Origin of the sequence: Mycobacterium sp. 360MFTsu5.1 (assembly GCF_000383495.1) — a bacterium.
Lineage (GTDB): Bacteria > Actinomycetota > Actinomycetes > Mycobacteriales > Mycobacteriaceae > Mycobacterium > Mycobacterium mucogenicum_B.
In genome coordinates, this window is sequence record NZ_KB911468.1 from 1 (window position 1) to 230,686 (window position 230,686).

The following is a 230,686-nucleotide window of genomic DNA, read 5'->3' on the forward strand; positions in this document are numbered from 1 at the left end:
AACTCCCACAGCGGCGGCAACGGCTCCCCGGTCAACCCGGTGCGGGGCGCCAAATGCTGGGCGTCGCGGACCCGACGATTGGCTTCAGTGGTATCCACGCGTAACCGGATACGCAGCACCTCAGCCCAATTTTTCGCGCCAAGCTCTCGGGCCGTGACCTGAGACTGCGTGGCGGCCAGGATCTGGTGATCGACCGCTTCGGCGGCGCACTTCAGGGTTTCGCGGCGGGACTGCAACTCCAGCAATGTCCGCACATCCAGGCCGGTGTAGTCCAGGGACGCGAGCCGAGCCTGCGCGGCCTCGTAGGCGGCGTAGGCCTCCTCGACAGCGGCTGGATCGGTCAATCCCATACATCGAACATTAGTTCGAAGCACCGACAAGAAACCGCCGGGAATGTGACGCTAGTTACCCATTGTGACCAGCGCAATCAAAGTGACCAAAGTTTTTCCGAGAGCCCCCAGAACAGCCCCTAAGAGAACACCGGCTGCCCGTCGGCTCCGAGCAGATAGCGCTCGGTACCCTCGCTGACCCGCGGCGCGTCACCACCCAAAGCGACGGCAATCTTGTTGATGCCGTTGCGCATCACGTCGAGGGTGATCTCGATGGCCTCGGCGTCCGAGAAGTGCGACCGAACCCCCGCCGCGACGTCGGCCGGTATCCGCGACGGCGTCCACACCAGGGCGTCGACGTAGCGCAACGCGGCCTTCTGCCTGTCGTCGAGCAGCGTCGACGACTCGTACAGTTCGATCTCCGAGTACAGCGACTCATTGCCGCCGGCATCCAGCGCCGTGCCCTCACGCAGCGACTTGCACAGCCGGCAGTTGTGCGCGGCCGCGCCGCGCAGCCGCACGACCTCGGTCATCACCGGATCGAGCTCACGTCGCGCCCCTACCGAACTTGCGAAGCGGTTCAACAGCAGGTCCACCGGGTCAGTCGAGTGGTCCCAGCCGTCGGGATCGGCGATCGGCGGCAGCCCAAGTGCCGCGAATCCGGCTCGCACCCGCGGCACGAAGTCCGCGATGTACATCAACGCCACGATACGAAAACTGTTGGCGCCCAGCGCTGCAGTGAGCTGTTCGCGCTGAGCCACAGAGATCACCGACACGTCGGTGCTGAACTGCTCGGCGAACTCGGCCACCAGCGGCTCGACGTCGGACACGGGCCCGAACACCTCTTCATAGGGCAACGGCGCAAGGCCCAGGGTCTCGGCACACGTCTGCCGCATCGCCGCATTGAGCCGCCGTTCGGCGGGCGGCGACAATGCGATCAGGGACGTCAGTAGCTCCTCCACACTCCGGATTATTGCCGCGATGAGACGATCGACGCATGAGTTCGACCGTCTCGGCCGCATTCGCCTCCGACAACGCTGCTGGTGCTCACCCGCGGGTGATCGAGGCCATCGTCGCCGCCAACCAGGGCCCAGTGAGCTCGTACGGCACCGATCCCAGCACCGAACGCGCAGCGCAGGCGCTCAAAGCGACCTTCGAGGCCCCCGACGCCGACGTGCTGTTCGCGCTGACCGGCACCGCGGCCAACATCATCGCGCTGGCTTCGGCAGTGCGGCCCTGGCAGGAAATTCTGTGCAGCGATATTGCGCACTCACTGCTCGACGAAGCGGGTGGGCCGGTGCGAATCGCCGCGGCACAACTGACACCGCTACCCAGTGATGACGGCCTGATCTCACCGCAGGAGCTGGATCGGCACATCGCCCGCCGCGGCGAGGTGCACCACTCGCAGCCGCGCATCGTCACCATCACCCAGTCGACCGAGAACGGGCGCGTCTGGTCACCCGCAGCGCTGACGGAGTTCATCGACTACGCCCACCAACACGACCTGCTGGTGCACATGGACGGCTCCCGCATCGCCAACGCCATTGCCGCCCTGGGCATCAGCCCAAAGGAGGCCATCGGCGACGCCGACATCGTCACCGTCGGCGGCACCAAGAACGGCATGCTGTTCGGTGACGCGGTACTGATCCGCCGGCCCGAACATTTCGAGGGAATTCGCTTCGTGCAGAAGCAGATCGGTCACCTCGCCAGCAAGCACCGGTTCATCTCGGCTCAGTTCGAGGCCATGCTGCACGACGATCTCTGGTTACAGACCGCAGCCCACGCCAACCGCATGGCCGCAACATTGAGCGCCGGGTTCGCAGAAGCGGGACTGCAACTGGCCGCGCCGACCGAGGCCAACGAGGTGTTCGTCATCCTCGACGCCGCGACCACAGCGCGCGTCAGGGAACGGTTCGCCGTCCACGCTCCCGACCCACTGCGACCGATCGTCCGGTTCGTCTGCTCGTGGGCGACCACCGACGAGGACGTCGCCATGGCGCTGAAAGTTATTGCGCCTGACTGACCGACGACATGTGGAAGTCCGGAATGCGCAATGACGGCATCTGTGACCGGGTGGCCCAGTCACCCCACTCGCGAGGCAGCGTGGTCTCGCTGACGCCGGCCTCGGTGGCGCGCCGCAGCAGATCCAGCGGACTCTCGTTGAACCGGAAGTTGTTGACCGCGGCCGTCACTTCCCCGTCCTCGATGAGGTAGACGCCGTCGCGCGTCAGACCGGTCAGCAGCAGCACCGTCGGATCGACCTCACGCATGTACCACAGCGTCGTCAGCAGCAGGCCGCGTTCGGTGCCGGCGATCATGTCGGACAAACTCACCGAGCCGCCGGTCATCAGGAGGTTGTCTGCCGGCACCGCCACGGGCGCGTCGAATTCCGCTGCGGCCGAACGCGGATACGCCAGTGCGTTCACGACACCGTCGCGAATCCAGTCGACGCGCCCGATGTCCAGTCCGTTGTCGAACACCGACACCCGCTCCGACGAACTCGACGTCGCCACGAACGGCAGGCAATCCAGCCCGGGCGCAACGGGATCCGAGTACAGGGTCAGCCCGAGGTCGGTGAGCTTCTCCCCCACCCGGGTGCCGCCCGGCGCCGCCAGCGCGGTGCGGCCCTCCTGTGCGCCGCGGCCGTCCATGCTCCAGCCGAGGTAGATCATCATGTCCGCGACGGTCGACGGCGGCATCAGCGTCTCGTACCGGCCGGCGGGCAGCTCGACGGTCCGAGAGGCCCAGCCGAGACGCAGGCACAGGTCGTCGAGCATGGAATCGACTGGCACATCCACGAAGTCGGCGGTGCTGACGCCCGCCCAGGCGCTGGCGCCATCCCGTTTGGCGTTGATCTCCACCGAGCCGGTCGGTTGGGTGAACCGCCGCCGGATGCCACCCGAGGTGGCCAGGTACGTGGTGTCGAGTTCGTGCCGCGCGAACCCGTACAGCGCGTCGCTGCGGTGGAAGCCGTCGACGAGGCGAGTCGCCACGTTCCCGAACACCGAGGCGCCGGTCAACGGCGACGGCGTATCCCAGTCGTCGGACGTCTCCACGCCGGTCAGCGGGGGCGCGCTGTCGCGGGCCTCGGGCGCCGCCTGCGCGGCATCCTGCGACGCCGCCACCAGACCCGCGATGGTCGACGGATCGACCTCACTGGACTTCACCGCGCCGACCCGGGCCTTATCCCCTTGGCGGACAATCGAAATGACGGTGGTCTCGCGGCTCACCGACTCGCCGTTGGTGGTCATGGTGTTGCGGGCCCAGCGCAGCGACGCGGTGGACCTGTCGGTCACCAGGACGATGGTCTCGTCGGCCCGGCCCCGACGGGCGGCCTCGGCCAGCACCAGGTCGACAACCTGCGGTGCAGTGATCATCAACGCCCCGATTCAGTTCGCGTGTTGAGCACATTGATTGCGCGGAAGAGCGCGGACGGACAGCCGTGGCTGACGGCGGCCACCTGGCCGGGCTGCGCCTTGCCGCAGTTGAACGCGCCGCCGAGACGCCATGTCGACTCTCCGCCAACGGCTTCCATCGATCCCCAGAAGTCGGTGGTGGTGGCCTGATAGGCGATGTCACGCACCTGGCCGTCCAGCTTGCCATCGCGGATCTTGAAGAACCGCTGCCCGGTGAACTGGAAGTTGTACCGCTGCATGTCGATTGACCACGACTTGTCGCCGACGATGTAGATGCCGTTCTCGACCCGGCTGATCAGATCGTCGGTGCTGAGATCGTCGGTACCCGGCTGCAGCGAGACGTTGGCCATCCGCTGGATCGGCACGTGATGCGGCGAATCCGCGTACGAGCAGCCATTGGACCGGCTGACCCCGAGCTTCGGCGCGAACACCCGGTCCAGTTGGTACCCGACGAAGACGCCGTCGCGCACCAGGTCCCAGCTCTGCGCGCGGACGCCTTCGTCGTCGAACCCGATGGTCGCCAGGCCGTGTTCGACGGTGCGGTCCGCGGTGACGTTCATGATCGGCGACCCGTACTGCATGGTCCCCAGCTTGTCCGGGGTGGCGAACGACGTGCCGGCGTAGGCCGCTTCATAGCCGATGGCCCGGTCGTATTCGGTGGCGTGGCCGATGGATTCGTGGATGGTCAGCCACAGGTTGGTCGGGTCGATCACCAGGTCGGCGGGACCGGCCGTCACGCTGGGCGCCTTGACCTTCTCCGCCAACAGCGTCGGCAGCTCCGCCAATTCGGTTGTCCAGTCCCAGACCTCGTCACCGGCGACGGCCTCCCAGCCGCGGGCCGTCGGCGGCGCCAGCGTCCGCATCGTTTCGAAGGCACCGGCCGCGGCATCGACGGCGACGGCCTCGAGCGTCGGCTGCACCCGCACCCGCTGCTGGGTGATCGACGAACCGAAGGCGTCGGCGTAGAACACCTGCTCCTTGACGGCCTGCAGACCCGCCGACACGTGGTCCACCCCGTCGGACGCGAGCAACCGGCCCGAGTACTCGCCCAGCAGCGCGATCTTGTCGGCGGCGGTGACCTCGAACGGGTCGATGCGGTACGGCGACACCCAGGACACGTCGGCGTAGACCGGCTCAGGAGCCAGCTCGATGCGCTCGGCATTGAGCGGCGCCAGCGCCACGGCGACCTGCACGGCCCGACGGGCGGTCTCGGCCGCAACCTCGGGCGTCAGCTCGGCGTGCGAGGCGAAACCCCAGGTGCCGTCCACGATCACCCGGACCGCCAGCCCGATCTCGCGGTTGACCACCGAGGATTCCAGTTCGCCGTCACGCAGCTGGATGTGTTCGGTGGTGATCCGGTGAATCCGGAGGTCGGCGTAGCTCGCACCGGCAGCCAGCGCGGCCGACACCGCGGCCTCGGCCAGCAAATGGCGCGGCAAGGCCAGGAAGTCGGCGTCAACCCGTCGCAGCGCAGTCACGGCTACACCGTAGTAGCACCGCACGCTTTAATGATCCGGTGGCACGCCGCAGGTTTCGGGACACCCTGACCGGCTATGCGCTGCTCGCCCCCAGCCTGTTCGGCGTGGTGATGTTCCTGCTGCTCCCCATGCTGGTCGTCGGCTGGCTGAGTCTGCAGCATTGGGACCTGCTGGGGCCCATCCGATTCGTCGGGCTGGACAACTGGCACACCGTGCTGACCGATCCGACATTCGGCCGCTCGATGGCGGTGACGCTGGGTTTCGTCGCGCTGGTGGTCCCGGTCCAGACGGTGCTGGGGCTGCTTGCCGCAATGCTGCTGGCCCGCGGACTGCCAGGCACCGGGTTCTTCCGCACGCTGTACGTCCTGCCGTGGATCTGCTCGCCGCTGGCGATCGCGGTGCTGTGGCGCTGGATTCTGAGCCCCACCGACGGCGCGGTGAGCACCGTGCTCGGGCACCGCATCGAATGGCTGACGGACCCCACACTGGCGCTCCCACTCGTTTCGGCGGTGACGGTGTGGACCAACGTCGGCTACGTGACGCTGTTCTTCCTCGCCGGAATCCTGGCTATCCCCAACGACGTTCACGACGCGGCCCGCATCGACGGGGCGACGGCCTGGCAACGGTTCCGCCGCATCACCCTGCCCATGCTGCGCCCGACACTGTTCTTCGTCCTGGTGACGGGCATCGTCAGCGCGGCGCAGGTCTTCGACACCGTCTACGCACTGACGGGCGGCGGCCCCGAGGGCCGCACCGACCTGATCGCCCACCGCATCTATGCGGAGGCATTCGGCTCGGCAGCCGTGGGCCGTGCCGCGGTCATGGCCCTGATCCTGTTCGTCCTGCTTCTTGGCATCACCCTGGTGCAGCACATCTACTTCCGCCGGCGGGTCAGCTATGACCTCACGTAACGCGCTCATCTATGCGGTGCTGGTGCTCGCCGCCGCCATCACCTTGGTGCCGTTCGGACTGGGCCTGCTGACGTCGTTCACCTCGGCCCGCCAGTTCAACACCGAATCGCCGCTGTCCCTGCCGAATCCACCGACGCTGGCCAACTACGCCGCCTTGTCCGACGCCGGTTTCGGCCGGGCCGCGCTGGTGACCGCATTGATGACCGCGGTGATCCTGTTGGGCCAGCTGGCTTTCTCGGTGACGGCGGCGTACGCCTTCGCGCGGCTCGATTTTCCGGGACGCGACACCCTGTTCTGGTTGTACCTGGCGACCCTGATGGTGCCCGCGACAGTGACGGTCGTGCCGCTGTATCTCATGATGGCCGAGGCTGGGCTGCGCAACACCTTCTGGGCGTTGGTGCTGCCGTTCATGTTCGGCTCGCCTTACGCGATCTTCCTACTGCGCGAGTACTTCCGGTCCATCCCGGCCGACCTCATCCGCGCCGCCCGCATCGACGGCGCCGGCACGCTGGACGTCATCGTGCACGTGGTGCTGCCGGCCAGCCGCTCGATTCTCGTCACGCTGGGCCTGATCACCGTTGTCTCGCAATGGAACAGCTTCATGTGGCCGCTGGTGATCACCAGCGGCTCGTCGTGGCGCGTGCTGACCGTCGCCACCGCAGGGCTGCAATCCCAGTTCGACGCCCAGTGGACCGTGGTGCTGGCCGCGACGACCGTCGCGATCGTGCCGCTGATCCTGCTTTTCAGCGTGCTGGGCCGGCACATCGTCCGCTCGATCGTCGTCACCGGCTTGAAATGAAGTTCTCGACCCGGTTCGTCATCGCCCTGGCCGCCACCATGGCGGTGCTCCTGGTGGCCGCCGCAATCCTGGGCCGGACGCAGGACACCGGGAAAACCGTTGTCACGGTTCGGCTGTGGGACGCGCAGGTCGCGGCGGCGTACCGGTCGTCCTTCGCGGAGTTCACCCGCCGGCATCCGGACATCGAGGTCCGGGTCGACGTCGTCGCCTACGCGTCGTATTTCGATTCGCTGCGCACCGATGTCGCCGGTGGCGGCGCCGACGACATCTTCTGGCTGTCCAACGCCTACCTGGCCGGCTACGCCGACACCGGCCGACTGCTCGACATCGGAAAGTTGTTGGGCCGCGACGCCGCCGGCGCCTGGGACCGGTCGGTGAACCAGCAGTTCACGCGTGACGGAACCCTATGGGCGGTACCGCAACTGACCGACGGCGGCATCGCGGTGTACTACAACGCGGACCTGCTGGCGGCCGCCGGAATCGAGCCCGCCGACCTGGACACGCTGCGCTGGTCCCCCGGTACCGATGACACGCTGCGTCCGCTGCTGTCCCGGCTGACCCTGGACCGGCACGGAAACCAGGCGGGGACACCGGGATTCGACCCCGAGCAGGTCCGGCAGTGGGGCTACAACGCCGCAAACGATCTGCAGGGCATCTATCTCAACTACATCGGCTCGGCCGGCGGCACCTTCAGCGACGGTGACCGGTTCGCGTTCGACAATCCGGGAGCCCGAACAGCTTTCGAGTACCTGGTGCGGCTGATCAACGCCGACCACGTCTCCCCCTCGGCCGCCGACACCAACGGCAACGGCGACTTCTCCCGCAACCAGTTCCTGCAGGGCCGTATGGTGCTTTTCCAGTCGGGCACCTACAACCTGGCCGCCATCGCCGATCAGGCGCGCTTCCGATGGGGCGTGGCGATGCTGCCCAGCGGACCGGATGGCCGCGTCAGCGTCACCAACGGGATTGCCGCCGCGGCCAATTCGGCCACTCGCCATCCCGATGCGGTGCGGACAGTGCTGCAGTGGATGGGCAGCGCCGACGGAAACGCATTCCTGGGCGTCAAAGGCGCGGCAGTGCCCGCCGTGCTGGCTGCCCAACCGGTCTACTTCGACTACTGGAAACGGCGCGGTGTCGACGTGCAGCCGTTCTTCACCGTGCTGAACGGCCCCCGTCTCCCGGCTCCCGGCGGTGCGGGCTTCCCGGCCGGATTCCAGTCCATCAGACCGTTTTTCGACGAGATGTTCCTCGGCCGCGCGCCGGTCGCATCGACCTTGACCGCCGCGCAGCAGGCGGCCAACGCCGCGGCCGAGCGCTAGAACCGGTGGGTGGCCAGCGGCGTGGCCGCCTCAACCCACAGCGACAACGCACACATCGCGACGACCATCAGCAACGCCACCGCGTCGGCTCGGCCCGGGCGCGCCGGACTCGCGACGATCTGGCCCACCCCGCCACGCGCGGTGATGGCGTCACCCATCTCGTCGCCGCGGCGCAGCGCCACCGTGATCGCGGCGGCCAGCAGGTCGACGATCTCGGCGCGACGCTGCCGACTGCGCTCCCGGCGAGTCTCCGGCCGCACCTTTGGCCGCAACCGGCGCGCGGCGAACAGCACGCGGTATTCGTCGATCAGCATCGGGAACGCGCGCAGTCCCAGGGCCAATGTCACGGCCCACTCATCGACGGGTATCCGCAGCCACTTCAGCGGCCGGCCCAAAGTCGCCACGGCAGGCGCGATCTCGGCGACATTGGTGGTCCACGAGACCAGGCCGCCCAGCCCCAGCAGCACGATCGACAGCACGGTGATCTGCAGGAAGTTCAGCAGGCCGCCCAGGCCAAGATGCAGCGAACCGACGTCGAGGAACGGGTCGCCCCCGGCGAGGGCAGCCGTGCCGCCGCCGAGCAACAGCAGCACCCAGACCAGGCGCGGCACCGACGGCAGCACGCTGCGCGGGATGTGCGCCAGCCACGCCGTCAGCAGCACCAGCAGCGCGACCAACCCGATGGGCACCCAACCGGGATAGATCGTCAGAACGACGCCGATCAGCGCCACCACGATGAGTTTGGTGCCGGCCCACAGCCTATGGATGGGCGACGTGCCGGGCACGGGACGCAGCAGCACCATCGACCGGCGCTGGGCGGCTGGGGCCGTCATGATCGTCCTCCCGCGGTGAGCGGTGCTTGCGCCGACTGGTCGGCGAGTTCGCCGCGGTGCAGATGCAGGATGCGCGGACAGAGTTCGTCGAGCCCGGCGAAGTCGTGCGAGATGACGACGACCGTCAGCCCCGTGGTCCGGCGCAGCTCGGCGAGCAACGTCACCAGGCCGCGCTGGCTCGCGGCGTCCAGCCCGGCCAGCGGCTCGTCGAGGATCAGGGCGCGCGGACGACGAGACAGCAGCCCCGCCAACACGACCCGGCGCATCTGGCCGCCGCTGAGCTGATCGATGCGACGGTCGGCCAGCTCGGGGTCGAGCCCGACCATCGCGAGCGCCTCGGCGATCCGGACGGTGTCGCGCTTCGAGAAGCCCGCGGCCGACGCGATTTCGGCACCGACGCGCGACCGCATCAACTGCAGCCGCGCCGCCTGGAACGAGATCGCCACGGCACCAACCTGATCCGAGACCGGTTTGCCGTCGAGCAGACAGCTGCCGGTCGTGGGCACGGTGAGACCGGCCAGAATCCAGGCCAGCGTGGACTTGCCGGAGCCGTTGAGCCCGTGGATCAGCACACCCTCGCCCTCGTGGACGGTGAAGCTGATATCGCGCAAAGCCGTTGATTCCCACGGCGTCCCGCTGCCGTACTGGTGCCCCACACCCTGGACCTCGAGCACCGCCGGGCCGTCGGGTTCGCTGCCGTCGGCCACGATCGGCACCGGAGCGGTCGCGACCATCTCGATGTTGTCGCTGGCGCCGTCCAGCCGGACAACCCGGTCGGCCGAGTCGGCTTCGTCGTTGTAGTGCGTGATGTGCACCAGCGAGGTGCGGTGGTGGCGGGTCAGGTCGGACAGCACCGAGAGCAGGACATCGCGCCCTTGTTGGTCGACCATGCTCGTGACCTCGTCGGCGATCAGCAGTGCCGGTTCGCGCGCCAGGGCGGCGGCGACGGCGAGGCGTTGCAGCTCGCCGCCCGACAGCCCGCCGGTGTCCCGGTCGGCCATGCCGCTCAAACCGACCTCACCCAGCAGCCGTTCGACGTCGATCGTCGTCCCCGACGGCAGCCCCCAGACCACGTCGTCGGCCACGCGGGTGCCGAGCACCTGGCTCTCGGGATGCTGCATGACGACCGCGGTGCCGCCGGATCGACCGAGGCCGACCGCACCCGGCCGGTCGATCGTGCCCGCCGTCGGCGCGCGGCCCGCAAGCGTGAGCATCAGTGTCGTCTTGCCCGATCCATTGGCGCCGGTGACGGCGACGTGCTCGCCTTCGTTGATGTCCATGCTCACCGGGCCGAGTGCGTCTCGATTGGTACCTGGGTACCGGAATCGGACACCGCGCAGGCGTGCCGGGACCGGCGCCACCAGACCGGAGGATTCGACGGTGTCGAGTTTGTGCACATCGGGAATCCCGTAGAGCCGCTTCAAGACCCGCGACAGCGCCCACCAGCCCAGCAGGGTGACGAACAGGATGTGCAGGATCACCGAGAGCATGATCGGCAGCGGCCAGTAGTGCAGGAACGCGGCGAACCCGGTACGCAGATCGTCGGCGGCCCGCTCCCCGCCGGGCACCGCCCCGATGATGTTGGCGATGCCGTTGATGTTCGAGGTCATCGACGCGAAGATCAGCTCCCGCAGCCGTCCCACCAGCAGCAGGATGGCGATGACGTACGCGCCGAATGCGGCGCCCGCGACCACCGACGCCCACAGGACGGTGGCGATGCCGCGCCCCGTGCGCTTGACAATGCCCGTCAGGCCGCCGATGTAGGCGCAGAACACCACAGTCATCAGGCCGCCCATCCCGGCGATGAGGAATGCGATGGTGCTGCCGGCGATGGTCGCGGCGACCAGCACCCGAATCCGGTAGCGGTAGGCCAGCAGTCCCATCGGGACCGTGCCCAGCATGCCGAGCCCCGCGGCGAACGGGACGACGACGGCGATGATGGCGGTGGCCGCGCTCAGTGCCGCCATCACAGCGGCCTGGGCGTACTCGCCCGGATTGAGGGGACCGGCCTTATCTCTGGTGCCGGCAGCAGTCATTGCACAATTCTGCCAGCTGCGTAGACGGGTAAACTCGACGGTGTTGTGACCGTCACCACTCTCGATGACAGGTTCGACTACATAGAGAATCTATGAAACCATGTGGAACATGACCGTTGCACCGGCGACCGAAACGACCCTCGCCTCGGATCTGCTCGCCGTCGTTGCACGCATCAACCGCCTGGCCAATCAGCGCGTCCGGCTCCCGCTCCCCTTCGCGCAGGCCCGCTTGCTCTCCACCATCGAAGCCGAGGGCCGCGCCCGCATCTCCGATCTCGCCGCGCTCGACCACTGCTCACAGCCCACGATGACGACCCAGGTCCGTCGCCTTGAGGACGCCGGACTGGTGTCCCGCACCGTCGATCCCGACGACGCCCGCGCCGTCCTCATCAGCATCACACCGCAGGGCATCGCCACCCTGGCGCAGGTTCGCGCCGACCGCGGAAACGCCATCGACCCGTTCCTGGCGGAACTCGACAGCACCGACCGGGACACCCTGGCCGCCGCCGTCGAGATCATGCGCGGCCTGCTCGCCGCGCACTGACGCTCACGGCCCGGGAATCGGGTCCAGCGCCTTGAGCGCACCGCCGTCGACGGTGAACCGCACACTGCCGATACCGGTCGGCATCCCCGGCTGATCCTTGCCCTGCTGCCATTGGTATTGCACCGTCGCACTGTCCGGAGCGCTCGCGGTCACGGTGATGTACGGCCGCGCATTCGGCGTCGGGGTGCCGATCATCGTGTTCTTGTTGAAGAACACCACCTGCTGCAGGCTGTCGGGCGTCGAATTGTTCTGCCCGACCTGCACCCAGTACAACGCGCAGTTCGCGGTGTGGCCGCTGCTCATCTGAGTCCATTTGCCCGACGGCGGTGCCGGCAGCGCGTAGATGGCCGCGGTCACGACGTTCTGCGCCGGTCCGTCGGCGGGTGTGCACTTGTCGGCCTGAGGCACCGGGTCCGGACCTTTCGGACTCCAGCCACATCCGGCGGTGAGCAGGGCAGATGCCGCGAGCAGGACGAACGCCGAGGTGTAGCCGATGGACCGCATGCGGCCAGCCTACGGCCAAGCGCACCAAGCTTTTTGACAGCAACCTGGTTTGCCCGCAGTTTGCACGGGGCACCCAAAACTTGTGTTTGACGCCCGAGCGGGGTTAGCCGGGCGCGAAATCGATTGCGGTTAGGGGTAATTCGATGTGGCATAGACAGAAGCGAGGTCAACAGCAACGGCCGGTGATGAAGACCGGTGTGAAGGTGGCAATCTCGGCGGCATTGCCGGTCGGGGTTGCAGGCCTGATTTTTGCGAGCGTGGGCACCGGTCCCGGACCGGTGCCCTATTTGCTGTCCGCGGCGATCACCGAATCGAACACGACAGTGGGTTTCGCCGATTCGGACATCATCGGTATGTCGACGGCCGACATCAACAAGACACTCGACGAGATGCAGTCCCTCGGCGTGCAGAACGTGCGGATTCTGCTCCCGTGGAACAACATCGAGCCCGCACCGGGCTATTGGAACTGGAGCACCGTCGACACCCTGGTGAACGCTGCCGCCGAACGCAACATGGGCATCCTCGGCGTGCTCAACGCGACGCCGGCGTGGGCGGTGCAGCCCGGTTATCCGGCCGTGGCCGCGCCGCCGGCCGACAACGCGCAGTACGCGCAATTCGTCGGCGCAGTGGCGGAGCGCTACGCCGGCAAGGTGTCGGCCTACGAGGTGTGGAACGAGCCCAACGCGGCGCCCTCCTGGTACCCGACACCCGATCCCGCCGCGTATACCAGGCTGTTGCAGGCGGCATATCCGGCGATCAAGGCCGCTGACCCGAACGCGACGGTGATCGGCGGCGTGGTCGGCTGGGTCACCGATACCCCTGGCCTGGCCATCAACGCGGCGTCATACGTCCAGGGCATGTACGACAACGGAGCCCAAGGATATTTCGACGCGCTCTCGTTCCACCCGTACCAGTACCAGGTGCCCTTCGGGAACGGCACACCGTACGGGCCGATGGCCCCGATCAACCAGCTCGCGACGATTCATCAGGAGATGGCCGCGGCCGGCGACGGCAGCAAGCAGATCTGGGCCACCGAGTACGGAGAGCCGACCTCGGTCGTCGACAACAACACGCAGGCGGCGTTCATCTCCAACTTCCTGAACTCGTGGAGCAGCATCAACTACACGGGGCCGATGTTCATCTACACCACCCGTGACCGGAACACCGGCAGCACCAGCGACCAGGACACTCTCGGTGTCTTCCAAACGGATTGGACGCCGAAGCCCGCCGCGAACGTCATCGCCCAATGGACGGCGACGCATGCGCAGAAGCCGATCGGTGCGCCGGCTCCGACCACAGTCCCGAGTCCCACGGCAGCGATGACGACGCTCAGCGCCACCACCAATACGCTTGCCGGCCAGGCACTGTCGACGACGACGGACACAACCGCCAGTGGCACCACGGCAGCGGCGAAGACGACGGACACCACCGCATCCGTCACCGCGACACCCGTTACCGCGGCCGCTACGGCGTCGCCCGCCTCGACCACTGCCGACACCGCGGCGCCGGTAGCGTCCACGCAGGCAAAGCCGTCGCAACCGGCACCGAAGACGAAGTCGGCGCCCACTAACTCAGCCCCGAAGAACACCGGGCCGAGGAACACCGGACCGAAGACGGCCGGTTCGACCAACAAGTAGTCAGATCACCATCCGGGGCGGTGCACCTGCGTCGCTCCGGATAGCTGTGCGTTTCGCGGCACTGTCGCGCGGGTAAGCAATGGCCATGTCGATCACGGTCGGTGGTGGACCACCTGAGTACGACGGTGATTTGCCCGGAGGCGTCGCCGGACTGTACGGCGGCGGCACGTGGCCGGCCGCGGGCAGCAAGGCGCAACGTCGCGTACTGGCCCTTGCCGTCGGCGTTCTGGTCGGACTCCAGCGGCGGCGATGGCAGGACGCGGCCGTCGAATTGATCGGGGTCGCCCACGACTCCGACATGTCGCCCTACGTACTGGCCGAGGCCCTGGTCGAGCTGTCGGGTGGCCATTCACTGCGGCTGGCAGGCGGGTCCCGCCCCGACGCGATGCGAACCGCACTGAAGCATTGGGGCGACCTACTGACTCCCCCGGCGGACTCCGACGACGAATCGACCCCCGGCTCGGAGCACGTCCTGGCTTGGTGAGGCCACCAGCCCGTCACTGCCCGTCACTACCCTGTGAACGTGACCACGACGCAAGACTTCTCACTACGGCCGTGCCATGGACCCGCGGAATGGCCGGAGCTGGTACGCATTTGGCGTAGCGCGGTCGAAGCCACGCACCACTTCCTCACCGCCGACGACATCGACTTCTACGAACGGCGCCTTGCCGAGGAGTACCTGAAGATGGTCGACCTCACCGTCGCGGACTCCGACGGCGTGCCGGTGGGCTTCTCGGGTGTCGCCGGCGGGAACCTGGAGATGTTGTTCATCGACCACCGGCATCGTGGTCGGGGCGCGGGCTCGGTCCTGCTGGCCGATGCGCGGGCCAAGAACCCGGGCCTCCTGGTCGACGTCAACGAGCAGAATCCGCAAGCGGTCGGCTTCTACCACCGCCACGGCTTCGTCACCCTGAGCCGGTCGGAGACCGACGGCGACGGGCGACCGTTTCCGATCCTGCATCTGGGCCCCGCCCCGTCGACTCCGGTCGGCTGAGATGGTCAGCGCTCTGTGCCCACCTGGAGACGCTCCTCCGAGCGGGTCATCTCCGGCCCGGTATGCGTTGTCGTCGGGTTGGTCTGGGCTGTCGTGTTCGCCGAGGTACCGCCGATCCCGCCGAGGGCCGGTGCCGCGCCGCGCAGGTGCTTGCCGCCATTGGACGGCGACGATTCGGGCTCGGGCTGCGGCGGCTGCGGGGTCGCGGGCCGATCGGACCGCATCCCGTAGTACTGCATCAGGGTGGCTTCGTCCGCCGGGCTGATCCGGTCACCGATGTCCACGTGCGGGGCGTTCTTGACGGCGCTCTTCGCCACGGCCACCCGCACCGAATCGTCGCCGTCGGGCCGGGCACCGGCCAGCGGAACCAGCGACTCCGAAATACCGAAGAGGCCGGTGTGAACCGACGCCCACTTGGGCTGCCTGCTCTGTGCGTCCAGATAGAGCTCGTGGATCTTGCCGATCTTCTCGCCAGACGGGTCGTACGCGGTCGCTCCCTTGATCTGTTCCAAAACGTTCGTCATAGATTCGCTCCCTTTCGTCCGTACTCCTATTTCCCATTGCGCCGCAGACCGATCAGGCCTGCGTGGGCGTGTTGACGGCGATCTCGGTCGAACTCGGTTGCCGCGCGCGGCAACGCCACACCGAAAAGGCGCTCAAACGCCTTTTTCTCGAGTGCTTTTGGGTTCTGCCGACGGCTCAGACGTGGTGGCCATGCAGGTGCGGGTGGTGCTCGCTGAGCAGCATGCCCGATAGCAACCACACGGCGCCGAACGTCGCAGCGGCCAATGACACGATCATCGCCACTGCGCCGAACGCCAGATATCCGGCCACCATCGCGACGGCTCCGACGACCAGGGCCACGAAACTCGTGGCGATGGTCACCAGGCCCGGCACCATGGCGCCGACCGAGGTACGCGATTCGTTCATGCATTGCGGGTACCCGTGAGCGTGGGCACCAAACTCTGGGCACGTACCGAGCGTGGGCCTTTTCGAGGTGACGCGCCGGAAAAATCACGTCAGGCCCCACGCTCGACGCAGGGCTCGAAGTCGAGGACGATGCAGCCGCCCCGGAATGCAAAATGACCAGCACTTCCGTGCTGGTCACCGTTGCTCCCCCGATTGGACTCGAACCAATAACCGCCCGATTAACAGTCGGGAGCTCTGCCAATTGAGCTACAGGGGATTGTGCTCAGGCCCCGGGCGCGTGTCCCTGAACCGAGGCATGACTCTAGCGCATGACTGTGCGGATCTTTGAATCGGCTGGTAGCTGCCGGTCGGGCCAGACGCATCGGCGATCGTGAGGCAGGATGGAGCCAAGCACCGTCATCAGGGAGGGGTCCAGTGATCCGAGCCGTCGCCGTCATGGCCGTTGGCTATGTTCTGGGAGCCAAAGCAGGCCGTCGCCGTTACGAGCAGATCGCCGGCACATACCGCGCCATCACCGAGAGCCCGAAGACCAAGGCGGTGCTGGATGCCGGCCGGCGCAAGCTGGCCGACAAGGTGTCACCGGACCCGAACATGGTGCGGTTGACGGCGATCGACTCACAGACCGCAGTGCTGCATCCGGAGTCGATTCACGACTGACCCGACCGAAAATCGGGCGGTTATCGGTTCGAGAAGCCTCAGCCGAGCGGCTGGTTCCAGGTCTGGCCCGGCAGCAACGGGCCGCTGCTGAGGCCGCCCTGCGGACCCCAGACGCCCCACGGCGTGCCCACGTTCACCGGCTGGCCATTGGAGCGGCCCATGCAGTTGCCGTCTTCCTTGTTGCCGAACCAGGCCAGGCAGCCGCCGTCAGCGGTCGTCTGCGACGACGGGGCACTGCTCAGCGCGACGACGACCGGGGCAGCCACTGCGGTGGCCGCGAGCGCTGCTGCGGCGAAGAGCCGGGTTGCTCCGATGGTCATGATTGGCCTCTCCCCTGGGGTCGGTTCTGCCCCACCATATCGCGCACACTGCTTCCCCGCGTTACAGCAGACAAAAGCCTCAGCTGAGGTCGTCGCCGCTGGCCTGCTGCAGCAGGCTGCGCCGGTACTGCTCCATGGCGACGAGGTCGCCGAACAGCGCGTGGTACTCGTCGCTCTGCTCGACGGGCGACATGCGCTGCAGTTTCGACTTCAGCTCGGCGATCTCGCGGCCGACCCAGACCTCCTGCAGGCGGGCCAGAACGCTCGCGATGTATCGCGGCAGCTTGTCGTCTTCGGCCTGGAAGGCCTCGACCGACAGTTCGTTGATCAGGTTCGCGGCGGCTGGCTCGACCGTCCGGACCGCCTCGATCCAGTCCGCACCACCGAGGCCGGATGATGTCCCGCCTGCCGTGGTGATCGCCTGCCGGACGGCGGCGTACCCGGGATGGGTGAAGCTGTCGACCGGCAGCCCGTCGAACACCGGGCCGGCCATCGCCGGGTACTGCAGCGCCGACTTGAGCGCCTCGCGCTGCGGCCACAGCGTCGGGTCTTTCGGATTCGGGCGCCCCACGGCCGCGGCCGGAGCCGCCGGTGCCGACGAGCGGCGGGCGTCGCGCTTCGACGTCGCGGGACCCGACTTGGCGGTCTCGCGCACGCGCGCGATCACCTGCGCCACGTCGTCCCAACCGACCCAGCCGGCGAGCTGACGGGCGTACTCGTCACGCAGGGTGGGGTCTTTGATCCGGGCCGTCAACGGCACACACCGGCGCAGCGCGGCGACGCGGCCCTCCGCGCTGTCCAGGTCGTGCTCTTCGAGCGCGGTGCGAATAACGAACTCGAACAACGGCGTTCGGCGCGCCACCAGATCCCGCAGGGCGCCGTCGCCGGACTTGAGCCGCAGATCGCACGGGTCCATGCCGTCGGAGGCGACCGCGACGAACGACTGACCGGTCAGATTCTGTTCGCCCTCAAAGGCTTTCACGGCGGCGGCGCGTCCGGCGGCGTCACCGTCGAACACGTAGATCAGCTCGCCGCGAAAGAAGTTGTCGTCCATCATCAGTCGCCGCAGCATCGACAGGTGCTCGTCGCCGAAGGCCGTGCCGCACGACGCGACCGCTGTGGTCACGCCGGACAGGTGCATGGCCATGACGTCGGTGTAACCCTCGACGACGACGGCCTGGTGCCCCTTGGCGATATCACGCTTGGCCAGGTCGAGGCCGAACAGCACATGAGATTTCTTGTACAACACCGTTTCCGGTGTGTTGACGTACTTGGCTTCCATGTGGTCGTCGTCGAACAGGCGACGGGCGCCGAACCCGATCACCTCACCCGTCGCGCCCCGGATGGGCCAGAGCAGCCGGCGGTGGAACCGGTCCATCGGGCCGCGGCGGCCCTCGCGGGACAACCCGGCGGCCTCCAGCTCCTTGAACGTGAATCCCTTGCGCAGCAGGTGTTTTGTCAGGGTGTCCCAGCCCGACGGCGCGAATCCGCAGCCGAAGCGCTTGGCCGCATCGGCGTCGAAGTTGCGGTCGATGAGGTACTGGCGGGCGGCGGCGGCCTCGGCCGACTGCAACGCCTCGGCGTAGAACTCCTGCGCGGCGGCGTTGGCGGCGAGCAGCCGGCTGCGGCTGCCCTTGTCGCGCTGCACGTTGGTGGTCGACGACCCCTCGTAGCTGATGGTGTAGTTCAGCCGGTCGGCGAGCAGCTCCACGGCTTCGACGAAGGTGACGTGCTCGATCTTCTGCACGAACGCGTAGACGTCGCCGCCCTCGGCGCAGCCGAAGCAGTGGAACAGTCCATGGTTGGGCCGCACATGGAACGACGGCGATTTCTCGTCGTGGAACGGGCACAGCCCTTTGAGCGAGTCGGCACCCGCGCGGCGCAGCTGCACGTGCTCGCCGACGATGTCCTCGATGCGGGTGCGTTCACGAATGGCCGCGATATCGCGATCAGGAATCCGGCCGGCCACGCGCCCAGTGTAGGCGGAGCTGGATTCAGTCCAGCGGCCGCGGCGAGCGCGCCTCGTGGACGCGTTCCAGCCGGGTCTCGGTGTACGACGCGATCTGGTCGACGACAACCCGCAGCCGGGCACCGTCGTCGTCGGCGAGGGCGAACTCGGCGGCGAACTGCGGGTCGAGACTCGCCGGGGCCTGGCCCCACAGCGACAGCGCGACCTCGCGGACCATGGTGCGCTGGTCGGCCTGAATCTGCAGGTGCTGATGGTCGGACATGATGAACTGCAGGGCCAGCATCTTGAGCACCGCCACCTCGGCCCGGACCAGGGCCGGTACCGCGAGCTCGGCGTCGAAACGGCGCATCGTCGCGCGGCCCGCCTGCTTCTTGGTCTCGGTGACGGCGGCATTGGCGAACCGGCCGACCAGCTCGCTGGTGAGCCGCTTGAGCGCCACCGACGTCGCGACCGAACCGTCGTACTTGCCGACGGCGGTGACGACGGGCAGCTGCGACAACCGCGCGGCGGCGGCCAGCATGTCGTCGTGCGTCACCGTCGGATGTGAGCGGGCACCTAGGCGGGCCAGGGTGTCGGCCGCGTCCGCGTCGGCGAGGACACGCAGATCGATGCGGCCGGAGATGATGCCGTCCTCGACATCGTGCACGGAGTACGCGACATCGTCGGCCCAGTCCATGACCTGGGCCTCCAGGCACAGCCGCTCGGCGGGAGCGCCCTCGCGCACCCACGCCGCGGCGGCCGCGTCGTCGTCGTAGAAACCGAACTTCACGCGGTCCTCGCGGAACCACGGGTACTTGATCACTGCGTCCAGCGCGGCCCGGGTCAGATTCAGGCCGGCCGAACGTCCTTCACTGTCAAGCATTTTCGGTTCGAGCCGGGTCAGGATGCGGAAGTTCTGCGCGTTGCCCTCGAACCCGCCGAACGGTTTGGCGATCTCGTCGAGCGCACGTTCGCCGTTGTGGCCGTAGGGCGGGTGGCCGATGTCGTGGGCCAGACCGGCGAGGTCGACCAGGTCGGGATCACAGCCCAGCCCCACGGCCATGTGACGCCCGATCTGCGCCACTTCGAGCGAGTGGGTGAGCCGGGTGCGCGGGGTCTCACCCTGGCGGGGCCCGACGACCTGGGTCTTGTCGGCGAGCCGGCGGAGCGCGGCGCTGTGCAGCACGCGGGCCCGGTCACGCGCGAAATCCGTGCGGTGGCCGGAATCGGTGCCGGGCAGCGTGGCGCTCTTCGTGCCCTCCCCGACCAGCCGCTGCCGGTCGAAGTCGCTGTATCCGTCGCTTGCAATGCCCACGGCCGAAGTCTGCCAGCCCGGTCGCGTCCGCTTACCACATACCCTGTCACTACATTGAGCGGCATGCGCATCGTGCGAGTGCTCTGGCTGATGATTTCGGTCCTGTTGGTGGGGACGCTGCTGGCACCGGTCGCGTGCGCCGAACCACCCATGCGGCTGCCGGACTACGTCACCGACGAGGCCGGTGCGCTGAATGGGCAACAACGCGGCGACGTCACCGCCGCGGTGCAACAGCTGTACGACAAGCGCGGAACCCGGCTGTGGGTCGTCTATGTCGACACCTTCTCCGAGGCCAGTCCCCGCGACTGGGCCGAAAGCACCTGGCGCAAAAGCTTTCTGGGGAATCACGACGCCATCCTTGCCGTGGCGATCAAGGATCGTGCCTACGCGCTCCTGGTGCCTGAGGCCGCGACAGGCGAAGTGGACGTCGACCGCCTGCGCCAGGATGTCGTCGAAGCCAAGCTGCACGACGGCGACTGGGCGGGCGCGGCCGTCGCTGCCGCCGACGGACTTCGAGGGGCGTCGACTGCGCCGTTCAACTGGGTCGGACTGGTGATTGCGCTGGCCGTGATCGGTATCGCGTTCGCCGGACTCATCTGGTGGGCCCGGAGTCGTCGCCGGAAGCGCAGGCAGGCCGACCTCAACGCCGCGCAACAGGCTGACGCCACCGATCCCGCAGTCCTCGCGAAGATGTCTCCGGAAACGTTGGAGGACCTGTCCAAGTCAATCCTCGTCGAGGTCGACAACGCCGTGCGTACCAGCGACAACGAGCTGGCCCTGGCCGTCGGCGAGTTCGGCGAGCGCGACACCGCGCCATTCATCACTGCGCTACAGAATGCGAAAGCCGCCATGGCACAGGCGTTCAGCGTGCGCCAGACGCTCGACGACGCCGTGCCCGAAACTCCGCAGCAACGCCGCGACCTGCTGACCCAGGTGATCGTCTCGGCAGCCCGCGCCGACAAGGAACTCGAGGACCGGCGCACCGCGTTCCATCAGATGCGCGACCTGGTCATCAACGCGCCGACCCGACTGGACGCGCTGACCCAGCAGATGGTCGCCCTGACCGCACGCATCGAGCCGGCACAGAAGACGCTGACCGGGCTGCACGGCCAGTTCACCGAGACCGCGCTGGCGTCGGTGGCCGGCAATGTGGACGGCGCCAAAGAGCGCCTGGCGTTCGCCGATCAGAACATCACCGCCGCGCGCGGGTTGGTCAGCAAGCCGGGCGACAGTCAGGCCGCCCTGGTCAATGCCATCCGCGCCGCAGAATCCGCAGTGGGCCAGGCGCAACGGCTGCTCGATTCGGTCGACAGTGCGGCGACCGATATCGCCCATGCGATCAGCGCCCTGCCCGCCGCGATCACCGACATCCAGAACGGCATCGCGGCCGCCGAGGCGATACCGCCCGGCGCGCGCTACACCGAGCTGACGGCCGCGCGTACCGCTGCCGTACAAGCGGTTTCGAACGCGCAGGCGTCGGGCGCGGCCGACCCGCTGACCGCCTTCACCCAACTGACCGCCGCCGACTCGCAGCTCGACAAGATCCTCGCGACCATCTCGGAGGAAACCGCGGCCCTGAACCGGCTCCGGCAGTCATACGGTCAGGCACTGCTGGCGGCGCAGTCCCGGGTGCGCGGCGTCTCGGATTTCATCGACACCCGCCGCGGCAGTGTCGGCTCCGAAGCCCGCACCCGGCTGGCCGAGGCGCAGCGCCGCCTCGAAGCCGCACAGGCAGCACAGGCCACCGACCTGCCGGCGGCCATCGACCAGGCCAACGCCGCAGACGCCCTGGCAGCTCAGGCTCAGAACCTGGCCGACAACGACGTCCGCGCCGCCCGCCAGGCCTACGCCGGGTCCGGTACGAGTACCGCAGGCGACATCGGCGGCATCATCATCGGCGGCATTCTGTCGGGCATGATCCGCGGCGGCGGTGGTGGCGGTGGCAGCCACGGGGGTGGTTGGAGCTCAACGAGTTTCGGCGGCTCAGGCGGCGGCTTCTCCGGCGGCGGCGGGCGGTTCTAGTCGCGGTGAGCGATCAGCCCGCCGCGGCGGCGAGGCGGGCCCGCTCGCGCATCGAGGCGACCACGCCACCGTCGTTCAGGATGTCGGTGCCGGTTAGGTAGCCTGCCTTGTCGCCGGCGCAGAACGCGAACAGCTCGGCCATCTCTTCGGCCTTGCCCCAGCGCGGCACCGCGGCGTTCATGACCATCGCGCCGGCACCCGCGTCGGCCTCGAGCAGCCCCATCTCGGTGTCGACCGAGCCCGGTGACACCGAGACGATGCGCAGCCCCTTGGCGTTGAAACGCTCGGCCTGCGAACTGCTGTACCACTTCACGAAGTTCTTGCTCACGCCGTAGGCCATACCCGAGCGCAGTTCCTCGGGCGCGAATGCACACGCCGCCACGATCTCGGCCAGGAACGCCGCCTCGTCGGTGAGCGCCAGCGGGAACTTCGCCGTCGGGATGATCTCGTCGGGCAGCAGGTGTGCCGCCATCGACGCCACGTTGACGATCGCCGCGCCCGCGTTCGCCACACCATGGAAGGCCTCGTTGACGTTCACGGTGCCGACCGCGTTGGTGCGCGCGACGTAGTCCGCGGCCCCCATGCTCGGGCTGACACCGGCGGCGTGGATCACCGACGCGATCGGGCCGAGACCTGTTGCGGTGGTGAATAACTGGTCCACTGCGGCGCGATCGGTGACATCGGCGTTGATGATCGTCGCGGCGATGCCGAGGGCGGCCAATTCGGCCGCGGCTGCGTCGAGGCGGTCCTGACGGACATCGGCCAGCACCACCGTGTGGTCCCGCCCGACGATCTTGGCCGTCGCCAGTCCCATGCCGCCGGCACCGCCGGTGATCACCGAAACGCGCGTCATGACCGTCACGCTATACCGAAAGCACAACGGGATAGCCAACGGGTGCTGACGAACTGCTCAGCACCGGCTCAGGTGGTGAACAACGAGAGGTGGACGTACACCTCGTCGGGCCCGCGTTCGTCGACGACGACTTCGCGGTTGACCAGCTTGTGGTCCTTGGTGGTGACCTTGTCCTGCAGGAACAGCGGCTCGGGTGCACCGGACAACGCCGGTCCGGCGAGGCCCGTCATCGTTTTCGGAATGTCGGACGGCCGCGGCGGCGCCGGGAACTGGCCCAGGAATTCGCGCAACTGGCCGTCGGTGAGCCGCAACGCCACGCGATATCGGGTATCGCGGCCCGAGTCTGTGACAGTGGCGAGAACCTGGGCGCCTTGCGGCAGCGTCACATCACCGAATGCCGCCGCCGTCTCTGCGGAAACTGGCGCCTTCTGCTCTCGGTCCACCTCGGTGGCGCACGCGGAGAGCGCGCACACCATCAGGAACCCGGCCAGCGCGCCGAGGTACCACCTCATGGCTGCGCGCCGCGCCCGGCGAGTTCGTCGTAGCCCGAGCCGATCTCGCGGATCCGCGCGGCGATGGTGTTGAGGTCCGCATTCGACCGACTGAGGATTTCGGTGATGTCGGCAGTCCCCTTGGCCACCACCGGGAGCAGCGCCTGGTCCCCCGCCTCGGTGGGCGGCGCGCTGACGGCCGCGTCGAGCACCCACTGCCTGACGGAGTCGAGATCGCGGCGGCCTGCCGTCACCACGGCCGCGGACCGATCGACCTCGGCGCCGAGGCGCCGGTCGAGTTCGGCGAGCTTGCCGAGAGCCCGGGCGTGCTTGCGGTTACGGCCGTCGTACGCCTCGGCGGCAGTGCCCGTCCACTCCCCGCCGGGCGCCACCGACTGGACCGTCCGCCGCAGTTCCTGGAACTGTGCGCTCATGTCGAAGTCAGCCCCGACGACCGGCGTGCCGGACCCGAACGCCGCGCGCGCGTCGTCCCACGTCGAAAGAAATGCGCCGAGTACTCCCACGCCGCCCCCTCTAATCCCCTTGGCTCACATCCTATTCGAGCCTGCGGCGGGTCCCCGGCGGCAAAATTTCCGCCGATGCGCACACACAACGTCAGGCTGAGGGCGTCGGTAAGCGGATATCCGCTCAACAGCGCTCTCAGCCTGACTTTGTGCTTGACAGTTGGCCGTCAGCAGCCCTTGAGGCGCACCGCGAGGTAGTCGCTGACGGCGTCGATGGCGACGCGCTCCTGCGTCATCGCGTCACGCTCGCGGATGGTCACGGCGTGGTCCTCGAGCGAGTCGAAGTCGACCGTGATGCAGTACGGCGTGCCGATCTCGTCCTGGCGACGGTAGCGGCGGCCGATCGCGCCGGCATCGTCGAACTCGACGTTCCAGTTCTTGCGCAGCTCGGCGGCCAGGTCGCGGGCCTTGGGCGACAGGTCGGCGTTGCGCGACAGCGGCAGCACCGCGGCCTTGACCGGCGCCAGGCGCGGGTCGAGCTTGAGCACCGTGCGCTTGTCGACGCCGCCCTTGGCGTTGGGCGCCTCGTCCTCGTGGTACGAGTCGACCAGGAACGCCATGAGCGAGCGGGTCAGGCCGGCTGCGGGCTCGATGACGTACGGCACGTAGCGGGTGTCGGTGCCCTGGTCGTAGAACGACAGGTCGACGCCCGAGTGCTCACCGTGGGTGCTGAGGTCGAAGTTGGTGCGGTTGGCGATGCCTTCGAGCTCACCCCACGGGTTGCCGGCGAAGCCGAACTTGTACTCGATGTCGGTGGTGCCGGCGCTGTAGTGCGACAGCTTCTCCAGCGGGTGCTCGTAGAGCCGCAGGTTCTCCGGGTTGATGCCCAGGTCGACGTACCACTGGAAGCGGGTGTCGATCCAGTACTTGTGCCACTCCGGCGCGGTCGAGGGCTCGACGAAGAACTCCATCTCCATCTGCTCGAACTCGCGGGTGCGGAAGATGAAGTTGCCCGGCGTGATCTCGTTGCGGAAGCTCTTGCCGATCTGGCCGATGCCGAACGGCGGCTTCTTGCGCGCGGTGGTCACCACGTTGGCGAAGTTCACGAAGATGCCCTGCGCCGTCTCCGGGCGCAGGTAGTGCATGCCTTCCTCGGACTCGATGGGGCCGAGGTAGGTCTTGAGCATCATGTTGAAGTCACGCGGCTCGGTCCACTGACCCTTGGTGCCACAGTCCGGACAGACGATCTCGTCCATCGGCACGGCATCGGGGTCATCCAGGCCCTTCTTCAGGGCGTAGGCCTCCTGCATGTGGTCCTGGCGGTGCCGCTTGTGGCAGTTCAGGCACTCCACCAGCGGGTCGTTGAACACCGCGACGTGGCCCGAGGCCACCCACACCTGGCGGGGCAGGATGATCGCGCTGTCCAGGCCGACGACGTCGTCGCGGGACGTGACGACGGACTTCCACCACTGGCGCTTGATGTTCTCCTTGAGCTCGACACCCAGTGGCCCATAATCCCACGCAGACTTGGTGCCGCCGTAGATTTCGCCGGACTGGAAGACCAGACCACGGCGTTTGGCCAGGTTGGCAACGGTGTCGATGATGGACGCCACGATGTTCGAGCACTCCTCGAGTCAGCTGGGATGCAACCCGTCCAGCCTAAAGGCCCCGGTGATCGGCCAATGTCGCACCCATCCTTTGACATGCGTAAGCGCGCATGGAAAGCTAAATGAAAACTATTTCCAATAGCCGGGAGTTGCCGGGGTGCCACCCACCACTACGCATGACGAGCTCGACCACCAGCACAGCGGTGCGCCGTTTCCGTCGTCCCCGCCGCGGGAGACGCTCGACGCCGCCGGCGACCTGCTGCGCGCCCTCGCCGCCCCCATCCGCATCGCCATCGTGATGCAGCTGCGGGAGTCGCAGCGCTGCGTGCACGAACTCGTCGACGCCCTGGGCGTCCCGCAGCCACTGGTCAGCCAGCACCTGCGCATCCTCAAGTCGGCCGGGGTCGTCGCCGGTGAGCGCGCCGGCCGCGAGGTGATGTACCGCCTGGTCGACCACCACCTAGCGCACATCGTCGTCGACGCCATCGCGCACGTCGAGGAGGAACGGTCATGAGCGCTCCCACGCGGTCCACAAAGCAGCGCACCGCGATCGCGGCGCTGCTCACCAACGTCGAAGAGTTCCGGTCCGCCCAGGAGTTGCACGACGAACTGCGCCGCCGCGGCGAGGGCATCGGCCTGACGACCGTCTACCGCACCCTGCAGTCGATGGCCGCGGCCGGACAGGTCGACAGCCTGCGCAACGACAGCGGCGAGGCGCTCTACCGGCGCTGCTCGCAGGCCCACCACCACCATCACCTCGTGTGCCGGCAGTGCGGCGCCACGGTCGAGGTGGCCGGTACCGAGGTCGAGGCCTGGGCCACCGAAACCGCTGCCGCCCATGGCTTTTCCGACGTCAGCCACACCATCGAGATTTTCGGGGTGTGCTCGGCCTGCGCCGCCGCCTGAGATTCAGGACTCGAGAGCCGGCCGGCTCCGCGCCCACTCCAGCACCGCTTCGGCCGTCAGCGGCGCCAATTCGATGTCGCCGGGTGCATCCGGATCGATCCAGGCCATCTCTTCGATCTCGGCGGCGATCTGCGGCACGCCGTCGAGCCGCACGAAGAACAGTTCGGCGTCGACCGTGTGCCCGGGTTCGTTGGCGGCAACCGCGGTGTGGTGACCCAACTCCCGCACGTCGGTGATGCCGACCCCGAGTTCCTCCCGGATCTCGCGGGCCAGCGCGTCGACCGGCGACTCCCCCGGTTCGAGCTTGCCGCCGGGTTGCATGAACGCCGTCGTCCCGCGCTTGCGGACCAGCAGCAGGCGCCCGTACTCATCGTCCACCACCGCGGCGACGATCCGGATGACGGTCATGAGGGTGTCACGACGTCAGGTCGGCCCGCACGTCGACACCGGTGGACAGCACCAGCATGACCAGGGTGGACAGGGCGTCGTCGCTGAGTCCAGCGGCCGGGAAGTTGTAGCGCAGCATCACGTCGCCGACCTTCTTGGCGCCATTGGACCGCGGATCACCGGCCCGCTCCACCAGCACCACCGAGCCGAGCATGGTGCGACCCGCGTGATCGGCCACGCGGTCCCGAACCTTGTTGTCCAGCTTGATATCCCACGCCAGTGGCTGCGTCAGCGAGACCAGGTCGAGGCCCTCACCGATGTTCACCACGCGCAGTGACGCCACCGTTCCGTCGTGTGCGACGGTGAGCGCGCCGTCGTTCTCTTCGACGATGGTGACCGAGTCGGCGAGCACCGACGCCAACCGCTGCAACAAGTCCGACATCAGGCCCTCCCGAACCGTCGGTTCCGGTTGACGTACTCCTCGCACGCGGCCCACAGGTCGCGGCGGTCGTAGTCCGGCCACAGCTTGTCCTGGAAGACGTACTCGGCGTACGCCGCCTGCCACAGCATGAAGTTGCTGGCGCGCTGCTCGCCCGAGGTGCGGATGAAAAGGTCCACGTCGGGGATGTCGGGGCGGTGCAGATGCTTGGCGACCGATGCCTCGGAGATCCGGCTCGGATTGATCTTGCCGGCGGCCGCCTCCTCGGCGAGTTGACGCGCCGCTTCGACGATCTCGGTGCGCCCACCGTAGTTCACGCAGTAGTTGACGGTGATGACGTCGTTGCCGACCGTCATCTGCTCGGCGATGTCGAACTCCTTGATGACGCTGCTCCACATGCGCGGCCGGGACCCGACCCACCGCATGTTGACGCCCATCGCGTTGAGGTTCTCCCGGCGGCGACGCACCACCTCACGGTTGAAGCCCATCAGGAACCGCACCTCTTCGGTGCTGCGCTTCCAGTTCTCGGTGGAGAACGCGTACACCGACAGGTGCTTGATGCCCAGTTCGATGGCTCCGCAGGTGATGTCGATCAGCACCGCCTCGCCCATCTTGTGACCCTCGGTACGTCCGAGCCCGCGCTGGGTGGCCCACCGGCCGTTGCCGTCCATGACGACGGCGACGTGGTTGGGTACCTGGTCGGCGGGAATCTGCGGTGCCACGGCCTTGGACGGGTGCTGCGGCGGCCGTGCGAAGCGGCCGTTGGAGTTCGGCGGGAGCTCCGGGAAGACCACGGGCCAGGTCGAAACGTCCGGGAAAATCGGATAGTCGTCAGGCGCCTGTGGCAGCTGTGGATAGCTGGTCTTGCGCGCCCGGTTGAGTGCCATGGGCAATATCCTGCCTGAGTAGGGTCACGCGTTGCTCAATGAGTGCGGTATCGGGACGGTAGACGCGCTCGACGAGGGGCAATGTCCGCAACTGACGCTCCAGATGCCACTGCAGATGCGCGGCCACCAGCCCGCTGGCCTGGCTCCGGTGCCCCGTCGGTGAGGCCTGCGCAAACTCCCAGTCGCCGTCGTGCAGCGCGGCCATCAGATCCAGCACACCTTGCGGCGGGGTGACCGAGCCCGACGGCCGGCAGTGCACGCACACGCTGCCGCCGGCCGCGACATGGAACGCCCGGTGCGGACCGGGTGCGGCGCAGCGCGCGCACTCGGTGATGGCCGGCGCCCAACCGGCGATCCCCATGGCGCGCAGCAGATAGGCGTCGAGCACCAGTTCACGGGGCCGGCTGCCGTCGGCGACGGCCCGCAACGCGCCGACGGTGAGCCGCTGCAGCGCCGGCATCGGGTTGCGTTCCTCACCCGCCAGCCGTTCGGCGGTCTCCAGGATGGCGCAGCCGCAGGTGTAGCGGCCGTAGTCGTTGACGATGTCGGCGGCGAACGCGTCGAGGGACACCACCTGGGTGACGATGTCGAGGTTGCGGCCGGGATGCAGCTGCACGTCGATGTGGGCGAACGGCTCCAGCCGCGAGCCGAACTTGCTGCGGGTCCGTCGCACGCCCTTGGCCACCGCGCGGACCAGCCCGTGGTCGCGGGTGAGCAGCGTGACGATCCGGTCGGCCTCGCCGAGCTTGTGCTGGCGCAGCACGACCGCTCGATCCCGGTACAACCGCATCGGGCGATTGTCCCATCGCGGACCGACAACTTCGGTTAGGCAGCGCCGGGCGAGTGCGCACCACTATCCTCATAAATCGTCATGGCCGAACGTTCCGCGCAGCCCCGATTCCCCACCCTGACCCAGCAGTTGTACCGGCTCGCGAGCGGCACGGTGACGTCAGAGCAGATCGTGCGGCAGTCGCTGGACGCGATCGCCGCCAGCCAGCTCGAGTTGAACGCCTTCCGGGTGGTCTTCACCGAACAGGCACTCGCCGACGCCGCCGAAGCAGACCGCAAACGCGCTGCCGGACAACACCTTCCGCTCCTTGGTGTACCCATCGCGATCAAGGACGACGTCGACGTCGCGGGCGTGCCGACCCGGTTCGGCACCGACGGCGACGTGCCCTCGGCGACCGCGGACGCCGAGGTGGTGCGCCGGCTGAAGGCGGCCGGCGCGGTGATCGTCGGCAAGACCAACACCTGCGAACTCGGCCAGTGGCCGTTCACCAGCGGGCCCGGTTTCGGGCACACCCGCAATCCCTGGTCGCGCGAGCACACCCCGGGCGGGTCGTCGGGCGGTAGCGCCGCGGCCGTCGCGGCCGGATTGGTCACCGCCGCAATCGGATCCGACGGTGCGGGCAGCGTCCGCATCCCCGCCGCATGGACCCATCTGGTCGGCATCAAGCCGCAGCGCGGACGCATCTCCACCTGGCCGCTGCCCGAGGCCTTCAACGGCATCACGGTCAACGGGGTGCTGGCCCGGACGGTCGCCGACGCGGCCCTGGTTCTCGACGCCGCCTCCGGCAACGTCGACGGTGATCTCCACAAACCGGCGCCCATCGCCGCGGCCGAGGCCGTCGGCCGGGCACCGGGTCCGTTGCGCGTCGCGTTGTCGACCAAGTTTCCGTTCACCCTGTTCCCCGCCCGGTTGCATCCGGAGATCCGGGCCGCGCTGAACACCGTTGCGGGACAACTCGAAGAACTCGGGCACACCGTCCGGCCGGACGATCCGGAGTACGGACTGCAGCTGTCCGTGGACTTCCTGGCCCGTTCCACGACGGGACTCGCCGAATGGCGCGACCGGGTGGGACCCGACGTGACCCTCGACCGCCGCACCCGGGCCAACATCCGGACGGGATGGCTGCTGTCGGAGCACGCGCTCCGCGAGGCACGGCGGCGCGAAGCCGCCCATCAGCGCCGCATCGGCTGGATTTTCAATCTCGTCGACGTCGTGCTGGCGCCGACCACCGCGCAGCCGCCACCGCTGATCGACGCCTTCGACCGGCTCGGCAGCACCGCCACCGACCGCGCCATCATCGCGGCGTGCCCGGTGTGCTGGCCGTGGAACGCGCTCGGCTGGCCGTCGATCAACGTCCCGGCCGGCTTCACCGCCGACGGGCTGCCCATCGGTGTGCAGCTCATGGGCCCCGAAGGCAGCGAGCCACTGCTGATCTCGCTGGCCGCCAGCCTGGAGGCGATCAGCGGCTGGGCCACCAAGCAGCCCGACAACTGGTGGACTGACTAAAAGCCCAGCTTGCCAAGCTGTTTCGGGTCGCGCTGCCAGTTCTTGGCGATCTTGACGCGCAGATTCAGATAGACCTTGGTGCCGAGCAGCTTCTCGATCTGGGTACGCGCCGCGGTGCCGACCTCACGCAACCGGGAGCCGCCCTTGCCGATCACGATGCCCTTCTGGCTGTCGCGCTCGACGTAGATGATGGCGTGGATGTCGCACATCTCGCCCTGCTCGGGGGTGCGGCCTTCGCGCTCGGTGAACTCCTCGATGACGACCGCCAGTGAGTGCGGCAGCTCGTCGCGCACGCCTTCCAGCGCGGCTTCGCGGATGAGCTCGGCGATCAGCACTTCCTCGGGCTCATCGGTGAGTTCGCCGTCCGGGTAGAACGCCGGGCCCGGCGGCAACTTGCTGGCCAGCACGTCGATCAGGACGTCGACCTGTTCACCCGCCACCGCGGACACCGGCACGATCTCGGACTTGCCCTCGGTGAGCTCACTGACCGCCAGCAGCTGCGCGGCGACCTTGTCGCGCGGCACCTTGTCGGTCTTGGTGACGACCACCAGCAGCGTGGTTCGCGGCGCGACAGTGCGGATCTGCTGGTAGATCCAGCGGTCACCGGGCCCGATGGCCTCGTCCGCCGGGATGCACAGGCAGATGATGTCGACCTCGGAATAGGTGTCCTTGACCAGTTCGTTGAGCCGCTGGCCGAGCAGCGTGCGCGGCCGGTGCAGCCCGGGGGTGTCCACCAGGATGATCTGGAAGTCCTCGCGGTGCACGATGCCGCGAATGGTGTGCCGGGTGGTCTGCGGCCGATTCGACGTGATCGCGACCTTGGTGCCGACGAGCGCGTTGGTCAGCGTCGACTTGCCGGTGTTGGGCCGGCCGACCAAACAGACGAAGCCGGAACGGAATTCGTCACTCATCGGGTTCTCCTTCTGCTGCGGAATCCGCAGCCTCGGTACGTTGCGGCTCGACCGGGATCACCAGCACGGTGCCGATCCGGACCCGACCGCGATGGTCGCGGCCGCCCTCGGCCCGCAACTGGAGGGTCGCCGGGTGCTGCGATCGATGCGACGGGAATGACACCCGGACCTCGGCGCCCGGTAGCGGCACGCGCCCCAGCTCGTGTGCCAGCAGCCCGCCGACGGTGTCGACGTCCAGGTCGCCGTCGACCTCGAAGCCGCACAGTTCGGCGAGGTCTTCCAGCGGCAACCGGGCCGACACCCGAAACCGGTTGTCGCCCAGTTCTTCTACCGGCAGCACCTCGTCGGTGTCGTATTCGTCGGCGATCTCACCGACGATCTCCTCCAGCACGTCCTCGATCGACACCAGGCCGGCGATCGCGCCGTACTCGTCGACCAGCAGCGCCATGTGGTTGCGGGTGCGCTGCATCTCGTTGAGCAGGGCGTCGAGTGGCTTGGAGTCCGGCATGAACACCGCGGGACGCATCACGTCGGCCACCTTGGTCTCGCGGCCGCCGTTGGTGGAGTTGTAGGTCTGCTCCACAAGGTCTTTGAGATAGACGACGCCGACGACGTCGTCGACGTTCTCCCCGATCACCGGGATGCGGGAGTGCCCGCTGCGGACCGCCAGCGAGGTCGCCTGCCCGGCCGACTTGTCGCTCTCGATCCACACCATTTCGGTGCGGGGCACCATGACCTCGCGCGCCGGGGTGTCGCCGAGTTCGAAGACGGACTTGATCATTCGCCGCTCTTCGGCGGCCACGACGCCGCGCTGCTGGGCGAGGTCGACGACCTCGAGCAGCTCGATTTCCGAGGCGAACGGTCCGTTGCGGAAGCCCCGGCCCGGGGTGAGGGCGTTACCGATGAGCACCAGCAGCCGGCTGATCGGGGTCAGCAGCACCGCGATCACCTGCAGCGGAAGCGCCGACAGCAGTGAGATGGAATAGGCGTTCTGCCGCCCGACGGTGCGGGGGCCGACGCCGATGGCCACGAAGCTGACGACCACCATGATGGCAGCGGCGGACACCAAGGCCCACCCACGCGTCATCAACTCGTCGAGGTAGTCGACCAGCAGGACCGTCGCCGATGCCTCGCAGACAACCCGCAGCAGCACAACGAGATTGACGTACTGCGGCCGGTTCCGGACGATCTTCGCCAGCCGCACCGCACCGGGCCGCTCATCCCGGATCAGCTCGTCCACGCGCGCGATGGAGACGGTGTTGATGGCGGCATCGATCGCCGCGAAAACCCCGCCGATCACGACGAGCACTATGGCGCCGATCAACGGCGTCAACCCGGTCACGGTTCGTCGAAGTACCGCGACTTGTCAAGCAGCCGGCGGTCTTTCTCGGTCTGCCGATCCTTGTGGTAGGCGTGCACCTGGTCGGCGACCCACTCTTCGAGCAGCTGACGCTGCAGGTCGAACATCTCTTTTTCTTCGTCCGGCTCGGCGTGGTCATAGCCCAGCAGGTGCAGCACGCCGTGCACGGTCAGCAGCGCCAGCTCATGGCCCAGCGAATGCCCCGCGGCCTCAGCCTGATTCGCGGCGAACTCGGGACACAGCACGATGTCGCCGAGCATCGAGGGCCCCGGCTCGGGCGCATCCGGGCGGCCGCCGGGCTCGAGCTCGTCCATCGGGAAGCTCATCACATCCGTCGGACCCGGCAGGTCCATCCAGCGCATGTGCAGATCGGCCATCGCCGACTGGTCCACCAGCACCATCGAGAGTTCAGCGGCGGGGTTCACGTCCATCTTGGAGATGACGAACCGTGCCACGCTGATCAGCTCGTCTTCGGATACGTCGATCCCCGACTCGTTGGAAACCTCGACCGTCACTGCGTCACCGCCTCGTCCGGCCGGTGGCTCGACGGTGCGCGCGGTTGGCCAGTCCGTGCTCGCTCACTTTGGCTTCCGCCGCTTCGTACGCGTCGACGATCTCCGAAACCAGCTTGTGGCGCACCACATCTGCACTCGTGAGTTCGGCGATGTGGATGTCGTCGATGCCGTCGAGGACCTCGATGGCCGACCGCAGGCCCGACCGCATGCCGCCCGGCAGGTCGATCTGCGTGACGTCACCGGTCACGACGATCTTGGAACCGAAACCCAAGCGGGTCAGGAACATCTTCATCTGTTCGGCGGTGGTGTTCTGCGCCTCGTCGAGGATGACGAACGCGTCATTCAACGTCCTACCCCGCATAAAGGCCAGCGGCGCAACCTCGATCACCCCGGCTGCCATGAGCTTCGGGATCATCTCGGCGTCCATCATGTCGTGCAGCGCGTCGTACAGCGGCCGCAGATACGGGTCGATCTTCTCGTTGAGGGTGCCCGGCAGGAAACCCAGGCGCTCTCCCGCTTCGACGGCGGGACGGGTCAGGATGATCCGGCTGACCTGCTTGGTCTGTAATGCGCTGACGGCCTTGGCCATTGCCAGATACGTCTTGCCGGTACCGGCGGGGCCGATGCCGAAGACGATGGTGTGGGCATCGATGGCGTCGACGTAGCGCTTCTGGTTGAGCGTCTTGGGCCGGATGGTCTTGCCGCGCCGCGACAGGATGTCGAGCGTCAGCACCTGTGCCGGCGACTCGGCGTCGGCGCCGTCGAGCATGCCGACGCTGCGGCGGACGACGTCCGGGGTCAGCGTCTGCCCGCCGGCGGCGATCGTGATGAGCTCACTGACCACGCGCTCGGCCTTCGCCACGTCAGCGGGCGAGCCGGAGATGGAGAGCGAATTGCCGCGGACGTGGATGTCGGCCGCCAGCAGGTTCTCCAGGGCTCGCAGATTCTCGTCGGCCGAGCCGAGCAGGCCCACGACAAGATCAGGCGGAACAGTGATGCTGCTTCGAACCGACGGGTCGAGCTCCGAGGAGCGCGACGCGGCGGCGTTCGTATCGCGGGGCGTCACGTGGTTTTCGATGCCTGCTTTCTGGTGTCGAGCTGAGGAGCACATTCTACCGCCGGGCCGAAGGCACGCCCAACGAGTTGGCTGGTCACGCAACCGCGGGCGGCACCTTTCGGTACCGCCCGCGGGTGTGAGTAGTTATGGTCGCCGATTACCGGCTCTGGTGGACGTTGGTGTCGACCTTGGGCGACTTGGCACCCTGGTGCACATCGTCCAGCCAGTTCAGGTGATCAACTCCCGTCGGCACCACTGTTGCCTGCACCCCTGTCGGTGCCGGCCCGGTGGCGGCTACGGCGGGAACGGCGAACCCCATGGCGCCGGCGGCCAATGCACCGGCGATAACTGCTGCAATTCCGAAATTCTTCATGAGGTGTTCCCCTTCGCGTCTTCTGTCCGTCTTTGTCACCTTGCGACCCGAGTCGCTGTGACATTCATGTAAACAGGCAGGTCAAGGGATTAATTCCGCTGGCAGGAAATTAGTGTTTACTGGCAGGAATTGCTGTAACCCAGGCCACACGGTTCGGCCCTTCCGACCGCCCCACAGAGTTCCGAATTAGCGCAATGGAGGGGTGTTCGCCGCTGTTAGGCTCAAATTCACCGGCGAGGGTCCGCCGGGGCGATGAGGAATCGGGGAGGGTTCTGCATGGGTAGGGGTCGCGGCAATCACGGCGGATCGCACCATACGCCGCACAACCGCCATCCGCGCCACGACGACGAGCCCACGGTGCGCATCCCCCGGCCGAACCACAACGACCGCAACGACCACAACCCCCGGCGCCACGACGATCACGACGGCAACTCGCACCGGCGCGACCACGACGGCGGTGACAGCCCGAGCCTCGGCGAGAAGATCAACGACATCCTCGACAAGGCCAACGACGTCCTGGACACCGCCTCGGACATCGCCGACAACGTCAAGAAGCTGATGGAAGGCGATCCGATGGGCGCCGTCGGGCTGCTCAGCGATGCCGGCGACGTCGCCAAGATGCTCATGCCCGCGGCCGCGGGCACACCCATCATCGAGGGCGGTTTGTGGGCCCTGGACTTCGCGGGGCTCGGTTTCGGCATCGGCGATCCAGACACCGGGGAATCGTTCTCCGACGGCGCCGAGCTCTTCCAGGCCGCCGGCGACGGACTCAGCAGCGCCTACCCGACCGTGTGGCAAGGCACCTCTTCCACGGCCTACTCCAACCGGAACGCCGAACAGATCGGCAGCGCCGAACAGCTGCTGCAGGCCGACAATCTCGTCGTACAAATCCTGAGCGCCGAAGCCGAACAGGTCGACGCGGGCCGCCAGCAGATGGACAACATCGCCACTTGCCTCGGCGCGATGATCCCCGTCTGCCTCGCGCTGGAGGCGACGGTCATCGGCGCCCCCGAGTCGCTCGCGCTGCAGGCCGCGTCGGTTGCCGTCGCCGCCGCGGCTTCGGCCGTGACGATGAACAACATGATGGCTCAATCCTCGAGCAACGCAGCGCAATTGAGCCAGGCGACAAGTATGTACCAGAGCGCCTCGCACGCCCCGCCGCTGAGCACCATGCCGCCGCCACCGGCGAAAAAGCCGGGCGACGGACCGGATTTCGGCAACGCCGACCCCAATGCGCCCGGCAACCCCAACCAGCCGGGGCGGCCGGGGACGAATTCGCCGTACGGCCCGCCCACGAACAACCCGCCCGGCACCGGCAACCCGACGGGCTCGCCCGGCACGGGCGGTGGCGGCGGTTCGGGCTCCGGCGGCGGGTCAGGCTCCGGTGGCGGGTCGGGCTCCGGCGGCGGCGCGCCGAACATGCCGAAGATGCCCGAGGTGCCCGAAATACCCTCCGCCCCAGCGGCATCGGGTGCCGGCACCGGCGCCGGGTCCGGCATGGGCGGGATGCCGTCGCTGCCACAGATGGGCGGCGGTGGTTCCGGCAGCGGGGGCGGTGGTCTCCTCGGCACCCTCGCCGGACTGGCCGGCCAGGCGGCGCAGACCGCGACGCAGGCGGCGCAGGCCGCCCAACAGGGCAAGCAGGATCCGAACGCACAGGACCCGAACGCGCCGGGTGCCGACAAGGACGGCGACGGCAAGCCGGACGACCCGGCCGCCGACCCCAATGCCCAAGCCGCCGGGGAGAATCCGCCCGGCGCGGCCGCCGGGTCGGAGTCGCCTGCAGGACGCGCGCCCATCCAGGTGTCGTTCGACGACGGCGCCCACCACGTCGAGGTGGCCGTCGATCCCGACACCGCCAAAGGCCCGGTGCACGTGAGCCTCGACCCGTCGAATCCCACTGCGCCCCCGCGCATCACGACCGAAACCTAGTTTTTCCGGCTTTCCGAAAGGAGCAACACATGGGCGGCAAGCTCACCGTGGAGACCTCAGAGTTGCAGGCGCTCTCCACCAAACAGACCGATGCGGCCGCGACGTTCAGCGCCGCCGGCAACACCACGTCCTATGTCGAGGTCAAGGTGCTCGCGACCCACGGGCCGCTGTGCATGTCGACGCAATCGGCACTGAGTGCTGCGAACAACGCGCGCAAGGCCGCCTGCGAGCAGATGATGAACAAGTCGCGCAACCTGGCCTCGAATCTGGCCAAGGCCGCGGCGCAATACGACCAGACGGATGCGCAGGAAGGTTCCAACCTCGGCAAGCAGATGCAGATCTGATCGATGTCAGACCATTCTTGGGACGACCACGACGACGACGAGCATCTCGCCGAACCCGAGAGCTCGCTCGATTACTTCGCCACCGACGGCGGTGACGACGCAGACCCGGACGATTCGGGTCTCGACCACCTGGTGACGTCGGATGACGAGACGTACGACGACGAGACGGCGGGTTCCTACGCGGACGCGATGGAGCCGGAAACCGCTGGTGCCTCGGATGACGACGAAACGCCGGACGACGACGCACCGCGGGTGGTGGTGTTCGCGGTGTCCGATCCCGCCGGCAACGTCACGGCCGAGGCGTCCATCGCCGGATCCATCCAGCGGATCAAGCTGGCCCCCAAGGCGGCCTCGATGCCCGAGACCGAACTCGCCCGCAGCATCCTCGCGACCGCGAAGCTCGCGAACATGAAGGGCCGCGCGGTACAACGGGCACTCATCGAAGGCGTCCTCGCGGCCGAAGGGCTCGACGACGAGCGCGTCGAGGCCATCATCGAGACCAATGCACCCGACCTGCCGACACCGCAGCAGGCCGACGACGCGGTCGCCGAGGCACAGGCGGCCTACCTCCGCGGTGAGCATCGATAGCCGAATTCATGCCCGAACGTGGTTGGGCGAGTATGAGGTTCGTCGGCCGGGCTGAGTGCTAGACCTGCCAGCGCGGCGTCAGCACACCCAAGGCGCCCAACGCGACGGCCGCGGCGGTCGACGTCCGCAATACCGACGGTCCCAGCCGAACGGCGACGGCGCCGGCGGCCACCAGCGCCGCCACCTCACCGTCGGTGATACCGCCTTCCGGCCCCACGATCAGCGTCACCGCCTCGGTGGACGACGAAACCACCTCGCGCAATGGCACTTCCGCTGATTCATGCAAGACCAACGTGACGCCCGCACCGATCGAGGCCACCAGCTCAGCAGTCGACACCGGGCCGCTGACCGACGGCACGTACGGGCGACGGGACTGCCGCGCCGCCGACCGGGCCACCGCACTCCAGCGTCGTAAACCCTTCTCCACCTTGGCCGTACCGTCCCAGCGCGCGACGCAGCGCTCGGACTGCCATGCCACAAAGGCGTCGGCGCCGGCCTCGGTGGCCAATTCGATGGCCAGCTCGGAGCGGTCGGATTTGGGCAGGGCCTGGACCACAGTCACCGTCGGCACCGCGGCCGGGACCTCGGTGACCGACAGCACGCGCGCCGTCAACCGGCCCTTCACGGCGTCTTCGATCACGCAGTGCGCCAACGTCCCGGCCCCGTCGGACAGGTCGAGTTCCTCGCCCGGACGGATGCGTCGCACCGTCGCCGCGTGGAATCCCTCGTCGCCATCGACGACGGCGAGGCCGCCGACCTCGGGTACCGCGTCGACGTAGAACAGCGCCCGGCTCACCAAGGGCCCCGAAGGCTAACGGCCGCTGAAGGTTTCGCGCAGGCGGCTGAACAGGCCGCCCCCGCCGCCGGCCACGGCCTGCGTCGACCGCACCTCGGTGACGTCGCGGGACCGCTGCTCCTTGAACTTGCGCAGCAGGTCCAGGTCACGGTTGTCGAGCCGCGTCGGCACCACGACGTCGATGTGCGCGTGCAGGTTGCCGCGGACCCCGGACCGCAGGTGCGGCATGCCGTGGCCGCGAATGGTGGTGATCGAACCGGGCTGCGTACCCGGCGCGATGGTGATCTCGGTGGGCCCGTCGAGGATGGCGTCGACGGTGACCGTGGTGCCCAGTGCGGCGTCGACCATCGGCACCGAGACGGTGCAGTGCAGGTCGTCGCCGTCGCGCAGGAACAGCTCGTGCGCCTGCTCGTGCACCTCGACGTACAGGTCGCCGGCGGGTCCACCGCCCGGCCCGACCTCGCCCTGGGCCGCGAGACGCACCCGCATGCCCTCACCGACACCGGCCGGAATCTTGACGCTGACGTCGCGCCGCGCGCGCACCCGGCCGTCGCCGCCGCAGCGGTGACACGGGTCGGGAATGACCTCGCCGACGCCACCACACACCGGGCAGGGCCGCGATGTCATGACGTTGCCGAGCAGCGAGCGCTGGACCGTCTGCACCTCACCCTGGCCGTGGCAGGTATCACAGCGGGCGGGCTGGGAATTGCCGTGCGTGCCCTTGCCCTGGCACAGGTCGCACAGCACCGCGGTGTCCACGGTGACCTGCTTGGTGACGCCCGTCGCGCACTCCTCGAGGTCCAGCCGCAGGCGCAGCAGCGAGTCCGAGCCCGGTCGCACCCGACCGATCGGACCGCGCGAGGACGCGCCGCCACCGAAGAAGGCCTCGAACACGTCGCCGAGACCCCCGAAGCCGGCGAAGCCACCGGCACCGCCGCCGCCTCCGCCACTCTCCATGGGGTCACCGCCGAGGTCGACGATGCGCCGCTTCTCCGGGTCGCTGAGGACCTCGTAGGCGGTGCTGATCTCGGCGAACCGCTGCTGGGCGCCCTCGTCGGGGTTGACGTCGGGGTGCAGCTCCCGGGCCAGCCTGCGGTAGGCCTTCTTGATCTCCGAGTCGCTGGCGCCCTTGCTCACGCCGAGCAGGCCGTAGTAATCGCGTGCCACGCCTAAGAACCTTGCCTAATCTCTCGAACTGCTGGGCACCCTCACCGGGTGCCCAGTACCTCGCCTATGTACCGGGCGACGGCCGCGACGTTGGCGATGGTCCCCGGATAGTCCATCCGGGTGGGGCCCACCACGCCCATGCCGCCGTAAACCTTGCCCAAACTGCCATAGGCGGTGCTCACGACGGACGTCCCAGCCATCTGCTCGGCCTCGGTTTCGTGGCCGATGCGTACCGTGACTTTACCTGCCTCCTGCTGGGCGGCCAGCAACCGCAGGACCACGACCTGCTCCTCCAGCGCCTCCAGCACCGACCGCAGGGACCCGCCGAAATCGGCCGTGTTGCGCGTCAGGTTGGCGGTGCCGCCGAGCAACAGCCGCTCCTCCTGGTGCTCGACCAGCGTCTCGACCAAGACCGTCGCCGCGCGGCCCACCGCGTCGCCCAGGCCGCCGTGCCCGTCCATCTGCGATGCCAGGTCGGCCACCGCGATCGACGCGGCCGACAGCAGCTTGCCCTCCAGGGCCGCACCGAGCCGCTCCCGCAGCTGCGACAGCTCGTGCTCACCGATGGAGTCGCCGAGCTCGACGACGCGCTGGTCAACCCGTCCGGTATCGGTGATGACCACCAGCAACAGCCGGGCCGGGGTGAGCGCCACGACCTCCAGATGGCGGACCGTGGAGCGCGACAGCGTGGGGTACTGCACGATGGCGACCTGTCGCGTCAGCTGCGCGAGCAGCCGCACGGCGCGGCGCAGCACGTCGTCGAGGTCGACGCCGGATTCGAGGAAACTCAGGATGGCCCGGCGCTCGCTGGACGACAGGGGTTTGACGTCGTCGATGCGGTCGACGAACTCGCGGTAGCCCTTCTCCGTGGGCACCCGGCCCGAGCTGGTGTGCGGCTGCGTGATGTAGCCCTCCGCCTCCAGCACGGCCATGTCGTTGCGGACCGTGGCACTCGAAACGCCGAGGTTGTGGCGCTCGACGAGCGTCTTGGAGCCGATGGGCTCCTTGGTGGAGACGAAGTCGGCAACGATGGCACGCAGCACTTCAAAGCGACGGTCGTCGGCACTACCCATTCGTCACCTCCAGTTCCACCGCCATTTTACGGTGACGATGGATTCGGGCGGGCGACCGACGTCATTCGGGGGTATCTGGTGGCCGGATGCCTCGGCAAACGCCCGGTCGACCCGCTAGGGTCAGCTGTATGCCGATGCTGTCACCGCGGACCCGCTCGGCTCACCGGGAGCTTGCAGAGTGATCTACTCATGATTTTCAAAGGGGTACGCGACGGAAAGCCCTACCCGGAGCATGGGCTGAGCTACCGCGAATGGGCCCAGATTCCGCCGCGCCAGCTGCGTCTCGACGAAATCGTCACCACGACGACGGTGCTCGCCCTGGACCGGCTGCTGTCCGAGGATTCGACGTTCTACGGCGATCTGTTCCCGCATGCCGTGCGCTGGCAGGGCACGATCTACCTGGAAGACGGCCTGCACCGTGCGGTGCGGTCCGCGCTGCGGAACCGGGTGGTGCTGCACGCCCGGGTGTACGACATGGATGTGCCCCTGTCGCAGCAGCTTTCGCCCACCGGCGAATGACCGCGCGCCAGCGCAGGTACGTGCCGACCAGCACGGCGAGCACCAACTCCTGGTCAGCTCTGGCTCTCGCGGCTCCACTCGGGCCGTCGAGCGTGTCAGCCGGCCAGGGTCTCGCGCAGCGTCTTGGGCCGGATGTCGGTCCAGGTCTCTTCGACGTAGGCCAGGCAGTCGGCGCGCGTGCTCTCACCGAACACGACCCGCCAGCCGGCGGGCACGTCGGCGAACACCGGCCACAGGCTGTGCTGCTCTTCGTCGTTGATCAGGACATAGAACGCACCGTTCTCGTCATCGAACGGATTGCTGCTCATCGCTTCTCCTCACGGATGGAGTGGAATATTCGGCACCCAGCACGCGGTCGCTGAGCAGACCGAGGCAGCTGAGGTTGGGGAAGCCGGGGCCCTGTGTGAGCCAGGACAGGCTGGGCAGGAACAACTTCGGCGTGACGCCGCTGACGGCGAGGTCGTAGCCGATGGACCGCTGCAGCGAGTCGGCCGACAGCGGCGCGCCGATGCCGAGCTCCAACACGTCCAACGCGTCCTGACTCAGCAGCGGCGCGAACCACATCGAATCGGCACCGGAACCGTCGATCACCAGGTCGAAGCCGTGCACCGTCTCCAGGCAGCCGGAGTCGCGTTCGGTCTGCAGGGTCAACCGGATTCGGTCTTCGCGGGGCACGGCATGGGCGACGCGGCCACGCAGGTGCCGGATGCGGTCGTCGGCCAGCAGCGAGTCCTGGACGCGGGCGGAGAACACGCCACGGTCGGTGCGGGCCATGGCATCCCGGCGTTCGGAGATGCTGAGCCCGGCCCAACCCGTCGGGTCGGAGAACAGGGTGTTCTCGAAGTAGCCCTCGCCGCGGGTGAACAGCGTGACGCCCGGGGAGATCACCGTGATGGTCGAAACCCGGTGCGAGAACAGCTCATCGAGCATGGTGGCGGCGGTTTCGCCACCGCCGATGACGGCGACGCGCTCGGCGTTGATGCGCTCGTCCTGCGCGACGCGGTGCCAGAACTGGGCGATCGACAGCACCCGAGGATGCCCCGGCAGGATGGAGCGCTCGGCCTGTCCGGGTCCGGTGATCATCACGCCGTCGGCGCGCACCTGCTGATCGCGGCAGTGCAGCACCCACTGGTCGCCGTCCACCGACAGCTGGGTGACTTCGCCCGTGACCACCTGCATGGCAACACTTTCCGCCACCCACGCCAGGTACTGGCTCCAGCGCCGGTGCGTGGGAGCGGGCCGGCCGCGGTCGATCCATTCGGCGAACTGTCCCGTGGAGATCAGGTACGACTGCCAGCTGTGCCGCATCATCCGTTCGTCGAGTTCGACGTTGCGGCGCGGCACGAGCGCCGACCGGTACGGGAAGCCGACGTCCTTCTCGGGGCCGGTGCCCAGCCGGTGCCGGCCGTCGGTCCAGCCGCCCGCGGCCTGCCAGTTGGCGCCGACGCCGAGGCGTTCCACCGCGATGACGTCGGGCGCGTCCATGCCCATGGCCCGCAGTTCGGCGGCCTTGGCGGCCACGGCGACCGCTTTGGCGCCGGCGCCGATGACGGCCAAGGTATTTCGGGTCTCGCTCATTTCACCACTTCCCTGAGCTGCGATTCCCACAGCTGTTGCAATTCGGCAATGTCGTCTGCGCTGAGAATGTCTGGCACCGTGCGCCATTGGACACCGAGCATCGTGGTGCCCTCATGGTCGACGATGCCCGCCATCAGGGTCAGCTCGTGGTGCACGGCGTAATTCGGTTCGGGTACCGGTGATGCGCCGGCCAGCAGCGCACCGTCGAGTTGCAGTGCGGCACCGCTGGCCCCGAGGTGTACCCGGCCCAGGTAGTTCAGCAGCACCTGAGGTTCCGGGTGGGCCGACAACCGCTCGGCGGTATCCGAACGCAGGTAGCGCAGCAGCCCGAAGTCGATGCCATGGCCGGGGACCGCGGCGATCTCGGCGCTGACCTGGTGCGGGGCTTCGGAACTGATCCGCACCGGGTAGATGGCGCTGAACAGTCCGACGGTGTCGCCGGTGTCGACCTCGTCGCCGGAGACGACGGTGTCCGCACGACCGTGGGTCTCCAGCGCCACCAGCGGAGCGGGTGTGTCCTGGCCGCGGCGCTGCCGAAAGCGGGTGATCGTGCGAGCGGTCACGGCGGCCAGCAGATCGGTGACCGGTTGGCCGGCCCCGAGCAGGCGCGCCGTCAGATCCGGGTCGATGATCGCCATCGCGACCACGACGTGTGCGGCACAGTCGGTCTCGGGTCGCACCCGGCGGCTGCCGAGTGCGGGATCCGGGCCGGAGACCTGCGCTTCCCAGAAGTCCACCGTGTCGAGATCCTGCGCCCGTTGGGCGAGCAGCCGCGACCAGGCCCGATAACTGGTGTGTTCGCGGATGGTGGCCGGTTGGGCACCGGAATTCAGTGCGTGCCAGCCGTTTTCCAGCTCGCCGAGCACAATTCGCCAGGACGCCGGGTCGACGGCGAGCACATGCGCGCTCAGGACCAGCACCTTGCCGTCGGACTCGGTGTTCAGCAGCACCGCCTGCAGCAGGCGGCCCTGCTCCGGGTCGAGCCGTCCGACCGCGAGATCGGTCTGCTCGGCGACCGCGGCCACGACGTCACCGTCGATGCTGACCTCGGACAGGACGCTGTCCACCGGATGGTCGACCAGGGTCATGGTGGCCCGGTCCAGACGGCTGCGCAGGGCCGGATGTGCGGCAATGACGTTGTCCAGCAACGTGGTCAACTGCTCGGCGGTCATGGCATCCGGTAGCCGCACCGCCTGGGTCTGGGCCAGGCGGCGGCCGTCCCCGTACTGATACAGCCAATGCACGTTGGGCAGCACGGGTACCGGGCCCGCCTCCTCGACCGCCGTGGCGGCCAGTTCGTTCTCGGCGTCCAGCTCGTCGGCCAGTTCGCGAATGCTGGTGCAATCCAGCATCATCCGCGCACGCACGGCCAGACCGCGGCGGCGCGCGGCCTGAACCACCGACAGCGCGACAATGCTGTCGAGCCCCAGATCGAGGAAATCGGCGGTGACGTCGAGTCCGGCCGGATCGGCCACCTCCAGGACATCGGCGAACAACACGGCCACGGCCAGTTCGGTCGCGGTGGCCGGAGCTGCGGCCTGCCCGGTGCCGGCGGCGGCATCCATCGCGGCCAATGCGGCGTCGTCGACTTTGCCGTTGACCGTCAGCGGAATCTCGTCCACGGCGATGATGTGGTGCGGCACCAGGTATCTCGGCAGCCGGGACGTCAGCATGCGCCGCAGCTCGGTGGCGGATGCCGCACCGGCGACATAGGCGACCAGGCGCGGCCCACTGCCGTGCCGGCGGACGGTGACGTGCGCGTGCCGCACGCCCGGGTGCGCGTGCAAGACCGCGGCGACTTCACCGGGTTCCACCCGGAAGCCGCGAATCTTCACCTGATCATCGGACCGCCCCTGGAATTGCAGGCCACCGGTGACGGGGTCGCGGCGGACCACGTCGCCGGTCCGGTACATCCGCGCGCCGCGCGCGTTCGGGTCGGCGACGAATCGCGTGGCGGTCTCGCCGGCACGGCCCAGGTAGCCGCGCGTGAGCTGCCCACCGGCCAGGTAGAGCTCACCGGTGACACCGTCCGGCACCGGCCGCAGCCAGGCGTCGAGGACGTAGGCGCGCGTCGCGGTCGTCGGGCGTCCGATCGAGGGTGTGTCGTGCTCGGTGAATGCGGCCACGACGGCTTCGACCGTGGTTTCGGTTGGGCCGTAACAGTTGTAGGCCGACATGCCGGTGCGGTCGCACTCGTTGCGGATGGCGGCCCACGCGTTCGGGTCGACGGCTTCGCCGCCCAGCGCCAGCGCCGTCAGCGGCACCGTCGTCAGCAGACCTTCGGCCTGCAGCTGCGTGAACATCGACGGCGTGGTGTCGATCAGGTCGACGCCGTACTGCCCGATGGTCGCCACCAATGCCTCGGCATCACGCTGCACCTCGTCACTGACGATGTGCAGACCGTGGCCGTCCAGCAGCGCGGCCAACGGCTGCCAGGCCGCGTCGAAGGTGAACGACCAGGCGTGCGCGACCCGAAGTGGCCGACCGGCTTTCGCCACCGCCGGGTGCAGTACCCGGTCGGCATGGTCGGCGGCGTAGGCCAGCACCGCGGCGTGGGTACCGATGACGCCCTTGGGCTTGCCGGTGGTACCCGACGTGAACACGATGTAGGCGCCCTGACCGGGATGTGTAGGCACCGGGTCGAATTCGCCGGTGGGCTGGTTGCCCGCCGCGGCCAGCAGGGCGTCGTCCACGATCACCGACGCGTTGGTCTGGCCCAGGATCTCCGCGATCCGGTCGGCGGGCATCGACGGATCCAGCGGCACGATCAACCCACCGGCCTTGAGCACACCGAGCATCGCGACCACGTAGTCGGGCCCCCGGCGCAGCAGCACCGGCACCGGCGTCTCGGTCCCCACGCCGCGGCGCCGCAGTTCGGTGGCGACGCGGTCGGACGCCTCGTCGAGACCGCGGAAGGTCAGGGCGCCGCCGTCATAGGTCAGCGCCACCGAACCCGGCTTGCTGCGCGCGGTGGCGGTGAACTTCTCGTGGATGCCACCGGTTTCGGTGGTGTCGGGACGCGCTGCCACCTCGGGTGCCGCCAGGTTGATACCGACGTCGCGCAACGGGCGGTCCCAGCCGTCGACGAGGCGCTGCAGCACCGCGAGGACCTGCCGGCCGAGGCTCTCCGGTGGAACCAGCCCGGTGGCACCGTCTTTCGTCTCGACCAGGATGGTCAGTTCGCCGTCGGTCAGGTGCGCTGCGACAGTCACCGGGAAATGCGCCAGGCTCTGCAGCGCCCGGGGCCGGAAAGTGGCTCCGCGGACGTCGAATTCGCCGCTGCCGACGAGGCCACCCGGAGGGAAGTTCTCATAGACCAGGAGGCTGTCGAACAGTTCGCCGACACCGCCGAGCGTGCGCAGCTCGGTGTGCGACAGGTAGCTGTGCTCGCGCAGCTCTGCGGCGTCCCGCTGCAGGGCCAGGCACTGCTCGCCGACGCGGCGCAGCGGGTCCAGCCGAACTCGCAGCGGCACGGTGTTGATGAAGAGACCTACCATCGACTCGACGCCGGCCAGCTCCCCCGGCCGGCCCGAGACCGTGACGCCGAAGACGACGTCACGCCGGTCGGTGAGCACCGACAGGATTGCCGCCCAGGCCATCTGGGTCAGGGAGTTGACCGTGACGCCGCGCGCCCGCGCCGCCTCGACCAGACGGTCCGTCTCGCCCGCGGACGCCTTGACTTCGGTGGTGTGCGGCAGGTCGTCGCCGAGTTCACCGGAGCCGAGCGCCGGAGCCAGCATCGTCGGGCCGTCGAGCCCGGCCAGGTGCTGCTGCCACCGGCGGCGGCTGGCCTCCGGGTCACGCGCCGCGAGCCACCCGATGTAGTCGCGGTACGGGCGTGGCGCGGCAGGCAGCACGGAGATGTCGCCGCCGGCGGCATACAGCGCGAGCAGTTCACCGACGAACAACGGAAGCGACCACCCGTCGATGACGATGTGGTGTGCGATGACCGCGAAACGCCAACGCCGTTCGGGCATTTCGATCAGCAGGAACCGGATCGCCGGACCGCGCTCCAGGCTGAACGGCCGGCGCCGTTCCTGCGCTTCGAGGTCGTCGGCGGCGTCGGGTGACGCGGCGGTGAGCTGCCGCCACGGCAGGTCGACCGCACTCGGGATCACCTGCACCGTGCGGGCTCCGGCCTGCACGAAGCTGGCCCGCAGGTTGGGGTGACGCACAAGCAGTGCCGCCGCGCAGTCCCGCAGCAGCGCCGCATCCACGTCGCCGTCGATGTCCGCGGACATCGCGATCAGATACGGGTCATCCGCCTGATCGAGTTGAGCCATCGAGTACAACCCCTGCTGCAGCGGGCTGAGCGCCAGGACGTCCTCGATGACCGGCGCCGGCTGCACCGTTGTCACTGCGGCTCCTGCGGTGCGTTCCACGATGACGCGAACGATGCGGTCAGCTCGGCGAGTTCGTCGGCGGACAGGCCCGACACCGTCATCGGTGCGTGCTCACGGTCTTCACCCAGTGCCCCTTGGGTTTCCGCCGACGACCGGGCGTCGATCGCCGCGGCCAACTCGTGCACCGTCGGATACTCGAAGACCATCCGGGCCGTCAGCTTCATGCCCGCGTCGCGGCCCCGCGCCGCCAGCTGCACGGCCTTGATGCTGTCACCACCGAGGCTGAAGTAGTCGTCGCCCCGGCCGATCTCGGCTTCGGCGTCGAGCACCTCGGCCAGCAGGGCGATGAGGGCCCGTTCGGTGTCGGTACGCGCGGGCTCGGCCACTGCCGACTGGGTGCGCGTCGCGCGCAACTGGAGGGCCTCGATGCGCTCGAGTTGTCCGTCGGCCAGCCACCTGCCGCGGTCGCCCGTGGGCTCCGAATCCTGGTAGATGTCGCCGACCACGCCGACGCCCACGGGCTGGCGCCACTCGTCGAGCACCTGCACCCCGTCGTTGCCTTGGACGGCTTCATCGACCCGCAGGTCCCGCAGCCGCTGATCGGCGTTCTCGGCGATGCCGGTGATGACCCGGACCAGCCGGTCGGCGAGGCGCTGCGCGGTTTCCGCCGTGTACAGATCGGTGCGGTAGATCAGGTGCCCGCGGTAACCGTCCTGGGTGGCAAAGAAATTCACCGACAGGTCGGCGTGTGCCACGTCGAACGTCGGCTCGAGCGCGGTGAACGTGGTGTCGCCGTCGGCGCGGGAATCGATGACGTGGTCGGTGGGCAGGTCTTCGCGCACATGTACGACGACGCCGAACAGCGGGTTGCGTGACAGCGACCGCGCCGGGCTGACGGCGTCGACGACGTGATCGAACGGCAGGTCCTGGTGCGCGTACGCGGCCAGCGCGGTGTCCCGGGCCCGGACCAGAATCTCGCGCAGCGTGGGATCGCCACTCAGGTCGTTGCGCAGGACCACGATGTTGATGAAGAAGCCCACCAGCGCGTCGAGTTCGGCCTCGGTGCGCCCGGCCACCGGGGTGCCGAGCGGAATGTCTAGCCCCTCACCCGATTTCGCGAGCGCCACCGCCACCGCGGACTGCAACAGCATGAAGTCGGTGATGCCGAGTTCGCGGGTCAGCGCCGTCAGCTTGGCCCGCACCTCGGGAGCGACGACGAACGGCACAGACGCGCCCTCACCCGAGAGCACCGGCGGCCGGGTGAAGTCGGGACGCAGGCCTGGGTCGGCGGGCGGTTCGGCCAACTGGCCGCGCCAGTAGTCCCGTTGCGCGGCAAGAGTTCCCGACTCGTCGGCCAGCAGCGCTGCCTGCCAGGCCGCGTAGTCCGAGTACTGCACCGGCAGCGGCGCGAACTCGGGAGCCCGCTGCTCGAGGCGCGCCCGGTAGGCGGTGACCAGGTCGGTGAACAGCACGCCGGCCGACCAGTGGTCGGCGGCGATGTGGTGCACCATGATCGACAGCACGTGCTGCCCCGGGATGGACAGCACCGCGGCCCGGATCGGCCACTGCGCTTCCAGGTCGAACACGTAGCGGCGTTCGGCGTCGAGTTCGGCCTGCAACCACTCCTCGTCGGCGCCGCGCGCGCGGCGCACCGGCAGCGGAGCCGGGTCGTTCACGACCTGGTATGGCACGCCGTCGATTTCGGTGTAGGTGGTGCGCAGCACCTCGTGGCGCTCGACCAGGTCACCGAGCGCCGCGACGAAGGCGTCGACGTCGCACGGGCCGGTGATCCGGGCCGCGAACGGGATGTTGTTGACCGGTCCGGGACCGTCGATGCGGTACTGGAACCATTGGCGCAGTTGCGATGCCGACATCTGACGCGGACCGGTGTGCTCGATCGCGAGCAGCGGCGGGCGGTTGCGCGGCGCCCCGGTGTCGACCCGGGCAGCGATCTCGGCGACGGTGCCCAGCTCGAACACCTCACGCACCCCGATGTCGGCGTTGCACCGAGCCCGGATCGCCGCGACGAGCTTCGTGGCCAGCAGCGAGTGTCCGCCGAGTTCGAAGAAGGAGTCGTCGGCACCGACCTGCTCGACGCCGAGCAGGTCGGCGAACAGCTCGGCGACCTTCCGCTCGGTGTCAGTCGTCAGTTCGCGGAATGCGGTGCGGGACTGGATGTCCGGATCGGGCAGCGCGCGGCGGTCGATCTTGCCGTGCGCGGTGATCGGGATTTCATCGAGTACGACGTAACCGGCCGGCACCATGTACTCCGGCAGCGCGGCCGCCACCCGCGCCTTGATCCGTTGCACGTCAACCGATTCCAGGTCGCCGCGCTCGGCCGGGGTGAGGTAGCCGACGAGGCTCTTGCCCAGCCCGGGCAAGTCGCTCGCCACGACGACGGCCTGGCCGACGCTGGGGTCCACCGCGATGGCGGCGGCGATCTCGCCGAGTTCGATGCGGAAACCGCGGATCTTGACCTGCTCGTCGGCGCGGCCCACGAACTCGATATCGCCGTCGACGTTGAGCCGGGCCAGGTCGCCCGAGCGGTACAGCCGGCCGCCCGGCGTGAACGGGTCGGCGACGAAACGCTCGGCGGTCAGGCCCGGGCGCTGGTGGTAACCGTGCGCGACATGGGTTCCGCCGATGTAGATCTCACCGATGACGCCGACCGGAACGGGGCGCAAAGCATCGTCCAGCAGGTGCATCTGCGTGTTGATCTTGGGCTTGCCGATCGGCACGATGCGGGTGCCCTGCTTGCCCTCGACACGGTACCGGCTGGCGTTGATGACCGTCTCGGTCGGTCCGTAGAAGTTGTGCAGCAGCGCGTCGAACGTGGCGTGGAACTTGTCGGCAATCTCGCCCGGCAGCGCTTCGCCACCGATCGGCACCCGCTTGAGGCTGCGCCATTCGTTGACGCCCGGCAGGGACAGGAACAGCCCCAGCAGCGAGGGCACGAAGTGCATCGAGGTGATGCCCTCGGTGCGCAGCAGTTCGGTCAGGTACCCGATGTCGTTGAGGCCGCCCGGGCGCGGAATGACCAGGCGCGCACCGCAGGCCAGCATGCCGAACACCTCGGCGATGGATACGTCGAAGCTCGGCGAGGCCACCTGCAGCAGGCGCTCGTCGGCGTCGATCTGGTATTCGTCGACGAACCACACGAAATATTCGGCGACCGGGCGGTGCGGTACCGGGACGCCCTTGGGCAGCCCTGTCGAACCCGAGGTGTAGATCAGGTAGGCGGTGTTGGCCGCCGTGAGCGGCCGAACCCGATCGGCATCGGTCGGGTTGTCGTCCCGCAGGCCGTCGAAGTCCGTGAACGGCTCGCGGATGACCAGTTTCGGGTCGCCGTCGCTCAGGATGAACGACAGCCGGTCCTCAGGGTAGGTCGGGTCGACCGGCAGGTACACACCGCCGGCCTTGACGATGGCCAGCGCCGTGATCACCAGCTCGGGCGACTTCTCCAGCAGCACCGCGACACGGTCCTCCGTGCCGATGCCCTGGCCGATCAGCCAGTGCGCCAACCGGTTCGCCTCGGCGTTGAGTTCGCGATAGGTGTAGTACCGGCCCTCGTACGCGACGGCGACCGAGTCCGGGGTGCGCGCGGCCTGGGCTTCGATCAGCGCGGCCAGCGTCGTGTCCGGGGTGCTGAACTGTTCGCCGGTGGCCATCCGGCGCAGCCAGTCGGCATCGTGCTCGTCCATCAGATCGAGCTCGGCGAGCGCCCGGGCCGGGTCGGTCAGCGCGGACTCCAGCAGCACCACGTAGTGCCGCAGCAGTTGGTCGGCCAGTGCGGCGTCGAGGATTTCGGTCAGGTACTCCGCCTCGACCAGTGCGCCGTCGTCGTCGAATTCCACCATGAAGCCCAGCGGCAGCTGGGTCTGGTGCCCCCGGTACTCGGCCCGGCGGCAGGTGATCCCGGACGGGCTGAAGCCCCGGCCGTCGGCCTCGCGGGCGCCGAACGACACCCGGGCCAACCGCTCCACACCGTGGCGGCGGTCCGGGTTCAGCTCGCGCACCACGCGGTCCAGGTTGATCTGCTGATGGGCGAAGGCCCCGTGCGTGGTGTCCTTGGCCTGCGTGACGAACTCGCCGAAACTCTGGCGCGCTTCGGGGCGCAGCCGCAGCGCCACGGTGTTGCCGTAGTAGCCCAGTGCATCCTCGGTGCCGCCGCTGCGGTTGAGAACCGGGGTGGCGACCAGGATGTCGTCGGCGTGGGTGTAGCGGTGCAGCAGGGTGCCGAACGCCGCGAGCAGCACGGTGTACGGAGTGGCGCCGGTCTGGCGGGCCAGCTCGGAAATCCGGGCCACGGTGTCGGCGTCGATGCGCCGGGTGACGCGCTGCGAGCGGTGACCGGTCGGCACGAGCGAGCCGTGCGGGCCCGGAAGTTCCAGGGGCTCAGGCGGATCGGCGAGCACCGAACGCCAGTACTCGAGTTCCTCGGTGTGGTCGTGCGCGGGCACCGCTGCCGGAATCACCTCGGCCAGCTGCTCGCCCTCGTACGCGCGCGTGAGGTCGGCGAAGAAGACCTGCCACGATTCGTCATCCCAGGCGATGTGGTGTGCCGTGAGCAGCATGATGTGCTCGTCGGTCCCGGTGCGAATCAGACTGATCCGCAAGGGTGATTCGGTGTCGAGCTGGAACGGCGTGCCGAACTCCCGCTGTGCCAGCACCTCGAGTCGCAGGGCGCGTGACGATTCGGACAGCTCGCTGAGGTCGTGCGTGCTCCAGCCCGGCGCCAGGTCGTCGTGGACCGTCAGCCCGGGTTCGCCCGTCGCGTCGGCCCGGTAGGTGGTGCGCAGGACCGGGTGGCGGCCGGCCACCGCGTGCACCGCCTCCCGCAGACGCTGGTGGTCGAGCGCGCCGGTGATCGCAAAGGACACACAGACATTGAGCAGTGCCCCAGCAGGGTCTGCGGTCTGCACGAACCACATCCGGCGCTGGCCGTCGGACAGCACCGGCACGACGGGCGTGCCGTCGTTCGACTGCGCCTGGCCCTGGGACCGCAGGCCGCGCTCGGCGAGCTTGCGCCGCAACAGCTCCAGGCGCGCGTCTTCCGCCCCACTTGCTCCTCGCGTGCGCAGGTCCCGGATGTCGGTCTCGGTCACGCTAGCTCTCCACCTTCTCTGTTCTATCGGTTAGCAAATCCACCAGTTCGATACCGGTGATGCCGCTGAGCAACCCGGCCAGCGGCACGGACCGGCCGGTGCCCCGGCGCAGTCGCTTGCGCAGGTCCAGTGCCAGCAGCGAATCCAGGCCCAGGTCGAACAGGGCCGCGGTCAGGTCGATGGCGGCGGGGTCGCCCAGTTTGAGCACCGCCGACAGTTCATGACGGACGACGTCCTCGGCGTCGGCACCGGCGCCAAGGGTTTCCGGAACATGCTGCGGTGCAGCCGGTTCCGCCTCCACCGGCGCGCCGCCGAGCAGCGTGGCCAGCCGCTCGGCGTCAGCGCTGAAGATCAGCGGTGCGGGCGCGCCGGTTCCGAGAGCCGCATCGATCGCGATGTCGGGGTCCATCTCCCGCAGTCCGGCGCGCTCGATCCGCGCCACCTCGTCGGCACCGACGATGCCGGCACCGGGCCAAAGTCCCCACCGCACGGCCACACAGTCGAGGCCCTTGGCGCGGAACTGCCCGGCCAGTACATCCTGCATGCGGTTGACGGCCGCGTACGCGACATGACCGAGCCCGCCCCACAGTCCGGACACCGACGAGCACACCAGGATTCGGGCGTCCGGACGCAGCGGCCAGTACTCGGCCAGCCGCGCCAGACCGCCGACTTTGGCGGCCGCGGTGGTGATGAATTCGTCCGCGCCGACCGTGGTGCCGAATGCGGCCGCGCCGGCCGCATGGATGACGAGCGTCGCACCGTCACCGCCGTGGGTCGCCGCGATGGCCGAAAGCTGCGCGGGCGAAGTGATGTCGCACTGCACCGACACCACGTCGGTGCCCTCGAGGCCGGACAGTTGCTGCGCGCCGGTGCCGCTGCGGCTCATCAGCACGATGCGGCGGGCGCCCGCCGCGGCAAGGGTCCGCGCGAAATGCAGGCCGACCGCACCGTTGCCGCCGGTGATCACCACGTTGTCGAGGAGCCCGGGCGGCGGTGCACCGACGTCCGGAAGAGCCTGCAGACCGCGGCGGTACTGCTGTGAATCACGCAGCGCCACTTCGGTTCCCGTGCCCAGCATGGTTTCGATGACGGCGGTGGCCGCGGATGCGTCGAGTTCCCAGGATGCCAGGTCGAGGTGGCGGAAGGCCTGGTCGGGATGATCGAAACCGATGCTGCGGTGCATGGCGGCGACGGCCGCCTGAGCCGGCAGCGCCACCGGCTCGTCGTCGCGCACGTGCTCGCCGCCGACGGTGACGAGCCACACGTCGGTGCATTGCGGTCCGATGGCATTCGGGTAGTCGCACAGCCCGCAGCCGATCAGCTCGGCGAGGTCGGTGACCGCCGCTTCGGTATCGGGGTGGTCGAGCATCGGGGCGACGACGATGAGCAGATCGGCGTCGGCGGGCTCGACGAGCACCGTGCCGAGGTTGGCCCGCACACCGTCGCGGAGATGGTCGGCGAGCTCACCGCGCGGTCCCGGCAGTTCGACGACGGCAGCGCGCCGGATGATCAGCGGCACGGTCTCGTCCGGCTGCGGCAGCCACTGCTCGGCACTGACCGTCAGTCCGACGACCGGGGGCAGCGGTTCGGGAGTCGCCCAGAGGTGCATCGCCGCCATGGGAGCATGCGGAAATCCGTGCAGCAGGGGTTGATTTGGCTCGATGTGTCCGGCCCAGTCGTAATCGGGGTCGGCCACGGCCACCGTGGCCATGTTGTCGGACAGCACGTCGGCGAGGCTTTCGTCGCGGCGTCCCGAGCCGACGATGAGTGCCGCATCAGTATCGGCGAGCGCGTGCAACAACGCTGGGTGTGCTGACATCTCGACGAAGGCCTCGACGCCGTCGTCGCGCGCCGCGGCGGCGGCCCGGTCGAAGCGCACGGTGTTCCGCAGGTTTCGGTACCAGTACTCACCGAACTCGGTACCCGCGCCGACCACCGCGCCGGTCACCGATCCGATGAACGGCACCGCGCCGGCGCCGAACTGCGACTTCGGCACGCCGGAAAGCAGTTGTGCGCGCAGCGGATCCAGCGCACTGGTGTGCGCCGGGAAGCTCATGGCGATGACGCGCGCGAAACGGCCGCGCGATTGCAGGCCGGACACCAGGTCTGCGACGGCGCTGCGATCGCCGGACACCACGACCGATGCCGACGAGTTGACCACGGACAGTTCCATCCAGCCGGCGGCGTCCGAAACCGCTTGCTGCGCTTCGTCGACGCTCATCCCCAGGCTCGCGGCGCCGAAATCGCCGGCCAGGCTGTCGAGTGCCCCAGCCCGGGCGATGACGACGGCGACCGCCTCGTCCAGCGTGATGGCACCGGCGACGTACGCCGCGGCGATCTCACCGAGGCTGTGGCCCAGCGTGACGTCGGGCGCGATGCCCAGCTCTCGCCACACCGCCGTCAGGCCGACGGCGTAGGTGAACTGCGCGCTTTGACTGTGGATTTGCGTCCACTCCCGGCCGGCCGGGTCCACCAGGAAGGCCAGCGGCGAGTCGGTGCCCGCGGCGACGAACGCGGCAGCACACCGGTCGGCCGCGGCGCGGTACACCGGCAGCTGCCGGTATGCATCGGTGCCCATCGACGGCCATTGGCCGCCGTTGCCGGGGAACACGAAAGCCGTGCGGGGCGCTGCGGTCCGTGCGGAGACCGCCACCAGGGGGTGCTCCTCCCCCGCCGCCAGCGCCCGCAGCGCGGCAGCCAGCTCGGCGGCGTCATGGGCCCGGACCACGGCCCGGAACCGGCGGCGACGGCGCAGTCGCAGCAGCATCGCAGCCACCGCGCCCAGGCCTACGGCACCATGCCGGTCCAGGTAGTCGGCGACGCCGGTCGCCTCAGCGGCCAGGAGTTCTTCGGTGTGCGCGCTGAGCAGGACCGGAACACGGCCGTCGGGAAAGTGCGAAAGGCTCATCACGCCACCAATCCCTCCGGCATCGCGACGACGACGTGCGCGTTGGTGCCGCTCATGCCGAACGCCGAGACCGCCGCAAGGCGCTCACCGTTGACGGCGGGCCATGGCGTGTGCGCGGTGGCGAGCCGTAAGCCCTGTGCGCTCCAGTCGATTTCGGCGCTGGCCTGCGCGGTGTGCAGGCTCGCCGGGATGGTGGCATGCTCGGCCGACACCAGGACCTTGGCCAGTCCCAGCGCCCCCGCGGCGGCCTGGCTGTGCCCGACGTTGGATTTCACCGAGCCCAGGACCGCGCCCTGGCCGGGCGCGGTGGCACCGTAGGTCTGCGCCAGCGAGTTCAATTCGGTGCGGTCCCCGAGTTTGGTTCCGGTGCCGTGGCCTTCGATCATCCCGATCTGGTCGGGCCGGGCACCGGCGAGAGCGAGCGCACGGCCGAACAGCCGCGCCTGCGCCGGCCCGCTCGGCGCGGTCAGGCCGGTGCTGCGGCCATCCTGGTTGAGGCAGCTGGCCCGGACCTCCGCGAGCACGCGGTGACCGCCCCGCTGCGCCACCGACTTTCGTGACAGCACGAACATGCCCGCGCCTTCGGCCCACACGGTGCCGCTGGCCTGCGCGCTGTAGGGCCGGCAGTGCCCGTCATCGGAGAGGGCGTGCTGTTTGGCGAATTCGACGAAGTATCCCGGCGACCCCATCACGCACACACCGCCGGCGAGCGCCATGCTGCAGTCACCCGAACGCAGTGCCTGCACGGCGGTATGGAACGCGGTCAGCGCCGACGAGCACGACGTGTCGATCGTCAGCGCCGGGCCGTCGAGGCCCAGCAGGTAGCCGATCCGTCCGGAGATCACGCCCAGCGACGTCCCGGTGATCAGATGCCCACTCAGGTCGGAGTATTCGGCGAGATCGGGGCCGTACCCGGTGCCTGAGGCGCCGATGTAGCAGCCGACGTCGTGCCCGGCCAGATCATCGGGGTTGATCCCGGCGTTCTCCAGCGCCCGCCATGTCACGCGCAGCGCGACGCGCTGCTGCGGATCCATCGCCACCGCCTCGCGTGGCGAGATGCCGAAGAACGAGGGGTCGAAAAGTGCGGCGCCGGTGAGGAATCCGCCGCGGTTGTGGATGCGCTTGAACCCGTCACGGCGCGAGCCCGCGAGCAGGTCGCGCACGGCCCAGCCGCGGTCCTCGGGGAACGCGCCGAGTGCCTCTCGCCCGGAAGACAGCAGCTGCCAATAGCTGTCCGCGTCGTCCACATCGCCGGGGGCCTCGACCGCCATCCCGACGATGACCACCGGATCGTCCGCTGTGGCGTCAGAACTCATCGAATCAGCGCGCACTGATCACTTCCGCGATCGCGTCCAGCTGGTCGTTGAGGTAGAAGTGGCCGCCGTCGAACTCGGCCAGGGTGAAGGCGCCCGAGGTGTGGTTCTCCCAGCGGAGCAGCATGTCCCGGTCGATGCGATGGTCGTCGCGCCCGCCGAGGGCGTGGATGTCGGCGGCGATGCGGCCACCGCCCACGTATCTGTTGAGGGCTTCGTAGTCGGCACCCACCGCCATCAGCAGCATCTCGACGAAATCCACGTCGGCGAGCAGCCGGGGGTCGGTGCCGCCGAGATCGACCATCTCGGCGAGCATTTCGCGCGGGCCGGTCGGCAGCGGCGGCGCGTCGACCACATCGCACGGCGCCTGGCCGGCCGACGCCCACAGGCTGTGCACGGTGGCGCCGCTCTGTTCTGCCACGCGCGCGAATTCGAAGGCCACCACCGCACCCATGCAGTGCCCGACGAGCCGCAGCGGACCCACGCCCGGCCAGTCGCCCGCGGCGAACAGGTCGGCGGCCAGCTGCTCGACCGTCGGATGCGCCGGATGCGCGAGCCGGTCGGCGCGGCGCGGGTACTGGACGACGTACGCGTCGATCCCCTTGCCCGACAAGGCGGTCGCCAGGTCCCGGTAGGCGACCGCGGCACCACCGGCATGCGGGAAGATCACGACCGCACCGGCGTCTCCGGAGCCCGGGTAGTGCTTGATCCAGGGCGCGAAGGTGCTTTTCGGCTCGGTCACGGAGCCGGTATGCAGGTCGGTCATGAGACCGCCGCCGGGTCCAGCGCAGTGAGCACGTCGTCGTGGTTCATCTCGGCAATCTCCAGGTAGAGCTCGGCGACCATGTCCAGCCGGCCGCTGCCGTCCTCGCGGCCGGTCAGCCGCTGAGCCAGCGCCCGCACCGTCCGGGCGGCGAAGATGTCCGGCACGCCCACGGTCGGGGTGTCCAGCCATTTCCGGATGCGCGCGACGGTGGCGGTGGCCAGGACCGAGTCACCGCCGAGCTCGAAGAAGTCGTCCTCAACACCGGCATCGACCGAGAGCAGCTCCGAGACGATCGCCACCAAGGCGCGCTCCAGCGTGGTCTCCGGCTGCGCCCGCCCGGCGCCGTCGGCCGCCTGAACCAGCGCCGCGAGCTGACCCGCTGCGGCCCGGCGGTCGGTCTTGCCACCGACGGTGAACGGAATAGCCGCAACCACCTGCAGCTGTCGCGGGATCATGTGCGGCGGTACGAGTTCGGCCACCGCTGCCGAGATGCGCTCGGCGGTCAGCTCCGCGTCGTCGACCGAGACCAGGGCCGCCAGCACGTCATGCCCGCGTTCCCCGCCGGAGACCACACCGGCCACCGCGGCACGCACACCGGGAACCCGCTGCAGCGCGGCCTCGACGTCACCGAGCTCGATGCGGTAGCCGCTGATCTTCACGCGGTGGTCGGCACGCCCGACGAACTCCAGGATGCCGTCCGGCCGGTAGCGTGCCAAATCCCCTGAGCGGTACCAGGTTCGGCCCGCATAGCGCACGAAGCGGTCGGCGGTCAGATCGGCCCGGCCGCGGTAGCCCGAGGCGATGCCGCGCCCGGTGAACCACAGTTCGCCGGCCACCCAGTCGGGGCAGTCCTGGCCCGCCTCGTTGACCACGCGGCACGCGTTGTTGGTGAACGGCACGCCGTAGGGCACCGCCGACCAGGAGTCCGGCAGCTCGCCGGCCTCGAAAATGGTTGCGTGGATGGCGGTTTCGGTGGCGCCGCCGAGGCCGGCGACGCGCACACCCGGGGCCTGCGCCTGCAGGTGCCGGACCATGGCGGTCCGGACCCAGTCGCCGCCGGTGAGCACCACCCGGACGGTGTCCAGCCGCCCGGCACCGACCTCTACGAGCATCTCCAGCCAGCCCGGCAGGAAATTGAGCACCGTGACGCCGTGTTCGGCGATGAGGGTGGCCCAGCGGTCGGGGTCGCGCCGGTACGGCTCGTCGACCACGACGATGCTGCCGCCCGTGGCGAGCGTGGCGAACATGTCGAGCACCGACAGGTCGCACTCGAGGGTGGCCAGCGCGAGGCAGCGGTCGGCAGGTCCGATGTCGAAGTGCCCGTACAGGAATTCGGCGGTGTTCATCGCTGCGTCGTGGGTGACCTCGACGCCCTTGGGCTCGCCGGTGGAGCCGGACGTGAACAGCACGTAGGCCAACTCGTGCGGATCGGTGGCGGCCGGGACGAACGGTCCCTCGGCGCGGCGCCCGATTCGCAGCGCCTCGGTCACGGTGAGCGACGGCTTCCACGACGGCGCCAGGTCGCCACAGTAGAGCGCCATCCGGACACCGCCGGTGGCCAGGATCTTCTCGGTACGGTCGGCGGGCTGATCCACCCCGATCGGCAGGTAGACCCCACCGGCGGCCAGGATGGCCAGCAGCGCGATGATCTGTTCCGCGCCCTTGGGTCCGAGCACGGCCACGGTGTCGCCCGGCTTGATACCGGCGATCTGCAGTGCCGACGCGACGGCCGAAACCTCTTCGGCCAGTTCGGCATACGTCCACTGCCGGGCCTCGCCGATCATGGCCGTGGCGGTCGGCCGGGCGGCCGCCGAGGCGAAGAAGCCGGTGTGCAGCGCCGCGCCGCTGGGCGCCGCGGTGCGACTGTTGGCCGCGTCGCGGACCGCACGCTGCGCCGCTGACATGGGCTCCGGGGTGGGCGCCTCCCATGCCGTGTCGTCGCCGGCCAGCCGCTCCAGCTCGGCGATGTGCCGGGCGAACATCGCGTCGATGATGCCGTCGGGGAACGCGTCCTCGCGCACATCCCAGTTGACCAGCACGCCGCCGTTGAATTCGGTCACCTGGGCGTCCAGCATCACCTGTGGCCCTTGCGAATTGATCCACCCGGGCGTGCCGAACGTCTCGAGCACGGCCGAGCCGAACAGTTCACCGAGGCCGAGGGCACTGGTGAAGACCACGGGGGCCAGCACCTGGGTGCCGCGGTGCCGGCTCAGGTCGCGCAGCACCTCGAGGCCGGAGTACTCGGAATGCGCTGCGGCGCTGCGGAATGCGTCCTGCAGGACGCCACAGCGCGCCGTCGCGGTGGCCGCATCGGTGAGGTCGACGTCGAGCAGCAGCGACGACGTGAAGTCGCCCACCAGGCGGTCGACGTCGGCGTGCCGCTGGTCGCGCCCGAACAGCGGCACGTTCAGCAGGAAGCGCTGCCCGGCCGACCAGCAGGCCAGGGCATCGGAGAAGGACGCGGCCAGGGCCATCGCGGGCGTGATCCCGCGCCGGCGGGCCGCCGCATACAGCGCGTCCCGGACGTCGGGGGCCAGCCAGTGCCAGCGCCGGGTGGTGTGCCGCGGGTCGTTCTGCTCGGCGACCGGGACCAGCGGCAGACGCGGCGGGTCGGGCAGTTCCGGGAGCCGCTCGCCCCACCACTGCCGATCCGCATCGGCCCGCGGATTGGGCTCCTGCGCCGATTGCGTTGTGGCCATGCGGTATTCGCGGTACGTGTAAGCCAGCGGAGCCAGCTCGACACCGCGGTACAGGGCCGCGAGATCGGCCATCAGCGTGCGGTAACTCATGGCGTCGGCGGCCTGCATGTCCAGGTCGACGTGCAGGCGGGTCTTGCCATCCGGGAGCAGGGTCAGGCTCAGTTCGAAGACCTGGTCGGTCAACTGCTGATGCGCCTTGCGGCGTTGAGTGGCGGCCAGCTGCTCGGCGATCTGATCTGCCGGCAGGTCCCGCAGGTCGGTGACCGTCACCGGGAAGTCGCCGTCGAGCGCCTTGATGCGCTGCGTGCCGTCGGCGAGGAACTGCACGCGCAGCATGGGGTGCCGCGCCGCCAACGCCGTTGCGGCGGCAGTCAATCGTTCGACATCGACGCCGTGGCCGTCGAATTCGACATAGAGGTGCCCGGCGACGCCACCCAATTGCTGGTCGTCTTCCCGGCCGATCCACATGGCGTGCTGCATCGGAGCCAGGCCGAACGGCTGGTCGTGTTCCGAATCATCCTGCGGTGCCGAGGTTTCGGCTCGCTGCAGGCCACCCGCCGCGGACAGCAGTTCGGACCAGGCCGCGATGGTCGGCTCGGCGGCCAGGGCGGCGAAGTCGATGTCGATGCCCTGCTTCCGCCAGCGCCCGGCGAGCGACATCATGCGGATCGAATCCAGGCCCTGGCTGATCAGGTCGGCACCCGGGTCGAGGGTGTCGGCACGGGCACCCAGCAGTTCGGCAACCTCCTCGCGGATGGCCTGCGAATTCACTGCCACGACGCCCACAAAACCCTCCCGAACACGTTAAAGACAGGCTGTCCTAATTTTGATTAGGCTACCCTATATTGCCGCTACCTCCATGCCTACCCCGAGGGATCCGCCGTGACGCGCACCACTGTCTCCACCGAGGCCGACCAGCATTTGCTGAACGGATTCGTCCCGTTCCCGCACGACCGCGCCGAGCGCTACCGCGAGGCGGGCTACTGGGTCGGTAAACCACTGGACAGCCTGTTGTCCGACGGCGCACGCCAGTGGCCGGACCGCGTCGCCATCGTCGACCCATCGGCGTCACACACGTTTGCCAAACTCGATCAGCTGGCCTCGGAAGCGGCCGCCGGCTTCGCCGCTCTCGGCATCGAAACCGGCGACCGGGTACTGCTGCAAATGCCCAACACCGCGGACTTCGCCATCGCCCTGTTCGGACTGCTGCGCGCGGGTGCGGTGCCCGTCATGTGCCTACCCGCTCATCGCCGCGCCGAACTCGGTCATTTCGCCACGGTCAGCGGCGCTGTCGCCCTCGTCATCGCCGACCGCTTCGGCGGCTTCGACTATCGCGATATGGCGCGCGAGCTGGTTGCCGAACACCCACGCCTGCGGCACGTGGTCGTCAACGGTGACGCCGGCGAATTCACCAGCTGGACTTCCCTTTTCGGCCACGCTCCGGCAGCCGCGCCAGCCATCAACACCGCGGAACCCGCCCTGCTCCTGGTCTCCGGCGGCACCACCGGGGCGCCGAAGCTGATCCCCCGCACCCACGACGACTACTACTACAACGCCACCGCCAGCGCCGCGGTGTGCGAAATGACCGGTGACGACGTGTATCTGACGGTGCTGCCGGCTGCGCACAACTTCCCGCTGTCGTGCCCGGGGATGCTGGGTGCGATGTCCGTCGGCGCCACCACGGTCTTCACCACCGACCCCAGCCCGGAGTCCGCGTTCGCCACCATCGCCCGGCACCGCGTCACCGTCTGCGCTCTGGTGCCCGCTCTGGCCACCCTGTGGACGCTGGCCTGCGACTGGGAGCCCCAGCGCCCCACCACGTTGCGACTGCTCCAGGTCGGCGGTGCCAAGCTGTCCGCACCGGACGCGGCGGCCGCCCGCGCCGCGCTGACACCCGGCCTGCAACAGGTTTTCGGCATGGCCGAAGGGCTGATCAACTACACCCGCCCCGGCGACGACCCCGAACTGCTCGACCACACCCAGGGTGCACCGCTGTGCCCCGACGACGAAGTGCGCATCGTCGACGACGAGGGCGCCGACGTGCCGGTCGGCGGCGAGGGTGAACTGCTGGTACGCGGGCCGTACACCCTCAACGGCTATTACCGGGCGCCGTCCGACAACGAGCGGTCGTTCAGCCCCGACGGCTTCTACCGCAGCGGGGACCGCGTGCGCCGCAGGGCCGACGGCTACCTCGAGGTCACCGGACGCATCAAGGACGTCATCCACCGGGGCGGGGAGACCATCTCGGCGCTCGATCTCGAGGAACATCTGCTCACGCACCCGTCGATCCGGGCCGCGGCCGCCGTCCCGCTGCCCGACCCGTACCTCGGTGAAAAGATTTGTGCCGTGGTCGTTTTCAGCGGGCCGGCCGTCAGCCTCAGCGACCTCAACGGCTACCTCGACAGCCGCGGTGTCGCGGTCCACAGCCGGCCCGACACCCTGGTCGCACAGCCGTCGCTGCCGCTGACCGCGGTCGGCAAGGTCGACAAGAAGGCCATCACCCGGGCCATCGCGGCCGCCACATCCGCCTGACCATGAAATCCCTCGCGAGCAGACTCAAAACTGTCGAATTTCGCCAGATATCGTCAGTTTTACGTCTGCTCGCGGGATAAACCGACCCCCGCTAGGAGCCAGCTTCCATGTCCGATACCCCGAAGACCCTGCGCGAGTACATCGTCAACACGGCGATCAACACCATTCCGCCGCTGGTCGCGTACTACGTGCTGCGTGTGTTCGACTTCGAGCCGTACCTCGCGTTGGTCGGGGCCATCATCACCGCGGCCGCGCAGGGCGCGCTGACCATGGTGCGCAAGCGCAAGGTCGAGCCCGCGAACGTCGTGGTGATCGTCGGCGCCGCGTGCTCGCTGATCATCGCGCTGACCACCAAGAACCCGCGCATCGTGCAGGCCCTCGAGCTCGTCCCCATGTCACTGCTGGTGTGGTCGTTCGCCATCAGCGGGCTGCTGCGCAAACCGAATTCGAAGAAGATGGCCGGCGTCATCTCCCCCGCGCTCGCCGAGCCGGCCCTGCCCGAACGCGGCTGGACCGAGCAGAGCATCCAGGACTGGCACCGGCTGCACACGCAGCTGTGCGTCGGGCTCGGGCTGCTCTGCGGCTTCTATCCCGTCTTCGCGCTGTACATGATCTTCAACTACCCGGTCGACATCTCGCAGTTCGTCATCGTCGCGACCGGACCCACACTCGTGGTGCTGTGCATCGTGTTCGCGGTGGCCCGCATTCGCCGGTTCGTCGGGCAGCATGACGGTGCCGCCGACGTCGCGGTGGTCGCCGGCGGGTCTGAGTAGTCACACTCATCCGCGCCGCCCGGCACTCGGGCATCATCAGCTCATGCCGAGATTGTTGCCCGACTTCCACGCCGTGATCGACGGCACCGCGCCCGACCGCGACCGCAGCATCGACGTGGCGCGCCTCGGTGCGCTGCTGGTCGTGATGTTCGGTCACTGCGCGTTGTTGCTTGCCACCATCACCGCCGACGGCGTCCAGATCGGCAACACCCTGGGCGCAGTACCCAGCCTGCAGCCGGCCACCTGGGTACTCCAGGTCATGCCGTTGTTCTTCTTCGCCGGAGCCGCCGCGGGTATTCACAGCTGGCGCGACGGGACACCCTGGGGCACCTGGCTTTTCACCCGGGCGCAACGCCTCTGCCGGCCGGCGCTGTGGTACCTGGGCGCCTGGACCGTCGCCCTGATCGTGGTGCGGTTCACCATGGGTGCCGAGTCGGCCGCGGCCCTGGGCAACGAGGCCGTCGCACTGCTGTGGTTCCTCGGCACCTACCTGATCGTGCTGGCGTTCGTCCCCGCCTTGGCCCGCTTGCGCTCGGCGCGGTCGGCCGCACTGGTCGTCGCGGCCCTCATCGCGGCCGCGGCGTTCGGCGACTGGGCCCGGATCAGCACGCACATGCTGGAAGCCGGCGCGGCGAATCTGATTGTGGTCTGGCTGATTCCGATGGTCATCGGCGCGGCGTACGCGCACCGGCTCACCGCACCCAAGCCGGCGCTGGCCGTGGCCGTCGGCACCCTGGCCGTCCAGGTGCTGGTTGCCAGGTACGGTCCCTACGACGTGTCACTGGTGGTCACCGGCACGGAACGGATGTCGAACGTCACCCCGCCCACACTGCTGCTTGCCCTGCAATGCGTCTGGATGTCCAGTCTGTTCATCGCCTGCGCCGGTGCGGTCCGCCGGTGGGCCGAGCGTCCCCGCATCTGGTACCTGATCGTGGTGGGCAACAGCGGGGCGATGACGTTGTACCTGTGGCACATCGCGGCCATCGCCGTCGCGACGTTCAGCCTGCATGCCGTGGGCCTGGACGCCTACGATCCGGCAGCCCCATACTTCTGGCGCAACATCGCGATCCGCGCGCTGGTCTTCGCCGTGGTGATGACGGTCATGTTCCTGTTGCTGTCCCCGCTCGAGCACAATCCGCTGCGCTGGTGGGACGCGCGCGTCCGGGCGACGGGGCGCGCGTCGACGGTGGCCGGTGTGCTGGTCTGCGCGGCCGGGGTGGCACTACTGCTGATGGCCAAGAACGGGCTGGGCACGAGCGCGGGCTGGATGTTGTTGGCGCTCTTCATCGGTGCGCTCGCCGGGGCCCGGCTCAGTGCGGGTCGAACTCAGTGCGCGCTGACGAACGTCACGGTCGGCGCCGATGAACCCTTGACCAACGTCGGCCCGGAGGCGGACAAGACGTAGGACTCGTTGCCCGTCGGGTAGCCGCCGCCGTTGGTCGAGATGTGTACGTGCGTGTAGTGATTGGCGTCGGGGCCGCCGTAGTCCGGCATCCGGTGCGCGGTGCCGTCCGGGAAGTAGATCGCCTGCCGCCAGATCACATGGTTCAGGTCGAACCGCCCGGCGTTGGCCAGCACGTACCGCAGGATGCGGTCCCCGAGCGCCTTGCCGGCCGACGACCCGTAGTCAGGCACCATCACGTCCAGCGCCAGGCCTTCGGGATGCCAGCGCAGCGAGTCCGGGCGGACGCCGGTCATGGTGTGGATCTCCGGGAACGTGGCACTGACGGCCCGTTCGGCGAGAATGGTGTCGACCTGCAGGCCGCGCTCGGCGGCGACGCCCACCGGCAAAGCGATGGTGCGCACCATGGCGCGAGAACTCTCGGCGGCCTCGGCGACGATCAGCGACCCCGGATGCGAAGCGGCCCGCTCGGCCAGGACGACCTGCGCGCAGCAGACATCCACGTCACTGGCGGTCGTGACCGCCTGCGTCGCGGTGCCCGCGGTGACGAACGCCGCGGCCGGCATGACGAGCGCCGCCAGAGCCACCGACCAGCGGCGCCGTGCGCGCGTCGCAGTAGCTAACCCGGGCTTGTCCACCGGTGCACCATACCCCGCAGGTCACCGTTTGGTAACGGCTTCAAAATTAGCGAGCTGGTAAATTACCTCTAATCAACGAGGAGGAACCGCGGTGTCCGTCCAACCGAGAACCGTCGCCGAGCCGTCGGTCGACGCGATCACCGACGCTCTCGTGACGGCATCGCGCCTGCTCCTGGACATCACGGCCCGCGCGGTCGCCGTCGTCGACGACACGTTGACGGTCCCCCAGCTTCGGGTTCTGGCGATCCTGGCGGCACACGGCGCAACCAATCTGACGACCCTCGCCGCTCAACTCGACGTACAGCCCTCGACCATCGGCCGGATGAGCGAGCGCCTGGTCACCGCCGGTCTGATCGAACGCCACCAGAACCCGGCTTCCCGCCGCGAAATCGCCGTGGAACTGACCCGCCGGGGACGCGCCATCGTGGACACCGTGAGCGCACGCCGCCGTGCCGAGATCGCCCGGATCGTCGAGGCCATGGCGCCGCGTGAGCGCATGGGGATGGTCCGCGCGCTGCACGCGTTCAGCGAAGCCGGTGGCGAACCACCCGCCGAAGTCCCGCCCGGCCTCGACTTCTGACTCAGGCGCGCGGCACCAGGTACGGCGCGAGCGTCGTCAGCTTCTCGCAGGTCTCCTCGAACTCGCGGTCCGGAGTCGACTCGGCGATGATGCCGGCGCCGGCGCGCAACCAGGTCCGGCCGTCGGCCTCGTAGGCCGAGCGCAGCGTCAGCGCCGCGTCCATGCCGCCGTCAGCGCTGAACATCACGACCGCGCCGGAATAGAGGCCGCGTGGCGACTCGTCGAGCCGCATGATGGCGTCGACGCTCTCGGCCTTCGGGATGCCGGAGGCGGTCACCGCCGGGAAGAGTGCCTCCAGCGCATGCATGCGGTTCATCTGGTCCGACAGCTCACCGGACACCGTCGAGCCCAGGTGCTGCACGCTGCCGCGCTCACGCACCGTCATGAAGTCGCTGACGACCGTGGTGCCCGGCTTGGCCACCTCGGCGATCTCCTCCTGCGAGCTGCGGACCGAAATCGCATGCTCGACAATCTCTTTCGAGTTCGATTCCAGGTCGGCGCGGGCAGCCCGATCGTGATCCGCGCCGCGGCCGAAGGCGCGGGTGCCGGCCAGCGGCTCGGTGATCACGGTGCCGTCGGCACGCACCGCGGCTACGAGCTCCGGGCTGAAGCCCAGCGCGCGAATCCCGCCCAGCCGCAACAGGAATGACCGCACCGGGGTGTTGTTCGCCCGGCCCACCCGGTACGTGGCCGGGAAGTCGACCGCGAACGGCACCTCGAACCGGCGCGACAGGATCACCTTCTGGTAGTCGCCCGCCACGATCTCGGCGACGGCGGCGGCTACCCGTGACGGGTAGTCACTGCCGTCCACGCTCACGTCGACGGCGCGGGTGTCACCGGCCGCCGGGATACCCGACTGCAGCAGACGATTCAGCGTCTCGGCCACGATGTCCGCGTCGCCCGACACGCACACCTCGCCGTCGGTGACGACCACCTGCGTCTGTGCGCCGAAGACTCGCGCCAGCGGGGTCCCCGCCGGCAGGCGCTGCTGCAGCCCGTAGCGGTAAGCGCCGAATTCGAAAGCGACCCAACCGAAGAGCCGGTCCGTCTCCAGGAGCAGGCGGTCGACGGCGTCGCCGAGCACCTCGCCGGGCCGGCCGCTCCACGCCTGGCGGGCGACTGCGCCGCCGGCGTCGATGATCCGCAGTTCGTCGCTGTCGAATTCGATGGCGGTGCGCACTCCGATGGCCAGCACCCACTCGCCCGAGTGCTCGTAGCCGACATAGTCGGCGCCGGAGCGCTCCGGAAGTTCGGCTGCGAGTTGCGCGATCAGATCGGCCGGGACGACGTCGGCGGGCAAAGCAATGCGCGTCACCGACGCCGCGTCTATAGCTTCAGCAGTCACGAAAGTTAATTTAGCCTAACCTCACCCAAAAAACACTGCCCGCCCCTGTGATTCAGGACCCAGCGCCGGCTTTCGCCTCCCGCGTCGCGACGGTCCACCCACTGACCGACGTCCGCTGCGCCCAGAAGTCGGCGTAGCGGCCACCGCGCGCCATCAGCTGGTCATGGGTGCCGCTGTCGTCCACCGTGCCACGGTCGGACAGCACGACGATGTTGTCGGCGGCGGTGACCGTCGACAGCTTGTGCGCGATCACGATGACGGTGCTGCGGTCCGCCAGTTCGCGGATGGACGCCGCGACGTGGCGTTCGTTCTCGGGGTCCAGTGCGCTGGTGGCCTCGTCGAACAGCACCACCGGAGCGTTTTTCAGCAATGCGCGCGCGATCGAGACGCGCTGGCGTTCACCGCCGGACAGCGCCGAACCGCCCTCACCGACCCGCGTCTGCCAACCGGCAGGCAGCCGGTCCACGACGGACTGCAGGCCGGCGGTGCGGGCGGCTTTCCGGATGTCGTCATCGGACGCGGCCGGCGCACCGATCCGCACGTTCTCCCACAGGGTTTCGTCGAACAGGTACACGTCCTGGAACACCAGGGACAGCTGGGCCATCAGCTCCGCGGTGCTCTGGTCCCGGACATCGACGCCACCGACGCGGACCACGCCGGCGTCGACGTCGTAGAAGCGCGCCAGCAGGCGGGTGATGGTGGTCTTGCCCGAGCCCGAGGGGCCGACCAGCGCCGTCATGGTGCCCGGCGCCGCGACGAAGCTGACGTCCTCGAGCACGCGACGCCCCGGATAACTGAAGGCGACGCCGTCCAGTTCAACCTGCCCGGGCGTCGAAACCGATTGCGGTGCAGCCGGTTCCGGGAGCGCCGGAGTGTCGAGCACCGACGTGATCCGATCCAGTTCCGCGCCGGCCATCCGCATCGCGGAGCCATACTCGGCCAGTTCCGACAGCGGCGAGGTGAACCGCGCTGCCAGACCGAGGATGGCCACCAGCGTCACCGGGTTGATCTCGCCACCGACGGCCAGCCAGACGCCCACCGTGATGAGTCCGCCCAGCACCGCCTGCACGCCGACGCCGCTCAGCATCATGCCCGCCACCGAGGCCCACAACGCCCGCTTGCCGACCTGCTCCTGCTCGGCCAGCGCGCCGGTCAGCGGATCGAATTCGGCCCCGGTCCGGCCGAACGCGCGCAGCACCGGCTGGCAACGCGCGAATTCGATGACCCGCGAGTTCACCTCGATCTCGGCGGCATGCGTGCGCGCCTCGGCCGACGCGATCAACGCGGCGGAGGCCCGGGTGGCCAGGATCAGAACCACCCCACCCGCCACGGCCGCGACGCCGATCCGCCAGTCGAAGACGAACAGCCCGACCACGACGGTCAGCGCGCTGGTGGTGTTGACCACCAGCGGCGTCACCAGATGCGCGCTGCTCGTGCCGACGAAAGTCGTGCCCTTGACGGCGATCTGGGATACCTGGCCAACCCGCTCGCGGGTGAACCAACCGAGCGGCAGCGTGACCATGTGGTCGCCGAGCCGGTGGTGCAGCAGCCGCATGGTGGTCAGGGCCATCCGCATCGACCGCGCCGCCTGCACATAGTGCGCGACGGCGCTGAGCAGCACCACCGCCGCCAGCACGACGAGCCAGCGGCCCGCCGCACCGAAGTCACCATCGAACAACGCCAGCGAGATCGGCACCAGCAGCGTCATCGAAAGACCGTGCAGCAGGCCGTAACCGACCGCCCAGGCCAGGAAGCTGTACATCCGCCCGCGCTCCGGGCCGAGGATTCGCAGGAACCCGTTGATCATCGTCACCGCGCCGCCTCCAATTCACCGGTGGCCGTGTAGGTCTGCCACATGCGCGCGAAAACACCTTCCCGGGAGAGTAATTCGTCGTGCCGGCCCTGTTCGACGATGCGCCCGTCCCGCAGGACGACGATGTTGTCGGCGCCGACGATCGACCCCAGCCGGTGCGCGATCACCAGCACGGTCCGGCCGTCGATCAGGGTCGACAGCGCGGCCTGAATCTGCGCCTCGGAGTCGGGGTCGGCGAAGGCCGTGGCCTCGTCGAGCACGAGGATCGGGGTGTCGGCGAGCAGCGCGCGGGCGATGCTGATGCGCTGCGCCTCGCCGCCGGAGAAGTGCGCGTCCTCCCCGACCACCGAGTCATACCCCTTGGGCAGCGCCAGGATCCGGTCGTGGATGTGCGCGGCGCGCGCGGCGGCGTGCACCGCGCCATCGTCGGCATCGGCACGGCCCAGGCGGATGTTGTCGGCCACGCTCATGCCCAGCAGCTGCACGTCCTGCAGGACGAAACCGACGTGCCGGTACAGCACCGCGGGGTCGATCTGGCGGACGTCCACGTCACCGATGCGCACCTCGCCGGCGGTGACGTCGTGAAAGCGCGGCACGAGCGTCGCGAGCGTCGACTTGCCGCTGCCGGACGGGCCGACCAACGCGGTGATGCTGCCGGCGGGCAGGTCGAGCGAGATGTCGTGCAGCACCGTGTTGGTGCCGTCGTACGAGAATTCGACGCCCGAGAAGCTGACCGAATTACCCTGCGGCACTTGCGGGTTCTCGGCGACCGGCAATGCGGGGGCGGACAACAACGCCGTCAGCCGGCCGGCAGCGGCGACCGCCTGGCGGCTCGCGGCGGCGGAGTACCCGACGGCCAGCACCGCGGTGGGGATGGTGACGGCGACGAGCGTCGACCCCAGCACCTCGATGGGCGTCACCCAGCCGCTGCGGATGAACCACAGCCCGCCGGCGAGGTTCACCAGCAGCACCACCGGCGCCTCGACGAACACCGACGACACCGCGCGCAGCCGCACCATGGGCCCGACGAATCCGGCGAAGCCGTCGTTGAATTCATCGGCGGCGTCGGCAAATCGCTTGTGCGCCTTGCCGGTTTCCCCGAACGTCTTGACGACCGAGACCCCGGCGATGAACTCGACGATGGTCGCGCTGATCTGCGCGATGCCCTCGTTCATCTGCGCCATGCGAGCCATTGCACCGCGCATCAGGACGCTGTAGACGACGAGGTAGATCGGAATGGTGCCGATGGCCAGCAGCCCCAGCCGCCAGTCCAGGTACCAGCAGTACGCCAGGCCGAACGCCGGCGTGGCCAGCGCGCCGGTCTTCTCGACCGCGGCGTGCGCCACCAGGTGGTGCAGTTCGCCGACATCATGCTGGACGGCCTTGCGCACCTCGCCGGAGGACGTCGCGCCGAACCAGCCCAGCGGCAGCCGTCCGAGCGTGGTCACCAACCGGCGGCGCAGCTCGCCCTGTAGCTGGACGTCGGCGTGGTGGGTGAGCGTCAGCGCCAGGCCGCCGGCCAGGGTGCGCAGGCCGAGGCCGCCGCCGATGAAGACCGCGACGATCGTCCACACCCGGGCTGCCTCGATCGAACCGCCGGCCAGCAGATACCGGCCCAGCTCGACGATGCCGATGAACGGCACCACGGTCGCTGCTGCCGCGATCAGCTGCAGCAACTGGGCCAGCGCGGTGCGGCCGCGTACCGGCGCCAGCAGCTCCTTGAGCGCCGCGCGGTCCTGCGCTGCCGCGAGCTTCGCCGCTTTGAGCTGCGCACGCGGCGACGGTTCTGCGTCGGTCATCGGAATACCCACTCCACCCGTAGACTAAGGTTTGCCTAACCATAGCGACTGGTTGTGGGATGCGAGGACCCGCCCGCTGGGTTCAGCCCGGTGATTCAGTCCAGGACGGTGCGCACCACGGCGTCGGCCAGCAGCCGGCCGGACTCGGTCAGCACCAGACGTTCGTCGGTGACCGCCACGAGACCGTCGGCCACCGCACCCTCGGCGCGGTCCCGTTCGGCCGCGGTGAGCACGGCGACCGGCAAACCACTGCGCAGCCGCAACCGCAACATGACGTCCTCGACGTGCCGGGTGGCGTCGTCCAACTCCTCGAAGTCCGCGACCGGCAACCTGCCCGCGGCCAGCGCCTCGGCATAAGCGTTGGGGTGCTTGACATTCCACCAACGCCGGGCCCCGACGAAACCGTGCGCACCCGGCCCGGCGCCCCACCACTGGCCGCCGTCCCAGTAGCCGAGGTTGTGCCGGCACTCACCGCCCGGACGGCTCCAGTTCGACACTTCGTACCAGTCCAGTCCGGCCCGGCTCAGGTGTGTGTCCAGCAGCTCGTAGCGGGTCGCGAGCACGTCGTCGTCGGGTGCCGGGATCTCGCCGCGCCGGACCTTGCGGGCCAGCGCGGTGCCGTCCTCGACGATCAGCGCGTACGCCGAGACATGGTCGACACCGGCTTCGATGGCCGCATCCGCGGACCGGCGCAGATCGTCGTCGGACTCCCCCGGCGTCCCGTAGATGAGGTCCAGGTTGACGTGCGCGAACCCGGCCGCCAGCGCCTCCCGCGCCGCCGCCGGGGCGCGGCCTGCCGAGTGGGTGCGATCGAGTGCCGCCAGCACGTGCGGCGCCGTCGACTGCATGCCCAGGGAAACCCGGGTATAGCCGGCATCCAGCAACGCGGCGAAGAACTCAGGCGACGTCGACTCCGGATTGGACTCGGTGGTCACCTCGGCGCCGGGGCTGAGCCGGAAATTGTCCCGCACCGCGTCGAGCACGGCCCGCAGCCCCGAACCACCCAGCAGCGACGGCGTACCGCCGCCGACGAACACCGTGTCGACCGGCAACTCCACCTGGGCACCGGCCATCGCGAGCTCGGTGCGCAGCGCCGTCAGCCAGCCCTCGGGACTGGCTCCGCCCAGCTCACTGGCGGTGTAGGTGTTGAAGTCGCAGTAGCCGCAGCGGGTCGCACAGAACGGCACGTGGATATAGATGCCGAACGGCCCGGTAGCGCCGATGTGGGCGTCGGTCATGGCAACCAGTGTCCCATCGCGCGATCAGGGGGCAATGTGCGTGGCAGGGGCACCTTTTTGCTCGCGATGATTTCGAACCTGGCCCGGTTAGGCCGAATGTCCTGTTCGTGGCAGAATGGCCGGGTGTCCGCCAGCCTCAACCGCGCCCTCGGTTCCGCATTGGTAATGCGGCGGCATGTCGACTTCAAGCGCGTATGCAGCTGTTGCTGTCTGCCTTGATGCTGCCTTGATGCCCTAGTTCTGACCACCAGAATCTTTCAGCCGGCACAGGATCGGCAGTGCCGGACAGCCCCCGGCGTACGCGTGATCCAACGCCTGCTCTTGCGCGAAGGAAACCACCCCGTGACAACAGCAAAACCCACCAAGACCCGCGACGAAGGCCAGTGGGCGCTGGGCAATCGTGAACCGCTGAACCCCAACGAGGTGTTCAAGCAGGAGGACGACGCCCTCAACGTGCGGCAGCGCATCATCGACGTCCACTCCAAGCAGGGCTTCGAGTCGATCAGCAAGGACGATCTCCGCGGGCGGTACCGCTGGATGGGTCTGTACACCCAGCGCGAGCAGGGCTACGACGGCACCTACACCGGCGACGACAACGCCGACATGCTCGAGGCCCCCTACTTCATGATGCGGGTGCGCTGCGACGGCGGCGCCCTGACCAGCGCGGCGCTGCGGACCATCGGCGAGATCTCGGTCGAGTTCGCACGCGACAGCGCCGACATCACCGACCGCGAGAACATCCAGTACCACTGGATCCGCGTCGAGGACGTGCCGGAGATCTGGCGCCGCCTCGAGTCCGTCGGCCTGCAGACGACCGAGGCGTGCGGCGACTGCCCGCGCGTCGTGCTCGGTGGCCCGCTGTCCGGTGAGGCCCTCGACGAGGTGCTCGACCCGAGCTGGGCCGTCGACGAGATCGTCAGCCGCTACGTCGGCAACCCGGAGTTCTCCAACCTGCCGCGTAAGTACAAGACCGCCATCTCGGGTCTGCAGGACGTCGCGCACGAGATCAACGACATCGCCTTCATCGGCGTCAACCACCCCGAGCACGGCCCCGGCCTGGACGTCTGGGTCGGCGGCGGCCTGTCCACCAACCCGATGCTGGCGCAGCGCCTGGGCGCCTGGGTGCCGCTCGCCGAGGTGCCCGACGTCTGGGAGGGCATCACCAAGGTCTTCCGTGACTACGGCTACCGCCGCCTGCGTTCCAAGGCCCGTCTGAAGTTCTTGATCAAGGACTGGGGTGTCGAGAAGTTCCGCGACGTTCTCGAGACCGAATACCTCGGCCGCAAGCTCATCGACGGCCCGGCGCCGGAGCAGGTGCCGCACACCATCGACCACGTCGGCGTGCAGAAGCTGAAGAACGGCCTGAACGCCGTCGGCGTCGCGGCCATCGCCGGCCGCTCGTCGGGCACCATCCTGACCAAGGTCGCCGACCTGGCCGAGGCCGCCGGCTCCGACCGGATCCGCCTGACCCCGTACCAGAAGCTGATCATCCTCGACGTGCCCGACGACAAGGTCGAGGAACTGATCGCCGGCCTGGATGCGCTGGGCCTGCAGACCCGCCCGTCGCACTGGCGCAAGAACCTGATGGCCTGCACCGGTATCGAGTACTGCAAGCTGTCGTTCGCCGAGACCCGGGTGCGGGCACAGTCGCTGGTTCCGGAGCTCGAGCAGCGGCTCGCCGACCTGAATTCGCAGCTCGACGTGCCGGTCACCATCAACCTCAACGGCTGCCCCAACTCGTGCGCCCGTATCCAGATCGCCGACATCGGCTTCAAGGGCCAGATGATCGACGACGGCAACGGTCCCGAGGAGGGCTTCCAGGTGCACCTGGGCGGCAGCCTGGGCCTGGACAGCGGATTCGGGCGCAAGCTGCGTCAGCACAAGGTGCTGGCCACCGAGCTCGGCGACTACATCGATCGTGTCGTGCGCAACTTCGTGAAACAACGTGAGGCCGGAGAGCGTTTTGCCCAGTGGGCCGTTCGGGCCGACGAAGCTGACTTGAGGTGACCGCTGATATGACGGACGTTTCGGAAACTGACCTACGGGAACTGGCAGCGCGCGGCGCTGCCGAACTGGCCGACGCCACTGCTGAGGAACTGCTGCGCTGGGTCGAGGAGAATTTCTCGGGCCAGTACGTCGTGGCCTCCAACATGCAGGACGCCGTCCTGGTCGAGATGGCGGCCAAGGTGCATCCCGGCGTCGACGTGCTGTTCCTGGACACCGGCTACCACTTCGCCGAGACCATCGGTACCCGCGACGCCGTCGAGGCCGTCTACGGCGTGAACATCGTCAATGTGACGCCCGAGCAGACCGTCGCCCAGCAGGACGAACTGGTCGGCAAGGACCTGTTCGCCAGCGATGCCGCCCGGTGCTGCAACCTGCGTAAGGTGCAGCCGCTGTCGAAGGCGCTCAAGGGCTACTCGGCGTGGGTGACGGGCATCCGCCGCGTCGAGGCGCCGACGCGCGCCAACGCCCCGCTGATCAGTTTCGACGAGGCGTTCGGCCTGGTGAAGGTCAACCCGATCGCCGCGTGGAGCGATGACGACATGCAGGCGTACATCGAAGCCAACGGCATTCTGGTGAATCCGCTTGTGGACGAAGGCTATCCGTCCATCGGCTGCGCACCGTGCACCCAGAAGCCGGCCGAGGGCGCTGACCCCCGCAGCGGTCGCTGGGCCGGTCTGGCCAAGACCGAGTGCGGTCTGCACGCGTCCTGAGATTCCTGTGCAACTGATCCTCACCGCGCACGGCAGTGCCGATCCGCGGTCTGCGGCGAACGCCCGCGAGGTGGCCCGTATCGTCGCGGCACTGCGTCATGATGTCGACGTCAAAGTGGCGTTCTGCGAACAGAATTCGCCGAATCTGCGAGACGTGCTGGTCGACTCCCCTGCCGACGGCGTCGTGGTGCCGCTACTGCTGGCCGACGCCTACCACGCGCGTGTCGACATCCCGGCGATGATCGCCGACGCCAATCCGGCGGTGCGGCAGGCCATCAAACTGGCGCCAGTGCTCGGCGAGGACGACCGGCTGATCCACGTACTGAGCCAGCGGCTCGCCCACTCCGGGGTGTCCCGGCTGGACGCGAGCGTCGGCGTCCTGGTGACGGCCGTCGGGTCGTCGTCGGCTGCCGCCAACGCACGCACCGGCACCGTGGCCACGGGACTGGTCGCGGGCACCCACTGGCAGGCCACGACGGCATTCGCCACCGGCCCGCACGCCAACCTGGCCGAAGCCGCCGAGCTGCTGCGGGATCAGGGTGCGACACGTCTGGTCATCGCGCCCTGGTTCCTGGCCCACGGCACGATCACCGACCGGGTCGCCGAATTCGCTGCCGCACACGGAATTCCGATGGCCCAGCCGCTGGGCGCCCACCGGCTCGTCGCCGAGACCGTGCTGGACCGTTTCGACGAGGTCGCCGCCGTACCGCGCGCCGCGTAACCCGAAGCCGCCTGAATCCCGGCAAGACCGCGGCCCGCACCGTATGGATTGCGTATAGATCGTGGCACCGCGCCGACAGCGCCGGTTGACTCGGCCTCATGCGAATTTTCGGGACCACCGATGTCTGAGCTGCTGCAATTGCTGTCCATGATGGCGTTGCCGGCGTCGGTTCTGCTGGTGTGCCGACGTGTCAACCGGCGCAACCCGCCTTCGGGCGCGGTTCGAACCTGATCACACTCCACGGCTACGTCGCCTACGATCCGGACGGTCGGCCAACGATCCGGACGAAGGAGACACCGCGCGTGGGCACACACCCCGACACCGGTCGGAAGGGGCTGGGAGCGGGCCTGGCCATCAGTGCACTGGGCGTCGTCTTCGGCGACATCGGCACCAGCCCGATCTACACCATGCAGACGCTGTTCAATCCCGATGACCCGCATCCGGTGCCGATCAGCCACGACAACATCTATGGCGTCGTCTCCCTGGTGTTCTGGTCGGTGATGCTGATCGTCACCATCACGTACGTCAGCTTGGTGATGCGGGCCGACAACGACGGCGAGGGCGGCGTCATGGCGCTCATCACCCTGGTGAAGCAGTCGTCGGACAAGCTCGGCAGGCGCACCGCGGCCTTCCTCGCCGCGCTCGGAATCCTCGGTGCTGCGCTGTTTTTCGGTGACTCGATGATCACCCCGGCCATCTCGGTGCTGTCGGCCGTCGAAGGCTCCAAAACCATCGACCCAGGCCTCGCGGACTGGGTCGTGCCGATCACCGCGGTGATCATCATCGCGTTGTTCAGCGTGCAGCACCGCGGCACCGCCGTCGTCGGCAGGTTCTTCGGTCCGGTGATGGTCGTGTGGTTCACGGTGATCGGCGCATGCGGGGTCGGCGGAATCATCAGAGAGCCCGAGATCCTGCGCGCCCTGAATCCGCTGTACGCGCTGGGATTCATGGCCGGCCATTTCCACATCGCGTTCTTCGCGCTGGCCGCCGTGGTGCTGTCCGTGACCGGCGCCGAGGCGCTGTACGCCGACATGGGCCATTTCGGCCGCAAGCCGATCACGTTCGCCTGGCTGCTGCTGGTGTTCCCGGCGTGCATGCTGAGCTACTTCGGGCAGGGCGCGCTGCTGCTGCAGAACCCCTCCGTCCACGACGCCCCGTTCTTCCTGCTGACGCCCGAGTGGGGCCGGCTACCGATGGTCCTGCTCGCGACGGCGGCCACGGTGATCGCGTCGCAGGCGGTGATCACCGGAGCGTTCTCCGTGGCGGCCCAGGCCGCGCACCTCGGGTACCTGCCCCGGCTGCGGATCCTGCACACGTCAGCGTCCACGATGGGCCAGATCTACGTGCCCTGGATCAACAGCATGCTGCTGATCGCGGTGCTGACCCTGGTCTTCGCCTTCCGCAGCTCCGCCGCGCTGGGCTACGCCTACGGCATGGCGGTGACCGGGACCATCACCATCACGACCCTGCTGTTCCTCAACATCGCACGCGCCAGGTGGAACTGGCCGCTGTGGTCCGTGGTCGCGATCGGGGCCCCGCTGCTCACCGTCGACGTGTTGTTCCTCGCCGCCAATCTCACCAAGCTCGTGCACGGCGCCTGGCTGCCGTTGCTGATCGGATTGATCGCGTTCACCGTGATGACGACGTGGCAGGACGGCCGCGCCGTGGTCACCCGGGCGCGCGACGCCGTCGAAGGCCCACTGCGCCAGTTCGTGGAATCGATCGTCACCAGCGAGCCCCCGCTGACCCGCGTACCGGGCACCGCGGTGTTCCTCAACCGCGGCATCGAGACCGCGCCGCTGGCGATGCGCGCCAATGTGAAATACAACCGGATGCTGCACGAGCACGTCGTGGTGCTGTCCCTGGAGACGGCGACGGTGCCGAGGATCGCCGACGGCGCCCGGTTGGCGGTCGACGATCTGGGCCACCGCGACGACGGCATCATCCACGTCACCGCCACCTACGGATACATGGACCGGCCCGACGTACCGGCAGCCTTGGCGCTGCTCGACTCGGCCCAGACCGAAGGGCCGCTGGATCTCGCCGGTGCCACGTATTTCCTGTCGAAGGTCGATCTGGTGATGGCCAAAGAGCCGTCGATGGCCCCTTGGCGGACAAAGCTTTTCATCGGCACGTCCTACATCACGTCCGACGCCGCGGCCTACTTCCGGCTGCCCCTCGACCGCACGGTGATCCTGGGCTCGCGCATCGAGGTCTGAAATACCCACCCAGGGCTCGCGCGTTGTCGCAAACAGATAGATTTTGTGATGAATGAAACCCTTGACGGGACACCCGCCATTCAGCAGATTCGGCAGGTGCCTGCGCGGGCACCACAATTTCACCAAAGCTAGCGCCGACGAGAGGTCACCGATGGGCAAGATCTACGCCAATGTCACCGAATTGGTCGGGCGCACGCCGCTGGTCCGGCTCAACCGGTTGACCGACGGTGCCGGCGCGCAGGTCGTCGCGAAGCTGGAGTTCTACAACCCGGCCAACAGCGTCAAGGACCGCATCGGTGTGGCGATCGTCGACGCCGCCGAGCAGTCCGGTGAACTCAAGCCTGGTGGCACCATCGTGGAGGCCACGAGCGGCAACACCGGCATCGCGCTGGCCCTCGTCGGCGCGGCCCGCGGCTACAAGGTCATCCTGACCATGCCGGAGACCATGTCGCTCGAACGACGCGTGATGCTGCGCGCATACGGCGCCGAGATCGTCCTGACCCCGGGTGCCGAGGGCATGGCCGGCGCCGTCGCCAAGGCCAAGCAGATTCTCGCCGAGACCCCGAACTCCGTCGCCGCCGATCAGTTCGCCAACCCGGCCAACCCCGCGATCCACGAGAAGACGACGGCCGAGGAGGTCTGGGCCGACACCGACGGCGCGGTCGACATCTTCGTCGCCGGAATCGGCACCGGCGGCACCCTCACCGGCGTCGGGCACGTCCTCAAGTCCCGCAAGCCCGACGTGAAGATCGTCGGCGTCGAACCGGTCGACTCGCCCATCCTCACCGGCGGCCAGGCCGGGCCGCACAAGATTCAGGGCATCGGTGCGAACTTCATCCCCGAGGTGCTGGACCGCGCCGTGTACGACGAGATCATCGACGTCTCCTTCCCGGACGCCATCGAGGTGGCGCGCCAGCTGGGCACGCAGGAGGGCATCCTCGGCGGCATCTCGGCGGGTGCGAACGTCTGGGCGGCCCTGCAGCTCGCCAAGCGCCCCGAGAACGACGGCAAGCTCATCGTGGTGGTCATCCCCGACTTCGGCGAGCGGTACGTCTCCACGGCGCTGTACGAGCACATCCGGGACTGACCGGGGCGAGCGAAGCGACAGGAATTAGATAGGGATGACGCTGCTCTCCACCCTCCGTGAGGACCTGGACAACGCACGCAGCCATGATCCGGCGGGACGTGGGGACTTCGAGAACGCACTCGTGTACTCCGGCCTGCATGCCATCTGGTCGCACCGGCTGGCCCATCGGCTGTGGGCCCGGCCGGCCGGGCGCGGGCCGGCGCGGGTGCTGGCTCAGGTGACGCGGTTCTTCACCGGCATCGAGATTCATCCGGGCGCGACCATCGGGCGGCGGTTCTTCATCGACCACGGCATGGGCGTCGTGATCGGCGAGACCACCGAGATCGGCGACGACGTCATGGTCTACCACGGCGTGACGCTGGGTGGCCGCAGCCTCAACAAGGGCAAGCGTCACCCGACCATCGGCAACCGGGTGACGGTCGGCGCGGGCGCCAAGGTACTCGGCCCCATCCTCGTCGGCGACGACTCGGCCATCGGCGCCAATGCCGTTGTGACACACGATGTTCCGGCGGACTCCATCGCCACCGGCATTCCGGCGATCGTGCGCCCGCGCACCGAGAAACAGCGCGAGCCCGCCGTCGACCCGACGACCTACATCGACCCCGCGATGTACATCTGACGTACGCCTGACATACGGCACGAGTGGCGTTGACCCTGAAACCAGGGTCAACGCCACTCGCACTTCTACGCCCTGGTTACCGCCCCAACGCAAAACACCGCGGCCGGGCAACCAGATCGTCTGGTCGCCCGGCCGCGGTGCGAACGGGATGCGATTCAGGCCCGGGCGAGGACCGCCTCGGCCTCTTGCGTCTGCCCCGCGATCGGCGGGATGCGGGTGGCCCGGACGTACACGGTGTCGCCCTCGATGAGCTGCAGGGCTTCGGCGTCACCGCGCGTGATCTGGGCGGTGAACGGCGTGTGGTCCGCCGCGGTCGTCAGCTCGACGCGAACCTCGAAGCCGAGCACGACGACACGGTCGACCTTGGCCCGCAGCACGCCGGTGGCGGCGACATCGTCGTCGGCCTGGGAAATGGCCATGTCGGGGTTGCGGCCCACGCGAATGTCGTGGGGGCGCACCAGCGTGCCGTTGATGGTCGAGACGGCGCCGAGGAACGACATCACGAACGGGTTGGCCGGGCTGTCGTAAACCTCGGTCGGCGACCCGACCTGCTCGATGCGACCCTTGTTCAGCACCGCGATCCGGTCGGCGACGTCGAGCGCCTCGGCCTGGTCGTGGGTGACGAGCACGGTGGTCACGTGCACCTCGTCGTGCAGGCGGCGCAGCCACGTGCGCAGGTCGTCACGCACCTTGGCGTCGAGGGCGCCGAACGGCTCGTCGAGCAGGAGCACCTGGGGATCGACCGCGAGGGCGCGAGCGAGTGCCATGCGCTGACGCTGGCCGCCGGAGAGCTGGCTGGGGTAGCGCGTCTGGAAACCGGCGAGGCCCACGACCTCGAGCAGGCTGTCGACCTTTTCTTGGATCTCGGCCTTGGGCTTCTTACGGATTTTCAGGCCGAACGCGACGTTCTCGCGCACGGTGAGGTGCTTGAACGCCGCGTAGTGCTGGAAGACGAACCCGATGCCGCGCCGCTGTGGCGGCACCCCGGTGACGTCGTTGCCCTTGATGGTGATGGTGCCGGTGTCCGGGGTGTCGAGGCCGGCGATGGCCCGCAACAGCGTGGACTTGCCCGACCCGCTGGGGCCCAGCAGTGCGGTCAGCGAGCCCTCGGGCACGTCGAAGTCGATGTTGTCGAGGGCCGCGAAGTCGCCGTAGTGCTTGTTGGCACCGCGCACCGTGATGGCGGGAGGGCTGCCCTGCTTCTGCTCGTCACTCATGATCGGTTTCTTCCTATCGAAAAGCTATTGTGCCGCCCGGACACGCCGGGCGTCGAGGATTACCTGCACGATCAGCACGATCACCGCGACCGCCATCAACAGAGTCGACACGGCATAGGCGCCGTATTCGGCGCCGCGGCTGTACCGGTCCGAGACCAGCAGGGTGAGGGTCTGGGACTGGCCGGGCAGATTGGAGGACACCATGATGACGGCGCCGTACTCCCCCAGCGTGCGGGCAACGGTCAGCACGATGCCGTAGGTCAGGCCCCAGCGGATGGACGGCAGCGTGATCCGCCAGAACGTCTGCCACCACTGCGCACCCAGGGTGGAGGCCGCCTCTTCCTGGTCGGTGCCGAGCTCGTGCAGCACCGGTTCGACCTCGCGAATGACGAACGGCACGGTGACGAAGATGCTCGCCAGCACGATGCCGGGGAACCCGAAGATGATCTTGAGTCCCCAGCTGTTCTCGACGAAGCCGAGCAGGCCGGCCGAGCCCCACAGCAGGATCAGGGCCACACCGACGACGACGGGCGACACCGCGAACGGCAGGTCGATGACCGCCTGCAGCACGCTCTTGCCGCGGAACCGGTTGCGGGCCAACACCAGTGCGGTCGGCACGCCGAACAGCACATTGAGCGGCACCACGATGGCGACGACGAGCAACGACAGCTGCAGCGCGGAAATGGCTGCCGGCGTGGTGATCTGGGTGAAGAACTCTCCCAGGCCGGGCTGGAACGTGCGCCACAGGATCAGGCCGACGGGCACGATGACGAGCACCGTGATGTAGGCCAGCGCCACGTACCGGGCCAGGTAGCGAACCAGCGGCGAGAGGGTCATGGAGCCAGCTCCTCACGCTTGGCCGCCCGCGATCCGACGACCCGCAACACGAACAGCACCAGGAACGAAATCACCAGCAGCACAATCGAGATCGCAGCGGCACCGGTACGGTCGTCGTTCTCGATCAGGGTACGGATCCACTGCGACGACACCTCGGTCTCGCCGGGCACCGCGCCGCCGATCAGCACCACCGAACCGAATTCGCCGATCGCGCGGGAGAAGGCCAGGCCCGCACCCGACAGCAGCGACGGCAGCAGGGCCGGCAGCACCACATTGGTGAAGATGACGAAGTTGTTGGCGCCCAACGAGGCGGCCGCTTCTTCGGTCTGCTGGTCCAGTTCGAGCAGCACCGGCTGCACCGACCGCACGACGAACGGCAGCGTGACGAACAGCAGTGCGACGCCGATGCCCCACTTGGTGTGCTGCAGATGCAGGTTGACGGGGCTGGCCGGACCGTACAGCGCCAGCATGACGAGGCTGGCCACGATGGTCGGCAGCGCGAACGGCAGGTCGATGACCGCGTCCACCAGTCGCTTACCGACGAAGTCGTCCCGCGTCAGCACCCACGCCACCAACAGCCCGAAGACCAGGTTGATGAGCGCGACGGCCGCCGAGACCTCGAGCGTCACACGAAACGAGGCGATCGCTGAATTCGATGTGACCGCGGACCAGAAGTAGCCCCAGCCGCCACGAGCGGATTGGACCAGGATCGCGGCGAGCGGCAGCAGCACGATGACGGAGAGCCAGATGCTCGCGGCCCCCACCCGCAACGACGTGGTGCCGAATGCGTGCCGTACGCCGGACCCCGGCCCGGCCGAGCCACCATTGCTGGTGGGCTCGGGCCGGGCCGGGGTGCCGTCAAACGTGGTTGCGGATGTCATCCAGTGGCCTGCTTGTAGATCTTGGTGATGCTGCCGTTCTCCTTGTCGAACAACGCCGGATCGACGGTCTTCCATCCACCGAGGTCAGCGATGGTCCACAGCTTCTCCGGGGTCGGGAAGTCCTTGGCGAAATCGGCGGCGACGGCAGGATCGACGGGACGGAACCCGGCCTGCGCCCACAGCTTCTGTCCCTCCGCGGTGTAGAGGAAGTTCTTCAGCGCGTTGGCCTTGTCCTGGTGCTGGCTTGTGTTCAAGACAGCCACCGGGTTCTCGATCTTGAAGGTCTGAGCCGGGTTGACGTGCTCGACGTCCTTGCCCTGACGCTCGACGTTGATGGCTTCGTTCTCGTAGCTGATCAGCACGTCACCGGTGCCGTGCAGGAACAGGTCGGTGGCTTCCCGGCCCGAACCCGGACGGGTCTTGACGTGCTCGACGACCAGCTGCCGGATGTAGTCGATGCCGGCCTGGGCATCCTTGCCGCCGTTGCTCTTCGCGGCGTACGGCGCCAGCAGGTTCCACTTGGCCGAACCCGAGCTCAGCGGGCTCGGGGTGACGACCTCGACGCCCGGCTTGAGCAGGTCGTCCCAGTCCTTGATGCCCTTGGGGTTGCCCTTGCGCACGACCAGCGACACCACCGAACCGAACGGGATGCCCTTGGTGGCGTCGGCGTTCCAGTCCTTGCTGACCTTGCCGGCCTTCACCAGGCGGGTGACATCGGGCTCGACCGAGAAGTTGACGATGTCGGCGGGGGCACCGGATTCGACCTTGCGGGACTGGTCACCCGAGGCGCCGTAGGACGTGGTGACGGCGACGCCCTTGCCCTCAGGGGTGGCGGCGAACGCCGGGATGATCTTGCTCCAGCCCGGCTCCGGCACGGCGTAGCCCACCAGGGTCAGGGTGGTGTTGGCACCCGACTGTGCACCGCCACCACCGGCGGTGTCACTCGCGCCGCCACCGCAAGCGGCGAGCACCGTGGTGCTGGCCACGACGGCAGCGACCGCGGTGGCGGGCCGCCAGTTCTTGATGATCTTGTGCATTGATGGACCTTCCTTGCTGGTTTACGGATGGACTACCCGTCACACGGCAAGGGTGATTGATCAGCACGTGGGCATAGCAGAAGCCAACGCCGATCCCAGAAACCGCGGACGGAAACGGGTCAGCGACAACAGGCGACGTCAGCAACAGCGCGGGTACCCACGGCAATGAGAGCCAGGATGTGGCCCTCGGTTGTGCCGGACGCTGCGTGCATGGCGGGAAGAATATCAGAGGTCGGCTGGTAGCAACTGCTCAGCGAGTCAACAGCCACGTGACAATGACCAGCACCACCAGCAGCACCAGAATCAGCGTCACCCGGGACTGCGGCAGTCCGTTCACAGTGCGTCCTCCTCGACGTGGCGGGCCCGGTGCAGCAGGGTGATGGAGTAGCCCAACGCCACGTCGAGCAGCACTGCCAGGCCATATGCCAGCGCCAGCACCACAGGCATCACGATGATCGTCTGCACCACGAACGACAGACCGGACAGCCACAGCTCGACGCCGTCCCACCAATTCAGAATGCCGTTCATCGCTTCCCACCCTACGGTGTGCGCCCTTTCGAATCGCGCTGGGCCGAATCCGGCAGGCCCCCGTGAGGGCGTTCGGTGGACGGCAACCGCAGATGCAGTCGATGATGTGCGAATGGTGCTGCCACACACGGACAAGTCGGACGAATCGAGCGACCCAGGCCACATCCTGGCGAACGGCCACGGGATTCCTCACCTCGCCGCCGCGGGTGACGATTCATTGACGGGTGGTGCGATCTCGACGGCCGTCCGCACGCCGTTCCCGCCGATCGCGGACTACGCCTTCCTGTCCGACTGCGAGAACACCTGCCTGATCTCGTCTGCGGGCTCGGTGGAGTGGATGTGCGTGCCGCGCCCGGACTCCCCCAGCGTCTTCGGCTCGATCCTGGACCGCGGCGCCGGCCACTTCCGGCTGGCGCCCTACGGCGTGACGGTGCCGTCGGCGCGGCGGTACCTGCCGGGCTCGTTGATCCTGGAGACCACGTGGCAGACGCACACCGGCTGGGCCATCGTGCGCGACGCCCTCGTGATGGGGCCGTGGCACGACATCGAAACCCGTTCGCGCACACACCGTCGCACCCCGATGGACTGGGACGCCGAGCACATCCTGCTGCGCACCGTCCGCTGCGTCAGCGGCACCGTCGAGTTCGTCATGAGCTGTGAGCCGTCGTTCGACTACCACCGCGAGAGCGCGACGTGGGAGTACTCGGCCGCGGCCTACGGCGAGGCGATCGCGCGGGCCGGCAAGAACCCGGAGGCGCACCCGACGCTGCGCCTGACCACCAACCTGCGGATCGGTCTGGAGGGCCACGAGGCGCGGGCCCGGACCCGGCTCACCGAGGGCGACAAGGTTTTCGTCGCGCTGTCGTGGTCCAAGCACCCGGCGCCGCAGACGTTCGACGAGGCCTCCGACAAGATGTGGAAGACCAGCGAGGCGTGGCGGCAGTGGATCAACGTCGGCGACTTCCCCGACCACCCGTGGCGGTCGTACCTGCAGCGCAGCGCGCTGACGCTCAAGGGCCTGACGTACTCCCCGACCGGCGCGCTGCTGGCCGCGAGCACCACGTCGCTGCCGGAAACGCCTCAGGGCGAACGGAACTGGGACTACCGGTATTCGTGGATCCGCGACTCCACGTTCGCGCTGTGGGGCCTGTACACCCTGGGACTGGACCGCGAGGCCGACGACTTCTTCTCGTTCATCGCCGACGTCTCCGGCGCCAACAACGGTGAGCGCCATCCCCTTCAGGTGATGTACGGCGTCGGCGGCGAACGCAGCCTCGTCGAAGAGGAACTGCATCACCTGTCCGGCTACGACTACTCGCGGCCGGTCCGGATCGGCAACGGCGCCTACAACCAGATGCAGCACGACATCTGGGGCACGATGCTCGACTCGGTGTACCTGCACGCGAAATCTCGCGAGCAGATTCCCGAGATGCTGTGGCCGGTGCTGAAAAACCAAGTGGAAGAAGCGATCAAGCACTGGAAGGAACCCGACCGCGGGATCTGGGAGGTGCGCGGCGAACCGCAGCACTTCACCTCCAGCAAGATCATGTGCTGGGTGGCGTTGGACCGCGGCTCGAAACTTGCTGAGCTGCAAGGGGAAAAGTCCTACGCGCAGCAGTGGCGCAAGATCGCCGACGAGATCAAGGCCGACGTCCTCGCCCACGGTGTCGACAAGCGCGGTGTGCTGACCCAGCGGTACGGCGACGACGCCCTCGATGCCTCACTGCTGCTGGCGATCCTCACCCGGTTCCTGCCTGCCGACGACCCGCGGGTGCGCGCGACGGTGATGGCCATCGCCGAAGAGCTCACCGAGGAAGGTCTGGTGCTGCGCTACCGCACCGAGGAGACCGACGACGGATTGTCCGGCGAGGAAGGCACTTTCACCATCTGCTCGTTCTGGCTGGTGTCTGCGCTCGTCGAGATCGGCGAGGTCAGCCGGGCCCGGCACCTGTGCGAGAAACTGCTGTCGTTCGCCAGCCCGCTGCACCTGTACGCCGAGGAGATCGAGCCGCGCACCGGCCGGCACCTGGGCAACTTCCCGCAGGCGTTCACCCACCTGGCGCTCATCAACGCCGTCGTGCACGTCATCCGCGCCGAAGAGGAAGCCGACAGCAGCGGGGTGTTCCAGCCCGCCAACGCCCCGATGTAGTGAGCGATTTGTGCACGTTTTTCCGCGGTGGCCGCGGAAAAACGTGCACAAATCCCGCGGCTAGGCGGGACTAGAAGGTGAGCTCGAAGTCGATGACGGTCGGCGTCGGTACCGCGAGCGCGACGGGCGTCAGGCTGCTGTCGTGCGCCACCCCGGTGATGACCCGGCCGCCGAAACCGTTCTGTGCCGCAGGCACACTCGCGGTGACGGTCACCCGACGGGCACCCGGCAGCGGACGCAGGTAGATGTCACTGCCCGGGACCACGGGGGTGCTGATCGGCTCGCCCGCCGCGTCGACGAGGGTGCCGCCCACCGCAGTGAGCGCGGCCGCATCGGTGGCCTCGAACCGGAAGGGTCCGACGACGTCGCCAACCACCGCGCGGTCGGCGATCAGCCGTGGCACCACCGTCAGGCTCCGGGCCGCCTCGGCACCGGCCACGAGGTGGTTGTACAGCGCGACGACGCGTTCGGCGTTGCGGTAGTTGCCGGATCCGTCGAGGGTGAAGCTCACGTCTTCGATGTCGACGAATGCCCCGCTGTCGGCAAGCACCTGAAGGCGGTAGAAGCGGTACCCGCGGTGCTGGCGGCCCGGGCGGCTGTCCGACGCGGTGGCCCCGACGCCGATGCCGCGGCGGTGGCGTCCGTAACCGGCCGCGACGTTGAGCCCCGACGCGGCGACATCGCGCCACGTCGTCCCGTCGACCGATTTCTGCAGCACCAGCGAGACGGCGGCATCACTTGTCAGTTCGACCGTGTAGCTGCCCAATTGGGGTTCGCCGTCGAACTCGAAGGTGATCGCGCCCGGTTCCCGAGTGACCGCGACCGGCACGTTGAGGGGACGGTTGTCGAGGCGCATGCCGTTGGTGAAATGCCAGATCGCAGCCTGCGTCGCGGCGATGGCCTCGTGCTCGGCCAGGTGCGCGTCACCACTCAGATGGCCGGCTCCACGTACCCGGCGGCTCAACTCGACGGTGCCCAGCGTGGGGTACGAGTTGCGGATGATCCAGTCCACCTCGGCCTCGAAGGCGCGCGCCGCCACGTTGGGAACCGCCGACCAGTTCGCCGGCCGGTACTGCGACGGCCGGGTCGGGGCCACGCCCTGGAAGTCCACCGAGTACGCGTCGATGTTCGGGTTCAGCCGGATCAGGTCGGTGCGTGCGGTCGTCCCATCGGTGAACACCACGGTGTCGACGGTCGGCGAGTACGTGCCGCCGCGGTAGCGGGTCATCCGGGTGATCTCGGCGTCCCGGCGCACGGTCCGGCGGACCGCGACGGAGGTACCGGTGGGGGCGAGCAGAGCAGAGGGCATTGCGGTGTTGCTTTCTGGAGGCTGTGAACAGCGCGTTTACGTGCTCCGCCAGAAGATGGGCGGGCAGAACGCAGAGGGCCGGCGTCAGAAAATCAACAACAACAACAACACGGCACGACGAAGCAGCGCCGCATGGGCATGCGCAGCGATCCGTCGTGGGTCATGCCGCCTACCATACGGCACTCCCGCAGAAAAGCCACGACCGAATTGGTCACAGAGCCCATAATCGAACAGGTTTCGGTCGCCGTGCGCGCTAACCCTGTCAGAGCACCCATAAAGCCGTATCGTGGCCGCCGCATCCCCAAACACCAACCCGTCGGAGGTAGCCCCCCATGACGTCTGCGCAGAACGAATCGCAGGCCCTCGGCGATCTCGCCGCAAGGCAGCTAGCCAATGCCACCAAGACAGTTCCGCAACTGTCGACCATCACCCCGCGATTCCTGCTGCACCTGCTTAGTTGGGTCCCGGTCGAGGCGGGTATCTACCGCGTCAACCGCGTCGTCAACCCCGAGCAGGTCGCCATTGCCGCCGAGCAGGGCTCGGGCAACGAGGACCCGCTGCCGGAGACGTACGTCGACTACGAGACCAGCCCGCGCGAGTACACGCTGCGCTCCATCTCGACGCTGCTCGACGTGCACACCCGGGTGTCGGACCTCTACTCCAGCCCGCACGACCAGGTGGCCCAGCAGCTGCGGCTGACCATCGAGACCATCAAGGAACGCCAGGAGTCCGAGCTGATCAACAACCCGGAGTACGGGTTGCTGTCGCAGGTCACCCCCGAGCAGACCATCCAGACGCTGCGCGGCACCCCGACCCCCGACGATCTGGACTCGCTGATCACCAAGGTGTGGAAGACCCCCGCGTTCTTCCTGACCAACCCGCTCGGTGTGGCGGCGTTCGGCAGGGAAGCCACCCGTCGTGGCGTGCCGCCACCAGTCGTCAGCCTGTTCGGCGCCCAGTTCATCACCTGGCGCGGCATCCCGATCATCCCGTCGGACAAGGTGCCGGTCGTGGACGGGAAGACCAAGTTCATCCTGGTCCGCACCGGCGAGGAGCGTCAGGGCGTGGTCGGCCTGTTCCAGCCTGGTCTGGTCGGCGAGCAGGCCCCGGGCCTGTCGGTGCGCTTCACCGGCATCAACCGGTCGGCCATCGCGTCGTACCTGGTCACGCTCTACTCGTCGCTGGCGGTGCTCACCGACGATGCGCTGGCGGTCCTCGAGGACGTCGGAGTGGACCACTTCCATGAGTACAAGTGATCTGCCACTGAGCGGGAGCGAACAGACGGCACTGAGCGGGAGCGAACAGACTGCACCGAGCGAGGCCCATCTCTCGGCACTGGCCAGCCAGATCTACGCCACGAGCCTGCGGCCCGGTCCGGACAGCCCGCCGGTGACCACTCAGGTGGCACCGCGCGGGGTGGCTCCGGATGCGACCACCGCGACGTCGGCGGCCGCCACCGCGGCCGGTCTGGCGCATCCGGGCACGCCGGGCGAGTTCGTATCGGTGCCGGAGCTGTTCGCGCCGGCACCGACCTCGCCCGGGCCGGAGGGCATCCCGCCGGGGACGGCGCCGGTCGCGCCGCGGGGTAACGCGGTGAGCCCGGTCGCGCCGTTCGGCGGGCTGGAGGCGTTCGCGGTGCCGTCGGGTCTGGTCCCGACGGTGCCGGGGGTGCTGGCTGCGCCGCCGAGCGCCCCGGTCGCCCCGCGCGGCTCCGCGCCGACCTGGCCGGGCACCGTCCCGACGGTGCCGGAGCTGAACTGGACGGGCGCTCCGCCACCGTCGGAGGATGCCGGGAGTTACTACTTCCTGCAGTCACCCACGGAATCCGTTGCTGCCGAACCGGTTCCGGTGGTGCCCGACGACCACGAGGTCTTCGACGTCAACGCGATCAGGGCCGATTTCCCGATCCTCAAGGAGACGGTCAACGGCAAGCCGCTGATCTGGTTCGACAACGCGGCCACCACGCAGAAGCCGCAGTCGGTCATCGACCGGCTGGCGTACTTCTACGCCCACGAGAACTCGAACATCCACCGGGCCGCGCACGAACTGGCGGCGCGGGCCACGGATGCCTACGAGGATGCCCGCGAGGCGGTCCGGCGGTTCATCGGCGCGTCGAAGACCGAAGAGATCATCTTCGTCCGCGGCACGACCGAGGCCATCAACCTGGTGGCGTACTCGTGGGGTGGCAAGCACCTGGGCCCGGGTGACGAGATCGTCATCACCCACCTGGAGCATCACGCCAATATCGTTCCGTGGCAGCTGATCGCAAAGCAGACGGGCGCGGTCATCAAGGTCGCGCCGGTCGACGACGCCGGCAACCTGCTGCTCAGCGAGTTCGAGGACCTGCTGGGTCCGCGGACGAAACTGGTTGCGGCCACGCAGGTTTCGAATGCGCTGGGCACGGTGACGCCGGTCAAGACGATCGTCGAGCTGGGCCACCGCTACGGGGCCAGGGTGCTGATCGACGGGGCACAGTCCATCCCGCACGTCCCGATCGACGTGGCCGAACTCGGTGCGGATTTCTTCGTGTTCTCCGGGCACAAGATCTACGGGCCGACGGGCATCGGCGTGCTGTACGGCCGCGAGGACGTGCTTGCCGAGACCCCGCCGTGGCAGGGCGGCGGCAACATGATCGCCGACGTGACGCTGGAGCGTTCGGTGTTCCAGGGACCGCCCAACAAGTTCGAGGCCGGCACGGGCAACATCGCCGACGCGGTCGGCCTCGGCGAGGCGATCCGCTACGTGGAACGTGTTGGTATCGAACGGATTGCGGCCTACGAGCACGCTCTGCTGGAGTACGCCACCCCGCGGTTGGCGGCCATTCCGGGAGTGCGGCTGGTCGGCACGGCCGACGAGAAGGCGAGCGTGCTGTCCTTCGTGTTGGCCGGGCACGAGCCACTCGAGGTCGGCAAGGCGCTCAACGCCGAAGGTATCGCGGTGCGGGCCGGGCATCACTGCGCCCAGCCCATCCTGCGGCGCCTGGGACTCGAGGCGACGGTGCGTCCGTCGTTCGCGTTCTACAACACGTTCGAGGAGATCGACGTGTTCATCGACGCGGTCCGCCGCATCGCGGAGGGCTCGCCCTAACCCTCACGAGCAGTCACGAAAACCCCCAGTTTTCCGCGGAAAACTGGGGGTTTTCGCGTATCTCCGGCCAGGAATATATTGGAAGAGTGACCAGGGGCCGCGGCACCAAGTGTGACGTCACGGACCGGCGGTCTGCCGGCCTCTCCCCTCTCGTTGGGCCCAATCGTTCCCGACATCAAGGCCGCGCCTAGGGCCGTCCCCGACGCTGCATACGAGTCGACCGGTGCGGACGTCGTCGCCGGATCATTCCGAGAATCGGAGGACAGGATGAAGCGCTATCTGACACTTGGTTACGGCGTGCTGTGTTACGCGGTGTTCCTGGCCTCGTTCCTCTATGCCGTCGGCTTCGTGGGCAATGTGGTGGTGCCCCGCACCGTCGACCACGGCATCGCCGCGTCGATCGGCGAGGCCGTGGTTGTCAACCTGATCCTGCTCGGTCTGTTCGCGGTGCAACACAGCGTGATGGCACGGCCGGCGTTCAAACGGATGTGGACGCGCGTCGTGCCGCAATCCATCGAGCGCAGCACCTACGTGCTGATGTCGAGCTTGCTGCTGGGCTTGTTGTACTGGCAATGGCGGACCATGCCACAGGTCGTCTGGCACGTCACCGCACCGGCCGGGCGCTACGTGCTGCTCACCCTGTTCTGGGTGGGCTGGGCGATCGTTCTGATGTCGACGTTCATGATCAGCCACGTCGATCTGTTCGGGCTGCGCCAGGTGTATCTGGCGTGGCGCGGAGAACCCTACCGGGACTTGCCTTTCCGGACCACGATGTTCTATCGCGTGGTGCGGCACCCGATCATGGTCGGCTTCATCATCGCGTTCTGGGCCACCCCGATGATGACGGCGGGACATCTGCTGTTCTCGCTCGCCACCACCGGGTACATCCTGATCGCGATCCAGCTCGAGGAGCACGACCTGGTCGCCGGCCTCGGAGCCCCGTACCAGGACTACCGCGCCGAGGTGCCGATGATGATCCCGGGACTACACCCGCACCATCACTCAGCAGGGCCGCGTCACGCGGTCTGACCCGACGGCGCCGACCGCCTAATTGCCTTGTCCCCCACGCCCGAGCGCGGCGAAGTCCGGCACCGGGTCGGTGCCGTTGATCAGGTGATCGCCGAGGATGCGCGCCTTGTACACCCGCGGGTTGTGCGAGGCCAGCGTGCGGGCGTTGCGCCAATGCCGGTCCAGGCCACGCTCTTCGGACACCCCGGACGCACCGAGCGCATCGAAGATCGTCGTGGTGGCACGCAGGGCCGCCGCGATGATCACCAGCTGCGCCTGGGACACGGCCACCTCGGCCGCGATCAGACGGCGCCGCGCGCCATCGTCGTCTCCGGCGATCCGGTCCAACGCCTCGCCGGCCTTGGCGAGTGCGGCTTCCGCCGCGAACGCATCGGCGGACACCTCACCGATGACGGCCAGCAACTGCGCGTCCTGCGCGGGCACCTCGGTCAGGCCCTGCGGATAGTTGCGCTTACGACCGACCAGAGCCGCCGAGCCGTCCCGCAGCGCCGCCCGCGTGATTCCGGTCAGCACCGACAACATCGCGATCTGGTAGAAGTGGCCCTGATAGGCGAACCGTTCGGCGGCCGGAAACACGTCGCCGCGTTCGGCCCGCACCCGCTCATAGCGGGCGGTCCCGCTGGCCGTGGTGCGCTGGCCGAAACCGTCCCAGTCGTCGACCAGGGTGACCCCGGGACCGTCGGCGCGCACCAGCGCGGTGAGCAGTTCGCCGTCATCACCGCGGCCGAGCACATCGAGCCAGTCCGCGTAAAGACTGCCCGTGGCATAGAATTTCGTACCCGTCACCCGGTAGTGGTCCCCTTCGGTGGTGACGGTGGAGACCAGGTTGGCGAGCGTGACGTTGTTGGCTTCCGTCCAGCCGCCGCCGACGAACTCGCCGGCCCGGAACCGGTTGATCCAGATGTCATTGGTATCGGATACCGGCGCATTCAGCCGGTCCTCGACGAAGGCCAGATGGTTGCGCCAGATGTGCGCGACGTTGGCATCGGCCTCACCGAGGTCGGCGAGCAGCAGGAAGACCTGCTGCAGTGAGGCCCCGAAACCGCCGCGGTCCACCGGGATTCGCAACGTGCCGAACGCCGCTTCGTTGAGCAGGCTCACCTGCTCGTGCGGAAAGGTCCGCGTGCGTTCGCGGTTCAGATTCGCCTCGGCGATCTTGGCGAAGACCGGCGCGAAGTGCGCCCGTAGGTCGTCGAGATCGGCGGTCGCAGGCTGCAGATAGTTTGTGGCGGAACTCATTTCGCGAATCCTTCGGAGTCGATGCGGTACGCGGACTGGTGTTCGACCGCGACATATCCCAGTCGGGCATACAGCAGATGTGCCTTGCTCGCGTTGTTGATATCGGTGCCCAGCGACGCGATCGACAGGCCGCGGCGCAGCGCCGCCAGCCAGATCTTGCGCAGCAGGAATTCACCGATTCCGCGCTTGCGTTGGTCTGCGCGTACGCCGATGTAATTGGTGTGCGCGCTGCGCTCCTCGGCGTCGCCGATCAGGTGGGTGTAGGTCGAGCCCAGCACATACCCGACCACCTCGCCCGCTTCGTTGACCACCGCGTTGCTGAAATCCGGTGTGAAAGCACGACTCTCGATGTGATGGGCGAAGCTCTCCGGCGTCTTGGACATGTTGCCGAAGTGCTCGAGGAACGTGTCGAACTGCAGACTGCGCACCTGTTCGGTCAGGCATCGCTCGATGACCTCCGGCCAGCTCAGCAACGTGAGCCCGGGCAGCGTCAGGGCCTGCAGGTACTCGGCGTCCTCGTCGTCGAGGGCCTTGCGGGTCCGAATGAAGCGGCCTTCCTCGGTGGCGCCGAGTCGGATCAGCGTATCGAGGGCGGTCTGCTGCGTGGGCCCGATGAAACTGCGCAGGAACGCTTTCGGGATCACGGCGGCTTCCCGTTGGAACCGGGCGACTACCGCCTCGACAGTGGCGTCGACGACGTCGTCCGCGGTCGCCGGGTCGAAGACGAAGTCCGCCAGGAACTCCGGGGCCTGCCCGTGCGGCTCGTGCAATGCCGCGTAGCCCCGGACGCGCTGCGTTTCGTCGTGCACCACCAGTAGCGCGTCGGGTAGGGCGTCGTCGAATTGTTCGGCGATATCACGGGAATCGGCCGCGAACTTGCGTCCACCGATACCGACAGTGGTGGCCAGGAAATCGGCGATCTGTGGATGATCGATCGGCGTCGCGGGTGTCACCGTCCAGCTTGTGACGCGGCGTTCTGCTTCCAGTGTCACGGCGCCACCGGCTCCTTGTCTCGGTCCGGCTCACGGTCCTCATCGGCATTCGACTGCTCGGCCCGGTGATCGAGCACTTCGAGGATGCCTTCGTCGATCAGCCGCTGCTGCTCGGTTTCAGACAGGGTCTGAATGCTCCCGATCCGCCGCGCCACCTCGGGCTTGGCACGCTTGAGGTACCAGTACCAGGCCAGCCCGGCCAGCAGGATGCCCGCATAGATGAGCGGCAGGATGTTGAACGGGAACTTCGGCGCCGGATAGAAATTGCTGAAGATGACATACCCGATGGCCAGCGTCGCGGCCACGGACACGGCCAGCCGCACCGGGGTGAGGGCCCGAATCTTGTACAGCCAGATGGGTGTTGCGACGACGACCAGCAGGTAGCTGATCAGAAAGCCCCAGTTGGAGACGTAACCGCCGTAGACGTCGAACACCACGCGGCCGGCCGAGCTCACGGTGGCCACCACCGAGAAGACGAAGGACAGCACGCCGATGAAGGCGATGCCGACCCACGGCGTCTTGTACTTGGGATGCACCTTGGTCAACGCGGCCGGCAGCGCACCCTCGTGGGCGAAGGTGAACAGCGACCGCGCCGCGGCGGTGGTCACGGCGGTGACGAACACGATGAACGCAATCGCCACGGTTCCGCTGACGACCTGGTTCACCCAGTGCACGCCGGTGGAATCCGCGAGCTGCGGCAGGATCGCCTTGTCACCGTCGATCGAGTTGAAGTGCAGGATCTGCGGGTAGGTCGACACGACGTAGAGCACACCCAGCAGCAGCACCACCCGCAGTAGGGAGCGGGCGATATTGCGGTGTGCGTCTTTGGCTTCCGCGCCGAGCGAGGCGACACTCTCGAAGCCGGCGTATGAACCGACGGCGGATACCGCGGCGATGAAGGTGGTACTGCTGCCCAGGTGTGCCGGGTTCCACTGCTCCCAGTCGACGCGGAATCCATAACCGACATACGAGGCGACGATGATCACCAGAATCGACGCGATGGCGATCAGCTCGAAGACCAACTCGTACTTGGCTGCGATGGACGCACCGCGGAACGGCAGGTACGTCGCGACGCCGACGATGACCACAACCAGCAACAGCCGGAACCACGTTGCCTGCGAACCCAATCCGATGGATTCCAGGAACGAGTCGAGGTAGACGACGCCGCCCAGGGTGCCGGTGGTGGCGAAGCCGATGTATCCGATCAGCAGGCTGAAACCGGCGGTGTAGGCGAATCCCGGGCCGAGCCCGTTACCGGTGTAGGTGCCCAGTGAGCCGGACGACACGGTGCGCCTGGCCTGGAAGCTGATGGTGGTGGCGATCAGCACGGTGATGGTCAAGCCGACGAGTACCGCCCAGGTGGCACCGCTGCCGGCGGCCACGAAAAGAGAGAAGGGCACCGACGCCAGCGCCACACTGGGTGCGGCGGCCGCCAGGCCCTGCGCGAAGACGCCCCAGAATCCCAGCGCGTCCTTCTGTAACCCATGACCTTGCGCGGAGGCCAGTGCGCGACCGGCCAGTTCTACGCGATTCGGTGCGGACACCTTGCCTGCCTTTCCACCCTGCGTATCGCGTAATGCTTTGCCGCACAGGTATTTACCGATCTATTACGTGATATTCACTTTCCCTCAGTCACGGTCGATACGGCAGCGATCAAATCGACGGGATTCTTTGGTGCCGGAACGCGGTACCGGGATGATCGTCGGGCAGCAGCGCGGACGCGCCGCCGAAAATCCGCTGTCGCAACGTCTCCGAAGAACCGGCCTCCCGCGCTCGCCCGCGCCGGCGCAGCTCGGGGATCAGGTGTTCGGCGACATCGACGAAGCTGCCGGGGGTGATGTGATACGAGATGTTGAAGCCGTCGACGCCCGCGCGCTCCGCGTAACTTTCCAGGTCGTCGGCGACGGTGCGCCCGGATCCGACGAACAGCGCGCCACCGAATCCGCCGAGCCCACCGGCATAGTCACGCAACGTAAGACGCTGGCGCGCATCGGGATCGGCCACGGCGGCCAGGATCGACCGGCTCGCGTCGGTGTCGAACTGCTCGATCGGCCGGTCCACCCCGTAGCCGGACCAGTCGACACCCGACAGCGCCGACAACAGCACCAGACCGGCTTCGAGATCGTGGTAACGCGCCAGTTCGTCCGCCTTCGCCCGCGCGGCGGCATCGGTACTGTCGGTGACGATCTCGACCGAGGTCAGAAACTTGATGGCGTCCGGACGCCGCCCGTATTGCACTGCGCGGCGCCGGATATCGGCGATGTTGGCGCGCAACACCTCCGGCCGGGGATCGCTGGCGAACACCAGCTCGGCATTGCGCGCCGCGAATTCCCTTCCCGCCGAGGATGTTCCGGCCTGGAACAACACGGGAGTGCGCTGCGGGGACGGTTCGACCAGATGCGCACCCGGCACGCTGAAGTAGCGGCCGTGATGCCCGATGGGGTGCACCTTGTCGGCGTCGGTGTAGACGCCGCGGTCGCGGTCGCGCAGTATCGCGTCGGGTTCCCAGGAACCTTCCCACAGCTTGTAGGTGACCTCGAGGAATTCTTGCGCCATCGCGTACCGCTCATCGTGCGGAATCTGCCGGTCGCGTCCGATGATGTTGCGGGCGGCGCTGTCCAGCAGCGAGGTGACGATGTTCCACCCGATCCGTCCGCCGGTGAGGTGGTCGAGCGTACTGAACTTGCGCGCCAGCAGATACGGACTCTCGTACGTGGTGGACACCGTGATGCCGAAGCCGAGATGCTCGGTGGCGGCCGCCATCGCCGAGACGGCGAGCAACGGGTCGGTGACCGGTGTCTGCACCGCGCCGGTGAGTGCCGCCTGCGCGCTGCCACCGAAGACATCGAGTTGGCCGACCGCGTCGGCGATGAAGAGCAGGTCGAAGCCGCCGGCCTCCAAGAGCTGCGCGAGTTCCACCCAGTACCGGAGGTCGGTGTACCGGGACGTCCGGTCCTGCGGGTGACGCCACATACCGAAGTTGCCGTGCGACACCGTCGACATGGTGAAACCGGCGAGAACGAAAGGCTCCGTCATCGAACACCCGGCTCAGCGAGAGACGGGGCACGAGCGGGGACTTCCAGCCCGAGATGCGATCGCAAGGTCGTGCCCGCGTACTCGTGGCGGAACAGGCCGCGCTTACGTAGCACCGGAACCACCTGATCGACGAACAACTCGACCTGACCGGGCAGCCCCGAGTCGCGGAGGACGAAACCGTCTGCGGCGCCTTCGGTGAACCACTCCTCGAGTTCGTCGGCGATGCGTTCCGGGGTGCCGACGACGCCGGCACCCCAGCCGTTGACGGTGCGATACAGGAAGTCGCGCACCGTCGGGCTTTCCGCAGCCAGCGCGCGATATCCGGCCAACGCAGTCTGGTGCGTCTGCGTCGATTCGGGGAACGCAGAGGCGGGCACGGGACCGTCGAGGTCGGCGCCGACAACGTCGACCTCGACCTCGAGCAGCCAGGCCGCCTGGTACTCGGGACTGAAGTACTCGTACTCGTCCCGTTCGGCACGGCGCGCTTCATCCTCGGTCGAGCCGATGACGTAGCGGAAGGATGGCGTGATCAGCGGCGGCGCCGCGCGGCCGAGACTCCGTGCCCCCAGGTGGATTTGCCGATAGAACTCTTGCGCCCGGCCGCGATTGCCGTGACTGGTGAAGATGACCTCGGCGTGCTGGGCGGCGAAAGTCCTTCCGGTGGTTGATGCCCCGGCCTGGAAGATCACCGGCTGGCCCTGCGCCGAGCGCGACGCACCCAGCGGGCCCGTCACATCGAAGTACTTGCCGTGATGGTCTGCCGCACGAATCGTGTTGACATCGTGGAACACTCCCTCGGCCCGGTCCTCGATGATCGTGTCCTCGCCCCAGCCGTCCCAGAGCTTGCGAACCACATCGAGCGCTTCTTCGGCGATCGCGTAGCGCTCGTCGTGATCGACGACGCCCTGCGCGCTGAAATTGTCCGCCGCCGCGCGAGCGAAGCTGGTCACCAGATTCCAGCCGGCCCGTCCACCACTGAGGTGATCGAGCGAAAGCAGTTGCCGCGCCAGGTGGAAGGGATGCTGCAGGGTCGCCGAGCCGGTGACCACCAGACCGATGTGGTCGGTCACCGACGACAGCGCGGCCGCAGCGGTGAGTGGTTCGAAATCTTCGGGAATCTTGTAGGCCCAGGTGGCCGGTGGCCCGTAGTTCAGCCCGTCGGCGAAGAACAGTGCGTCGAAGGTACCCGCTTCCGCCAGCTGTGCGTGCTTGATGAGCCGGCGCCGCACACCCGCGGTGCTGTTGTCCGCCTCGGGATGCCGCCACGGACCGGCAGAACGGGTGTTGCCGAAGGCCAGAAGGTGAAGTTCTTTCGACACACCGTGCAAGCTACGACTCGATGCGCCCGGTAGATAGCGTTGCGCTCAGAACGATGAAATGGGAACAAACCCGAGCGATCATCCGGTCGTTTGTCGTTGCCGCGGTACAGGATTCGGCAACGAGTACACCGCCCGCTGGGCCACCGCGTCCGAATACCGGGAATACGGGAATAACGTACGGGGTTGGCCCGTTCATGCGCGCTCTCGTCTACGCCCCCGACGCTCCCGCCAATCTTCGGTTCGACGACGTCGCCGAACCCGTAGCCACCGAGTCTCAGGCTGTGATCGCAGTACACGCGTTCGCATTGAATTTCGGCGAGCTCCACTTCATCGACCAGATGCGCCGTCCGGGCGAAGTCCCGGGCTGGGACAGCGCCGGCGTGGTGGTGCAAGCCGCGGCCGACGGCTCCGGGCCTTCGGTCGGAGCTCGGGTCGTCGGATTCGCCGGCGAGGCCGGCTGGGCCGAGCGACGCGTCGTCTCGACCGACAATCTGTCGGAACTGCCCGAGTTCGTCGAGTTCGAGGATGCCGCGGCTCTGCCGGTGGCCGGAGTGACCGCACTGCAGGCCCTGCGCGCTCTGGGCCCGGTCGTCGGCCGACGGGTCTTGATCACCGGCGCGTCCGGCGGGGTCGGCCGGTTCGCGGTGCAACTGGCTGCGCGCGCGGGCGCCCATGTGGTGGCCGCCGTCGGCAGTGCACCCCGCGGCGAGGGTCTGCGGGAATTGGGCGCGGCCGAAGTGGTGGTCGGACTCGATGCGGTGACCGATCCGGTCTTCGGCGTCCTCGACAACGTCGGCGGAAAGCTGTTGGCGCAGGCCTTCAGCCTCGTGTCCGACGGCGGCTCGCTGCAGTCCATCGGGATGGCTTCCAATGAACCCACCACGATCAACTTCGAGGCGGAGCGGCGCATCGGTAACCGGAAACGCTTGGAGCCCTTCACCGTCCGCGCGCCGTTCCGCGCCGACCTGGATTACCTGCTGACGCTGCTGGCCGATTGTGAGATCGATCCGCAGATCGGACTGCGGGACTCGTGGGAGAACATCGCCGAGGCCGCGCAGGCCCTGCTGGGGCGCAAGATCGCCGGCAAAGCCGTGCTGCGGGTCGTCTGACGCGCGATTTGTGCACGATTTTCCGCGGTGACCGCGGAAAATCGTGCACAAATCCCTACTTCTTGGGCTTGTCGCTCGCCGCGTCAGTGGACAGCGCGGCGACGAAGGCCTCCTGCGGAACTTCCACCCGGCCAATGGTTTTCATGCGCTTCTTGCCCTCCTTCTGCTTCTCGAGCAGCTTGCGCTTACGGGTGATGTCACCGCCGTAGCACTTGGAGAGCACGTCCTTGCGGATGGCCCGGATGTTCTCGCGCGCAATGATTCTCGAGCCGATGGCAGCCTGCACCGGAACCTCGAACTGCTGGCGCGGGATCAGCTCCTTGAGCTTGGTCGTCATCTTGTTGCCGTACGCCGACGCCGAATCCTTGTGCACGATGGCGCTGAACGCGTCGACGGCCTCGCCCTGCAGCAGGATGTCGACCTTCACCAGATCGGCTTCCTGCTCGCCGGCCTCTTCGTAGTCCAGCGACGCGTAGCCGCGCGTGCGGGACTTCAGCGAGTCGAAGAAGTCGAAGATGATCTCGCCGAGCGGCATGGTGTAGCGCAGCTCGACGCGCTCCGGGGACAGGTAGTCCATGCCCTGCAGTTCACCGCGGCGGGACTGACAGAGCTCCATGATGGTGCCGATGAACTCGCTGGGCGCGATAACCGTCGTCTTCACCACGGGCTCGAAGACGCTGCGCACCTTGCCTTCCGGCCAGTCCGACGGGTTGGTGACGACCATCTCGGTGTTGTCGTCCTTGACCACCCGGTAGACCACGTTGGGCGACGTGGAGATCAGGTCCAGGTTGAACTCGCGCTCGAGGCGCTCGCGGGTGATCTCCATGTGCAGCAGCCCCAGGAAGCCGCAGCGGAAGCCGAAGCCAAGGGCAACAGAGGTTTCCGGCTCGTAGGTCAGCGCGGCGTCGTTGAGCTGCAGCTTGTCGAGGGCGTCGCGCAGGTTCGGGTAGTCCGACCCGTCGACCGGGTACAGACCCGAGTAGACCATCGGCTTGGGCTCGCGGTAGCCCGTCAGCGCCTCGGTGGCGCCCTTGCGGGCCGTGGTCACGGTGTCACCGACCTTGGACTGGCGAACGTCCTTCACACCGGTGATGAGGTAACCCACCTCGCCGACGCCGAGGCCCTCGGAGGCCTTGGGCTCGGGCGACACGATGCCGACCTCGAGCAGTTCGTGCGTCGCGCCGGTCGACATCATCGCGATCTTCTCGCGGGGGACGATCTTGCCGTCCACCACGCGAACGTAGGTCACCACGCCGCGGTAGATGTCGTAGACCGAGTCGAAGATCATGGCGCGGGTCGGCGCATCCGGATCACCGGTCGGCGCCGGGATCTGGCGGACGACGGCGTCGAGCAGCTCCTTGACGCCTTCACCGGTCTTGCCGGACACCCGCAGCACCTCGGACGGCTCGCAGCCGATGATGTGCGCGATCTCACCCGCGTAGCGGTCCGGGTCGGCGGCCGGGAGGTCGATCTTGTTGAGCACCGGGATGATCGTCAGATCGCGGTCCAGCGCCAGGTACAGGTTGGCCAGCGTCTGGGCCTCGATGCCCTGCGCGGCGTCGACCAGCAGCACGGCGCCCTCACAGGCCTCCAGCGCGCGCGACACCTCGTAGGTGAAATCAACATGCCCAGGCGTGTCAATTAAATGCAGGACGAACTCCTCGTCACCGACCTTCCAGGGCAGCCGGACGTTCTGCGCCTTGATCGTGATGCCGCGCTCACGCTCGATGTCCATGCGGTCCAGGTACTGCGCGCGCATCGACCGGTCGTCGACGACGCCGGTGAGCTGCAGCATGCGGTCGGCCAGGGTGGACTTGCCGTGGTCGATATGGGCGATGATGCAGAAGTTCCGAATCTGCGCCGGCGCAGTGAACGTCTTGTCGGCGAAACTGCTGATGGGAATCTCCTGGTGACGATGGGTCTGCGCGTATCACGCGCGGCTACCAGGGTATCTAGCGAGGACCCCGGCGACTAAATCGCGGCCCGGAAACTCACCTATGCTCGATGCCATGGCGTCGCAGTGGAGGACGTTCCAGCGTCTGGCGGAACAACTGGTGTTCAACGAGGCGCCCAAACTCATCCGCACCTTGCAGCAGCCCGACGGGCTGTCGCGGACCATCCAGCAGGGCATTCGGTTCGGCATCGAGGTGGGCCTCACGGCGCTCGGCGCCGTCCCGACGGAAACCCAGGCCGCCATCACCGCCGGGCGCCCGATCACCGAGACCATCGTCCCCACCGCGCACCGCGCCCGCCGCATCGTCTACGCCCCCGACCTGGACGGCCAGGCGGACCCGGGCGAGATCGTGTGGACCTGGGTCGTCTACGAAGACGATCCGACGCGCGGCAAGGACCGCCCGGTGCTGGTCGTGGGCCGCGACCGCAGCACCTTGCTGGGGCTCATGCTGTCCAGCCAGGACCGCCACCAGGGCGACGCCGACTGGGTGGGCATCGGATCGGGCAGCTGGGACTACGAGGGACGCGCCAGCTGGGTGCGCCTCGACCGTGTTCTCGACGTGCCGGAGGAAGGCATCCGCCGCGAAGGCGCGATCCTCGACCGCGAGAAGTTCGAGATCATCGCCGCCCGCCTCCGCGCCAGTTACTCCTGGCGCTAGGCCGCTCCCCGCTTCCCCTCTCCCCGAGCGGCCGTGTCTGGACGGCGACACGCCGTTTCAGGCGTGCACTCAGGGGCCGCTCGCGCCCGACGAGCGTGCGTTGAGTGCGCTCAGCGCGCCGGACGCCACATCGGAATCAGGCTCGGCCCGCCGTTCGGCAGCACCATCTCGCCCGTGACCTCGAAACCGAACCGCTCGTAATACGGCACGTTCACCGGGTTGCTCGACTCCAAGTAGGCGGGCGCGTGTTCCGCATCAACGCGGTCCAGGCGCGACTGCATCAGCGCCTGCCCGAAACCACCACCGCGCACGGTCGGGTCGCTGCCGATCACCGCGAGATACCAATGCGGCTCCTCCGGGTGGTGCTTCTTCATCAACTCCGCGGCCGCCTGGCCGCGCAGCACCGCGGTGCCGAACGTCAGCAGCATCATGGGCACGGCCCGCAGCTCGGCGCCGCGCGTCTGCTGCCACTTGCCCGGGGGATCCCACAACGCCGCGGCCCCGATGCCGTCCGCCGACAAGGCCACCTCGACGCCACCGTGGCCCAAATGCTGGTACTTGGTGAGCGCCGTGAACAGGCGCGGCAGCCGGCGGCGGCGCAGCCCATCGTCGGGCAGCATCCACGTCATCACCGGGTCGTCGGCGAATGCACGGGCAAGGGTGTGCGACAAGCCGCCGATGTCGGAACGAGTGGCCGCCCGGGTCTGAATTTCACGCATGCCGCCCAGCTTGCCGTGAATCGTCACGCCGGTGCAGGCGCCGCCGAGAATTCGCGCCCGCTCGCCGCCGGTGAGCGGCCCGAGATTGCCCGCCACAACCGGCGTGTCGCCGTACAGACACGGCCGCTCGCGGAAGTGGTGACGGGCGCTAGCCACCCTGGGTGATGTAGTCCTGCAGGTGCTGCTGCTCGGTCTCGAGCTCTTCCATCCGGGTCTTGACGATGTCGCCGATGCTGACGATGCCGGCCAGCCGGCCGTCGTCGATGACGGGCACGTGGCGCACCCGGTTCTGGGTCATCAGCACCACGAGGTGGTCGACGGTGTCGCGCGGCGTGCACGTCGCGAGGACGGTCGTCATGATCTCCGAAACCGGCTGGCCCAGTAGGCCGCCGCCGCGCTTGTGCAGCTCGCGCACGACGTCGCGCTCGGACACGATGCCGGCCAATCCGTCGGCCCCGACCACCACCATGGCACCGATGTTCAGCGCCGCGAGGCTCGCCAGAAGTTGGGACACCGTGGTCTCGGGGGCGATGGTCGCTACCGCGGCACCCTTGTTGCTCAGTACGTCCGCGATCCGCATCGCCCGCCTCCGATCGTGATCCACCTCACATCCATGGTAGTCGGCGACGGAGAGTGCGAAGCGAAAGTCAAGCGAGCCGGGTGATTTCCACGACGACGTCCAGGTCGGTGGAGCCCTCGCCCGAGTAGATGCCCTTCAGCGGGGTGACGTCCGCGTAGTCCCGCCCCACCGCGACGGTCACGTACTGCTCGTTGATCTCGACGTCGTTGGTCGGGTCGTAGTCCCACCAACCGCCGGTCCAGGCCTGCACCCAGGCGTGGCTCTGTCCTTCGATGGTGTCGCCGACCTCCGCCCGACGCTGCGGGTGCAGATAGCCCGACACGTACCGGGCCGGAATACCCATGCCGCGCAGCAGGATCAGCGTCAGGTGCGCGAAGTCCTGACAGACACCCTTGCCCTCACGCAGCGCGTCCAACCCGGACGAGTGCACACCCGTGGTGCCCGGCACGTAGTCCAGTTCGGTGTTGACCCAGTTCGCCGCCGCGATCACGGCTTCCTGCGGGTCGTAGTACTTCATGATCCGCTGGCCGACGCGCTGCAGCCGCTTGCTCACCGGCGTGTACCGGGTCGGGACGAGCAGTTCGTCGAACCGGTCCCGCACGCCGGCGCCTGCCAGGTCGTCCCACGTGACCAGTTCCGCGGGCATTTCGCCCTTGTCGGTCTCGACGACCGAGGACGACGTCACCTCCAACTCGGTGTGCGGTGCGTGCAGATCGAAGGCCGTCACCGCGGTACCCCAGTAGTCGATGTACCGGTACGAGCGGGTGGCCGGGGTGGTCTCGACGCGGTTGAGGACGACGTTCTGCCGCGAGTCCGAGCGCGGCGTCAGCCGGGCCTCGTTGAACGACGCCGTCACCGGCGACTTGTAGGCATACCCGGTGGCATGGACAACTCTGAGCCGCCACATATCAGATCTCACCTTCTTCGATAACCGACACCGGGTGGCCCGCGTCCGTCCACGCGACCCACGGCGCCGCGTGAAAGTACTCCAGCGCCAATGCTTCTCCGATTTCCCGGCAGCTGCGTTGCAGACCCGCCAGACGGTCCTCGAGGGAGTCCAGCAGCAGGCCCGGCTGCAGGAATTCCAGCTCACTGCGCGCCCGGCCCAGGAGGCGCTGCGCCTCACCGGTGGCACCGATGCGGTCATGCGGCCGGTTGTGCAGCTCGTCCAGATGCCGCTCGGCCAGTCGCAGCGAGTAGAACACCGATCGCGGAAAGAGCCTGTCCAGCAACATGAATTCGACGACCCGGCCGGCGTCGAGGACGCCGCGGTAGGTCCGCAGGTAGGTGTCGTGGGCACCGGCCGAACGCAGCACCGTCACCCACGCGGGCGACGACGCACTGTCACCGACACGGGCCAGCAGCAGGCGCACCGTCATGTCGACACGCTCGATCGCCCGGCCCAGCATCATGAAGCGGTAGCCGTCGTCGCGCGACAGCGTCGAGTCGGCCAGGCCGGCGAACATCGCCGCGCGGCCTTCCACGAAGCTCAGGAACTCGTGCGGCCCAAGCCTTCTGGCGGCCCGCTCCCGCTCGGCCAGGGCGTTGTAGGTGGTGTTGAGGCACTCCCACATCTCGGTGGACGTGACTTCGCGTGCGCCGCGGGCGTTTTCGCGGGCCGCCGAGATCGACTCGACGATCGAGTTCTGCCCGTCACCGCGGCCGAACGCGACCAGGTCGGTCAGCGACCACATGTCGAGCGGCGCCGCCGGTGGCTCGATCCCGAGGACCCGCAACAACGTTCGCGACGCCAGGTCGGGGTCGACGCTCGAGTCCTCCAACAACTGGTGCACGGTGACGTCGAGGATGCGGGCGGTGTCGTCGGCCCGCTCGACGTAGCGGCCGATCCAGTACAGCGATTCCGCGTTGCGCGCCAACATCAGTACATCACCGCCTGTTGCTGTTGCTGCTGCTGTTGATGGGCAGTTTGGACGGCCTGCTGCGGCGGCCCCTCGTCGGCCGCCTGGCCGGCGGACGGCAGGGAGCGGACGACTTCGGCGGCACCGAGCTCATGCGTCGCGGTCGACGCCCGCGATGCCAGCACCCAGGTGTCCTTCGAGCCGCCGCCCTGGCTGGAGTTGACCACCAGCGAGCCCTCCGGCAGGGCGACGCGGGTCAGGCCGCCGGGCAGCACCCACACGTCGTCACCGTCGTTGACCGCGAACGGCCGCAGATCGACGTGCCGGGGTGCCAGCTTGTCGCCGATGCGCGTCGGCACCGTCGACAGCTGCACGACGGGCTGGGCGATCCACCCGCGCGGGTCGGAGCGGACCTTCTTCGAGATCGCCGCGATCTCCTTCTCGGAGGCGTCCGGGCCGAAGACGATGCCGTAGCCGCCCGAGCCCTCGACCGGCTTGATGACCAGCTCGCGGATGCGGTCGAGCACCTCCTCGCATTCGTCCTCGAGCCAACAGCGGTAGGTGTCGACGTTCGCCAGCAGGGGCTTCTCGCCCAGGTAGTACTCGATGATGGTCGGCACGTAGGTGTAGACGAGCTTGTCGTCGCCGACGCCGTTGCCCACCGCGCTGGAGATGACGACATTGCCCGCGCGGGCCGCGTTGAGCAGGCCGGCGACGCCGAGCACGGTGTCGGGCCGGAACTGCATGGGATCGAGGAACATATCGTCGATGCGGCGGTAGATGACGTCCACCTGGCGCTCGCCCTCGGTGGTCCGCATGTAGACGACGTTGTCGCGACAGAACAGATCGCGGCCCTCGACCAGCTCGACGCCCATCTGCCGGGCCAGCAGCGAGTGCTCGAAGTAGGCCGAGTTGTAGACGCCCGGGGTGAGGACCACCACAGTCGGGTCGGCTTCGTTCGACGCCGCCGCGTTGCGCAGCGCCCGCAGCAGGTGCGACGAGTAGTCACCGACCGCCCGCACCCGGTGCGTCGCGAAGAGGTTGGGGAAGACGCGGGCCATGGTGCGCCGGTTCTCCATCACGTAGGACACCCCGGACGGCGAGCGCAGGTTGTCCTCGAGAACCCGGAAGTCGCCCTTGTCGTCGCGGATCAGGTCGATGCCCGCGACGTGGATGCGGACACCGTTGGGCGGGACGATGCCGGCGGCCTCGCGGTGGAAGTGCTCGCACGAGGTCACCAGCCGGCGCGGGATCACCCCGTCACGCAGGATCTCCTGGTCGCCATAGACGTCGTCGAGGTACATCTCGAGCGCCTTGACCCGCTGCTTGATGCCCTTTTCCAGCTTCGACCACTCGGCGGCCGAGATGACCCGGGGCACCAGGTCCAGCGGAAACGGCCGCTCCTGGCCGGACAGCGAGAACGTGATGCCCTGGTCGGTGAACGCGCGGCCGAGCGCCTCGGACCGGGCCGCCAGCTCGGACGTGTCCGACGGCGCCAACTCGGCGAAGACGCCCTTGTAGAGACCGCGGACGACACCCTGGGCGTCGAACATCTCGTCGAACGCGGCGGCGTAACTGTCGACGTCGTCGTAGCCGTCGAACACACCGTCGTAGCGATTCCCTGGGGAGGTCGGCCGCGTCCGCGCGGGACCACTGTGCGATGTCCGTGGGCTCATGGCAGACATGCTGCATCAACCTGGCAGTTTCGGCAGGGCAACTTCGCATTCACAGATATGCTCGGGGTCGTCGCCGGCCAGTGCGCGCATGCCGCGCTTTGGGGATTTCGCATGGACGCTGGTAACCTGAACAGTCGCTGCCCGTTGACGGGCGAAGAGCGCAGACTTAAGACCGAGCATGCTCGTCCCCGTGCATGCCCAAATTGAGATTTAGAAGGAACGACACGCGTGGCCAACATCAAGTCGCAGGAAAAGCGCATCCGCACCAACGAGCGTGCACGTCTGCGCAACCAGTCGGTGAAGTCGGCGCTGCGTACGGCCATCCGCGGATTCCGTGAGGCCGTCGAGGCGGGCGAGAAGGAAAAGGCCGGCGAGCTGCTCGTCGCCACCAACCGCAAGCTGGACAAGGCCGCCACCAAGGGTGTCATCCACAAGAACCAGGCCGCCAACAAGAAGTCGGCGCTGACCCTGGCCTTCAACAAGCTCTGATCTGAGCCGGTAGTTTTCGCGAAACCGCGGCCCGTTCACCGGGCCGCGGTTTTGTTGTGTCCGGGCTAGCTGTCGGCCAGCTCGGCGACGCGCCGCACCGCCGACTCCAGCGCGTAGTCGGCATTGGCCGCGACACCCTTGACGTCGGCGTTCAGCGCGGCGACCACCCGCAGCGCCTCGGCCACGGTGTCCCGATTCCAGCGCCGCGCCTGCTTCTGTGCCTTCTGCACGCGCCACGGCGGCATCCCCAACTCCCCCGCCAACCGGTAGGGATCGCCGGACTGGCCACCGACCCGCGCAATCGAATGCACGGCCTCGGCCAGCGCATCGGCCAGCACCACGTGCGGCACCCCGCCGGCCATCGCCCAGCGCAACGCCTCGGCGACGCCGCTGACGTCACCCGAAACCGCCTTGTCCGCGATGTCGAAGCCGTTCACCTCCGCCTTGCCGGAGTGGTAGCGCCGCACGGCCGCCGCATCGATCTGACCGCCCGTGTCGGCCACCAGCTGCGAGCACGCCGCCGCCAGTTCGCGGATGTCCGACCCGACCGAGTCGAGCACGGCATTGATGGCGTCGTCGCCGACCTTCACCTTCAACGACCGGAATTCCTTGCGGACGAAGTCGGCACGCTCGGCGGCCTTGGTGATCTTCGCGCACGGATGCACCTCGGCGCCTAGCTTTTTCAGCTGATCGGCCAGCGCCTTCGCCCGGCCACCACCGGAGTGGACGACGACGAGCATGGTGCCGCCCGGTAGGTCCGCTGCCGCGTCGGCGATGAGGGCGACAGCGTCCTTGCCGGCTTCGGCGGCAGACTCCAGGACCACCACACGTTCCTCGGCGAACAGCGACGGGCTCAGCAGCTCGGCGAGCTCGCTGGTGGACACATCACCGGCCCGCAGCCGGTCGACCGGCACGTTGTCGTTGCCGGCCTGTTTGCGCGCGTTCCGCAGTACCTCCGCCACCGCCCGCTCGACCAGCAGTTCCTCGTCGCCCAGCACCAGATGCAACGCCTCGGTCGATCCACTCACCCGTTGATCGTTTCACGTCGGGCAGACACGCCCTCGCACGCACTCACACACTCCACGCCAAACGGAACTTCTCGGCCAGTTCGGCGTCGGAAAGGCCGCCGTAGTTCTGCTGCTCGTAGCCGCGCACGCCCAGCACGGCGTCGACCGGTGCGTCCCCGAGGATGTCGCGGACCACAACGCTGTGCCGCAGCGCATCGAGCACCTCAGTCTGCTTCGCCGGCAGCGTCACCACGCCGGCGTGCTCGCGCTGGGCTTCGGTCAGGGATCCGGGGTCGACGCTGACCTCGGGCGGCAGCGGCAGTGCCCGGGTGATGCCGTCGAGCGCCAGGCCGAGGATGGTCGCCGACGCCAGGTACGGATTGGCCGACGGGTCGACGATCTTGACCTCGACGTTGGCGCCGTATGGATTTCCGGACGCAGCGCTGACGAAGCGGATGGCGGCCTCCCGGTTCTCGGTGCCCCAGCAGACGTTGGCGCCGGACCAACTTCCCGGCTGGATTCGCAACCCGGACACGATCGAGCCACACAGCACGCCCTGCGCGTCAGGCAGACCGGCTAGCAACCCCGCGATGGCCGACTCTCCGGCACCGGTCATACCGTGCTCTCCTGAGCCACCGGAGAACACCGGCACACCGTCACGACTCAGTGAAAAGTGTTGATGCGCACCGGAACCCACACTGCCGGCGAACGGCACCGGAGACAGGCTGACGCGCAGGCCGTGGCGGCGGGCGACGCGGCTGATGATGACGCGCGCGAGCACCAGCTGGTCCGCGGCGGCCACCGGATCGCGTGGTTTCAGCGAGAATTCGAATTGGTTGGCCCCGTACTCGGGATGAAACTGTTCGATTGACACCCCCGCCGCGGCGGCCGCGTCAATCACGTCCCGGACGAAGCCCTCGAATTCGAGCACACCGGCCAGCCCATACTGCGCCCACAGATTGGCCGGCAGCTGCGCGCCGTCGGGGCCGACGAGCACGAACTCCACCTCGTGCCCGACAGTGGCCGTCAGCCCGGCCGCGGCCAATCGCAGCGTAACCCGTTGCAGCACAGCGCGACCGCAGTACGGGTCCGGGTTGCCGTCCTGAGTGAAGAACGCACCGGGCGCCCAGGCGAGCCCGTCGCCCAGGAGAGCCAGCCCCGTCAGGTCGACGCGGACCAGCCGGTCTCCGACCACACCGATCTCATCGCTCACCACGATGCCGGTCTGGTCGATCGCGAAGACATGCCACGTCGGGCTGGTACCCAGGCCGTGGTCGGCGAACACCGCCACCCGGTTCAGCGGAACCACCTTGACCTGCGTCAGTCCTGCGGCATTGACCACGGTGCCGATCAGGGTCCGGACACCGGCCGGTTCGAGCGCCGCAACCGCCGCTGCCACGGACCCGGCAGTATCGTCGTTCACGTCAATAATTCTGCTACGCGGCGCGGGAGTTCATGGCCGGATCTCATTTCCTCGTCGTCGGCGCCACACGACCAGCAGCAGCGCGCCTCCCACTGTCGTCGCGCCGAGCAGCAGCGCGCCGCCCCAGCCTGACGGGACGCTGATCGCCGCTCCCGGAACCGCGGCACTCCACCGCGCCACGTGCAGCAGCCACCAGAGTTCGGGCCCGGTGAACCGGATCAGCAGTTGCGCCGCGGCGGGCCAGCACCACGCCACCGCGGCAGCGGCGGTGCCGAGGACGGTAATGGGCGGAATAACGGGAGCGACAAGGAGATTGGCTGCCACCGCGACCAGACTGAGGCTTCCCGAGATCGCCGCCACCAACGGTGCGGTCACCAGTTGCGCGGCGACCGCCACACACACAGCATCGGCGAGCGGCTTCGGCCAGCCGCGGCCGACCAGTCGGCGCGACCACCCGGGCGCGATCACCACGAGCCCCGCGGTCGCCACCACGGACAGCGCGAAGCCGGCGTCCACCGCGAGCGCCGGCGAGATCACCATGAGCACCAGCACGCTGGCCGACAACGCGGGGATGGCCTGCCGCCGCCGATGCACCAGCATCCCCATCAACATCACCGAACCCATTGCCGCGGCTCGTAATACGCTCGGCGAGGGTTGCACGATGACGACGAACACGAACAACGTCACCGCCGCCAGCGCCACGGCGATCCGCGGCCCCACCAACGCCGCGCTCAGGAGCACCGCGCCACACACGATGGTCACGTTCGCCCCCGAGACCGCGGTCAGGTGCGTCAACCCCGCCCGGCGGAACGCGGCCGTCGTGTCCGGCTCGACCGCCGACACGTCACCGAGCACCAGTCCCGGGAGCATCGCGGCCTGATCGGGCGGCAACGCCAGTCGCGCGGCCTCGCCGAATTCGGCCCGCACATGCGCCGCCGCGCGCTGCCCGGTCGAGGCGGTCCCGAACCGGGGCGTGCCCACCGCGGCCAGTACGGCCACCGACAGGTCGCGCCGCTGGGGCCGGGTGACCCTGGCCCGGAATGCCATCGGGCGGCCCACGCCGACCTCCGAATACCCGACGGCCGGCGCGAAAACCATGACCCGCCCTGATGATTCGACGTCCTGCAACCTCTGCAACGACGCCGAGAACATGAGGCGGCCACCCTGGATGGTCTTCGGGGACTCGGACGGCGTGACGGTCACCGTCACCGTCGTGCCGAACCGCGCCGCCAACGGATGGGCGTCGACCGCGTGCACCCGCACCGTTGCGACGATCGCGAATGCCGCCCCCACCGCCGCCACGGCGAGCACCGCGGGCCAGCGCACCGAGCCCATCCACACGCCGACTCCCACGGAGCAAGCCACCGCGACCACCACCGCCGCCAGCGCCGCCCACGGCCCCCACCACACGCCGACCGCCGTCACCGTCCAGCACGTCACGGCGGCCGGTACCAGCCGCAGGTCGATGCCGGGGACATCCGGCGCGGGGCTGCCCGTCACACCTTGACCAAGGCACGCAGCTTCTCCAGCCGGCCCGGCCCGATGCCGTCGACCTCGCCCAACTGGTCGACGCTCGCGAACCGGCCGTTGGCCGCACGCCACGCCACGATCGCCTTCGCCATGACGGGACCGATGCCGGGCAGACCATCGAGCTGTTCCTCCGTCGCGGTGTTCAGATCGACGGGTCCTTGTGCACCGCTACCCTTTCCGTCGCCGGGCGGCCCCTTCTCCGGCGGCCCGGACGTCGCGCCGGCCGAACTACGCATCACCGCGGGCGCGCCCAGTGGAGCGGTGATGCCAACCAGAATCTGCTCGCCGTCGGCCACCTTGCGGGCCATGTTCAGGCCGACCAGGTCGGCGCCGGCCAGCGCTCCCCCGGCCGCGGTGACGGCGTCGGCGATGCGGGCACCGGCGGGCAGCGTCACCAGCCCCGGCTTGTGGACCAGCCCCGCCACACTGACCACGACGTCCTCGGCCTTGGCCGCCGGCGCGGGCGTCCCAGGCACCGAGGATGAAACCATCTGCACGGGAGGCAGTTTCGCTGCGGTGACCGGCGGCTTGTCATCACCGAGTACGGCGATCACGGTCACCAGGACCGCGACCACGCCGACCACCGCGAGCGCGATGACCCCCGCACGCCCGGGGTCGGCGCGCACCGTCGCGAGCCACCCGGACCTGCCGGGCATCGCGTCGGGCAACCACCGCGACAGCGAGGTGTCGTCGTTCTGGTCGGATTCTCCGTCGGGTTCCGTCGCGTCTCCTGGCTGCGCAGTCAACCGCCGCTGCGCCCGATCGACCGGTGTCTGAGTGACCATGCCCGCGACGTTAGGCACCGTGGCCGACCGAAACGCCCGGAAAAGGCGGCCGCGGGCGCTGCCTGTGGATCGATCGCGTTCTGTGGATAGCTGTCGAGCTGCCAGGTCGGCTTTAATGCCAAACAGGGTCGATCGCCGTCAAAATTGGCATCGCCGTGCGCCGAACTGTGGGCCGGCACGCGCCGCGGGCCCTAGAGTCGGGGTGACCATGACGACCCAAACACCTTCGCCACGTTTGAGTTTGACCGCACAACAACGCGAAGCGCTGGCCGCGGCCGCGAGCTTCCCGCTGTTGAGCGCGATCCAGGGCAGGCGTTCGCGGCGCTTCCCCGTCGGCGGCTCCATCCCATCGGGGCCGTTGGCCTACACCAGTACCCGGGACGTCGAACCACTCGATGAGGTCGAACGCGCACTGATCCTGGCGACGGTAACCGGTGTCACCGGCTGGCATTTCGGGATCAGTCACCATCCCGGATATGCACCGGCGTTCCCGAACTACAGCGGGTCGGCATCGGGTCGCACGTTCCCGTCGGCCGCGGGATTCGAGATCGTCGAGTTCTTCTTCACCGACGACTCGGGCACCTACTTCCTGTCATCCCGAGACACGGCACCGACAGTGCCGGTCAACGACGGCGTAGTGGACATCGACGACTGGCTGGCAGCGACGGTGTCCTCCTACCGCCAACTCTCCACCGATCGGATCCACATTCCACGGTCCGAGCCGTACCTCGAAGGCCACAACACCTGGATCGCCAATCACCCCGGCTCGCTGCTGGTCATCCCGGTCGCCGACATCGCACAGCATTTGTTGGCCAATCTGGCGTTCTTCCTGCAGAACGGCTACCTGATCTATGACGACGTCAACAACCGGCCGATCCCGGGACTGAAGGAGGCAGCCGCTGGCCTGGCGCACCGGGACGACGACCCGTTCCCGCTGACCTTCGTCGAGCAGTATTCGCTCACCGAAGCCACCGCTGAGTTGATGACGAGCGTCTACAACGGTCACCTACTACTCGGGGCACTGGGCCTGGGCGGCTGGACATTCGACGGTATCGACCGGCTCACCATCCTCGGCGCATCAGGCGACCCGGACGTGCCCGGGCTGGGATTCAACGTCCAGACCGACGAACGGTGGGCACTGCCCAATCCCACGGGGCTGGCCGGAGTTTTCGAAACCTACAGCCGCCCGCACCACCCGGACATCGCGGCCGCGGTGCGCGCCTTCGCCGACCGAAAATTCGGCCCCGGCGGACCTTTTCACCCGGACACCCCAGGGCCGTGGCGGGATTCGCGGGCCGTGCGTTCGGCTGCGGCCGGCCACGACGAGCAGTTCATCACCTTGCTGACCATCGCCGCGCAATACATCGACGACACGTTCGGCAAGTTTCCCGGCACCGTGCCCACCGTCCACATCATGAATTACCTACAGGCACAACACATCGACCTCGGGTTCTACGACACGCATTTCCAGCCGGGGGCGTATCTGTCTACCCATGCCGAGCACGACCGGATTTGGCATGGGTGACAGGACCCCCGCTCACATGGCGTCCTGACGCGGGTGCGTCTGCCCGCAACGGTCAGCGGCCAACACCGCGAGAGGTGGCCGCGGCCGCCGCGGCGTCGGCCAGAGCCAGAGTCGCTGCGTCGAGAGCAGGGTCCAACGGCCTCGGCCAGGACGACAGTTTGACCACCACCACGGCGCGCTCGAAGTCGATGTAGATGAGCTGGCCGTGGATGCCCAGGCACATCAGGACCCGGCGGTCCGGATACGGCACCCAGAACTGGTTGCGGCACAACCCGCCGGGCAGCCCGGCGACGCCACCAAACCGACCGGAAATGCGGCGGAAACATGCCAAGACGCGGATCCGTGGATGAAGGCCTGGACCGATGTCGAACTTGCGACACGCAAGCTCACCCAGGCGTGCTATGAACGACCTGCAGCATCGATCCCCGGTTGGCCGCAACCGAGCGGCCCACAACCAGAACGAGCAGGAGAGCTCCCATGACATCCGCTCTGGTGGTCGTAGATCCGTTGAACGACTTCGTGTCTCGCCGCGGAAAGGGGTGGCCGTTGCTGCGCGAAGTGGCCGGCGATGTCGGCCTCATAGCGAACATGCGAGCCGCGATCTCCACTGCCCGCTAGCGCGAAATGCCCATCGCCTACGCACCCCATCGCAGCGCAGGTGACCGTCGGAACCATCGACATCCGACTCCAAACCAGGATTTGGGCCGCTTGGCCCGATTCTTCAGCGGGTTCGGGGGGCGCTTCTACCCCGATCTCGCACCGGAGGCCGGAGACTTCGTCGCATCCACGCACGACGTCTCCAGCGGGTTCGGCGGAACTGATCTCGACGCACACCTTCGATCGATCGGAGTCGACCAGATCGTGATCTGTGGACTGCTGACCAACACCTGCATCGAGTCCACCGCACGCCAAGGAGTCGACCTCGGCTATCACGTCAGCATCCTGACCGATGCGGTAGCCGCCTGGACGCGAGCCGACCACGCCGCAGCCGTCAACGGCTCGCTCCCACTGGTGGCACATCGCTTGCTGACCACAGCGGAGTTCATGTCATGACCATCGTCAACCAGGTCATGGACCGGGCCATGCGAGGGCTCGTCGCCACCCGGATGCGTTCGCAGATCGCCTACACCGCAACCGATTCCGCGGTCATCCTGGTGGCACCACAGCGCGACCTGCTTGTCGGTGAAGCGTCGAACCAGGCACGACTGGTGCGCACGGCACGAGCCGCCGGCATCAGCGTGATCTACGCGCCGATGACCCAACCGTACGACGGCTGGACGAATCCGACCCCGAGCCAACAGGCGATCGGCGATGCCGGCCTCCTTCGCCCCGGCAGCCCTGGCGCCGACATCCACCCGGCACTCAGCGCAGCCGAAGGCGACATCGTCATGCCGCCCTTCGAAGGCCTGTCCGCCTTCGCCCATACCGCGCTCGCGCTCACGTTGGCGAGCAGGCAATGCGACCACGTCATCATCGCCGGCGCCCGCACCGACATCGAGGTCGATTCGACCGCCCGCGACGCGACCGAAGCCGGACTGCACACCACGGTCGTCAGCGACTGCTGCACGGGATCGAGCCGCGAAGGCCATGATGGCACCGTGAAAACCACCCTCCCGAGGCTGGTCCATGCCGTGCTGACGCTCTCCGAACTCACCCCCCTCGTGCGGTGACCTCAATCCTGTCAGGGCTCCAGAGCGGCAGGCGGCCTCGTCGCTGATGATGATCGCCGCCGCCGGTCCGCTCGGCATACCACCGGGACCCTCCAAGCCGGGTAGACACCTGCGGCATAGTGTCTAGCGAAAGCGCACAGCCCCAACGAGGAGGCCTCCATGACCACCGACCGCCCGCTCCGCGTCATCCAGTGGACCACCGGCAACATCGGCAAGCGGTCGCTGCACGCGATCATCGCCCGTGACGACATGGAGCTGGTCGGCGTCTACGCATACGGCGCCGAGAAGGTCGGGGTGGACGCCGCCGAACTGGCCGGCTGGCCCGAGCCCACCGGCATCAAGGCCACCAACGACATCGAGGAGCTGGTGGCCCTCAAACCTGACGCCTGCTGCTACAACCCGATCTGGCCCAGCGTCGACGAGCTGGTGCGCCTGCTGGAATCCGGCATCAACGTCTGTTCCACCGCAGCCTGGATCACCGGCGGCAAGCAGAGCCCGGAGGATTTCGCGCGAATCCAGAAGGCCTGCGAGGCAGGCAATTCCACGATCTTCGGCAGCGGTGCGCATCCCGGCCTGACGAACATGATGGGCATGGTGCTGTCCAGCGCGTGCGAGAGCGTCGACGAAATCCGCATCACCGAGTCGGTCGACTGCGGCGTCTACGAATCGGCCGGCACCATGGCCGCGATGGGTTTTGGCAAGGACCCCGAGACACCGGGCCTGGCCGAGAGCGTGCGCCTGGAAAGCGAGGTGTTCGCCGAGTCAGCCGCGATGATGGCCGACGCCATCGGCGCCAAGCTGGACCGGATCACGTTCGACGTCACCTTCACCGCGGCCGACGAAGACTCCGACCTCGGGTTCATGCAGATCCCGAAGGGCACCGTCGCCAGCGTCTACGGGTACCACCGCGGCTGGGTCGGCGACAAGAACGTCGTCAGCGTCGGCTTCAACTGGATCATGGGCAACCACGTAACGCCGCCGAAGCCAGTGGCACACGGTCACGTGATCCAGGTGTTCGGGGTGCCCAACATGCGCACCGTCGTGTACTGCTTGCCGTCGAAGGACTGGAGCGAGGTGAGCCTGAACGGCCTTGGCATGATCTACACCGCGCTGCCGGCCACCAACGCAGTACCGGCGGTGGTGGCCGCCGCACCAGGCATCCTGACGCTCAAGGATCTGCCACCGGTCACCGGCCGGTTCGCCGGCTAGCCCAAAAGCGTTCACAGGCGGTACATTTCGCGCGCCATCAGCGCATCCTCGATGTAGGCGGCGTGCGTCTGGTACGACGGCTTCGCGGAGTGCTCGTCGGCCAGCCAATGCACCGCCCGACTGATAGCCCGCTCCGTGTTGGCCAACCACCGGGGCGTGGTCGGCGCGTGCACGGTCACGGTGTGGGTCCATCCGAGATTCAGGGTGTGGCTCATCATCGTCACCTTTCGGGTCTTGCGGCGATGGGTGCCGCGCTGGATTTCAGCGTGCGGCGACGGCGGCACCAGGGCGCGAGTAGACGGGTACTCGAAATTTGGTTCAGAGTCGCGCGCGCCTACCCGCCCAGTTCCGCCTGTGCACGGCACCGGCTGCGCACTACCCTGTTCCAATGCGGTTGAAATGGCCGCTGACCGGCCGCAACGAAGAACTTGCGGCCATCGACGCCACGATGTCCGACCCCGACTCGTGCGGCGTCGTGATTCGTGGTGCGGCCGGTGTCGGTAAGAGCCGCACCGCACGGGAAGCCTTGGCGCATGCGGCCGCGAAAGGCGGTATGACGCATTGGGCGATGGCCACGTCGTCGGCGCGCGCACTGCCTCTCGGAGCGTTGACCGCCTGGGTGACGCCGGGCATGGACGGCCCGCAACTCGTTCGACTCGTGGTCGATGCCCTGACCTCCGCGCCGGACGGGGCCGCGATGATCGTCGGCGTCGACGACGTTCATCTGCTTGACGATCTGTCGGCCTTTGTCCTGCATCAGATCGTTCGTCGACGGACGGCGAAACTCGTGCTGACCCTTCGTGACGGCGAGGCGGTTCCCCCTGGGGTTCAAGAGATTTGGGCCACCGGCGAGTTTCATCGCATCGACCTTCAACCGTTGTCGTATGACGAGACCGTCAGCCTCTTGCGCGTCACCCTCGGTGGTGTCATCGATCGGGCGGCCGGGCAACGACTGTGGAGTCTCACTCGCGGCAATGTCCTCTACTTGCATCACCTGGTGGAGCAGGAGGTGACGGCGGGCCGCCTGGTTTCCGAGCACGGATGCTGGCGCTGGACCGGGAATGTGACCGTCGCGCCGGCGCTGGTGGAGTTGATCGAGTCTCGGATGGGCGCGCTGCCGGCAGCGGTCGGGGAGGTGATCGACATCCTGGCGGTCGGCGAACCCATCGATACCCGATTGCTCGCGCATATCGCGGATCCCGCGGCCATCGAGGACGCCGAGACCCGCAGCCTCGTCATTCTCGACAACAGCGACGGCGCGGCGAAAGTGCGACTGGCACATCCGCTCTACGGTGAAGTACGGCGCGAACGCGCACCGGCGATCCGCCTGCGGCGCCTCCGTGGCCTGGTCGCCGGCTCCTTGGCGGCCGGCCCGGACCGTGACGACTTGCGCGTTCTCGTGCGTCGCGCCACGTTGGCGCTCGACTCCGATCTACCGCCCGACCCGGCCTTGTTCCTGTCGGCCGCCAAATCAGCAGTCCAACTGCTGGATATGCCACTGGCCGAGCGGTTGGCACGCGCCGCAATGAGCGCGGACGGTGGCATGCCGGCAGAAATTCAACATGGCTACTGCATGGTCTGGCTGGGCCGCACCACAGAGGCACAAGCCGAGTTGGCTGCGCTCGCTGAACGCACGGTGACCGATCTCGAGCGGGCGCAGGTCGCCACGCTCCGCGGACACAACACCTACTGGAGCCTTCGCCAGCCGGCATCTGCCGAGGCGATCCTCGACGCGGCCGACGCTGCCGTTTCCGATCCACTCGCCAAACGGATCCTCGCTGCGGAGCGAGCCGCATTCCACGCGGACCTCGGACGGCCGGACGTGGCGGTGCAGACAGCTGCGGCGGCGCTGGCCGGAACGCTGCCCGAACAGGATGCGGCCCTTGCCTGTTGGGGCACGGTCGGCGGACTGGCGATGTTGGGCCGGGTCGGCGAACTCGAGACTGCGGCCGCACACGGCCAGACGGCGGCCACCGTCGCACCCAACGGCTCGGTACTCCGCAACGGCCTCAGTTACCGGCACATGATCGGCCTCAAACTGGCCGGTCGTCTGCACGACGCCGAAGTGGTCGCCCAACTGGCGCGGCGCGATACTGAGGACACCTGGTTTCCGATCAGCGGGGAAATTCACCTGGGCCTGGCCCAACTCGCCTGCGGGCGGGTCGCCGAAGCACTTGGCCGCCTGCAAACAGCTCTGACGGCTCTGGAACCGTACGGCGAATTCGGCGGTTGGCCCTACCGCTGCCGGCTGGGGGTGACGCAGGCACTGGCGTTGGCGGGTGATGCCGCGCGCGCCCGACAGGCGATGACCGACCTCGACGCGAACCTGCATCCCGGGTTGTTGTTCCTGGCAACCGAATTGACGCTGGCTCGGGCCTGGGTGGCCGCCGTCGAGGGATCGCTGACCGAGGCTGTGCAGTCGGCGCGGACGGCGGCTGTCGACGCGAAGTCGGCGGGACAGCCGGCATACGAAGTGCTGGCGTGGCAGACCGCGGCGCAGTTCGGCGACGGCTCGGGCGCCGACCGGTTGCGCGAACTGACGGGCATCGTCGAAGGGCCGCGGGCCGCCCTGGCGGCCAGGTTCGCCGATGCTCTCAACGCGGGCGATGCTGCCCAACTTGCCTCCGTATCAACAGATTTCGACGACATCGGCGATCGGGTCGCTGCCATCGACGCGGCGTCCCACGCCGCGCTGGCGCACCGTCGGCAGGACCAACGCGGCTCGGCGCTGAGCTGCGCCACGCGCGCACAAACCCTCGCCCAACGTTGCGGCGCCACCACCCCCGCGCTGCAGCAAGTAGCCCAGCCACTCCCCCTCACCGACCGCGAACGCGAAATCGTCACCCTCCTCGGCCAAGGGCTACCCAGTCGTGCCATCGCCGAACGCCTGACCCTGTCCACCCGCACCGTCGAAGGCCACATCTACCGCGCCATGGCCAAGACCGGCACCACCAACCGCGACGAACTCGCCGCCCTCCTACGACGCTAGGTGCGCGGTACCGCCGCGATTCGAGTATCCGTCTACTCAATCCGGTCGGCCGCGGCGCGCGCACGCTCGTTCACATGGCCACAACAACTTCCCGCGAGCAGGCGCTGCGTCGTCTGCCATTGGCGTACTCCCTGGCCCTGCGGTTGCGCGACGCACGCGTGGCGGCAGACCTGATCTGCGAGTACGTCGGCGTCGAACCATCGGCTCTGGCCGGCATCTACCGCATCGGCGAAGCGAAACTCGCAGCCGCACAACACGAGGAGTCCGCATGACCGCCACCTTGCCCGGCCCCGTCACCGTCTTCGACGCCGACCTGCCCGTCATCGACTACACCGACGCCACCAGCTGGGACGAGGTGCACGACATCCTCGCCGCGGCACGGCGTCGGTCACCGATCGCGCTGGGCCCGCATGGCCCGGAGCTCCTGACATACGACATGGTGCACACCGCATTGCGCGATCCGCGGTTCGCCGAGCCCAAGGCGATGGGCCTCGAATCGCAGGGCATCACCTCCGGCGAGTTGTGGGACCGCGTCACCCACAGTCTGTTGGCCATGGACGGCGACGAGCACCACCGGCTCCGACGTCTGGTGGCCAAGGCCTTCACACCGCGGGCCGTCGCCAGGCTGCAGCCCACGATCGCCTCGGTGATCAACGGGCTGGTGGACGCGGTCGCACCAGTCGGCCGGTGCGACGTCGTCGCCGACATCGCCCTGCAGTACCCCATTCCGGTCATCTGCACCCTGCTCGGCGCGCCCAGGAAGGACTGGGAGCTGTTCTCGGACTGGGCGGACGACTTCATGAAGCTGGTGGCCTGGAACATCGTCGAGGACGAGCCGGTGGTCTTGGCCGCCTGGCGTAACCTCGACGACTACGTCGATCGCATGGTCGACACCCGGCGCCGGACACTGACCGACGATCTGATCTCGGACCTGATCCGTGCCGAGGACGACGGCGACCGCCTCACCCATGACGAACTGTTGATGCTGGCGGCCGGGATGCTCGTCGCCGGCACCGACACCACCCGGAATCAGCTGGCGGCGGCCGTATACGTCTTCTGCGACCATCCCGAGCAGTGGTCGACGCTGGCCGAACGTCCCGAGCTGGTCCACCAAGCCGTCGAAGAGGCGCTGCGGTACTCACCGATCGGCATCGGCCTGCCCCGCGAGGCCGTCGTCGACGTCGAACTCGACGGGCTGCTCATCCCGGCGGGAACCCAGATCATCGCCAATTCCGCTGCCGGGAACCGGGATCCGCGAGTCTTCGATGATCCGGACCGCTTCGACATCGAGCGAGTCAACCCAGCCACCGCGCTGTCCTTCGGCAGCGGCCTGCACTACTGCCTCGGCTCGCACCTGGCCCGCCTCGAACTCACCGAGGCGCTGACGCTCATGGCCAAGCACATGCCCGGCCTGCACCTCGACGGGCCGGCGGTGTGGAAGAGCTTCCTGGGCGTAACCGGTCCGGCCACCTTGCCGGTCGCCTTCGAGCCGGGCAATTAGTCCTGCGTGTTGACGATCACGCCGACGGCCCCGGAGCCGACGTGCACCGCCAGCACCGGCCCCATGTCGGTCACCACGAGTGAATCGACCTGGGGCAGAAGGGAAGTCAGGGCGGCGCCAATCTGCGCGGCGTCGTCGTGGTTGTCGACGTGGTGTACGGCGATCGCTGCGGGCCGGTCGCCGACCAGCGCGACCACCCGCTCGATCATCGCGGCATGCGCCTTGGCCACAGTCCGAATCCGCTGATCGAGCACCAGCCGGCCGTCGATGTCCAACTGCAGCAACGGTTTCAGCGACAACGCGGTACCGAGCCAGGAGGCGGCGGTCCCGATGCGGCCACTACGGCGCAGGTTGTCCAGCCTGTGCACGACGATGAAACCGTGCTGCCGCCCCGATTCCGCACGCGCCTGCGCCTCAACAGCATCCAGGTCGGCGCCGGCCGCCGCGGCCCGGGCCGCGGCCAGGGCGACGAACCCGACGCCCATCGCCGCCGAGCGCGAATTGACCACGCGCACAGCTGAACCCAGCTCACGTCCCACGGCCGCGGCGGAACTGAACGTGCTTGACAGACCGGCCGACAGATGTACCGCCACGACGCCGTCGCCCCCGCTGTCGGCCAGCGCCTGCTTGTAGACGTCGGTCAGATCCGCGGGCGCCGCACCCGAGGTGGACACGTGCGACCGGTCCTGGATGTCCTGCGGAATCGGGTCGATCCCGTCCTGGTAATCGGTGCCGTCCTGCAGCACGTGCAGCGGCACGACGCGAATGTCCCAGCGCTTCAACTCATCCGGGTCAAGCCGAGCCGACGAGTCGGTGACCACCACCACTGCCATGGCTAGTCGTCGGTCCGCTGCGACACCACACCGGCCTCGGCCAGCCCCTTGAGCATGAGTTCGGCGACGGCACGGTGCGCCTCGAAGTTCCAGTGGATGCCGTCCGGATTGGCGCGGCCGGACATCACCTCGTCACCGACGGCGGCCTTGAGGTCGACGATCGGAATCTGCTTCGCGTCAGCCCAATCGGTGATTGCCGCGACGGTGGCGTCGCGCCACCGGTGCGAACTGCCGTAGGTCTCCGCGATGTGCACCGACGGGATGGTCGCGACAAACGGAATGCCGGGGCGGTTGAAATCGATTGCCCCGCGCGTCTCTTCGAGATATTCGACCGTCAGGTGTGCCGGCAGCGCGGGCCGGGCGAGCGGCGACAGCCGCGGCTGCAACCAGCCGTAGCCGTCCCGCACGATGCGGCGCAGCCACGGCGGCCGCACATAGCGGATCAGTTCCCGCAGCGCCGTCGGCAACGGTGACGGCAACGAGTCCATGCCGCACGTCGCGAAGATCACCGCGCCGGCCTTCGGCAGCGCCGCCCACGACCGCGGATCCTGCGTCGCGGCCCACCACACGTCGCGGCAGGTCCAGCCGATGCGGCCGATCAGCTCCAGGTCCCAACCGAGTTGGGACGCAACGATGTTGGGCCAGATACGCGGATCGTCGGACGGCAGGCCGCCGGTGGGTCCGTAGTAGGACAGCGAGTCGCAGAAGACGAGAAGAACGGGCTTCTTCGGCGCGGCCGGGGTATCAGAGGACATCGTTCGCCACCTGAGCCGAGGCGTTCCACACATCCAGCCGCCACTTCACCGGATCGTCGTCGGCGAGTCCGGCACTGTGCCCGGACAGCTGCACCCAGCTGGCGTTTCCCATGCCGCCGAGGATCGGCCAGTTGTCCACCGGTAGGTCCAGCAACGCAGCGGTCAGCGCAGCGATCAGGCCGCCGTGCGCCACGAGCACCACCGGGCGGTCGATCTCGTCGACGCCCCACTCGGGCAGATTGCGCAGCTGATCGGCCACCACCGGGAGGGCGCGGTTCGCCACGTCCACCCGGCTCTCGCCGTTGTGCGGCGCCCAGCGGGCATCGTCACGCCAGGCCAGCCGCGCGCCGGGCGCGATGGCATCGACCTCGTGGTGAGTCAGGCCCTGCCAGTCCCCCAGGTGCGTCTCGCGCAGCCGCTCGTCGATCGACACCGCCATGCCGGCCTGGTCCCCCAGCGTCGTCGCGGTGTCGAGGGCACGACGCAGATCGGAGGACACGATCACCAGGGGCTGACGCTTGGCCAGCACCTCGGCCGCCGCCACCGCCTGCGCCCGGCCCAGATCACTGAGGTCGGTGTCGAGCTGGCCCTGCATCCGGCTCGTGGCGTTGTACTCCGTCTGACCGTGACGCAGCAGCAGGAGGCGGCGGTTCCTCACTCGCCGTCCTCGTCGGGCGCGTCGTCACCGTCGGGGTTCACCGGGAGCTCACCGTCGAGGTCCACCTCGATGGCCGGGCAGTCCCGCCACAGCCGGTCCAGCGCGTAGTACTCGCGCTCCTCCTGGTGCTGGATGTGCACGACGATGTCGACGTAGTCGAGCAGCACCCAGCGGCCCTCACGGGCGCCCTCGCGACGGGCGGGCTTGTGGCCGGCCCAGCGCATCTTCTCCTCGACCTCGTCGACGATGGCGTTGACCTGGCGGTCATTGGATGCCGAGGCGATGACGAAGTAGTCGGTGATGACCAACTGATCCGAGACGTCGATGACGTTGATGTTCTCGCCCAGCTTGGCGGACGCCGCGCGGGCGGCGACCGTCGCCATGCTGAGGGCTTCGGGGGTGGCGGTCATGAACTCTCCTGCTTGGTCGTGGCCTGGTAGAGCCCACGTTTGGATACGTATTGGACGACGCCGTCGGGCACCAGGTACCAGATGGGCCGGTTGGCCTGGGCGCGGCGACGGCAGTCGCTCGATGAGATGGCCAGCGCGGGCACCTCGACCAGGGTCAGGGCGTCGGGCGGCAGTTCTTTCTGCGCTGCCTCGATGTGTTTCCCGTCCAGTTCGTAGCCGGGGCGGCTGACCCCGATGAACCGGGCCGTGGAGAACAGCTCCTCCCAGTTCTGCCAGGACAGGATCGAGGCCAGCGCGTCGGCGCCGGTGATGAAGTACAAGTCGGTGTCAGGGTTCTGCCGGGCCAGATCCCGCAAGGTGTCCTTGGTGTAGGTGGGGCCGCCGCGGTCGATGTCGACGCGGCTGACCGAGAACCGCGGGTTGGCGGCCGTCGCGATGACCGTCATCAGGTACCGGTCCTCGGCGGCGGTGACGTGCCGATCGCGCTTCTGCCAGGGCTGCCCAGTGGGAACGAACACCACTTCGTCGAGCTCGAACAGGTCGGCCACCTCGCTGGCGGCGACGAGGTGTCCATGGTGGATGGGATCGAACGTCCCACCCATCACTCCCAGCCTGCGTCGAGTCACGATTGGCCAGCTTACGGCAGTGTTCGGAGCCAACTTCGGGGCAGGACCTCGCGGGCTAGACCGGCAGCAGGTTGTCGATCACCGACGCGAGCTGCTTGGCGGACCGGCATTCGTGCATGGTGATGATGTCCTGGTACTTGGCCGTCGCAGAGTCGCCGCTGCCCCACAGGTGCTTGGGCTCGGGGTTGAGCCAGTGCGCGTGGCGGCTGGCGCTCACCATGTGCGCCAACAGGTCGGCCTGCGGGTTGCGGTAGTTGTTGCGGCCGTCGCCGAGCACCAGCAGCGCCGTGCGCGGCGAGAGCGCATTGGGCCACTTGTCCAGGAACGAGACGAAGGCGTGCCCGTAGTCGGAGTGCCCGTCCCGCGTGTACACGGCGGCCTCGCGGGTGATCTTCTGCACCGCGACGGCCAGGTCGGCGTCGGGCCCGAACAGCTCGGTCACCTCATCGGTGGTGTCGATGAAGGCGAAGACCCGCACGCGCGAGAACTGCTGACGCAGGGCATGCACCAGCATCAGGGTGAAGTGGCTGAAACCGGCGACGGAACCGGACACGTCGCACAGCACCACCAGCTCCGGGCGGGCCGGGTGCGGCTTCTTGAGGACGACGTCGATGGGCACGCCGCCGGTCGACATCGACTTGCGCAGTGTCTTGCGCAGGTCGATCTGGCCGGAGTGGGAGCGACGACGACGCGCCGCCAGTCGGGTAGCCAGCGTACGGGCCAGGGGCGCAACGACATTGCGCATCTGGCGCAGCTGTTCGCCTGACGCCCTGAGGAATTCGACGTTCTCGGCCAGCTGCGGGATGCCGTAGGTCTGCACGTGGTCACGGCCGATCTGCTCGGCGGTGCGCCGCTTGGTCTCCGACTCGACCATGTGTCGCAGTTGCGAAATACGCTTGGCGGCAATCGCTTTGGCGATCTGCTCCTGCGTGGGCGTGGGCTCGTCGCCGTACGGCGCCAACAGGCCGGCGAGCAGCTTGCCCTCCAGCTGGTCCAGGCCCATGGCTTTGAGCGCCTGGTACGACGAGTACGACGGGCCGCGGCTCGAGTTGTACTTGCCGTAGGCGTCGACGATCTGCGCGATCATCGCCATCAGGCGGTCGTCGAGGTTCGCCATGTCGGCGTCGGACAGCAGGTCGATGAGTGCCGCGCGCATGCCCTCGACGTCCTCGGGCGGGATCCGGTCGGGCCGGTTCTCCGGATCCTCGTCGTCGTCGAGTTCCAACACGGCCCGGTCCCCCATGGCTGCGGGGAACCACAGGTCGAACAGCGCGTTGTAGGTCTCGCGATGGTCGGGCCGGCGCAATACCGCGCACGCCAGGCCCTCGCGGAGCACCATGCGGTCACCCAGCCCCAAGGTGGCCATCACCCGGCCGGCGTCGACCGTCTCCGACGGCCCGACGTTGATGCCCACCTTGCGCAGGGCTTCGACGAACCCCACGAGATGGCCTGGAATGCCTTGCGGGGCAAGCGGTTGCGGTGGGGTTCGTGCGACGGCCATGGCAGCTTCCCTAGTTCAGCTTCAGCTCACCGGCAGCGCGCTGCTGATCGGACTGGTGCTTGAGCACCACGCCCAGCGTGGCCGCGATCATCGCGTCGTCGAGGGTGTCCATGCCCAGCGCCAGCACCGTGCGGCCCCAGTCGATCGTCTCGGCGACCGACGGCAGCTTCTTGAGCTGCATGCCGCGCAGCACGCCGATGATCCGGACCAGCTCGTCGGCGATTTTCTCCGGCAGCTCGGGCACCCGGGACAGCAGGATGCGTCGTTCCAGATCCGGGTCGGGGAAATCGATGTGCAGGAACAGGCAGCGACGCTTGAGCGCCTCGGACAGCTCACGGGTGGCGTTCGACGTCAGCACCACCAGCGGAGTCTGCTGCGCCTTGATGGTGCCGAGTTCCGGCACGGTGACGGCGAAGTCGGACAGGATTTCCAGCAGCAGGCCTTCGATCTCGATGTCGGCCTTGTCGGTCTCGTCGATCAGCAGCACGGTGGGCTCGGTGCGGCGGATGGCCGTCAGCAGCGGCCGGCTCAGCAGGAACTCCTCGCTGAACACGTCCATCTTGGTCTGGTCCCAGTCGCCCGACTGCTGGCCGGACTGAATCCGCAGGATCTGCTTGGCGTGGTTCCACTCGTACAGCGCGCGGGCCTCGTCGACGCCCTCGTAGCACTGCAGCCGCACCAGCTCCGAACCCGTGCACTGGGCGATGGCCCGGGCCAGTTCGGTCTTACCGACGCCCGCCGGTCCTTCGATCAGCAGCGGCTTACCCAGCCGGTCGGCCAGGAAAACCGCTGTGGCCGTTGCGGTGTCGGGCAGGTATCCGGTTTCGGCGAGTCGCTTGGCGACGTCATCGATGTCCGCGAACAACGGCACCGAACGAGCGGGTGTACTCAAGTTCTTCTCCTCCTACACGGGCCGGGTCTGGCCGTCGCCCCACACGATCCACTTGGTGGAGGTCAGTTCCGGCAGCCCCATCGGACCGCGTGCGTGCAGCTTCTGGGTCGAGATGCCGATCTCGGCGCCGAAGCCGAACTGCTCACCGTCGGTGAAGGCCGTCGACGCGTTGACCATCACCGCGGCTGCATCCACCTGTTCGGAGAACCGCTGGGCCGCAGCAAGATTGGTGGTGACAATCGATTCGGTGTGGCCGGTGCCGTACTCGTTGACGTGCGCGATGGCCCCATCGACCCCGTCGACGACAGCTACCGCGATATCCAGTGACAGGAACTCGGCGCGCAATTCGTCTTCGCTCGGGTCCAGGTGCACCGTCACCCCGGCGTCCTGCAGGGCGGTCACCAGTCGGGGCAGCGCGGTGTCGGCGATGGCGCGGTCCACCAGCAGCGTCTCGGCCGAGTTGCACACGCTGGGACGGCGCGTCTTGGAGTTCAGCAGGATGCTCTCGGCCGTGTCGAGATCGGCGGCCTCGTGGACGTAGACGTGGCAGTTGCCGACGCCCGTCTCGATGGTCGGCACGGTGGCGTCGCGGACCACGGCGTCGATCAGGCCGGCGCCGCCGCGCGGGATCACCACGTCGACCAGGCCGCGGGCCTGGATCAGGTGGGTGACACTGGCGCGGTCCTCGCTGGGCAGGAGCTGCACGGCATCCTCGGGCAGGCCCTCGGCGGCCAGCGCCGCCCGCAGCGCGGTGACCAGAGCCGCATTCGACCGGGCCGCCGACGAGCTGCCGCGCAGCAGCGCCGCGTTGCCGGACTTCAGCGCCAGGCCGAAGGCGTCGACCGTGACGTTGGGCCGGCTCTCGTAGACCATGCCGACCACGCCGAGCGGCACCCGCTGCTGACGAATCTGCAGGCCGTTGGGCAGCGTGCTGCCGCGCAGCACCTGACCCACGGGGTCCGGCAGCCCGGCGACCTGCCGCAATCCGGCGGCGATGCCGTCGAGTCGCTGCGGGTTCAGGGCCAGGCGGTCGATCATCGCCTCGGCGGTGCCGGCGGCGCGCGCGGCGTCGATGTCCTCGGAGTTGGCGGCGAGCACCACGTCCGCGGCGGCGAGCACGGCATCGGCCGCGGCGTGCAGCGCGCGGTTCTTGGCTTCGGTGGTCAGTGTGGCCAGCACGCGCGACGCGACGCGGGCCCTCCGGGCGGCGTCATGCACCTGCTGGCGCAGATCGGTGTCCGTAGCTGCGTGCACACTCATTAACCCAGGGTAACGAGGTATCCGCGGTTCGGGCCGGTCGGGGCTACGGTGGCCCGGTGACTCGCATCACTGTCGTGGGCAGCGTGAACATGGATCTGGTGTTCGGTCTCGCAGACCTGCCGGGACCGGGACAGACGGTACTGGCGTCGTCATTGCATTCAGAGCCCGGCGGCAAGGGCGGGAATCAGGCCGTCGCCGCGGCCCGCGCGGGTGCCGACGTCCAGCTCGTCGCCGCGCTCGGGGCCGACGCCACCGGGGCGGCTCTGCGAAAGCACTTGCAGGACAACGGTGTCGGACTCGTCGGGACGGTCAGCCTGCCCGTCCCGAGCGGCACCGCGGCGATCATGGTCGGTGCGAACGCCGAGAACATGATCGTGGTGGCGCCGGGCGCCAACGGGCACCTGACCCTGGATTCCGCACACGTTCGCGCGGTCGTCGCCGACTGCGATGTGCTGTTGCTGCAGTTGGAAATCCCGCCGGCCACGGCGCTGGCGGCGGCGCGGCTGGCGAAGGACAGCGGCGCCACCGTCGTGCTCAACGCCTCTCCCGCCGGCACCGATCCGCACGCGCTCGCCGAGCTGGCGGCCGTCACCGACGTGGTGATCGTCAATGAAACCGAAGCGGCCCAATGGCATTGGCCCGTCGCGCATCTGGTGATCACGCGCGGTGCCGACGGCGCGGTGCACCGCACACCCGACGGCGAGACGCACGTCCCCGCACCCGAGGTGGAAGCCATCGACACCACGGGCGCGGGTGACGTCTTCGCGAGCGTCCTGGCCGCGGGCTGGACCACAGACCCCGCACATGCCCTCCGGCGCGCCGTGACCGCCGGTGCCCTTGCCACCCTGACCCCCGGTGCCGGCGATTGCGCACCGCGGGACGAGGTCATCGAGGACGCGCTGGAAGACGACACGCCAAACTGACGCGCAGATATACGCCACTTAGCGGATGATCTGCCGGCCGCAGCGCCGGATAGTCGATGCATGACCATCGCCAGCGGTATTCCGAGCGTCTTCGACGTCACGCTTCCGGCCATCGATTACTCGGACGCGCACAGCCCCGACGAAGCGCAGGCGATCCTCGGGCCGGCGCGTGCGCAGTCGCCGATCGCGATGGGGCCGCACGGGCCAGAGGTGCTGACCTACGACCTGGCGCACGAGGTGCTGCGGGATCCGCGATTCCGGATTCCCCAGGGCATGTTCCTCGTGGCTCAGGGCATCACGTCGGGCCCGGTGTGGGACCGGGTCAGCGCATCGATCATCAGCATCGACGGCCCCGAGCACACCCGTCTGCGCCGGCTGGTGGCCACGGCCTTCAGTCGCCGCGCGATCGAGCGATTGCGCACCACGGTCGTCGACGTCGTCAGCGACCTGATCGATCGCCAGGTGGCCCGCGGGCACTGCGATGTGGTGAGCGACATCGCCCGGCAGTACCCGACCCCGGTCATCTGTGCGCTGCTCGGCGCCCCGGCCGAGGACTGGGCGCAACTGTCGGCCTGGGTCGACGACTTCATGCAGGCCTTCGACTGGCACGTCGCCGAGCACGAGACCGCGATCCTGACCGCATGGGACGCGCTCGACGGATACATCGACGACATGGTCGCCCGTCGCCGCGACAACCTCACCGACGATCTGATCTCGGATCTCATCCGCGCAGAAGAGGACGGAGACCGCCTCAGCGCCGACGAACTGCGCATGCTGTCCACCGGCCTGCTGGCGGCCGGCACCGACACCACCCGCAACCAGGTCTCGGCTTCGGTACAGGTCCTGTGCGAGCACCCCGACCAGTGGGCCCTCCTGGGGGCGCACCCGGACATGGCCGACCGCGCCGTCGAAGAGACCATGCGGCACTCCCCGATCGTGATCAGCTCTCTCCGGATGGCCCGCGAGGATGTCGAACTCGCCGGAATGCTGTTCCCCGCAGGAACTTTCCTGCAGGTCAACACCGGCGCGGCCAACCGCGACCCCGCTGTGTACGCCGATCCCGACCGACTCGACGTCACCCGCGCGGGCGCCCCGGCGATGCAGACCTTCGGCGCCGGGATGCACTACTGCCTCGGCGTGCACCTGGCCAAGATGGAGCTGGCCGAAGCGCTCGCCCTCATGACTCAGCGCATGCCCAATGCCCGCGTGACCGGGCCGGTCCCGTGGAAGCCGTTGGTAGGTCTGAGCGGACCGCTCACCCTGCCCATCGCCTTCGACCGCGTCGATCAGTCGTGGCGGGCGGCTTCCTGAGCGAGTTGCAAGCGTGACGTCAGCGCGAGCTTGTTGAAGATATGCGTGAGGTGCGTCTGCACGGTCCGCGGTGACACGAACAGCCGAGTGGCAATGTCCTTGTTGCCCAATCCTTCCCGGACCAATCTGACGACTTCCAGCTCAGCCGGAGTCAACGACGCCCAACCGCCGGCCGGCCGCTTGCGCTCGCCGTGACCGCGCTGATGCGCATCAAGGCTTGCCACCGGGCACAGCGGCGGGAAGTCGTTGCGAATGTGGGGGTGACACAACTGCGTCACCCGCTCAGGTCGTGGGATGTCGCGCATTTGCAGGGCGCCCAGATCAACCAGCCACGCGTCGGGCGGCAGGCAGTCGAGCACCAGATCGCTTGTGGTGGACCGCTGCGAGGTCGGCCAGCGCGACGTCAAGCGCGGCGACCGCTGCCGTCATCTCCGTCGGCGCCGTCTGCCAGAGCCGCGTCGAACCCTCGACGTCTGCAAGCAGCAACGTCACGGTTCCAGTCGGCAGCGGCACGGTCACATCCAGATTGCTCCCGTCGATCTCGCTCATGCTAACCGCCTTCGGGCAACTACACGGGCAATCTCTCAGCATCTATGCGTACGCATGCGCTGATGGCGTAGGCGCGGCCGGTCGCATCACATCTGGCAAATTGCGCATCACGGCCGATGGAATGCCCGCCGCCTGGCGAGACAGTAGGAGTCACTATTCGACAAGGACGACTCCGATGAACCAAACCCCCACCGCCACAATGCACTTCCGCATAGCGGCCACTCACCCGGCACTGACCCGCTGGTGGACCGAAGCCGAGTCCGTCATCTCGGCCGCCATGCGGTGGCTGTCCACCCCTTGGGCGGCGGCGCCGGCGTCGCGCGCGGCGTATCACAGCTATCTGGAGCAGGCGTGCATGGCTCGCGAGATGGACAGACTCTGAACACCCCGAAACCCGCGCGACGGACCTGCTTCAGCAAATACTGCAAGGTGACCGGGTGTGGCCCTAGAATCTGACGTTCAAATGGACGGCCACAAGGGAATCGCGGTGTCGCGGCGATTCTTCGTGCTCACGGTCGCCATCGCCGCCTTCTACGTGCCGCTCGCACTCAACTACGCCTGGCCGCTGTTCGCGCCCGGCTTGTCACGCTGGCAGGACAGCGTCAACTCCGTCATCAACGGCCGCACCTACGCGGTCGGTGACGGATCCGTCGAATCCGTGCGCCACGGCGCCTACGCCGAGCATCGCGTGGTCCTCATGGTGCACACCACATTGGCCGGACTTGCCTTGACGCTGGGGCTGTTTCAGTTCTCGTCGCGGCTGCGCACCCGCCGGCCGGCGGTACATCGCCGGATCGGCCGTAGCTATCTGGCACTGATGTCCGTCAGCATGCTGACCGCGTTGGTGTTCCTGTACTTCACGCCGCCGGCCCAGCACTTCATCGGCCCGGCATTCGAAACCCAGTTGCGCGCCTTGGCAATTGGCACACTCGGTAGCGCGTGGTACGCGGTCTACGCGATCCGCCGCCGCGACGTGATCACGCACCAGGCCTGGATGACCTACGGCATCGCCCTGATGATGACGGCGCCGTTGCTGCGCGTGATCTGGATCGGCATCCAGCCACTGATCCCGCAGCACGATCTGCTGACCAACATCGGTGTGGGCTCCATCGTCCTCGGTGTCGCCGCGCCCGGCAGCGCGGTGTTCGCGTTCATGCTCGCGCAGCATCCGAAGGTGGACGCGGTTGCCGCATCCACCCCACGCCGCGTGTACTTCTTCGCCCTCGCACTGGCCATTGCCGGCTCGGTGACATACGCCGCGCTGATCCTCCGGCTGCCCGCCGCGATACCGCACAGCCTCGCGCTCTTTCACCTGGTACCGGCCTGGATCAGCATCGCAATCGCCGCAAGTGGGGTGTTCCGGGCCCGCGCCGCGGGCGATGTGGCGCGCGAACGGCAGTGGCGCTGGCTGCTGTGGGGATTCGCCGCGGCCCCGACCGCGGCCAGCTTGTACGCGCAGATCGTGCCGCCGGCCTTCACGACGGCCGACGCCGTTCTCGCCGGCGGCATGGACGGCCCGGTCATCCCGATCACCGTCGCCTTCGCGCTGGTGGTGCACGCGGCCGCGCGGTCTCAGCGCCGGACCGACGACGACCTCGATGAGCCGAACGTGCTCGCCGCCGCCTGAGCGCGGCGGCAAGTTATCCACAGAACGCGATTCATCCACAGTCTGCGCCTGCCACGTAGTTTGAAGCGGTTGAGAACACTAAAATCGAACATATGTACGAAGAACTGGTGATCGAAACCAGGGAAGCCGACGACGCTTCCCTGGTCGACACGATGACCAGCGCAACACGGGCCGAAGCCCAGAGTGCCGCCCGCCGGCTGGCTGCCATCGCCGAACTCACCCACCGCCGCTGCATCGACCACGAAGACCGCGACCTGTGGGCGTGCGACGGCTGGGACGCCGCGGCGTGCGAGATCGGCGCGGCCCTGACGATCAATCGCTGGCAAGCTGCCAGTCAGATGCACCTCGCGCTCGCACTGCGCGACCGGCTCCCACACGTCGGCGCCCTGCTGGCGCGTGGGGACCTATCACTTCCGTTGGTCACCCTGATCTGCTGGCATACCGAGCTCGTGCAAGACCCCGCAACGCTCGCCCTCATCGACACCGCCATGGCCGGCAGCGCGCGCGAGTGGGGTCCGTTGTCGAAAGCTGACACGATCCGGCAGATCGACAGCTGGATCGAGAAGTTCGACCCAGCCGCGGTGCGTCGTACCCGTAACGCCGTCCGCGGTCGCGATGTCGAGTTCGGCAAGCCGGGTGACCCCGCAGGCGTCACGTCCGTCTGGGGTCTGTTACTGGCCACCGACGCCGAACTGCTCAAGCGCACCCTCACCGCCATGGCCTACGAGGTCTGCGACGACGATCCCCGCAGCCTCGCCCAGCGCCGCGCCGACGCGTTGGGCATCCTGGCCGTCCGCGGCGATCGACTGCCCTGCCACTGCGGCAATCCCGACTGCCCCGCGGCCGGTACCGATCCGCGCGCCGCAGCAGTCGTCATTCATGTCCTGACTGGCGCTGCGCCACAACCGGTCAGCGACCCACTGCTCGACGCGCCGGAGGCCAAACCGCCGGTGACGGCAGACACCCCGGTCACCGAGGCACTCGCGCCTCTGCCCGAGCCCGAGCCTGTCGTCGACCAGAGCGCGGTCGGATATCTATCTGGCGGGCCCGTGATCCCCGCGGTGGTCGTGGCAGACCTCGCCGCCCGCGGCGCCACCGTGAAAACGGTTACCACGCCGCAGGTTCCGGCCGACGGGCAACCGCAATACCGGCCGTCGACCACGCTCGACCACTACGTGCGGATGCGGGACATCACCTGCATGCACCCCGGCTGCGACCGCCCCGCCGTAGACGCCGACCTCGACCACACCATCCCCTGGCCGGCCGGAGCCACGCATCCCGGCAATCTCAGCCCGAAGTGCCGCAAGCATCACCTCGTCAAAACGTTCTACACCGGCGCGACCGGATGGCACACCCGCCAGAACCCTGACGGCACCATCGTGTGGACCGCACCCACCGGGCATACCTACACGACCGTGCCCGGTAGCCGAATCCTGTTTCCCGACAGGCACTTCCCTACCACAGCACCGCCACCATCGGCAGCGCCGCCACCATCAGCTACGGCGACCACCAGCGATCAACCCGGTCGCGACCTCATGATGCCCACCCGCCGGCGCACCCGCATCGACGACCGCGCTCGACGTACCCGGAACGAGCGCAAACTCAACTGGACCGAGCTCCTGGAGTCGGAGTCGACCGCCGAAGCCAAACTCCAACTCGCCCAACAACTCATCGACGGCGACAGCTCGCCACCGTTCTGACGTCCGGATGGGCGTCAGAAGCGGCCGGCCCGGTCAGGCCTCCGGCACGTTGCGGTCGATCTCATCGAGCCAGATGCGTGCCGACATGTCCGACGGCGCCCGCCAGTCCCCGCGCGGGGACAGCGCGCCGCCTGCGGACACCTTCGGGCCGTTCGGCAGCGCCGACCGCTTGAACTGGCTGAACGAGTAGAACCGCTGGACGAAGACTTTCAGCCAGTGCCGGATGTCGGCCAGCGAGTAGGCCACGTGCTCGTCATCGGGGAAACCCGCCGGCCAGTCACCGGCGTCGGCGTCGCGCCACGCATGCCAGGACAGGAACGCGATCTTCGACGGCCGGAAGCCGTAGCGCAACACCTGAAAGAGCGAAAAGTCCTGCAGTGCATACGGTCCCACCTTGGCCTGACTGCTCTGCACTGCCTCACCGTCGGCCGCCGGAACAAGTTCGGGCGTGATCTCGGTGTCCAGCACCGACTGCAACACATCGTTGACATCGTCGTTGAACTGCCCCGAGGAGATCACCCACCGGATCAGGTGCTGGATCAGGGTTTTCGGCACCCCGCCGTTGACGTTGTAGTGCGACATCTGGTCGCCGACGCCATACGTGGACCAGCCCAGGCCGAGCTCGGACAGGTCGCCCGTGCCCAGCACGATGCCGCCGCGCTGGTTGGCCAGCCGGAACAGGAAGTCGGTCCGCAACCCGGCTTGCACGTTCTCGAACGTCACGTCGTAGACGGCCTCACCGCGCGCGAACGGGTGTCCCATCTCGGTGAGCATCAGCCGCGCGGTGTCCCGAATGTCCAACTCGGAGAACGTGACTCCGAGCGCCTTGGCCAGTGCGGTGGCGTTGTTCTTGGTGTGGTCGCCGGTCGCGAAACCCGGCATGGTGAAGGCCAGGATGTCGCTGCGCGGCCGACCCTCGCGGTCCATCGCCTTGGCCGCAACGATCAGCGCGTGCGTGGAATCCAGCCCGCCGGACACCCCGATCACCACGGTCGGAAAGTTCAGGGCCCGCAGCCGCTGCTCCAGACCGGACACCTGAATGTTGTACGCCTCGTAGCAATCCTGTTGCAGCCGTTGCGGATCCGACGGCACGAACGGGAACCGCTCGATCTCGCGGCGCAGGCCGATGTCGCCCGCGGGCGGCGACAGTGTGAATCCGATGCGCCGGAAGTCGGAGGTCCGGTCGGCGAACGTGCGCCGGTTGTCGTCGAACGTGCCCATCCGCAGCCGCTCGGCGGCCAGCAGTTCGGTGTCGACGTCGGCGACCGAGCGTCGCTCTCCGCGTGGAAAGCGCTCGGATTCGGCCAGCAGCACACCGTTTTCGTAAATCATGGTCTGGCCGTCCCACGCCAGATCCGTCGTCGACTCGCCCTCCCCCGCGGCGGCATAGACGTACGCCGCCAGGCATCGCGACGACGCAGAGCGGGCCAGCAGCTTGCGGTCGTCGGCCCGGCCGATCGTGATCGGGCTGCCCGACAGATTGGCCAGCACCGTCGCACCGGCCAGCGCGGCCGTCGCACTCGGCGGCACCGGCACCCACATGTCCTCGCAGATCTCCACGTGCAGCACGAAGTTCGGCAGATCGTCGGCGGCGAACAGCAGGTCGGGGCCGAACGGCACGTCGTCGCCGCCCAGCCGGATGGTGCCTTCTACATCGTCACCGGCGGCGACCTGACGCGATTCGTAGAACTCGCGGTAGGTCGGCAGGTACGACTTGGGCACCACGCCAAGGATGGAGCCACGGTGGATGACCACCGCGGTGTTGTAGATCCGGTGCCGGTGCCGCAGCGGCGCGCCCACCACCAGAACCGGTAGCAGCTCGACCGATGCATCGACGATCGAGGCCAGCGCTTCGGTCACCGACTCGAGCAGCGTGTCCGACAGCAGGATGTCCTCGATCGAGTACCCCGAGAGGGTCAGTTCCGGGAACACCGCCAGCGCGACGGCGTCGTCGTGGCACTCGCGGGCCAGGCGCAGCACCGACGCGGCGTTGGTCGCCGGGTCCGCGAGCGCGGTGTGGTGCGTGCACGCGGCGACGCGGACGAATCCGTGCCGGTAGGCGGAATAGAAGTCCACCACCTGATTGTCGCATCGCTGCGGCACGCGATTGTGGCGCCGTCACGTCGCGTCACCTCGCAGACGGCCTACCCTCGATGACGTGCAGGCTCCTGAACTGGTCAATCTGCTGGCCGACCGGCGTCTCGCCGTGCTGACCGGCGCCGGTATCTCCACCGATTCGGGTATCCCGGACTATCGCGGACCGGACTCGCCGCCGAGCAATCCGATGACCATCCAGCAGTTCCTGTCCGGGCCGGCCTTCCGGCAGCGGTACTGGGCCCGCAATCACATCGGCTGGCGGCATATGGCCGCCCGCCGGCCCAACGCCGGCCACCGCGCCGTGGCGGCCCTGGAACGCGCAGGCCTGGTGACGGGTGTCATCACCCAGAACGTCGACCTGCTGCACACCAAGGCCGGCTCCCAGACCGTGGTGAACCTGCACGGCACCTACGCGCAGGTCGTCTGCCTGAGCTGCGGGCACACCATGACGCGGGCCGCGCTGGCCGTCGAACTGGAACGGCTCAATCCCGGGTTCACCGAACGGGCCGAGGTCGGCAGTATCGGCGTGGCCCCCGACGCCGACGCCACGGTCGAGGACACCGCGACATTCCGGTACCTGGACTGTCCGCGCTGCGGCGGCATCCTCAAACCCGACATCGTGTACTTCGGCGACAGCGTGCCGAAAGACCGCGTGCAACAGGCGTACGGCATGGTCGACGCGGCCGACGCGCTGCTGGTCGCGGGATCGTCGCTGACGGTGTACTCGGGCTACCGCTTCGTCCGGTACGCGGCCGCCGCCGGCAAGCCCGTCGCCATCATCAACCGCGGCACCACCCGCGGCGACGACCTGGCCACGGTGAAGATCGAGAGTGGCTGTTCGGAGATCCTTGCGCTACTGGCCGGCGAATTGGCCGCTCAGAACCTGTCCGGGTGCCAGTAGACGTCCTCCGGCGTACCGGACAACGCGTTGTCCACGGCCTCCCGGCCCTGCATGTAGCCGTAGTCCTGGTTCGACGACTCATAGCGCCACCCACCGAACCGGCCGCGGCTGTAGAAGCCGTGCGCACGCAGCCGCTCGTCGACGGTCCGCACGATGTCGTCACGACCCAGGGTCGGCACGGGATAACCCATCGGGACTTCCTGCACGAACCGGCTCACCACGTACTCCGAGTCGGCCCCCAGCGCCCGCAGTGATTCCTCGGTGCGCCGCACCGCATCATCGGCGGTCAGTGCCTGTCCCGGCAGCAGCGGCACCTCGCACAGGACGTTCCAGCGGCCGTCGCCGGCGTTGGCGGGGTCGTAGTTGTTCAGCATCGTGGCCCGGTACCAGGGCACGCCCAGGTCCGGGCAGTACAGCCAGGTCTTGTCGGCCAGCGCCTCGGGCGCCGCACCGCGGTAACCCAGGCCGACCGCGTAGATACGACTGGCGCACAAGGTGTTTCGCTCGGCCGTCCCCTGCGCTCCGGCGCCACCGAGCCAGCCCCAGGCCGTCGTCAACGGCGCCGAGCTGACGCAGTGGTCGTACGCGACGGTCGAGCCGTCATCCAGCGTGGCGACCCGCCCGGCCACATCGACGTCGACGACGCGGGTGCCGAGCCGCACCGTCCCGGGCGCCAGCAGCCGGTCGTGGACGCCCTGCCACAACGCACCGGTACCGCCGATCGGATACGGAAAGCTGCCCGCGGGTGCCGTCGCCGAGCCGGCCAAGCCGAGGCGCGGCACGTTCGGCGCGGCGCTGCCGCTGCGCAACGACGTCCATTCGTGGTCGATGTGCTCGAGCGGGGCCGTCCACATCTTGTAGTTGTAGGGCCCGAAAAATTCGTCAAAAAGTTTGCCACCGAAATTGTTGCGGTAATAATCGGCGAGGTTGTGCAGCGGTGCGTCCGGGTACAGGTCGGTCGGCATCGCGTCGAGTTGCTGCTGGATGGGCGTGGGCACCAGACTCTGCGGCCCGCTGCCGTCGAGCCACACCCAGCCGTTGCGGGCGACGTCGTTCATCTTGACGCCCGAGGCGTCGACCGCACGGTCGAACTCCGCGAAGTGGCTGTGCAGCACGTGGCCGCCGAGATCCCAGGTGAAACCGTGTGCGTCGCGCACCGACGTGGCCATGCCGCCGACCTGATCGCCGGCGTCCACCACCACGTGGTCGATCCCGAGTTCGGTCAGCCGGACGGCAGCGCCCAGCCCGGTCGGGCCGGCACCGACAATGAGAAAGGTCGGCACAGGGTCAGAAATCGACGACCAGTCGGGCCGGTTCGAAACCCTCGGCGAACGCCCGGCGGCACAGGAAGCCGTAGTGCTCAGCGGAACTGCGCACCCACGAAGCACTGACCTTCTCGCTGGCCTCGGCCTGCGAGACGTGCGACATCAGGGCTTCGATCTTCTTGTCCAGCGAATCGGAGATATCGACGAACGCCGTCGGATTGAAACCGATGGCCGACGGTCCGCCGTACGTCATGATCGACGACACCCAGCGCGCCGCACCGAGGGTACAGCGGGAGACCACCCGGTGGTCCTGATGACTGTCGTTGGCCGTGTGGGTGTAAACGATTGTGGCAGAGGACTTTTCGATGGCGTCTTCGATCAGGTGAACCAGCTCGAACTCCTGCAGCGAAACGCGGCAGTCGCCGAAACCCTGGCCCCACAGCAGTTCGTGGACCCCGAGCACCTCCACCGCGCGGAGCTGCTCGCGCACCCGCTCCTGCGAGTCGCCGGGCCCCTCCTCGCCGCGGGTCACCACCAACATCGTGACCCGGTCGCCGGCCGCGACATGCTTTGCCAGCGCACCGCCGCAGCCCAGTTCGATGTCATCGGGATGCGCGCCGACCGCCAGCACGGACTGTCTCGCCATCGCCCCCTCAATTCTGTTTGCTGCGTCAGGTGTCGAAGGCAGCATAACCCTAATTTAATGGGTAGGCCTTCTCCAGCAGGGAAAACACCGAACGAGGCGTCGATTCTAGCCAAATACACACAAAGTCGACGTCAAATTGCTACCAGGTCATCGGCGTGCACGGCGGGTCGGCGCAGCTCGACGGGCAGTTCGGGGGTGGACCGGCCGATGATGCCCGCGAGCTCGGAATCGTCGTACGCGACGACGCCCCGCGCCACCGCGGTGCCGTCGGGGCCATGCAACTCGACGACGTCGCCGCCATGGAAGCGTCCGGCGACCGCGGTGATCCCGGCGGGAAGCAAAGATTTTCTTTGCCCGACGACCGCCCGCACCGCACCGGCGTCCAGCGTCAGGGTCCCCGTCGTCTCCGCCGCGTAGCGCACCCAGAACCGGCGCGCCGACATGCGCTCGGGGCGCGCCGCGAAGACCGTGCCCACCGAGGCGTCGGTCAGCGCGGCAGCCGCGTCGCTGGCGGCCGCGAGCAGGACCGGCACACCGGCATCGGCGGCCAACAGGGCGGACGACAGCTTGGAGGCCATGCCGCCGGTGCCCAGGTGGCTGCCCCCGGTCGCAGACACGCCGTCGAGGTCACCCGACGCGGCGACCTCGGGGATGAAGCGCGCATTGCCCTTGCGGGGGTCGGAGTCGTACAGCCCGTCGATGTCACTCAGCAGGATCAGCGCGTCGGCCCCGACCAGCTGGGCCACCAGGGCCGACAGCCGGTCGTTGTCACCGAACCGGATTTCGTTGGTGGCCACTGTGTCGTTCTCGTTGACGATCGCGACCGCGTGCAGCGCCCGCAGCCGGTCCAGCGTGCGCTGCGCGTTGTTGTGCTGCGCGCGCTGGGCGATGTCGTGGGCGGTCAGCAGTACCTGCCCGACGGTCCGGTCGTACCGGCCGAACGCCGCACTCCACGAGTTGACGAGGGCCACCTGCCCCACGCTGGCCGCGGCCTGCTTGGTGGCCAGGTCCGTCGGGCGCCGGCTCAGGCCGAGCGGCTCGATGCCGGCGGCGATGGCGCCGGACGACACGATCACGACGTCCGAACCGGCCTTCATCCGCTTCTCGATGGCGTCGGCCAGCGTGGCCAGCCGATTGGCGTCGAACATGCCGTTGGGCGCGGTGAGCGCCGTGGTGCCGATCTTGACGACGACGCTGCGCGCGGTGCGCACGGCCTCGCGATGCGCCGAGACCGTGCCGGAGCCCTCCGTCACAGGTCGTCCTCGGTGTCCTCCGCCGACCGACGACGCTCCTTGCGGGCCGCCTTGCGTTCCGCGGCCCCGACGCGGTCGGTCTGCTCCAGGCGAATGTCGGTGCCGCGACCGGACATCTGCATGTCGACACCCGCAGGCGTCTGCGGCTCCCAGTCGAAGGTGACGTCGCCGATGGTCACCGCGCAGCCCGCGCGGGCACCCTTCTTGAGCAGTTCGTCCTCGACACCCAGGCGCGCCAGGCGGTCACCGAGGTAGCCGACCGCCTCGTCGTTGTCGAAGGCCGTCTGGGCAATCCAGCGTTCCGGCCGGGTACCGCGCACGATGAAGCCGCCCGAACCGTCCGATTCGACGGTGAAGCCGGTCTCGTTGACCGCGACGGGCCGGATGATCGGCCGGCGCGGGGCCACCACGGGCTGTGCGGCGCGGTACGCCGCGACCATGTCCCACAGAGCAAAGGTCAACGGGCGCAGGCCATCTCGGCTGACGGTCGAGATTTCGTAGACGGGCCAGCCGTACTTGGCCGCCACCTCTTCCTTCACGAAGTCGGCGAGTTCGCGGGCGTCGGGCACGTCGATCTTGTTGAGCAGCACCGCACGGGGGCGCTCTGCCAGGTCGCCCAGCGTCGAATCCCCTTGCAGCGTCGGCGTATACGCGGCCAGCTCGGCCTCGAGCGCCTCGATGTCGGAGATCGGGTCACGGCCCGGCTCCAGGGTCGCGCAGTCCACCACATGCACCAGCACGGCGCAGCGTTCGATGTGCCGCAGGAAGTCCAGGCCCAGGCCGCGGCCTTCCGAGGCGCCGGGGATCAGGCCGGGGACGTCGGCGACGGTGAACGTGTTGTCGCCCGCCGAGACCACACCGAGGTTGGGCACGAGTGTGGTGAACGGGTAGTCCGCGATCTTCGGCTTGGCGGCCGAGATGGCCGACACCAGAGAGGATTTACCGGCCGACGGGAAACCGACGAGGCCCACATCGGCGACCGTCTTGAGTTCGAGGGTGAGATCCCGGATCTCGCCCTTCTCCCCCAGCAGCGCGAAGCCGGGCGCCTTGCGGGCCCGCGAGGCCAGTGCGGCGTTGCCCAGCCCGCCGCGGCCACCGGCGGCGGCCTCGAAGCGGGTACCGGCACCCACCAGGTCGGCCAGCATGCGGCCCTGGTCATCGAGCACGACGGTGCCGTCGGGCACGTGGACCTCGAGATCGGCGCCCGCGGCCCCGTCACGATTACTGCCGGCGCCGGGCTTGCCGGAGGGTGCGTCGACGTGCGGGCGGAAGTGGAAGTCCAGCAAGGTGTGCACCTGCGGGTCGACGACCAGGACGATGCTGCCGCCCTTGCCGCCGTTGCCGCCGTCCGGCCCACCGAGCGGCTTGAACTTCTCGCGGTGTACCGATGCACAGCCATTGCCGCCGTTGCCGGCGCGCGCGTGGATCACCACACGGTCAACGAACCGGGGTGCCATCTGACGTCCTCTCCCTCAAGAAAAAGAAAAGCTGCCACGAGGCGAAACCTCGTGGCAGCTTCACACCTCGTGGGAAAAGGTTAAGCCTCGACCGGGACGATGTTGACCGTCTTGCGACCACGCTTGGAGCCGAAGAGCACCGAGCCGGCGGCCGTGGCGAACAGGGTGTCGTCGCCACCGCGACCGACATTCACGCCCGGGTGGAAGTGGGTGCCGCGCTGACGGACGAGGATCTCGCCGGCCTTGACGACCTGGCCGCCGAAGCGCTTGACGCCGAGCCGCTGGGCGGCTGAATCGCGACCGTTACGAGAGCTGGACGCGCCCTTTTTATGTGCCATGTCTGTTCGCTCCCTTACTTACTTGATGCCGGTGACCTTGACGACCGTCAGCTGCTGACGGTGGCCCTGGCGCTTGTGGTAGCCGGTCTTGTTCTTGAACTTGTGGATACGGATCTTCGGGCCCTTGGTGTGCTCGAGCACCTCACCGGTGACAGCGACCTTGGCCAGCGCGTCGGCGCTGGTGGTGACCTTCGCACCCTCGACCACGAGAGCGACGGGCAGCGACACCGAGGCGCCCTGCTCAGCGTCGAGCTTCTCGATCTTGACCACGTCACCGACGGCAACCTTGTACTGCTTGCCACCAGTCTTGACGATTGCGTACGTGGCGTTATCGGCTGCCATCGTTGGTGTTCCTCTGTTCTTCGTTTCGTCTACTGCGGGGCGCGCGCCACCCGAAGGCTGCGAGCGCGGGTCTGTGGTGCGGGGCCGGTAGGCACCCACTGTCGCCGGTGTCGGCCAGGCGACAACTGGTCAAGGGTACGTGACCAGTTATTCGAGGGTCAAACCGCGTGGACCCTCACGGCATCAGCCATCGACACCTCCGACCGGCGGACCGGCGGGACGGGCCGCGGCGCGGCGCCGCTGCCGGACGACGGGAGCCCGGGCGACGGCCGGTTCAGCGGGCTGATCGTCCTCGTCCTCGTCGTCGTCTTCGTCGTCTTCGTCGTCGTCCTCGTCTTCGCCGTCCTCATCCGAGTCGTCGTCCGAGTCGTCGTCGTCTTCGTCGGTGTCGTCGTCGAGGTCCAGCTCGTCGTCGTCTTCGTCGCTGTCCTCGAAGTCCTCGTCGAGCTCGACTTCGAGTTCGTCGTCCTCGGCGTCCTCGTCGTCTTCGGACTCGTCGGCTTCCTCGTCGTCTTCGACGTCTTCGTCGGTGTCCAGCTCGGTCAGCACCTCGGTGGACTCGACGGCATCGCTGTCGGCCGCTTCGTCGGCCAGGCCCTCGGTGTCCTCGGTGACGTCTTCGTCGTCGAGTTCGTCCTCGTGCTTGCCGTTCGCGGCCGCCATGGCCTTGAACATCGGGTGCTCGCCCTGCGGGTGCGGCGGCACCTTGGCCACCGGAGTCTCCTCGGCGCGCGGCGCGGCCTTCTTGGCGCGCTTGCTGCGCCGGCCACCGCCACCACCGGCACCGCCGGCGGCCTCGGCCTTGCGGCCGTTCGCCGACGCGGTGTCCACCGGATCGCCGTGCAGCACGATGCCGCGGCCCGCGCAGTGCGAACAAGTCGTGGAGAACGCCTCGATCAGGCCGGTGCCGAGACGCTTGCGGGTCAGCTGCACCAGTCCGAGTGAGGTGACCTCGGACACCTGGTGGCGGGTCCGGTCCCGGGCCAGCGCCTCGGTGAGGCGGCGCAGCACCAGGTCACGGTTGGATTCGAGCACCATGTCGATGAAGTCGATGACGATGATGCCGCCGATGTCCCGCAGCCGCAGCTGACGGACGATCTCCTCGGCCGCTTCGAGGTTGTTGCGGGTGACCGTCTGCTCCAGGTTGCCGCCCGAGCCGGTGAACTTGCCGGTGTTGACGTCGACGACGGTCATGGCCTCGGTGCGGTCGATCACCAGGGTGCCGCCCGAGGGCAGCCACACCTTGCGATCCATCGCCTTCGCCAGCTGCTCGTCGATGCGGTACACCGAGAACACGTCCGGACCCGTGGGCCCACCGGCGGGCTCGTACTGCGACATACGCGAAAGCAGTTCGGGCGCAACGGAACTCACGTAGCCGTTGATGGTGTTCCAGGCCTCGTCACCTGACACCACGAGCTTGGAGAAATCCTCGTTGAACAGGTCGCGGATGACCTTGACCAGGACGTCGGGCTCTTCGTACAGCGCCACTGCGGCGCCGGCGGCCTTGGCCTTGATAGTTGTGGCCTCGGTGTCGATCTGGTTCCAGCGTTCCTGCAGCCGATTGACGTCCGAGCGGATGTCCTCTTCCTTCACGCCCTCGGACGCGGTGCGGATGATCACACCGGCGTCTGCAGGCACGACCTCCTTGAGGATTTCCTTCAGGCGCTGCCGCTCGGTGTCGGGCAGTTTGCGGCTGATCCCGGTCGACGAGGCCCCCGGCACGTACACCAGGTAGCGACCGGCCAGCGAAATCTGCGTGGTGAGGCGGGCGCCCTTGTGCCCGACCGGGTCCTTGCTGACCTGGACGACGACGTAGTCGCCGGGCTTGAGCGCCTGCTCGATCTTGCGGTTGTTGCCGCCGAGGCCGGCGGCCTCCCAGTTGACCTCACCGGCGTAGAGCACACCGTTGCGGCCGCGGCCGATGTCGACGAATGCCGCCTCCATCGAGGGCAGCACGTTCTGCACGATGCCGAGGTAGATGTTGCCGACCAGGCTGGCCGACGCCGCGGACGTGACGAAGTGCTCGACGACGACGCCGTCTTCCAGCACGGCGATCTGGGTGTACCGGGCACCTTCGTGCGGCGGCTCGGTGCGGATCTTGTCGCGCACCACCATCACGCGCTCGACGGCTTCGCGGCGGGCCAGGAACTCGGCCTCGCTCAGGATCGGCGGACGGCGGCGGCCCGCGTCACGGCCGTCGCGACGGCGCTGCCGCTTGGCCTCCAACCGGGTGGACCCGGTGATGCCCTGGATTTCGTTGTTGTCCGACTTGGCGCGCGGGGCGCGCTCGTGGACGACGGTGTTGGGCGGGTCGTCCGGCGAACCGGCCTCGCCATCGGCATCGTCACCACCGGCACCGCCCGACTTGCGGCGGCGGCGACGACGGCGACGACGGCTGGCACCGTCCGACGCGTTCGCGTCGTCGTCACCGGCGTCCTCGTCGGCCTCGCCGTCGGTGTCCTCGTCGCCCTCGGCCGACGCGTCCTGCGTCTCACCTTCGGCGTCACCGTCGGTCGCGTCGTCGCTGCTCTGTTCACCCCGGCCGCGGCCACGTCCCCGGCGACCACGACGACGGCGCCGGTTGGCGGGCCGCTCACCGTCTTCGTCGGTGCCGTCCTCGCCACCCTCGTCGCCGGCGTCGGCCGCCTCGTCGGCGGTGTCGTCGTCAGCGAAGTCGTCGGGCTCGGCCGGCGGCCGGAACGTCACGGGCTGCGGCGCCACGAACAGCGGCAGGTAGTCGGCGGGCTCAGCGGCGGGCGCCGGGACCGTCTCGAGCAGCAGGCGCGACTCGGGCTCGTCTTCGTCGGGCTCCGCGGCGCCGGCATCGGCCGCCTCGCGGGCGATCTCGACAGCGGCTTCGGCGACGTCGACGGCTTCGACGGCGACCTCGGCGGTCGCTTCAGAGGTTTCGCTGACGACCTCGACCAGCACTTCGGCTGCCGGCTCGGCGGCCTCCGCCGGTGCGGCGGGTGCCGGGTCCTGCGTCGCTTCGCCACCGAGTCCCAGGAGGTCACGGACGCGCTCGGCCTCGGCACGGGTCACCGTGGAAGCCGGGTTGCGGGGCCTGCCGTCGACCTCGGCGAGCGTCTCGGTGATCTTCTTGCTGGTCGTCCCGAGGATCCGGGCGAGCGAGAAAATCCGCAGGCGCTCCGGGAGCTCTATCGGCTCCGCTGCACTGCCGGCGTCTTCGGATCGGTCTTCAAGTTGGGCATCGTCGGCCACGTATTCTCCTCAAGCCCCCGGGCGCGTCCTGCGACGCGGCCACGCGAGGGCTTCTTGTATTGGCTCGGGGAACTTCTCCCGAGATTGTTGTGGTCTCGCACCTAGCGGCCCACGGGGAGCCCTCGGCGCCTGGCTGAATGATGGCTGGACGGTCGGCGCCGCACCCGGATTTCTCCGGGTGGTCGCGTCGTCTAAGTCTTCATCCGGGCGTCCGCTCCTGGTATGAAGCAGGTCACCCGTAGGCCAGTATCCCACATCGCCGGCCAATCTCCGACGAGGTGCCGCCGATAGCTCAGCTACCGGCGGACCACAGTGTCAGTTACCGGGGAACCACAGGGCGATTTCACGGGCCGCGGACTCCGGCGAATCCGAGCCGTGCACCAGGTTGTCCTGGGTGATCAGGGCCAGGTCACCACGGATGGTGCCGGTCGCGGCCTTCTCCACCGGATCGGTGCCGCCGGCGATCTGCCGGAAGGCGGCGACGGCACGCGGGCCCTCGACGATGGCGGCCACAACCGGGCCGGAGGTGATGAATTCCAGCAGGTCACCGAAGAAAGGCTTGCCCTCGTGCTCGGCGTAGTGCTTGGTCGCCAGCTCCACGCTGACGGTCTTCAGCTCCAGCGCAGCGAAGGTCAGGCCCTTGCGCTCGATCCGGCTGATGATTTCGCCGATCAGGTTGCGCTTGACGCCGTCGGGCTTGATCAAAACAAGGGTCTGCTCAGTCACGGCGGACAGCGTACTAGTCAGTAACCGAATCGAACGATTCGGGCGGAACTCACTGCTGGCCGGGCAGCAGGCCGCGGTCCTGGCGCCGCTTGACCTCGGACCGCAGGTACGCGATCAGGACCCAGACGAGCAGGAAGATGATGCCGACGATGCCGATGGTCACGTCGATGAACGCGCCCAGGATCAGCACGAACTGCATGCCGATGTTGACCCACAGTGCCCACGGCCGGCCCTGCATCCCCGACAACAGGGCCAGTACGACGGCCATGCCGATGAGGTAGCCGCTGCTGAGCGGCGTCAGGCCACCGTGGAACACCGACACCACCGGCAGCGCCAGCAGCACCACGATGACTTCGAGGATCAGGGTGCCGGCCATCACGCCCCGGAAGCTCTTCCAGGGGTCGGGCTGGTTCGGGGCCGTCATGCCGGGTCCTTTCCGAACAAGGTGCGGGCCGCACCGGCCGTCACGACCGAGCCGGTGATCACCATGCCCGAGCCGGAGTAGCCGTCCGACGAGCCGTAGTCGTTGCCCGACTCCTCCACCAGCGCCGTCGCCGCCTCGATGGCGTCGGGCAGGTTCGGCGCGGTGATGACGCGCTCTGGTCCGAAGGTCTCCTCCGCCAGGGACGCCAGCGTCTCGGTGTCCATGGCGCGCGGCGACCCGTTGTGGGTCACCACCACCAGGTCGAACGCCGGCTCGAGCGCGGCCAGGATGCCCGTGACGTCCTTGTCCGCCATGACCGAGATGACGCCGACCAGGAACCGGAACTCGAACTCCGTCTGCAGTGCGTCGGCGAGGGCCGCGGCACCGGCCGGATTGTGCGCGGCGTCGATGAATACCGTTGGGGCACTGCGCATGCGCTCCAGCCGGCCCGGGGTGGACACCGAGGCGAACCCCTGGCGCACGGTGTCGACGTCGAGCTGACGGTCGGCCCCGGCACCGAAGAACGCCTCGACAGCGGCCAGGGCGAGGACGGCGTTGTGCGCCTGGTGCTCGCCGTGCAGTGGCAGGAAGATGTCGGTGTAGACGCCACCGAGGCCCTGCAGTTCCAGCAGCTGCCCACCGACGGCGACCTGCCGGCCGCGGACGGCGAACTCGGAGTCCTCCCGCGCCACAGCGGCGTCGGCCGTAACCGCCTGTGCCATCAGCACTTCCATGGCTTCGGCGGGCTGGCGGGCGATCACCGCGACGGTGCTGGGGTCGGTGCCGGCGGGCACCAGGTCGGGCTGCTGGCGGGCGATGATGCCGGCCTTCTCCCCCGCGATCGCGGCGATGGTGTCGCCGAGATAATCGGTGTGGTCCAAGCCGATCGGCGTGATCACCGCGACCGGGGCTTCGACGACGTTGGTGGCATCCCACCGTCCGCCCAGGCCGGTCTCGACAACCGCGACGTCCACCGGCGCGTCGGCGAAGGCCGCGAACGCCATGGCGGTGAGCACCTCGAACTTGCTCATCTTGGGTCCCGGTTCACCCAGCTCGCCGGCTTCCGACTGCCGGTCGACGATCTCGACGAACGGCTCGATCTCGGTGTACGTGGCGACGTATTGCGCTGGGCTGATGGGCTTTCCGTCGATCGCGATGCGTTCGGTGGCGGCCTGCAGGTGCGGGCTCGTCGTCCGGCCGGTGCGCCGCGAGAACGCCGTCAGCAGCGCGTCGATCATCCGGGTGACCGACGTCTTGCCGTTGGTGCCGGCCACGTGGATGCTCGGGTAGCCGCGCTGCGGCGAACCGAGCATCTCCAGCAGCGCCTCGATCCGGACGGTGCTCGGCTCGATCTTCGTCTCCGGCCACCGCTGGTCGAGCAGGTACTCGACCTGCAGCAGTTCGGCGATCTCGTCGGGTGTGGGGGCGCTCATGCGGACGGCAGGCTCGCCAGCCGGGAATTGATCCGGTCGACCTCTTCGGTGGCCAGCTGCTGGCGGGCCTTGATCTTGGCGACCACATCCTCCGGCGCCTTCGCGAGGAATGCCTCGTTGCCCAATTTGCCTGCGGTCTGGGCGAGTTCCTTCTGCGCGGCGGCCAAGTCCTTCTCGAGCCGGCGCCGCTCGGCGGCGACGTCGACGGTGCCCGAGGTGTCCACCTCGACGACGACGGTGCCCTTGGACAGCCGGACCTCCACTGCCGCCGAGGGGTTGAAGCCGTCGGCCGGCTCGGTCAGCCACGCCAGGGACGTCACGGCGGCCACCTGGGCATCCAGGTCGGCCTCGCTGATGCCCACCAGGCGCGCGGGCACCTTCTGCCGGTCGTTGAGGCCCTGGTCACTGCGGAACCGGCGGACCTCGGTGATCAGCTTCTGCATGTCGGTGATCCGCTGCGCGGACACCTGGTCCAGCGCGACACCCGATGCCTGCGGCCACTCGGCGATGACGACCGACTCACCACCGGTCAGCGACTTCCACAGCGCCTCGGTGACGAACGGCATGACCGGGTGCAGCAGCTTGAGCAGCACGTCGAGCACGGCGGCCAGGACTGCCTTGGTGTGTTCGGCGCGCGAACCACCTTCGAACAGTTGGGCTTTCGCGAGCTCCAGGTACCAGTCACAGAACTCGTCCCAGGCGAAGTGGTACAGCGCCTCACACGCGCGGCTGAACTCGTAGCGCTCCAGCGTGCTGTCCACCTCGGCGCGGACCTCTTCGAGCCGGCCCAGAATCCAGCGGTCGGCGTCGGTGAGTTCAGCGGCAGCCGGCAGCGCGGCCGGCGCCGCACCGTTCATCATCGCGAAACGCGTTGCGTTGAACAGCTTCGTCGCGAAGTTGCGCGACGCGCGGGCGTGGTCCTCACCGATGGACAGATCGCCGCCGGGGCTGGCGCCGCGAGCCAGTGTGAAGCGCAGCGCGTCGGCGCCGAACATCTCGACCCAGTCCAGCGGGTCGATGCCGTTGCCCTTGGACTTGCTCATCTTCTGGCCGAACTGATCGCGGATCAGCCCGTGTAGGAAGACGTTCTCAAAAGGCACCTTGGCCCCATCGAGCACCGGGTCGTCGGCGACGAACGTGCCGAACATCATCATGCGGGCCACCCAGAAGAACAGGATGTCGTAGCCCGTGACGAGAACCGTTGTCGGATAGAACTTCTCGAGCTCCGGCGTCTTGTCGGGCCAGCCCATGGTCGAGAACGGCCACAGCGCCGAGGAGAACCACGTGTCGAGCACGTCGGGGTCCTGCTCCCAGCCCGCGGGCGGCTCCTCGTCCGGGCCGACGCAGACGGTCTCGCCGTCGGGGCCGTGCCAGATCGGGATGCGGTGGCCCCACCAGAGCTGACGGGAGATACACCAGTCGTGCATGTCGTCGACCCAGGCGAACCAGCGGGGTTCCAGGCTGGTCGGGTGAATCACGGTGTCGCCGTTACGGACTGCGTCACCGGCAGCCTTGGCCAGCGATTCCACCTTGACCCACCACTGCATGGACAGCCGCGGCTCGATGGCCTCACCGCTGCGCTCGGAGTGCCCGACGCTGTGCAGGTACGGCCGCTTCTCGGCGACGATGCGGCCCTCGGCGGCCAGCTTCTCGCGCACCTTGACGCGGGCCTCGAAGCGGTCCATGCCGTCGAACTCGGTTCCGGTACCGGCGATGGCGCCCTTGGTGTCCATGATCGTCGGCATCGCGAGGTTGTGCCGTAGGCCGATCTCGAAGTCGTTCGGGTCGTGGGCCGGCGTGACTTTGACTGCGCCCGTGCCGAATTCGGGGTCGACGTGCGTGTCGGCCACGATGATGATGTCGCGGTCCAGGAACGGGTGCGGCAGGGTCTTGCCGACCAGTGCGCGGTAGCGCTCGTCGTCGGGGTGCACCGCGATGGCGGTGTCACCGAGCATCGTCTCGAGTCGCGTGGTTGCCACGACCAGGTGCGGCTCGGCGTCGTTCATCGAGCCGTACCGGAACGAGACCAGCTCGCCCTCGACGTCGTCGTACTTGACCTCGAGGTCGGAGATCGCGGTCTCCAGCACCGGCGACCAGTTGACCAGCCGCTCGGCGCGGTAGATCAGGCCGGCGTCGAAAAGCCGCTTGAAGATGGTGCGGACGGCGCGCGACAGGCCCTCGTCCATGGTGAAGCGGTCGCGGCTCCAGTCGACGCCGTCACCCAGGCGGCGCATCTGGCCACCGATGGTGCCGCCGGACTCGCGCTTCCACTCCCAGACCTTCTCCACGAAGCCCTCGCGGCCGAAGTCCTCCTTGGTCTTGCCCTCGGCGGCGAGCTGCTTCTCGACCAGGGTCTGCGTGGCGATACCGGCGTGGTCCATGCCGGGCAGCCACAGCACCTCGTAACCCTGCATGCGCTTCCGGCGGGTGAGCGCGTCCATCAGGGTGTGGTCGAGCGCGTGGCCCATGTGCAGGCTGCCGGTGACGTTCGGCGGCGGCAGCACGATGGAGTACGGCGGCTTGTCGCTGGTCGGGTCGGCGGTGAAGTATCCGGCGTCGACCCAGCCCTGGTACATGTCAGCTTCTACCGCGCTCGGATCCCACGTTTTGGGCAGAGCATCGGCCGCAGTCACGGTCGCGGGATCAGGTGTATCGCTGGCAGTCACCGGCCAATTCTAGGTAAACCCGGTGAGCTGACATAAAACTGCCCCTCGGGGGCTACTTCTTGTTGCCGAACAACCCGCCCAGGACACTGCCGAGCACGCCGCCGGCGCCCTGGTTGCCGCCACCGCCGAGGACGCTGCCCAGGATGCTGCCGAGCGGGTTGTCCCCGGAGTTCGCGTTGCTGCCCGCCTTGTTACCGCTCAGCGCGCCACCGAGGATGTTGCCCAGCACGTCACCGAGTCCGCCGCCGCCGGATGCCGCAGGCGTCGACGCCGCGCCACCACCGCCGGTGAGCTGCTTGCCGATGTAGGCCAGCACGATGGGCGCCAGGATCGGCAGCAGCTTCTGGATCAGCTCACTGTTGCCCGCGCCGCCACCGGCGAGCGCCGACGCGACCTGGCCACTGTCATTGCCGCCGAAGATCTTCGCGATGGCGTCGGCGCCCTGGTCCTGGTTGACCTGGTCGACCGTCACGCCCCCGTCGAGCAGCCCGCTCGCCGCATGGTCGGCGGCTTCGCTTTCGAGGCCGGCCGCGGTATCAGGGTGGTCCTGCGCAGTCTGCTGCACACCGCCCAGCAGCAGCGGCACCAGTTGTTGTACGGCGCTGTTCACCTCCCCTTCATCAGCGCCGAGCTTGGCCGCAATCTCTTGTGTCGGAATCTGATTGAGCAGTTCGTCAAGACCAGCCATGGCATGTTCCCCTCGTCACCGATGTGTGTGAAGCGCCTCGCCGCCGACACTAGCCGGGTCGGCGGCGTGGCACAGCACTTCGGCGCTTGCTGCGCGAATCAGCGCCCCAGCGCCTCGGTTTCGAAGGTGACGCCGGCGGCCGGCAGCCGGGTGATCAACACATCGCCCATGGCCGCGGCCGGGGTCAGGACGCCCTTGAGGTCCGAGAGCCGGTCGCGGTCGAGGGCCAGCGCCAGCCCGCTCTCGCCCAGCAGCACCGCGGTCGCCTTGTAGCCCGGGTCACCCTGCTGCGCCATGACCGAGCGGTACCGGGCGCCGCTGGTGGTGCGGGTGTACGTCTCGACGCGGTAGTAGCCCTTGTCGCGCGCCCGCTCGCTGGGCCCGGTCCCGGGCTTCGGCACGACGCGGTCGATGAGGCCACGGGGCAGCTTGTTGAAGAAGCGGCTGCCGAGGTTCATGACGGCCGCGTTGGCCGCGGTGCCCAGCGCCGAGGCCACCGGCGCGATGGGCGACGACCCCAGGCTCATGTGCTCCGCGTACCGCAACCGGCGCCCGTACTCCCAGTCCAGCAGTGCGTTGCTGCGCCGCACGATGCGGGTGTTGGCGACGGCCATGACGAAGGCACCGGTCCACGTGCCGGCGAGTTCGGGGGCGATGTCCCGGCCCCGGCGCCACGGCGTGTCGGTCTGGTGGCCGAGGTCGGGCTCGGCGCCGCGATCGGTGGTCAGCGTGTACGGATCCATCATGGTCCGCCGCAGTTCCTCGTCACCGGACGTCCGCGTGAACAGCTCGAGCATCGAGGCGACGGTGCCGCCCGACACCCCGCCGGAGAATCCGCGGAGCACGTAGTCGGTGTCGGTGAGCTCGCCGGCGCCGTCCGCCTGGGCGGCCTTGAACAGCGCATAGACCGTGAGATCCGAAGGGATGGAATCGAATCCGCACGAATGCACGATGCGGGCGCCCGTGTCGGCGGCCTGCTTGTGGAACAGGTCGATGCTCTCCCGGATGAACAGGCTCTCGCCGGTGAGGTCGGCGTAGTCGGTACCGGCCGCGGCGCACGCCGCCACGAGCGGCAGCCCGTATTTGAGGTACGGCCCGACCGTGGTGACCACCACCTGGGTCCGCTCGGCCATGGCATCGAGGGTGTGCTGCGACGAGGCGTCGGCCTGGATCAGGCCCCAGCCCTGCCCGGCCGCGCCGAGCGAGTCGCGGACCGCGGCCAGTTTGTCCATCGACCGGCCCGCCAGCGCTATCCGCGCCTGTCCTCCGTTCTCGGCCAGGTACTGGGCGGTCAGCTTCCCGACGAAGCCGGTGGCGCCATAGAGAACGATGTCGAATTCGCGCTGCGGTGCGGTCATGCTGCAAACCTAACCGAGGGTCTCCGGCAGGTCGACGTGTTCCTTGCGCACGTGCTCGGACAGGAATGCCGCCACCACCTGGTACCAGATCTTGGCGTGCTGCGGCGCGGCGATCCAGTGCCCTTCGGACGGGTAGTACAGGTAGCGGTGCGCGGTGGTGCCGGCGTCGTCGGCCGGGAGCCCCGACCGGGTCAGCAGGTCGTTCCACAACCGCAGGCCTTCACCGATCGGGACGCGATAGTCCTTGTCACCGTGGATCACCAGCATCGGGGTCGTGATGTTCTCGACATGGCGGTGCGGTGAATTGCGTTCGGCCATCTCGGGTGTCATCTCGCGGGCCCACCAGTAGGCGCCGTCGGTCGTCGGCCCGAACTGATCCAGCGCCCACAGGCTGGCGTGCGTGACGATGGCGGCGAACCGGTCGGTGTGCCCGGCGATCCAGTTGGCCATGTAGCCGCCGAACGAGCCACCCATCGCGGCGATCCGGCTGCTGTCGATGCGCGGGTGCGCGCACGCCGCGTCGACAGCGGCCATCAGGTCGGTGTACGGCGCGAAACCCCAAGCACCCCAGCCGCGTTGGATGAAGTCCTGACCGTATCCGGTGGACAGCGCCGGGTCCGGCATCAGCACGGCGTAGCCGAGCGCGGTGAGCAGCCAGGGATTCCACCGCCAGTGCCACGTGTTCCAGCTGCCCAGCGGACCGCCGTGCACCCACAGCAGCAGCGGCGCGGGGGCATCGCCGGCCGGCAGTGTCAGCCAGGAACGAACGGGCGTACCGTCGTCCGCGGTTGCCGTCAGCTCGACCAATTCGCCTGGCAATTCGGGAAATTCGACACTCGGGAGCACGGTGACGGACCCGTCGCCGTCGACCCGGACCGGATGCGGCGGGCTCAGGTAGCTGCTGCGCAGGGCATACAGCGCGCCACCGGCGACGGGCCGCACCTCGCCGTACGCGAAGTCGTCGTGCGTCAACCGGGTGACCGCACCGCTCGACGGGTCGACGGCGAAGATCGGCGCCCGGCCGTTGTCGTCCGCGGTGACCAGCAGGGTCGACCCGTCGTGCGACCAGGTCACCGATGCCGGCCAGCGGTCCCAGTGGGCGGTGAGCTCGACCGGCTCGGCACCGAAGACCTGGCGGCACAAGGTGATCCGCGGCGCCTGCTCTGGTGTCGAGTGCGTCTCCCGCAGGTACGCGACGGTGGTGCCGTCGGGCGAGATCGACGGGTGCCCGAGGTCGGCGGCCGGGTCGTCGGCGATGACGGTGCGCTCCCCCGTGCCGATGTCGATGCGGACCAGGACGCTGCGCAGCGCGGCCCCCGGTGCGGGGAGCTCCCAGGACGCGACGGCGAAGCTGCCGTCCGCGCTGATGTCGACGGTGGCCTCGTTCAGCGCCATCCCCGGCTGCGGTGTGATGTCATGGGCCGCACCGGATTCGACACGGAGCAGGTGCGTGTGATCCGGGCCCAGATCGTGGTCCCAGTGCCGCACCGGGTATCCGGTGTGCAGGATCGCCGACACCTTCTTGTCCTTGCGGAGGGTGCGCAGCCGCTTGTCATCGTCGGGCGTGCCGGCCGACGGGAGCATCGGCGCCGTCACCACCACGACGTCGGCCGAGTGGGCCGCGTGCACACCACTGACGCCGCCCGCCAGCTCCAGAATCCGTTGTGCCTCACCTCCGTTGGCGGGCAGTCGCCACAGCGCCGCCGGCGGTTCATCGTCGGTGTCGGTGGGGCGCGCCGCGACGAACAGCAGGTCACCGGCCGCGGTGAACGCCGGCTGGGACTCCCCTTTGGCTCCGTACGTCAGCCGGCGCGCCTCGCGCTGACCGTCGGCGTCGAGTTCCCAAGCCGCGGTGATGAATTCGGTGCCCTTGGCGTTCAGCTCGCTGATCATCGTGACGACGCGGCGGCCGTCGGGCGAGACCGCGAGCCCGGACACCCGGGGCAGAGAGAAGTACGTATCCAGGTCGTCGAACGGTGTCAGGGCCATGACTTCGTTGTTAGCACATGACGGCGCGCCACCTCGCGCGATTATTGCCTGCGGTGGCGGTCGAGGAAGTCGTCGATGAGGGCATTGACGGTGTCGGGCGCCTCATAGGCGGCCAGGTGGCCGATCCGATCCAGGACCACCAGCTCCGAGCCCGGAATCGCCTCGGCCATCCGGCGTACTTCGGCGACCGGGAAACTCGCGTCCTCGCGGCCCGCCACCACCAGGGTCGGGACGGCGATGTGGCCGAACAGCGCATGCTGATCGGGCCGCCTGACCACGATGCTCTCCACCGCGAAGCTGGCGGACCGGGCATCGTTGCGCCTGATCATCGTCACCAGTCCGTCGACCAGGTCGGGCCGCTGACGGCGCGTGGTCTTCCCGAGGAAGCGCGGCACGACCGTCGACCGCACGAAGAGTGGGCGCCCGGCCAGCCGGGTCATCCGGGCCGCCAGCGCGAGTTGCAGGCGGTCCCAGCGGGGACCCCCGGACGCCGTGCCGTTGAGCAGCACCGCACACCCGACCCGCTCGGGGAATGTCGCCGACATCGTGCCGCCGATCATGGCGCCCCACGAATTGCCGACGAGGTGCGCCCACGGCAGGCCAAGCGCGTCCAGGACGTCGAGGTACGCCCGGGCGCTGGCCTCGAAGGTGAAGGCACTGCGCAGCGGCTCGCTGCGCCCCTGCCCCGGCGGGTCGACGGCGATCGTGGTGTAGCTCGTAGAGAAGTGGGCCACCTGCGCCGCGTACAGCGTGTGGTCGGTCAACAGACTGGGCATCAGGAGAATCGGGTCGCCAGAACCACTGACGTGGACCCGCAGGGTGCCGAGGCCGGTCGCGATGTCGTGCGTCGCCATACCCCATAGTTTCATCAAGTGACGGATCACCCCTGGCCGCCCGGGACAACGGCCGTGACAATGACAGAGGGTGTCGGACCGTGTGGTCCGACACCCTCTGTTTGTCTCGTTCGAGCGTTTGAGGCGCTCTGAGCCTTCGGGAATTAGCCCCGACGGCCGCAGACCGGCCAAGCGCCCATGCCCTGACGGGCGGCGACGTTCTCGGCGACTCGAATCTGCTCGTCCTTGCTGGCGGTGTGGGGCATGCCCGAGCCGCCGTTGGCACGCCAGGTGCCGAGGTTGAACTGCAGCCCACCGTAGTAACCGTTGCCGGTGTTGATCGCCCAGTTGCCACCAGACTCACAGGCTGCAACGGCGTCCCAGTTGTGGCCGCCGTCCGCATTCGCGGTACCGGTACCGATGACCATCGGGGCCACAGCAACTGCCCCAGCAACGGCAACCAGTCCAAGCGTTGTGCGGATGTTCTTCACGTTGTTCCTCTCGCCGAGCGCGCGCCAAACATCGCCCGCGCATAGGCGGTGCGAACTGCTGCCTGCCGGGCAGGCGTTAGGGGGCTGGATCGTGCCGTCTCGGTCAGACACGACAGCGGGGGCGGCTTGATCGGTCCGGGCTCGAAGCCGGCGGACACTACGGGCACCAGGCCATCTGCTCTGGTCCCACCGCGATCCCGCTCACACGCAGGTTCATGGTTTTTCAGTTATTTGCTCTCTTGGAGCAGCACGAGGACCGTAGCAAGGATTCGCCGGGCAATGTCGAACCCATCCCAGCCAGATAACAGGCAGATCACGGCCGAACCTGAGAGGAACATAAGCAGGTCACGCGTTATATAAAGCCCCGCTAACAAATCACAGTTCGGCAACATTTCGTGATAGAGGTCACCATGAAATTGTGGCCTGGCACACAGAATTCCATTCACACGAGTCACAGTTGTCGCAGGTCAGCGGCACATTTCTGCAGTGTCCGCGTTAAACCTCCGGCGTGTCGCCCGGTGAAATCCGGTTGCGCCGGAGCCGCAGTTCGCTGCCGACGTACGCGTCAAACCCGGTTGGACTTCATAGGGCCGCTCGACACCGCCGCCAATCAGCGCTTTTCATGCACCCGATGTGCACTGTTCGAGCGGCGTTAACCATCAACCGGCCCGCATGACGACTCAAACCTACTGCGCGGCAACATCTTTCGAATTCACGGCGTGCCGGAGCGGACAATTGCACGGAATTGTGTCGACTAATTCGAGAATTCGGCACATATGGCGGAATTGCAAGAAGTCCGAATTCGAAGAACAGCAAGAAATGCAAGAATGCACTGCCCGCGGTCAACCTTTGCTGACAGGTCAGACCAAATCGTCCGGGCTGTTGACGTTGACGAGCGCCCGCTGCCGGTCCATCACCACGCGCTGGGTGTCGGAGGTGTCGACCAGGGCCCGCATGCTGCGCCGCCCGTGGGCCACCAGCTCGTCGGCCCGGGTGGCCAGCGCGGTCCGGTAGATACCCGCCAGGTAGTGATCCCGCCCGTCCCAGGGCAGCACCACGTCGGCGTCGACACGTGCCGCGTACTCGGCCAGCTCGTCGATCAGCTCCGTCGTCAGATACGGCATGTCCACGGCGCACACGAAGGCGCGCGAGTATCCGGCGTCGGCCGCCGCGCGCAGACCACGAGCGGTGGCCAGCAGTGGTCCCACGCCGGGAGTCGCGTCGCGCAACACTTCCGCGTCCAGGTCAGGCAGCCCCTGGCCACGGGCGGCGATGACGAACACCGCCTGGCAGCGGGTTCGCAGCGTCGCCACCGCCTGCTCCACGAACGTGATCTCCCCCGCCGGCCCGCGGAACCGCACGGTGGCCTTGTCGCGCCCCATACGACGAGACGCCCCGCCGGCCAATACAACTGCGGCCAGCGGGGCGTCTTCGGTCAATGCGTTGTTACTCGTCGACTGTCCAAGTGTCCTTGCCACGCAGCAAGGATTGCAGAGCGGCGGTGTCGTGCGCCTTGGATTCCCGCGCCGAGGCGATCTGAGCCCGCGCTTCGTCGTCGTACGTCGGCCGGTTCACCTGACGGAAGATACCCATCACGGTGTGCTCGAGGTTCTGCTCCGACAGGCGCGACAGCGCGAAGGCGTAGGCCGGGTCGTCGAGGTGAGCGTTGTGCACCACGATGTCCGACGGATCGACGTCGGCGGTCTTCCCGATCTCCAGTCCGTAGCCGGACTTGGTCACGCAGTACTCGTTCTCCGCGCCGAAGGTGATCGGCTGGCCGTGCTGCAGGTTGATCAGGCGCTCCTCGGCGCCTTCCTTGCGCAGCGCGTCGAAGGAGCCGTCGTTGAAGATCGGGCAGTCCTGCAGAATCTCGACGATGGCGGCACCGCGGTGCTGGGCCGCGGCCTTGAGCACCTCGGTCAGACCCTTGCGGTCGGAGTCCAGCGCGCGGCCGACGAACGTCGCCTCGGCACCGAGGGCCAGCGACACGGGGTTGAACGGCTGGTCCAGCGAGCCCATCGGGGTCGACTTGGTGACCTTGCCGACCTCGGAGGTCGGCGAGTACTGGCCCTTGGTCAGACCGTAGATCCGGTTGTTGAACAGCAGGATCGTGATGTTGATGTTGCGGCGCAGCGCGTGGATCAGGTGGTTACCACCGATCGACAGCGAGTCACCGTCACCGGTGACGACCCACACCGACAGGTCCGGACGGGCGAGCGCCAGACCGGTGGCGATGGTCGGGGCACGACCGTGGATCGAGTGGAACCCGTAGGTCTCCAGGTAGTACGGGAACCGGCTCGAGCAGCCGATGCCGCTGATGAACGCGATGTTCTCGCGGCGCAGGCCCAGCTCCGGCAGGAAGTTGCGGATGGTGTTGAGGATGACGTAGTCACCGCAACCCGGGCACCAGCGCACCTCCTGGTCGCTGGTGAAGTCCTTGCCCTTCTGCGGCTGGTCCGTGGTCGGAACCAGGGCAGTCTTGCTGAGGGCTTCGGTCAGGCCCAGATCAGCACCGATCAGATCCGTCATGCGTTTGCTCCCACACCGGTTTCCACGGTGGCGGCTGCCAACCGTGCGAACTTGGCCTTGTCAGTTTCCTTCTCGCGCAACGATCCGTCCAGCGCCGCGCTGATGATGCCCTCGACCTCGTCGGCCAGGAATGCCATGCCCTCGACCTTGGTCACCGACTGGACGTCGACCAGGTACTTGCCGCGCAGCAGCAGCGCCAGCTGACCGAGGTTCATCTCGGGCACGACGACCTTGTCGTACTTGCGCAGGACCTCTTCGAGGTTCGCCGGGAACGGGTTGAGGTGGCGCAGCTGCGCGTGGGCAACCTTGACGCCGTTGCGCCGGGCGCGGCGGCACGCTTCGCCGATGGGGCCGTACGAGCTGCCCCAACCGAGCATCAGCAGCTCGGCTTCGCCGCTCGGGTCGTCGACCTCGAGGTCGGGCACCTTGATGCCGTCGATCTTGAGCTGGCGCAACCGGACCATGAGGTCGTGGTTCTTGGGCTCGTAGGAGATGTTGCCGGAGCCGTTGGCCGCCTCGAGACCACCGATGCGGTGCTCCAGACCGGCGGTACCCGGGATGGCGAACTGGCGCCCCAGCGTCTCGGGGTCACGCGCGTACGGCTGGAACGGCTCGCCCGACTTGGCGAACGTGTGCTCGATGGCCGGGTAGCTCGCGATGTCCGGGATACGCCACGGCTCGGAGCCATTGGCGATCGCGCCGTCGGACAGGATGATCACCGGCGTGTGGTACGCGATGGCGATCCGCACGGCCTCGACCGCGATGTCGAAGCAGTCCGACGGGGAGGCGGGCGCCAGCACCGCGACGGGCGATTCACCGTTGCGGCCGTAGAGCGCCTGCAGCAGGTCAGCCTGCTCGGTCTTGGTCGGCAGACCCGTGGACGGGCCACCGCGCTGCACGTCGATGACGATGAGCGGCAGCTCGGTCATGACCGCGAGGCCGATGGCCTCGGACTTCAGCGAGACACCGGGGCCCGACGTGCTGGTCACACCGAGCGCGCCGCCGTACGACGCACCGATGGCCGCTCCGATACCAGCGATCTCGTCCTCGGCCTGGAAGGTCAGGACATTGAAGTTCTTGTGCTTGGACAGCTCGTGCAGGATGTCGCTGGCCGGGGTGATCGGGTAGGTGCCGAGCACCACCTGGATGTCACCCAGCTGACCGGCGGCGACGATGCCGTACGCCATGGCCGTGTTGCCCGAGATCTGTCGGTATTCACCGGACTTGAGCTTGGCCGGGGCCACCTCGTAGGTGGTGCCGAAGGCCTCGGTGGTCTCGCCGTAGTTCCAGCCGGCCTTGAGCGCCAGCACGTTGGCCTCGGCGATCTCGGGCTTGCGGGCGAACTTCTCACGGATGAAGGCCTCGCTGTGCTCCAGCTCGCGGCCGTACATCCAGGACAGCAGGCCGAGCCCGAACATGTTCTTGGCGCGCTGACCGTCCTTCTTGGTCGCGCCGATGACCTCGACGGCGGCCAGGGTCAGCGTGGTCATCGCCACCGGGATGACGACGAACTCGGACAGCTCGTCGTTCTCGAGCGGGTTCTCCTCGTACCCGACCTTGGCCAGGTTGCGCTTGGTGAACTCGTCGGAATTGGCGATGATCATGCCGCCGCGCGGCAGGTCGGCGACGTTGGCCTTGAGTGCGGCCGGGTTCATCGCGACCAGCACGTCGGGGCGGTCACCGGCGGTGAGGATGTCGTAATCCGCGATCTGGATCTGGAACGACGACACACCGGGCAGGGTGCCCTGTGGTGCGCGGATCTCGGCGGGGTAATTCGGCTGCGTCGCAAGGTCATTGCCGAAGAGCGCGGCTTCCGAAGTGAACCGGTCACCGGTCAGCTGCATACCGTCACCGGAGTCACCGGCGAAGCGGATGACGACCTTCTCGAGCTTCTGCCGCGAGGCTGCGCCACTCCCGGCGCCGGTGCCGTTGTCGTCGTCGTTGAGACCCACGACGCCTGCCTTTCACACTCTGTTTCGACCGTCCGTCGCACTGTTCGGAGACGCCGCAGAACGGTGCTCACGATCGCCAGCCCGGCGCCCGCCAAAATTTTGATGTCACTGCTAGTACCGATTATTGCACTTCTCTTAGGGTGCACTCGCCAGGACGCGCCATTGAAGGCGGTGTGGCGGCCCCACAAATGCGCACGTCAAATCGATTGCAGCCGCTTGACACCTGTCAAAATGTGGCTTTCATCACGTTCCGGCAGGTGGAATTCCTAAGAACGCGGTTACCGATCGGTAGCGGTCCGCGCTAGCACTCGGCCGCGTCGGAAACATCCGGCGGCACAAGCGATTAGGCGTCAGTCCGGTTGCCCGTCTGGACGGGTGTCCAGACGGCGGCCGTGCCACCGCAACCGGAGCAGCATCAGCTGCCGGTGCGCCTGGAACCCCAACGCCAGCGGGTCGGCCCAGGCGCGGCGACCCGGCGTACCACGGCCGGTATCGGTATCCATACGGCCATTGTCCAGAAGCTGGGCAACCGCGCACGTCACGCGACGGGGCGCCGACATGTCGGTCTGGTGAAGATTTGCGGACACCGCTGGTCACGTCACAAGAAGCTCACGGCGACGGTGTCGATGAGCACATACGCCGCGACCGCGAAGACCAGGTAGGCGAACCAGCGCTGCAGCCGCCGGGTGTCGAGCCGGGTGCCCAGGTGGCCGGCGAGCAGCGAACCGACGATCGCGGTACCGACGAACGCCGCGGCGATGGTCCAGTCGATGCTGGTGCCGCTGAGGTGGGACAGCAGGCCCGCCAACGAGTTCGCGACGATGATGAGCAGCGAGGTACCGATCGCGATGGGCATCTCCACCCCGAGCATCAACACGAGCGCCGGAATGATCAGAAAGCCGCCGCCGACGCCGAAGAGTCCGGTGAGCAGCCCGACGAGGAAGCCCGCAGGAATCGATCTGGAGGCACAGCGGCGCCAATTGATGCCGGAATCACCGACTCTGCAGGCGGTACCGGTGCCGCCGTTGTCCTGCAGCATCCGGATTCCGGCCAGCACCATGACCGCGGCGAAGCCGACGAGGAGCACCGGCTGCGGCAGGTGGCGACCGATGGCACTGCCAATGAAGGTCGCCGGGATACCCGCCGCCGAGAACACGGCGGCCAACCGCCATTGGACGTGGCCGGCCCGAATCTTCGGCAGCGCGCCCACCGCCGAGGCGATGCCGACGACCAACAGCGACATCGGAATCGCCCGCTCGATGCCGAGCCCCAGCACGTAGACCAGGGCCGGCACCGCGAGGATCGACCCGCCGCCGCCGAGCAGGCCCAGCAGGGCGCCGATGACGGCGCCCAGGCCAAGGGCGACAACGATATTCACGGAACTTCACTCTCCTCGAACGGAACGGCGGGGCGCGTCATCGCGCATGGCGCGCGACGACATCTCGGTCAGTGCGTCTTGCCCGCGATCTGAGCACGCACATCGGCCATGTCGAGTGCCTTGACGCGGGTGATCAGATCCTCGAGGGCCGGAGCGGGCATCGCACCCGGCTGGCGGTACACGAGGATGCCGTCGCGGAACGCCATGATCGTTGGGATCGCCTGGATTTCGAGAGCGGCGGCAAGCTGCTGCTGCGCTTCGGTATCGACCTTGGCGTGCACCACATCAGGATGCGACTGTGCCGATCGGTCGAAAACCGGAGCAAAGGCGCGGCACGGACCGCACCACGATGCCCAGAAATCGATGAGGACAATGGGATTGTCGGTTATGGTCGCCTCGAAGTCGGCGGCGGTGACAGTTTTGGTGGTCATGGCGATTTCCTTTCTTGGGTCAGCAACCACATTGCTAGGCAAGGCCTTTCAACATCAGATGCCAATACATGTACGGCAGCCCGTACTTCTTCAGGTACCAGTACGCCCGGTGCGGGATGACCGGATCGAGCAGCGGGAACGAGGGCTTGAGGTTGAGGTCGTAGTCGAATTCGGCGAGCAGCATCGCGTTCGACGACGTGACGATCGGGCACGACGAGTAACCGTCGTAGGACGCGCGCAGCGGGCGGCCTTCAAGGAAGGAGTCGATGTTCTCGACCACCACCGGGGCCTGCTTGCGGATGGCGGCGCCGGTCTTCGAGTTCGGCGACGAGCCGGCGTCGCCGAGACTGAAGACGTTGGGATACCGCACGTGCTGCATCGTGTGCTTGTCGATGTCGACGTAGCCCATTGCGTCACCCGTCGACAACGCGCTGTGTTTGATCCAGTCCGGTGCGGACTGCCGCGGCACGGCGTGCAGTACGTCGTAGGGCAGCATGGCGTCGGTCCCACCGGCCCCGACGCTGGTGACGCCGACCTTGTGTGCGGTCGCGTCGACCAAGGTCACCTCGGAGTTGGTGTGCAAGGTGATGCCGTAATCGGCGATCACCTTGTCGAGGCTGTCCGCGATCGCGGGAATCCCGAAGGGCCGCGCGCCCGGCATGACGAGGTGGACGTCGATGTCCTTGAGCACGCCCTGCGACCGCCAGTAGTCCGACGCCAGATATGCGATCTTCTGCGGAGCCCCTGCGCACTTGATGGCTCCGGACGGAACGGTGAACACCGCAGTACCCGAACGCAGGTTCCGGACAAAATCCCACGTCCGCGGCGCGAGGTCGAAGCGATAGTTCGACGAAACGCCGTCCCGACCCAGCGTGTCCTCCAGTCCGTCGGTGCGATCCCAATCGAGTTGGATACCCGGGCAGACCACGAGCGCGTCGTACTCGTAGGTGGCGCCGTCGATACAGGTGACCGTGTTGGCGTCGGGATCGAAAGCGCTCGCGGCGTTTCTGATCCACGTCGCGCCCTTGGGCATCACCGACGATTCGGCGCGCTCGGTCTCGGCGGCCCGAGCCCGTCCGCCACCGACCAGAGTCCACAGCGGTTGGTAGTAGTGCTTATCCGAGGGTTCGATGACCGCGACGTCGGTGTAACCCTTACGCAGCAGCCGTGCCGCGACCGTGATGCCGGCGGTGCCGCCGCCGACGATCACGATCTGGTGCTTGGCAGTGATGGTCATATCTGTGATGTCTCCGATCTTCAGGCGTTCTCGACGGCTTCTGCCCAGGCGCCGTAACCGCCCAAGATGTCACTCACGTCGTTGAATCCATTCCGTCGCAACAGGCTTGCCGCGACAGATGAGCGGTACCCACCGGCGCAATAGACGACGGTCGGTTTGGCGGGGTCCAGTTCACCCAGGCGGGTGGGCAACTGCCCCACCGGGATGTCGATGGCGTTCGGGATGGTCCCGGCCGCGACCTCACCGGGGTTGCGGACGTCGACGATCTGGAGGTTCGGCAGGGTGGCGGCTCTTTCGCCAAAAGCCTTGGCGGTCAGGCGCGATGCCACCTGGACATCGTCCCGGTGTGCGACCAGCGCCGCGTAGGGCTCCGCCACGTAGCCGATCACCCGGTCGAAGCCGATCCGGGCGAGCCGGTTCTTACCCTCGAGTTCCTCACCGGGCTCGGTGAACAGCACGATGTCGACGTCAGACGGCAGGACGGAGCCGGCGAACTCGGCGTAACGCCCCTGCAGCCCAATATTGACCGCGCCGCGCAGGTGACCCAGGGCGAATTCTTCCGGTCCACGGCCGTCCACCAGGACAGCGCCGGCGTCAATCGCCGCGCGAGCCTGCGCGTAGGTCAGTGCCGACGGCATCTTGGTCTCGTCCAGCAGTTCACGATCCTTGCGGTTGAGGATCGCGTCATAGACGAAGTAGCCCGGCGCGGGCGGCTGGCCCTCGGTGACGAGGTCCACGAACGAGGCTTTGTCGGTGGCTCGCAACGCGTAGTTCGTCGCCTTCTGATCACCGATCGTCGACCACAGGTCCGTCGACAGGTTCTTGCCACAAGCCGAGCCCGCGCCGTGCGCCGGGTACACCCGGGTCGCATCGGGCAGCGTCATCAGCTTGTTGTGCAGCGACTCATACAGCTTGTCCGCCAGTTCTTCTCGTGTGAAACCGATCGAGGCCAGCAGGTCGGGGCGACCGACATCGCCGATGAAGAGCGTGTCCCCGGTCATGACGCCGTAAGGCGTCGCGTCGTCGGCGTGCTCGTACACCACCACGCTCATCGACTCGGGAGTGTGGCCGGGGGTATGGCGGAACTCCAGCGTCACGTCGCCCAGCGAGTACCGCTCACCGTCGGCGACGCCCATCGACTCGAACTCGGTCTCGGCGACCGCCGAGTAGACGATCTTCGCGCCGGTGGCCTCGGCCAGCTCGAGATGACCGGAGAGGAAGTCCGCATGAAAGTGGGTCTCGATGACCAATTCGATGGTCAGCCCCTGCGCTGCGGCATCGGCGACGTATCCGGCGACGTCGCGCTGCGGGTCCACAACCACTGCACGGCCGGTGGTTTCGTCACCGATCAGGTAGGACGCGTGCGACAGGCAATCCAGGTAATACTGCTGCAGGATCATCAGCGGCTTCTTTCTCTTCATTGGGTAGCACCACTCTGAGCTATACCCCTACAGGTATTAAATATACCCCCGGGGGTATCTTATTCCCAGTTCATTGTTATACGGGTGGGGGTATCGTCGAGCTCTCCTGAAAGTACCCCGGGTCATATACCCGGCATAGGGACTTAGGTCCCGGGTACCCGAGGGCGGCGCGGCGCACCGTCGCCTGCACCGGTAATAGGTGCCGCCTATCAGTGCATCTGAAATGCCGATCACGAACGCCGTCTCTCGGCCTGATCAGGCCGATCGTGAGGATTAGATTGGGCAGATGACCACCGTCAGCGACAACGACGTCGATGCCTCCTACGACGAACACGACGTAGCGGTCACCGGGGCGAAGCACGAGGCCGCCGGCGTCAAGGCCGTGATGGTCAGCATGCGCCGCACCATCGAGCAGATGGGGCCGCTCCGCACCGCGGAGACGCTGACCAGGATCAATCAGCGGCACGGCTTCGACTGCCCCGGCTGCGCGTGGCCGGAGGAACACGGCGGACGCAAGCTGGCCGAGTTCTGTGAGAACGGCGCCAAAGCCGTGGCCGAGGAGGCGACGCGGCGGCGCGTCACCCCGGAATTCTTCGCACGGCATTCGGTCGCCGAACTTGCCGAGCAGCCCGAATACTGGCTGTCCCAGCAGGGCCGCCTCACGCATCCGATGGTGCTGGCGCCCGGCGACACGCATTACCGCCCGATCGGCTGGGACGACGCCTACGCGCTGATCGCCGGCGAACTCAATGTCCTCGGCAGCCCCGACGAAGCGCTGTTCTACACCTCCGGCCGCACCAGCAACGAGGCCGCGTTCCTGTACCAACTTCTCGCGCGCAGTTTCGGCACCAACAACCTGCCGGACTGCTCCAACATGTGCCACGAGTCGTCGGGCACCGCGCTGGTCGAGTCGATCGGCATCGGCAAGGGCTCGGTCACCGTCGACGACGTCATCCACGCCGACTGCATCGTCATCGCCGGGCAGAACCCGGGCACCAACCACCCGCGCATGCTGTCGGTGCTCGAGAAGGCGAAAGCCGGCGGCGCCAAGATCATTGCGATCAACCCCCTCCCCGAGGCCGGGCTGATGCGATTCAAGGATCCGCAGAAGGTGCACGGCGTCGTCGGCCACGGGGTGCCCATCGCCGACGAGTTCGTGCAGATCCGCATCGGCGGCGACATGGCGCTGTTCGCCGGCCTGGGCCGGCTGCTGCTGGAAGCCGAGGACCGGGCGCCGGGAACCGTGGTGGACCGCGACTTCATCGACCGGCACTGCGCCGGCTTCGACGACTACGAATCCCGAACCCGCACAGTCGATCTGGACACCGTCACCGCGGCCAGTGGCATCAGCCGCGACCAGTTGCAGCGGGTCGCCGACGCGTTGATCCGCTCGGAGCGCACCATCATCTGCTGGGCTATGGGCCTGACCCAGCAGAAGCACGCGGTCGCCACCATCGGTGAGGCCACCAACCTGCTGCTCATGCGCGGCATGATCGGAAAGCCCGGCGCGGGCGTGTGTCCCGTGCGCGGGCACTCCAACGTGCAGGGCGACCGGACCATGGGCATCTGGGAGAAGATGCCCGAAGAATTCCTGGCCGCGCTGGACGCCCGGTTCGGCATCACCTCCCCGCGCAAGCACGGTCACGACACCGTCGACGGGATCCGGGCCATGCGCGACGGGCACGCCAAGGTCTTCATCGGAATGGGCGGCAACTTCGTCTCGGCTACCCCCGACACCGACGTCACCGCCGCGGCGATGCGCAATTGCGCTCTGACGGTACAGATTTCGACGAAGCTCAACCGCAGCCACGTCATTCACGGCCGCACAGCCCTGATCCTGCCCACCCTCGGTCGCACCGACAAGGACTTCCAGGCCGCTGGCAAGCAGGTGGTGTCGGTAGAGGATTCGATGTCGATGGTGCACCTGTCGCGCGGTGGGCTGACCCCACCCAGCGACCAGGTGCGCAGCGAGGTCGCGATCGTCTGCCAGCTGGCCCGGACCCTGCTCGGGCCGGCACACCCGGTGCCGTGGGAATCCTTCAACGCCGACTACGACGGCATCCGCGACGCCATCGCCGACGTCGTTCCCGGATGTGCCGACTACAACACCCGCGTCCGTCAGCCGGACGGCTTCCAGCTACCCCACCCGCCCCGGGATTCCCGCGAATTCCCCACGCACACAGGCAAAGCCAACTTCTCTGTCGAGCCCGTCGAATGGGTGCCGGTACCCGAGGGCCGGCTGGTGCTCCAGACCCTGCGCAGCCACGACCAGTACAACACCACCATCTACGGCCTGGACGACCGCTACCGCGGCGTCAAGGGTGGCCGGCGCGTGGTGTTCGTCAACCCCTCCGACATCGCTGCGCTCGGCCTGCGTGAGGGCAGCCGGGTCGACCTGGTCTCCGAATTCGACGGCCACGAGCGCCGCGCGAAAGACTTTCTGGTGGTGCCCTATTCGACACCCGCGGGCAATGCCGCGGCCTACTACCCGGAGACCAATCCGTTGATCCCGTTGGACCACACTGCACGGAAGTCGAACACGCCGGTATCCAAGGCAGTGGTGATTAGGCTTGTCCCAGGGGTCGAGCGCAGCGAGGGGGGATCGGACCAGCCATGGGTCGGGTAACCGCGCGCCGGCGGGCTGAACACGTCACCTCGGGTGGGTCGGTGTCACGGCCGGAGACATTGGCCGTCGAGGAACCGCTGGAGATCCGGGTCAACGGCACGCCCCTCACCGTCACCATGCGGACGCCGGGCTCGGATGTCGAACTGGCCCAAGGGTTTCTGCTCACCGAGGGCGTCATCGCCCGGCGCGACGACATCGCCCGCGTCGCCTACTGCCGCGGCGCCACCGACGACGGCACCAACACCTACAACGTGCTCGACGTGACGCTGGCACCGCACGTCCCGCCGCCGTCGGTCGACGTGACACGCAACTTCTACACCACCTCGTCGTGCGGCGTGTGCGGCAAGGCGTCCATCGACGCCGTCCGGACCGTCAGCCACTACTCCCCCGGCGACGATCCGACCACCGTCACCAATGCCACCCTGTCGGCGCTGCCCCAGCAGCTGCGGCAGGCCCAGAAGGTGTTCAACAGCACCGGCGGGCTGCACGCTGCCGCGCTGTTCAGCGCCGACGGTGAGATGTTCGTGGCCCGCGAGGACATCGGCCGGCACAACGCCGTGGACAAGGTGATCGGCTGGGCGCTCGAGCAGGGCCGAGTTCCGCTGACGAGCACCGTCCTCCTGGTCAGCGGCCGGGCGTCGTTCGAACTGACGCAGAAGGCCGTCATGGCGGGCATTCCGGTGCTCGCCGCGGTGTCCGCGCCGTCCTCGTTGGCGGTCGACCTGGCGAGCCAGGCCGGACTCACCCTCGTGGCCTTCCTGCGCAACGAATCGATGAACGTCTACACCCGGCCCGACCGCGTGGTCAGGTAGCGACTCTCCCGGCCCCAGCGGCCAATGGACCCAATGGGAAAGCCCCCGCCGGAGCGGGGGCTTTCCCTGTGGTGAGGCCTATGCGCTCTTGTCGCGACGCTCCGAGCGGGGCGCCTTGCGCGGCACGATGGTCGGCAGCACGTTGTCCTGCACGGTTTCCTTGGTCACGACCACCTTGGCGACGTCGTCGCGGCTCGGGATGTCGAACATCACCGGCTGCAGGACCTCTTCCATGATGGCGCGCAGGCCACGGGCGCCGGTTCCGCGGTGAATGGCCTGGTCGGCGATCGCGTCGAGGGCGTCGTCGGTGAACTCGAGCTCCACCCCGTCCATCTCGAAGAGCCGGACGTACTGCTTGACCAGGGCGTTCTTCGGCTTGGACAGGATCGACACCAGCGATTCCTTGTCCAGGTTGGTCACCGACGCCACGACCGGGAGACGGCCGATGAACTCGGGGATCAGGCCGAACTTGATCAGGTCCTCGGGCAGCACCTCGGCGAAGTGGTCCTGGGTGTCGATCTCGGCCTTGGAGTGCACCTCGGCGCCGAAGCCCAGACCACGCTTGCCGACCCGGTCGGACACGATCTTCTCGAGGCCCGCGAACGCGCCGGCCACGATGAACAGCACGTTGGTGGTGTCGATCTGGATGAATTCCTGGTGCGGGTGCTTGCGACCGCCCTGCGGCGGCACCGAAGCCTGCGTCCCCTCGAGGATTTTCAGCAGCGCCTGCTGCACGCCCTCGCCCGACACGTCGCGGGTGATCGACGGGTTCTCGCTCTTGCGGGCGATCTTGTCGACCTCGTCGATGTAGATGATGCCGGTCTCGGCGCGCTTGACGTCGTAGTCGGCGGCCTGGATCAGCTTCAGCAGGATGTTCTCGACGTCCTCACCGACGTAGCCGGCCTCGGTCAGCGCGGTCGCGTCAGCGATGGCGAACGGCACGTTGAGCATCTTGGCGAGGGTCTGCGCCAGGTAGGTCTTGCCGCAACCGGTCGGCCCGAGCATCAGGATGTTCGACTTGGCGAGCTCGACCGGCTCACCCCGGGAGTCACGCGACTTCTCCTGCGCCTGGATGCGCTTGTAGTGGTTGTAGACGGCCACGGCGAGCGTCTTCTTGGCGTTGTCCTGGCCGATGACGTAGCCCTCGAGGAAGTCCCGGATCTCCTGGGGCTTGGGCAGCTCATCGAGCTTGACGTCGTCGGCGTCGGCCAGCTCCTCTTCGATGATCTCGTTGCAGAGGTCGATGCACTCGTCGCAGATGTAGACGCCAGGTCCAGCAATCAGCTTCTTGACCTGCTTCTGGCTCTTTCCGCAAAACGAGCACTTCAGCAGGTCACCGCCGTCTCCGATGCGCGCCATGGGGTGAGGCCCTACTTTCTCCGGTCGCCGTCAGTCGTTACACCAGATAGTGGGTTATTCCGGGTGTGATCCCGACGCTACCCGTTCGCTCCGTTGCGGTGCGACCGAAAGGGCCGAATCGCTCCGGTGGTATTTATCCGTGTGCAGGAGAACATAGCCCGATCGGTGGCTTGCCACCCCTCGGCGCGCTGACCGTGATTCTGGCGTGTCTTTCCGGCGCCGCGTGGCGTTGGCTCGGCAAGCCTCTGATCAGGGCTGTTCACCTATCCGCAACCCTACCGTGTGCACATCGAAGCTGCCGACGCGTTTCGCGGCCAGCGCAAGAACGCGGCCCGTCCGGCCTATCCCTGGAGCCGACCGCCCAGCTCATCCACCGGGACCGTCACCGTGAGCGGGCCACCGTTGCCCGCGAGCTGGCTTTCGCCGAAAAAGAAGGTGACGGCCTCGTCGGTGAGCGCGAAGTTCCGGTACGAGCCACGGTCCGGTTCGATCAGCGCGGCGTTGCGCGCCTTCAACGCACGCTGCACCACCGGCGTGAGAATCGCCGCCGGATCGGAGCCCGGCCCGAACAGCGAGTCGATGGTGATCGGCCCGCCATTTCCGTAGGTGAAGGTCCGGTACCGGATGTCGGGGTGGCCTTCGTGGGCCAGGCCCGTCGGGTCGACGATCTTGAGCACCAGGCTCTGGGTCCGCGCCGAGCGGTACACCGTCGGCGTCACGGTCTCGGTGTACACCCGGCCGCGGCCGAACTCGTCCACCCAGCCGACGAAACCGGCGCGGTCCTGGGCCAGGAAGTCCGCGACCGCTTGCTGGTCGGGATAGTCGACCGGGAAGGCGACGGTCCGGTCATACCCGGTGCCGACCTCATGGATCCGGCAGATGCCGGTGGCGTCGGGCGTCCCGCCCAGGGCACCACACGTCTGCTGAGCGGACGCGGCCGGCGCGACGCTCAGGAACGTCACCGCCGCGGCCAGGGCAAGAACCGAAATCCTCATGCCCACATGGTTCGCCGCTGCCCTTGGCAGATTCTTGGTGTGCTCCTACCCGAGCTCGAGGGTGAATTCATGTGCGCCGATACGGATGCGGTCGCCGTCGAACAGATTGGTGTTGGCCTCGATCCGCGTGCCCTGCACGTATACGCCGTTGGCCGAACGCAGATCCACCATCACCGGCCCGGTGCCCGCATCGACGATGACGGCGTGGTGCCGGCTGACGTCTGCCGCGTCGAGCACGATGTCGTTGTCGGCCTGGCGACCGATCCGGGTCGCCATCGCGCGCAGGGCAAACCACTGCCCGGACGCGTCGCGCAGGCCCGCCCTGGACGCCGTCGACCGGGTGGAACCCGAGCGGAGCCGGCCGATGGTGTGCACCGCCGTCGCCTGCGCGGCGCCCTGAACGTCGAGTGGTTCCTGACGCAGAATGCGTTGCTGCAGGGCACTTATCGCCGAGCCGGGATCGATACCGAGGTCCTCGGCCAGGATCGACTTCACGCGCCGGAACGCGTCGAGCGCGTCCGCCTGCCGCCCACAGCTGTAGTAGGCGGTGATCAACTGCGCCCACAGGGGTTCGCGGTAGGGGTGTTCGGCGACCAGGGTCTCCAGCGGGCCGATCACCAGAGCTGCCTGGCCACAGGCGATTTCAGCTTCCGCACGCGCGGTCTCCACGGAGATGCGCTCGTCGACCAGAGCGGCGGCGACGGCGTCGACGAAAGCGAAGTCGGACAGATCGCCGAGGACCGGCCCCCGCCACTGCGCCAGGGCCGCCGACAGGTGCACCGCCGCGGACGGGAACTGACCGGCGGCCGCCGCACGCAACCCAGCGAGCTTCTCCTTCTCGAAGCGCCCCAGGTCGGTTGCGTCCTCCGCCACGTCGAGCCGGTATCCGGGCGGGGCGGCGGCCAGGGCCTCCCGCGGCATTCCGGACTCCGCCAAGATCTTTCGGAGGTTGGAGATGTAGGAGTGCAGCGCGGTGCGGGCGGCCGCGGCCGGTGACTGCTCCCACACCGCGTCGATCAACGCATCCACCGACACCGGGCGGCCGCGGCCCAGCAGCAGCATCGCGAACACCGCGCGCTGCTTGGGTGCGCCCAGTGAGACGACGCGGTCGTCGACGGCCATCCGCAGCGTGCCCAGAACACCGAAATCGATTCCGGTCGGCCACATGGGCCGAGGGTATCGGGTGCTATCAGCCGATGCGGGCTATTGCCAGTTCGGCGAACGTCTTCAGCGTTTCGCAGCGCCACACGTAGCTGCCCGTGACGCGATAGATCCGTTCGCCCGTCAACAGCACCGTGAGCGTCGTCGACGGCGGCGTGACATTCGGTTCGTACGTGCAGACCGCCTTGACGCCCACGCCGTCGACCGCGGTGGCCCTGGGCCACTCGGCCACCTGGCGGAATGTCGTTGCGGCGTCCCACGGGAACGCATCGGCGAACCGGACATCGGATTCCAGGCTGCGCCGCCCCAGTGGCTCGTCGAATGCCCGGTAGGCACAAGACAATTCGGGCAGTTGGGTCCGGATCGGTTCGGCCGTCGCCGGACCGTCGAGAAAGACCGCGGCTTCGTCGGGGTGCACCCAGCCGCAGGCCTCGGTGGTCACCTGGTCGTCAGCGTGCGCGGCCGGCGACAGGGTCGCCGCGGCAGCGACGGCCACCAGTGCGGACGCGAACCGCCTCATGACCGGTAGCCCTCCGCGAATGTCATGGCGTCGACGACGCGGCCGTCGTTCACGGTGGGGCCGAGCAGGACCTTGGTGGAATTCGCGGCGGGGTCGTAGGACATCAGCGCCGTCGACGGGCTGCAGCCGCTCGTCGACTTCAGGATCAACGAGTCGCCGGACGCCCCGACGACGTCGATCTTGTCACCCGCACCCGGCACCTTGACCCGCTGCGTATGCCCGTCAGCGGTCACGCGGGAGAGGAAGATGACGCCGCAAGCACCGAGCGACTGCACGAAGGTGCCGCTGGGCAACTGCCAGGCGTCGATATCGCCGTAGTCGCCGTCGAATCCCGGTTCGTTCTTCGCGTTGTTGACGGCGGTGAGCGCGGTCGGCGCCGAGCCGTCGATCGGCACCTTCCACAGCTGGCTTCCGGCGGACTTCTGCGCGGTGCAACTGGCGACGAAATCCGTTGGCGCCAGCCATCGTGTGGTCCGGCAGACGGCGCCGGGCATCGGTACCGGCAGCACCCGCCCGACGGTGCCGTCGTTGCCCATGAGCACGAAGCTGTTGTCCGTTCGCGGTGCCGCGTCGTTGCCCCGGTTGGCCGTCGACAGCACGAGCGTCGTGCCGTCGGGTGTTTCCAGGTAGTCGCCGCCGAATCGACCGGCGCCGGCGAGGTTCTCGGTCGGGTAGGTCAGTTGCACGTTGCCGGCGAGGTCGACGCGCTGCAAGGTGCTCGGTTGGTCCTGACTGCTGCTCGACAGCACGATCGCCTGGCCGTTCGGGCGGCTGAAACGGGCGGAGGCGCGCGTCGGGAAGGACGTCTGGTTGCCGGTGTGCAGATCGACCACGATGACGGTGTCGTCACCCATCGAGAACAATGCCCGACCGCCGTCACCCGACCAGTCCAGCAGATGCGGCTTCCAGCCCTTGTCGTTCGGCTCGAATGTCGTGATGGCGTACCGGTGCCCCGCCGGGTCGATCAGGAACAGCGTGTCGGCGGCTTTCGCGGGCGGCGCCTCGTCGGGCGCGGGCCGCTCGCCCGGGCGACGTCCGGCCACCGGGTTCCAGGTGGCCAGCGTCCAGCCGTCACCGACCTGGTTCCACGGCACCGGCATCGCGGCCTCGGGAGTGGGATTCGCCTGGGCCACCGGCAATCCGACCGCCAGGGACACGGCCAGGGCGGCCGTGGCCAGGGCGGCGGCGGTGCGGCGGGAGTGTCGGTTCATGGCAGGTCCTGTTCGAATGGCCGGGATCGTGGTCACGTCACAGGGTGCGGTGGGCGCCTTGGCGGATTCTTGGTGCCACATACGGCGATCGACTGAAGACAGCAGTCATTGACGCACGCGACAATTACGGGAACGGTCCGCGCTGAGGGCGCCCGCCGACATCCACCCGAGGAGGCAGCCATGACCGCACACCACATCTCGAACGTCCACCGCGTCGAGTGCGCCACCATCACCGTCGGCATCCTGGCCGCGGCTCAGGTGACACATCCGCCCATCGCGGCGCCGGCCACGGCCGCCACCGGGCAAGCAGGTGTGACGGTGGTCCAATTCACTTCGCTGTCAACGGTTCTGAACTCCGTACAGCGCGATCTGCAACAGCAGTTCGCGGTTGTCCATCCGAAGCCGACGCCGACGCCGACCTCGGCCGGCACCATGGCCGCACCGACACCGACCGCCGCCGCCGTACCCACACCCACGGCCGCGCTCAGCCTGCCGAGCCTGCCGCCTCTTCCGACCCCGGACCAGATTGTCGCCGCCATCTCAGCCATCCCCGCCACGATCGCCTTGAGCGCGGTCGGGGTCTTCTTCGTCTCGGCGCTCATCGCCGCGGGATTCCTGCAGCAGTTCCCCATTTTTCAGGCCGTACCGCAGCTGGCCGTACCGGCGATGATCCTGGGGGCCGTCGTTGTCGCACCTTTCGTGATCGGCCTTGCCGTGTTCAACACCATCAGAGCCGTGTTGCCGTTGGCGGCGACCGCAGCCGTCACGCCCGCCCCGGTTGCCACAGTGAATCCCCTGTCGGCCCCGACACCGGGTGCATCGACAGACACCATCGCCGACCCGACGGCCGATACGACGCACCGCGCACCGCCGGCCCCGGCGAATACGCGAACTACTCCCGCGAACACCAGAGCCGGCAAGACCACACCCGCGACGGCGCTCGGAACGCCCGAGGGCCCGGATCCGACGCTGCCCACAGCGGACCCTCAGACCTCGCCCAAGCCGGGACGGCAAGCCCCTCCGCGTAGCGATCCATCGAGTTCATCCGCAACGCAACACGGTGCATCCAAGAACAAGAAGCCCAAGTCAGACACGTCATCCCCCGCCCCGAAGGGCAAGCCCGACAAAGCCTGACCGAACGGCGGCGCATCAGGCATAAACGTGCAGCGGCCGCCAGCCTGGACAGGCTGACGGCCGCTGCACGTTGTGGGACTCAGGCCTTCTGGGCCGAGAGCTTCCGGTACTCGAGGACCGTGTCGATGATCCCGTAGTCCTTGGCGGCGGTCGCGGTGAGGATCTTGTCGCGGTCGGTGTCCTTGCGGATGACGGCGGCTTCCTTGCCGGTGTGCCGCGCCAGCGTCTCCTCCATGAGGCTCCGCATGCGCTCGATCTCGGCGGCCTGGATTTCCAGGTCGGAGAACTGACCCTGGATGACGCCACCGAGCGACGGCTGGTGGATCAGCACGCGGGCGTTCGGCAGCGCCATGCGCTTGCCCGGCGTACCGGCGGCCAGCAGGACCGCGGCGGCCGAGGCGGCCTGGCCGAGGCAGACCGTCTGGATGTCGGCGCGGACGTACTGCATGGTGTCGTAGATGGCCATCAGCGAGGTGAACGAGCCACCCGGCGAGTTGATGTACATCGTGATGTCGCGATCGGGGTCCTGCGACTCGAGCACCAGCAGCTGGGCCATCACGTCGTTGGCCGACACGTCGTCGACCTGGGCGCCCAGGAAGATGATGCGCTCGTCGAACAGCTTGGCGTAGGGGTCGACGATGCGCTCACCGAGGTGGGTGCGCTCGCTGAACTGCGGCAGGATGTAACGCGCCTGCGGAGCCAGCTCCGGGTTCAGATGCTTGGAGATCACTTCGAGGCTCCCTTGCCGCCGTTGAGGTTTGCACGGGTGATGATGTGGTCGACGAAGCCGTATTCCAGCGCTTCCTGCGCCGTGAACCAGCGGTCGCGGTCGGAGTCCGCCTCGATCTGCTCGATGCTCTTGCCCGTGAATTGGGCGTTGAGCCGGAACATCTCCTTCTTGATGACGTGGAACTGCTCGGCCTGGATCGCGATGTCCGCCGCGCTACCGGTGACGCCACCGAGCGGCTGGTGCATCAGGACGCGGGCGTGCGGCAGCGCGTGGCGCTTGCCCTTGGTGCCGGCGGCCAGCAGGAACTCACCCATCGACGCGGCCATGCCCATCGCGTAGGTGGCGATGTCGCACTCCGACAACTCCATGGTGTCGAAGATCGCCATGCCGGCGCTGATCGAGCCACCCGGCGAGTTGATGTACATGTGAATGTCCTTGGACGGATCTTCGGCCGTCAGCAGCAGGATCTGGGCGCACAGCCGGTTGGCGATGTCGTCGTCGACCTGCGAGCCCAGGAAGATGATGCGCTCGGCAAGCAAACGCTCATAGACCGAGTCCGTGAGGTTGAGCCCCGGTGCGCTTGAACGCATGTCAGTCACGACTGGATACCTGCTTTCTCGAGTTCGTTCACACGACACTAACCAACGGCCGACGGCCGCGAGTCCCCGACGCGGTCTAGTTCGCTCACAGCGTCACAGTCGCCGGAGAGCGGACGGTGCCGCAGGCATCAGTGAAGACACCTGCGGCACCTGTACCACGATCAGAGTTCGAGGACTCAGTCCTCGTCCTTCGAATCCTTGGCGGCCTTCTTGGCCTTCTTTTCCTTGGCCGGCTTCTCGTCCTTGGCCTCAGCCTTCGCCTTCTTGGCCTTGGCGGGCTTCTCGTCCTCGGCCTCGGGCTCGTCGGCGGCGGGCGCTTCGGCCTCGTCGCCGGCCTCGGCGACCTCGGCCTCAGCGGCGTCGCCGGCCGGGCCGAAGAACTCCGCGGTGTCGACCGCGTTGCCGTCGGTGTCGGTGACGGTCGCACCGGAGACCACAGCGGCGATGGTCATGCCGCGACGGATGTCGGCGAACATGGACGGCAGCTGGTTGTTCTGCTGCAGGATCTGGATCAGCTGCTGCGGCTCGATGCCGTACTGGCGGGCCATCAGAGCGATGCGCTCCATCAGGTCGCCCTGGCCGACCTTGACGTCCAGCTCATCGGCGATGGCGTCCATCAGCAGCTGCGTCTTGACGGCCTTCTCGGCGTTGGTGCGGGTGTCCGCGTCGAACTCTTCGCGGCTGCTGCCCTGCTCCTTGAGCTGCTCCTCGAACTTGGCCTCGTCGTGGTCGAGTCCGTGGATCGCGTTGTGGACGGTCTCGTCGACGGTCGCCTGGACGATGGCCTCGGGCAGCGGCACCTCGATCTGCTCGAGCAGGGTCTCGACGGCCTTGTCGCGAATCTGCTCGGCCTGGCCGATCTGCTTCACCCGGCGAACCTGGGTGACCAGGCTCTCCTTCAGCTCGTCGATGGTGTCGAACTCGCTGGCCAGCTGGGCGAAGTCGTCGTCCGGCTCCGGCAGCTCGCGCTCCTTGACCGACTTGACGGTGACGGTGACCTGGGCTTCCTTACCGGCGTGCTCGCCGGCGGCCAGCGTGGTCGGGAATTCCTTGGACTCGCCGGCCTTCAGGCCGATGATGGCCTCGTCGAGACCCTCGATCAGCTGACCGGAACCGATCTGGTGCGACAGGCCCTCGGTCTTGGCTTCCGGCACGTCCTCACCGTCGACGGTGGCCGACAGGTCGAGCGAGACGAAGTCGCCGTCGGCGGCCGCGCGCTCGACACCGGTCAGGGTGCCGAAGCGGGCGCGCAGGTTCTGCAGTTCGGCGTCGACCTCGTCGTCGTTGATGACAATCGGGTCAACGGTGATCTTGATGGCCTTCAGGTCCGGGAGGGCGATCTCCGGGCGGACGTCGACCTCGGCGGTGAAGACGAGCTCGTCGTTGTCCTCGAGCTTGGTGATGTCGATCTCCGGCTGGCCCAGCGGCTTCACGTCCTGGGCGGTGACGGCCTCGCCGTAGCGGGCCGGGATGGCGCTGTTGACGACCTGCTCCAGCACCGCGCCGCGGCCGACGCGGGCCTCGAGCAGCTTGGCCGGCGCCTTGCCGGGACGGAAGCCGGGCAGGCGGACCTGCTTGGCCAGCTCCTTGTAGGCCTGGTCGAACTCGGGTTGAAGCTCGGTGAAGGGCACCTCCACGTTGATGCGAACCCGGGTGGGGCTCAACTGCTCCACGGTGCTCTTCACAGCGTTACTCCTTGTTTTTTGATACTTGCCATCAGTCGGTGGTCGGGGTGACAGGATTTGAACCTGCGGCCTTCCGCTCCCAAAGCGGATGCGCTACCAAGCTGCGCTACACCCCGTGCCTCGTCGCGGTCGCATTACCGCGGTCGAGATACTACGTCCTAGACACGCGACACCATCAATTGGATTGGCGGCCGCTGTCCCGGTACTGTCTGCCGGTACTGTGATCGCAGCAGTGCACGCGGGCGTAGCTCAATGGTAGAGCCCTAGTCTTCCAAACTAGCTACGCGGGTTCGATTCCCGTCGCCCGCTCCACAGGACCGGCCTGACCAGGCCGGTCCTTTTGTTTTGGGGTGCGTTTTCAGGCGTCCGGCGTGTCGCCCGGACCGCGCCGCCCGGGAAACGGGCAACAGCGCTACGTCTCCCGGAAAGGGAATTTGCCCGATGCTCCGCAATCATTATTGACCGAGTGGCCAATAAATTGCTTCCATCGGTGCGGTAATTCCGTCAAATTCTGGGAGTTTCCTGACAATTTCATGCAAATCGCCGCAATGCGGGCTCGCATGTGATTCGAGCATTAATTTGCAGTTCAAAGCCGATTTGACCAGAAATATTGGACGTCCTGGCAAATAGTTTTTCCATCCGAGTCGAGACTTCATGGGGACGGCGGTATAAATGCTCGATGACCACGTCGACCACCCCATCGGACCGCCGAATCCGGCGGCCTGTCGACGTGGGTTCCGAGGTTGCTGCGGGCACGTGGCGGGACCCGAAGAGATACCTGTGGCTGCTGGTTCCGTCCGCCCCCGGTGCGGTGACGCTGTCCTGGCTCCTGGTGTGGACCACCCGCCTGCACGTCTTCTGGTGGACCGCACTCTTCGTGATCCTCGTGGCGGGGCCGGCCGCCGATCATCTGCTGGGGCGGGAGAAGGGCGATCGTGCGCCCGACCGCATCCTGGCCGAGCTGCAGCAGGACAAGTTCTACCGGTTCGCCACCCACATGTTCCTGCCCACGCAGTACCTCGCACTCGCGTTCGGCTGCTGGGTGTGGGCCGGTGGCGGCTGGGTGACGTTGACGTTCACCGACAAGCTGGGGCTGATGGTCGCGGTCGGCCTGTCCGGCGGCATCGCCAACAACGCGGCGCACGAACTGGGACACCGGCGCGACCGCGCCGAACGGTGGCTCAGCAAGCTGGCGCTCGCCCAGAGTTGGTACGGCCAGTTCTACGTCGAACACAACCGCGGACACCATGTCCGCGTCGCGACACCCGAGGACCCGGCCAGCGCCCGCTTCGGTGAGAACGTGTACTTCTTCGTCGTGCGCTCGGTCGTCGGCAGCACCCGCTCGGCGTGGCGAATCGAAACCAAACGCCTTGACCGCCAAGGCCATTCACGCTGGAACGTACGCAACGACATCCTCAACGCGTGGCTGTTAAGCGTCATCCTGTTCGCCGGGCTGGCCCTGTGGTTCCGGCCCGTGGTCCTGCCGTGGCTGTTCGGCCAGGCGCTCATCGGCATCTTCCTGCTGGAGGCCATGAACTACCTGTCGCACTATGGGCTGCGGCGGCAGAAACTACCGTCGGGCCGCTACGAGCGACTGCGCCCCACGCACAGCTGGAACAGCAACACCGTGATCATGAACGTGTTCCTGCTGCATCTGCAACGGCACTCCGACCACCACATCGACCCGTCGCATCGCTACCAGGTGATCCGGCACGCCGAGGATGCGCCGCAGCTGCCGAGCAACTACACGGCGATGCTGGTCCTCAGCCTCGTTCCGATGCTGTGGCGCCGCGTGATGGATCCGCGCGTCCTCGCCATGTACGACGGCGACGTCCGGCGCACCGCGCTGAGCCCGCGACAGCTGAAGCGGTTGGGGCTCGACGGCAGCTAGCGCTGCCGGCCGTGTCCCTCGAACAGGTTCCAGGACTGACTACCCCGCACCACGTGCAGGTAGTACGCGTAATTCGCGGTCGACATACCGATGGCGGCAAGACCGAATCCGATGGCACGGGCGAGGGAATCCGACACGTTGAGGACGACGAGTACCACCTCGACCGCGACGAAGATCCCGAGCAGCGTCAGCCCCTTGCGCCACATGCCCTTGACGAAGAAGTAGATGGGACCGAACAGGAACGCCAGGATGTTCGAGGTCAGCTTCACCCGCTCCATGAACGTCAGCGCCTTGTAGGCCGCCTTCGACTCGGGCGTCGAGTTCGGCAGGCCGTAGGTGTTGAAGAAATCGAACCGCTTCTGCCACGACGGGGACACCGTGGAACCGGGAAGTTGCTGTGACACTCCAACGACATTAACGGCCGTGCAGTTTTGTGTACGCGCTCGGGTCGCCCTGCTAGCCGTTACCCGGAATCGGCCGCGCCACGCCGTTGGTCGTGCGAATGACGTTGAACTGCGGCGGATTGGGCGCTGCGGGGGCTTCCGAGCTCGCCGTCGCGGTCGCGGTCGCGGACGGTGACGCGGCGGGCGGGGGCTCGGGAGCGCTGGCCGGCGGCGTGTACTGCCGGGCGGGCGGCGGCGTGTAGGTCGTCGGAGCCTGGGTCGTCGCCGTCGAAGGATGGGTCGGTGGCACGGGCACGGGGCTCGGGGGCGCGGTCGTCGTCGGTGCGGGGACCGGTGCCGGCGCAGGCGAGGGTACCGGTGTGGTGGTCGTCGAGGCCGACGACGTGGCGGCGGGAGCCGACGTGGTGGAACTGGTCGGGGCGGCCGGTGGCTCCGGCGCGGGTGGCGGGATTTCGAATCCGGCAAGCGACCCGATTCCCAACAGGATCAGCAGGATGAGGACGGAACCGCCCCCGATTATCAGCACCTTGCCGGTGTCGGTGGTGAACCAACCCGTCGGTGCCGATGCGGTGTGGGCGTTTGCCACCGGTTCGGTCTCTGCGTCTGCCATAAGTCGATCTCCTCCCAGCAGGGTGCCGGGAGCGTATCCCGTAAATCAGCAGGTCGCGACTCATAGTGGAACCATTTTCCCAGGTCGGTGACGTGTTCACAGGAACGTAACGTGCGTGCCTCGCGCCGCGCCGATCCATCTACCCCAGCAATTTGCCAGCGTTTACGCAGTCGACGTTTACCTGGCGGCCCGGAACACCGTCACCGGCCGGGTGTGCGCGGGCCGGCTGCCGGCGGCGGTGAACAGTGGCGCCCGTTCCAGCCGGCGCCGCATCGCGGCCAGCGGAATCGGCTCGGCTCCCGTGCCGCCGGACAGGTGGAACAGCAGCGTCGTCAGCGCGCAGACCTCCCCGGCCGTGCAGCCGGCGGCGCCGAACATCGCCGCGACGGTCGCGGGGTCCGTCAGCAGTCGCTGCGACACCGTGGCCGCGGTGTCCCTGATCATGGCGTTGTGGCCGAACGGCAGCGGCGGCACGGGGTCACCGTCACGCACCACCAGGGCGTCGTCGCCGGGATGTGCGCGCATCACGTTCACCAGCGAGACGGTGTGCCCGCGCTCGTCGCGCTGTGGGTCGGACACGACGAGGGCCACCGTCGGCGGTCCGTCGATCGGCTCGGCGCCGGCCCGGTCCCGGAGCGCGCGGTATGCCGCCGCGGCGACCGTCTCCCCGTTGGCCGCGTCGAGCACCACCCCGGGTAGTGCCCAGTCGCCCTGGTGCGGTTCGCGTTGCCGCCGCGCGAGGATGAGCCCCGGCTCGTCGCCGGGGCTCATCGCGAAGACGTCGACGCTCAGCCAGGTGGCCAGCGACTCAGCCATGACGGGCGTCCTCCTCGCCGGCGGCGTATGCCGCCCAATCACGTCGCACGGTAGCGCGCACCTGCGCGAAGGTCACCGGGTTGACGATGACGCCGTCCTCGAACACCGTCCGCATGGCGTCCGTCGTCCCGATGACACCGGCCGCGCCCTGAACCAGTGTCAGGCGACCCCGTTGGTCGCGGATGACGGCCAACCGGCCCCGGGCGCTGCGCTTGCCCGGGTCGGTGACCGGCGCCTTGGCGATGTCTCGGCCGCGACCGTCGACCTGCACCCAGGTGGCCTTCATCGCGATGGAGAAGGTGTCGCGCGTGACGTACTGGTACGTGTACGAACCGAATCCCAGCACGGGAGTGGTGGACACATAGCCCTGGGCCGTCAGGTTGGCGGTGATGGCGTCAGCCCTGTCGTGGGTGATCGAGTCGCCGTAGATGACGCCGATGTGCGGATCCAGTTCCCGGTAGCCGGCCGCGTTGACCGTGCCGCCGAACACCTCCCACAGCAGGTTCACCACACCCTTGTGCGCGGGGCTTCCGGCCGGGGCCTGCGGGTCGCCGCACAGGATGCGTTCGGGGTCACCGCTGTCCGGGCGGATCACCACCTTGCCGTCGCGCGCGGTGATCGTGTCTTTCAGCGTCGGCAGGATGCCGGTGCAGACGTGCCACAGGTCCCAGGTGTCGCTGACGATCGACACGATGCCGGTCGGATACAGGCCCAGCAGCCGCGCGAACGTGGCGACTTCGTCGTCCTGGGTGCCCGCGCACATGACGCTGTGCTCGGTGGCGGGCACACTGCCGCCGATCACGGTGCCTTCGGGTGAGCCCGGGTAATTCCTGTCGATCCAGCCCAGTGCAGGCAGGCAGTCGGTGCCGGTGAACGCCAACAGGTGCGCGGCCCCCGACGCGGCGGCGGCCGCGCTGCCGGCCATGCCCCGGAAGGAGAAGTCGTGCCCCTGCCAGTCGACGGCGGCCGGGTCGGCGCCGGTGTCCCGCGCGCGGGCGTCCAGCAGCGTCCGGTTGCGCCACGCGGTGGTCGCCGACGTGATGGGCTGCCACAGCGCGGCCGACATCTCGGTCTCGATGTAGTTGGTCAGCCAGAAGAATTCGGGCGCGGTGTTCTCGACGGTCAGGTACGGGACGCCGACCGGGACGATGGTCCCCTCCGGCAGCGCCCGCACCCGCAGCGGCAGGCGACCATACGCGTGCAGCTGGCGGATGTGTTCGGCGCCAACGTCATTGGGACCCAGCACCTGGGTGACCCGGTCCACGTAGGCCCGGCACACCTCGTCGATGTCGGCGGCGAAGAAGGCGCTCCACCGCTGGTTCAGGTCCGACAGGTACGCCTGCAGGCCGAAGAACGCCGTCCAGCGCACGCCGGGGATCCGGCTGCCGCGGGCCGTCAGGTTGGAGTAGACGTACTCGGTGCCGGCCGGGTACTGGCGGCGGTGGTCCAGTTTGTAGGCGTCGGTGTCCATCAGGACGTCCAGGGCCGCAATGGTTTCCGGCCGGTAGGTGGTGGTTGCTTCGATGGTCATGATGAAGGTCCCCTAGGTCAATGCGGTCAGAGCACGGACGATGAACGGTTCCAGCGGTTGGACGTGCACGCCGTCGGGCGTGGTGCGGGAGTCGGTGCTGGTGACGGAGGCGTAGCCGGCGAGGTTCTCCCGCCAGCGTCCGGTGAAGCAGCCGTGACTGACCCACAGGTGCAGCGCCAGCTCGGGCCGGCTTGCCCGGATGGCATCGGCCAGCCCGGCGAACGTGCCGCCGCCGTCGCAGATGTCGTCGATCACCAGCAGTCGACCACGGTCCGGCAGCCCCTCGGGAGCGACGAATCCCGACAGCTTGCCGTTGACCGGATTGCGTTGCTTCCCAGCGACATACAGCGGCACGCCCAACCGGGATGCCACCCGGCCGGCACGGTCGCGGGCCCCTTTGTCGGGCGCGACGACGCCCGCCCAGCCCGGGTGGTGTGCGGCGCACCCCACCAGGTCGACGGCCTCGATGACGGTGACGGCCGCTCCCCCGCGCCGGGCCTCGTCGGCCCAGACCGGCGAGTGCGGGTCCACCGTCACGATGTGCGCTACGCCCGTGGCGGCGGTGAGCCGGGCGGCGACGCGGGCGTCGTCGGTCGGGTCGTGATCGCCGCGGGCCGACGGCAGGTACGGCGCCACCAGCACCGGAGTACCGGTCGATCGGTTGCGATGATAGGCCGCCCACTGCCCGACCGCGGCGTAATCGACTGCACCGCAATGGTTCCAGGCGACCGGGCGCAATCCCGGGCCGAGCGGTTCCAGTTCCCGGACCGCGGTGTCGCCACCGGGATAGCTGGTGACGATTCCGGGTGCGGTCGCCAGCACACCGCGTTCGGTGTCGAAGACGTGGAATGTCAGGTTCATGATGATGACCGTAATAGATACGGACATAAATGTCCATATCTATGTGACGGTGGTCATCGGTAAGCTGCCTCCATGGAGTTCGTGCTCATCCTGATCGTCATCGCGGCCATTGGGTTCTTCCTGTTCAGCAGGCAGAACAAGGCCAACAAGGCGGCCGCGCTGGCCAACGCGAAAGCCGACGCCCGGCGCGTCATCGAGATGCTCGGCGGCCAGGTGTTCAACCTGACCGGCACCGATGACGCCTCACGCCAGGCCTTGGCCGACGCGTCCGAGCGCTACAACGCCGCCGCGTCGCAGATCGAACAGGCCACCACCGCCCAGCAGGCGGCCTTCGCGAAACAGAGCGCGATGGAAGGGCTGTACTACGTACGGGCCGCGCGGACCGCCATGGGCATCGACCCCGGTCCCCCGCTGCAGGAGCTGGCCGGCCAGCGCGGTGCCGGTTCGGTCACCGAAGATCGCCGAATCCAGTTCGACGGCAGGCAGATTCAGGCCTCACCGGGTCCGACTGCCGCCACGCCGAACTACTACCCCGGCGGCCGGGTCGCCGGGCGCCCGGTGCCCGAGGGCTGGTACTCCGAGCCGTGGTGGAAGCCGGCTCTGGTAGCCGGCGCGTGGGGCGTCGGCTCGGTGCTGTTGTTCGACGCGCTGTTCGACGGCATGCACGGAGTCAGTTACGGCGCATCGGGTTTCGAGTCCGGATACGGCTCGGGATTCGACCAGGGCTACCAGCAGGGCCTCGACGCCGGCCAGGGCCAGGACGTCAGCTGGAACGACAACAACGGTTGGGATGCCGGCAGCGGCAGTTGGGACTCCGGCAGCAGCGACTCGGGTAGCAGCTGCGGCGGTGGCGGCAGCCGCTGTGGCGGCGGTGGTTGCGGTGGCGGCTGCGGCGGTGGCGGCGATTAGCGGTCACACCTGACAATCGGGGCACCAGAACAGGTTTCGCCCCTCCATGACCTCGGTGCGGATGGTGGCGCCGCACACGCGGCACGCCTCGCCCGCCCGCCGGTACACATAGGTGCGCGGCCGGTCGGCGGCGTAGGACGGTGCACCGTGGTCGTCTTCCGGACGCACGACGACGATCTTGCCGCGGCGCACCCCGACCTTCATGAGAGCGACGAGATCGGTCCACAGCTCGGCGAATTCGGCCTCGGTCAGCTGCGTGCCGGGACGGTGCGGGTCGATCCGGTGCCGGTACAGCACCTCGCTGCGGTAGACGTTGCCGACCCCGGCGATCACCGTCTGGTCCATCAGCATCGATCCGATTGTCCTGCGGGACTTACTGATTCGCGCCCAGGCCGATCCCGGGTCGGCGTCGCGGCGCAGCGGATCGGCACCGAGCCGGGCCACGACATCGTCGACGCCGCCCTCGTCGATCAGCTCACACACCGTCGGGCCGCGCAGGTCGGTCCCGAATTCGGCCCCGACCATGCGCATGCGCACCTGCCCGACAGGCGCTGTCATCGGCAGCGGCTGCTCGGTAAACGTGCCGTACAGCCCGAGATGGACGTGCACGACCGCACCACCGTCGTAGTGGTGGAACAGATGCTTGCCCCAGGCGTCGGCCTTACGCAGCACCCGGCCGCTCACCGCGGCCGCGGCATCGGCGAACCGGCCCTGCGGACTGCTGACGACCACCGGCGCCCGCCCGAAACGCTGCTGGTGCAGGCGGGCCAGCCGGTGGAGGGTATGTCCCTCCGGCACGAGTCAGGCCTTGCGATCAGGCGGGAGCGCCCGGAACCTCAGGTGCCACGTGCGTCTTCTCGTACTCGGCCAGGATGTCGATGCGGCGCTGGTGCCGCTCGGCCTGCGACCATTCGGCGGCCAGGAAGGCGTCGACGATGGCGAAGGCCTCTTCGGTGCTGTGCATACGGCCACCGATGCCCATCACCTGCGCGTTGTTGTGCTCGCGGGCCAGCTGCGCGGTCTCGACGCTCCACGCCAGCGCACAGCGCACGCCCGGCACCTTGTTGGCCGCGATCTGCTCGCCGTTGCCGGAGCCGCCGATGACGATGCCCAGGCTGCCCGGGTCCTCGACGGTGCGCTTGGCGGCGTCGATGCAGAACGCCGGGTAGTCGTCCTCCGCGTCGTAGGCGAAGGCACCGCAGTCGACGGCCTGGTGGCCGGCCGCGGTCAGATGGTCGAGCAGGGCCTGCTTGAGTTCGTATCCGGCGTGGTCGGCTCCGAGATATACGCGCATGGCGCACATTCTGGCAGAACAGCGGCCCGGGACAGAATCAGTGGCTCAGCCGGCCCGGCACACTCGCCGGCTCAGCCGGCGGCGATCTTGGTGTCGCGGTCGATGGCTTCGGTGATCTGCTTGATGATCTCGGCCTGATCGGCGACGCCGTCGATGTTGATCTGCATGACGTACAACCCGGTGCCGTCCTGGATGACGACGGTGTTCTGGGTGATGAGCTTGGTCACCCCGTTGGAGTTCCAGGAACCGGCGATCTGGAAGGACTTGTGGCCGTCGACGGTCCCGGGCGTGCCGGTGTCGGTCGGTGTGAATCCCGGCAGGTTGTTGAGCTCACCCGGCGCGAAGTCGAGGATCTTCTGCGCGTCGGCGTTCGGGCCGAGGCGCGAGATCAGCGCCGTGGCGCTGGGCCGGTAATTGCCGGCGCTGGGACCGTTGTAGACGATCGACTGGTACGCGAAAGCCGGCGTCTGCGGCCCGGCGTCGGCCCAGCCCGGCGGCATCGGCATCGTCACCACCGGCGCGCCGGGCTCGTTGCGGTGCACCAGCGCCTCCTGAATGTTGTTGCTCTTCAGATAGGTCGCGATGGTCTGGTAGTTGCCGGGCGTACCGACCAGCACCGGCGGCGCGGGCTTGTGCGACGACGACGGCTTGTCCGCGCCGGAACTCTGGGTGCTGGTTCCCGAGGCGTCCGAGGACCCACTCGAGTCGTCACCGGAATTCAGGAGGACGACACCGATCAGCACCACGATGACCGCGGCGATGGCGCCACCGATCACCCAGATCTTGGTCTTGCCACCCGAGGACTGGGCACGGCCCGGCTGTGTCTTGCCGATATCGGCCGCGAGCTGCGCGTACGACGGCGGCGGTGCACTGGGACGGCCGACTCCGGCTGCGTGCGCCGCCGGGTCGGCGGGGATGACCGGTAGCACCACTGTCGGCGACACCGTCTCGTGAGTCGGCCGCACCGGCCGCTGCGGCGGCAGGGGCGGTGGCGGCGGAGGTACCGGTTGCCGGTACGGCGGCGCCGACGGTGACGAATCCGGTTCCGGCCGAAACGGTTTCGGCTCGAGCGGCGGCGGACCGACCGGACCGCGCCGCGGCACCGGCGGCGGCGTCGGTTCCGAGACCGGCTCGCTCGACGGTTGCGGCGCGGGCGGCACCGGCGGCACGGGTGGTTCCGGAGCCGGGGGCTGCGCGACGGGCTCCTGGGCGACCGGCTCGGGTTCCGGTGCAGGCGCCGGTTCGGGTTCGGGCTCGGGCGCGGGTTCGGCCACCACGACCGGTGGCACCGGCGGCGGAGCGACCGGCGGCGGCGTCACCTCCGGGGCGGACGGCGCCTCGGGCACCACCGGGGTGACGGTCGGCAGCTTCAGTTCGGCAGTGCGCAGGTTCAGCGTGGGCGACTCGGTGACCAGTTCGGCCTGCCGCTCGAAGGCCCGCGCGAACTTGGTACAGGAGTCGAAGCGGTCCTCGGGCGACTTGCCCATGGCCTTGATCAGGACATCGTTGAGCGGTTCGAGCCACGGCTTGAGGTCGCTGGCCTTGGGCGGTGGCGCGCTGAGGTGCTGGCTGATCACCGCGATCTGGTTGGTGTCCTGGTACGGCGTCTGCCCGGTGAGCAACCGGTAGGCCGTCGCGGCCAGCGCGTACTGGTCGGCGCGGCCGTCGATCTCGCCGCCCATCAGCTGCTCGGGCGCCGAGTAGGAGACGGTGCCGATCGCCAGGTTGGCCGACGTCAGGCCCGTCACCTCACCGATCTGCCTGGCGATGCCGAAGTCGCTCAGCAGGATTCGCCGTTCATCAGAGTCGATGTTGCTGAGCAGGATGTTGGCCGGCTTGATGTCGCGGTGCAGCAGCCCGCGCTGGTGCGCGTAGTCCAGCGCCGAGCTCATGGCCTTGACGATGTCGACGACGAGCTCCAGTGGCAGCCCGTTCGGGTACTCGTACTTGACCAGCTGCGCGGCATCGGTGCCGTCGACGTAGTCCATGGTGATCCACAGCCGGCTCTCGAACTCGCCGCGGTCGTGCAGGCCGACGATGTGCGGGTGCCACAGGCCCGCGGCGATGTTGGCTTCGCGCTCGAACCGGATGCGGAATTCGTCGTTGGTGGAGGCGGTTTCCCGGAGCACCTTCATGGCGTCGAGGCGGGGCAGCCGGGGGTGCTGGACGAGGTACACATCGCCCATTCCCCCTGAGCCCAGCAACCGGCGCACGGTGTACCCGGCGAAGGTTGCGCCCGTCTCCAGCGACATCAGCGCATCCTACTCAAACCCGCACGTCGAAGGACGAAACTGTCCGTCGGCACGTCGCTCCCCACCAGTTGCATCGTTGTGGCTCATGTTTCGGATGTGTCTGGCCACGGTAACCGCATCCAGACGTTCCTTGCGGAACGCCGACGAGATTACCTGGGCCGACCCAGGTGAGCGTGACTAGCGGGTGATTGCGGTCAGTCGAATTCGGGCGCCTCGTTGCGGGAGCGCTTGAGCTCCCAGAAGTGCGGGTACGAGGCGAAAATCACCGACGCGTCCCACAGCTTGCCGGCCTCTTCGCCGCGCGGGATGCGCGACAGCACCGGACCGAAGAACGCGACGCCGTTGACGTGGATGGTCGGGGTGCCCACATCGGGGCCGACGGCGTCCATGCCGGCGTGGTGGCTCTTGCGCAGCGCCTCGTCGTACTTGTCGCTGGTGGCTGCCTCCGCGAGCTCGGCCGGCAGGCCGAGTTCTTCGAGGGACTCGGCGATGACCACAGCGAAATCCTTGTTGCCCTGGTTGTGAATCCGCGTGCCCATCGCGGTGTACAGCGGCGCCAGCACCTCGGAGCCGACGGCTTCCTCCGCCGCGATGGCGACGCGGACCGGGCCCCAGGCCTTCTTCATCAGTTCCTGGTACTGCTCCGGCAGGTCGCGGCCCTCGTTCAGCACCGCCAGGCTCATGACGTGGAACTCGATGTCGATATCGCGGACCTTCTGGACCTCGAGAATCCAGCGGGAGGTGATCCAGGCCCACGGGCACAGCGGGTCGAACCAGAACCCCGCGACATCCTTCTTGACGGCTGGGTCTTTCGTGGCGGTGGCGTCGGCCATTGCTCGTCCTTACTGAGTCGGTACAGATCTCGTTGCCAACAACTATGCCCGGCGTCCCTATGTTCCCGGTCACGGCAACCGGTTGTCCCCTAAGTTGGTGACGTGGCACTTCCGAACCTGACCCGCGACCAGGCCGCCGAGCGCGCCGCGCTGGTGACCGTTGACAACTACCGCATCGATCTCGACCTCACCGACGGTGCCGGCGCACCCGGCGAGCGCACCTTCCGGTCCGTCACCACGGTGACGTTCAGCGCCCTACCCGGCGCCAATACCGTCATCGACATCGCCGCCGACACCATCCGCAGCGCGACCCTCAACGGGCAGCCCATCGACGTGTCCGCGTACGACGAATCGACGGGCGTGCCGCTGGCCGGGCTCGCCGAGCAGAACGTCGTCGTGGTCGACGCGGACTGCCGCTACTCCAACACCGGTGAGGGACTGCACCGCTTCGTCGACCCCGTCGATGGTGAGGTCTACCTCTACTCGCAGTTCGAAACCGCTGACGCCAAGCGGATGTTCGCCTGCTTCGACCAGCCGGACCTCAAGGCCACGTTCGACGTGTCGGTGACCGCACCGGCGCACTGGCAGGTCATCTCGAACGGGGCCGGCACGGCTACCGGGGACGGCAAGCACACGTTCGCCACCACCCCGAAGATGAGCACGTACCTGGCGGCCCTGATCGCCGGGCCGTACGCCCGGTGGGACGACGTCTACAGCGACGAGCACGGCGACATTCCGCTGGGCATCTTCTGCCGCGCGTCGCTCGCTGAATTCATGGATGCCGAGCGGCTGTTCACCGAGACCAAGCAGGGATTCTCCTTCTACCACAACAACTTCGGGACGCCGTACGCGTTCGGCAAGTACGACCAGCTGTTCGTGCCGGAGTTCAACGCAGGCGCCATGGAGAACGCGGGCGCGGTCACGTTCCTCGAGGATTACGTCTTCCGGTCCAAGGTCACGCGCTACTCATACGAGCGGCGTGCCGAGACGGTGCTGCACGAGATGGCCCACATGTGGTTCGGCGACCTGGTCACCATGCGGTGGTGGGATGACCTGTGGCTCAACGAGTCCTTCGCCACCTTCGCCTCGGTGCTGTGCCAGGCCGAGGCCACCGAGTACAAGCAGGCCTGGACCACCTTCGCGAATGTCGAGAAGTCCTGGGCCTACCGGCAGGACCAGTTGCCGTCCACCCACCCGGTGGCCGCGGACATCCCCGACCTGGCCGCGGTCGAGGTGAACTTCGACGGCATCACCTACGCCAAGGGCGCCAGCGTGCTCAAGCAACTGGTGGCCTACGTCGGGCTGGAACCGTTCCTGTCGGGCCTGCGCGACTACTTCCGCGATCACGCGTACGACAACGCCACGTTCGCCGATCTGCTTGGCGCGCTGGAGAAGTCGTCGGGCCGGGACCTGTCCGACTGGGGCCAGCAGTGGCTCAAGACCACGGGCCTTAACACCCTGCGGGCGGATTTCGACGTCGACGCCGCCGGTGCGTTCACCCGCTTCGCCATCACCCAGAGCGGTGCGGCGCCCGGCGCGGGCGAGACGCGCGTGCACCGGCTCGCGGTGGGCATCTACGACGACGACGGCTCCGGCAAGCTGGTCCGGGTGCACCGCGAGGAACTCGACATCGAGGGCCCCGTGACGGATGTTCCTGCCCTGGTGGGGGTTTCGCGCGGCAAGCTGGTCCTGGTCAACGACGACGACCTGACCTACTGCTCGATGCGGCTCGATCCCGCCTCGCTGCAGACGGTGCTGAGCCGGATCGCCGACATCGACGACCCGCTCCCCCGCACGCTGGCCTGGTCGGCGGCCTGGGAGATGACGCGCGAGGCCGAGATGAAGGCCCGCGAGTTCGTCGCTCTGGTGATGAGCGGGCTGCACGCCGAGTCCGAGGTGGGCGTCGCCCAGCGGTTGGTGCTGCAGGCGCAGACCGCGCTGACCTCCTACGCCGATCCGGCGTGGGCGGCCGAAATCGGTTGGCCCGCTTTCGGTGACGCGCTGCTGGACCTGGCCCGGGACTCGTCGCCGGGATCGGACCACCAGCTGGCCTACATCAACGCACTGTGCACGTCGGTGCTGGCGCCGAACCACATCGCGGTGCTGTCGACGCTGTTGGACAACGAGCCCGCCGCGGTGAACGTGCCGGGTCTGGTGATCGACACCGATCTGCGTTGGCGCATCGTGACGGCGCTGGCGCGTGCCGGCGTCGTCGACGCGGACGGCACGCAGACGCCGTTCATCGACGCCGAGGCCAAGCAGGATCCGACGGCTGCCGGTCAGCGCAGTGCCGCTGCTGCCGGCGCCGCGCGTCCGCAGGCCGCGGTGAAAGAGGCTGCGTGGCAACAGGTCATCGAGGACGACACCCTGGCGAACATCACCACGCGCGCCATCGTCGGCGGTCTGATCCAGCCGGGCCAGACCGAGCTGCTGGACCCGTTCCGGGACCGCTACTTCGCGGCGATCTCCGGGGTGTGGGAGCGGCGCTCGAGCGAAGTGGCCCAGACCGTGGTCATCGGCCTGTACCCGTCGTGGGACATCAGCCAGGCCGGCCTCGACGCCGCCGACCGGTACCTGTCCGATCCGGAGATTCCGCCGGCCCTGCGCCGGCTGGTGCTGGAAGGCCGTGCGGGAGTGGAGCGCTCGCTGCGCGCCCGCGCCTTCGACGTGAGCTGACGCGACTGCGGGTGCCGCACCTGGCCACCAGCTAGGTGCGGCCCTGCAGGATGCCTTCGATGTTGCGCTCGGCGAGCGCGGTGATGGTCATGTACGGGTTGCAGCCCACGTACCCGGGTATCAGCGACGCATCGTTGACGAACAGGTTGCGGTGGCCGTTCACCCGCCCGAACGCGTCCGTGGCCTTGCCCCGCACGCATCCGCCCAGCGGGTGAACGGTGTTGGGCGCGAAGACTTTTCCACTGAACAGGTCGTTGCGGTAGTCGACCTTGTTGGCCTTCAGGATCTTGTCGAAAACCTGTTTGGCCCTGGCCTCGTTGTTCGCCGCGAAGGCGTCGGTCCACTGGATCGTCGCGGTGTCGGACTGGCGGTCGTAGGTGATGTCGGCGCGGTCTCCGGTGTCGACCATGACGTAGTACCCGAGCAGGTAGGTCTCTACCGGCAACGGCATGGAGAACATGCTGGCGTACACCGGGTTGTCCGGGTCGTCGCGACCGTCGATGTTGATCATGCCCATGAGGGACTGTGTGGTGCCGGCCGGATCGCTCTTGGCCAGGTTGTGCCCGACCATCACGTCGCCGTTGTTGCCGTAGCCTTTGCCGATCTGATCGTTGAGGTGGGCCAGGTCCCCGGTCTCCCGCGCCTTCAGCAGGAGCTTGGTGGTGCCGAGCACACCGGCCGCCAGATACAGCTGGTCACAACCGAATTCGGTCTTGGATAGCTCTTTGCCCCAGCGGTCGATCTCGCGGGTGGACACCACGAACTCACCCGAACGCTCCTGGCTGATCGAGATGACCTCGGTCAGCGGCCGCAGCGTGACGTGACCGGTCTTGAGCGCGTCGGCGAGGTAGGTCTGGTCGACACTGCCGAACCGGCCGTAATTGCTGCCGAACTGCTGCTCGAACGCCAGCGACGACTGCGGCACCTGACCGGCCGCCTCCTTCACCAGATAGTCGAACGAGTAGGAACTGCCGTTGTAGTCGACCTTGTAGCCGGCCGCCGCCGCGTACTTGCGGCCGGCGCGCGCGTACTGGAAGCACGGGGTCTGCTCGAACCAGGCCATGTCGCGATAACTGATCTTGAGCGACGACTTGGCGCGTTCGACATAGGTGCGCAGGAACTCATCGGTGCCGATGTCGGGGAACGCCTTGGCGACCTGGCGCGGCGTCGGGATGGCGGCGATGCCGGCGTTGATCATCGAGCCGCCACCGACGGCCAGGCCCCGGAAGACGTCGTGGGCGCCGTGCGTCACCTTCTGGCAGATGCCGGCCTGGATCGGCTGGGGCGACGGCGCGTGCTCGGCCACCTGCTCGACGGTGAAGCCGCCGAAAGAGGTGACCAGGCTCGGCGGAATTTTCGTGAACCAACCGGCGCGGGTGTCGGCGGGCAGCATCTTGGAGAACCGCTTGCCGTCGTCGTCGGGCTTGTCCCAGAGCCGGCCCTGTTCGATGACCAGCGTCTCGACACCGGCCTGCCCCAGCCGCAGCGCAGAGACGCCCCCGCCGTAACCACTACCGATGACGATGGCCGAGAAATGCTTCCGGGCCTCGGTGCGGTCGCGCGATCTTTCGACGAGCGCCCCGATACCCGCCGCGCCCGCGACGCCCACCACCGCCGCACCGCCGAGAAACTGGCGCCGGCTGATCGGGCTCATCGGCGACCTGCCGCGGCCGCGCCCCAGCACCGGACGTGCCGATGCCGGCCGTGCATCACTGCCAAGATCGTCCTTCCGCCTAACCGCCCAGCTAACCCGAAGCCGCTCGCGTACCAGCTCCCGAATAACGGATTCATCTCAAAAATTACACGATGCCGCTGAGTTTCCGCCGCTGCGCGAGATCCGACCCTCACCGCGTCGCCCAACCCGTACGACGCCCGGTATGTCGTACGTCACCCATATGCGTGTACGGCACTCTACCTGCAAGTTTGGTGGCGATGACGCCGAACCGGCGACAGCTGCCCACCTGTCGGGACCGAGGCCGGGCGACCATCCCGAATACCCCCGCGCGCTGACGCCTCAAACAATTTGCTGGATAACGATGAGAAAACGGACAGGAACTGGCTCTGGCAACCGACTTGTATTTGCGCAAACGGCCGAATGCGGGTACGAATACGGGGTGTTGTCGGCATTGCGCGCGGGCCAGGAGGCGTCGCAACCTCACGCGCCCGAGGCACCCGACGCACCCGCCGCCAAGTCCAAATGGCGCGATTCCAAACGCTACGTGTGGCTGCTGGGTCCCATCACCCCCGGAATGGTCGGCCTGTCGTGGCTGCTGGTCTGGCTCACCGGTATGGACGCGTTCTGGTGGACCGGATCGCTGCTGACGTTCGGGCTGGTCCCCCTGCTCGACCACATCGTCGGCCCCGAGGCCGAACAAGCCCCCGGCGACCTGCGCAGCCTGGAGGACGACCCGTTCTACCGGATTGCCACGCACCTCTTCCTGCCGGCGCAGTATCTGTCGCTGATCTTCGCCTGCTGGCTGTGGGCCGGCGGCGGCTGGGTGACCATGTCGCTGGCCGACAAGCTCGGCCTCATGGCCGCCGTCGGGACCGTCGGCGGTATCGCGATCAACGCCGCCCACGAACTCGGCCACAAGCGCGGCATGTCCGAGCGCCGGCTCTCCAAGATCGCCCTGGCCCAGACCTGCTACGGCCACTTCTTCGTCGAGCACAACCGCGGTCACCATGTGCGGGTGGCGACGCCGGAGGATCCGGCCAGCTCGCGCCTCGGCGAGAGCCTGTATGCCTTCATCGCCCGATCGGTCATCGGCAGCCTGCGTTCGGCCTGGAAGCTGGAATCCGAGCGACTCGCCCGCGTGCACAAGTCCAAGTGGTCGCTGCACAACGAGGTCCTCAACGCCTGGCTGCTGAGCGTCATCCTGTTCGTCATCCTGGTGGCCTGGTTCGGCGTCGCCGTCCTGCCGTGGCTGTTCGGCCAGGCCGTGATCGGCATCTTCCTGCTGGAGACCGTCAACTACCTCGAGCACTACGGCCTGCGGCGGCAGAAACTGCCCAACGGCCGGTACGAGCGGGTGCGCGCCGGGCACAGCTGGAACAGCAACACCGTGATCGCCAACGTCTTCCTGTTCCACCTGCAGCGGCACTCCGATCACCACGCCAACCCCATGCGTCGGTACCAGGCGCTGTGCCATGCCGATGAGGCACCGCAGCTGCCGGGCGGTTACGGCACCATGCTGCTGCTGGCCATCTGCCCGCCGCTGTGGCGCCGGGTGATGGATCCCCGCGTGCTGGCGCACTACGACGGCGACATCAGCCGCACCGCGTTGCAGCCGGGCTATGAGGCCCGCCTGCGCAAGCGCTACCCCGCCGCACGCTGAACCCGCTGCGCGCCACGCTGATTCTGCGGCGACGGCGCGTTCGCGCGAGTGCGCGACACTCTCGGCGCCAGGTCAACCGAACCCCGGATAGCACTCTGCCGGGTGCGAACCAGTGGTTCGCACCCGGCAGAGTGACCGAAATCAGGCGGGCGAGACGCCGGCGCTCAGCACGCGGACCGCGCTGATGAGGCCGTCCATCAGGTTGCCCTGCTTGAACGACGCCGCCGCCGCGGAGACACCCAGCGGAGCGGCCTCTTCGATACCGCGGCCGCGGACCTCGGCGCCGTAGACGACCTCGATGGCCTTCTGGTTCGGCGAGACGGCCAGCAGCACTGCGTTGTTCGGCGTCGGCACGGTGGCCAGCACCTCACGCGCGGTGGCGGCGGTGTCCGCACCCAGGTCGCCGATGTAGACGGCGAAGCGGGCGCCGGCGGCGCGCGAACCGTACTTCAGGGCGTCGTCGAGGAACACCAGGTCCTTGACCGGGAACGGGTAGTGCACCGACAGCTCACCGGGCTCGGTGACGCCGGAGATACGGCCGCTGTACGTGACGGCGTAGCCGTACGGCAGGTTGGCCGGATCGATGTTTGCGACCTCGGTCTGGCTACCACTTGCCACTTGCGCCACCTCCCACAGTCAGGTGCGAGTCATGGCCACCGTGGCCGTGATCCGCCGGTTCCTCGGCCGCCCACAGGATCGGGGCGTGGGTCCACTTGTCGGTCATCTTGTAGGTGTCCGGATGCGGACTCTTGCGCAGCAAGAACAGCGCGCCAAGCACCAGCAGCAGCGCCAGCGGCACGCCACCGAGCAGCGAATGAGTAAGTGCAATGCTCACGCGCAAACCGTATCAGTACGCACACTGCTCACGCTGAGGACAGGGGCAATCCGGCCGCGGATGTCAGGCGGCGCCTTCGCCGAGGTACCGCACCCAGGCCGGATCGAGCTCTTTGACCGCCGAGAGCAGCCGCCAATGTTGTCCTTTGGGCGGCAGCGGCACCGCGTGCAGGGTCCAGCCGAGTTCGGTCAGCAGCCGGTCGGCCTTGCGGTGATTGCACGGACCGCACGCCGCGACGCAGTTCTCCCAGGAGTGCTCGCCACCGCGGCTGCGCGGCACGACGTGGTCGACGGTGTCGGCCTTGCCGCCGCAGTACGCACAGCGGAACCGGTCCCGGTGCATCAACGCGGCCCGCGTCATGGGAATGCGGGCCCGATATGGGACCCGCACATAACTACGCAGCCGGATGACCGACGGGACGGCGACCGCGCGGGTCGCCGAGTGTATGACCGGACCGGTCGGATCGGCGTGCACCACATCGGCCTTGCCGCACAGCACCATGATCACGGCGCGCCGCATGGGCAGCGCGGTCAACGGTTCGTAGGTCGAATTCAGCAGCAGGACGCGGCGGCGGCCCCAGAGTGAACCGTCGGTGGGACTTGATTCGACTGCGTGCAGGGGTGATGACAGTGCCGGGCTCGACACAGGCGAACCCGCCGCGGCGCCGTGAAGTCTGTGGCCGCGGACCTTCCTCCGTTGCGACATACGTCCTCCGTGCTGACAGTTCACCACGGATCGACAGACAACGCACGAGAATTCTGGCGTGTTAGCTGGACCATTCGATGAACTTCGCGTGACGAGTCCCGCATGGAACGCGTCATCGCGTCCTCGTGGACAATGGCGACCGTGACAGAGGCGCAGCGGTCGTTCTACGACGAAGTCGGCGGGGCGGAGACCTTCGGGCTCCTGGTGTCGCGGTTCTACCAACTGGTCCGCGACGACGAAATCCTGCGCCCGCTGTACCCGGAGGACGACCTCGACGGCGCCGAGCACCGACTGCGGATGTTCCTCGAGCAGTACTGGGGCGGCCCCCGCACCTACGGCCAGGAACGCGGCCACCCCCGGCTGCGGATGCGGCACGCCCCGTTCCGGATCGGTTACCTCGAGCGCGACGCCTGGCTGCGGTGCATGCACAGCGCGCTCGCCTCGATCGGGCCCGAGACCATCGACGACGCGCACCGGCAGGCGCTGCTCGACTACTTCGACATGGCCGCCCAGCACATGGTCAACTCGGCGTTCTGATGGCAGATCCGCGGTGGTGGTCACGCGCGGTCTTCTATCAGCTCTACCCGCGTTCTTTCGCCGACAGCGACGGTGACGGTGTCGGCGATCTCGACGGCGTGACCGCGCACCTGGACCATCTGCGCGCACTCGGCGTCGACGCGCTGTGGCTCAACCCGGTGATGGTCTCCCCCATGGTCGATCACGGGTACGACGTCGCCGACCCGCGTGACGTCGATCCCCTGTTCGGCGGCATGGCGGCCCTCGATCGATTGATCGCCGCCGCCGATGCAGCGGGCATCAAGGTCACCATGGACCTGGTCCCCAACCACACCAGCTCGGCGCATCCGTGGTTCCGGGCGGCGCTGACGTCACCGCCCGGCAGTCCCGAACGGGACCGCTACCTGTTCCGCGACGGCCGCGGGCCGGACGGCGTTCTGCCACCCAACAATTGGACGTCGGTGTTCGGCGGGCCGGCGTGGACCCGGGTCATCGAACCCGACGGCCGGCCCGGCCAGTGGTACCTGCACCTGTTCGACGCCGCGCAGCCGGACCTGAATTGGGACAACCCGGAGATCGCCGCGGATCTGGAACGGACGCTGCGGTTCTGGCTGGACCGCGGCGTCGCCGGATTCCGGATCGACGTCGCGCACGGGATGGCGAAACCGGCCGACCTGCCGGACATGGCCGATCCTGACGGCACCATGCTGGCCACCCGGGCCGACGACCCGCGGTTCAACAACGACGGTGTGCACGCCATCCACCGCGGTATCCGGACGGTGCTCGACGACTACCCCGACGCGGCCACCGTCGGCGAGGTCTGGGTTTTCGACAACGAGGATTTCGCCAAGTACCTCCGCCCCGACGAGCTGCATCTGGGCTTCAATTTCCGTTTGGTACGAGCCGATTTCACCGCGGCCGCCGTCCGCGAGGCGATCGAGAATTCCCTGGCCGCCGCCGCACTGGCCGACTCACCGCCCACCTGGACACTGTCCAACCACGACGTCGAACGCGAGGTCACCCGTTACGGCGATGGCGCACAGGGACTTTCGCGCGCCCGGGCGATGGCGCTGGTGATGCTGGCACTGCCGGGCGCGGTGTTCGTCTACAACGGCGAAGAACTCGGACTACCCAACGTCGAGTTGCCCGACGACGTCCTGCAGGACCCCGTCTGGGAACGGTCCGGCCACACCGAGCGGGGCCGCGACGGCTGCCGGGTGCCACTGCCCTGGTCCGGAGACCGCGCGCCGTACGGGTTCTCGGCGACCGCGCACACCTGGCTCCCCATGCCCGACGGCTGGGGGCCGTTGACCGTCGCCGCGCAGAGCGACGACCCGGATTCGACGTTGTCGCTCTTCCGGCGCGCCATCGAATTACGCCGGGGCCGAACAGTTTTGGGCCGCTCGGTGCGGTGGCTGCCGACCGCGCCGAAGCTGCTGGCATTCCGGTGCGAGGACGGGTTGGTATGCCTGCTGAATGCGGGCAGCACCGCGGTCGACGTGCCCGCCGGCCGGGTGGTGCTGGCCAGTGGGCCACTGCCCAACGGACAAATCCCACCCGACACGGCCGTCTGGCTGACTTACGATTAGCCCATGCCCGTGGATGCCACCCGTGTCGCGGTGCGGATGTCCGCACCGACCGGTGACGCGCGGGCCGACCGCTGGCGGGCGCACCGCGCGACGGTGAAGGCCGACCTGATCGAGGCGACCCTGCGGGCAATCGACGCGTACGGGCCCGACCTGTCGATCGACGACGTGGTGAAAACCGCCGGCGTCCCGCGGCCGAAGCTCTATCGCTTCTTCACCGACAAGGAGACGCTGTTCGCCGCGGTCGGTGAGCGCATGCAGGAGCTGATCGTGCAGCGCGTGATGCCGTGCTTCCACGTCACCGCGACGGCGCTGGAGCTGGTGAGTTCTGCGCTGACCGGCTATGTCGACCTGGTGGCCGAGCGCCCCAACCTCTTTCGGTTCGTCGTCGGCTCCCATTTCAGCGACGACCATTCCCGGACCAAGCTGCTCGAGAACGGCCGCAACCTGTCCAGCGCGATGACCGAGGTCCTCGCGGCGATGGTGCGGGCCCACGGCGGCGACGGCGATCATCTCGAATACACGGCCGACGCGATCCTCGGCTCCGTGGCGCTCGGCGTGCTGCGCTGGCTCAACGAACCGACGATCGGCAAAGACGAACTCATCGCCCAGTTGACCCCCGTGATCTGGGGTGCGGTGTCAGCGGCGGCCGCTGCCCGCGGTGTCGTCATCGCACCAGACGAGCAGATGGCGTTGTTCGGCACCACCGACTGAGCCACGGCCGGTCCTCCTGACCTGCACACGGGCAGCTCAGAAAACGTCGTTATCCAAAACCCTTGCGCAATGGCGCATGCCGTCGTAACTTCGAACTACTAGAACTCGCGGTACTAGTTACTGATTGTTCGAGGAAAGGCTGGCGGCATGGCCGTACGCAGCAGGCAACACCCGACGGCGCCGTCGGAGCCCAGCTCCCAGGCGCCCTATCCCCGGACCCGGCGAATCCGCTTCCGATTCGCCGAGGAGGCGAGCCGGAAGTACTTCGTCGCCGGCGACATGGTGTTCAGCCATTTCGTCGCCGGTCTCTCGGGCGCATTTCCGCCCGGCGAGGAGGGCTTCATCCGGTCGGTCCGCCGATTCGCCGACCGGATCACCGATCCCGGCCTCAAGAAACGGGTCGCCGGCTTCATCGGCCAGGAGTCCATGCACGGGCAGGAGCACCGGCACCTCAACGAGAAGCTGGTCGCGATGGGCTACCCCATCGCGTGGTGGGATTCAGAATCCTTCAAAGACAAGCGGATTCGGTTCGAAGACCGGTTGCCCGCGCATGTCCATCTGGCGCTGACGGCCGCCGCCGAGCACTACACCGCGGTGCTGGCCGAGCGGGTGCTCTCGAGCGACGAGCTGCAGGCGATCCCGGCCGATCCCGAGGTGTGGCATCTGCTGAATTGGCATGCGCTGGAAGAACTCGAGCACAAATCGGTGGCCTTCGACGTCTACCGCGCCGTCGGCGGCACCGAGCGCACCCGCATCGCGGTCATGGTGGCGGCGTGCGCCCTGCTGCTGCCGGTGACGCTCATCTCGCTCGCCGTCTCGGTCGGGTCCGATCCCGTGGCGCGGCGCCGGCCCGACCGCCTGGTACGCGAGACGTACGAACTGTTCACCGGCCCGATATTCAAGGGCCTGTTACCCGACCTCGCGGTCTACCTGCGTCCCGGATTCCATCCGGACGACGTCGACACCAGCGCACTGGCCCAGCAGTGGCGCGACACCCTCTTCGGCGCCGAGGGCGTCCTCGTCGACCACCTCAGATAGCCGGCACAACGGAAGGAATCGATCATGAGTGCTGACCCCATCACCGCGCATGCGGTCGCGTTTCCCAAGGTCCGCCGGATGCGGTTCCGGTTCGGGGAACCCGAACCGCTGCACCGGCATTTCGTCGAGGGCGACATCGTGTTCAGCCACCTGGTGGCGGTGTTGTCCGGTTCCTTCCCACCCGGCGAGGAGTCGTTCATCCGTTCCGTTCGCCGCTTCTCCGACCAGATCACCGATCCCGATCTCAAGCGACGGGTCGCCGGCTTCATCGGCCAGGAGTCCGTGCACGGTCAGGAGCACCGCAAGTTGAACACCCAGCTCGCCGACATGGGCTATCCCCTCGTCCGGTTCCTGCTGTTCGCCCCGACGAGCGTGCGCCAGAAGGTCGTGCTCCGCATCGAGAAGCTGATCCCGGCGAAGGTGCACCTGGCGATGACGGCCGCCGCCGAGCACTACACCGCGGTGCTGGGCGCACGGGTGCTGTCGAACGACGAAATCCAGGCGATCCCAGGCGATCCCGAGGTCTGGCGCCTGTTGAACTGGCACGCCATGGAGGAACTGGAGCACAAGTCCGTCGCCTTCGACGTCTACCGGTCGGTGGGCGGTTCCGAGCGCACCCGCATCGCGGTCATGTGGTTCATGTACTTCCTGACCATCCCCGTGGTCACCGCCGCGGTGGCGTTGTCGATCCTGCTGGACCCGACGGCATGGCCGCGACCGATCACGGTGCTCCGCCAGACCTACGGCGTCTTCCGCGGGCCGCTGGTGCGCGGCATCCTCGGGGAGATCGCCGAATATCTACGGCCCGGCTTCCACCCCGATGACGTGCCCACCGAGGAGCTCCTGGCCCGCTGGCAGCACGACTTGTTCGGCGCCGACGGCGAACTCGTCGGCTACGTCCGGTAGTCGGGCACAGATATGACCACGAGCGCGAAGGCTGCGCGGCCGGCCACGGCGGAGCGACACGATCCCGATCACGAGGTGGTGATCGTCGGCGCCGGGTTCGGCGGCATCGGCGCCGGTATCGCGCTCCAGCGCAAGGGGATCCACGACTTCGTCATCGTCGACAAGTGGGATCACGTCGGCGGCACGTGGCACGCGAACACCTATCCCGGTGTGGCAGTGGATATCCCGTCCGTGATCTACAGCTTCTCCTACGAGCAGCGCGGCGGCTGGTCGCGGGTCTTCGCGCCCGGCAGCGAGTTGCGGGACTACGCAGACGACATGGTGGACAAGTACGGCCTGCGCGACAAACTGCAGCTGGACACCACCGTGACCGCTGCGACGTTCGACGAGCAGAACAGCATGTGGCGCTTGACGTTCGATGGTGGTGCCGAGATGACCGGCCGCCACGTGGTGATGGCGGTCGGTGGGCTCGAGCGGCCGAAGTTGCCGGACATTCCCGGGCTGCAGGATTTCGGCGGGGTTCTCATGCACACCGCACTGTGGGATCACGACGTCGAGTTGGCCGGTAAGCGGGTCGCGGTCATCGGCACGGGCGCGACGTCGCTGCAGCTGGTCCCGGCGATCGTCGACGAGGTGGCGCACCTCACGGTCTTCCAGCGCACACCGATCTGGGTGTTTCCCAAGCCCGACAGCATGATTCACGGCATCACCCGCGCGGTGCTCGAGGTCGGCCAGGTGCGGTCGGCGCTGCGCGCCGTCGGGACCGTCGCGACCGAGATCGGGATGGGCGGCATGCTCACCGGGCCGGGCTGGATGGTCGAGGCCACGCGCAAGCTCGCCGAGGCACCCGTGCGGGCGTGGATGCGCAGCCAGATCACCGACCCGGCGGTCCGGGAGAAATTGATCCCCCGCTACGGCCTGGGCTGCAAGCGCCCGTCGATGTCCAACGACTACCTCAAGACGTTCAACCGGAGCGACGTGAGCCTGGTGACCGACGCCATCGAGCGCATCACCGAGACCGGCGTGGTGACCGCCGACGGCGTCGAGCACGAGGTCGACGTCCTCATCTGCGCGACCGGATTCAAGCTGTGGGAACGGGATTCGGTACCGCCGTTCCCCGTCGTCGGCCGGGACGGACTCGACGCCGCGGAGTTCTGGGCGGTCAATCGCTTTCAGGCCTATCAGGGTGTGTCCGTACCCGGCTTCCCGAACATGTTCATGATCACCGGCCCCTACGGCTTCGTGCTCGGGTCTTATCTGTGGATGATCGAGGCCACCGCGGCCCACCTGAGCCGCGCGATCGCCGAAGCCAAGCGCCGCGGCGCGCGGGAGGTCGAGATCCGGCGCGAAGTCCATGACGCCTATTTCCAGTACTGCCTCCGGCGGCAGGCGCGGAATGTCCTGTTCACGCCGACCTGCGCCGGGTCCAACACGTACTACATCGACTACCACGGCGATTCCCCGTTCCGGCCGACCACACACGGCGAGATGTACTGGCAGAACCGCCATTACGACCTCGACGTATACCGGTACGGGCCCGGCACCGCCAATGCCCACGAAGTAGCCGCTACTGCGAAGGAAGCCGGATGAAGATGAACAGCCTGGACCCACAGCTCGTGGTCGTCACCGGCGCCGGCAGCGGCATCGGGCGCGCCACCGCGATCCGCTTCGCCAAAGGGGGTGCGCACGTGGTGGTCTCCGACATCGACCTCGACTCGGCGCAAGCGACCGCCGCCATGATCAAGGGCGCCGGCCGCCGCGCCTCGGCCGCCCGGCTGGACGTCACCGACCCGGAGGACTGGGAGGCTTTCGCATATGACGTACGCACCGAGCACGGGGTGCCCGACGTCGTCGTCAACAACGCCGGCATCGTCGTCGGTGGGCCTTTCCTCGAACTGTCCGCGGCGGACTGGGACAAGCAGCTGAGCGTCAACCTGATGGGCGTGGTGCACGGCTGCCGGGTCTTCGGTGCGCAGATGGCCGAGCGCGGCCGGGGTGGTCACATCGTCAACATCGCCTCGGCGGCGGCCTTCACGCCGACACCGGTCATGGCGCCGTACTCGGTGTCCAAGGCGGGGGTGAAGATGCTCAGCGAATGCCTGCGCCTCGAGCTCAAGCCGTACGGCATCGGGGTCAGTGCCATCTGCCCCGGCGTCATCAACACGAACATCGGCGACCGCGCGGTGACCGTCGGCGTGGACCCTGCGCTCGTCGCGCAGGCCCAGCGTCTCACCAGGCAGCTTCAGGAGTTCGCCGAAAAGCTGCCGTTCTCGCCGATGAGCCCCGACCTCGTGGCGCGCGCCGTGGTGCGGGCGGTCAGCTACGACCTCGCGGTGGTACCCGTGCGGGCCGAGGCGTGGCTCGGCTATGTCATGCACCGCCTCGCACCGGGCGTCAATCGCCGTATGACACAGCCCTTCTCGTTCGATCTGCTCGAGAAACTGGCCGGTCCGTTACTCGACCGGCTGGCACCGTCGACCACCACGACCTCCACGGAACCGATGGCTCGCGTCTGACGGTCGCTCTGCGCTAGTGCCCAGGACGAGGCCCACCATGCTCTTGACGAGCACGGTGACCCGTTTCGGTGGCGGCTCACCCGCGAGCAGGTGCCGCCGCACCGCGGCCAGCGGCAGGTCCAGGAGGGCGAAGGCGATCTGATCCGCGGGACGTCCGGTTTGTCTCGCCAGGGTTCGCACGGCTTTGTCGAGGCGCCGCCGCGAATCGTCTTCAGCGACAGCCAGTTCGGTCCGGGCGACCGCGCTCCATTCGTCGGGCTCGAATGACCGCACGCCGGCCTGCAGCACCACGGCCGCCGGCAGATGATCGCGGCACCAGTCGACCAGCCACGTGGCCGCACGGACGGCGGTGTCCGGCGTCGGTTGTTCCCCGAGGACGTCCAGGTAATCGCGTTGAAAGCCCGCCGTGGTGCGCAGCCACAAGGCGGCCAACAACGCGGCCCGGTCGGGAAAGCGATGGTAGATCGACCCACTCGGCGCCCCGACCTCCCGCGCGACCGCGTTCATCGTCAGCGCGCGTGCTCCCCCGGCGACGAACAGGCGCGCGGCCGCGTCCAGAAAATCGTCGGCCGTGTGCCGTGGAGGTCTACCCATGATCTAGAGACTATGCTCTACTACTTTATTAGAGATCACCCTCTAATAAAGTAGCGAGAGGAAGACCGATGACCACACCCGACACCACCCCGGCAACCGAGGTCGCCACGCGCCTCTACGCCGCTTTCGGCACACACGACCGCACCGCCTTGGCCGCACTGCTGCATCCCGACTTCACCGGCCGGGTCAGCGAGGGCATGCCGTTCGGCCTCGGCGGCACCGTGCACAGCCCCGAACAGATGCTGCGCGACGTCTGGGGCGGCGCGTCCAAGCACTACGAAATAGCACCGCACCCAGACGAATACGTCATCGCCGGTGAGAACCGGGTCATCGTGCTCGGCTACTACCGCGGGCGGTGCCGGACCACCGGACGCCGCTATACGGCCGCGTTCGCCCACGACATCACCGTTCGCGACGGGAAGATCGCCGCACTGACCCAGATCACCGACACCAAGCCATGGCACGACGCGCTGGCCGCGGGCTGACGCGGCTAGAGTTCTTCACTCAGCCGCCGCCAATCTGAACGGAGTCGCGATGCTCGTCGATCTGTCCCACACGATTCGTGCGGGGCTGGTGACCTACCCCGGGCTGCCGGCACCGTCGATCAGCGACCACCTCACCCGTGCGGCGTCCCGCGACGTCTACGCCGCCGGCACCGAGTTCGCGATCGGCGCGATCACGATGGTCGGCAACACGGGCACCTACCTCGACTCCCCGTTTCACCGCTACGAGGACGGTGCCGACCTGGCCGGCCTCGATCTGAACACCTTGGTGGACCTGCCCACGATCGTCGTTGACCGTCGCGACGTCACGGCACGCGCCGTCGATGCCGCCGAACTGCCCGATGACATCGAAGCCGGCTGTGCGGTACTGATCGATACCGGGTGGGACCGGCATTTCGGCACCGAGGCCTACGCCGTCGACGCACCGTTCCTGTCCGAGGCCGCGGCCGAGCTCCTCGTGAGCCGTGGGGTCGCTCTCGTCGGGATCGACTCGGTCAACATCGACGATGCCGGCCCGGCAGCCGCCGGACGGCGGCCCATCCATACCGTGCTCTTGGGCAACGGGATTCACGTCGTCGAGCACCTGACCAACCTGGCGGCGCTACCGGCCCGGGGTGCACGCTTCACCGCCGCCCCGCCGCGGATCGAGGGATTCGGTACCTTCCCCGTCCGGGCATACGCGACCATCCCGGACTGAGCCCACGGGAGGTTTCCACGCCGCACGCCGCGGACTACCGTCGCGAACATGACCAGTTGGAAAGAGTTCGCGGACTTCGCGCCGCGAATCGCAACCACCTTCGTCCGCCGACACACCGCCACCGGAAACCTGTGCATGCTGGGCACGCTGCGCTCCGACGGATTTCCCCGCATCAGCCCCATGGAGCCCCGGTTCTTCGAAGACGAGCTGTGGATCTCGGGCATGCCGCACACCACGAAATTCGACGACCTCGCCCGCGACCCGCGCTTCTGCCTGCACACCGCAACCGTCGACACCCACGTCGGCGACGGCGACGCGAAACTCTGGGGCGTCGTGGAGGACGTGCAGGACAAGGCCCTTCATCGACGGTTCGCCGAGGCGCTGTACGAACAGACCGGCTTCGACATCCGCGGCCAGGAGTTCGAACACTGCTATCGCGCCGACCTGGTCGGGGCGTCCGCGGTCGAAGTGGCCGACGGACACCTCGACATCACGGTGTGGAAGCCCGGCAAAGCCGAGCACGTCGTCCGCAAGCACTGATTCGCGCTTGCCCGGTTCGGTCCTAGGGCGACAGCAGGATCGGACCACCACGGCGGCGGTACACCGACCCGAACCGCGCGTCGATGCGCAGCCACGTCGGATGCACCCGAACCCGGACCACCTCGTTCTCCGGCAGCGGATCGGGCACGAAACCCATGGCGGTCAAAGCGAATACACAACGCATCGGGATGCCGACCTCGATGTCGCCGGAGCTGACGGTGAGGACGTCCTGGTCCAGCAGTGACGGCGGCGGGCCCTGCGGGCCGCTGTGTTCCCGGGCCAATTCGACGCCGCGCTGGAACAGCTCAAGCACCGCGGCCGCCGGCACATCGTCGAGGTGGCTGAAGCCGTCGTCGGGCGGCAGCGCACCACGCCACGCCGAGTCCATCGCGAAACCCGGATCGATGCGGCCCGAACCGGGCAGCTCACGGCTCAACGCGTCGGCCCCGGCGCTGAGATCGGATGGCGACACTCGCCCGTTCACCACACGTGCGGCCAGCACCTCGAAACCTGTTGCCGCCCAGGCAACGACGACGCCCTCACCGCGCGCCCGCAACCGCACCACGGCCGCCTCGTCGAGGCGCAGCACGCGCTCGACAAAGGTGGCCAGGTTCTGTGCCTGCGCGGCGTCGGCGAGCCAGATGCCCCGCTCGCTCATCGTTGCACCCTGTTCTTCGCGCAGGCGCTCATCGCGCGAAACGCTGCAGGTACTCCCGCTGATGCGGGGCGATGCGCACCAGCATCTGTCGCTCGATGTTGAAGGTGGCCAGCTGGGTCTCCCCGATCACCGCGGGCTTGGAATCCGGGTCGGCCTGCGCCGACCGCACCTCATAGCCCAGCGTGAAGTCGCAGGCACGCAGCCGGTTGGTCCAGATGGTCACCTGCAGCGGTGAATCGACAAGGCGCAGTTGGTCCTTGTACTTCACGTTGACCTCGGCGATCAGCAGGCCGGTGGTGGCGACGTCCTCGGCGAAGGGCTCGGTGAGGAACGGGACCCGCGCCTCCTCGAGGATGGTCACCATGGTGGCGTGGTTGACATGCTGATACATGTCGATGTCTGACCAGCGCACCGGCACCGGCGTCGTGAATCGCTCTGTCACCCGCCCATCATCCCTGATTGCCCGTTCCTGTCGTCCGCGTGGTCATGCTGCGCAGTTGCCGCGCGGCCACCGACAGCGTCGCCAGGTCACGCACCTCGTCGCCCAGAATCTCGGTCAGGGTCCGGCGGGCCCGCATGACCCGCGAACTGTTCGTCGACGCCCACTCGTGAATCTTCTGTTCACCGGTCTCGTCGGGTTCGCCGACCGCCATCACATCGATGCACAGCGCCCGGATCGATCCGTAGATATCATCGCGAATCGCCAAGCGCGCCAACGAATGCCAGCGGTCATTGCGGTTCAGTTCCGACACCGCGGTGAGCAGGTTGTCGATGCCCAGGTTGTCGGTCAGCGCGAAGTACGTGTCGGCCACCTCGGCGGGCTCACGCTCGGCGATGTCGGCGATGTCGATGACGTCCAGCAGGCTGTACTGGTACAGCCCGGTCGCCACCATGTAGGCCAGTTCCTTCGAGACGCCCGCGGCCACGAACTGCGCCGCATCGGTCTCGGCGATGGCCTTGTCGTCGCCACGCAGCCACTGCGCCATCTCCGGGGTGAGCTCGGCGACCTTCGCCGCGAACCGGTTCGCCTCGGCGCCGACCGCCAGCGGCTGGGGCCGGTAGTTCAGCAGCCAGCGGCCGGCCCGGTCGATCAGCCGGCGCAGATCCAGCGTCATGCGGTCGGTGACATCCACCGGGACACCGGCCAGGCCGGCCGCCCGGATGTTCCGCCACACCTCGCCGACCCGGAAGATCTTGTCCACCGCGACGTAGCTGCGGACCGCGTCGACCGGCCCCACGCCGACGTCTTCGGCGACCCGGTAGGCGTAGGTGATGCCTGCGGTGTCGACGAGGTCGTTCACCAGCATCGTGGTGATGATCTCCCGGCGCAGCTGGTGCGACCGGATGTCTGCGCCGAACCGGTCCCGCAGCTCCTCCGGGAAGTAGTCCGGCAGTCGTCCGGCGAACACCTCCTGATCGGGCAGGTCGCTGCCCAGCACATCCTCTTTGAGCGCCAGCTTGACGTGCGCCATCAGCGTCGCCAGCTCCGGTGAGGTCAGCCCCAGCCCGGTCTCCATCCGCCGGCGGATCTCCTTGTCCGACGGCAGCGCTTCCAGCTCACGATTCAGGCCGCGTTCGGCGGCCAGATTGCGAATCTGGGCGGCGTGCACCGGCAGCAGGCTGGCCGCGTTGGCGCGGCTGGTGCCCATCAGATCGTTCTGAGAGATGTTGTCGGCCAGCACGAGCCGGCCCACCTCGTCGGTCATCGACATCAGCAGGTCGGTGCGCTCGGCGGCCGCGACCTTGCCCGAGGTCACCAGGGCGTCGACCAGAATCTTGATATTGACCTCGTGGTCGGAGCAGTCCACACCCGCCGAGTTGTCCATCGCGTCGGTGTTGATGTGGCCGCCGGCCAGATCGAATTCGATGCGGCCGCGCTGCGTCACACCGAGGTTGCCGCCCTCGCCGACCACCTTGGCGCGCACCTGATTTCCGTTGACCCGGATGGCGTCGTTGGCGCGGTCACCGACATCGGCATCCGACTCGGTCTCGGCCTTGATGTAGGTGCCGATACCGCCGTTCCAGAACAGGTCGACAGGCGCCAGCAGGATCGACTTCATCAACGCCGGCGGGGTCAGCTCGGTGACGTCGGCCGCCAGGCCCAGCGCCGCCCGCACCTGCGGGCTGATCGGGATCGACTTCTGGTCGCGGCTGTAGACGCCGCCGCCCTCGCTGATGAGCGATTTGTCGTAGTCGTCCCAACTCGACCTCGGCAGCTTGAACATCCGGTCGCGTTCGATCCACGAGCGGGCCGCATCGGGGTTCGGGTCCAGGAAGATGTGCCGGTGGTCGAAGGCCGCCACGAGGCGAATGTGCTTGGACAGCAACATGCCGTTGCCGAACACGTCACCGCTCATGTCGCCGACGCCGACGACGGTGAAGTCCTGCGTCTGGGTGTCATGCCCCATCTCGCGGAAGTGCCGCTTGACCGACTCCCAGGCGCCCTTGGCGGTGATGCCCATCGCCTTGTGGTCGTAGCCCACCGAACCGCCGGACGCGAACGCATCGCCCAGCCAGAAGCCGTACGACTTGGCGACATCGTTCGCGATGTCGGAGAACGTCGCGGTGCCCTTGTCGGCGGCAACCACCAGGTAGGCGTCGTCGCCGTCGCGACGCACCACCTGCGGCGGCGGCACCACAGCGCCGGTCGCCGTCTCGACGTTGTCGGTGACGTCGAGCAGACCCGCGATGAACAGCCGGTAGCAGGCGACGCCCTCGTTGCGCAGGGCATCGCGATCGGCGGCCGCGTCACCGGTGGGCGCCGGCGGCGACTTCAGCACGAAGCCGCCCTTGGCGCCGACGGGGACGATGACGGCGTTCTTCACCGCCTGCGCCTTGACCAGGCCCAGGATCTCGGTGCGGAAGTCCTCCCGCCGGTCCGACCAGCGCAGGCCGCCGCGGGCCACGTTGCCGAACCGCAGGTGCACGCCCTCGACCCGCGGCGAGTACACGAAGATCTCGTATTTCGGCCTGGGCAGCGGCAATTCGTCGATGAGCTGGGGATTGAGCTTGAACGACAACGCGTTTCGCTGTCGCGCCGAGCCCGGCGCCGTCACGTAGTAGTTGGTGCGGAGCGTGGCCTGCACGAGCGCCGCGAACGCCCGCAGCACGCGGTCGGTGTCCAGGCTCACGAGGGCATCGATGTCCGCGGCGACGGCGGCCGCGGCGGTTTGGGCACGGTCTGCCGCGTCGGCCCCGGTCGGGTCGAACACCGCCTCGAAGAGATCGACGAGCGACTTCGCGGTGGCCGGGTTGTCCCGCAGCACCGTCTCGATGTGGTACTGGCTGTAGGGAAAACCGGCCTGCCGCAGGTATTTCGCGTAGGCCCGCAGGATCGTCACCTGCTGCCAGGTCAGTCCCGCGCCCAGCACCAGCTCATTGAACCGGTCGATCTCCACCTTGCCCTGCCAGATGGCGGTGACCGCGTCGGCGAAACGGGTGGCGATGACTTCGCGTTCGGCTTCCGGGGCGTCGACGGTGGAGTGGTGCCGGGAAATCTTGAACTGGTAGATCCACACCGGCATACCGTCGGCGCGCACGACGTTGAACGGCTGCTCCTCCAGCACCACCACGCCCATGGACTGCAGCATCGGCAGCAGCTCACTCAGCGAGGCCGACCGGCCGGCCAGGTACCACGTGAGTTGGGCGGTGCCGTCATCGTCGGGCCCGGCTTCGGGATAGTCCAGCACCAGTTTGACGCTGTCGTCCTGCAACTGGTCGATGATGCTGATGCCCTCGATGGCACCGGTCGGTGTGAAGGCCTGCTTGTATACCTCGGGAAACGCCACCGCGTAGTGCTCGGCCTCGGCGCGGGTGATGGTGCCCGGTGTGACGGCGCCGATCAGCCGGTCGCCCCAGGTCCGGGCGGCCTCGGTCAGCAGGCCCTGGATGCGGGTTTCGTTGGCGGCCGACGTGTCGATGGTCGCGGGGCTCGCGGTCTCGCCCAACCGGACGGTGAAATGCACGACGGCCCAGGGTGATTCACTGACCCGGGCGGTGTACTCGATGCTCTCGCCGCCGAGTTCGCGCACCAGGATGTCCTGCATGGCCAGCCGCACATCGGTGGTGTAGCGGTCACGCGGCAGGTACACCAGGCACGATACGAAGTGGGCCAGCTTGTCGGCGCGCAGGAACAGCAGCGCGCGTCGCCGCGACCCCAGGTCGATGACGGACTTGCCCATCTCGACGAGGTCGCGTGCGGTCAGGGAGAACAGCTCGGACCGCGGCACGGTCTGGATGATGTCCAGCATCAGCTGGCCGGGCCGGCTCGGATCTCCCTGGGACAACGCCAGCGCCTCGTTGACCCGCCGCGAGATCAAGGGAATCTCGAGCACATTGGCGTTGCCCGCGGTCACCGTGAACTGACCGATGAACCGGTGCTCACGCGCCGGCCCGTTCGGTCCCGCGCTCTCGCGGACCACCACGATGTACGGGTAGGCGCCGTAGCGCAGGTAACTCGGCATGGTGGCCTGGGCCACGGCCAGCAGTTCGTCGTCGCCGGCGAGCGGTGGCAGCACGTCGGTGCGCAGCTTGGCCACGCCGAGCCGGGTCGCCGGGTCCACCTGGGCCTGCCCGTTCTCGATGGTGCACTGCTGGTAGCCCAGCAGGACGAAATGCCCGTCGGCCAGCCAGCGCAGCAGGGCCGCGACGTCGCGCCGGTCATAGCCGGGGAACCGGCCGTTGTGGTCGGCGTCGAGCGCGTTGGCCAGCCCGACGAGCGCGGCGTTCATCGCGGGCGTATCGAGCTCCACCGCACGGGTGTCGGTCAGGGCATGCGGCAGCACGGCGGCCGCCTCGGCGACGGCCTTGCCGTCACCCATGGTCGCCAGCTGCACATGGATCCAGGTCTCGTCGATGCCGTCGGGCGGAGCGCTGGGGTCACCCGCCGGGCCCATCGCGACGACCTCACCCGCCGAGTCACGCCGCACCCGGAACTCGGGACTCATGATCGCGGTGTAGGCGACGCCGATGCGGTGCAGCAGCACCATCACCGAGTCCATCAGCAGCGCGCTGTGATCGGTCACGATCTGCAGCGCGGGACCGAAACGCCCCGGATCGTCGGCGGGGTAGATCGCGACCAGCGTCTCCCCCGTCGACCGGCGATGACCGAGGCGATAGTGCGCGGCCAGCAACTCCGGGGAGACCCGGGTTGCCAGTGCCGCGTCGATCGGGGCGGTGACCCCACCGTCGGCCGGTGAGCCATCGTTGGGGCCGCGGTAGGTCTGCAGGTATGCCCGTGCGAGACCAGCGTTACCGTCCGCGCCGGCGGACCGCGTGCTGCTGAGTCCGCCCCGATTTTCCGTCATCCGACTTGCTCCTGACGTTGCACCTACGTGCCCCGATCCGAGCACGTAGATGCGACGTTAGTCGCGAGTCAGCTTGCGGTGGGTCACTCTGTGCGGACGCGCCGCTTCGATTCCAAGTCGTTCCACTTTGTTCTCTTCATAGGCACCGAAGTTGCCCTCGAACCAGAACCATTTGGCCTCGTCCTCGTCGTCGCCTTCCCACGCGAGGATGTGGGTGCAGGTGCGGTCGAGGAACCAGCGGTCGTGGCTGATGACCACGGCGCAACCGGGGAACTGCTCGAGCGCGTTCTCCAGCGAAGACAGGGTTTCGACGTCCAGGTCGTTGGTCGGCTCGTCGAGCAGGATCAGGTTGCCGCCCTCTTTGAGGGTCAGTGCCAGGTTCAGGCGGTTGCGCTCACCACCGGAGAGCACGCCGGCCGGCTTCTGCTGATCGGGTCCCTTGAAGCCGAACGCCGACACGTAGGCCCGCGACGGGATTTCGTTCTGGCCGACCTCGATGTAGTCGAGCTTGTCGGAAACGACCTCCCAGACCGTCTTCTTCGGGTCGATGCCCGCGCGGCTCTGGTCGACATACGACAGCTTGACCGTCTCGCCGACCTTCACGGTGCCGGCGTCCGGCTGCTCCAGACCGACGATGGTCTTGAAGAGCGTGGACTTACCCACACCGTTCGGGCCGATGACGCCGACGATGCCGTTACGCGGCAGGGTGAAGGACAGGTTCTCGATCAGGACGCGATCGTCGAAACCCTTCTTCAGGTTGTCGACCTCCACCACGACGTTGCCCAGACGCGGCGGCGTCGGAATCTGGATTTCCTCGAAGTCGAGCTTCCGCGTCTTCTCGGCCTCGGCGACCATCTCCTCGTAGCGTCCGAGGCGGGCCTTGTTCTTGGCCTGGCGAGCCTTGGCACCCGAACGCACCCAGGCCAGCTCGTCCTTGAGGCGCTTCTGCAGCTTCTGGTCCTTCTTGCCCTGGACCTCGAGACGCTCGGCCTTCTTCTCCAGGTACGTGGAGTAGTTGCCCTCGTACGGGTAGGCGCGGCCGCGGTCGAGCTCGAGGATCCACTCGGCGACGTTGTCCAGGAAGTACCGGTCGTGGGTGACGGCGAGGATCGCGCCCTTGTAGTCGGCGAGATGCTGTTCCAGCCAGTTCACGCTCTCGGCGTCCAGGTGGTTGGTGGGCTCGTCGAGCAGCAGCAGGTCGGGCTTGCTCAGCAGCAGCTTGCACAGGGCGACGCGGCGGCGCTCACCACCGGACAGGTGGGTGACGGGCTCGTCCGGCGGCGGGCAGCGCAGGGCGTCCATGGCCTGCTCCAGCTGGGAGTCGATGTCCCAGGCATCGGCGGCGTCGAGCTCCTCCTGGAGCTTGCCCATCTCTTCCATGAGCTCGTCGGTGTAGTCGGTGGCCATCAGCTCGGCGACCTCGTTGTACCGGTTGAGCTTGGCCTTGACCGCGACACCGGCCTCGACGTTCTCCCGGACGGTCTTGGTCTCGTCGAGCTCGGGCTCCTGCATGAGGATGCCCACCGTGGCGCCGGGCGCCAGGAAGGCGTCGCCGTTGTTCGCCTTGTCGATGCCGGCCATGATCTTCAGGACGCTGGACTTACCGGCGCCGTTGGGGCCGACGACACCGATCTTCGCGCCGGGCAGGAAGTTCAGGGTGACGTCGTCGAGGATGACCTTGTCGCCGTGCGCCTTGCGGACTTTGCGCATCGTGTAGATGAATTCGGCCATGCCGTCGTCATGCCTTTCGTTGGCTGTTCGTCGTAGCGTTCTCGTAGCGCGCGCCCCGGCTCACTGGGTCGGGCGCGGTCCCGCGAAAACTCGCTGACCATCCTAGGCAAGCCGCCAAATCGCCCGATGGCGCGGTCGGGGCGCCCCCCGCGCCGGGCTTCGTGAGGCGCCCCGGCATTTTCTACGCCGACAGCACCAGTGCGCCGGAATTCTCGGCATCGGGCGACTCTGAGCCCGCCTCGGGCTCGACCTGCGGTGGCTCGAGTTCGATCGGGTTCGGCCGCCGGGGATCGACCTTGACCTGGCACCGGCCCATGTCCGGACCGACAGACGTCGCCTTCACCTCCATCGAAGACCGGCGGTTGCCCTCCTTGTCCAGGTACTCGTTGGTGAAGATGTGGCCGACGACCACCACCGGGTCGCCCTTGAACAACCGGCCCGCGACCCCGTCGGCCACCCGGCCCCAGCAGTTCACTGTCACGTACAACGAGTTGCCCGGCTCCCAACCGTCGTCGGTCTTCTTCCGCGAATTGCTCGCGACCCGGAACGTCACAAGATTGGTCTCGCCGGCGCGGCGTGACACGACATCGGTGACGACGTTGCCGACGACGGTGATGGGTGTCTCGAACATGTGCTTCTCCATCCATTTCGGTGTTGCCGGCGTTCTCGTCGGCCTGTGCGTCCATTGACCCGTCAGGCACCGACAAAAGAACCGGCGCCGCCCTCGGGACGGCGCCGGTTGTGGATGAATCGCGAACTGTGGATAACCCGGGGGCGGGTTACTCGGCCTCGATGACGTCGATGGCCTTCTTGGCCTTGCGCCGCTGCAGCTCCCGGACGTCGAACTTGATCCAGCCGATCGAGTCCACTGTCGCCAGGTCCGCCAGGATCGCCCGCAGTTCGGCGAGGAACGCCGTGCGCCGCTCCTCCAGATCAGGGGCCGCTTCGAGCAGCTTCTGGTCGGCCACCACCTGCCGCGCCGTCGTGAACAGCAGCGCCGACACCGACTCGTTGCTGCGAATCCGGCCCTGTGCGACGTACTGCCGGCCGACACCGAGTGCCCGCTTCGTCAGGTCCTTCTCACTGATGTCGGGCGGCGTACCGCGCAACACGTCGGCGACCAGTTCGTAGGCCTCCAGGAACGGCCGCAGCATCGCGCCGGCGATGATCGGGCGCTTGGCCCGCAGCATCGCGTAGATGGCCTCGCCACCCTCGGCCAGCTGCTGCTCGCAGTTGGCCTGCCACGACATCTCCTCCACGATGTGGGCGCGGAACGATGCCGAGTCGGCGAAGTAGAACTCGAACTTGAGCAGGTCGCGCAGCCGCATCACCTGCGACCAGAACGCCTCCACCGGGTCGGATTCCGCCTTGGCCGCATGCGCCATGGCCAGCTCGACGATGGCGGTCTCCAGGAACGCGTCGATGGTCGTGTTGCGGTAGAACGCGGCCTCGTGCTCGTCCTGCGGCGCGATGTACCAGACCGGCTGCCGGCCGCTGTTCACCGCGGTCACCGGGTGCCCACCGGACATCGCGTCGAGCGCGGCCCGGACCCCCTCGGGGGTACGGAGCCGGAGAACCGAGTTGGTCATCGGAATCTGTTTGCGCTCAAGGTAATCCAACGCGTCCTGCAGAGTGTGGTGCAGCTGGTCCAGCGTCAGCGCCAGACCGCGGGTGGTCAGCAGCAACGCCGACACCAGCGCCGTGGCGTTGATCGGGGTGGCTCGCAGGATGCGCCAGGCCACCTCGAACGCCATCTTCTGCAGTGCGAGACGCTTGGCCGCGGGGTCGGTGGCCACCGGCCCGTCAGGTGGCCCCAGCTGTTCGCGCATCGACACCGCTTCGGGGAAGCGCACGTAGATCTTGCCGAAGTTCCGGTCGCCCTGCGCCTTGATGTAGTGGTACAGCCAGCTCAGGCCTTCAGGCGTCTTCTCGCCGCCGCGCGCGTAGGCGGCGTACTCGGCCGTCTCGTGCAGCTGGTCGAAACTGATGGAGACGGGCTGCAGCAGGATGTCCTCGCTGCGGCCGTCGAGGTAGGCGTCGGCGACGTAGGCGAGCAGACCGAGCTTGGGCGGCAACATCTTTCCGGTCCGGGAGCGGGTTCCCTCGATGGACCAGTTGAGGTTGAAGCGCTTCTCTACGATGTACCCGACGTACTCCTTGAGCACGTACTTGTAGAGCGGGTCGCCCGCGATGTTGCGCCGGATGAAGATGACGCCGGAGTGCCGGAAGATCGGCCCCATCAGACCGAAGGCCAGGTTGATGCCGGCGAACGTGTGCACCGGCGGCAGGCGGTTCTCCTGCATCGCCACCGGCACGATCACGCCGTCGAGGTAGGACCGGTGCGAGAACAGCAGGACGGCAGGGTGCAGCTCCAGCGCGTGCCGCATGGCCTCGACCTGCTCGCGGTCGTAGTCCACGTTGGGGTCGAAACCGCGGCTGAAGATGGCGCGCCCGATCTTGGGGATGAAGTCGACGGAGAAGCGGCTCCAGCCCGTCGACAGCTCGTCGAGCATCTCGCCGGCCTTCTCGACCGTCGCGCCGGGGATTTTCTCCAGGCCCTGCCGGAACCGCGCCGACGCCAGCACCTCCGGCTTGACCAGCCGGGGTGACTTGTATTCGGGCCCGAGCAGCCGCAGCTCCACCCGCTCGATGGCGAGCTGCGCCCGGCGCAGGACGAAACGGGCGAATTCCCTTGGGTTTTCGGCGGTCGTGGTGTCCTTCCACTGCTGCCGCAACTGCCCCACGGTGGCGGGCTCACCGGCCACCACCCGGGCGCGCAGCGGGTCCTTGCGCAGGATGCGGCGCTGCAGCACCTCCGGTGGCCGGTACCGGTCGCGGCCGGAGATCAACCCGACGATCTTCGAGCGCGTCGGCAGCCCGGCGGGCACCCAGAACACCCGCACGGGTACCACCGAACGGCTCTCATCGGCGCCGAGCAGTTCCACCAGGCGGGCCAGCGTGCCGGGCGAGGGCTCGCCATCGGTCGGCAGCCGGAGCACCTCGAGGCGGGTATCCGGGTGCTGCTTGCGTTGGTGCGCCAGCCAGTCGTTGAGCAGGTCCCATTCGGCAGCGGAGCCGACGGCGGTCAGCACCAGGGCGTCGTCCGTCGGGTCGAAGCTGGCGAGGTCGTCAGCGGTGTGTTTCACCGTCGGCCCTTGGCGCTGCGCGGCGCATCGCCGCTGTCGTCACCCGAATCAGGTTGTGCTGCAGGCGCGGTCCGGTGGTACAGCGCGTTGTCGGGCACCTTGTCATGCGGCCATTTTCGGAGGGTGTCGAGGTAGAGCTGACGCACCTCCGCGATGCGCTCCGACAGGTCGTCCAGGGTCCAGTCCTCGACCGAGATCGGCGGGTATACGACGACGTCGACCTTGCCCGCGTGGAAGGTCGACGAATCGCGCGCGGCGATCACCTCCGCGTTGCGGATCACGATCGGCACGACGGGGATACCGGCGGCCATGGCCATGCGGAACGGGCCCTTCTTGAACTCGCCGACCTCGGTGGTGTCCAGGCGGGTGCCCTCGGGTGCGATGAGGATCGAAAGGCCTTTACGGGCAAGCTCTTCCATCTTGTGCAGGCTCTCGATGGCCGACGCGGGATCATCGCGGTCGATGAACGCCGCGTCCATCACCTTGCCGATGGTGCCCATGATCGGGTTGCTCTCGAGCTCCTTCTTGCCCACCGAGGTGAAGTTGTCGCTCACCAGCGCGCCGGCGATCATCGGGTCGGCCTGGTTGCGGTGGTTGAAGATGAACACCGCAGGCCGCTGCGCCCGCAGGTTTTCCGCGCCGAGCACGTTCAGGTCGATGCCGAGCGTCGCCATCAACGCCTTGCTCCACGCCGACGTGAAGAAGTTGACGCCCGTGCGCCGGTTGCCGGTCAACAGACCGAGGCCGAGGGCACCGGCGGCGACCGGGGCCAGCGACGCGATGCCGGCGAAGGTCCGCAGCTGTGCGATGGGGCTGCTGCCACTGCGGCTGGAGAACTTCAGCACCGGCCAACCACGCTTGGCGGCCACGGATTCCAGCTTGGCAGCCGGATTGGTGGGCCGTGGATTGCCGACCAGGTACATCAGGGCGACGTCTTCGTCACCGTCGGCGTAGAAGTAACTCTTCGCCAGATCGACACCGTTGTTCGCCGCGAAATGCTGTGCGGCGTTGGCCTTTCCGGGCCCCCACAGCACCGGCCTGACCACCTCACCGGTGATGAGTCCGTCCTCGTCCGTCTCGAACTTGTTGCACAGCACGTTCTTGATGCCGAGGAAGTTCGCCACCGGTTCGACCTGGACCGTCAGCGCCGACGAGCTCAGCACGACGGTGTGCCCGCGCGCCTGGTGCGCGCGGACGAGCTCGCGCATCTCGGGGTATATCCGCTTCTTGATGTGCTGGATGAACAGCCGCTCCCCCAGCTCGTCGAGGTCGCTGAGCGAGTTGCCGTTCAGCATCCGCGCGCCCCGGCCGATCAGGTCCTCGAACTCGGCTCGTCCCAGTTGGTGGTTCACCGCGGCCTGCACCATGCCGATGAACTCACCGACGCCCATCTGGCGGCGGCGCAACCGGTCCTGCGTCATGATCACGCCGGTGAACCCGGCCACCAGGGTGCCGTCCATGTCGAAGAACGCGCCGACCTCCGGCCCCTCGGGGCTGGCCAGAATCTCCGCCACCGACCCCGGCAGCCGGGCGTTGCGGAACTCGCCCGCGTAGTCGTCGTCCGAACTCATTGTGCGGCACCCCCGTTCACTGCCGGCTCGGCCTGTTCGTCCGCCAGCGCGAACGACGCCGGAATGGCGCGGCCGTCTCCACCCAGGGCCAGCACCTCGTTGAATCCGTCGAGCAGGCAGCGGGCCCACAGCTCGGGATCGTTGATCGACGCCCGGTCGTAGCGGGTGCTGATGGTGACCCAGCCGCTGCGCGAGATGAGTACCGCCATCATCGCGACGCCGGGCAGGGGCCCGATTCCGTAGTGCCGCAACACCTTTGCGCCGGCGATGTACGTGTCCATCGGCGGGCCGGGCACGTTGCTGGCCTGCACGTCGGAATTGACCACCGAGCCGGCCATGGACTCCAGCAGGGGGTCCGGCACGAGGTTCAGCAGCGGCGCGACGACGCCCACCACCTCGATGGCGCGCTCCTCGCGCTTGCGGGTCATCTGGGCGCGCACCTTCTGGATGCGCTTGCGCGGGTCGACGACGCCGATGGGCGCGGCGATGTTCACCCCCGCAAACCTGTTGCCACCGGCGGGGTCCGAGTCGGAGCGCACGTTCACCGGCACCGCCATCGGCAGCGACGCCACCGGGATGCCCTTGGCCTCGTGGTAGAGGCGCAGCGCGCCGCACAGCGCGGCGAGATAGGCATCGTTGATGGAGCCCTCGGCGGCCTTGGACGCCTTGTGCAGATCGCTGAACTTGATGTCGATCGCCTCGCTGCGCGACGCCAGACCACGGCGGCGCAGCACCGGCGACGGCGGCGCCGCGGGCGTCATCACCCGCCGGCTCGATCGCACGTAGTCGACCACCCCGCCGACCGCATCGGCCGGATCGCGCATCATGCGCCCGAGCAGCCCGGCCGCACCGCGCGTCACGTCGAGCACATTGTTGGCGATGCCCTTGGGCAATGCGTTGATGCCTTGGCGGGCAAGGTCGTTCGGCGACAGGTCTTCGGGGATCGGCAGCGGTGCCGAGGGCCGCGGCGCGGGATCGCGCTCGAGGTCGTAGAGGTTCGCGAACATCTCCATGCTGCCGACACCGTCGGTCACGGCGTGGCTCATGTGCACGATGTTCGCTGCGCCGCCGCCCGCCAGCCCTTCGACCAACGTGGCCGTCCACAGCGGCCGCGAGATGTCGAGCGGCGACTGCAGCGCCAGCTCGGCGAAGTCGAAGACCTCACGCAGCGTTCCCGCACCGGGCGCACGCACGCGCCGCACGTGGAAATCCAGATTGAAGTCGGGGTCGACGACCCAGCGCGCCGCCGCCGTCGGCAGGCTCGGCATCACGACCTTCTGCCGCAGGCGGATGGCCTTGCGGGACGCCTGCTCGAACCCCGCGCGGTACCGCTCCCAGTCGGGGGTGACGTCCAACAGTTCGACGCCCATGATGCCGGACCGGGTGCGCGGATTGGCCTCCCCGCGATGCATCAACTGATCAACCGCACTCAACTCTTCGGGCAACCCGGCCGTGTCAAAGTCCGGCACGTCGCTCATGGCTGTCGCTCTCCTCCGTCGTTGCCCAGCGCTGGACCCTAACGCTAGTCCGCCGCCGGACACAGCGCGGGCAATACGGCTGTTGCCATGGCCACTGCGCGGAGGCGTCGGGATAGACTTCCAGCGCGTTGCCTCCGTAGCTCAGTTGGATAGAGCAAGAGCCTTCTAATCTCTAGGTCGCAGGTTCGATTCCTGCCGGGGGCGCTTTTTGCTGGTGCGGCCGCACCAGCTCGTCGTCTGCGTCCGTCTCGGCCTCGATGACCGTCTGCGACGGTGCCGTCCGCTCCCACAAGACCGCGCCGACGCACGCCGTCACCACCCAGCCGGCGCCGCTGATCCCACACCAGGTGAGCAGCGCCATCGCGACGCCGATGGGCCCGAAGTCATCCCACCCGCGCAGCAGCGGCGGGAAGATCATCCGGGCCGCCAGCGGCAGGATGGTGCCCTCGATGACGACGCCCGCCAAGCCCGCGAGCAAGAGCGCGCGCCAGGCGCGGCCGCCGTCGCGAACCAGGAGCGCGGGGGTGATCGTCCAGAAGATCCAGACCGGGATCAGCGACACCGCGAAGAGCAGGATCTGGCTCCACCCGTGGTGCTCAGCGCCGAACGCGATCCGTTCGCGCACTCCGATCATCGTCAGATACAGGACGAACCACGTCACGCCGCGCCACAGCTTGCCGCCCCAGCCGAACGGTTCGCGGCGCCAGGCCTTGGCAAAGATGCCGGCGATGGTCATCGACATCGGGATGCCCCACACCAGGAAGCTCGCGACGCCGAAGAACGTCCAGTTGGATCGGAGGCCCGACGCCCGGCCGAACGCGGCCCGCACGTGGTCGGTCAGTGGGTAGGCCAGTCCGAGTTGCCGGCTCACCACGACGCCGGGGCTTGCGCTGTCGGCGAACCCGGTGAGGTAGCTGAACCCGATGATCGCCAGCGGGATGACCGTGGTGAACAGCTGCACCGACACCACCGTGCCCAGCGTGCCGCCGTCGATCTCGTTGAAGCGGTTCACGACGGCGACGATGGGCCGCAGCTGGCGCAGCTCGGCCAGCCGTCGGTAGCGGTCTTCGACGCGCTGCCGCATTGCCGGCGATTCGGCGTCGTCGCTCATGCTCCCCCTTCTACGGACCCGGGCATTGTGCCCGGTCGGGGGTGCTCCGCGCGCCGAAACGGCGTGCGGGTCGGATCAGACGGACTTCGTGACGCCGTAGTAGGCGACGATGTCGTCGGTGTCTGTGGTGGAGCTGGTCAGCACCGCGTAGGACCGCAGGAACGACTGGCCGACGCAGCCGTCGACCTTGACGTGCGTGTCCTTGAGCGTGATGCGCACGGGCGCCGACTTGAAGGACTTCTTGTCGACGGGGACCTGGGTCACGGTGCCCGGCTTCGGGTGGATTTCCACGGTGCCCGACATCGGCACGCTCACGCCGGTGGGCAGCAGGCCGGCCAGCGTCGATCCCGACGTGGCGATACCGATCGACCCGACCAGACGCACCTGGCCCAGCTCGATGCCGCAGCCGATCTGGTAGCCGGCCTCGAGTGTGCCGCCGTTGAGGGTGGTCTTGCCCTTGCCCGTCACCGTCCCGGTGAACGTGCCGCCCACCAGGTATTCACGCGAGCTGACCGCGGTCGTGAGTGGTGCGACGGGCAGTTCGGTCTCATTCTTGGCCACCACGGTGAGCGTCCAGCCGTCGGGCGTCGTCACCGTCGCCGGTTCTTCCGAGGCCACCACACCGGTGTCCGGCGGCGGGCCCTCGTCACCGGCGGGCGCGGGGTCGGCGTACGCAGCGGTCGCTGCCCCGAACGGGAGCAACATGCCCACAGCAGCAACCACAGCAAAACGCTTCAACATGAACTCCGAACGCCTCTCAACATGCACAGCCAAAGGAATCACACAGTTGTTTCGCAGATACGACCTCGGGTAAAGGTTTTGACTCACGTGAGTCGAAACACAAGCCATAGGCTGAGGTGGTGTCCGATCTCGTACTGACGCAGGTCATCGACCGCGTCGCACTCATCACGGTGAACGATCCCGACCGCCGCAACGCGGTGACCGCGGAGATGTCCGCCGGCCTGCGGGCCGCGATCAACGCCGCTGAGGCCGATCACAGCGTGCACGCCGTGGTCGTGACCGGCGCCGGCAAGGCGTTCTGCGCGGGCGCCGACCTGACCGCGCTCGGTGCCGCGACGGTCAACGGACTGCGAGTCATCTACGACGGTTTCCTCGCGGTGGCCGACTGCACGCTGCCGACCATCGCCGCGGTGAACGGCCCGGCCGTCGGGGCGGGGCTCAACCTCGCGCTCGCCGCCGACGTCCGGATCGCCGGACCCGGAGCGGTCTTCGACCCACGGTTCCAGAAGCTCGGGATTCACCCGGGCGGCGGCGCGACCTGGATGCTGCAGCGCGCCATCGGCCCGCAGGCGGCGCGCGCGGCGCTGTTGTTCGGCATGAAGTTCGACGCCGACGCCGCCGTCCGGCACGGCCTGGCGCTGGAGGTTGCCGACGACCCCGTCGCCGCGGCATTGGCACTGGCCGCCGGTCCCGCCGCGGCGCCCCGCGAGGTGGTGTTGGCGACCAAGGCATCGATGCGCGCGACCGACCATCCCGGTGTTCTGGACAAGGAGCAGCACGCGAAGGCGGTCGACATCGAGATCGTCCCGCAGGCCGCGTCGATCGAGTCACCGGAATTCGCCGCCCGACTGGCCGCTGCCAAGCAGCGCTGACCACTACGCGTCGAGCAGCGCCAGTTCGGGCGCCTCGATGAGCGCCCGCAGTTCGCCGAGGAAAGCGGCCGCCCCGGCGCCGTCGGCGATGCGGTGGTCGAAGGCGCAGGTGAGTGTCATGGTCGGCCGTGCCACCACCTCGCCGTCGCGCACGACGGCCCGGGGTTTGAGTGTGCCCATCCCGAGGATCGCCGCCTCCGGATAGTTGATGACGGGGACGCCCTCGTCGAGGCCCAGCGCCCCGAAGTTCGACACGGTGAACGTCGAGCCGTGCAGTTCAACGGGTTTCAGCGTGCCGTCCCGGGCGGAGCGAATCAGCCCGTCCACCGCCCAGGCCAGGTCCCGGGTGGAGAGGCGCTCGGCGTCCCGGACCACCGGCACCAGCAGCCCACGCGATGTCGCGACGCCGATGCCGAGGTGCACCGATTCGTGGAGGTGAACGCTCGCGCCGTGTTCGGCGGGCACCCAGGTGGCGTTGAACTCTCGGTGGTGCCGCAGCGCGATGGTCAGCAGCCGCAGCGTCAGCACGAACGGCGTGACGGTGGCGTCGGCCCCGGCCAGGGTGTCGCGTACCCGGAGCAACTCGGCGCAGTCCACCTGAACCGACGCGTGTGCGTCCGGTATCTCCTTGCGTGACACCGACATCCGGCGCGCCATCTCGGCCTGCACGCCGCTGACGGGAACGAGGTCGGTGTCGCCGGTCTGGTGCGCCGAGGCCAGCACGTCCTGGCGCGTGACGATGCCGTTCGGGCCCGACGGCGCCACCCCGGTCAAGTCGACGTTCAGGTCGGCCGCGAGTTTGCGCACCCGCGGTTTGGCCCGGGGCCGGCGGCGGGTGGTATCGAGATCGGCGTCCGCGCCGTACCCCACGAGCACGGGTTTGCGTTTCGGCTCGTCAGCATGCGGCTGCCCAGCTTTCGGCTCTTCGACTTTCGGCTCGGCGGGTTCTGCCGCCGCCGGGGCGTCGGTGGCGATGCGGACCAGCACGGCACCCACCGCGAGCGTCTGCCCTTCTGTCCCACCGAGTTCGGTCACCACGCCGGCGTACGGGCTGGGAATCTCCACGGCCGCCTTGTTGGTCTCGACGGTGCACAACACCTGATTGAGTTCGACGGTGTCTCCCACCGCCACGGCCCACGACGTGATGGTGGCGTCTTCCAATCCCTCGCCCAGGTCAGGCACCAGGAAGTCCCGCCTCGCGGTCATGGCTGGCTCATCGCCTTGTGCACGCAGTCGAGCAGGCGGTCGACACCGGGTAGCCAGAGCTTCTCCAGCCGGGCGGGCGGATAGGGCGTGTCAAAGCCGGTGGCGCGCAACACGGGTGCCTCCAGGTCATAGAAGAGTTCTTCGGAGATCCGGGCGGCCAGTTCGGCGCCGAACCCCAGGGTGCGCGGCCCCTCGTGCATGATCACCGCGCGTCCGGTCTTGCGGATCGACGCCGCGACGGTGTCGAAGTCGAGCGGGTTCAGCGACCGCAGGTCGATGACCTCCAGGTCGTGGCCGTCCGCGAGATCCGCTGCGGCCAATGCGGTGTCGACCAGCGAGCCGTACGTGATGACGGTGACGTCGCGCCCGGTGCGCCGCACCGCGGCCCGACCGATCGGCAACGCGGGGACACCGGTGTCGAGCTCGCCCTTGGTCCAGTACCGGCGTTTGGGCTCGAGGAAGATCACCGGGTCACGGGACGAGATGGCCTCACGCAGCAGCCAATACGCGTCCGACGGCGTCGACGGGATGACGACCTTCAGCCCGGCAGTGTGCAGCCAGTACGACTCGGTCGACTCAGAATGATGTTCCACCGCACCGATACCGCCGAACGACGGGATGCGGATGGTCACCGGCATGTCGACATCGCCATGGGTACGCATCCGGTACTTCGCGAGGTGGCTGACGATCTGGTCGAACGCCGGGGCCGCGAATCCGTCGAACTGAATCTCGGGTACCGGCACCAGGCCACGGATCGCCATGCCGATCGCGATGCCGACGATGGCCGACTCCGCCAGCGGTGTATCGAAACACCTTGCTTCCCCGAAGGTTTCGTGCAGGCCGTCGGTGACGCGGAAGACCCCGCCCAGCTGTGCGACGTCCTCACCGAACACCAGCACCCGGTCGTCGGCCGCCATCGCGTCACGGAGCGCGCGGTTGATGGCCTGCACCATCGACACTGTGGTGACCGCGGCGATTTTCCCCGCCGGCCGTCCCGGCTCGTCGGGCTCCGCGTCGCCGGACCACGGCGGTCGCTCGATGAGCTGCGTCATGTCAACCCTCCCAATCCAATTCGGCCAGCAACGCGTCACGCTGCCGGGCCAGCTCGGGTGTGATGTCGGCGTAGACGTTGTCGAACATGTCCGCGACGTCGAAATCCGGCGCCGTCAGCACCGTCTCGCGCAGTTCGGCGCGGAGCCGCCGGGAGCGGTTCTCGACGTGCTGCTGCAGCCGGGGCGTCCACACCCCGGTCTGCTCCAGGTACGTCCGGTAGCGCGTGATGGGATCGCGTGCCTCCCAGTGCTTCAGCTCATCCGGGTCGCGGTAGCGGGTCGGATCATCGGACGTGGTGTGCGGCCCCATCCGGTAGGTGACGGCCTCGATCAGCGTCGGCCCGTCGCCCCCGCGGGCGCGCTGCGCCGCCTCGGACATCACCGCGTAGCAGGCCAGCACGTCGTTGCCGTCGACCCGGATGCCGGGCATGCCGTAGCCGATGGCGCGGTGCGCGATCGACGGTCCCGCCTGCTGATGGCGCACCGGTACCGAGATGGCCCACTGATTGTTCTGGACGAAGAACACACACGGCGCCGACGTGACGGCCGCGAAGTTGAGCGCTTCGTGCATGTCACCTTCGGACGTGCCGCCATCGCCGATGAACGCCACGGTCACCGAGTCCTCCCCGAGCCGCTGCGCCGCCATCGCCGCGCCGACCGCGTGCAGGCCATGTGAGCCGATATCGATCGACAATGGCGCACAGTGTTTTTCGGTGAATCCGAGGCCACCGTGCCAGCGGCCCCGCCACACCGCGCTGATCTGAGCCGGCGTGATGCCGCGAACCAGCAGGGCGCCGAGTTCCCGGTACTGCGGGAACAGCCAGTCGGTCTTGCGCAGACAGGCTGCCGCGCCCACCTGTGCGGCTTCCTGGCCGCGGCACGAGGCGAACAGCGCGAGTTCACCCTGCCGCTGCAGATTCACGAATTCGACGTCGAGGTCGCGGGTGACAACCATCTCCTCGTACAGCCAGCCCAGCGTTTCGGGCGGCAGGTCGCGGCGATAGCGCACGTCGGAGGTGGCCGCGCCGTCGGGCGCGACGAGTTGCACGGGTTCAAGGTCCACCCAGTTGTCCAGGCCGGGGACCGTCACGTCAGCCATACCGCCTCCTTTCGGTGACGGCATGTTCGGCCGTCAGTCCGCGAGAAGCTCAGCGCGGTGGCGACCAGGGCAACCCCTCAGGTGGTGAGGGTCGCCGGCCGATGCCGGGGTGTGGCACCAGTCGGATGATCCGCTCTGCTCGCCGCAGTGCTGGGGCATCACCGCCATTATGCGCTCGAAGGCCATCCGGCCGCGGTTATCGCAGGTAACAGACTGAAGACGTGTCGGGCCGGCCGGCACAGTCGGCGGCAATACGGCCAACTTGTAGCCCGAACGTATGAATTCATTGTTATTTGCGCTGGTGACACGCGAATCGGCCCGGAGTCTGTCGTTGCCGCGTGCTAAAACCATCGCATCATCAACGTGGCAGTGCCAGAAGCGAGAAACCGATGAGACGTCCGAACCGCGCCGGCCCCAACGTCGCCCGAGCGTCATCCGTGCCCGCCCCCTGACCACACGCGTACGTCAGTCTCATCATGTTCGACACCGGTACAGGCGCAGCACGTCGCAACTTCCTCGCGCACACGATGCTCATCAGCCTGTTCATGCGGCACGGCGGGGCATTGGTGGTGTACGCCGTGGTGCTGGTCTCGGCGCCGCGCATCAGCCTGGCCGGCGTCGCCTTCGCCGGCCTGGCGGGCGCCTGGTCGCTGTACCGGCTGCTGACCCGCTCCGCGACGCCGCGCATCATCGCGATCGACTACGCCGTCACGATCGCCGCCTGCCTGGTCCTCCCCCTCGCGGCAGCCGACGACCAGGTGTGTCCGCCGACCTGCGCGCCGATCGCGATCGGCGGTACGGCCATCGCGAGCTTCACGGTGTTCGAACCGCTACTGAACGCGGCGATGGCCGCGGGCGTCGTGGCCGCGGTCGCGGCCGGCGCGGCGCCGGTCGGCGGTGTGCACGACACCGACCAGTGGGTCAACGTCTACTACTTCGCCTTGCTGTGGGTGGCGTCGACGTTGATCCGCATCTTGACGGTGCGCGTGGCCGAGAAAGTCGATGCGGCGCGCGCCGAGCGGCTCGCCGTCGAGCTCCGCCAGAAAGTCAACGCCGCGGTGCGCGATTACGACCGCGAGCAGACGCGGCTGCTACATGACACCGTCGCCTCCACCCTGCTGATGGTGGGGACCGGGGCCGCGTTGTCGCCCGAGCGTGTCGCCGCCCAGGCGCGCCGCGACCTTCGCGTGTTCACCGAGACGTCCCACGCCCCCGCGCCGCCGGCCGATCTCGTTGCCGCCCTGCGTGATCACGCCGCCCACACCACGACGCCCGTGAGCTATGCCGGTGTCTCGGCGATGTGGGTGGACGGGGCGACGGCGGCGCCCATCGCGGCCGCCGCGCGCGAGGCCCTCACCAACGTCGACCGGCATTCCGGCGCCGCCGCAGTCACCATCACCGTGCAGCTCGGGCGAATCCAGATCACCGACGACGGGCGCGGATTCGATCCCACCCGACCGACGCGGGGACACGGCATCGCCGACTCGATCATCGCCCGCATGCAGCAGCTCGGCGGCGTCGCGGAGATCATCACGCAGCCCGGGCAGGGCACCACAGTCGAGTTGTGTTGGCCCACGGCAATACCGGCCAATGCCGGCCCAGCGCCTGACCCGGAGCGGCTCATCGAGCGGGCACACATGGGATACGGACTGGCGCTGGTTGCCTACGGGCTGGCGAACCTGCTGGTGACGGTGCCCGCATCCCTGAGGTTCGCGGCGTACCCGTATCTGCAATGGACCCTCATCGTCGTGACGACGGCAGCGGCGCTGTCGGCGATCCCCCGGGTGATGGGCCGGACCTATCCCCGGGCACGTTTCGGCATCATGGCGCTCGTCATTGTGGCTCTGGTGCAGTCGATCTCGATGCCGATCAACGACCTCGACCCCCGGTTGCAGTGGGCCGAAGGCGCGATCGGCTGGTGTGTGCTGCCGCTGCTGCTCAGCGTGCGGCTCAGCTACGCCGTGGGCGTTCTGGTGTGGTGCTGGGTCGTTCCCGCCATCTACGCGATCATCCGGAATCCGTCGGTCCACACCGTCGTCGACCTCGGATACGACACGGCGAGTGTGCTCGTCGCCCAACTGTGCGCCCTGGTCGTAGCTGACATGATCCGGCGTTCTGCCGCAGCCGCTTCCGCCGAGACCGAGAGTCACATGCGCCTGACCGCCGCGGCACACATCGCCGACGCCGTGCAGGAGGAATACGACCGCCGCTACGCGGACCTCGCCGCCACCATCCAGCCGCTGCTGTGCACCCTCGCGGACGGAAAACCGGTCGACGCCGAGACGCGGCGCCGCGCACAACTCGAATACCAGCGGCTGCGTACCCTTTTCGACCAGTCCGCGAGCTTCGAGCACGTCCTGCTCCGCGAATTACGCCCACGCATCGACGCGGCCCAGAATCGCGGCCTCGCCATTTCCGTGGACGTCCAGGGCACGCTGCCGGCCATGGATGTGCCCACCGCCCGCCGACTGGCCCGGCTCGTCGACCAGGTTCTCCAGGCGGCCGCGTCACCGGCCCGCATCACCGTCACGGCCGAATCGGCCGCAGTCGAACTCAGCGTCATGTGTCAGCGCGCGCAGCACGCCGATTTGCCGACGAAATCCAGTGTCGACGACGAAGATGAATTCGACCTGACCACCCTCGATGACACGGTGTGGATCACCGTGCGCCACCCACTCCCAGAAAGATCGACCGAACATGTCCGCGCCGGCCAACCGATCTGAGCCCCTGGCCATCGCCGTTGTCGATGACCACGACGTCATCCACACCGGCGTCTCGGCATGGTGCGCTCAGGCCGATCCACCTATCCGCGTCGCATCCGACCACCTCGACGCCGAATCGTTCCTGGCCGTCTACCCCAAGGCTGACCACCAGCTGGCCGCGGTCATCCTGGACCTCGAACTGCGCAGTCGCCAGCCTGATTTCGATGCGGTCGCCGCCATCGTGGACGCGGGACACGCGGTGATCGTCTACTCGCACCTCGAGAACGCCGAGGTCATCCTGCGGTGCCTGGCCATCGGGGTGGTCACCTATCTGGCCAAGAGCGAAGGCCAGGGCCACCTCATCGAGGCCATCCGCGCGGCCAGCACCCACGAGCCGTACGTCGGCCCCCGCATGGCCGCGGCCATCTGCTCGGACACCGACTCCGGCCGGCCCGGACTCACCCAGCGCGAACGCGAAGTGCTCAAGGCCTGGTTCCAGACCGAGAGCAAGGACATCGTCGCCAAGCGGCTACATCTCGCCCCGACCACCGTCCGGACCCACTTGCAACGTGTCCGCGCCAAGTACGCCGCCGCGGGGCGGCCGGCGGCCACCAAGGCCCAACTCGTCGCCCGTGCCGTGCAAGACGGCATCCTCAGCGTCGAGGACCTGTAAGCCGTCACTGCCGCCCAGCGGGCCTGCCGCCGTCCCCCGAACGTACGAATTTGATTCGACGTTCACCCATAACTCCTCCACTTTGCCAGCACCGACGATCCAGGCGTGCTAGAACATTGCCACCAGCAAAGTTCTAATGTCCGAAGTGAGGAATCGATGAGCTGTCAGAAAGACGTTGCTGCCGGATATTTGGCGACTCCCAGCCAGACTGGCAAGACCTCATCGACACCATCACGGCTATTTAGCAAACTGACGTGCGGAGTGGTCGCCGGACTCGCGCTGCCGTCGCTGATCTTCGCTACACCCGCTCATGCCGACCCCGTTGCCACGGTGAAAGCCCGCACGCAGCGCATGTCCGACGCCAGTCTGAGCGCGCAGCAGAACGGTTGGTACAACCCCGGCGACAAGGTCACTCTGGTGTGCTCCAAGCGCGGCCAGGCGGTCAAGGGCTTCTTCAGTTTCAACATCCCCAACGGCGGCTGGGACAACCTCTGGTACCGGACGTCCGACAACAACTACGTCGCCGATGTCGACATCGAGACCGGCACCCTGAACGACGTGACAGCCGACTGCGGCGCAGTCAAGCCGGAGGCCGGCAGCCCGGCGCCCGCTGCCCAATCCGCCGGGCTCCGTTGGCCACTCGACGCGGTGAATGTGAATCAAGGCTTCGGCGCACGCCCCGACTTCTACCGGAAGTACGGGCAGAACGGGCACAACGGTATCGACCTGGCTGCGTCACCGGGTACGCCCGTCTACGCGGCCGGCGACGGCGTCATCGAGTTCGAAGGGTGGGGCCAGAACCATCCATGGATGACCACGCCGGCCGGCATCTGCATTCTCATCAAGAACAGCAATGTGTACACCGGCTATGCGCATCTGAGCGACACGGTCATCAACAAGGGCCAGCACGTGACCAAGGGCCAGCTCATCGGGCATACGGGTCAGACCGGTGACGCTGACGGCCCCCACCTGCACTTCGAAGTCCTGCCGCTGCGCCCCGACTTCGGGAACGGTTTCGCCGGACGCGTCGACCCCGGGCCGTATCTGGGCTGATCTTACGGCGCCAGGGCGACGATCCGCTCGGCGCGGCGCAGCACCGGCATGTCGACCATGAGACCGTCGTACTGGAACACGCCACGCTCGCGGGTCGCGGCATCGAGTACCGCACGCGCCCAGGCGATCTCCTTCTCGGTCGGCGCGTAGCCGTTCCGGATGACCGCGACCTGGGTCGGGTGGATGGCCACCTTGGCGTCGAAACCGACGGCCACGGCGTCGTCGACCTCGGCCCGCAGGCCGTCGAGGTTCTTGATGTCCAGGTACACCGAGTCC

At 68.0% G+C, this 230,686-nt stretch carries 204 protein-coding genes, 4 tRNA genes and 2 pseudogenes (1 of these 210 cut by a window edge); 72 read left to right on the forward strand and 138 right to left on the reverse strand.

The genetic code is table 11. The features are described 5' to 3' along the window. Together H289_RS30715 and H289_RS0117205 are read right to left on the reverse strand one after the other, a co-directional pair. On the reverse strand, window positions 1-350 hold a 350-nt coding region (locus H289_RS30715; protein ID WP_036420778.1), incomplete at its 3' end, for a DUF222 domain-containing protein. 119 nt (window positions 351-469) lie between these two features. Next, window positions 470-1,312, reverse strand: a complete 843-nt coding sequence (locus tag H289_RS0117205; protein ID WP_029105364.1) for a carboxymuconolactone decarboxylase family protein — start codon at window positions 1,310-1,312, stop codon at window positions 470-472. A 14-nt stretch (window positions 1,313-1,326) separates the two neighbouring features. On the opposite strand from H289_RS0117205, the gene H289_RS0117210 reads away from it, so the two are divergent. Next, window positions 1,327-2,352: a threonine aldolase family protein gene (locus H289_RS0117210; protein ID WP_020102056.1), complete on the forward strand. Its 1,026-nt coding sequence runs from the start codon at window positions 1,327-1,329 to the stop codon at window positions 2,350-2,352. On the opposite strand, the gene H289_RS0117215 is transcribed toward H289_RS0117210, so the two are convergent. Further along, window positions 2,336-3,706: a metallopeptidase TldD-related protein gene (locus tag H289_RS0117215; RefSeq protein ID WP_020102057.1), complete on the reverse strand. Its 1,371-nt coding sequence runs from the start codon at window positions 3,704-3,706 to the stop codon at window positions 2,336-2,338. The genes H289_RS0117210 and H289_RS0117215 overlap by 17 nt on opposite strands. Continuing rightward, window positions 3,706-5,223, reverse strand: a complete 1,518-nt coding sequence (locus H289_RS0117220; protein WP_020102058.1) for a TldD/PmbA family protein — start codon at window positions 5,221-5,223, stop codon at window positions 3,706-3,708. Before H289_RS0117220 ends, H289_RS0117215 begins: the two co-directional genes overlap by 1 nt. 38 nt (window positions 5,224-5,261) lie before the next feature. On the opposite strand from H289_RS0117220, the gene H289_RS0117225 reads away from it, so the two are divergent. The 3 genes from H289_RS0117225 to H289_RS0117235 are packed head-to-tail and all read left to right on the forward strand — an operon-like array spanning window position 5,262 to window position 8,252. Next, on the forward strand, window positions 5,262-6,134 hold the full coding sequence (locus H289_RS0117225) for a carbohydrate ABC transporter permease (protein WP_020102059.1): 873 nt from the start codon (window positions 5,262-5,264) through the stop codon (window positions 6,132-6,134). Then, window positions 6,121-6,933, forward strand: coding sequence for a carbohydrate ABC transporter permease (locus tag H289_RS0117230; protein WP_020102060.1), 813 nt, complete (start codon window positions 6,121-6,123; stop codon window positions 6,931-6,933). The genes H289_RS0117225 and H289_RS0117230 overlap by 14 nt, the downstream gene beginning before the upstream one ends. After that, window positions 6,930-8,252: an ABC transporter substrate-binding protein gene (locus tag H289_RS0117235; protein WP_020102061.1), complete on the forward strand. Its 1,323-nt coding sequence runs from the start codon at window positions 6,930-6,932 to the stop codon at window positions 8,250-8,252. Before H289_RS0117230 ends, H289_RS0117235 begins: the two co-directional genes overlap by 4 nt. On the opposite strand, the gene H289_RS0117240 is transcribed toward H289_RS0117235, so the two are convergent. Next, window positions 8,249-9,085 carry a CbiQ family ECF transporter T component gene (locus H289_RS0117240; protein ID WP_020102062.1) on the reverse strand — a complete coding sequence of 279 codons (837 nt, stop codon included), beginning with the start codon at window positions 9,083-9,085 and terminating at the stop codon, window positions 8,249-8,251. The genes H289_RS0117235 and H289_RS0117240 overlap by 4 nt on opposite strands. Next, window positions 9,082-11,121, reverse strand: coding sequence for an ATP-binding cassette domain-containing protein (locus H289_RS0117245; RefSeq protein WP_020102063.1), 2,040 nt, complete (start codon window positions 11,119-11,121; stop codon window positions 9,082-9,084). The genes H289_RS0117240 and H289_RS0117245 overlap by 4 nt, the downstream gene beginning before the upstream one ends. 100 nt (window positions 11,122-11,221) lie before the next feature. Here H289_RS0117245 and H289_RS0117250 point away from each other — a divergent pair, with 100 nt between their 5' ends. Then, window positions 11,222-11,665 carry a MarR family winged helix-turn-helix transcriptional regulator gene (locus H289_RS0117250; RefSeq protein ID WP_020102064.1) on the forward strand — a complete coding sequence of 148 codons (444 nt, stop codon included), beginning with the start codon at window positions 11,222-11,224 and terminating at the stop codon, window positions 11,663-11,665. A 3-nt stretch (window positions 11,666-11,668) separates the two neighbouring features. Here H289_RS0117250 and H289_RS0117255 read toward each other — a convergent pair whose 3' ends face one another. Next, entirely contained in the window at window positions 11,669-12,169 is a 501-nt protein-coding gene (locus H289_RS0117255; RefSeq protein WP_020102065.1) for an LppP/LprE family lipoprotein, read from the reverse strand. Between the two features lie 185 nt (window positions 12,170-12,354). On the opposite strand from H289_RS0117255, the gene H289_RS30720 reads away from it, so the two are divergent. The 3 genes from H289_RS30720 to H289_RS0117270 all read left to right on the forward strand — a co-directional run bounded on the left by H289_RS30720 (window position 12,355) and on the right by H289_RS0117270 (window position 14,800). Next, window positions 12,355-13,806, forward strand: coding sequence for a cellulase family glycosylhydrolase (locus tag H289_RS30720; protein WP_020102066.1), 1,452 nt, complete (start codon window positions 12,355-12,357; stop codon window positions 13,804-13,806). A gap of 85 nt (window positions 13,807-13,891) precedes the next feature. Then, window positions 13,892-14,290: a hypothetical protein gene (locus H289_RS31905; protein WP_155944165.1), complete on the forward strand. Its 399-nt coding sequence runs from the start codon at window positions 13,892-13,894 to the stop codon at window positions 14,288-14,290. A 33-nt stretch (window positions 14,291-14,323) separates the two neighbouring features. Then, window positions 14,324-14,800: a GNAT family N-acetyltransferase gene (locus H289_RS0117270; RefSeq protein WP_020102068.1), complete on the forward strand. Its 477-nt coding sequence runs from the start codon at window positions 14,324-14,326 to the stop codon at window positions 14,798-14,800. A 5-nt stretch (window positions 14,801-14,805) separates the two neighbouring features. Here the strand turns inward: H289_RS0117270 and H289_RS31910 are convergent, their stop codons facing one another. The 3 genes from H289_RS31910 to H289_RS0117285 form a co-directional block, all read right to left on the reverse strand. Beyond that, window positions 14,806-15,324, reverse strand: a complete 519-nt coding sequence (locus tag H289_RS31910; protein WP_020102069.1) for a PRC-barrel domain-containing protein — start codon at window positions 15,322-15,324, stop codon at window positions 14,806-14,808. Between the two features lie 175 nt (window positions 15,325-15,499). Continuing rightward, on the reverse strand, window positions 15,500-15,730 hold the full coding sequence (locus H289_RS30735; RefSeq protein WP_020102070.1) for a hypothetical protein: 231 nt from the start codon (window positions 15,728-15,730) through the stop codon (window positions 15,500-15,502). A 183-nt stretch (window positions 15,731-15,913) separates the two neighbouring features. Next, a tRNA-Asn gene (locus tag H289_RS0117285) sits at window positions 15,914-15,986 on the reverse strand. A 158-nt stretch (window positions 15,987-16,144) separates the two neighbouring features. Between H289_RS0117285 and H289_RS0117290 the strand changes: the two genes are divergently transcribed. Further along, window positions 16,145-16,387 carry a hypothetical protein gene (locus tag H289_RS0117290; RefSeq protein ID WP_020102071.1) on the forward strand — a complete coding sequence of 81 codons (243 nt, stop codon included), beginning with the start codon at window positions 16,145-16,147 and terminating at the stop codon, window positions 16,385-16,387. Between the two features lie 38 nt (window positions 16,388-16,425). Here H289_RS0117290 and H289_RS0117295 read toward each other — a convergent pair whose 3' ends face one another. From H289_RS0117295 to H289_RS0117305, 3 genes are all read right to left on the reverse strand, one after another. After that, on the reverse strand, window positions 16,426-16,707 hold the full coding sequence (locus H289_RS0117295) for a DUF7155 family protein (protein WP_020102072.1): 282 nt from the start codon (window positions 16,705-16,707) through the stop codon (window positions 16,426-16,428). A 79-nt stretch (window positions 16,708-16,786) separates the two neighbouring features. Beyond that, window positions 16,787-18,676 (reverse strand): DNA primase, encoded by a 1,890-nt coding sequence (gene dnaG, locus H289_RS0117300; RefSeq protein WP_020102073.1) that lies wholly within the window; start codon window positions 18,674-18,676, stop codon window positions 16,787-16,789. 25 nt (window positions 18,677-18,701) lie between these two features. Continuing rightward, window positions 18,702-19,970: a deoxyguanosinetriphosphate triphosphohydrolase gene (locus H289_RS0117305; protein ID WP_020102074.1), complete on the reverse strand. Its 1,269-nt coding sequence runs from the start codon at window positions 19,968-19,970 to the stop codon at window positions 18,702-18,704. 63 nt (window positions 19,971-20,033) lie between these two features. Here H289_RS0117305 and H289_RS0117310 point away from each other — a divergent pair, with 63 nt between their 5' ends. Further along, window positions 20,034-21,992 carry a TPM domain-containing protein gene (locus H289_RS0117310; protein ID WP_020102075.1) on the forward strand — a complete coding sequence of 653 codons (1,959 nt, stop codon included), beginning with the start codon at window positions 20,034-20,036 and terminating at the stop codon, window positions 21,990-21,992. 13 nt (window positions 21,993-22,005) lie between these two features. Here H289_RS0117310 and H289_RS0117315 read toward each other — a convergent pair whose 3' ends face one another. The 4 genes from H289_RS0117315 to H289_RS0117330 all read right to left on the reverse strand — a co-directional run bounded on the left by H289_RS0117315 (window position 22,006) and on the right by H289_RS0117330 (window position 25,413). Continuing rightward, entirely contained in the window at window positions 22,006-22,845 is an 840-nt protein-coding gene (locus H289_RS0117315) for an SDR family oxidoreductase (RefSeq protein ID WP_029105367.1), read from the reverse strand. Between the two features lie 68 nt (window positions 22,846-22,913). Then, window positions 22,914-23,357, reverse strand: coding sequence for a hypothetical protein (locus tag H289_RS0117320; protein WP_020102077.1), 444 nt, complete (start codon window positions 23,355-23,357; stop codon window positions 22,914-22,916). After that, window positions 23,354-23,860 (reverse strand): EspA/EspE family type VII secretion system effector, encoded by a 507-nt coding sequence (locus H289_RS30740; protein ID WP_020102078.1) that lies wholly within the window; start codon window positions 23,858-23,860, stop codon window positions 23,354-23,356. The genes H289_RS0117320 and H289_RS30740 overlap by 4 nt, the downstream gene beginning before the upstream one ends. Window positions 23,861-24,027: 167 nt before the next feature. Continuing rightward, on the reverse strand, window positions 24,028-25,413 hold the full coding sequence (locus H289_RS0117330) for a glycine--tRNA ligase (RefSeq protein ID WP_020102079.1): 1,386 nt from the start codon (window positions 25,411-25,413) through the stop codon (window positions 24,028-24,030). 151 nt (window positions 25,414-25,564) lie between these two features. Between H289_RS0117330 and H289_RS0117335 the strand changes: the two genes are divergently transcribed. Both H289_RS0117335 and H289_RS0117340 read left to right on the forward strand, forming a co-directional pair. Continuing rightward, window positions 25,565-25,921, forward strand: a complete 357-nt coding sequence (locus H289_RS0117335) for an ArsR/SmtB family transcription factor (RefSeq protein ID WP_020102080.1) — start codon at window positions 25,565-25,567, stop codon at window positions 25,919-25,921. Then, window positions 25,918-26,313, forward strand: a complete 396-nt coding sequence (locus tag H289_RS0117340; RefSeq protein ID WP_020102081.1) for a Fur family transcriptional regulator — start codon at window positions 25,918-25,920, stop codon at window positions 26,311-26,313. The genes H289_RS0117335 and H289_RS0117340 overlap by 4 nt, the downstream gene beginning before the upstream one ends. Window positions 26,314-26,316: 3 nt before the next feature. Here the strand turns inward: H289_RS0117340 and H289_RS0117345 are convergent, their stop codons facing one another. The 4 genes from H289_RS0117345 to recO are packed head-to-tail and all read right to left on the reverse strand — an operon-like array spanning window position 26,317 to window position 28,816. Then, on the reverse strand, window positions 26,317-26,721 hold the full coding sequence (locus H289_RS0117345; protein WP_020102082.1) for an NUDIX hydrolase: 405 nt from the start codon (window positions 26,719-26,721) through the stop codon (window positions 26,317-26,319). A 7-nt stretch (window positions 26,722-26,728) separates the two neighbouring features. Next, window positions 26,729-27,142 carry a hypothetical protein gene (locus H289_RS0117350; RefSeq protein WP_020102083.1) on the reverse strand — a complete coding sequence of 138 codons (414 nt, stop codon included), beginning with the start codon at window positions 27,140-27,142 and terminating at the stop codon, window positions 26,729-26,731. Continuing rightward, a complete protein-coding gene (locus H289_RS0117355) occupies window positions 27,142-28,026 on the reverse strand; it encodes a decaprenyl diphosphate synthase (protein ID WP_020102084.1) in 885 nt (294 codons plus the stop codon). The genes H289_RS0117350 and H289_RS0117355 overlap by 1 nt, the downstream gene beginning before the upstream one ends. Then, window positions 27,971-28,816 carry a DNA repair protein RecO gene (gene recO / locus H289_RS0117360; protein ID WP_020102085.1) on the reverse strand — a complete coding sequence of 282 codons (846 nt, stop codon included), beginning with the start codon at window positions 28,814-28,816 and terminating at the stop codon, window positions 27,971-27,973. Before recO ends, H289_RS0117355 begins: the two co-directional genes overlap by 56 nt. An 81-nt stretch (window positions 28,817-28,897) precedes the next feature. On the opposite strand from recO, the gene H289_RS0117365 reads away from it, so the two are divergent. Next, window positions 28,898-30,322 (forward strand): amidase, encoded by a 1,425-nt coding sequence (locus tag H289_RS0117365; RefSeq protein WP_020102086.1) that lies wholly within the window; start codon window positions 28,898-28,900, stop codon window positions 30,320-30,322. Here the strand turns inward: H289_RS0117365 and era are convergent. The 5 genes from era to H289_RS0117390 form a co-directional block, all read right to left on the reverse strand. Further along, window positions 30,319-31,233, reverse strand: coding sequence for a GTPase Era (gene era / locus H289_RS0117370; RefSeq protein WP_020102087.1), 915 nt, complete (start codon window positions 31,231-31,233; stop codon window positions 30,319-30,321). The genes H289_RS0117365 and era overlap by 4 nt on opposite strands. After that, window positions 31,226-32,575 (reverse strand): hemolysin family protein, encoded by a 1,350-nt coding sequence (locus H289_RS0117375; RefSeq protein WP_020102088.1) that lies wholly within the window; start codon window positions 32,573-32,575, stop codon window positions 31,226-31,228. The genes era and H289_RS0117375 overlap by 8 nt, the downstream gene beginning before the upstream one ends. Continuing rightward, window positions 32,572-33,108 (reverse strand): rRNA maturation RNase YbeY, encoded by a 537-nt coding sequence (ybeY, locus tag H289_RS0117380; protein WP_020102089.1) that lies wholly within the window; start codon window positions 33,106-33,108, stop codon window positions 32,572-32,574. The genes H289_RS0117375 and ybeY overlap by 4 nt, the downstream gene beginning before the upstream one ends. Before the next feature lie 4 nt (window positions 33,109-33,112). Further along, window positions 33,113-34,174 carry a PhoH family protein gene (locus tag H289_RS0117385; RefSeq protein ID WP_029105368.1) on the reverse strand — a complete coding sequence of 354 codons (1,062 nt, stop codon included), beginning with the start codon at window positions 34,172-34,174 and terminating at the stop codon, window positions 33,113-33,115. Window positions 34,175-34,322: 148 nt separating this feature from the next. Continuing rightward, on the reverse strand, window positions 34,323-34,538 hold the full coding sequence (locus H289_RS0117390) for a hypothetical protein (RefSeq protein WP_029105369.1): 216 nt from the start codon (window positions 34,536-34,538) through the stop codon (window positions 34,323-34,325). 276 nt (window positions 34,539-34,814) lie between these two features. On the opposite strand from H289_RS0117390, the gene H289_RS33885 reads away from it, so the two are divergent. The 3 genes from H289_RS33885 to H289_RS31920 are packed head-to-tail and all read left to right on the forward strand — an operon-like array spanning window position 34,815 to window position 37,402. Further along, window positions 34,815-36,470 carry an EspA/EspE family type VII secretion system effector gene (locus tag H289_RS33885; RefSeq protein WP_020102092.1) on the forward strand — a complete coding sequence of 552 codons (1,656 nt, stop codon included), beginning with the start codon at window positions 34,815-34,817 and terminating at the stop codon, window positions 36,468-36,470. Between the two features lie 29 nt (window positions 36,471-36,499). Further along, complete coding sequence (locus H289_RS31915) at window positions 36,500-36,814, forward strand: ESX-1 secretion-associated protein (protein WP_020102093.1); 315 nt, start codon at window positions 36,500-36,502, stop codon at window positions 36,812-36,814. A 3-nt stretch (window positions 36,815-36,817) separates the two neighbouring features. Further along, window positions 36,818-37,402, forward strand: a complete 585-nt coding sequence (locus H289_RS31920; protein ID WP_020102094.1) for a hypothetical protein — start codon at window positions 36,818-36,820, stop codon at window positions 37,400-37,402. Between the two features lie 58 nt (window positions 37,403-37,460). Here H289_RS31920 and H289_RS0117410 read toward each other — a convergent pair whose 3' ends face one another. The 3 genes from H289_RS0117410 to hrcA are packed head-to-tail and all read right to left on the reverse strand — an operon-like array spanning window position 37,461 to window position 40,438. Continuing rightward, on the reverse strand, window positions 37,461-38,198 hold the full coding sequence (locus H289_RS0117410) for a 16S rRNA (uracil(1498)-N(3))-methyltransferase (protein WP_020102095.1): 738 nt from the start codon (window positions 38,196-38,198) through the stop codon (window positions 37,461-37,463). Between the two features lie 15 nt (window positions 38,199-38,213). Further along, complete coding sequence (dnaJ, locus tag H289_RS0117415; RefSeq protein WP_020102096.1) at window positions 38,214-39,365, reverse strand: molecular chaperone DnaJ; 1,152 nt, start codon at window positions 39,363-39,365, stop codon at window positions 38,214-38,216. A 41-nt stretch (window positions 39,366-39,406) separates the two neighbouring features. Beyond that, complete coding sequence (gene hrcA / locus H289_RS0117420; protein WP_020102097.1) at window positions 39,407-40,438, reverse strand: heat-inducible transcriptional repressor HrcA; 1,032 nt, start codon at window positions 40,436-40,438, stop codon at window positions 39,407-39,409. 189 nt (window positions 40,439-40,627) lie between these two features. Here hrcA and H289_RS0117425 point away from each other — a divergent pair, with 189 nt between their 5' ends. After that, window positions 40,628-40,957: a type II toxin-antitoxin system VapB family antitoxin gene (locus H289_RS0117425; RefSeq protein WP_020102098.1), complete on the forward strand. Its 330-nt coding sequence runs from the start codon at window positions 40,628-40,630 to the stop codon at window positions 40,955-40,957. A gap of 95 nt (window positions 40,958-41,052) precedes the next feature. Here the strand turns inward: H289_RS0117425 and H289_RS0117430 are convergent, their stop codons facing one another. From H289_RS0117430 to H289_RS0117465, 8 genes are read right to left on the reverse strand one after another with little or no spacing between them, the layout of a single operon-like run. After that, window positions 41,053-41,265, reverse strand: coding sequence for an MbtH family protein (locus H289_RS0117430; protein ID WP_020102099.1), 213 nt, complete (start codon window positions 41,263-41,265; stop codon window positions 41,053-41,055). Then, a complete protein-coding gene (gene mbtG / locus H289_RS0117435; protein WP_020102100.1) occupies window positions 41,243-42,535 on the reverse strand; it encodes an NADPH-dependent L-lysine N(6)-monooxygenase MbtG in 1,293 nt (430 codons plus the stop codon). The genes H289_RS0117430 and mbtG overlap by 23 nt, the downstream gene beginning before the upstream one ends. Further along, window positions 42,532-46,893, reverse strand: a complete 4,362-nt coding sequence (locus H289_RS0117440; RefSeq protein ID WP_020102101.1) for a non-ribosomal peptide synthetase — start codon at window positions 46,891-46,893, stop codon at window positions 42,532-42,534. The genes mbtG and H289_RS0117440 overlap by 4 nt, the downstream gene beginning before the upstream one ends. Then, window positions 46,890-51,983, reverse strand: a complete 5,094-nt coding sequence (locus H289_RS0117445) for a non-ribosomal peptide synthetase (RefSeq protein WP_020102102.1) — start codon at window positions 51,981-51,983, stop codon at window positions 46,890-46,892. Before H289_RS0117445 ends, H289_RS0117440 begins: the two co-directional genes overlap by 4 nt. Before the next feature lies 1 nt (window position 51,984). Then, window positions 51,985-54,891, reverse strand: coding sequence for a mycobactin polyketide synthase MbtD (mbtD, locus tag H289_RS0117450; protein WP_020102103.1), 2,907 nt, complete (start codon window positions 54,889-54,891; stop codon window positions 51,985-51,987). After that, window positions 54,891-56,207 (reverse strand): beta-ketoacyl [acyl carrier protein] synthase domain-containing protein, encoded by a 1,317-nt coding sequence (locus H289_RS0117455; protein ID WP_029105371.1) that lies wholly within the window; start codon window positions 56,205-56,207, stop codon window positions 54,891-54,893. The genes mbtD and H289_RS0117455 overlap by 1 nt, the downstream gene beginning before the upstream one ends. A gap of 4 nt (window positions 56,208-56,211) precedes the next feature. Then, complete coding sequence (locus H289_RS33435; RefSeq protein WP_020102105.1) at window positions 56,212-56,970, reverse strand: thioesterase II family protein; 759 nt, start codon at window positions 56,968-56,970, stop codon at window positions 56,212-56,214. Beyond that, entirely contained in the window at window positions 56,967-60,455 is a 3,489-nt protein-coding gene (locus H289_RS0117465) for a non-ribosomal peptide synthetase (RefSeq protein ID WP_020102106.1), read from the reverse strand. The genes H289_RS33435 and H289_RS0117465 overlap by 4 nt, the downstream gene beginning before the upstream one ends. Window positions 60,456-60,551: 96 nt before the next feature. Between H289_RS0117465 and H289_RS0117470 the strand changes: the two genes are divergently transcribed. From H289_RS0117470 to H289_RS0117480, 3 genes are all read left to right on the forward strand, one after another. Continuing rightward, on the forward strand, window positions 60,552-62,201 hold the full coding sequence (locus H289_RS0117470) for a (2,3-dihydroxybenzoyl)adenylate synthase (RefSeq protein ID WP_020102107.1): 1,650 nt from the start codon (window positions 60,552-60,554) through the stop codon (window positions 62,199-62,201). Window positions 62,202-62,308: 107 nt separating this feature from the next. Continuing rightward, complete coding sequence (locus H289_RS0117475; protein ID WP_020102108.1) at window positions 62,309-62,974, forward strand: VC0807 family protein; 666 nt, start codon at window positions 62,309-62,311, stop codon at window positions 62,972-62,974. Between the two features lie 43 nt (window positions 62,975-63,017). Further along, window positions 63,018-64,379 (forward strand): acyltransferase family protein, encoded by a 1,362-nt coding sequence (locus H289_RS0117480; protein WP_051128528.1) that lies wholly within the window; start codon window positions 63,018-63,020, stop codon window positions 64,377-64,379. Here H289_RS0117480 and H289_RS0117485 read toward each other — a convergent pair. Then, window positions 64,301-65,014 (reverse strand): VldE C-terminal domain-containing protein, encoded by a 714-nt coding sequence (locus H289_RS0117485; protein WP_225433753.1) that lies wholly within the window; start codon window positions 65,012-65,014, stop codon window positions 64,301-64,303. The genes H289_RS0117480 and H289_RS0117485 overlap by 79 nt on opposite strands. 91 nt (window positions 65,015-65,105) lie before the next feature. On the opposite strand from H289_RS0117485, the gene H289_RS0117490 reads away from it, so the two are divergent. After that, window positions 65,106-65,594 carry a MarR family winged helix-turn-helix transcriptional regulator gene (locus H289_RS0117490; RefSeq protein WP_020102111.1) on the forward strand — a complete coding sequence of 163 codons (489 nt, stop codon included), beginning with the start codon at window positions 65,106-65,108 and terminating at the stop codon, window positions 65,592-65,594. Window position 65,595: 1 nt separating this feature from the next. Here H289_RS0117490 and H289_RS0117495 read toward each other — a convergent pair whose 3' ends face one another. The 4 genes from H289_RS0117495 to hemW all read right to left on the reverse strand — a co-directional run bounded on the left by H289_RS0117495 (window position 65,596) and on the right by hemW (window position 71,789). After that, complete coding sequence (locus tag H289_RS0117495; RefSeq protein WP_029105374.1) at window positions 65,596-66,939, reverse strand: salicylate synthase; 1,344 nt, start codon at window positions 66,937-66,939, stop codon at window positions 65,596-65,598. Between the two features lie 52 nt (window positions 66,940-66,991). After that, complete coding sequence (locus H289_RS0117500; RefSeq protein ID WP_036420782.1) at window positions 66,992-68,746, reverse strand: ABC transporter ATP-binding protein; 1,755 nt, start codon at window positions 68,744-68,746, stop codon at window positions 66,992-66,994. A gap of 2 nt (window positions 68,747-68,748) precedes the next feature. Beyond that, complete coding sequence (locus H289_RS0117505; protein WP_036420818.1) at window positions 68,749-70,551, reverse strand: ABC transporter ATP-binding protein; 1,803 nt, start codon at window positions 70,549-70,551, stop codon at window positions 68,749-68,751. Window positions 70,552-70,646: 95 nt separating this feature from the next. Then, complete coding sequence (gene hemW / locus H289_RS0117510; protein ID WP_020102115.1) at window positions 70,647-71,789, reverse strand: radical SAM family heme chaperone HemW; 1,143 nt, start codon at window positions 71,787-71,789, stop codon at window positions 70,647-70,649. A gap of 96 nt (window positions 71,790-71,885) precedes the next feature. Here hemW and H289_RS34015 point away from each other — a divergent pair, with 96 nt between their 5' ends. The 7 genes from H289_RS34015 (at window position 71,886) to epsC (ending at window position 79,152) form a co-directional block, all read left to right on the forward strand. Further along, complete coding sequence (locus H289_RS34015) at window positions 71,886-72,008, forward strand: Ms4527A family Cys-rich leader peptide (protein ID WP_353583586.1); 123 nt, start codon at window positions 71,886-71,888, stop codon at window positions 72,006-72,008. Window positions 72,009-72,131: 123 nt separating this feature from the next. Next, entirely contained in the window at window positions 72,132-73,796 is a 1,665-nt protein-coding gene (locus H289_RS0117515) for a nitrite/sulfite reductase (RefSeq protein WP_155944166.1), read from the forward strand. Between the two features lie 8 nt (window positions 73,797-73,804). Continuing rightward, window positions 73,805-74,506 (forward strand): phosphoadenylyl-sulfate reductase, encoded by a 702-nt coding sequence (locus H289_RS0117520; RefSeq protein WP_020102117.1) that lies wholly within the window; start codon window positions 73,805-73,807, stop codon window positions 74,504-74,506. Window positions 74,507-74,513: 7 nt separating this feature from the next. Then, window positions 74,514-75,227 (forward strand): sirohydrochlorin chelatase, encoded by a 714-nt coding sequence (locus H289_RS0117525; RefSeq protein ID WP_020102118.1) that lies wholly within the window; start codon window positions 74,514-74,516, stop codon window positions 75,225-75,227. 302 nt (window positions 75,228-75,529) lie between these two features. Continuing rightward, the gene (locus H289_RS0117530) at window positions 75,530-77,446 is read left to right on the forward strand and encodes a potassium transporter Kup (RefSeq protein ID WP_036420820.1); all 1,917 of its coding nucleotides are present in this window, start codon (window positions 75,530-75,532) and stop codon (window positions 77,444-77,446) included. Window positions 77,447-77,597: 151 nt separating this feature from the next. Continuing rightward, window positions 77,598-78,533 carry a cysteine synthase A gene (gene cysK, locus H289_RS0117535; RefSeq protein WP_020102120.1) on the forward strand — a complete coding sequence of 312 codons (936 nt, stop codon included), beginning with the start codon at window positions 77,598-77,600 and terminating at the stop codon, window positions 78,531-78,533. A gap of 34 nt (window positions 78,534-78,567) precedes the next feature. Continuing rightward, a complete protein-coding gene (epsC, locus tag H289_RS0117540) occupies window positions 78,568-79,152 on the forward strand; it encodes a serine O-acetyltransferase EpsC (protein WP_020102121.1) in 585 nt (194 codons plus the stop codon). 155 nt (window positions 79,153-79,307) lie between these two features. Here epsC and H289_RS0117545 read toward each other — a convergent pair whose 3' ends face one another. From H289_RS0117545 to H289_RS0117570, 6 genes are all read right to left on the reverse strand, one after another. Then, window positions 79,308-80,369, reverse strand: a complete 1,062-nt coding sequence (locus H289_RS0117545; protein ID WP_020102122.1) for a sulfate/molybdate ABC transporter ATP-binding protein — start codon at window positions 80,367-80,369, stop codon at window positions 79,308-79,310. A gap of 24 nt (window positions 80,370-80,393) precedes the next feature. Further along, on the reverse strand, window positions 80,394-81,206 hold the full coding sequence (gene cysW / locus H289_RS0117550; RefSeq protein ID WP_020102123.1) for a sulfate ABC transporter permease subunit CysW: 813 nt from the start codon (window positions 81,204-81,206) through the stop codon (window positions 80,394-80,396). Further along, entirely contained in the window at window positions 81,203-82,087 is an 885-nt protein-coding gene (gene cysT / locus H289_RS0117555) for a sulfate ABC transporter permease subunit CysT (protein ID WP_020102124.1), read from the reverse strand. The genes cysW and cysT overlap by 4 nt, the downstream gene beginning before the upstream one ends. Further along, window positions 82,084-83,124 carry a sulfate ABC transporter substrate-binding protein gene (locus tag H289_RS0117560; RefSeq protein WP_020102125.1) on the reverse strand — a complete coding sequence of 347 codons (1,041 nt, stop codon included), beginning with the start codon at window positions 83,122-83,124 and terminating at the stop codon, window positions 82,084-82,086. The genes cysT and H289_RS0117560 overlap by 4 nt, the downstream gene beginning before the upstream one ends. A 119-nt stretch (window positions 83,125-83,243) precedes the next feature. Beyond that, window positions 83,244-83,546 (reverse strand): Ms4533A family Cys-rich leader peptide, encoded by a 303-nt coding sequence (locus tag H289_RS34020; RefSeq protein ID WP_353583535.1) that lies wholly within the window; start codon window positions 83,544-83,546, stop codon window positions 83,244-83,246. Further along, window positions 83,458-83,652 (reverse strand): hypothetical protein, encoded by a 195-nt coding sequence (locus H289_RS0117570; protein ID WP_020102126.1) that lies wholly within the window; start codon window positions 83,650-83,652, stop codon window positions 83,458-83,460. Before H289_RS0117570 ends, H289_RS34020 begins: the two co-directional genes overlap by 89 nt. Before the next feature lie 184 nt (window positions 83,653-83,836). Between H289_RS0117570 and H289_RS0117575 the strand changes: the two genes are divergently transcribed. Then, window positions 83,837-85,801, forward strand: a complete 1,965-nt coding sequence (locus H289_RS0117575; protein ID WP_051128529.1) for a glycoside hydrolase family 15 protein — start codon at window positions 83,837-83,839, stop codon at window positions 85,799-85,801. Window positions 85,802-85,871: 70 nt separating this feature from the next. Here H289_RS0117575 and H289_RS0117580 read toward each other — a convergent pair whose 3' ends face one another. Beyond that, complete coding sequence (locus H289_RS0117580; RefSeq protein WP_020102128.1) at window positions 85,872-87,110, reverse strand: thioester domain-containing protein; 1,239 nt, start codon at window positions 87,108-87,110, stop codon at window positions 85,872-85,874. A gap of 332 nt (window positions 87,111-87,442) precedes the next feature. Between H289_RS0117580 and H289_RS0117585 the strand changes: the two genes are divergently transcribed. From H289_RS0117585 to mddA, 3 genes are all read left to right on the forward strand, one after another. Then, a complete protein-coding gene (locus tag H289_RS0117585; protein WP_020102129.1) occupies window positions 87,443-88,366 on the forward strand; it encodes a family 2A encapsulin nanocompartment shell protein in 924 nt (307 codons plus the stop codon). Between the two features lie 7 nt (window positions 88,367-88,373). Continuing rightward, window positions 88,374-90,197, forward strand: a complete 1,824-nt coding sequence (locus H289_RS0117590) for a family 2A encapsulin nanocompartment cargo protein cysteine desulfurase (protein WP_029105377.1) — start codon at window positions 88,374-88,376, stop codon at window positions 90,195-90,197. 267 nt (window positions 90,198-90,464) lie between these two features. Then, window positions 90,465-91,226 carry a methanethiol S-methyltransferase gene (mddA, locus tag H289_RS0117595; RefSeq protein WP_020102131.1) on the forward strand — a complete coding sequence of 254 codons (762 nt, stop codon included), beginning with the start codon at window positions 90,465-90,467 and terminating at the stop codon, window positions 91,224-91,226. Between the two features lie 18 nt (window positions 91,227-91,244). Here the strand turns inward: mddA and H289_RS0117600 are convergent, their stop codons facing one another. The 5 genes from H289_RS0117600 to H289_RS0117620 all read right to left on the reverse strand — a co-directional run bounded on the left by H289_RS0117600 (window position 91,245) and on the right by H289_RS0117620 (window position 97,812). Further along, complete coding sequence (locus tag H289_RS0117600) at window positions 91,245-92,465, reverse strand: acyl-CoA dehydrogenase family protein (protein ID WP_020102132.1); 1,221 nt, start codon at window positions 92,463-92,465, stop codon at window positions 91,245-91,247. Further along, window positions 92,462-93,457 (reverse strand): GNAT family N-acetyltransferase, encoded by a 996-nt coding sequence (locus H289_RS0117605; protein ID WP_029105378.1) that lies wholly within the window; start codon window positions 93,455-93,457, stop codon window positions 92,462-92,464. The genes H289_RS0117600 and H289_RS0117605 overlap by 4 nt, the downstream gene beginning before the upstream one ends. Next, on the reverse strand, window positions 93,454-95,001 hold the full coding sequence (locus H289_RS0117610; protein WP_020102134.1) for an APC family permease: 1,548 nt from the start codon (window positions 94,999-95,001) through the stop codon (window positions 93,454-93,456). The genes H289_RS0117605 and H289_RS0117610 overlap by 4 nt, the downstream gene beginning before the upstream one ends. A gap of 109 nt (window positions 95,002-95,110) precedes the next feature. After that, entirely contained in the window at window positions 95,111-96,493 is a 1,383-nt protein-coding gene (locus tag H289_RS0117615; protein WP_029105379.1) for an LLM class flavin-dependent oxidoreductase, read from the reverse strand. Continuing rightward, the gene (locus H289_RS0117620; RefSeq protein ID WP_020102136.1) at window positions 96,490-97,812 is read right to left on the reverse strand and encodes an NtaA/DmoA family FMN-dependent monooxygenase; all 1,323 of its coding nucleotides are present in this window, start codon (window positions 97,810-97,812) and stop codon (window positions 96,490-96,492) included. Before H289_RS0117620 ends, H289_RS0117615 begins: the two co-directional genes overlap by 4 nt. A 194-nt stretch (window positions 97,813-98,006) precedes the next feature. On the opposite strand from H289_RS0117620, the gene H289_RS0117625 reads away from it, so the two are divergent. Further along, window positions 98,007-98,921 (forward strand): zinc-binding dehydrogenase, encoded by a 915-nt coding sequence (locus H289_RS0117625; protein ID WP_020102137.1) that lies wholly within the window; start codon window positions 98,007-98,009, stop codon window positions 98,919-98,921. 55 nt (window positions 98,922-98,976) lie between these two features. Here H289_RS0117625 and lepA read toward each other — a convergent pair whose 3' ends face one another. Beyond that, window positions 98,977-100,824 carry a translation elongation factor 4 gene (gene lepA / locus H289_RS0117630; RefSeq protein WP_029105380.1) on the reverse strand — a complete coding sequence of 616 codons (1,848 nt, stop codon included), beginning with the start codon at window positions 100,822-100,824 and terminating at the stop codon, window positions 98,977-98,979. Between the two features lie 94 nt (window positions 100,825-100,918). Between lepA and H289_RS0117640 the strand changes: the two genes are divergently transcribed. Then, window positions 100,919-101,533 (forward strand): type II toxin-antitoxin system PemK/MazF family toxin, encoded by a 615-nt coding sequence (locus H289_RS0117640; RefSeq protein ID WP_020102140.1) that lies wholly within the window; start codon window positions 100,919-100,921, stop codon window positions 101,531-101,533. Window positions 101,534-101,643: 110 nt separating this feature from the next. Here H289_RS0117640 and H289_RS0117645 read toward each other — a convergent pair whose 3' ends face one another. The 5 genes from H289_RS0117645 to H289_RS0117665 all read right to left on the reverse strand — a co-directional run bounded on the left by H289_RS0117645 (window position 101,644) and on the right by H289_RS0117665 (window position 106,367). Beyond that, complete coding sequence (locus H289_RS0117645) at window positions 101,644-102,252, reverse strand: GNAT family N-acetyltransferase (protein WP_029105381.1); 609 nt, start codon at window positions 102,250-102,252, stop codon at window positions 101,644-101,646. 148 nt (window positions 102,253-102,400) lie between these two features. Then, a complete protein-coding gene (locus H289_RS0117650) occupies window positions 102,401-102,832 on the reverse strand; it encodes a CBS domain-containing protein (RefSeq protein ID WP_020102142.1) in 432 nt (143 codons plus the stop codon). 67 nt (window positions 102,833-102,899) lie between these two features. Next, window positions 102,900-103,739 carry a transglutaminase family protein gene (locus H289_RS0117655; protein WP_020102143.1) on the reverse strand — a complete coding sequence of 280 codons (840 nt, stop codon included), beginning with the start codon at window positions 103,737-103,739 and terminating at the stop codon, window positions 102,900-102,902. A gap of 1 nt (window position 103,740) precedes the next feature. Beyond that, the gene (locus H289_RS0117660; RefSeq protein ID WP_020102144.1) at window positions 103,741-104,712 is read right to left on the reverse strand and encodes an alpha-E domain-containing protein; all 972 of its coding nucleotides are present in this window, start codon (window positions 104,710-104,712) and stop codon (window positions 103,741-103,743) included. Further along, window positions 104,712-106,367 (reverse strand): circularly permuted type 2 ATP-grasp protein, encoded by a 1,656-nt coding sequence (locus H289_RS0117665; RefSeq protein WP_110772209.1) that lies wholly within the window; start codon window positions 106,365-106,367, stop codon window positions 104,712-104,714. Before H289_RS0117665 ends, H289_RS0117660 begins: the two co-directional genes overlap by 1 nt. 228 nt (window positions 106,368-106,595) lie before the next feature. Between H289_RS0117665 and rpsT the strand changes: the two genes are divergently transcribed. Then, entirely contained in the window at window positions 106,596-106,856 is a 261-nt protein-coding gene (gene rpsT, locus H289_RS0117670; protein ID WP_020102146.1) for a 30S ribosomal protein S20, read from the forward strand. A gap of 65 nt (window positions 106,857-106,921) precedes the next feature. On the opposite strand, the gene holA is transcribed toward rpsT, so the two are convergent. From holA to H289_RS0117690, 4 genes are all read right to left on the reverse strand, one after another. Then, on the reverse strand, window positions 106,922-107,863 hold the full coding sequence (holA, locus tag H289_RS0117675) for a DNA polymerase III subunit delta (RefSeq protein WP_177127370.1): 942 nt from the start codon (window positions 107,861-107,863) through the stop codon (window positions 106,922-106,924). A gap of 64 nt (window positions 107,864-107,927) precedes the next feature. Continuing rightward, window positions 107,928-109,286, reverse strand: a complete 1,359-nt coding sequence (locus tag H289_RS0117680; RefSeq protein WP_020102148.1) for a type I glutamate--ammonia ligase — start codon at window positions 109,284-109,286, stop codon at window positions 107,928-107,930. Between the two features lie 30 nt (window positions 109,287-109,316). Continuing rightward, window positions 109,317-110,786: a ComEC/Rec2 family competence protein gene (locus tag H289_RS0117685; RefSeq protein WP_020102149.1), complete on the reverse strand. Its 1,470-nt coding sequence runs from the start codon at window positions 110,784-110,786 to the stop codon at window positions 109,317-109,319. Beyond that, entirely contained in the window at window positions 110,783-111,601 is an 819-nt protein-coding gene (locus tag H289_RS0117690; RefSeq protein WP_020102150.1) for a ComEA family DNA-binding protein, read from the reverse strand. The genes H289_RS0117685 and H289_RS0117690 overlap by 4 nt, the downstream gene beginning before the upstream one ends. A gap of 208 nt (window positions 111,602-111,809) precedes the next feature. Between H289_RS0117690 and H289_RS0117695 the strand changes: the two genes are divergently transcribed. Then, window positions 111,810-113,126 carry a hypothetical protein gene (locus H289_RS0117695; RefSeq protein WP_081633471.1) on the forward strand — a complete coding sequence of 439 codons (1,317 nt, stop codon included), beginning with the start codon at window positions 111,810-111,812 and terminating at the stop codon, window positions 113,124-113,126. A gap of 52 nt (window positions 113,127-113,178) precedes the next feature. Here the strand turns inward: H289_RS0117695 and H289_RS0117700 are convergent, their stop codons facing one another. Further along, window positions 113,179-113,457, reverse strand: a complete 279-nt coding sequence (locus H289_RS0117700) for a hypothetical protein (RefSeq protein WP_020102152.1) — start codon at window positions 113,455-113,457, stop codon at window positions 113,179-113,181. 146 nt (window positions 113,458-113,603) lie between these two features. On the opposite strand from H289_RS0117700, the gene H289_RS33065 reads away from it, so the two are divergent. The 4 genes from H289_RS33065 to H289_RS0117715 all read left to right on the forward strand — a co-directional run bounded on the left by H289_RS33065 (window position 113,604) and on the right by H289_RS0117715 (window position 116,005). Continuing rightward, window positions 113,604-113,744 (forward strand): cysteine hydrolase family protein, encoded by a 141-nt coding sequence (locus H289_RS33065; RefSeq protein WP_155944168.1) that lies wholly within the window; start codon window positions 113,604-113,606, stop codon window positions 113,742-113,744. A 6-nt stretch (window positions 113,745-113,750) separates the two neighbouring features. Continuing rightward, on the forward strand, window positions 113,751-114,179 hold the full coding sequence (locus H289_RS30755; protein WP_081633459.1) for a cysteine hydrolase family protein: 429 nt from the start codon (window positions 113,751-113,753) through the stop codon (window positions 114,177-114,179). Further along, window positions 114,176-114,796: a cysteine hydrolase family protein gene (locus tag H289_RS0117710; RefSeq protein ID WP_020102154.1), complete on the forward strand. Its 621-nt coding sequence runs from the start codon at window positions 114,176-114,178 to the stop codon at window positions 114,794-114,796. Before H289_RS30755 ends, H289_RS0117710 begins: the two co-directional genes overlap by 4 nt. 159 nt (window positions 114,797-114,955) lie before the next feature. Then, window positions 114,956-116,005, forward strand: a complete 1,050-nt coding sequence (locus tag H289_RS0117715) for an NAD(P)H-dependent amine dehydrogenase family protein (RefSeq protein ID WP_020102155.1) — start codon at window positions 114,956-114,958, stop codon at window positions 116,003-116,005. Window positions 116,006-116,016: 11 nt separating this feature from the next. On the opposite strand, the gene H289_RS0117720 is transcribed toward H289_RS0117715, so the two are convergent. Continuing rightward, a complete protein-coding gene (locus H289_RS0117720; RefSeq protein WP_155944169.1) occupies window positions 116,017-116,220 on the reverse strand; it encodes a hypothetical protein in 204 nt (67 codons plus the stop codon). A gap of 173 nt (window positions 116,221-116,393) precedes the next feature. Here H289_RS0117720 and H289_RS0117725 point away from each other — a divergent pair, with 173 nt between their 5' ends. The 3 genes from H289_RS0117725 to H289_RS0117735 all read left to right on the forward strand — a co-directional run bounded on the left by H289_RS0117725 (window position 116,394) and on the right by H289_RS0117735 (window position 120,495). Next, on the forward strand, window positions 116,394-118,994 hold the full coding sequence (locus H289_RS0117725; RefSeq protein ID WP_020102157.1) for a helix-turn-helix transcriptional regulator: 2,601 nt from the start codon (window positions 116,394-116,396) through the stop codon (window positions 118,992-118,994). Between the two features lie 74 nt (window positions 118,995-119,068). Then, window positions 119,069-119,266: a hypothetical protein gene (locus H289_RS0117730; RefSeq protein WP_020102158.1), complete on the forward strand. Its 198-nt coding sequence runs from the start codon at window positions 119,069-119,071 to the stop codon at window positions 119,264-119,266. After that, window positions 119,263-120,495, forward strand: a complete 1,233-nt coding sequence (locus H289_RS0117735; protein ID WP_020102159.1) for a cytochrome P450 — start codon at window positions 119,263-119,265, stop codon at window positions 120,493-120,495. The genes H289_RS0117730 and H289_RS0117735 overlap by 4 nt, the downstream gene beginning before the upstream one ends. Here the strand turns inward: H289_RS0117735 and H289_RS0117740 are convergent. The 8 genes from H289_RS0117740 to H289_RS0117775 all read right to left on the reverse strand — a co-directional run bounded on the left by H289_RS0117740 (window position 120,492) and on the right by H289_RS0117775 (window position 127,430). After that, entirely contained in the window at window positions 120,492-121,328 is an 837-nt protein-coding gene (locus H289_RS0117740; protein ID WP_020102160.1) for a DegV family protein, read from the reverse strand. The two genes, H289_RS0117735 and H289_RS0117740, sit on opposite strands and share 4 nt — an antisense overlap. Before the next feature lie 2 nt (window positions 121,329-121,330). Continuing rightward, window positions 121,331-122,083, reverse strand: a complete 753-nt coding sequence (octT, locus tag H289_RS0117745) for a diglucosylglycerate octanoyltransferase (RefSeq protein ID WP_020102161.1) — start codon at window positions 122,081-122,083, stop codon at window positions 121,331-121,333. Further along, window positions 122,073-122,741, reverse strand: a complete 669-nt coding sequence (gpgP, locus tag H289_RS0117750) for a glucosyl-3-phosphoglycerate phosphatase (RefSeq protein ID WP_020102162.1) — start codon at window positions 122,739-122,741, stop codon at window positions 122,073-122,075. Before gpgP ends, octT begins: the two co-directional genes overlap by 11 nt. Then, window positions 122,738-123,151 carry a ribosome silencing factor gene (gene rsfS / locus H289_RS30760; protein ID WP_020102163.1) on the reverse strand — a complete coding sequence of 138 codons (414 nt, stop codon included), beginning with the start codon at window positions 123,149-123,151 and terminating at the stop codon, window positions 122,738-122,740. Before rsfS ends, gpgP begins: the two co-directional genes overlap by 4 nt. Next, on the reverse strand, window positions 123,148-123,762 hold the full coding sequence (gene nadD / locus H289_RS0117760) for a nicotinate-nucleotide adenylyltransferase (protein ID WP_286133704.1): 615 nt from the start codon (window positions 123,760-123,762) through the stop codon (window positions 123,148-123,150). Before nadD ends, rsfS begins: the two co-directional genes overlap by 4 nt. Before the next feature lie 70 nt (window positions 123,763-123,832). Next, window positions 123,833-125,278 (reverse strand): vWA domain-containing protein, encoded by a 1,446-nt coding sequence (locus H289_RS0117765; protein ID WP_029105382.1) that lies wholly within the window; start codon window positions 125,276-125,278, stop codon window positions 123,833-123,835. A gap of 10 nt (window positions 125,279-125,288) precedes the next feature. Next, window positions 125,289-126,170 carry an AAA family ATPase gene (locus H289_RS0117770; RefSeq protein WP_029105383.1) on the reverse strand — a complete coding sequence of 294 codons (882 nt, stop codon included), beginning with the start codon at window positions 126,168-126,170 and terminating at the stop codon, window positions 125,289-125,291. A gap of 12 nt (window positions 126,171-126,182) precedes the next feature. Then, window positions 126,183-127,430 (reverse strand): glutamate-5-semialdehyde dehydrogenase, encoded by a 1,248-nt coding sequence (locus tag H289_RS0117775; protein ID WP_020102167.1) that lies wholly within the window; start codon window positions 127,428-127,430, stop codon window positions 126,183-126,185. A gap of 56 nt (window positions 127,431-127,486) precedes the next feature. Between H289_RS0117775 and H289_RS0117780 the strand changes: the two genes are divergently transcribed. Continuing rightward, on the forward strand, window positions 127,487-128,353 hold the full coding sequence (locus tag H289_RS0117780; RefSeq protein ID WP_029105384.1) for a ribokinase: 867 nt from the start codon (window positions 127,487-127,489) through the stop codon (window positions 128,351-128,353). Between the two features lie 60 nt (window positions 128,354-128,413). Then, entirely contained in the window at window positions 128,414-129,664 is a 1,251-nt protein-coding gene (locus H289_RS0117785; protein ID WP_020102169.1) for a cytochrome P450, read from the forward strand. On the opposite strand, the pseudogene H289_RS0117790 reads toward H289_RS0117785, so the two are convergent. Both H289_RS0117790 and H289_RS0117795 read right to left on the reverse strand, forming a co-directional pair. Further along, window positions 129,640-129,867, reverse strand: a pseudogene (locus tag H289_RS0117790) (response regulator transcription factor); the annotation flags it as partial. The gene H289_RS0117785 and the pseudogene H289_RS0117790 sit on opposite strands and share 25 nt — an antisense overlap. A gap of 118 nt (window positions 129,868-129,985) precedes the next feature. Continuing rightward, a complete protein-coding gene (locus tag H289_RS0117795; protein ID WP_020102171.1) occupies window positions 129,986-130,213 on the reverse strand; it encodes a hypothetical protein in 228 nt (75 codons plus the stop codon). A gap of 175 nt (window positions 130,214-130,388) precedes the next feature. Here H289_RS0117795 and H289_RS0117800 point away from each other — a divergent pair, with 175 nt between their 5' ends. The 3 genes from H289_RS0117800 to H289_RS30770 all read left to right on the forward strand — a co-directional run bounded on the left by H289_RS0117800 (window position 130,389) and on the right by H289_RS30770 (window position 133,540). Next, a complete protein-coding gene (locus H289_RS0117800) occupies window positions 130,389-130,595 on the forward strand; it encodes a hypothetical protein (RefSeq protein WP_020102172.1) in 207 nt (68 codons plus the stop codon). Between the two features lie 57 nt (window positions 130,596-130,652). Continuing rightward, window positions 130,653-131,840, forward strand: a complete 1,188-nt coding sequence (locus H289_RS31925) for a DUF2306 domain-containing protein (protein WP_155944170.1) — start codon at window positions 130,653-130,655, stop codon at window positions 131,838-131,840. Between the two features lie 92 nt (window positions 131,841-131,932). Continuing rightward, window positions 131,933-133,540, forward strand: a complete 1,608-nt coding sequence (locus tag H289_RS30770) for an HNH endonuclease signature motif containing protein (protein WP_020102173.1) — start codon at window positions 131,933-131,935, stop codon at window positions 133,538-133,540. A 33-nt stretch (window positions 133,541-133,573) separates the two neighbouring features. On the opposite strand, the gene H289_RS0117815 is transcribed toward H289_RS30770, so the two are convergent. Further along, window positions 133,574-135,616, reverse strand: coding sequence for an NAD(+) synthase (locus H289_RS0117815; protein ID WP_029105385.1), 2,043 nt, complete (start codon window positions 135,614-135,616; stop codon window positions 133,574-133,576). Between the two features lie 82 nt (window positions 135,617-135,698). On the opposite strand from H289_RS0117815, the gene H289_RS0117820 reads away from it, so the two are divergent. Then, the gene (locus H289_RS0117820; protein WP_020102175.1) at window positions 135,699-136,538 is read left to right on the forward strand and encodes an NAD-dependent protein deacetylase; all 840 of its coding nucleotides are present in this window, start codon (window positions 135,699-135,701) and stop codon (window positions 136,536-136,538) included. On the opposite strand, the gene H289_RS0117825 is transcribed toward H289_RS0117820, so the two are convergent. From H289_RS0117825 to H289_RS0117945, 24 genes and pseudogenes are all read right to left on the reverse strand, one after another. Next, window positions 136,514-137,821 (reverse strand): protoporphyrinogen/coproporphyrinogen oxidase, encoded by a 1,308-nt coding sequence (locus H289_RS0117825; RefSeq protein WP_020102176.1) that lies wholly within the window; start codon window positions 137,819-137,821, stop codon window positions 136,514-136,516. The genes H289_RS0117820 and H289_RS0117825 overlap by 25 nt on opposite strands. A gap of 4 nt (window positions 137,822-137,825) precedes the next feature. After that, on the reverse strand, window positions 137,826-138,449 hold the full coding sequence (locus H289_RS0117830) for a PIG-L deacetylase family protein (protein ID WP_020102177.1): 624 nt from the start codon (window positions 138,447-138,449) through the stop codon (window positions 137,826-137,828). A gap of 131 nt (window positions 138,450-138,580) precedes the next feature. Next, entirely contained in the window at window positions 138,581-139,702 is a 1,122-nt protein-coding gene (proB, locus tag H289_RS0117835; protein ID WP_020102178.1) for a glutamate 5-kinase, read from the reverse strand. Beyond that, window positions 139,699-141,159: a GTPase ObgE gene (gene obgE / locus H289_RS0117840; protein WP_036420786.1), complete on the reverse strand. Its 1,461-nt coding sequence runs from the start codon at window positions 141,157-141,159 to the stop codon at window positions 139,699-139,701. The genes proB and obgE overlap by 4 nt, the downstream gene beginning before the upstream one ends. A gap of 80 nt (window positions 141,160-141,239) precedes the next feature. Next, entirely contained in the window at window positions 141,240-141,497 is a 258-nt protein-coding gene (gene rpmA / locus H289_RS0117845; protein WP_020102180.1) for a 50S ribosomal protein L27, read from the reverse strand. An 18-nt stretch (window positions 141,498-141,515) separates the two neighbouring features. Continuing rightward, on the reverse strand, window positions 141,516-141,839 hold the full coding sequence (gene rplU, locus H289_RS0117850) for a 50S ribosomal protein L21 (RefSeq protein WP_020102181.1): 324 nt from the start codon (window positions 141,837-141,839) through the stop codon (window positions 141,516-141,518). A gap of 183 nt (window positions 141,840-142,022) precedes the next feature. Then, window positions 142,023-145,061 (reverse strand): ribonuclease E, encoded by a 3,039-nt coding sequence (rne, locus tag H289_RS0117855; protein ID WP_020102182.1) that lies wholly within the window; start codon window positions 145,059-145,061, stop codon window positions 142,023-142,025. Between the two features lie 315 nt (window positions 145,062-145,376). After that, a complete protein-coding gene (gene ndk / locus H289_RS0117860; protein ID WP_020102183.1) occupies window positions 145,377-145,787 on the reverse strand; it encodes a nucleoside-diphosphate kinase in 411 nt (136 codons plus the stop codon). Between the two features lie 49 nt (window positions 145,788-145,836). Then, on the reverse strand, window positions 145,837-146,211 hold the full coding sequence (locus H289_RS0117865) for a DUF4233 domain-containing protein (protein ID WP_020102184.1): 375 nt from the start codon (window positions 146,209-146,211) through the stop codon (window positions 145,837-145,839). After that, window positions 146,208-147,644: a bifunctional tetrahydrofolate synthase/dihydrofolate synthase gene (folC, locus tag H289_RS0117870; protein ID WP_020102185.1), complete on the reverse strand. Its 1,437-nt coding sequence runs from the start codon at window positions 147,642-147,644 to the stop codon at window positions 146,208-146,210. Before folC ends, H289_RS0117865 begins: the two co-directional genes overlap by 4 nt. Beyond that, a complete protein-coding gene (locus tag H289_RS0117875; RefSeq protein WP_029105386.1) occupies window positions 147,641-150,310 on the reverse strand; it encodes a valine--tRNA ligase in 2,670 nt (889 codons plus the stop codon). Before H289_RS0117875 ends, folC begins: the two co-directional genes overlap by 4 nt. A gap of 52 nt (window positions 150,311-150,362) precedes the next feature. Beyond that, the gene (locus H289_RS0117880; protein WP_020102187.1) at window positions 150,363-150,998 is read right to left on the reverse strand and encodes a DUF937 domain-containing protein; all 636 of its coding nucleotides are present in this window, start codon (window positions 150,996-150,998) and stop codon (window positions 150,363-150,365) included. Window positions 150,999-151,096: 98 nt separating this feature from the next. Continuing rightward, window positions 151,097-152,356, reverse strand: coding sequence for a saccharopine dehydrogenase family protein (locus H289_RS0117885; RefSeq protein WP_020102188.1), 1,260 nt, complete (start codon window positions 152,354-152,356; stop codon window positions 151,097-151,099). Window positions 152,357-152,365: 9 nt separating this feature from the next. Then, a complete protein-coding gene (locus H289_RS0117890) occupies window positions 152,366-154,345 on the reverse strand; it encodes a S9 family peptidase (RefSeq protein WP_020102189.1) in 1,980 nt (659 codons plus the stop codon). A gap of 41 nt (window positions 154,346-154,386) precedes the next feature. Then, a complete protein-coding gene (locus tag H289_RS0117895) occupies window positions 154,387-155,199 on the reverse strand; it encodes an alpha/beta fold hydrolase (protein WP_020102190.1) in 813 nt (270 codons plus the stop codon). Between the two features lie 143 nt (window positions 155,200-155,342). Then, window positions 155,343-155,564: pseudogene (locus H289_RS0117900) on the reverse strand (transglycosylase family protein); the annotation flags it as partial. A 965-nt stretch (window positions 155,565-156,529) separates the two neighbouring features. Next, complete coding sequence (mobA, locus tag H289_RS0117910) at window positions 156,530-157,108, reverse strand: molybdenum cofactor guanylyltransferase (protein ID WP_029105389.1); 579 nt, start codon at window positions 157,106-157,108, stop codon at window positions 156,530-156,532. A 7-nt stretch (window positions 157,109-157,115) separates the two neighbouring features. Then, on the reverse strand, window positions 157,116-158,198 hold the full coding sequence (locus H289_RS0117915; RefSeq protein ID WP_020102194.1) for a 2-oxoacid:ferredoxin oxidoreductase subunit beta: 1,083 nt from the start codon (window positions 158,196-158,198) through the stop codon (window positions 157,116-157,118). Next, window positions 158,195-160,150, reverse strand: coding sequence for a 2-oxoacid:acceptor oxidoreductase subunit alpha (locus tag H289_RS0117920; RefSeq protein ID WP_020102195.1), 1,956 nt, complete (start codon window positions 160,148-160,150; stop codon window positions 158,195-158,197). The genes H289_RS0117915 and H289_RS0117920 overlap by 4 nt, the downstream gene beginning before the upstream one ends. Window positions 160,151-160,500: 350 nt before the next feature. Further along, window positions 160,501-160,653 (reverse strand): hypothetical protein, encoded by a 153-nt coding sequence (locus tag H289_RS33070; protein ID WP_020102196.1) that lies wholly within the window; start codon window positions 160,651-160,653, stop codon window positions 160,501-160,503. Window positions 160,654-160,748: 95 nt separating this feature from the next. Continuing rightward, the gene (locus tag H289_RS0117930; RefSeq protein ID WP_020102197.1) at window positions 160,749-161,528 is read right to left on the reverse strand and encodes a sulfite exporter TauE/SafE family protein; all 780 of its coding nucleotides are present in this window, start codon (window positions 161,526-161,528) and stop codon (window positions 160,749-160,751) included. A gap of 68 nt (window positions 161,529-161,596) precedes the next feature. Continuing rightward, window positions 161,597-161,959, reverse strand: coding sequence for a thioredoxin (gene trxA, locus H289_RS0117935; RefSeq protein WP_020102198.1), 363 nt, complete (start codon window positions 161,957-161,959; stop codon window positions 161,597-161,599). A gap of 34 nt (window positions 161,960-161,993) precedes the next feature. Next, window positions 161,994-163,196, reverse strand: a complete 1,203-nt coding sequence (locus H289_RS0117940; RefSeq protein ID WP_020102199.1) for an NAD(P)/FAD-dependent oxidoreductase — start codon at window positions 163,194-163,196, stop codon at window positions 161,994-161,996. Window positions 163,197-163,216: 20 nt separating this feature from the next. Beyond that, entirely contained in the window at window positions 163,217-164,596 is a 1,380-nt protein-coding gene (locus H289_RS0117945) for an MBL fold metallo-hydrolase (protein ID WP_020102200.1), read from the reverse strand. A gap of 307 nt (window positions 164,597-164,903) precedes the next feature. Here H289_RS0117945 and H289_RS0117950 point away from each other — a divergent pair, with 307 nt between their 5' ends. Further along, a complete protein-coding gene (locus H289_RS0117950; RefSeq protein WP_020102201.1) occupies window positions 164,904-167,243 on the forward strand; it encodes an FdhF/YdeP family oxidoreductase in 2,340 nt (779 codons plus the stop codon). Next, entirely contained in the window at window positions 167,231-168,055 is an 825-nt protein-coding gene (gene fdhD / locus H289_RS0117955; RefSeq protein ID WP_029105391.1) for a formate dehydrogenase accessory sulfurtransferase FdhD, read from the forward strand. Before H289_RS0117950 ends, fdhD begins: the two co-directional genes overlap by 13 nt. 78 nt (window positions 168,056-168,133) lie before the next feature. Here fdhD and clpX read toward each other — a convergent pair whose 3' ends face one another. From clpX to H289_RS0117980, 5 genes are all read right to left on the reverse strand, one after another. After that, window positions 168,134-169,414, reverse strand: coding sequence for an ATP-dependent Clp protease ATP-binding subunit ClpX (gene clpX, locus H289_RS0117960; protein WP_020102203.1), 1,281 nt, complete (start codon window positions 169,412-169,414; stop codon window positions 168,134-168,136). A gap of 341 nt (window positions 169,415-169,755) precedes the next feature. Then, window positions 169,756-170,409, reverse strand: a complete 654-nt coding sequence (locus H289_RS0117965; protein ID WP_029105392.1) for an RsiV family protein — start codon at window positions 170,407-170,409, stop codon at window positions 169,756-169,758. A gap of 45 nt (window positions 170,410-170,454) precedes the next feature. Then, window positions 170,455-171,576, reverse strand: coding sequence for a BTAD domain-containing putative transcriptional regulator (locus tag H289_RS0117970; RefSeq protein WP_020102205.1), 1,122 nt, complete (start codon window positions 171,574-171,576; stop codon window positions 170,455-170,457). Window positions 171,577-171,598: 22 nt separating this feature from the next. Continuing rightward, entirely contained in the window at window positions 171,599-172,090 is a 492-nt protein-coding gene (locus H289_RS0117975) for a hypothetical protein (RefSeq protein ID WP_020102206.1), read from the reverse strand. Next, window positions 172,087-173,301 (reverse strand): hypothetical protein, encoded by a 1,215-nt coding sequence (locus H289_RS0117980; RefSeq protein ID WP_020102207.1) that lies wholly within the window; start codon window positions 173,299-173,301, stop codon window positions 172,087-172,089. Before H289_RS0117980 ends, H289_RS0117975 begins: the two co-directional genes overlap by 4 nt. Before the next feature lie 180 nt (window positions 173,302-173,481). On the opposite strand from H289_RS0117980, the gene H289_RS0117985 reads away from it, so the two are divergent. Next, a complete protein-coding gene (locus H289_RS0117985; protein ID WP_020102208.1) occupies window positions 173,482-174,435 on the forward strand; it encodes a hypothetical protein in 954 nt (317 codons plus the stop codon). Between the two features lie 79 nt (window positions 174,436-174,514). On the opposite strand, the gene H289_RS0117990 is transcribed toward H289_RS0117985, so the two are convergent. The 4 genes from H289_RS0117990 to H289_RS0118005 all read right to left on the reverse strand — a co-directional run bounded on the left by H289_RS0117990 (window position 174,515) and on the right by H289_RS0118005 (window position 177,565). Beyond that, complete coding sequence (locus tag H289_RS0117990; protein ID WP_029105393.1) at window positions 174,515-175,150, reverse strand: ATP-dependent Clp protease proteolytic subunit; 636 nt, start codon at window positions 175,148-175,150, stop codon at window positions 174,515-174,517. Window positions 175,151-175,161: 11 nt separating this feature from the next. Next, on the reverse strand, window positions 175,162-175,755 hold the full coding sequence (locus tag H289_RS0117995; RefSeq protein ID WP_020102210.1) for an ATP-dependent Clp protease proteolytic subunit: 594 nt from the start codon (window positions 175,753-175,755) through the stop codon (window positions 175,162-175,164). Window positions 175,756-175,940: 185 nt separating this feature from the next. Next, window positions 175,941-177,449 carry a trigger factor gene (tig, locus tag H289_RS0118000; protein WP_020102211.1) on the reverse strand — a complete coding sequence of 503 codons (1,509 nt, stop codon included), beginning with the start codon at window positions 177,447-177,449 and terminating at the stop codon, window positions 175,941-175,943. A gap of 39 nt (window positions 177,450-177,488) precedes the next feature. Next, a tRNA-Pro gene (locus H289_RS0118005) sits at window positions 177,489-177,565 on the reverse strand. 122 nt (window positions 177,566-177,687) lie between these two features. On the opposite strand from H289_RS0118005, the gene H289_RS0118010 reads away from it, so the two are divergent. Together H289_RS0118010 and H289_RS0118015 are read left to right on the forward strand one after the other, a co-directional pair. Next, window positions 177,688-177,761 (forward strand) — tRNA-Gly (locus H289_RS0118010). A 367-nt stretch (window positions 177,762-178,128) separates the two neighbouring features. Beyond that, complete coding sequence (locus tag H289_RS0118015; RefSeq protein WP_051128522.1) at window positions 178,129-179,340, forward strand: alkane 1-monooxygenase; 1,212 nt, start codon at window positions 178,129-178,131, stop codon at window positions 179,338-179,340. Here the strand turns inward: H289_RS0118015 and H289_RS0118020 are convergent. From H289_RS0118020 to H289_RS30775, 5 genes are all read right to left on the reverse strand, one after another. Further along, on the reverse strand, window positions 179,337-179,744 hold the full coding sequence (locus tag H289_RS0118020) for a DUF2628 domain-containing protein (protein ID WP_029105396.1): 408 nt from the start codon (window positions 179,742-179,744) through the stop codon (window positions 179,337-179,339). The genes H289_RS0118015 and H289_RS0118020 overlap by 4 nt on opposite strands. 52 nt (window positions 179,745-179,796) lie before the next feature. Then, window positions 179,797-180,354: a hypothetical protein gene (locus H289_RS33075; protein WP_020102214.1), complete on the reverse strand. Its 558-nt coding sequence runs from the start codon at window positions 180,352-180,354 to the stop codon at window positions 179,797-179,799. Between the two features lie 177 nt (window positions 180,355-180,531). After that, a complete protein-coding gene (locus H289_RS0118030) occupies window positions 180,532-181,170 on the reverse strand; it encodes an NUDIX hydrolase (protein ID WP_020102215.1) in 639 nt (212 codons plus the stop codon). After that, entirely contained in the window at window positions 181,163-182,701 is a 1,539-nt protein-coding gene (locus tag H289_RS0118035; RefSeq protein ID WP_020102216.1) for a nicotinate phosphoribosyltransferase, read from the reverse strand. The genes H289_RS0118030 and H289_RS0118035 overlap by 8 nt, the downstream gene beginning before the upstream one ends. Before the next feature lie 12 nt (window positions 182,702-182,713). Continuing rightward, on the reverse strand, window positions 182,714-183,562 hold the full coding sequence (locus H289_RS30775; RefSeq protein WP_020102217.1) for a phosphoribosyltransferase family protein: 849 nt from the start codon (window positions 183,560-183,562) through the stop codon (window positions 182,714-182,716). 72 nt (window positions 183,563-183,634) lie between these two features. Between H289_RS30775 and H289_RS0118045 the strand changes: the two genes are divergently transcribed. Further along, window positions 183,635-184,471, forward strand: coding sequence for a hypothetical protein (locus tag H289_RS0118045; protein ID WP_020102218.1), 837 nt, complete (start codon window positions 183,635-183,637; stop codon window positions 184,469-184,471). 3 nt (window positions 184,472-184,474) lie between these two features. Here H289_RS0118045 and H289_RS0118050 read toward each other — a convergent pair whose 3' ends face one another. From H289_RS0118050 to H289_RS0118065, 4 genes are all read right to left on the reverse strand, one after another. After that, entirely contained in the window at window positions 184,475-185,269 is a 795-nt protein-coding gene (locus H289_RS0118050; RefSeq protein WP_020102219.1) for an Fpg/Nei family DNA glycosylase, read from the reverse strand. A 16-nt stretch (window positions 185,270-185,285) separates the two neighbouring features. After that, window positions 185,286-185,765: a ribose-5-phosphate isomerase gene (locus H289_RS0118055; RefSeq protein WP_036420840.1), complete on the reverse strand. Its 480-nt coding sequence runs from the start codon at window positions 185,763-185,765 to the stop codon at window positions 185,286-185,288. A gap of 71 nt (window positions 185,766-185,836) precedes the next feature. Beyond that, window positions 185,837-188,017, reverse strand: coding sequence for an LpqN/LpqT family lipoprotein (locus H289_RS33890; RefSeq protein WP_029105397.1), 2,181 nt, complete (start codon window positions 188,015-188,017; stop codon window positions 185,837-185,839). Between the two features lie 194 nt (window positions 188,018-188,211). Further along, window positions 188,212-188,850 carry a mycothiol-dependent nitroreductase Rv2466c family protein gene (locus H289_RS0118065; RefSeq protein ID WP_020102221.1) on the reverse strand — a complete coding sequence of 213 codons (639 nt, stop codon included), beginning with the start codon at window positions 188,848-188,850 and terminating at the stop codon, window positions 188,212-188,214. 102 nt (window positions 188,851-188,952) lie between these two features. Here H289_RS0118065 and pepN point away from each other — a divergent pair, with 102 nt between their 5' ends. Then, window positions 188,953-191,526, forward strand: coding sequence for an aminopeptidase N (gene pepN / locus H289_RS0118070; protein ID WP_020102222.1), 2,574 nt, complete (start codon window positions 188,953-188,955; stop codon window positions 191,524-191,526). Window positions 191,527-191,557: 31 nt separating this feature from the next. On the opposite strand, the gene H289_RS0118075 is transcribed toward pepN, so the two are convergent. Further along, the gene (locus H289_RS0118075) at window positions 191,558-193,180 is read right to left on the reverse strand and encodes a GMC oxidoreductase (protein ID WP_020102223.1); all 1,623 of its coding nucleotides are present in this window, start codon (window positions 193,178-193,180) and stop codon (window positions 191,558-191,560) included. A gap of 460 nt (window positions 193,181-193,640) precedes the next feature. Here H289_RS0118075 and H289_RS0118080 point away from each other — a divergent pair, with 460 nt between their 5' ends. Continuing rightward, a complete protein-coding gene (locus tag H289_RS0118080; protein ID WP_020102224.1) occupies window positions 193,641-194,861 on the forward strand; it encodes an alkane 1-monooxygenase in 1,221 nt (406 codons plus the stop codon). A 141-nt stretch (window positions 194,862-195,002) separates the two neighbouring features. Here H289_RS0118080 and H289_RS0118085 read toward each other — a convergent pair whose 3' ends face one another. From H289_RS0118085 to H289_RS0118095, 3 genes are all read right to left on the reverse strand, one after another. Beyond that, entirely contained in the window at window positions 195,003-195,479 is a 477-nt protein-coding gene (locus tag H289_RS0118085; RefSeq protein ID WP_020102225.1) for a DUF5130 domain-containing protein, read from the reverse strand. Continuing rightward, window positions 195,466-195,696 carry an aa3-type cytochrome oxidase subunit CtaJ gene (gene ctaJ, locus H289_RS0118090; protein WP_029105398.1) on the reverse strand — a complete coding sequence of 77 codons (231 nt, stop codon included), beginning with the start codon at window positions 195,694-195,696 and terminating at the stop codon, window positions 195,466-195,468. Before ctaJ ends, H289_RS0118085 begins: the two co-directional genes overlap by 14 nt. Window positions 195,697-195,759: 63 nt before the next feature. Then, entirely contained in the window at window positions 195,760-196,401 is a 642-nt protein-coding gene (locus tag H289_RS0118095; RefSeq protein WP_029105399.1) for an HNH endonuclease, read from the reverse strand. 132 nt (window positions 196,402-196,533) lie between these two features. Here H289_RS0118095 and H289_RS0118100 point away from each other — a divergent pair, with 132 nt between their 5' ends. The 7 genes from H289_RS0118100 (at window position 196,534) to H289_RS0118130 (ending at window position 203,677) form a co-directional block, all read left to right on the forward strand. Then, window positions 196,534-196,938, forward strand: coding sequence for a globin (locus H289_RS0118100; RefSeq protein ID WP_029105400.1), 405 nt, complete (start codon window positions 196,534-196,536; stop codon window positions 196,936-196,938). Next, a complete protein-coding gene (locus H289_RS0118105; RefSeq protein WP_020102229.1) occupies window positions 196,938-198,506 on the forward strand; it encodes a glycoside hydrolase family 13 protein in 1,569 nt (522 codons plus the stop codon). The genes H289_RS0118100 and H289_RS0118105 overlap by 1 nt, the downstream gene beginning before the upstream one ends. A gap of 3 nt (window positions 198,507-198,509) precedes the next feature. Further along, complete coding sequence (locus tag H289_RS0118110) at window positions 198,510-199,217, forward strand: TetR/AcrR family transcriptional regulator (protein WP_020102230.1); 708 nt, start codon at window positions 198,510-198,512, stop codon at window positions 199,215-199,217. 147 nt (window positions 199,218-199,364) lie between these two features. Then, entirely contained in the window at window positions 199,365-200,255 is an 891-nt protein-coding gene (locus H289_RS0118115; RefSeq protein ID WP_020102231.1) for a metal-dependent hydrolase, read from the forward strand. Between the two features lie 24 nt (window positions 200,256-200,279). Then, window positions 200,280-201,161: a metal-dependent hydrolase gene (locus tag H289_RS0118120; protein ID WP_020102232.1), complete on the forward strand. Its 882-nt coding sequence runs from the start codon at window positions 200,280-200,282 to the stop codon at window positions 201,159-201,161. Window positions 201,162-201,173: 12 nt separating this feature from the next. Beyond that, on the forward strand, window positions 201,174-202,751 hold the full coding sequence (locus tag H289_RS0118125; RefSeq protein WP_020102233.1) for a flavin-containing monooxygenase: 1,578 nt from the start codon (window positions 201,174-201,176) through the stop codon (window positions 202,749-202,751). Continuing rightward, the gene (locus H289_RS0118130) at window positions 202,748-203,677 is read left to right on the forward strand and encodes an SDR family NAD(P)-dependent oxidoreductase (protein WP_020102234.1); all 930 of its coding nucleotides are present in this window, start codon (window positions 202,748-202,750) and stop codon (window positions 203,675-203,677) included. The genes H289_RS0118125 and H289_RS0118130 overlap by 4 nt, the downstream gene beginning before the upstream one ends. Here the strand turns inward: H289_RS0118130 and H289_RS30780 are convergent. Beyond that, window positions 203,615-204,271 carry a TetR/AcrR family transcriptional regulator gene (locus tag H289_RS30780; protein ID WP_051128523.1) on the reverse strand — a complete coding sequence of 219 codons (657 nt, stop codon included), beginning with the start codon at window positions 204,269-204,271 and terminating at the stop codon, window positions 203,615-203,617. The genes H289_RS0118130 and H289_RS30780 overlap by 63 nt on opposite strands. Before the next feature lie 68 nt (window positions 204,272-204,339). Here H289_RS30780 and H289_RS0118140 point away from each other — a divergent pair, with 68 nt between their 5' ends. Genes H289_RS0118140 through H289_RS0118150 form a run of 3 tightly spaced genes read left to right on the forward strand, consistent with a single transcriptional unit; the run spans window position 204,340 to window position 206,011 of the window. Next, window positions 204,340-204,756, forward strand: coding sequence for a nuclear transport factor 2 family protein (locus H289_RS0118140; protein WP_020102236.1), 417 nt, complete (start codon window positions 204,340-204,342; stop codon window positions 204,754-204,756). A 49-nt stretch (window positions 204,757-204,805) separates the two neighbouring features. Beyond that, on the forward strand, window positions 204,806-205,471 hold the full coding sequence (locus H289_RS0118145; RefSeq protein ID WP_020102237.1) for a cyclase family protein: 666 nt from the start codon (window positions 204,806-204,808) through the stop codon (window positions 205,469-205,471). 48 nt (window positions 205,472-205,519) lie between these two features. Next, window positions 205,520-206,011 (forward strand): pyridoxamine 5'-phosphate oxidase family protein, encoded by a 492-nt coding sequence (locus H289_RS0118150; RefSeq protein ID WP_020102238.1) that lies wholly within the window; start codon window positions 205,520-205,522, stop codon window positions 206,009-206,011. Window positions 206,012-206,033: 22 nt separating this feature from the next. On the opposite strand, the gene H289_RS0118155 is transcribed toward H289_RS0118150, so the two are convergent. The 8 genes from H289_RS0118155 to H289_RS0118190 all read right to left on the reverse strand — a co-directional run bounded on the left by H289_RS0118155 (window position 206,034) and on the right by H289_RS0118190 (window position 219,901). Continuing rightward, a complete protein-coding gene (locus H289_RS0118155) occupies window positions 206,034-206,669 on the reverse strand; it encodes a DUF8185 domain-containing protein (protein ID WP_020102239.1) in 636 nt (211 codons plus the stop codon). A gap of 28 nt (window positions 206,670-206,697) precedes the next feature. Further along, entirely contained in the window at window positions 206,698-207,111 is a 414-nt protein-coding gene (locus tag H289_RS0118160) for an acyl-CoA thioesterase (protein WP_020102240.1), read from the reverse strand. A gap of 7 nt (window positions 207,112-207,118) precedes the next feature. Next, window positions 207,119-211,975, reverse strand: a complete 4,857-nt coding sequence (locus H289_RS0118165; protein WP_020102241.1) for an NAD-glutamate dehydrogenase — start codon at window positions 211,973-211,975, stop codon at window positions 207,119-207,121. A gap of 57 nt (window positions 211,976-212,032) precedes the next feature. Then, on the reverse strand, window positions 212,033-213,706 hold the full coding sequence (gene ettA / locus H289_RS0118170; RefSeq protein ID WP_020102242.1) for an energy-dependent translational throttle protein EttA: 1,674 nt from the start codon (window positions 213,704-213,706) through the stop codon (window positions 212,033-212,035). Window positions 213,707-213,887: 181 nt separating this feature from the next. Next, window positions 213,888-214,337: a single-stranded DNA-binding protein gene (gene ssb, locus H289_RS0118175; protein ID WP_029119346.1), complete on the reverse strand. Its 450-nt coding sequence runs from the start codon at window positions 214,335-214,337 to the stop codon at window positions 213,888-213,890. Window positions 214,338-214,485: 148 nt separating this feature from the next. After that, on the reverse strand, window positions 214,486-216,852 hold the full coding sequence (locus tag H289_RS0118180) for a glycerol-3-phosphate 1-O-acyltransferase (protein ID WP_020102244.1): 2,367 nt from the start codon (window positions 216,850-216,852) through the stop codon (window positions 214,486-214,488). After that, entirely contained in the window at window positions 216,849-218,423 is a 1,575-nt protein-coding gene (locus tag H289_RS0118185) for an HAD-IB family hydrolase/lysophospholipid acyltransferase family protein (protein WP_020102245.1), read from the reverse strand. The genes H289_RS0118180 and H289_RS0118185 overlap by 4 nt, the downstream gene beginning before the upstream one ends. Then, on the reverse strand, window positions 218,420-219,901 hold the full coding sequence (locus H289_RS0118190) for a wax ester/triacylglycerol synthase family O-acyltransferase (RefSeq protein ID WP_020102246.1): 1,482 nt from the start codon (window positions 219,899-219,901) through the stop codon (window positions 218,420-218,422). The genes H289_RS0118185 and H289_RS0118190 overlap by 4 nt, the downstream gene beginning before the upstream one ends. A 130-nt stretch (window positions 219,902-220,031) precedes the next feature. On the opposite strand from H289_RS0118190, the gene H289_RS0118195 reads away from it, so the two are divergent. Next, window positions 220,032-220,105, forward strand: a tRNA-Arg gene (locus H289_RS0118195). Here H289_RS0118195 and H289_RS31930 read toward each other — a convergent pair. Together H289_RS31930 and H289_RS0118210 are read right to left on the reverse strand one after the other, a co-directional pair. Beyond that, window positions 220,074-221,012 (reverse strand): hypothetical protein, encoded by a 939-nt coding sequence (locus H289_RS31930; RefSeq protein WP_051128530.1) that lies wholly within the window; start codon window positions 221,010-221,012, stop codon window positions 220,074-220,076. The genes H289_RS0118195 and H289_RS31930 overlap by 32 nt on opposite strands. 75 nt (window positions 221,013-221,087) lie before the next feature. Beyond that, window positions 221,088-221,753 (reverse strand): MspA family porin, encoded by a 666-nt coding sequence (locus tag H289_RS0118210; RefSeq protein ID WP_029105403.1) that lies wholly within the window; start codon window positions 221,751-221,753, stop codon window positions 221,088-221,090. Between the two features lie 119 nt (window positions 221,754-221,872). Between H289_RS0118210 and H289_RS0118215 the strand changes: the two genes are divergently transcribed. Beyond that, window positions 221,873-222,625 (forward strand): enoyl-CoA hydratase, encoded by a 753-nt coding sequence (locus H289_RS0118215; protein ID WP_029105404.1) that lies wholly within the window; start codon window positions 221,873-221,875, stop codon window positions 222,623-222,625. A 3-nt stretch (window positions 222,626-222,628) separates the two neighbouring features. Here the strand turns inward: H289_RS0118215 and H289_RS0118220 are convergent, their stop codons facing one another. Genes H289_RS0118220 through pdhA form a run of 3 tightly spaced genes read right to left on the reverse strand, consistent with a single transcriptional unit; the run spans window position 222,629 to window position 225,982 of the window. Further along, complete coding sequence (locus H289_RS0118220; RefSeq protein ID WP_020102249.1) at window positions 222,629-223,831, reverse strand: dihydrolipoamide acetyltransferase family protein; 1,203 nt, start codon at window positions 223,829-223,831, stop codon at window positions 222,629-222,631. Next, on the reverse strand, window positions 223,828-224,883 hold the full coding sequence (locus H289_RS0118225; RefSeq protein WP_020102250.1) for an alpha-ketoacid dehydrogenase subunit beta: 1,056 nt from the start codon (window positions 224,881-224,883) through the stop codon (window positions 223,828-223,830). Before H289_RS0118225 ends, H289_RS0118220 begins: the two co-directional genes overlap by 4 nt. Window position 224,884: 1 nt before the next feature. Next, window positions 224,885-225,982 (reverse strand): pyruvate dehydrogenase (acetyl-transferring) E1 component subunit alpha, encoded by a 1,098-nt coding sequence (pdhA, locus tag H289_RS0118230; RefSeq protein WP_020102251.1) that lies wholly within the window; start codon window positions 225,980-225,982, stop codon window positions 224,885-224,887. Window positions 225,983-226,458: 476 nt separating this feature from the next. Here pdhA and H289_RS31935 point away from each other — a divergent pair, with 476 nt between their 5' ends. The 3 genes from H289_RS31935 (at window position 226,459) to H289_RS31940 (ending at window position 230,410) form a co-directional block, all read left to right on the forward strand. Further along, window positions 226,459-228,705: a sensor histidine kinase gene (locus tag H289_RS31935; protein WP_020102252.1), complete on the forward strand. Its 2,247-nt coding sequence runs from the start codon at window positions 226,459-226,461 to the stop codon at window positions 228,703-228,705. Beyond that, window positions 228,680-229,357, forward strand: a complete 678-nt coding sequence (locus tag H289_RS0118240) for a response regulator transcription factor (RefSeq protein WP_020102253.1) — start codon at window positions 228,680-228,682, stop codon at window positions 229,355-229,357. Before H289_RS31935 ends, H289_RS0118240 begins: the two co-directional genes overlap by 26 nt. Window positions 229,358-229,618: 261 nt before the next feature. Continuing rightward, entirely contained in the window at window positions 229,619-230,410 is a 792-nt protein-coding gene (locus tag H289_RS31940) for a M23 family metallopeptidase (protein ID WP_020102254.1), read from the forward strand. 2 nt (window positions 230,411-230,412) lie between these two features. Here the strand turns inward: H289_RS31940 and H289_RS0118250 are convergent, their stop codons facing one another. Further along, window positions 230,413-230,686: the final stretch of an HpcH/HpaI aldolase/citrate lyase family protein gene (locus H289_RS0118250; RefSeq protein WP_020102255.1), read on the reverse strand. Its footprint extends 533 nt past the window's final position; 274 of the gene's 807 nt are visible here — the last part of the coding sequence; its start codon lies beyond the right edge, outside the window — the gene reads right to left on this strand; the stop codon is at window positions 230,413-230,415.

Coding starts and splice junctions, on each gene's coding strand:
- H289_RS0118210 (WP_029105403.1), bottom strand. CDS start 221,753: ATGTTGAAGCGTTTTGCTGTGGTTGCTGCTGTGGGCATGTTGCTCCCG.
- H289_RS0117625 (WP_020102137.1), top strand. CDS start 98,007: ATGCGCGCTCTCGTCTACGCCCCCGACGCTCCCGCCAATCTTCGGTTC.
- H289_RS0117425 (WP_020102098.1), top strand. CDS start 40,628: ATGATTTTCAAAGGGGTACGCGACGGAAAGCCCTACCCGGAGCATGGG.
- H289_RS30755 (WP_081633459.1), top strand. CDS start 113,751: ATGCCCATCGCCTACGCACCCCATCGCAGCGCAGGTGACCGTCGGAAC.
- H289_RS0117995 (WP_020102210.1), bottom strand. CDS start 175,755: ATGCGTTCAAGCGCACCGGGGCTCAACCTCACGGACTCGGTCTATGAG.
- H289_RS0117735 (WP_020102159.1), top strand. CDS start 119,263: ATGACCGCCACCTTGCCCGGCCCCGTCACCGTCTTCGACGCCGACCTG.
- H289_RS30770 (WP_020102173.1), top strand. CDS start 131,933: ATGTACGAAGAACTGGTGATCGAAACCAGGGAAGCCGACGACGCTTCC.
- H289_RS0117895 (WP_020102190.1), bottom strand. CDS start 155,199: ATGGCGACGCACGACATCGCGACCGGCCTCGGCACCCTGCGGGTCCAC.
- H289_RS0117885 (WP_020102188.1), bottom strand. CDS start 152,356: ATGACCGCACCGCAGCGCGAATTCGACATCGTTCTCTATGGCGCCACC.
- H289_RS0117230 (WP_020102060.1), top strand. CDS start 6,121: ATGACCTCACGTAACGCGCTCATCTATGCGGTGCTGGTGCTCGCCGCC.
- H289_RS33070 (WP_020102196.1), bottom strand. CDS start 160,653: ATGGATACCGATACCGGCCGTGGTACGCCGGGTCGCCGCGCCTGGGCC.
- H289_RS0118190 (WP_020102246.1), bottom strand. CDS start 219,901: ATGAGCGACGTGCCGGACTTTGACACGGCCGGGTTGCCCGAAGAGTTG.
- H289_RS0117560 (WP_020102125.1), bottom strand. CDS start 83,124: ATGCACAAGATCATCAAGAACTGGCGGCCCGCCACCGCGGTCGCTGCC.
- rsfS (WP_020102163.1), bottom strand. CDS start 123,151: ATGACCGCCACCCCCGAAGCCCTCAGCATGGCGACGGTCGCCGCCCGC.
- H289_RS0117775 (WP_020102167.1), bottom strand. CDS start 127,430: ATGAGTGTGCACGCAGCTACGGACACCGATCTGCGCCAGCAGGTGCAT.
- H289_RS0117660 (WP_020102144.1), bottom strand. CDS start 104,712: ATGTTGGCGCGCAACGCGGAATCGCTGTACTGGATCGGCCGCTACGTC.
- H289_RS0117940 (WP_020102199.1), bottom strand. CDS start 163,196: ATGACCATCACTGCCAAGCACCAGATCGTGATCGTCGGCGGCGGCACC.
- H289_RS0117520 (WP_020102117.1), top strand. CDS start 73,805: ATGACGGACGTTTCGGAAACTGACCTACGGGAACTGGCAGCGCGCGGC.
- clpX (WP_020102203.1), bottom strand. CDS start 169,414: ATGGCGCGCATCGGAGACGGCGGTGACCTGCTGAAGTGCTCGTTTTGC.
- H289_RS0117795 (WP_020102171.1), bottom strand. CDS start 130,213: ATGAGCGAGATCGACGGGAGCAATCTGGATGTGACCGTGCCGCTGCCG.
- H289_RS0118125 (WP_020102233.1), top strand. CDS start 201,174: ATGACCACGAGCGCGAAGGCTGCGCGGCCGGCCACGGCGGAGCGACAC.
- H289_RS0117600 (WP_020102132.1), bottom strand. CDS start 92,465: ATGAGTTCCGCCACAAACTATCTGCAGCCTGCGACCGCCGATCTCGAC.
- H289_RS0118225 (WP_020102250.1), bottom strand. CDS start 224,883: ATGACGCAGCTCATCGAGCGACCGCCGTGGTCCGGCGACGCGGAGCCC.
- H289_RS0117295 (WP_020102072.1), bottom strand. CDS start 16,707: ATGACCATCGGAGCAACCCGGCTCTTCGCCGCAGCAGCGCTCGCGGCC.
- H289_RS0117740 (WP_020102160.1), bottom strand. CDS start 121,328: ATGGCAGTGGTGGTGGTCACCGACTCGTCGGCTCGGCTTGACCCGGAT.
- H289_RS0118120 (WP_020102232.1), top strand. CDS start 200,280: ATGAGTGCTGACCCCATCACCGCGCATGCGGTCGCGTTTCCCAAGGTC.
- recO (WP_020102085.1), bottom strand. CDS start 28,816: ATGCGGTTGTACCGGGATCGAGCGGTCGTGCTGCGCCAGCACAAGCTC.
- H289_RS0117505 (WP_036420818.1), bottom strand. CDS start 70,551: ATGACCGACGCAGAACCGTCGCCGCGTGCGCAGCTCAAAGCGGCGAAG.
- H289_RS0118035 (WP_020102216.1), bottom strand. CDS start 182,701: ATGACCATCGAAGCAACCACCACCTACCGGCCGGAAACCATTGCGGCC.
- H289_RS0118105 (WP_020102229.1), top strand. CDS start 196,938: ATGGCAGATCCGCGGTGGTGGTCACGCGCGGTCTTCTATCAGCTCTAC.
- H289_RS34015 (WP_353583586.1), top strand. CDS start 71,886: ATGTCCTGTTCGTGGCAGAATGGCCGGGTGTCCGCCAGCCTCAACCGC.
- H289_RS0117235 (WP_020102061.1), top strand. CDS start 6,930: ATGAAGTTCTCGACCCGGTTCGTCATCGCCCTGGCCGCCACCATGGCG.
- H289_RS31920 (WP_020102094.1), top strand. CDS start 36,818: ATGTCAGACCATTCTTGGGACGACCACGACGACGACGAGCATCTCGCC.
- H289_RS0117785 (WP_020102169.1), top strand. CDS start 128,414: ATGACCATCGCCAGCGGTATTCCGAGCGTCTTCGACGTCACGCTTCCG.
- H289_RS0118140 (WP_020102236.1), top strand. CDS start 204,340: ATGACCACACCCGACACCACCCCGGCAACCGAGGTCGCCACGCGCCTC.
- H289_RS30720 (WP_020102066.1), top strand. CDS start 12,355: ATGAAGACCGGTGTGAAGGTGGCAATCTCGGCGGCATTGCCGGTCGGG.
- H289_RS0118075 (WP_020102223.1), bottom strand. CDS start 193,180: ATGAGCCCGATCAGCCGGCGCCAGTTTCTCGGCGGTGCGGCGGTGGTG.
- H289_RS30775 (WP_020102217.1), bottom strand. CDS start 183,562: ATGAACCTGACATTCCACGTCTTCGACACCGAACGCGGTGTGCTGGCG.
- octT (WP_020102161.1), bottom strand. CDS start 122,083: ATGTCCTCTGATACCCCGGCCGCGCCGAAGAAGCCCGTTCTTCTCGTC.
- H289_RS0117390 (WP_029105369.1), bottom strand. CDS start 34,538: ATGAAGAATTTCGGAATTGCAGCAGTTATCGCCGGTGCATTGGCCGCC.
- H289_RS0118220 (WP_020102249.1), bottom strand. CDS start 223,831: ATGACCGCGAGGCGGGACTTCCTGGTGCCTGACCTGGGCGAGGGATTG.
- H289_RS0117665 (WP_110772209.1), bottom strand. CDS start 106,367: ATGAGCCCACGGACATCGCACAGTGGTCCCGCGCGGACGCGGCCGACC.
- H289_RS0117985 (WP_020102208.1), top strand. CDS start 173,482: ATGACCGCACACCACATCTCGAACGTCCACCGCGTCGAGTGCGCCACC.
- H289_RS0117800 (WP_020102172.1), top strand. CDS start 130,389: ATGAACCAAACCCCCACCGCCACAATGCACTTCCGCATAGCGGCCACT.
- H289_RS0117570 (WP_020102126.1), bottom strand. CDS start 83,652: ATGAACGGCATTCTGAATTGGTGGGACGGCGTCGAGCTGTGGCTGTCC.
- H289_RS0118115 (WP_020102231.1), top strand. CDS start 199,365: ATGGCCGTACGCAGCAGGCAACACCCGACGGCGCCGTCGGAGCCCAGC.
- era (WP_020102087.1), bottom strand. CDS start 31,233: ATGAGTGACGAATTCCGTTCCGGCTTCGTCTGTTTGGTCGGCCGGCCC.
- rpmA (WP_020102180.1), bottom strand. CDS start 141,497: ATGGCACATAAAAAGGGCGCGTCCAGCTCTCGTAACGGTCGCGATTCA.
- H289_RS33065 (WP_155944168.1), top strand. CDS start 113,604: ATGACATCCGCTCTGGTGGTCGTAGATCCGTTGAACGACTTCGTGTCT.
- ettA (WP_020102242.1), bottom strand. CDS start 213,706: ATGGCCGAATTCATCTACACGATGCGCAAAGTCCGCAAGGCGCACGGC.
- H289_RS0117720 (WP_155944169.1), bottom strand. CDS start 116,220: ATGAGCCACACCCTGAATCTCGGATGGACCCACACCGTGACCGTGCAC.
- ssb (WP_029119346.1), bottom strand. CDS start 214,337: ATGTTCGAGACACCCATCACCGTCGTCGGCAACGTCGTCACCGATGTC.
- H289_RS0117475 (WP_020102108.1), top strand. CDS start 62,309: ATGTCCGATACCCCGAAGACCCTGCGCGAGTACATCGTCAACACGGCG.
- mbtG (WP_020102100.1), bottom strand. CDS start 42,535: ATGAGCGAGACCCGAAATACCTTGGCCGTCATCGGCGCCGGCGCCAAA.
- H289_RS0117240 (WP_020102062.1), bottom strand. CDS start 9,085: ATGACGGCCCCAGCCGCCCAGCGCCGGTCGATGGTGCTGCTGCGTCCC.
- H289_RS33435 (WP_020102105.1), bottom strand. CDS start 56,970: ATGACCGACCTGCATACCGGCTCCGTGACCGAGCCGAAAAGCACCTTC.
- H289_RS0118095 (WP_029105399.1), bottom strand. CDS start 196,401: ATGTCGCAACGGAGGAAGGTCCGCGGCCACAGACTTCACGGCGCCGCG.
- H289_RS0117980 (WP_020102207.1), bottom strand. CDS start 173,301: ATGAACCGACACTCCCGCCGCACCGCCGCCGCCCTGGCCACGGCCGCC.
- H289_RS0118045 (WP_020102218.1), top strand. CDS start 183,635: ATGGAGTTCGTGCTCATCCTGATCGTCATCGCGGCCATTGGGTTCTTC.
- epsC (WP_020102121.1), top strand. CDS start 78,568: ATGACGCTGCTCTCCACCCTCCGTGAGGACCTGGACAACGCACGCAGC.
- mddA (WP_020102131.1), top strand. CDS start 90,465: ATGAAGCGCTATCTGACACTTGGTTACGGCGTGCTGTGTTACGCGGTG.
- H289_RS0117355 (WP_020102084.1), bottom strand. CDS start 28,026: ATGGCACTCAACCGGGCGCGCAAGACCAGCTATCCACAGCTGCCACAG.
- H289_RS33885 (WP_020102092.1), top strand. CDS start 34,815: ATGGGTAGGGGTCGCGGCAATCACGGCGGATCGCACCATACGCCGCAC.
- H289_RS0117950 (WP_020102201.1), top strand. CDS start 164,904: ATGACCACCGTCAGCGACAACGACGTCGATGCCTCCTACGACGAACAC.
- H289_RS0118015 (WP_051128522.1), top strand. CDS start 178,129: ATGACCACGTCGACCACCCCATCGGACCGCCGAATCCGGCGGCCTGTC.
- H289_RS31905 (WP_155944165.1), top strand. CDS start 13,892: ATGTCGATCACGGTCGGTGGTGGACCACCTGAGTACGACGGTGATTTG.
- H289_RS0117865 (WP_020102184.1), bottom strand. CDS start 146,211: ATGACGGCCCCGAACCAGCCCGACCCCTGGAAGAGCTTCCGGGGCGTG.
- H289_RS0117455 (WP_029105371.1), bottom strand. CDS start 56,207: ATGAGTTCTGACGCCACAGCGGACGATCCGGTGGTCATCGTCGGGATG.
- H289_RS0117340 (WP_020102081.1), top strand. CDS start 25,918: ATGAGCGCTCCCACGCGGTCCACAAAGCAGCGCACCGCGATCGCGGCG.
- cysK (WP_020102120.1), top strand. CDS start 77,598: ATGGGCAAGATCTACGCCAATGTCACCGAATTGGTCGGGCGCACGCCG.
- H289_RS0118145 (WP_020102237.1), top strand. CDS start 204,806: ATGCTCGTCGATCTGTCCCACACGATTCGTGCGGGGCTGGTGACCTAC.
- H289_RS0118100 (WP_029105400.1), top strand. CDS start 196,534: ATGGCGACCGTGACAGAGGCGCAGCGGTCGTTCTACGACGAAGTCGGC.
- hemW (WP_020102115.1), bottom strand. CDS start 71,789: ATGACCGACGCCCACATCGGCGCTACCGGGCCGTTCGGCATCTATATC.
- H289_RS0117430 (WP_020102099.1), bottom strand. CDS start 41,265: ATGAGCAGCAATCCGTTCGATGACGAGAACGGTGCGTTCTATGTCCTG.
- H289_RS0118110 (WP_020102230.1), top strand. CDS start 198,510: ATGCCCGTGGATGCCACCCGTGTCGCGGTGCGGATGTCCGCACCGACC.
- H289_RS0117715 (WP_020102155.1), top strand. CDS start 114,956: ATGACCACCGACCGCCCGCTCCGCGTCATCCAGTGGACCACCGGCAAC.
- H289_RS0118065 (WP_020102221.1), bottom strand. CDS start 188,850: ATGGCCGACGCCACCGCCACGAAAGACCCAGCCGTCAAGAAGGATGTC.
- H289_RS0117480 (WP_051128528.1), top strand. CDS start 63,018: ATGCCGAGATTGTTGCCCGACTTCCACGCCGTGATCGACGGCACCGCG.
- H289_RS0117580 (WP_020102128.1), bottom strand. CDS start 87,110: ATGCCCTCTGCTCTGCTCGCCCCCACCGGTACCTCCGTCGCGGTCCGC.
- H289_RS34020 (WP_353583535.1), bottom strand. CDS start 83,546: ATGGCCTGGCAGTGCTGCTCGACGTGGCGTTGGGCTACTCCATCACCC.
- H289_RS0117880 (WP_020102187.1), bottom strand. CDS start 150,998: ATGGCTGGTCTTGACGAACTGCTCAATCAGATTCCGACACAAGAGATT.
- H289_RS0117250 (WP_020102064.1), top strand. CDS start 11,222: ATGTGGAACATGACCGTTGCACCGGCGACCGAAACGACCCTCGCCTCG.
- H289_RS0118055 (WP_036420840.1), bottom strand. CDS start 185,765: ATGCGCGTATATCTCGGAGCCGACCACGCCGGATACGAACTCAAGCAG.
- H289_RS0118130 (WP_020102234.1), top strand. CDS start 202,748: ATGAAGATGAACAGCCTGGACCCACAGCTCGTGGTCGTCACCGGCGCC.
- H289_RS0118030 (WP_020102215.1), bottom strand. CDS start 181,170: ATGGCTGAGTCGCTGGCCACCTGGCTGAGCGTCGACGTCTTCGCGATG.
- H289_RS0117615 (WP_029105379.1), bottom strand. CDS start 96,493: ATGACGGAGCCTTTCGTTCTCGCCGGTTTCACCATGTCGACGGTGTCG.
- H289_RS0117970 (WP_020102205.1), bottom strand. CDS start 171,576: ATGTGGCCGACCGGAATCGATTTCGGTGTTCTGGGCACGCTGCGGATG.
- H289_RS0117500 (WP_036420782.1), bottom strand. CDS start 68,746: ATGATCAACGGGTTCCTGCGAATCCTCGGCCCGGAGCGCGGGCGGATG.
- obgE (WP_036420786.1), bottom strand. CDS start 141,159: ATGGCACCCCGGTTCGTTGACCGTGTGGTGATCCACGCGCGCGCCGGC.
- H289_RS0117320 (WP_020102077.1), bottom strand. CDS start 23,357: ATGAGGTGGTACCTCGGCGCGCTGGCCGGGTTCCTGATGGTGTGCGCG.
- H289_RS0117215 (WP_020102057.1), bottom strand. CDS start 3,706: ATGATCACTGCACCGCAGGTTGTCGACCTGGTGCTGGCCGAGGCCGCC.
- H289_RS0117585 (WP_020102129.1), top strand. CDS start 87,443: ATGACGTCTGCGCAGAACGAATCGCAGGCCCTCGGCGATCTCGCCGCA.
- trxA (WP_020102198.1), bottom strand. CDS start 161,959: ATGACCACCAAAACTGTCACCGCCGCCGACTTCGAGGCGACCATAACC.
- H289_RS0117765 (WP_029105382.1), bottom strand. CDS start 125,278: ATGGCCGTCGCACGAACCCCACCGCAACCGCTTGCCCCGCAAGGCATT.
- H289_RS31910 (WP_020102069.1), bottom strand. CDS start 15,324: ATGACGAACGTTTTGGAACAGATCAAGGGAGCGACCGCGTACGACCCG.
- H289_RS33075 (WP_020102214.1), bottom strand. CDS start 180,354: ATGGCAGACGCAGAGACCGAACCGGTGGCAAACGCCCACACCGCATCG.
- H289_RS0117650 (WP_020102142.1), bottom strand. CDS start 102,832: ATGCGGATCGCGGACGTACTGAGCAACAAGGGTGCCGCGGTAGCGACC.
- H289_RS0117975 (WP_020102206.1), bottom strand. CDS start 172,090: ATGAGGCGGTTCGCGTCCGCACTGGTGGCCGTCGCTGCCGCGGCGACC.
- cysT (WP_020102124.1), bottom strand. CDS start 82,087: ATGACATCCGCAACCACGTTTGACGGCACCCCGGCCCGGCCCGAGCCC.
- H289_RS0118165 (WP_020102241.1), bottom strand. CDS start 211,975: ATGACGGAAAATCGGGGCGGACTCAGCAGCACGCGGTCCGCCGGCGCG.
- pdhA (WP_020102251.1), bottom strand. CDS start 225,982: ATGGCTGACGTGACGGTCCCCGGCCTGGACAACTGGGTGGACCTTGAA.
- H289_RS0117345 (WP_020102082.1), bottom strand. CDS start 26,721: ATGACCGTCATCCGGATCGTCGCCGCGGTGGTGGACGATGAGTACGGG.
- H289_RS0117365 (WP_020102086.1), top strand. CDS start 28,898: ATGGCCGAACGTTCCGCGCAGCCCCGATTCCCCACCCTGACCCAGCAG.
- mbtD (WP_020102103.1), bottom strand. CDS start 54,891: ATGAGCCTTTCGCACTTTCCCGACGGCCGTGTTCCGGTCCTGCTCAGC.
- H289_RS0118185 (WP_020102245.1), bottom strand. CDS start 218,423: ATGAGTTCGGACGACGACTACGCGGGCGAGTTCCGCAACGCCCGGCTG.
- H289_RS0117890 (WP_020102189.1), bottom strand. CDS start 154,345: ATGGCCCTGACACCGTTCGACGACCTGGATACGTACTTCTCTCTGCCC.
- H289_RS0117695 (WP_081633471.1), top strand. CDS start 111,810: ATGACGACCCAAACACCTTCGCCACGTTTGAGTTTGACCGCACAACAA.
- H289_RS30735 (WP_020102070.1), bottom strand. CDS start 15,730: ATGAACGAATCGCGTACCTCGGTCGGCGCCATGGTGCCGGGCCTGGTG.
- H289_RS0117945 (WP_020102200.1), bottom strand. CDS start 164,596: ATGATCCTGCAGCAGTATTACCTGGATTGCCTGTCGCACGCGTCCTAC.
- H289_RS33890 (WP_029105397.1), bottom strand. CDS start 188,017: ATGTCGCTGGAGACGGGCGCAACCTTCGCCGGGTACACCGTGCGCCGG.
- H289_RS0117965 (WP_029105392.1), bottom strand. CDS start 170,409: ATGAGGATTTCGGTTCTTGCCCTGGCCGCGGCGGTGACGTTCCTGAGC.
- H289_RS0117255 (WP_020102065.1), bottom strand. CDS start 12,169: ATGCGGTCCATCGGCTACACCTCGGCGTTCGTCCTGCTCGCGGCATCT.
- H289_RS0117730 (WP_020102158.1), top strand. CDS start 119,069: ATGGCCACAACAACTTCCCGCGAGCAGGCGCTGCGTCGTCTGCCATTG.
- H289_RS0117545 (WP_020102122.1), bottom strand. CDS start 80,369: ATGAGTGACGAGCAGAAGCAGGGCAGCCCTCCCGCCATCACGGTGCGC.
- H289_RS0117315 (WP_029105367.1), bottom strand. CDS start 22,845: ATGACGCGCGTTTCGGTGATCACCGGCGGTGCCGGCGGCATGGGACTG.
- H289_RS0117690 (WP_020102150.1), bottom strand. CDS start 111,601: ATGGTCACTCAGACACCGGTCGATCGGGCGCAGCGGCGGTTGACTGCG.
- H289_RS30780 (WP_051128523.1), bottom strand. CDS start 204,271: ATGGGTAGACCTCCACGGCACACGGCCGACGATTTTCTGGACGCGGCC.
- H289_RS0118155 (WP_020102239.1), bottom strand. CDS start 206,669: ATGAGCGAGCGGGGCATCTGGCTCGCCGACGCCGCGCAGGCACAGAAC.
- fdhD (WP_029105391.1), top strand. CDS start 167,231: ATGGGTCGGGTAACCGCGCGCCGGCGGGCTGAACACGTCACCTCGGGT.
- H289_RS0117210 (WP_020102056.1), top strand. CDS start 1,327: ATGAGTTCGACCGTCTCGGCCGCATTCGCCTCCGACAACGCTGCTGGT.
- H289_RS0117645 (WP_029105381.1), bottom strand. CDS start 102,252: ATGCGTGAAATTCAGACCCGGGCGGCCACTCGTTCCGACATCGGCGGC.
- H289_RS0117655 (WP_020102143.1), bottom strand. CDS start 103,739: ATGTGGCGGCTCAGAGTTGTCCATGCCACCGGGTATGCCTACAAGTCG.
- H289_RS0117350 (WP_020102083.1), bottom strand. CDS start 27,142: ATGTCGGACTTGTTGCAGCGGTTGGCGTCGGTGCTCGCCGACTCGGTC.
- cysW (WP_020102123.1), bottom strand. CDS start 81,206: ATGACCCTCTCGCCGCTGGTTCGCTACCTGGCCCGGTACGTGGCGCTG.
- H289_RS0117915 (WP_020102194.1), bottom strand. CDS start 158,198: ATGACGGATCTGATCGGTGCTGATCTGGGCCTGACCGAAGCCCTCAGC.
- H289_RS0117640 (WP_020102140.1), top strand. CDS start 100,919: ATGCTCGATGCCATGGCGTCGCAGTGGAGGACGTTCCAGCGTCTGGCG.
- H289_RS0117310 (WP_020102075.1), top strand. CDS start 20,034: ATGCGCATCGTGCGAGTGCTCTGGCTGATGATTTCGGTCCTGTTGGTG.
- H289_RS31935 (WP_020102252.1), top strand. CDS start 226,459: ATGTTCGACACCGGTACAGGCGCAGCACGTCGCAACTTCCTCGCGCAC.
- folC (WP_020102185.1), bottom strand. CDS start 147,644: ATGAGCGCCCCCACACCCGACGAGATCGCCGAACTGCTGCAGGTCGAG.
- H289_RS0117245 (WP_020102063.1), bottom strand. CDS start 11,121: ATGACTGCTGCCGGCACCAGAGATAAGGCCGGTCCCCTCAATCCGGGC.
- hrcA (WP_020102097.1), bottom strand. CDS start 40,438: ATGGGTAGTGCCGACGACCGTCGCTTTGAAGTGCTGCGTGCCATCGTT.
- H289_RS31915 (WP_020102093.1), top strand. CDS start 36,500: ATGGGCGGCAAGCTCACCGTGGAGACCTCAGAGTTGCAGGCGCTCTCC.
- H289_RS0118240 (WP_020102253.1), top strand. CDS start 228,680: ATGTCCGCGCCGGCCAACCGATCTGAGCCCCTGGCCATCGCCGTTGTC.
- H289_RS0117710 (WP_020102154.1), top strand. CDS start 114,176: ATGACCATCGTCAACCAGGTCATGGACCGGGCCATGCGAGGGCTCGTC.
- H289_RS0117725 (WP_020102157.1), top strand. CDS start 116,394: ATGCGGTTGAAATGGCCGCTGACCGGCCGCAACGAAGAACTTGCGGCC.
- H289_RS0118150 (WP_020102238.1), top strand. CDS start 205,520: ATGACCAGTTGGAAAGAGTTCGCGGACTTCGCGCCGCGAATCGCAACC.
- H289_RS31930 (WP_051128530.1), bottom strand. CDS start 221,012: ATGAGCGACGACGCCGAATCGCCGGCAATGCGGCAGCGCGTCGAAGAC.
- rplU (WP_020102181.1), bottom strand. CDS start 141,839: ATGGCAGCCGATAACGCCACGTACGCAATCGTCAAGACTGGTGGCAAG.
- H289_RS0117830 (WP_020102177.1), bottom strand. CDS start 138,449: ATGGCGAGACAGTCCGTGCTGGCGGTCGGCGCGCATCCCGATGACATC.